The sequence below is a fragment of the Rhodoferax sp. genome, assembly GCF_030646845.1.
Lineage (GTDB): Bacteria > Pseudomonadota > Gammaproteobacteria > Burkholderiales > Burkholderiaceae_C > Rhodoferax.
Window position 1 is genome coordinate 1 of the sequence record NZ_JAUSLE010000021.1, and the last position, 220,665, is coordinate 220,665.

The following is a 220,665-nucleotide window of genomic DNA, read 5'->3' on the forward strand; positions in this document are numbered from 1 at the left end:
ACCACGATGAGTTTGCCCGTGGCTTCATCGGACACCAGTTTGGTGGCATTGAAGTGGTGGAGGACGCGATTCACACCACGGCCGATGGGCGAAACATCTGGGTGACACACGGCGACCTGATTGATGGCGTCATCCAGTGTGCCAAGTGGCTGGCCTATCTGGGTGACAACCTGTATGAATTCACGCTCAAGCTCAATCGCCACCTCAATCACTGGCGGGCCCGGCTGGGGCTGCCATACTGGTCACTCTCCGCCTACCTCAAACACAAGGTCAAGAAGGCGCTGGCCTATGTCACTGACTTCGAGGTGGCGGTGGCGAATGAGGCGAAACGCCGAGGTCATCAGGGCGTCGTCTGCGGCCACATCCATCGCGCCGAGATGCGTGACATCAATGGCACGCTGTACTGCAATGACGGCGATTGGGTCGAGAGCCGCACGGCGTTGGTAGAACATCAGGACGGTCGCCTGGAGTTGGTGCAATGGGCGCCAGTGAAAGAGTCGCGGGGGCTTGGCCAGAAAGCCGCAGTGGCAGCCGCCTGACAGGCCAGGGCCCAAAGCGCTGCCGATGGAACAGGGCCTGCAATTGACCGCTGTCACACAACTGTCATCAAACCGGTCAACAATCAGTCATCTATTTGTAATAAACGGGTTCGGGACGGCATGCTTTCATTCTTTCGTCAGCCGAAATTGGCACAGACACCTCCCAGCGTGACGCTGCTTGATCGTGATCACAGCATTCTCGCGTTCAACGAACGGGTGCTTGACTGGGCCTACCGCAAGGACGTCCCCCTGCTGGAGCGCCTTCGCTATCTGAGTATTGTGTCTTCCAATCTGGACGAGTTCTTCGAAGTCCGCGCTGAACCGCACCTGGTGGCTAACCAGCGAAAAGACGACAAAGGACTCTTCACGGTCGCGTCGTTTGAGCGCCTTGCGCGCGCGGCGCACACGCTGGTGGCGCGCCAGTATGCGCTGTACAACGATGCCTTGCTGCCTGCCCTTGACAAGCAGGGCATCCGGATTGTTTCCCACGGCGAACGCAACACGGCTCAGCGGCGTTGGGTCAAGCAGTACTTCGAGCGCGAGGTGCGTCCGCTGCTGATTCCGGTTGGACTGGATCCGTCACATCCCTTTCCGCAAGTCGCCAACAAATCGCTCAACTTCATCGTTCGCCTGGGTGGACGTGATGCGTTCGGTCGTGAAAACGACATTGCCATTGTGAAAGTGCCGCGCGTGCTGCCCCGAATGATCCGCATGCCGGATGCCGTTTCTGGCGGTCGGAACTCGTTTGTATCGTTGTCCAGTGTGATTCGGGGGCATCTGGCCGAGTTGTTTCCCGGCCGTGATGTGGGGCAGTTTTCGCAATTTCGGGTCACCCGTCACTCGGACCTTGCCGTCGACGAAGAAGATGTGAAAAACTTGCGCACGGCATTGCGTCAGGGATTGGAGCATCGCCATTTTGGCCAGGCGGTGCGACTTGAGGTGTCGGCGGGATGTTCGGAATACCTTGCCGGTTTTCTGCTCAAGCAGTTTGATTTGCCGGAACTGGCCCTGTTCCGTGTTCCGGGACCGGTCAATCTGGTCAGGTTGACTCAACTGGTGGACCTGGTGCATGAGCCGCGGCTTTGCTTCCCTTCCTACAGTTCGTGCTACCCGACGCAATTGACGCCAGGCGTCTCGTTCTTCGAGCAGCTCAAGCGTGGCGATGTCTTGATTCACCAGCCGTTTGAAAGCTTCGGCGGTGTATTGGCATTCCTGCGTGAAGCAGTGAACGACCCGCAGGTGCTGGCGATCAAGCAGACCATCTACCGCACCGGCAGCGACTCCGAGCTGATGGACTTGCTGCGTGAGGCAGTGCGTCGTGGCAAGGAAGTCACCGTGGTCGTGGAGTTGAAGGCCCGGTTTGACGAGGAGGCCAACATCAACTGGGCTGAAATGCTCGAGTCCATCGGCGCTCAGGTTCTGTACGGGGTGGTGGGGCTGAAGACGCATGCCAAGATGATGCTCATCACACGCCGGGAAGGCAGGCAACTCAAGCGCTATGCTCACCTGTCTACCGGTAACTACAACCCCCGCACCGCGCGGTTGTACACCGACTGGAGCCACCTGACGGCTGATGCGGCACTTACCGATGACGTGGAAAATGTGTTCGTTCATCTGGCCAGCCACAGCCGCTTGCCCAAACTGAACCGGGTGCTGCTGGCACCGTTTTATCTGCATCACAAGCTGATGGGGAAGATCAATGACCTGGGCGTTGCTGCGGCTTCAGGCGGGGTTGGTCGCATCGTTGCCAAGATGAATGCTTTGACGGATGAAGCGCTCATCCATGCGTTGATTCGTGCAGGGCAAATGGGCGTGAAGATTGACCTTATCGTGCGCGGTGCCTGCATGCTGCCAGCCCAGGTGCCCGGCGTGACCGACAACATCCGTGTTCGTTCGGTCGTTGGTCGGTTCCTGGAGCACTCTCGAGTTTTCTACTTCCGTCGGGATGACGTGGAAGAACTCTACCTGTCCAGCGCGGACTGGATGAATCGCAACATGATGCGCCGAGTCGAGCTCGCCTGGCCGGTGACTGATCCAGTGCAACGCCAACGCATTGTGGATGAAGAGCTTGTGGCGTATCTGCACGACGGCGTGGACGCCTGGGATCTGTTGGCGGACGGGACCTATGCGCGTGTCAAGCCGGATGGCCGGCGCGTGGCCCATGGTGCCCAGGCTGCCTTGATGGCCCGTTACGCGGGCCGGGGCGAAGGAACAGGAGACTGACATGGACCTTGTGTTGTGGCGTCATGCAGAGGCTCAGGATTGGGTCCTGGGTTGTGATGACATGGCCCGTTCACTGACCTCGCGCGGGGAAAAGCAGGCCGCCCGCATGGCGACCTGGCTGGACCGACAGTTGCCTGAAGGCGCCCGCATTCTGGTAAGCCCTTCCCGTCGTACTGAACAGACTGCGATGGCACTGGGCAGAAAATACAAAGTACGACCAGAGCTTGCGCCCGACGGCAGTGTCGCCCAACTGCTTGAGCTGGTGCAATGGCCCACTGCGAAAGGGTGCGTGCTGGTGGTAGGGCATCAACCAACGCTGGGGCAAACCATTGCCCAGTTGCTGGGCTTGAATGCCAACGAATGTGCGGTCAAAAAAGGCGCGGTCTGGTGGCTGCGCAACAGGGAGCGCGAAGCGCACTCCCAGACCGTGGTGGTCACGGTGCAGTCGCCAGAAGTGCTCTGACCAAGAGACGGCCAGCGCACTTGCGGACCGTCCCTGTTGTGGGATCAGTCCTTTGCGGGGCGCCCGGTCTTGATCGCCGGCACCGCCTTCAGTGCTGCCAGAAACGCCGTGTCGGACATCGCGGCGAGTGCCTTGACACCGGCGCGGATCAATTCACTTTTCTTGGCTGGACTGGCCAGCTTGCCTGCGCGTTGCTTGAGGTCGTCCAGCACGGTGTATTCAGCTTTCGGGATGGTGAAGCTGTCTCGCACCAGCTTCGGTTTTTTCACCTTGGCGGGCTTTTCCATCTTTGGTTTGGGCAATGGTTTCACCAGCGTCTTGGCTGCCAAAGGTGATTTTCTTGCCACTGGTTTCGCGGCAACTTTGGTGGCGTTCTTTGCCACGACCACCGATGCAGCCGGAGTCGGGGCAACCTTGGGCGCAGCAGGCAAGATTGCCATTTTGACTGGTTTGGCGGTTGCGATCTTCTTGTTCGTTGTGACCATCGAGTTTTCCTTTGAGTAAACGGTTTATACAGTTTATATCGTTTAGTGGACTGCCGTCAAATTGAATTGGCACTGAGCTGCTACCGTGTTGTCACTGATTTGTCACGGCCTTGTCATCTGAGGTGCATAGACTGGAAAAATAATAATTTTCCGACGTTGGCATTTCATGAGCATTGTTCAGCTGTCCACCGCGACGGCAGTATCCGCGATGGCGTTCCTTCCGGGTGATCTGCCGCAAAGCCCCGGGGCAAGCGCCCGGGGGGCGCCTGTGTCCATGCGTTCAAATTCCGTGCGGCGGGGGCGGGGACCACTGGCTGGCCTGATGCGCGGCAACGAACTGTACCCGGTTTTTCAGCCAATCGTGTCCTTGCGGGATGGCTCCATCTTCTCTCATGAAGCCCTGATCAGGGGGCCGAAAAACACATCGCTTCATGCGCCGGATGCGTTGTTGGCGGCTGCTGCGCACGAGAGTCTGAACTATGAGTTTGAGAACGTCTGTGTCACCGTTGCGCTTGATCGCTGGGGCACGCTCCTTGAATCGGGTCGTCTTTTTGTCAACGTCAGCGCGGAGGTGCTGGTACAGGTTTTGAAACATTGCGGACGCGACGCTCTGATGGATTTGATCAGTGGCTTTGGCGTCTTGCCACGCATGCTGGTCCTCGAGATTACCGAATATGAGCGGGTGGCTGACATGGATCATCTGGCGAGTGTCGTGCGTGAGATACGTTCTGCCGGTGTGTCCCTGGCGCTGGATGATTTCGGTGATGGCCGATCGAGCCTTCGACTGTGGTCCCAGCTCAAGCCTGAGTTTGTGAAGATCGACAAGTACTTCACCAAAGACATCAGCCAGCATGCCGACAAACTCAAAACTATTCAGGCCCTGCAGCAAATTGCCGCAGTTTTTGATACCGCACTGGTGGCAGAAGGCATTGAGACGGAGGATGACCTGCGGGTCCTGCGTGACCTGGGCATAACGTACGGACAGGGTTACTTCCTTGGGCGGCCGGCACCGATGCCACGTGAGCAGATCGAGGAGGAGGCACTGGATGTGATGCGGGATCGAAGGGTTGCGGTGTTCCCCGAGTTGCGCCGTGCGTCGCATGGCGGCTCCCTGAGCCGTCTTGCGGTGGTGGAAGCGCCAGCGGTTGGCCCGTCCGCCACCAACGATGAACTCGCCAGCGTGTTTTTGGCCCATGCCAACCTTCACGCGGTGGCCGTCGTTGACGGCACGCGGCCGGTGGGCATCATCAATCGCGCGGGCTTCATGAACGAATACAGCAAGCTGTACTACCGCGAGGTATGGGGGCGCAAGCCGTGCATGGCGCACGCCAATCTTGAGCCCCGCTTGATCGAGCGTGACCATAATGTTGACGAGTTGATTGGCATCCTCACCTCGGATGATCAGCGCTACCTGGCCGATGGTTTCATCGTGACGGACAACGGGCGCTATGAAGGATTGGGGACGGGCGAACAGCTGGTTCGCTCCGTCACTGAGACGCGCATCGAGGCGGCCCGGCACGCCAACCCATTGACTTTCTTGCCTGGCAATATTCCCATCAGCCAGCATATCGATCGACTCTTGAAAAGCGGCGTCGAATTTGTCGCCTGTTATGCGGACCTGAACAATTTCAAGCCCTTCAATGACCAGTATGGCTATTGGCGCGGTGACGAAATGATCCGTCTGGTGGCCAGACTTGCCCTGGCCCATTGTGATCCACAGCGTGATTTTGTCGGGCATGTGGGCGGCGATGACTTCATCATCTTGTACCAGAGCGCCGACTGGGAGAGCCAGTGCCGGCGGATCGTGAGCGAATTTGCAGAACATGCCGTTGAGCTGTTTGACATGCCGGCCCGCGAGGCGGGTGGCATCCATGCAGAAGACCGGCATGGGGTGTCACGGTTTTTTCCCATGACGACGATCTCGATCGGTGCCGTCAAAATTCATCGCGATGAATACGCCAATGCAGAGCAGGTGGCGTCCGTTGCCGCTCGGGCCAAGCATGACGCAAAAACCTATGGCGAGGGTCTGCTGGTGCGCGAGACTTCAGACTTCAGCATCCGGTGAAGGTCAACGCCCAGGGCGTCTTTTGCCAGGCCAGCACCTCTTCACGCAACAAATGGGCCGACTGAGGGTAGGCCTGTGCCCACCCGGCGCGGCAGTCCAGGGCAAAGCGCTTGCCATTCTCCACCTCGCGTGTCAGCTCCAGGCCATTCAAATCGGGGTCGCGCCGGGCATGGCACAGGATGACGGCAAGACGCAGGGCGAGCAACTGTTGCACGAACAGGTCGTCTTCAAAGTCCACCTCCAGTTTGCGCAGCTTGCCCCGGTGCCCCAATACGAGCAGACTGAGCTTGTGCAGTTCTGACAAGGCAAAGCCCATGGCGTCGGCATTGTCCAGAATGTAGGCGCCGTGCTTGTGGTAGTCGCTGTGCGAGATATGACTGCCGATTTCATGCAACTGGGCTGCCCAGTTCAGCTTTCGGTTTGGACGCTCATCGGCCAGATTTTCTGGCGTCAAAGTGCTGGCCTGAAGCTGACTGAACAAGTCGTTGGCGACTTTGCCGACGCGCAGGCCATGCACTGAATCAGCCCCGAATTTGGCCACAAGCCGCTGGACAGACTTGGCGCGCACGTCGGTCTGGTCCTCTGTTCGGCCCATCAGATCAAACAGTAGCCCGTGTCGCAGGCCGCCTGTTGCCAGTTGCATTTGGTCGATCTGCAGCAGATCGAAAACCGCCCGCAAAACACTCAGGCCCCCACCAATGACTGCGCGTCGGTCGTCCTTCATGCCGGCCAGACGGAGTCGATCTGCGCTTTGGGCGCTGATCAGTTTGCCCAGCAGCCAGTCCAGGCCCTCCCGGTTGACGCTGCCGGTGGGCCAACCCGCGGCGGCCAACACATCGCCGACCGCGCCCACGGTGCCAGCCGAGCCGTACGCAACGTCCCAGGCGTCACGCCGGTAGGCGTTGAGTGCTTCGTCCAGCACCGCCTTGGCGGCGATTTCGGCCATTTGAAAGGCGTGCGGGGTGAACTTGTTGTCCGGAAAATAGCGCGTCGACCATGCAATGCTGCCGACACGGTAGGACTCCATCAGTTTGGGGTCGAAGCCCTGACCCAGGATGAGCTCGGTAGACCGTCCGCCAATGTCAATCACCAGACGGCGCTCGTTGCCCTGCGGTAGCGAGTGGGCGACCCCCTGGTAAATCAGCCGCGCCTCTTCGCGGCCGGAAATCACGTCAATGGGGAAGCCCAGCACGGCGCTCGCCTGAACCAGAAAGTCATCGCGGTTGCGTGCCTCACGCAAGGTTTGCGTTGCCACGGCGCGCACCTCGCCGCTCTTGAAGCTGGCCAGACGTTCGCCAAAACGTGCCAGGCAGTCCCAGCCGCGCTCCATGGCATCCCTGGTCAGGTTGCGTTCGTCATCCAGTCCGTTGCCCTGGCGGACGGTTTCTTTTAAATACTCCGTGCGGTGAAACTGGCCGTGATCGATACGGCCAATTTCAAGGCGAAAGCTGTTCGATCCCAAATCGACAGCCGCCAGGCGAGTTCCATTTTGCATCGGCGATATCTTCCTGTTTTTCAGCGCCCAGCATAGCATTCGGGCGCTGCTGTAACCGCCTGTTGGCGGGCACCATGCTCAATACACGTCTGGCACCAGAATTTCTTCGGATACGGGCTGGCGAACATAGTCCCGATGACGCTCGCGCGGGGGCAGCACAATCGCCGGGTGCTCGATTTCTCCATAGGGAATCTGGCCCAGCAAGTGGTGAATGCAGTTGAGCCGGGCTTTTTTCTTGTCGTCAGCCTGCACCACCCACCAGGGCGCCTCGGGAATGTGGGTGCGCGCCAGCATGATCTCTTTGGCCTTGGTGTACTCCTCCCAACGGCGGCGTGACTCCAGGTCCATCGGGCTCAGTTTCCATTGTTTGAGGGGGTCGTGAATGCGGCCCAGAAAACGCAGTTGCTGTTCGTCATCCGAGATGGAAAACCAGTATTTGATGAGCTGAATACCTGAGCGCACCAGCATTTTTTCGAATTCCGGAACGGATCGGAAGAATTCCTCGTACTGTTCATCGGAGCAAAAGCCCATTACCCGCTCAACGCCGGCCCGGTTGTACCAGCTGCGGTCAAACAGAACGATTTCACCCGCGCCGGGCAGGTGCGATACGTAGCGCTGGAAATACCATTGCGTCTGCTCCCGCGCGTTGGGTGCCGGCAGTGCTGCCACGCGGCAGACGCGCGGATTAAGGCGCTGGGTAATGCGTTTGATCACGCCGCCTTTGCCTGCGGCGTCGCGGCCTTCGAACAGGATCACCACCTTGTGGCCGGTCTTGACAACCCAATCCTGCAGCTTGACGAGTTCGGCCTGCATGCGGAACAGTTCCCGAAAGTACTGCCGGCGGCTTTCTTTGTACGATGCCGTGTCCAGAGGATTGCCTGAGAGCTCGTCCAGGTTGCGGTCTTCCAGTTCCAGTTCCAGCTCCTCGTCGTGGCTGTCGGCCAGGTCACGCCTGATACGCTGGACCAATGCGTCTTCATCTGAATTCAACCTGGACTCCCTGGGGGCGTTGACGGAAGAGCGACGATACGACAGTTTCGTGACGGTCTCGTGACACCTGCGACGAGGGCGTGCCCGTCCCGGGTCGGACCGCTGTGATACCCCCTATCCGATCCTCAGCAGGTCAGAGCATCGGGGCTGTCCCGGTTGCCTTATTCCCGCAAGATCATTTGGCCCCGGATCTCGCCCGCGGGGTGGGCTGGGGTGTGAATACTGGCGTACCATTTTCCAGCGAGCAGGTCCGCAGCCTGGGCCGGGGTCAACGGGGCCTGGCCTGCCAACGGGCTCTTGACCGGGCTCTTGAAGCGAAGGGCGATGCCGGCGTTGGCACCAATGGCGGCTGGCCCATGAAAGTGGCCTCCCGTGGCTGGCCCGCTCAGCCCCGTGAACGATAACTTCCAGCGAAACAGCCTGGTGTTCTTGTCCAGTACGGCGTCCACCCGGCCGGTCGCCGGTGTGGCGACAGGTGGCACCTGGTTCATACCGGTCATCTGGGTGCTGAATGCCGCCAGGTGTGCGTCTGGCGCCAACACGCTGCAGCCGGCCATCACAAGCGCCGGGATTGTGGTGGCGAGCAGGGCGCGCACGGCAAGATGGAAGCGCATGGTTCAACTCCTTTCAACTGGATGGAGCGATCGAAATTTGGGCCTCAGTGTAGCGGGCAGTCCCTCGTGTACGGACGCTGTTTGGCCAGGCATTTGTAACAAAATATGCCACTAGCCCACGTCGATAAAGCGTCAGTAGCTATCAAGTTGATAGCGTCCGTGTGGCCGCTTCGCATTCTGCAATCCGGCGCGGGTCACCGCCCCGGGCTAACGGCGCGTCTTCTTCTCGTCGTACATGGCGGTGTCGCTGCGGTGGGTCAGCGACGCCACCGTGTCCCCCGGCTCGGCACGCACCACGCCCACGCTGAGGCTGGACTCCAGTTGCGGGCTGATGGAGGACCAGTCGAATGCCCGCACTGCGTCGCAGATGCGCTGGCACACCTGTTGCGCCACCTTGAGATCAGCCGTCTTGAAAATGATGACGAATTCGTCACCCCCCAGACGCGCGGCCATGTCGTCCTCGCGCACGTGGGATTTCAGAATCTGCGCAATGCGCTTGAGCACCGCGTCGCCCACCTGATGCGAGAAGTTGTCGTTGATGAGTTTGAACTTGTCCACATCGACCAGTGCCAGGCAGGGCGGTTGTCCCTGTTCGAGTCCTCTTTGCAGCAGTTCCGAGGCATAGCGCTCAAAATCACGGCGATTGGGAATGCCGGTCAAAGCGTCTTCCAGCGACAGTTTTTCAAGTTGCCGCGAGGTGAGCTCCAGCCGGTCAATGCTTTGCTGGCGCAGGCGCAGGTCGATTTGCCAGTCCACCACGTTTTCACGGGTTTCCAGACAGTCGCTGCGGATGAGCTGCTCACGCAGCCGCAGCCGGCGCAGCTCATCCAGCGCCCGGCCATGCAGGCCTTGCGCCATGAACAGCTGCGACGCCAGCAGATGGCCGAGGCAGGCCAGTTGCTCGTGCTCCACGGTGACGGCGATCTCGATCATTTTGGCCGCGTGTTGCGTGGCCCCCGGCCAGTCGCGCCGGGCCCACGCAATCTCGGCGCCGGCCCAGGCCTCCAGTGCGGACAGCCAGGTTAGCGTGCCATACCGTTGTGCCCAGCCGGTGAGGGCGACAAGGTCATCGGCGGCCTGGTCCAGCTGCCCATGCCAGCACGCATCCAGACTGGCGCCAAACAGCAGAACAGCCTCGGTCGTCACATTCGTGCCCATCGGAAACTCGCTCGCGTCTGCCCGGACCACCTGGCGCATGACGGCCTCCCGGTGCATGCGCATGAGGGCCAGTGACGGCAGACCGCCCTCGTAATAACGTTCATGAAAGATACGTATCACCTGGGCCCACCACTGGTTGATTTGCGGCTGGAAGGTGCTCAGGGGCGGGCTGGCATGTTCGGCGATCTGAATCGCGGTGCGCAGCGCCTGTTCGGCCTTGTCAAAGTGGTGGCTCCAGAAATAGGCAGCCCCCAGAGCGTTGTATGACAGGACGCTGTGTTCATCGTTGTCGAGAAATTCGCTCAGGCGCACACTCAGCAGCGCGGCTTCGACGGCTTCTTCGTTGCGGCCCAGGTTGAGGGCCACAAAGGCATGCGTGGCCAGCGCCAGCACTTCGCCCGGGGTGTCGCCCAGCAGCTGAAATCCTTGTGCCGCCAGCTGGCTGGCGCGGTGCGCGCGCCGGTAACGCGACAACATGCGGTCGCAGTGCGCCAGACACAGCAGCGCCTTGGCCTCAAAGCGTTTGTTGCCGAGGGTCTGGGCGGCCTTAAGAACCTTGTGGGACAACTCCCGACCGGTCTGTACGTCGCCGCCATCTAGTGCCAGATGGGCGCTTTTCAGCTGCGTCTCCAGGCTTGCTTCGTTGAGTGCGGGCTCATCAATGTTCATGTGAGCATTTTGCTTGAGGAAAAAGACCGATCGGTCATTAAGGCGGTGTAATAGAGTCTGTGCAGACCAAACCAACCAAACAGAACCATGGGTATTTCTCTTGACCTCTAATGCCTTGACCGACTTGTCATTGGCGGCCTTTGACCGGGTGGTGAACGCCACGCCGGGCTTTCGTTCCCGTCCGGGCCAGCGCGAGATGGCGCAGCGCATTGCAGGCAGTCTCTCAAGCGTGACGCTGGGTGAGCACCCCAACCCGGGCAAAGCCATCACCGTCATTCAGGCCGGTACCGGGGTCGGCAAGTCGGCGGCTTACCTGTCCACCACCGTGGCCATGGCGCTGGCGCGCAAGACGCGGGTTGTCATCTCCACCGCGACGGTCGCCCTGCAGGAGCAGCTGATGACCAAGGATTTGCCGGCACTCGCCGCGGTGCTCGAAACCCCCTTTGTCTACGCCCTGGCCAAGGGGCGCGGCCGCTACGTGTGCAAGTTGAAGCTGGAGCGTCTGGCCGGCGCCGGCGAGGCAGGGGACGACCTGTTTGAGGCAGATGAAGATGCGCCCCCACCACGCGCCGCCTTCGCACGGCAGCTGCAGGGCGAGGACCCCGAAGAGCGCCGCATGAAGTTGTACGACTCTCTGGCAGTGGCGCTGGCTGGCGGCAAATGGGACGGCGACCGCGACAACCTGGCCGAGCAGCCCGAACCGCGCGACTGGTCTGCCGTGGCGGCTGAGCGGCACACCTGCACCGCACGGCATTGCCCACGCTTTCGCGAATGCAGCTACTACAACGCGCGCACCAAACTGGCCGAGGCCAATGTGATCGTCGCCAACCACGATCTGGTGCTGGCTTCGCTGGGGCGCAAGGCGCTGCCCGAGCTGGACAACTGCCTGGTGGTGTTTGACGAAGGGCATCATTTGCCGGCAACGGCGCTGGACCAGTTCGCCAGCAGCATGGATCTGTCCAACCTGCGCTGGCTGGACAAGTTGCCAAAGACCTTGCACGAGGTGAGTGAAAAAATAAACCTGACGCTGGCGCAGGATGTCACCACGCTGGCGCAGCAGCTTAAAGGTGCCCTGCATGACGTTGGCCGCATCCTGATGGACCTGCTCAAGGTCAACAGTACCGGGTACGACGGCGTGTATCGTTTCAGGAACGGGGTGCTGCCCGACGACTTGCGTGACCCCATGACCCTGATTCAGGGTCATGCCCGGGGTCTGTCCAAAGCCCTGGAAGCCCTCGGTGCCGAAGTGAAACTGCTGGCCAAAGAGGATCCCTCGCAAGCGGTGAGCTGTTCGCTGATGTACGCCAAGCTGGGGCAGCTGGCGCCCAAACTGGGCAGTGTGGTGGAGACCAGCAGCCTGTTGCTGGAGCATGGGCCGCAGCCCCTGGCCAAGTGGCTGAAGTCCGACACCAGTTCGGGACTGGTGTTTTTGACGGCCCATGCCTGCCCGATCGTGCCGGGCGATTTGTTGCGCCAATGCCTGTGGAGCCAGGTGCGCGGTGCGGTCATTACCTCCGCCTCTCTCACCAGTTGCGGCAGTTTTGACTATTTCCTGCAGGAGGCCGGTCTGGTCAACAACCCCTGCGTTTCAACCCTGGAGGTCGACAGCCCGTTCAACTACCGCACCCAGGGCGAGCTGATTGTGGTGGAAACCGCCGCTGACCCGAAGAACGCCGAGGCCTATACGCAGGAGATGGTGGGCGAATTGCTGGCGGATTTGAGCCAGGTTGCGCATGGGGCGCTGGTCTTGTTCACCTCGCGCGTGCAGATGAAAGCGGCGGTTGATGCACTGGGCCCCGCCCTGCAGGAGGTGGTCCTGGTGCAGGGTCAAATGGCACGCGGCCGCTTGCTTGGCGCCCATCAGGCGCGGGTCGAGGCCGGGCTGCCCTCGGTGATTTTCGGGCTGCAGTCGTTTGGCGAAGGCCTGGATTTGCCCGGTCAGTTGTGTGAGACGGTCTTCATCGCCAAGTTGCCCTTCAGCCCGCCGTCCGACCCGGTGGAAGAGGCCCGTTCCGAGTGGCTCAAGAGCGTCGGGCGTGATCCATTTACCGAATTGGTGGTGCCCGCCACCGGCATCAAGCTGTTGCAGTGGACGGGCAGGGCGATTCGCACCGAGGACGACCACGCCACCGTGATTTGTTATGACCGGCGTCTGTTGCGGTTGCCGTTTGGTCGGCGCATGCTGCAGGGCTTGCCGCCCTATGCGGTGTCGCGCCGGGTGGGTGGTGTGGCGCTGGCGGCTTAAGTCGGCGCCGGGCCGCCCCAAGACGACGTCGGCCCCTTGGGGGCAGCGACGACACGTAGTGCGGAGCGTGGGGGCTACTGCAATCGGCGCCGGGCCGCCCCAAGGCGACGTCGGCCCCTTTGGGGGGCAGCGACGACATGCAGTGCGGAGCATGGGGGCTTTTTGACGCACTCTTGAATTTTCTGCAATTGGCCGCAATTGGGATGAACGTAAAGGAGTTCAATGTTGAACCAGTTGATGACAACGATTTTTGGCGTGGTATTTCGGGTGGTGCTGCTATTGGCGGGACTGGTGTTTCTCGCCAGTCTGCTGGTTGCGGCGCTACTGGTGCTGGCCGTCTGGCTGGTGCGCGCGTTCTGGGCCCGGTTGACGGGCCAGCCGGTGAGCCCCTGGACCTTTCAGGTCAATCGCCAGGAGATGTGGAACCGGTTCTATCGGGCGCCGGGACATGGCCAGGCGCCAAAGCGCGACGATCCCAACGTAATTGACGTCGAACCCAGGGAAATCAAGCCGATCCGCGATTGATTTGCTATCGATGTGATAGCTGGTTACGCATGTTCAGCGTGGGCTAGAGGCCTCTAGAGCACCTGAATCGATGACGATTTCCTTCGAGAACAACTCAATGGCCGTTTTTGCCACTTGTGTCGTGTCGAAGTAGGCGTAGGCTCCGACACCCACCGCGCCGATCAGGGGCACAAAGCGGGCTGCGCTTTTGCCGATGACTTTCTGAGTCACTTTGACGCCCAGCGTCCGCGCGGCGGACTGCAAAAAACCCAGCGATGCCCGCTGAATCACAAAGCGCTCGCCCACGCGCACCACCACATCGCGAAAAAGCTGTGCCGAGACGTGCTTGAACAGGCAATAAACCATTTGCTCACGGCCGAGCGTCGCGCTCTTGCCATAGACGGCCGCGATGTCTGACACCATTTGCGCCTGCAGCTTCCACACCCCCATCAGTTCCGGCAATATCGTCAGCCAGCCCAGAAAGCCCGGCGGCAGCGCCATCGAGCCTGCCATCAGGCTCGCTTGCCGGGCGGCTGAGCGGCCCAGAGCGCGGGCCCGCGCTTCGGGGTGCTCAATTTCGTTTTCACTGGACGCGGGCACCCGCAGCACCAGATCCAGGATGGCGTCGCCCACTTTGTGGCGAAAGTTCTGGTCTGAGTCGAGGGTGGCAAGGGCGTTGTCGGTCATGGCCAGCAATTATGTCGCCCTTCGCCCATTGACGCACCACAGGCCGCCGGCTGGTTACGATTAGGTAAATGAGTTTTACAATGGTGAATCAAAACTTCAAAAAATGAGGAGACTGACCCAATGGGTGTCTACACCTACCCCAAATATGCGTACCGAAGCCCGGTCGACCTGATGGCGGGAGCGCCCCAACGCCGGCCGCTGGTGGTGGTGGGCGCTGGCCCGGTAGGGTTGGCGGCGGCGATTGATGCCCGCCTGCAGGGCATCCCCGTGCTGTTGTTTGATGAAGATGACAGCGTGTCAGCCGGTTCGCGGGCGGTCTGTTATGCCAAGCGTGCCCTGGAGATTCTGGACCGCCTGGGCGTGGGCGACACGGTGGTGAACAAGGGGGTGAGCTGGAATGTGGGCCGAACCTTTGTCCGCAAGGACGAGGTCTATCAGTTCAATCTGGTACCCGAGCCTGGCCACAAACGCCCCGGCATGATTAATCTGCAGCAGTACTACCTGGAGGAAGACCTTGTGGCCCGTGCCCAGGCCCTGGGTGTGGACCTGCGCTGGAAGCACAAGATGATCTCGGTCCAGCCGAAGGCGGATGGTGCGCTGCTGCGGGTGGAGACACCCGATGGCGTGTTTGACATCGAAGCCGACTGGCTGGTGGTGGCCGATGGGGCGCGCAGCCCGATCCGGCGCGCCCTGGGGCTGGATATTGACGGCCGCGTTTTCATGGACCGGTTTCTGATTGCCGATGTGGTGATGAAGGCCGATTACCCGGCCGAGCGCTGGTTCTGGTTCGACCCGCCGTTTCACCCCGGGCAGTCAGTGCTGCTGCACAAGCAGAGCGACAACGTCTGGCGCATTGACTTCCAGCTCGGCTGGGACGCCGACCCCGAGGAGGAGAAAAAGCCCGAGAACGTGATGCCGCGCCTCAAGGCCATGCTGGGCGACGAGCGGCCGTTTGAGCTGGAGTGGATCAGCATCTACACCTTCCAGTGCCGGCGCATGAAGGAGTTTCGCCATGGGCGGCTGCTGTTTGTGGGCGATGCGGCGCACCAGGTATCGCCGTTTGGCGCGCGCGGCGCCAATTCGGGCATTCAGGATACCGATGACCTGATCTGGAAACTCAAGCTGGTGATGGACGGCAAGGCCCCCAAGCGGCTGCTCGACACCTACAGCCAGGATCGGACCTTTGCCGCCGACGAAAACCTGCTGAACTCGACCCGCTCGACTGACTTCATCACGCCCAAGAGCCGGGTCAGCAAGACGTTCCGGGATGCAACGCTGGCACTGGCGCAGCAGCATGGGTTTGCCCGCAAACTGGTGAACTCTGGTCGCCTGAGCGTACCGTCCTACCTGACCGAATCAGCACTGAATACCCCCGACGGCGATCTCTTTGCGGGCAATATGGTGCCGGGTGCGCCGATGGATGATGCGCCGGTGCGGGTCGCTGGGGCAGCGGCCTGGCTGCTGGACCAGATGGGCAACCGGTTTCAGTTGCTGTGCTTTGTGGCCGAGCCGGCATTGTCGCCAGTCACTGCGGCTCTGCTGGCAGAGCTGGCAGGGTGGCCTATTCCTGTGCAGCCCCTGCTGGTTTGCTCAGCGGCGGGCACCATGCCCGCGCGTTTGCCGACGGAAGCTGTGTTTGACCATGTGGTGGATGAACAAGGCCTGGCAGCCCGGCGCTATGACGCCCAGCCCGGCACCTGCTACCTGATTCGCCCGGACCAGCACGTGGCCGCCCGTTGGCGCGCGCTGGATGTGACCCGCATTCGCGCGGCGCTGGCCCAAGCCACCTGCAACGTTTGAGAACCCAAGGAGTCCGAGTCATGCCTCTGCAACTGCAACCCCATCTGGCCGAGCCCGGCAAACGCTACTTTCGGGACTTCTCGCCTGGGGATGATTTCTACGAAGCGCTGCTGGAGACGCATCGCGATCTGAGCGATGAGCAAAGCGAAATGGTGAACGCCAAACTCATCTTGCTGCTGGCCAACCACATTGGCGATATTTCCGTGCTGCGCGAGGCCATGCAACTGGCCCGCGCGGGCGTTTGACGTTTTTCTCTAATTCTTCAAGGAGACTTGTATGCCGATCAAGAAAATCCATCACGTGGCCTACCGCTGCAGGGACGCCAAGGAAACTGTGGAGTGGTACACGAAGCACCTCAACATGAACTTTGTGCTGGCCATTGCCGAGGACGAGGTGCCGTCCACCCACGCGCCGGACCCCTATATGCACTTGTTCATGGACGCCGGCGGTGGCAACATTCTGGCGTTCTTTGAGTTGCCGAATTCGCCCCCCATGGGGCGCGATGCCAACACGCCGGACTGGGTGCAGCACATTGCGCTGGAGGTGGACAATGTGGACGAACTGGAAGCCACCAAGGCGCGCCTGCAGGCCGCTGGTATCGAGGTGGTGGGTGTGACGGATCACACCATTTTCAAGTCGATCTATTTCTTCGACCCCAATGGTCACCGGCTGGAGCTGGCCGCCAACACCGGCACGCCCGAGATGATGAAAAAACTCGACGAGGTTAAATGGGACATGCTGGCCGAGTGGACGCGCACCAAGCGCGCACCCAAACACGCGGCCTGGATGCACGCGAAGGAACTGGGCCCCAACTAGACAGGGGCGAAGCGGATCAGCTCAGTATTGCCGGATTTGGCAGGCAGCATGAGGTGTTTGACCAGCAGTCGGTAGGTGTCCAGATCAAACGCCACGGCGCTGGCGCTGGTTAACGCTTCCTCCAGTTCCGCGTCGTCATGCACGGTGGCCAGATGGCACCACTGGTCGAAGACATGAATGTCGGTACGGCCGTTGTGCGGGTCGTGCTCGCGCAGGCCTATTTTTCCAGGGTGAGGCCATACCTGCAGCTTTTGTTGGCCCAGCGCCAGTTGCAGTCGCAAGTAGTGCAGTTCGGGCTTTTCTTCTGTGCAACACACCCCTTTGCAGCGGCCAATCTGATGGGCAAAACAGCGGCCGGTGCCGGACTCCAGTCCCAGGGCCTGGGGGCACAGCGCATGTGCGTCCGCCAGTTCGCGCAGGCTGTCCAGCGCTTGACGTTTGGAGCGGTAAACACCGTACAGCCGCCCGAACTGATGGGGCTGCAACTCGTCACCGCGCACCAGGCTCAGCAGGGGGCGGGCCTGTGGGTTGTCACTCAGCCGCCAGGCGCACAGGGCATTTTCGCGGCGCAACTGGCGGTTATAAATGGGCTGCTTCTCCTTCACCAGCCGGGCCTCGAGCAGCAGGGCACCGAGTTCGCCCGCGGTCTCTATCCACTCTATGCGCCGGATCTCCTGCGCAATGCGCATCTCGCGCGCCACTCGGCCAGCCGCCTGAAAATGCGACATCACCCGGCTGCGCATCTTCACGCTTTTGCCGATGTACAAGGGCAGCGGCCCTTCACCAAAAAACAGGTAGACGCCGGCAGATTCCGGAATGCCACCGACCGGTGTTTCCAGTTGCGGGGGCAGGGCAGCGCTGCCTTGCAGCAGGGTGAGCGCATGGTTGCTGATCTGGTCGGCCCCCAACTCTCTGGATGCCATGGCGAGCCAGTCCAGCACCACATCCACATCGCCCATGGCGCGATGCCGCGCGCTCGTCTTGAGCCCGTGGCGTTCCATGATGGCGTCCAGGCCGTGGCCGCGGTGCTGCGGGTAGAGCTGGCGTGACAGGCGTACAGTGCACAGCGTTTTGACGCGCAGGGCAACACCCAGGCGGTTGAACTCGTTGAGCAGAAAACCGTGGTCAAAACGCACGTTGTGGGCCACCAGCACGGCGTCTTCCAGCAGGGCCAACAAGTGGGGTGCCACTTCGTCGAAGCCCGGTGCATCGGCCACCATGGCATTGCTGATGCCAGTCAGGTTCTGGATGAAGCTGGAAATGGAGGTGCCGGGGTTGACCAGGGTGCTCCAGCGCGCCACCTCTTGCCCACCTTCGATGCGCACAGCCGCAACTTCGGTGATGCGGTCGTGGACCGGGTTGCCACCGGTCGTTTCCAGGTCAAGCAGAACGTAGCAGGGCAGCATGGGTCAACACAAGGAGGCTAGCAAAACATCAACGCCAGCCACGCCGGGTCATCCAGAAAGTTGGTTAGCAGATAGCCGCCCACGCGGTAGAACCACAGTTCGGCACGGACTTGGATGTCAGCCGAAAGGCCAGAATTCAGATCAAACGATATCGATGGCATGAATGGAGAAGTAGCCGGCACGGCGGTCTGCAAAGTAGCGTTCCAGGGTTTCCTTGACGGTTCTGAACGCGATTTCGTCCCAGGGGATTTCATCTTCGGCAAATAGCCGCGCTTCGATGGTTTCAAAGCCGGGGTTGAACGTGTCGCTGAGCAGGCGTGCCCGGTAGAACATGTGGACTTGCCCGACGCGGGCAACGTTCAGCAGGGAGAAAAAACCTTCCAGTTCAAACTGCGCCCCGGATTCCTCCAGCGTTTCACGCGCGGCGCCTTCCGCCACCGTCTCGTTCAACTCCATGAAACCGGCCGGGAGTGTCCATTTGCCCCAACGCGGCTCGATATTGCGTTTGCATAGCAGCACCTTGTCGCCCCAATAGGGCACGGTGCCCACCACGTTGAGCGGGTTTTCGTAATGGACGGTGTGGCATGCCGGGCAGATCGCACGATCTTTGGTGTCGCCGTCGTCGGGCACCCGGTAGACCACGGCCGCGCCACAGTTTTTGCAGTGTTTGATGGGGTTGCGAAGCATGACTGCAGTGTAATTTGAAAACAAAAAAGGACTCCGAAAGGAGTCCTTTTTGGGCCCGTGGCAGCTTGGTGTTATGGTTTTTTCGGGGCCGCCCTGGCCGCGGCGGGGGCGGCCTTGCCGTGTTTCGCGATCAGGGCTCGCGCGGTGTCGAGCAACTTGCGGCCATCAAAACCGCGCTTGTTCATGTCTTCCATCCACTCCACTTCAACCAGGGCGGCTTTACGCCGGAATTCCTGGGCATCAGCAGAGGGGATGGTGTAGATGGTGTTTTTGCGGTCAACCGCTGATTGCCGGCCGGCAATGTCCCCGGTCTGCTGCACCTTGCCCAGCCAGGCAGAGGTCTCCAGCCCCGAGTTGTTGTCGATGATCTTTTTCAGGTCAGGCGGCAGCGAGTTGTACTTGGCCTTATTCATGGCCATGACAAAGGTGGTCGTGTACAGCGCGCCACCTGCGGGGTCAAATTCGCTGTGGAACTTGGTGAGTTCCTGCACTTTGACTGAGGGCACGACCTCCCAGGGGATGACCGCGCCGTCGATGGTGCCTTTGGACAGGGCATCGGGAATGCCCGGCAGGGGCATGCCCACCGGCGTGGCACCCAGATAGCCCAGCATTTTGGTGATCTGGCGTGTCGGGCCGCGCACTTTCAGGCCCTTGAGATCGGCTGCGGTCTTGACTTGTCTGTCTTTGGTGTGGAACATGCCGGGACCATGCACATGCAGCGCCAGTACCTGCGTGTCCTTGAACTCATCCGGCGCCATGGTTTGCACATACTCCCAGAAGGCCTTGGATGTCGCCTCGGCATTGTTCATCATGAAGGGCAGCTCAAACACTTCCACGCGCGGAAAACGGCCTGCCGTGTTGCCCGGCAGCGTCCAGATGATGTCCACCACGCCATCTTTGGCCTGGTCATACAGTTGCACGGGTGTGCCGCCCAGCTGCATGGCAGGGTAGCCTTCAAACTTGATGCGCCCGCCCGATTCCTTTTCGACCTTGGCCATCCAGGCCTTGTGCATGTTCAACCAGACGTTGGACATTGGCGCCATGAAGGTATGAAACTTGAGGGTCACCGTTTGCTGCGCCAGGCTGCTGAGGGCGGGCGCACCCAGTGCCGCCGCAGCGGCGGATTTGATGAGTGTGCGTCTTTTGATCATGGGTGGCTCCAGAAGGTTGATGGAACGAAGGTAACGGAAATCAGGCGTAACGAGTGACAGGATTTACCCTCAAGTGACGTATTTCACCAGCCACAGCGAGATGCCAGGGAAGAACAGCAGCAGCAGCGTGCGAAACACATCGCTGATCAGGAACGGCATCACACCCTTGTAGCTCTCGGAGATGGGGACGTCCTTGGCCATGCCATTGACGACATACACGTTCAGCCCCACAGGCGGCGCCAGCAGGCCGAAGCCCACCGTCATCAACACCATGATGCCAAACCAGATGGCCACTGAATCTTTGGGCATGCCGAAGTCAAGGCCGATGATCAGGGGAAAGAAGATCGGAATGGTCAGCAGGATCATCGACAGCTCGTCCATCACGGCGCCCAGCACCACGTAAAACAGCAGGATGGCCGACACCACCATCAACGGCGAGAGGCCCCAGCCTTGCACGACATCGGCCAGCTGGCCCGGCACCTGGGTCAGCGCCAACGCAGAATTCATCAAGTCGGCACCGATGAAGATCATGAAGATCATGGCTGAACCCTGTGCCGTGGCGTAGAAACAGTATTTGAGCTTCTTGAGAGTCAGTTCTCGCTTGAGCAGTGCCGCCACAAATGTGGACGCCGCACCCACTGCGGCGCCTTCAGTGGGGGTGAACAAGCCACCGTAAATGCCACCGAAGACGATCAGGAAAACAACCGCGATGGGCACGATGCCCATCATGGACTGCGCTGTGATCTTGTCGGCGACCACGGCTTTGTCTGGCGCGTGACCGGGAACGAGCCGCACGTAGATGGCGATGGCAATCATGTAGCCCGCCATCGCAATGATGCCGGGCACCATGGCGGCGGCAAACAGCTTGGCAATGTTCTGCTCGGCCAATATGGCGTAGATCACCAGTGGCACCGAAGGCGGAATCAGAATGCCAAGCGTGCCGCCGGCGGCCAGGGTGCCGGTCGACAGGCGCCCCGAATAGCCGTGACGCTTCATTTCGGGCAGCGCCACCGATGTGATGGTGGCTGCAGTGGCCACCGAGGACCCGCAGATGGCACCAAAGGCCGCACTGGCCAGCACCGCCGCCATCGCCAGGCCGCCCTTGAAGCGCGACATCACCGCGCTGGCGAAACCAAATAGGGCTTTCGAGATGCCGCCCTGGGTGGCGAAATTTCCCATCAGAATGAACAGCGGAATGACCGACAGGTCATAGCTTGCAAAGCGGGCAAAGGCCTGGGTGTTGAGAAAGTTGCTCAAGGGCCCCCAGCCTGCCTGGGCCACGTAGCCGACGCAGCCCGCGGAAAACATGGCAATGGCAATCGGCACACGAATAACCATCAGCGCCAGCATGATGGCAAAGATCATCAGCGTCAGCATCAGCGGGCTCATGACGACACCTCGTCACCAAAACCATTCAATCCCTGCCACAGGCCGATGACTGCCGTCAGCGCAAGGGGCGGAACCATGCCCGCATAGACAATCCATTCCGGGAAACCCAGCATCATCGTGCCTGACTGGGTGTTGAATGCATTGAGGCCGCCCACGGTGGTGCGCCAGGCCAGCAGGCCAATTGCCAATCCGAGCAGCAGCGCACCGAGCCGGTCCAGACCGGCATTGGTCTTGTGACTGGCCCGGGCCGTGAAGAAGTCAACAATGATGTTGCCGCGCTGCAACTGGCACCAGGGCAAGAAAAGTGCGATGGCCGCGCCTGCGGCGACACCCGTCAGTTCAAAATCGCCAACCAGCGTCACGCCAATCGTGTTGCGGCCAATCAGGCTGACGCAGGTTGCCAGGGTGATGCCAGTGAGCAAAACGCCCGCCAGAATGGCGCAAAACTTCGCCAGTGATTCAAGGATGCGCAACAGGAGTCCCCCATTTATTCATGCGTCACGAATTGACGGTGGCGCAATTCTAGGTGGCGCTCCTGGCTCGCCTCATTCCTGACCCTGGGTGATCGTGACCTTGATAGGTTCCAGTCCCGCCACGGCGCCCAGCATGGTGTCGCCAGCCGCTACCGCGGCCACGCCCTCGGGGGTGCCGGTGTAAATCAGATCACCCGGCTGCAATTCCCATGCGGCTGACAGATGCTCAATGGTTTCGGCAATATTCCAGATCAGTTTGGACACATTGCTGCACTGGCGGTCCTGCCCGTTCACCTGGACGTAAATCTCGGCGTTGGCGATATCGCCTGCCGCTGCCAGCGGGGTGATGGGGCCGATAGGGGCCGATTTGTCAAACGCTTTGCCAATGCACCAGGGACGGCCCTGTTTTTTCATCTCGTTTTGCAGGTCCCGCCGCGTCATGTCCAGCCCCACGGCGTAGCCAAAAATGTGCTTGTGGGCGTCAGCCGCCTTGATGTTCTTGCCGCCCGTGCCAATCGCGACCACCAGTTCGATTTCGTGGTGCAAATTTTTGGTAAGGCTGGGGTAGGGCATGGCGGCGGTCTCGCCGGCGTTGACCACGACCAGTGCATCGGTGGGCTTGAGGAAAAAGAAGGGTGGCTCGCGGCCGGTGAAGCCCATTTCCTTGGCATGCTCTTCATAGTTGCGCCCCACGCAGTAGACGCGGTGCACCGGAAAGCGATCAGCTGTGCCCTGCACCGGCACAGACACCGTGGGGGCGGGATTGAAAACGTAGCTCATGGGATCCTCTCTTCTTGGTGAATGCCCAGCGCCTGATGCACGGGACGGTCGGAATAACTGAACAGCACGCAGCCCGCAATGGATGCCAGCCGCAACGCATGCCAGGACGGCACCACAAAATGGTCGCGCGCCTCGAAGTCGAATCGTACCGAACCCGCGGGCCCGTCGATGTACGCAGTACCCGCACCTTCAACCACGCTGTACACAGCGCCGTCGGTCTGACGGCACGACTTGCCGTCAAATCTGGCGGGCAGGCGCTGCATGAAGGTGGCCATGGTGGGCATGGGGGACCCGCCGGTGGCCGGGTTGATATAGCGCAGCTTGACGCCATCCCACGGGTCCATCGCGGCGTCACGCTCGAGTTGGTACAGGGCTTCGCGGCTGCGTTCATAGGGGTAGCTGAAGATCGGCGAGGTGGCGCCGAAAGGCGCGTCGCCCCTGACCGGCGCCATGTTGTGGCCATAGCGCGCAAAACTGCTGCCCTCGGCGCGCGCGACCGTCTGCGATTTGGCGATGTCGTTCTGCGCAAAACCGGCATCGAAAAAGCGGATCATGGGAATATCCAGCCCGTCGAGCCAGACGACGGGCTCGGTGCTCTCGTTGCCATGGTCGTGCCAGGTCCAGCTGGGCGTGATGATGAAGTCACCGGGGTGCATGGTGCTGCGCTCGCCATCCACCGCCGTGTAGGCACCGGTACCTTCCACAATGAAGCGCAGCGCGCTTTGGGTGTGGCGGTGGCTGGGGGCAACTTCGCCGGGCAGGATGAGCTGCAGACCGGCGTAGAGCGACTGCGTCACGGCCGACTGGCCGCGCAGCGCCGGGTTTTCCAGAATTAATACGCGGCGCACCGCCTCCTCGGCTGTGATGGCTTCGCCCGCGCGCTTCAGGAATGGTTTGATCTGCTCATATTTCCATAGCGCCGGAACGCACGGGGATGAGGGCTGGGGGGGAACCAGGGCATGAAGAACTTCCCATAGCGGGGTCAGGTTCAGGGGCGACATGTCCTGGTACAACTGCTGGCGCAGCGCGGCAGTGTTAGTCATTTTGGAACTCCTGAAAAGGGCTGGTCAGGGTCAATGCCCTGGTACAGCCACGACAGCCCGACAACCAGGATCAGGAGAGTATTTTCCTCAGGCTGATTTGGCAACCAGGTCAAAGTGCTCGACCACCGGAGCGACCGCAAAAAACGGCCCCACGATGGCACGCCATTCGGCAAACGCAGGCGACTGGCGAAAACTCACCGTGTGGTCTTCCAGTGTGTCCCAGAAGATCTGGAGCAGGTAGCGCTCGGTGTTTTCAATACCCCGGTTGATTTTGAAACCCTGAAACCCTGTGGACCCCTGGATGACGGTCTTCAAACCGCGCTGGATGGCCTCTTCAAAAGTGGCGTTCTGACCGGGGTGAATACGGATATCGGCAAGTTCGAGGATCATGAAAGGCTCCGTTGTGGGGGTAGGTGTTGACTGGTGGGCTAGTCTACCGTCAGCCTGCTCATTACAGTCTGCGGATTGGTTTTTTGCGCCAGACAAGCCGGTAGTAGGCCGTTTGCATGGCCAGCATCGCCAGGAATGCGACCGGGTACGCAGCCCAAATGCCGTTCAAGCCGTAGTGATTGCTCAGGATCCAGGCCACTGGGATTTCAATGCATGCAATCGCGAACATCGCAATGGCCGTAGGAACGAATACCGTGCCGCTGGCGCGCATCAAACCTGACAACACCATGGACATGCCCAGGATGACACTGCTCCACAACATGATGTGCAACAGCGTTTGCGCCATCTCCACCACGGCGGCATCGGTGATGAACAGCCCGATGATGTGGCGTGAAAACAGATAGCCCAGCAGCACCAGTGAGCCCGTCAGCATCACGTTCATCATGATGCCGGTGCGCGCAATCTTGCCCAGCGTGTGACCGCGCCCACTGCCAATGGCCTGCGCGCCCAGGATGGAGGCCGTGATGGCGATGGAAATGGCCGGAAACTGCACGTACGAGACAATCTGGTTCACCGCGCCATAGGCCGCCGTGGCTTGCGAGCCATAGCGGTTGACCAGAAACAGGACGGCAATTTCGGCCACGGAGATCGTGATCATCGACAGGGCTGTGGGTAGACCGACGAGCAGAATCTTCTTGAATATGCTGCGGTCAATGCGAAGGTGCTTCATGAACGCGGCATTGGGCGCGAGGGGGTGCTTCTTGTGCAACAAATACCATGCGGTCCAGCACAGCGCGACCAAGTAAGACACCACGGCCGCGTAAGCACCGCTGGCCACACCCATGGCGGGCAATCCCGCCCAGCCGCGGATCAACGCCGGGGTGAGCAACAGCCCGACCACAGTGGAAATCAGCAGTGTGATCAGCGGTGTGGTGGTGTCGCCGACGCCGCGCAGCATTGAGGTGACCAGCAGGAAGGCAAATATGCCGGGAGTCACCAGCAGCATGATGCGGGCGTACGCTGTTGCACCCGGCAATATGTCAGCCGGCGTGCCCAGGGCGCGCAGCATCATTTCGGTCAACGCGCCGCCAAAGATGGCCACGGCGATGCCCGCGCAGAGGCCCACCATCAATGTGGTGCCGGCAATGGCCTTGACGCGGCCAGTCTCTTTGGCGCCCCAGGCCTGGCCAATCAAGATGGCTGCACCCGAGCCCAGGCCAATCATGAAGGCGATCAGGAAGAACAGCACGGGAAAGAACGCCGACACCGCCGCCATGGCGCCCACGCCGAGCATCTGGCCCAGATAAATGTTGTTGACCGTGCCCGAGAGTGCCTGCAGGATGTTGCTGACGATCATGGGCACCAGAAATGCCAGATAGACCTTCCACAAAACGGGTGGCGGTGCCGGGCGGTCCGATGCGCCTGTTCCTGTGCTTCTGGTGGTCGTCGTCGCGGTAGTTGTCTTCATGGGGATTCAGTGGTTCACGCTCAAAAGGCGTCTGCCAATATTTTTTTCAGGTGAGTTTGCACATCGACTGGCCAGGTGGCTATCAGCGCTTCAAAACGAGCTTGGTCAGCGGCGAACAAGGTGCGGCTGGCTTCTTCAAACCCCGGTTCATGCCCAGCCATGGTGGACATGAACTTGTAGCCCACGGCACTGGCCTGGCGCACGCGGTCCTTGACTTCAGACGACCGCCTGGCCACCTCCACCAGCTTGCGCAGTGCCACTGACGCGCCGCCGGGTTGACTGGCCAGCCATTCCCAGTGGCGCGGCAACAACGTGACCTCACGTGCCACCACGCCCAATCTCGGGCGGCCGGGGCCGCGGGCGGCCTCTGGACTGGTTGCGGTGTCGGTTGCCCCAGAGGCCGTCGGGGCATCCGGCACGTCTGGGCACTCGGGTCCGGCCATGCGGGCGTGTTCCTGTGCCAATAGATCAAACCTTGCCTGGAATTCGCTCACTGAGCCGCGCCAGTCAAGCTCGACGATTTCGCTGGTGGCGTCGTCGAATATCAAAACGGGGCGCGGGGTGCTTTGGTCCGCTGATCTATCAACGGCGCTTTTGGCTGCCATGGCCACGACCTTGAGCTCGCCCGTGGCAATGCATTGGTTGCCTTCAAACGCAGTGCACAGCATGTCTGTCCATTTCTTCATTCCGGAGTCCCTCAATTGCTTTGTCGCTGTGGCGTAATTTTGCCCGGGTAAAAATGAAATGTCAATAACACCCGGGTAAAAATAATTATCAGCGAGCTGAAACTGCAGTGGTCTGATGCGATGAGCGCAAGACCGAACACCAGGCGGGATTCCGATCGCAAGCCAAGGGCAATGCCCGGTCTCGAGGTGGTTCTGGAAACTGGGGTGTGCGGTATGCTTTGACCATGCACTCTGAAAACTTTATCCCGGGCAAAGACGCCTCGCTTGAATTCACCATCAATACCCTGCAGGCCAAGCTGCAAGCACTCGGCTTTCATATTGAGGAGCGTTCCTGGCTGAACCCGGTGGACGGCATCTGGTCGGTGCACATTCGTGACCGGGATTGCCCGCTCCTGTTTACCAACGGCAAGGGCGCCACCCGCCTCGCGTGCCTGGCGAGTGCGCTGGGTGAGTTCTTTGAGCGACTCTCGACCAACTATTTCTGGACGCATTACTACCTCGGGCCCAAAGTGGCCCATCGCCACTATGTGCACTATCCGCAGGAGCGCTGGTTTCAGCCCGGGGAAGATAGCCGCTGGCCCGTCGCTTTGCTGAATCCCGGCCTGCACAAGTTCTACAACCCAGAGGGAAGCGTCGACGCCTCCAGCCTGGTTGAGTTCAATTCCGGCAACGTCGAGCGCGGCATCTGCGCCATTCCCTATGTGCGTGAGCGCGACGGCGTCACCACCTACTTTCCGGTCAATATCATTGGCAACCTCTATGTGAGCAATGGCATGTCGGCGGGCAATACCCTGGCCGAGGCGCGTACGCAGGCCTTGTCGGAAATATTTGAACGCTACGTCAAGGGCCGCATCATCAGCGAAGGCATTTGTCTGCCCGACGTGCCTGAAGCGGTGATCGCGCGCTACCCGCGCATTGCAGCCGGCATCAAGGCCTTGCGCGCGGCGGGTTTTGGCATTCTGGTGAAGGACGCCTCGCTGGGCGGCCAGTACCCGGTGATGAACGTGACGCTCTTGCACCCCGAGGACCAGGGATGCTTTGCCAGCTTTGGTGCCCACCCGCGCTTCGAGATCGCACTGGAGCGCGCCCTGACCGAACTGTTGCAGGGCCGCGCACTGGATTCGCTGGCCGGCTTTCCGGCGCCCGGCTTCGATCTGGAAGAGGCGGCCAGCTCGACCAATATTGAAATCCATTTTGTGGACTCCAGCGGTGTCATTCACTGGAAGTTCCTGGGTGACGCGCCCGACTACGAGTTCTGTGACTGGAACTTCAGTACCACCACCGCCGAAGACTATGCCTGGGCCGTGGATCGCATCCATCGGGACGGGCGCGAAATATACGTGGCTGATTTCACCCATCTGGGCGTCTATGCCTGCCGCATTCTGGTGCCCGGCATGTCGGAGATCTACCCGGTGGACGACCTGGAGTTCGAGAACAACAGCGTGGGCAACGAGATTCGCGAAGCCATCCTGAATCTGCCCAATCTGGATGACGAAGAGTGTGCGGCCCTGCTCGAAACCCTCAATGAATCGGCGTTGGCGGACCAGTGCCCGGTCGCGGCGGTGATTGGCCTGGCGGCCGATGCCGGCTCCTTCTGGAGCGATCTGCGCGTGGGCGAACTCAAGACCCTGCTGGCCCTGGCGGTGGGCGACGAAGCCGCGACGCTGGAGGGCTGTGACTGGATCCGGCATTTCGACCAGCTCAACCCGCAGCGTCGTCGGGTCTACGCCTGCATTGAAAGCCTGATCAACCTGGCCGACATGGGCGACACCGGGCCCTACCTGTCCTCGTTGCGTCAGCTTTATGGCGCGGGCGCCGTGGCGCAGGCACACGCGCTGATCATGCAAACCGATCGCTTCATGGGCATCAGTGCTCCCGGCCTGATGCTGGAAGGCTGTGAAATGCATCGCAAGTTGCTGGCAGCGTACGACAAGGTTCACGCCGGCGCTGTCTGACAGGCCTGCGGCCTGGTCAGTGTCGCCATGCAGACCGTCCGGAAAATTCTTCGAAAGATATTCTTCCGGCTGATTGCGGCATTGCTGCTGTTTGAGGAGTGGGGATGGGAGCCGCTGGCCGCGGTCTTTGCCCGATTTGCGCGTCTGCCGCTGTGGGCCTGGCTGGAGCGGCAAATATCGAAGTTGCCGCCAGCTGGAGCCTTGCTGGCTTTTGGCGTGCCGATGTTGACCTTGCTGCCCGTGAAGTTGTTGGCGCTCTACCTGTTTGGCAAAGGCCAGACAACACTGGGACTGGTGTTGTTGCTCAGCGCCAAGATTGGGGGCACCGCAGCAATGGCGCGGCTGTTCCAGTTGACCCAGCCAGCCTTGATGAGGTTGCGCTGGTTCGCCTGGTGGTATCCCCGCTGGAAGAGCTGGAAAGACGGTGTCCTGGCCGAGGTTCGAGGGTCCGCTGCCTGGCGCGCGGGGCATCAGCTCAAGCAGCGTGTCAAGGACTGGTGGAAAGATTTGCGGCACTGAGCGCCGTCTGCCGGTCAGTGCCGGTGGCCTGCATCGCCGGATCGAAGAAACGCAGGGCGTTGCGGTCTGCAGCCTTGACCTGGTACATGGCCAGATCGGCCTGCTTGATCAGTTCTTCCACGGTATCCCCCTGACCACTAAAGAGTGTGGCGCCGATGCTGGGGGTGCTGTGGTGCACGTGAGCGCCCAGGTGATAGGGCTGGTTCAGGGCGGCGAGGATTTTTTCGCCAATGTTTGCCGCCTGTGTCATGGCTTCCTGCCGGTTCTCACCCAGATCTTCGAGCATGACCACAAACTCGTCGCCACCCAGGCGGGCTACCGTGTCTGCCTCACGGACGCAACTGAGCAGACGCTGGGCGACTTGTTGCAGCAGCAAGTCGCCCACGTCATGACCGAGCGTGTCGTTGAGGGTCTTGAATTTATCCAGGTCGATGAACAGCAAGGCAACATGGCTTTTGCTGCGGGCGCTGGCGAGGCTGGCCTGTTGCATCCGGTCCTGTAGCAGGCGCCGGTTGGGCAATTGGGTAAGTGGGTCAAAAAAGGCCAGACTCTGAATCTGCTCTTCTGCGTCCTTGCGCGTCGTGATGTCGTGCATGCTGGCGACATAGTGGGTGACCGTCGTGTCGTCTCCCTTCACCGCGGTGATGGTGATTGACTCGGGATACACGTTGCCGTTCTTGTGCCGGTTCCAGATTTCTCCTTTCCACGCACCGGTGCTCTTGAGTGTTGCCCACATCTCCCCGTAGAAAGCGGCATCGTGGCGTCCCGAACTGCGAATGCGCGGATTTTTGCCCACGACGTCGGCTGCCGTGTAGCCTGTGATGTCGGTGAAGGCACTGTTGATCCTCAGGATCACGCCGTGTTCATCAGTGACAAACATGCCTTCCTGCGTCTGGAAGGCGGTTTCGGCAATTCGAAGCTCGACCTCTGCCTGTTTGCGCCGGGTGATGTCAGAGAAGGTTGTGACGGTGCCGGTGATTCTGTCGGCGTCCCGGATCGGGTGAGCCGAATAGGCCACGGGGAAAGGCGTTCCGTCCTTGCGCCAGAAAACTTCATCCTCCTTCTCGCAGGATTGTCCGGAAGTGGAAGTTTGATAGACGGGGCAATCTGCCATGGGATAGGGTGAGCCATCAGCATGGTGATGATGAATAAGTGTGTGGATGTTTTTTCCGATGATTTCCGGTACGTCGTAGCCCAGCATCCTGGCGGCGGCTTGATTGATGAAGCTGCAATTTCCCTTGATGTCGATGCCGTAAATACCTTCGCCGGTTGATTCCAGTAGCAGCAAACGCTCCCTGGACAGGTCTTCAAGCTCAGCCTGCTCGTGTACGCGTTCGGTGATGTCCTGCACCGTGCCGGACGAACGGGTCGGCTTGCCATCGGTACCAAAGTCGGAGGCCCCTTGCTCACGTACCCATTTGATGCGGCCGTCGCTCATGCGCAGGCGATGGACGAGGTGGTAAGGCTCGCGTTTTCCGAGCGAGGTGGTGTAGGTCTGCTTGACGGTTTCGCGATCATCCGGGTGAATCACGTTGAGGAAGGCGTCAATCGACGCTGGGCACCGGTCCTTGTCAATCTCGAAGATTCGGAAAACCTCGTCAGACCAGTACACCCTGCCTGATGCGAGTTCCAGTTCCCAACTGCCGATATGGACGATTTGTTGCGCCTCGGCGAGGTTGGCGTGCTCGCGCTGCAACAATAGTTCGGCCTTTTCCCGTTGGCGCCACGATTTGCCCAGCAGCGCAAGGGCGGCGAGAACGATCAGACTTGCAGCGCCACCAAAAACGATCAGCAGCTGTTGTGCCGCGGCGATTTCGGCGTAGACGCCACCGGGCGTTCGCGCCACCGTCAGCAGCAGTGGGTAGTCTTTGATCCAGCGGTGGGCGATGCCGCGCTCGACCTGATCGAGTACCGAACGGCGCAGGACGAAGCCGCTGGCATTGCGCCGGTACTCGGCGAGTTGTTCAAGCGTCAGCCGGGTTCCCAAAAACCGGGGCAGATCCCTGGAGCGGCTCAGCAGCGTGCCCGTGGTCGAGACCAGCGTCATGATGGTGTCGGCATCGATGGTCAGTGGCTGCACAAAGCGGGTCAACTGCTCCGGCGGCAGGAAAACCACCACGATGCCGAGGAATTTGCCATCGCTGGCGAGAATCGGGCGCACCATTTGCATGCCCCAGCGCTTGGTGATGCGGCCCAGCACCGGATCGCTTATGTAGAGTTGATCGGGACCACCATCGGCAAAAATGCGGAAATGCGCCCGGTCGCCCAGATACACGGGAGTGGGGTTGCCGGGGACATCGGTCATTTCCGGGTAGCCGTCGCGGCCGACGATGGTCACGTGAACATCGAGATCCTTCAAAGGTCCTTGCCGCAACAATTCGACTGTGTGTAGCAGGTGCGGTTTGTCGCTGAGATATTCGGCCCGCATGACCAGCAGGGCGCTGTCGATCTGATGCAGCTGCCGCACCACGGTTTCGTCGAGCACCTCCGTCAAACGCATCAGGTTTTGACCGAAGTTTGCCAGTCGCTCCTTCTTGAGGCGGTCTGCCTCCCAGATCACGGCGCTCCAGATCAGCACCAGCAACGTTGCGCCCAGCAGCAGAAGCTGCGGCAGGGAGGCCAACAGTGTTACGGAGGGCGCGTGCCGCCAACGCAAAGCGCGTGTGGTGGCCACACCGGAGGGGCTTGCTGACGAATGCATTCCAACGACTTGTCTAGTATTTATAGATGTCCATTTTATCGGCAGGGATTTCTTTGACCTGAGCAATTACCCTTGCTGGAACGGGCCTGTTTCCGGTTTATCCTGTGTCTGATGAAACTGCACAATTACTTCCGTTCTTCTGCCTCGTTCCGGGTGCGCATTGCGCTGGCGCTCAAAGGCCTGCCCTATGAGTACATCCCGGTGCACCTGGCGCGTGGTGACCACAAGCTGCCGGGTTACGCCGGCGTCTCGGCCGATGGCCTGGTGCCATTGCTGGAGGTTGATGGTGAGCGCCTGTCGCAGTCGATGGCCATCATTGAGTACCTGGATGAAACCCATCCGCAGTCGCCATTGATGCCCCATGACCCCCTTGGCCGGGCCAAGGTGCGGGCACTGGCGCAGTCCATTGCCTGTGAGATTCACCCGCTCAACAACCTGCGGGTCTTGAAGTACCTGGTGAAGGAACTCAAGGTAGATGAAGAAGCCAAGAACACCTGGTACCGCCATTGGGTGCGCGAAGGCCTGGAGAGCTTCGAGCGCCAGTTGCAGGCGCAGGCCGACCAGCGCAAGCAGACCGGCTTGCCGGCCAGCGTCTATTGCTACGGTGATACGCCCACGCTGGCCGACTGCTGCCTGGTGCCGCAGATCTTCAATGGCAAGCGCTTTGATGTGAATCTGGACGGTTTGCCGCTGACCATGGCTGCATTTGATGCCTGCATGAAGCTTGCTGCCTTCCAGCAGGCGCAGCCTGCCAACTGCCCCGACAACGAAGGCTGAAGGTGGACCCCGACTGGCTCGTTCCTCAATGGCCGGCGCCTGCCCATGTGCATGCGGTGTGCACCACGCGTGCCGGTGGCGTGTCGGCGGCACCGTTTGACTCGCTGAACCTGGGGGATCACGTGGGGGACCGCCCGCTGGACGTCGCTGCCAATCGCGCCATTCTCCAACAGGCCATCAATGCGCGGCCCGTGTTTTTGTCGCAGGTGCACGGCACGCACGTCGAATGGTTGTCTGACAACACGGTGCATGGAACGCCAGCAGATGGCTGCATCACGGATCAGCCCCGGGTGGCCTGCACCATCATGGTGGCCGATTGCCTGCCGGTCCTGTTGACGAACGGGCAGGGGAGCCTGGTGGCTGCGGCGCATGCGGGCTGGCGTGGCCTGGCAGGCGAGGGCGGTCGCGGAGTGCTTGAGGCCGTTATTGAACGTTTTAGTGCTCCAGCCCCCGTGAATAAAGCGCAGGGTGCTACAAAAATAATAGCATGGCTGGGTCCCTGCATCGGACCGCAATCGTTTGAAGTGGGCGACGAAGTGCGCGACGCTTTCGTGGCGCATGACCCGGCGGCGCTGGCCATGTTCACGCCGAAGGCTGGCGACAGTTCGGGTGGCAAGTGGCTGGCAGATCTGCAAGGCCTGGCGCGCATGCGCCTGGCTGCACTGGGCGTTACCCGGATTTACGGCAACGATGGCACGCAGCCGTGGTGCACCGTGAGCAATCCTTCACGGTTCTTTTCGTACCGGCGCGACCGCATCAGCGGCCGCATGGCCGCCAGCATCTGGCTTGACTAGATGGGCCGCAGCCATCTCGGCGGCCTCTCTGGCCTTGATTGCCCGGCGCCGCGCCGGCGCGCCCATCAGGTAGACCACCAATGCCACCGGCCCCAGGCCGTAGAGCACAAAGGTAATAAGCCCACCCAGTACGGTGCCATTTGAATTGGTGGCTTCGGCGATCGCCATCATGAGCGCAACATACAACCAGGCGATGGGCACAATGTACATAGATGAGCAAGTTCGCGGTTGAGTAGATCAATGTCAGTTTTTCGAAGGGGAAGACCTGAGATACTCGGGTTTCTACCAAGAAGCAACTATAACGGGGACACAGCATGACACCGGATTCTCAAGAATTTTGGCCACAGTCGGCGCAGCAGTTTCAGCAGACCTTGAGTGAGGGGTGGATCAAGGCATTCCAGTCTTTTCAGAACATGGATCTGGGCTCCGCAGGTGCCCCTCTGGCCGCTCCGACCAGCAAGCCCCCCCAGATCAGGTTTTCGCCCGAGAAGTTGCAGGAGTTGCAGCAGCAGTACCTCAAAGACGCCGCCGGCCTGTGGATGAAGAGCCTGCAGGGCGCAACGCCGCCCAGCGACAAGCGCTTTGCCGCGCAGGCCTGGAGCGCCAACCCGGTGGCGGCCTTTTCGGCGGCCGCCTACCTGCTCAACGCCCGTACCCTGATGGGCATGGCGGACGCCGTGGAGACGGATCCCAAGACCCGCGCCCGCATCCGTTTTGCGGTGGAGCAGTTGACGGCGGCGGCCGCACCGAGCAACTTCCTGGCGTTCAATGCCGAAGCGCAAGAGAAGGCGATCGAGACAAAAGGCGAGAGCATTGCCAAGGGCGTGCAGAACATGCTGCATGACCTGCGCCAGGGCCATGTGTCCATGACGGACGAAAGCGTGTTCGAGGTGGGCAAAAATGTGGCGACCACCGAGGGCGCCGTGGTGTTTGAGAATGACTTGTTTCAGCTGATTGAATACAAGCCGCTCACGGCCAAGGTATTCGAGAAACCTTTTCTGCTCGTTCCGCCGTGCATCAACAAGTTCTATATCCTGGACTTGCAGCCGGAAAACTCTCTCATTCGTTATGCCGTGTCCCAGGGCCACCGAACGTTCGTTGTGAGCTGGCGCAATCCCGATGCGTCGCTGGCCCACAAAACCTGGGACGACTACATTGAAGACGCTGTGATCAAAGCCATTGCGGTCACCCAGGACATCACGGCAGCCAAGACCATCAATGCCCTGGGCTTCTGTGTCGGCGGCACGATGCTGGGCACGGCGCTGGCGGTACTGGCCGCGCGGGGGGAGAAGCCGGTGGCCAGTGCCACCTTCCTCACGTCCCTGCTGGATTTCACCGATACCGGAATTCTGGATGTCTTCATAGACGAATCCTTTGTCAAGTATCGCGAAAAAGAGATGGGCAAGGGCGGCTTGATGAAGGGGCAGGATCTGTCAAGCACCTTCAGCTTCCTGCGGCCCAATGACCTGGTGTGGAACTACGTGGTGGGCAACTACCTCAAGGGAGAGACACCGCCACCGTTCGACCTGCTGTACTGGAACAGCGATTCCACCAATCTGCCGGGTCCTTTCTACGCCTGGTATCTGCGCAACACCTACCTGGAAAACAACCTGGTCAAGCCCGGCAAGACGGTCGTTTGTGGTGAGAAAGTGGATTTGCGCACCGTCGACATGCCGGTCTACATCTACGGCTCACGCGAAGACCACATTGTTCCCATTGGCGGTGCCTATGCCTCTACCCAACACCTGCCGGGAAAAAAGCGTTTTGTGATGGGTGCATCCGGTCACATTGCAGGCGTGATCAATCCACCGGCCAAGAACAAGCGCAGCCACTGGATTCGTGAAGACGGCAAGTTGCCCAAAACTCATGCTGATTGGCTGGCCGGGGCCACCGAGTACCCCGGCAGCTGGTGGACCGATTGGGCCCAATGGCTCAAAGCCCACGCGGGCAAACAAATTCCTGCGCCCAAGACCTATGGCAAGGGTAAATACAAGGCGATCGAAGCCGCGCCCGGTCGCTACGTCAAGGCAAAAGCCTGACCCTTTGATCGGTTGGGGACAGAACCGGTCTGTTCCGCCTTATTTGTTACCAAAGGAGAGAAAAAATGGAAGACATCGTTATCGTTTCAGCCGCTCGCACCGCCGTCGGCAAATTCGGCGGAGCCCTCGCCAAAATCCCCGCGACCGAGCTTGGCGCGGCGGTCATCAAGGATTTGATGGCCCGCACGGGATTGGGCGTTGACCAGATCGGTGAAGTCATCATGGGCCAGGTGCTGGCGGCCGGTGCCGGCCAGAACCCGGCGCGCCAGGCGCTGATCAAGAGTGGCCTGGCGAAGGAAACCCCGGCGCTGACCATCAATGCCGTGTGCGGCTCGGGCCTCAAGGCCGTGATGCTGGCTGCGCAAGCGGTGGCCTATGGTGACAGCGATATTGTCATCGCCGGTGGCCAGGAGAGCATGAGTTCCTCGCCCCATGTCTTGCTGGGCTCACGTGATGGCCAGCGCATGGGTGACTGGAAGATGATCGACTCCATGATCGTTGACGGCCTGTGGGACGTCTACAACCAGTACCACATGGGCATCACGGCCGAGAACGTGGCCAGGCAATACGGCATCACGCGCGAAATGCAGGACGCCCTGGCCCTGGCCAGCCAGCAAAAGGCCGCAGCCGCCCAGGACGCCGGCAAGTTCAAGGACGAGATCGTGCCTTTCAGCATTGCCCAGAAGAAGGGCGACCCCATCGTCTTCGCGGCCGACGAATACCTCAACCGCAAGACCAATGCCGAAGCCCTGGCCGGTCTGCGCCCCGCCTTTGACAAGGCCGGTGGCGTGACAGCGGGTAACGCGTCCGGCCTGAACGATGGTGCGGCCGCCGTGATGGTGATGACCGCCAAGAAAGCGGCGGCACTGGGGCTCAAGCCGCTGGGTCGTATTGCCAGCTTTGCCACCAGTGGTCTGGACCCCGCTTTCATGGGCATGGGTCCGGTGCCGGCATCGCAAAAGGCGCTGGCTCGAGCTGGCTGGAAAGCCGCTGACCTGGACCTGCTTGAAATCAACGAAGCCTTCGCGGCGCAAGCCTGTGCAGTGAACAAGGAAATGGGCTGGGACACTTCCAAAGTCAACGTCAATGGTGGCGCGATCGCCATCGGGCACCCGATCGGTGCGTCCGGTTGCCGCATCCTGGTAACGCTACTGCATGAAATGCAGCGGCGCGATGCCAAAAAGGGAATTGCCAGCCTGTGTATCGGCGGTGGCATGGGGGTTGCCCTAACTATCGAGCGCTGATTTCGCGTTCACAATGGGCTTTTAACAAGGAGGAACAAATCATGAGCCAAAAAGTAGCATACGTCACCGGAGGCATGGGTGGCATTGGAACCGCCATCTGCCAGCGCCTGCACAAGGACGGATTCAAGGTCATCGCGGGCTCCGGCCCCACACGTGACCATGCCAAATGGCTGGCCGAGCAGAAGGCGTTGGGCTACACCTTCTACGCCTCGGTGGGCAACGTCGGCGATTGGGATTCCACCGTTGAAGCCTTCACCAAGGCCAAGGCAGAGCATGGCGCCATTGACGTGCTGGTGAACAATGCTGGCATTACGCGCGACCGCATGTTCGTGAAGATGACCCGTGAGGACTGGGATTCGGTGATCGAGACCAACCTGAATTCCATGTTCAACGTCACCAAGCAGGTGGTGGCCGACATGGTGGAAAAAGGCTGGGGCCGCATCATCAACATCAGCTCCGTGAATGGCGAAAAGGGCCAGGCCGGGCAGACCAACTATTCGGCAGCCAAAGCCGGCATGCACGGCTTCAGCATGGCGCTGGCGCAGGAACTGGCCACCAAGGGCGTGACCGTCAACACCGTGAGCCCGGGTTACATCGGCACCGACATGGTCAAGGCGATTCGCCAGGACGTGCTCGACAAGATCGTCGCCACGGTGCCGGTCAAGCGTCTGGGCGAGCCCAGCGAGATTGCCTCCATCATCGCCTGGTTGGCGTCTGAAGAAGGTGGTTACGCCACTGGCGCCGATTTCTCGGTGAACGGCGGTTTGCACATGGGCTGATGCCCTTAGCAGGTATAAAAAAACCCGCCAAGGCGGGTTTTTTTATTTTGAGTGAGCGCTGGTCAAGCCGACTGCGCTTCCAGCTTGCCAGACACCGTCAACCACTGTTCTTCGAGGCTTTGCAGCTCATCGTTGACGGTTTTCAGGCGTTTGCCGAAGTCGGCGATTTCGGTCGGGTGATGGGCCGTGCTCAGGTGGCCCTCCAGTGACGCACCTTCGCCGTTGAGCACGGCCATGCGCGCTTCCACCTCTTCCAGTTGGCGCTTGAGTGAGCCCGTCGGGGCCGGCTTGGCCTTGGCCGGTGACGGCGCTGCGGCAAGGGCCTTGCGTTCGGCCTTGGCTGCGCTGCTGCTGGCCTCCTTGATGGCTTCGCGTTGGCGCTTGGCTTCATCCAGCAGGTAGCGCTGGTAGTCATCCAGGTCGCCGTCAAACGGGGCCACGCCACCGCGCGAGACCATCCAGAATTCGTCGCACACGGAACGAAGCAGGGCGCGGTCATGGCTGACCAGCATCACGGTGCCTTCAAATTCATTGAGCGCCATGGCGAGCGCCTCACGGGTGGCCAGGTCCAGGTGGTTGGTGGGCTCATCGAGCAGCAGCAGATTGGGACGCTGCCACACGATCATGCACAGCACCAGACGGGCTTTTTCGCCGCCGCTCATGCTGCCTACGGCCTGCTTGACCATGTCACCGCCGAAATTGAAGGTGCCCAGGAAACTGCGCAGATCCTGTTCGCGCGTCGCCTGGCCTGCAATTTTGCCGGCGGCGGTCATGTCCTTGACCAGTCGGATCATGTGTTCCAGGGGGGTATCGGTCGGGCGCAGCACATCGAGTTCCTGCTGGGCAAAGTAGCCGATGTTGAGGCCCTTGCCTTCGGTCAGCTCGCCGCCGATGGGCTGCAAATCACGGGCGATCGTTTTCACCAGCGTTGATTTACCCTGACCATTGGCACCCAGAATGCCGATGCGCTGGCCGGCCAGCACCGAACGGCTGACGTTGTTCACGATCACCGTCGGCGGCGTGCCTTCAGGGGAACCTTCCGGTGGCGGATAACCAAAGCTCACGCCGGTCATCGACAGCATCGGGTTAGGCAGGTTGGCCGGTTCCTTGAATTCAAAGGTGAAGTCCGCGTCCGCCAGCAACGGCGCGATTTTCTCCATGCGATCCAGTGCCTTGACCCGGCTTTGCGCCTGTTTCGCCTTGCTGGCCTTGGCCTTGAAGCGGGCGATGAATTTTTGCAGGTGGGCAATTTTGTCCTGCTGTTTGGCGAAGGCGTTTTGCTGCAAGGTCATCTGCTCGGCACGCATGTCTTCAAACTTGCTGTAGTTGCCGCCGTAACGCACCAGCTTGCCGGCGTCGATGTGCAGGGTGACGTTGGTTACCGCATCCAGAAACTCGCGGTCATGGCTGATGACGACCATCGTGCCTTCATACTTCTTGAGCCAGGCTTCCAGCCAGACCAGCGCGTCCAGGTCCAGGTGATTGGTGGGCTCGTCCAGCAGCAGCAGGTCGGACGGGCACATCAGTGCGCGCGCCAGTTGCAGGCGCATGCGCCAGCCGCCGGAGAAACTGTTGACCGGGTTGGTGAGTTCGGTGGTCTTGAAACCCAGGCCCAGGATCAGCGCCTGGGCGCGCGCCGGCGCATCGTGCGCACCGGCGTCCTGCAGCGCCATGTAGGCGTGGGCCATGCGGTCATAGTCGTCGGTGGCCTCGGCGGCGGTCACCTCATTTTGTGCAGCCAACAGCGAGGTGTCACCTTCAACCACGAAGTCAGTGGCGCTTTGCTCGGTCTCCGGCATGTCTTGGGCCACCTGGCCCATGCGCCATTGGCTGGGAATGAAATATTCACCCCCGTCTTCGTGCAGCGTGCCATTGAGCAGCGCAAACAGCGAGGACTTGCCAGCCCCATTGCGGCCCACCAGACCCACTTTCTCGCCCGGATTGATGGTGACGGTGGCACTGTCGAGCAGCAGCTTGGCACCGCGGCGCAGGATGACGTTTTTGAGGGTTATCACGGAAATCTTTTCGGTTGGAATGAAATTGTGGATCGACAGGCCGGACCTGATCCGGCATCCATCGCTGGGCGCAGTGTTCTGTGAGTTGCAGGTCGAGCCCGCAATGACCGCCCGGGAAAACCCTTGATTTTAGGCCAATAGCGCGTCGCGGGTCAGCAGCAGCACCTGGTCCTCACCGGCGCTGGTTTCCAGCCAGATGGCTCCGAGCCGGGGAAAGGCCGCTTCAAAGTGCTCACGTTCGTTGCCAATCTCCAGCACCAGGACGCCATGTTCGCTCATGTGGGCGGGCGCCTCGCGCAAGAGACTGCGGATGAAGTCCATGCCGTCGCTGCCGCCAGCGGCGTTGCCGTCCAGCGCCAGGGCGGGCTCGGCGTGGTATTCGGCGGGCAGGGCGGCCATGCTGGTCGCATTGACGTAGGGCGGGTTGCACAGAATCAGGTCGTAGGGCCCACGGACATTGGACAGGCCATCGGAGGCCAGCAGGCTGATGCGCTCCTGCAGGCCGTGCTTGTCGACGTTGATGCGGGCCACGGCCAGTGCGTCGGCCGAGATGTCGGCCGCATCCACGCTCACGTCCGGATAGGTCATGGCGGCGAGCACCGCCAGGCTGCCATTGCCGGTACACAGGTCAAGCACACGACGGGTCGATTCACTCAGCCAGTAGTCAATGGCGCCATTGACCAGCAACTCCGCGATGAAGGAACGCGGCACGATGGCGCGTTCGTCCACGTAGAACGGCACGCCCTGCAGCCAGGCTTCGCGGGTCAGGTAGGCGGCAGGCTTGCGCGATGTAATTCTTGCTATTAAAAGTGTAGCTATCTGCGCTTGTTTGTCGGGGGCTACAGGCTGATTTGCCATAGAGTCCGGACCGTCCAGCGGCGTGTCGAGCGGCAGGCCCAGCTGCCATAAAACCAGCCACGCCGCTTCGTCAAATGCGTTGCTGGTGCCGTGGCCAAACGCCACGCCGGCATCTGTGAGCTGTCTGGCGCCTGCTTCGATCAGTTCCAGAATCGTCATGGCGTCAGGCGCGTGGCCAGGTTTTCCAGCACCCGCCGGTAAATATTCTTGATGGGCTCAATATCTGCCACGGCCAGATGTTCGTCAATTTTGTGGATGGTGGCGTTGGGCGGCCCCAATTCGATCACCTGGGGGCAGATCTTGGCGATGAAGCGGCCGTCGCTGGTGCCGCCCGTGGTGGACAGCACGGTGTCAATACCGGTCTCAAGCTTGATGGCATCGACCACCGCCTGCACCAGCGTGCCAGGCGTCGTGAGAAAAGGCAGGCCGCCGACTGTCCACGCCAGTTCATAGTCAAGCGCGTGCCGGTCCAGGACCGTCTGCAACCGTGCCTGAAGACTCTCAGGTGTCGACTCGGTGCAAAAGCGGAAATTGAAGTCAAGCACCACGGTGCCGGGAATCACATTGCTGGCACCGGTGCCGCCGTGGATGTTGCTGACCTGCCAGGTGGTGGGCGGAAAGAAAGCGTTGCCCTTGTCCCATTCGATGGTCACCAGCTCTGCCAGGGCGGGTGCGATCAGATGAATGGGATTTTTTGCCAGGTGCGGGTAGGCAATGTGACCCTGAACGCCCTTGACGGTGAGACGCCCGCTCATGGTGCCGCGGCGGCCGTTCTTGATCATGTCGCCGCTGCGCTCAACCGACGTGGGTTCACCGACGATGCAATAGTCGATGGTCTCGCCACGGGCCTTGAGGGCTTCGCAAACAATGACCGTGCCATCGGTGGCGGGGCCTTCTTCGTCGCTGGTCAGCAAGAAGCCAATCGACAAGGCGGCGTCAGGCTGCGCCGCCAGGAACTCTTCAACTGCGACGACAAACGCCGCCAGTGACGTTTTCATGTCGCTGGCACCCCGCCCATACAGCTTGCCGTCTCGATGTGTGGGCGTGAACGGGTCGCTGTGCCACTGGTCCAGTGGTCCCGTTGGCACGACATCGGTGTGACCGGCAAACACTATCAATTCAGTAGCGCTTCCCGCTTGTTTGGCGGGGGCTCCAGCCCTTTTTGCCCATAAATTCGTGACACGGAAGTGGTCTGGCCCGCTGGTGATGGTTTCACAGACAAAACCCAGGGGCCCCAGGCGGGCCGCAATGATGTCCTGACAGCCCGCATCATCCGGTGTGAGCGATGGGCGGGAAATCAACTGTTCGGTAAGGCGCAGCGTGCTTGACATTATTTTCTTGACCGGTGTGACGGCGATCAGTGGGTCACGTCCAGCGTGATTTCGGTGAACGACGGATGGTCATCCGGGTCCTCAAGCTGTTCCTCGGCTTTGGCACGGGCGCCAAAGTCGTTTTGCAGTCGCCACATCAGATTGGTGGGCGAGTCGGAATTGGCCAGCCCCTCCTTGCGGTCCACAACGCCATCCACGATCAGGCGGGCAATGTCCTGCTCGAACGTCTGGCCGCCTTCTGCCATGGACTTTTCCATGGCTTCTTTCACACCCGAGAAATCACCTTTTTCAATCAACCCGGCAATCAGGTTGCTGTTGAGCATCACCTCGACGGCGGGCACGCGCCCGCCGGTGGTTGTGCGCAACAGACGCTGCGACACAATGGCATTCATGGCAGAGGCCAGGTCGCCCAGCATGGTGTTACGGACCTCCACCGGGTAAAAGCCCAGGATGCGGTTGAGCGCCTGGTAGCTGTTGTTGGCGTGCATCGTGGCCAGGCACAAATGGCCCGTTTGGGCGTAGGCAATGGCCGCCGACATGGTTTCACGGTCGCGGATTTCGCCAATCAGGATCACGTCCGGGGCCTGCCGCAGCGCATTCTTGAGTGCAAGCTGGGTCGACTGGGTATCCGTGCCGACTTCGCGTTGGTTGATCACCGAGCGGTTGTTCTTGAACAGGAATTCAATCGGGTCTTCAATCGTGAGGATGTGGCCGGACGCATTCTGGTTGCGGTGATCGATGATGGAGGCCAGGGTTGTGCTTTTGCCGGCCCCGGTGGCCCCCACCATCAGCAGCAGCCCCCGCTTTGCCATGATCAGTTCACCCAGAATCAGGGGCACTGACAGTGTGGCCAGCGGCGGAATGTCCATCGCGATGAAACGGATCACCGCTGCAATGGAGCCGCGCTGGCGCATGGCGCTGATACGGAACCGGCCCACACCTGCCATGGGCCAGCCCATGTTCAGTTCGTTCATTTCCTCCAGCTCTTCGATGCGCTCGGGTGGCAGGATCTCGGCCAGCAAATTGAGTGGCGCGTCGGGGGGAAGAATCTGGCTGTTGATGGGAACGCACTGACCGTTGATCCGGATCAGGGCCGGCGAATGGGCCGACAGATAGACGTCAGAAGCCTTTTTTTCGCTCATCAAGCGAAGAATTCGCTCCATCGTGCCCGATGTAACCGATCCGCCATTGGTTGCCATGGTTCAGCCTTCGTTCTGTTGAAAGTATCAGTCGCGCAGCAAGTCGTTCAGGCTGGTCTTGGCGCGTGTTTGCGCGTCCACCCGCTTGACAATGATCGCCGCGTACAGGCTGTACTTGCCGTCCGCCTTGGGCAGGTTGCCGCTGATGACCACAGAGCCGGCCGGGATGCGGCCATAGCTGACCGTGTCCGCAGCGCGGTCGTAAATGGGCGTGCTCTGACCGATGTAGACGCCCATGGAGATGACCGAGTTTTCTTCCACGATCACGCCCTCGACGATTTCCGAGCGGGCGCCGATGAAACAGTTGTCTTCGATGATGGTGGGGTTGGCCTGCATCGGCTCCAGCACGCCGCCGATGCCGACGCCGCCGCTCAAATGCACGTTCTTGCCGATCTGGGCGCAGGACCCAACGGCCGCCCAGGTGTCCACCATGGTGCCTTCGTCCACGTAGGCCCCGATGTTGACAAATGAGGGCATCAGGATCACACCCTTGGCCAGATAGCTGCCACGGCGCGCAACGGCCGGGGGCACCACGCGCACGCCGGTCGCCTTCAGGGCTTCTTCGTCGAGGTGGGCGAATTTGGTCTGGACCTTGTCGTAGAAGGCCAGGTCGCCTGCTTTCATGACCTCGTTGTCTTTGAGACGAAAGCTCAGCAACACCGCTTTCTTGATCCACTGGTGCGTGGTCCACTGGCCGACACCTTCCCGGGTGGCGACGCGCAGAGCGCCCGAGTTGAGCTGGGAAATGACATGCTCCACCGCGTCGGCGACTTCCCTGGAGGCGGACTTGACGGAAATATTGGCGCGGTCTTCCCACGCGGCGTCGATGATGTTTTGCAGTTGCTGGGTCATGAAGAGGATTCTTTCAGATGGGGGTTCAAGTTCAGGGTCTGGATTTGACAAATTCGACAATGCGTTGTGCTGCTTCAACACATTCGGCGGTTTCGGCCACCAGGGCCATGCGGATCCGCTGCGCACCCGGATTCCCGCTGTGACCGTCGCGGGCCAGATAGGAGCCGGGTAAAACAGTCACATTGTAAAGAGCATGCAAGTCGCGGGCGAAATCCGTGTCATTGCCCTTTACCTTGGCCCACAGGTAAAAGCCGGCATCCGGCAGCGCCACCTCCAGCACCTCGGCCAGCAGGGGGGTGACCTGGGCAAATTTGCTGCGGTACAGGGCCCGGTTTTCGATGACGTGCTGCTCATCGCGCCATGCGGCAATGCTGGCGGCCTGCACGACCGGGCTCATGGCGCTGCCGTGGTAGGTGCGGTAGAGCAAAAACTGTTTCATGATGGCCGCGTCGCCAGCTACGAAGCCGCTGCGCATGCCCGGCACGTTGCTGCGCTTGGACAGGCTGGTGAACGAGACCAGGTTTTTGAAATCGCTGCGCCCGAGTTTGGCGGCGGCTTCCATGCCGCCCAGCGGCGGCTCATCACGGAAGTAAATCTCGCTGTAGCACTCGTCTGAGGCGATCACGAAGCCGAAGCGATCACTCAGGGCAAACAGTTTTTCCCACTCGGAAAGCGGCATCACGGCACCGGTGGGGTTGCCCGGCGAGCAGACAATCAGCAACTGGGTGCGAGCCCACACGGCGTCGGGCACGCTGTCCCAGTCCTGTGCGAAATTGCGCGACTCGACCGTGGGCACAAAGTAGGGCTGGGCGCCAGCCAGCAGCGCTGCACCTTCATAGATTTGGTAGAACGGGTTGGGGCACACCACGACAGGGGCCTGATCGGTGTTGGCACTGCCACCACCAGGCGCCGGATTCACAATCGTTTGTGTCAGGGCAAACAGCGCTTCGCGCGAGCCGTTCACCGGCAACATCTGGGTGGCCGGGTCAACGTCCAGGCCATATCGCAGCTTGAGCCAGCCAGCAAAGGCGTCACGCAGCCTGGGCTCGCCGGCTGTCGCCGGGTAGCTTGAGAGACCACTGGGCGTGCTCACAATGGCGTCAATCATCGCCTGCTGAATAAAGGCTGGCGTGGGGTGCTTGGGCTCACCCATGCCCAGGCTGATCGGACGCAGGGCCGGATTTGGCGCGGTAGGGGCGAAGAGTTGGCGCAGTCGCTCGAAGGGGTAGGGCTGAAGAAGGGAAAGCAGTGGATTCATGGCTTGCGATTATCCCGCCTTGTGGCAGGTTCGCCGTCCAGAGCACCGGCCAAGTTGCCAGCGGCTGCTTACTTTTTGCTTTTTTTGCGGGCGGGCGCCGGCTTTTTGGTGGTCACGGGTTTTTCTTCTTTGGCCTTGGGAGCGTCACCGATCAGTGTTTTGACGGGGCAGATCTTGAACACCGGGCATTTCTGGCAACCGACGGCAATGGCGATGGGGCATAGTGTCATGGGGTTTTCCTGTTGTTATGCTTGGCGCACGGGCGCTCAGTATGCGCTCGCGCACGTGTGGAATCCATGTCTGTTCAAGGGCCATGCCCCTAATTCATTGAAAGGAAACCCTTCATGACCCGCCAGCTGATCAGTTCCGGCTCCTCGTTCGAGCAAGACATCGCGTACTCACGCGCGGTGGTTACCCGCGACGCGGGCGGTGACTGGATCTTTGTATCCGGCACCACCGGTTTTGATTACGCCACGATGAGCATTGCCGACGACATCGTGTCGCAAACAGACCAGTGTCTCCGCAACATCCAGGCGGCGCTGGCCCAGGCCCAAAGCAGCTTGCGCGATGTGGTGCGGGTGACCTACGTTGTGCCCACCGCCAGTGATTTTCCCCAGTGCTGGCCCGTCTTACGTCAATACTTTGGTGATGTCCGCCCGGCCGCCATGATGATCTCTGCCGGACTGCTGGATCCACGCATGAAGATCGAAATCGAGGTGACGGCACGGCGGCAGCCGACAGCGAGCCAGCCTGCGTGAGAAAACCGTGAGACGGTTGCGGCCTTAGATCAGGGCCAACTCAACCGGGCATTCAAGGGCCAGCCAGTGCCGGGCCGCATTGCGCAGGCTTGCGCCATCGCCCGTGCTGAGCAGAATGCATTCCCCCGGGGCATCACCCGACGCCAGGATTTTCAGCATGCGGTGCGTCTGGCGCGCCACCGGTTCACCGTTGTCGATCAGGCGGACGTCAGGCCCCACCAGCGTGCGCAGGTGTTCACTGACAAACGGGTAGTGCGTGCAGCCCAGCACCAAGGTATCGATTTGCCCATATTTGGTGCCAAATTGGCCTATAGCCCCCGTGCAATAAGCGCACAGTGCTATCATTTTAATAGTATCTTCGCGCTCGATGGCATCCGCCAGTCCATCGCACGGCTGGCAAATGAAGTCGGCCTGGCCGGCCAGGGAATCGACCAGGGCGCGGAATTTTGCGCTGGCCAATGTGCTGCGGGTGGCCATGACACCAATGCGCCGGGTTCGGCTGTGGGCCACCGCAGGTTTGAGCGCCGGCTCGACGCCGATGATGGGGAGGTCAGGGTGCTCGTCGCGCAGCAAATGAATGGCCGCCGCCGTGGCCGTGTTGCAGGCGATCACCAGGGCCTTGATGTCGTATCGTGCCCGCAGGTGCGCCGTGATCGCACGCGACCGCTCGATCACATGCGCGTTGTCGCGCTCCCCGTAAGGCGCATGGGGGGCACTGTCCGCGAGGTAGACAAAGTCTTCATGGGGCAGCTCGGTACGCAAGGCCTTGAGAATGCTCAGGCCGCCGATGCCGCTGTCAAAGACGCCAACGGGGGTGCGCTTCACCCTGCGGCGACTGAAATTCCCTTGAACTCGCCGGTGGCAATTCTTTTTTGCCACTCGGACGGACCGGTGATGTGGGCGCTGGTGCCGCCAGAATCGACCGCCACGGTGACAGGCATGTCGACCACGTCGAATTCGTAAATGGCTTCCATGCCCAGATCGGCAAAGCCCACGACGGTTGCACTCTTGATGGCCTTGCTCACCAGGTAGGCGGCGCCGCCCACGGCCATCAAATAGGCGCTCTTGTGTTTCTTGATGGCCGCAATTGCGACCGGGCCGCGCTCGGCCTTGCCGATCATCGAGATCAGCCCGGTTTCGCTCAGCATCATCTCGGTGAAATCATCCATGCGGGTGGCGGTGGTGGGGCCGGCCGGGCCCACGGCCTCGCCCTTGACCGGATCGACCGGGCCAACGTAGTAAATCACGCGGTTGGTGAAGTCGACCGGCAATTTCTCGCCCTTGGCCAGCATGTCCTTGATGCGCTTGTGGGCGGCGTCGCGGCCGGTCAGCATCTTGCCGTTGAGCAGCAGGGTATCGCCGGGTTTCCAGCTGGCGACTTCTTCCTTGGTCAGGGTGTTGAGGTCTACCTTTTTGCTCTTCACGTAGTCGGGGGTCCAGGCCACATCGGGCCACAGGTCCAGTGACGGTGGGTCTAGATAGACCGGGCCGCTGCCGTCCATCACAAAATGGGCGTGGCGCGTGGCCGCGCAGTTGGGAATCATGGCCACGGGTTTGCTGGCGGCATGGGTGGGGTACATCTTGATCTTGATGTCCAGCACGGTGGTCAGGCCGCCCAGGCCCTGCGCGCCGATACCCAGCGCGTTAACCTTGTCAAACAGTTCCAGCCGCAGGGCTTCCGTCTTGTTCAGTTCGGCACCGCTGGCCGCCTTGGCCTGCAGCTCATACATGTCCAGGTCGTCCATCAGGCTCTCCTTGGCCATCAGCACGGCTTTTTCAGCGGTGCCGCCAATACCGATCCCCAGCATGCCGGGCGGGCACCAGCCGGCGCCCATGGTGGGCACGGTCTTGAGTACCCAGTCCACCACCGAGTCGCCGGGGTTGAGCATGACCATCTTGCTTTTGTTTTCACTGCCGCCGCCCTTGGCCGCCACGGTCACTTCCAGCGTGTTGCCGGGCACGATTTCAGAGAAGATCACCGCTGGCGTGTTGTCTTTGGTGTTCTTGCGCTCGAACTGCGGGTCGGCCACCACGCTGGCGCGCAGGGTGTTGTCGGGGTGGTTGTAGGCGCGGCGCACGCCTTCGTTGATGGCGTCGTCCAGGCTGCCGGTGAACCCTTCCCAGCGCACGTCCATGCCGACCTTGAGGAACACGTTGACGATGCCGGTATCCTGGCAAATTGGGCGGTGGCCGGTGGCGCTCATCTTGCTGTTGGTCAGGATTTGCGCGATGGCGTCCTTGGCCGCCGGGCTTTGCTCACGCTCGTAAGCGCGCGCCAGGTGGGCAATGTAGTCGGCCGGGTGGTAATACGAGATGTACTGCAGGGCGGCGGCAACGGATTCGATCAGGTCGGCCTGCTTGATGTGTGTGGTCATGGTCATGCTTTGGAGATGGCTGGGAATGGCAGGTATTTTGACAGTTCTGCATAACGCCCGGCTGACACACTTGGGACGTGTCGGGCGGACGGGTACTGCATGAGGATGGGCCTGCGATGGTCCCAATCCGCTGGTCACCCCGTCCGGGCTCAGACGTAATAAAGAACGAGGTAGCCAAGCAACAGGACCAGCACCCACAGCGCCATGCTTCGGGTGGACCAGGTGCGGGCAAAGCGGCCGTCCTGGCGATGTTGGTGCACGACCAGGGCCAGCCCTTGCGAGCCCAAACGCAGCGCGGTGCGCATCAGGAGGTTCCATGCCTTGCCCAGCGGCAGCCCCACGTGGGTCATCAATGCCGGCAGCAATCGGCGCCAGACCCAATCGGTATCGAGCGTGATGGTGAGTGTGCGTTTGAGGTAGGGCAGCATCACAAAGAACGCCAGACCCGAGAACAGCAACAACTGCAACTGCGTCACCACGTGCGCCCCGGTGTAGGGCACGTAATTCACGGCGTAGGGCAGCAGCGCGTACAGCGGCTCGGGCCAGACGCCGAGCGCGATGCAAAGAAACGCAAAGGCGACCATGGCCCAGCGCATACTCGATGGCGGCTCGGCCGGGCGCAGGCCGGAGTCCTTCTGGAAGAACACAAACCACGGGAACTTGATGCCCGCGTGGAGAAAAACGCCTGCCGACGCGGCCGTGAGCAACAGCCACACCCACTGCAGATTCCCGTCGATGGCAGCCTGCGAGACCATTGACTTGGAGATAAAGCCGGAGGTGAGCGGGAACGCCGAGATCGCCAGCGCGCCGATCGTGCCGCACGCGGTGGTGAGCGGCATGGTGTGGAACAAGCCGCCTAGCTCGGAGCACTTGCGCTTACCGGTCATAAGGATCACCGAGCCGGCCGACATCAGCAGCAGGGCCTTGTAGATGATGTGGGCGAAGGCGTGGGCCGCCGCGCCGTTCAGCGCCATCTCGGTGCCGATGCCGATGCCGGCAATCATGAAGCCAACCTGGTTGATGATCGAGTACGCCAGGATGCGCCGGATATCGTTTTCCAGCAGCGCATAGATGATGCCGTAGAAGACCATGAACAGGCCGACCCAGATCAACAACTCGGTGCCTGGAAAGCCACGGATCAGCACATACACCGCGGTCTTGGTGGTGAACGCCGAGAGGAAGACGGTGCCGCTCCAGGATGCTTCCGGGTAAGCGTCCGACAACCAGGCCGACAGGGGTGGCGCGCCGGCGTTGACCAGGAAGCCCAAGAGGATCAGCCAGTGCGCTGGCGAGTCCAGCACCATCCGCGTGAAGGTTACGTCGCCGGTCTGCACGATGTGGCCGGTGACGCCGGCAAACAGCAACACGCCACCCAGCAGGTGGATCATCAGGTAGCGCCGTGCGGCGCGGTAGGCGTCGTTGTTACCGTGGCTCCACAGGACCAGTGTTGAGCCGACGGCCATCAGCTCCCAGAAGGCGAACACCGAGACCAGGTCACCCGCGAATGCCACGCTGATGGCCGACCCCGCATAGATGAACGCGGAAGGCACTTCGACGCGGCTTTTTTGACTGAGGGCGAACAAGCCGCCGCCTGCGGCCATCAGCGCAAAGATGGTGGCGAACAGGCGCGAGAGCTTGTCGCCCTGCAGCGGTGTGATTGTGTAATCGAGGAACCGCAGCTGCCATGCCGGTCCGTCGGGTACTTGCCATACCAGCGCCAGCACAAGCAGGGGCAAAACCACTACGGCGATGGACCTCGGCGCGCCGCGCAGAAAAGGCAAGAGCAGGGCGCCGACGATGAGCACCAACCCGGGATGAAGCATGACATCAGTCATCGTGCTGGCCGTAATAGGTATCGGGGCGCTTGAGCACCAGGGCCAGCCCCTTGGCCACGATGATCATGACCGCGCAGACCAGGAAGCCGAACCAGGCGTTGAAGCCGAAGATGGACTCGATAGCGAAATGCGGATGCAGATGCACGAGAAACTCGGCGAGCACCGTGAACAGGAGCACAACCAGAAAACCGCGCCACAAGCGTTTGACATTGCGTGGCTGGTCCAGCCAATGGGGCTTGTCGTCCATGAGTTTCATTCTCGCGGGTTGATCATCTGACGTGCCAGCGCCAACGGCACGTCGGGAAAGAAGAACAACAGGACCGTGCCTGCGGCGGTGGCGGTCAGCGCTATCACCATGAGGAGCGGCGCCTCGCCGTGCGCGTGGCCGTGCGGATCAGCGGGTGGCGCCACGAAGAAGGCGCGGTAGACGATGGGCAGGAAATAGCCGGCGTTGAGCAAGGTGCTCAGTGCAATTACCGCCACGGCCAGCCAGTGCTGGGTGGCCATGGCGCCCGACAGCATGTACCACTTGGAGATGAAACCGACCGCTGGCGGCAGGCCGATCATGGACAACACTGCAATCGCAAAGGCGCCCATCGTCCACGGCATGCGCCGCCCGATGCCGTCAAGTTGGCTGACCTCGGTTTTGTGGGCTGCGGTGTAGATGGCGCCGGCGGCAAAGAAGAGGGTGATCTTGCCGACCGCGTGTGCGGCGATGTGCAGCACAGCACCGATCAGGGACAGGGGCGCCAGCAGCGCTGCGGCCAAGATCACATAAGAAAGCTGGCTGATCGTCGAGTAGGCCAGCCGACGTTTCAGGTTGTCGGCGGACAACGCGACTACGGAGGCCGCAATGATGGTGAATCCGGCCACCGCCACCAGCCAATGGGTCGCTCCGGCTGATGTGAGCGTGTCAAACCCGAACACGTAGACAATCACTTTGACGACGCTGAACACGCCGGCCTTCACCACGGCCACCGCGTGCAGCAGCGCGGACACCGGCGTGGGCGCCACCATGGCGGCCGGCAGCCAGCGATGGAAAGGCATCAGCGCGGCCTTGCCGATCCCGAACACGCACAGTGCCAGCAACACGGCGAGCCCGGTCGGCCCGAGCTTGTCAGCCAGGATGCCGCCCGCCGTGAAGTCGGTGGTGCCTGCGATGAACCAGATGAACACCAGCGCCGGCAACAGGAAAACGGTGGACGTACTCAACAGCAGGGCGAGATAGACGCGACCGCCTGTGCGCGCCTTGTCGGTGCCATGATGCGTGACCAGCGGGTAGGTGCTCAACGTCAACAGTTCATAGAAGATGAACAGTGTGAATAGATTGCCGGAGAATGCAATGCCCATGGTCGCTGAAATGGCGAGCGCGAAGCAGACGAAAAAGCGCGTTTGATGCGCCTCCTTGTTGGCACGCAAGTAGCCAATCGAATACAGCGAATTGACAATCCACAAGCCCGAGGCGATCAGCGCAAACAGCATCCCCAGTGGCTCGACCCTGAAGGCGATCTGCAAGCCCGGCAGCAGGCTGAACAAGATGACGCCCGGTCGTGCGCCGCCCAGAACCGTGGGCAGTAGCGTCAGCACGCAGACCAGCAGCGCCGCCGCCGTGACCAGGGTGATGCCTTCGCGCAGGTTGGGCTGCCGCCCCGCGAATGAGATCAGCATGGCGCCAGCCAGTGGCACCGCCATGGACGCGAGAATCGCCTGTTCGGGCGTCAGCATCAGCGCGCTCCCCCCAGCAACAGGGCTGCTGCCTGTGACGCCGAGCCCACCGTGAATGAGGTGTCCAGACCAAAGTACACCGTGGCCACGACCAGGATGGCTGTGGGCACGCTCATCAGCCACGGAGTTGCAGTGATGTTGGCTGTGTCCTTGCGCGGCTCACGGAAATACGCCGCCTCGACGAATCGCCAGACATACACCGCCGCGAGCAGGGACGACAGGACAATCATGAACACGAGCCACCACTGCCCCTTCTCCAGTGCCGCCAGCAGCAGATACCATTTGCTGACGAAGCCTGCGGTACCAGGAACCCCCATCAGTGAGAGACCGCACACCACAATGCCGAAGCTCACCAGTGGCATGCGTTTGCCCAGGCCCTGTACCCGGGCCAGGCTGGTGCCGCCCATGCCAAGCGCCACGCAACCCAGCAGCATGTAGATGGCGCCCTTGGTGACGCCGTGGTTGACCAGGTGCACGATGCTGGCGGTCAGGCCGCTGACCGAGTTGAATGACAGGCCGAGAATGATGTAGCCGATTTGCGCGACGCTGGAGTAGGCGAACAGGCGCTTCAGGTCGGTCTGGAAGATCGCGATACCGGACGCCGCAAACATGCCCGCCAATGCGAGCAGCAACATCATCTGCTGCATCGGCAGTTTATCGAATACCGCGGACTCCCCGAACACCGAAAAGTAGAAACGCAGCAGCACGTAGACCGCCACCTTGGTGGCCGTCGCGGCCAGGAAGGCTGATACGGCCGAGGGGGCAAATGTATAGGCGTTGGGCAGCCACTGATGCAGCGGGAACAGCGCCAGCTTGAGTGAGACCCCCACGGTGACAAAAGCCAGTGCCGCCAGCACCGGACGTGTGCCTTGCACAGTGGCGATGCGCCGCCCCATGTCGGCCAGATTCAGCGTGCCCGTCATCAAGTAGAGCAGGCCGATGCCAATGACCAGGAAAGTGGCGCCAATCGAGCCCATGATCAGGTACTGGTAAGCGGCAAACAGGGCCCGTCGGTCTCGCCCCAGCGCGATCAGCACATAAGCCGACAGCGATGAGATTTCCAGGAAAACAAAAATGTTGAAAGCGTCGCCAGTGATCGCGATGCCGAGCAGTCCGGTCAGGCACAACACGAACATGGTGTAGAAAAGGTAGTGCTGTTCGGGCGGTATTTCGGCTTCTATGCTGGCACGGCTGTAGGGCAGTACCAGGGCGGCAATGCCAGCCACCAGGACCAGCATGAATGAGCTCAGCCGGTCGACGCGGTACTCGATGCCCCAGGGGGCCGGCCAGCTGCCGATGGCGTAAGAGATGGTGCCGCTGCCGGCGACTTGCAGCCACAGCATCACTGCGATAGCTAGTGCGATCCAACTGGCCGTCAGCGCCACCGCGAACGCCACGCTGCGTCGACGCAGCAGCACCGTGAGCGGCGCGGCGATCAAAGGTACGATAACCTGCAAGGCGGGCAGATGCGGGACCAGGTTCATTGCTTTATTCCATCGCGTTCTGGTGCAGCGTCCAGGCTCAGTATCTCGTCCTCTTCAATGCTTTCGTAGGTCTCGCGAATGCGCACGACCAATGCCAGGCCAAGAGCCAGCGTTGCGACCCCGACGACGATGGCAGTCAGGATCAGGACATGGGGCAGGGGGTTCGAGTAAACCGTGAAAGCGTCGCTGAGAATCGGTGCCGTACCGCCAAGCAGCTTGGCCGGCGCGATGTACAGGAGATAGACCGAAGTCTGGAAAATGCCCAGGCCGACCAGCTTCTTGATCAGGTTGCCGCGCGCAATGACGATGAACAGCCCCGAGATCATCAGGAACACGGTGATGAAGTACGTGAAGTGACCGCCCAGCGTCATGGAGTTGGCCGCCGCGCTCATTCGTCAACGTTGCCGCGATCGGCGAACATGTAAAAAATCTTCAGCATCACACCCGACACCGTGGTGGCGACGCCGACCTCGACCCAGAAGATGCCGCGGTGCTGGCCGTGCACCGGGTCAGGATCGAGCACGAAGTAGTCCAGGTAATTGCCGCCCAGCAGCAGCCCGGCCACGCCGACGCCGGCGTAAATCAGCACGCCAATGGCCATCATGGATTCGACCAGTGGCTCGGGCACGACCTTGCGTGCATCGGCCAGGCCGTAAATCAGCGCATAGAAAATGACCGCTGCAGCCAGAATCACGCCAGCCTGGAAGCCACCGCCAGGGCCGAAGTCGCCGTGGAATTGCACGTACAAGGCGAATAGCAGGATGAACGGAATCAGCAGCTTGGCGATGACCCGCAGAATCAGGTCGTTCTTCATGGCTTGCGGCTCCTGCGGCGACGTCGTAGCAGCGCAATCACGCCGGCACCGGCCGTGAAGACCACTGTGGTCTCGCCCAGGGTGTCATAGCCACGGTAGCTGGCAAGCACCGCGGTTACCACGTTGGGCACATCGACCTCTTTCTTGATGTCATTCAGGTAGCGCGGCACGACATGCTGGTGTATCGGTGCATTGGGGTCGGAGAACTCCGGTAGACCCAGCGTGCCATAGACCAGCAGGCCGCCCACGGCCAGCGACACGGCCAGCGGCAACCAGGGTTTGCGCATGGGCCGGGCTTCCTCACTCTTGCACAGGTACAGCGCGCCCAGGAACAGCACGGTCGAAATTCCCGCACCAACCGCCGCCTCGGTCATCGCCACATCCACCGCGTCCATGGCGACCAGCACGGTGGCCATCAGAAAGCTGTAGATGCCACCGAGGACAATGACGCCGAAAAGGTTTCGGCTGCGCGCCATGACCCAGACGGTGACCGCCATTAAAACCATCAGCACGTTGATGATCAGGGTTTCGATGGTGTGTCCTCCTTGTCCGCCAGAAGTGGCTTCAGGCCGCGCACCATGCCGGCACGGGCGAGCGCGTGCGTCGCCGTCGGGCTGACGAAGAAAATCAACAAGCCGACCATCAAGAGCTTGACGGCTACCAGTGTGAATCCGGCTTGCAGCAAAAGCCCGAACAAGATCAGTCCGGCGCCCAGTGTCTCGATCAGGCTGGCGGCATGCATGCGGGTATAGAAGTCAGGCATACGCAACAGACCCACGGCGCCCACCACGCAAAAGAAGCCGCCTGCGACCAGGCAGATCCAACTGAGACCGTCGATCCACAGGCTCATGGGGCAGGCCTGTCGTGGTCGCCCGGGTCACCCAGGTCGCCACGGCGAAAATATTTCAGCACGGCAATCGTGCCGATGACGTTGAGCAGGCCATAGACGATGGCCAGGTCCAAAAACTCAGGGCGTCCGTTGAGGAAGCCGAGGACTGCCAGCAGGAGCATAGCAACTGTGCCAATGGTGTTGGCGGCCTGAGCCCGGTCGAACACTGTCGGTCCCAGTGCGGCACGCACCAGCACCAGTGCGAGTGTAGCCAGCAGCGCGAGGGCGGCCGCAGCGAACATCAGACCTTGCCCTCACAGGCCGTTACGCGGCGGTCCATCTCACTGTCGATCACGCCCTGGGCGCTCGCGCGCGTGAGGCCGTGTACGAAGAACTCCTGTGCGTTCGCCTCAATGGTGATGGTGCCGGGCGTCAGGGTGATTGAGTTGGCGTGCAGCACCAGACCCACGTCGGTCATCTGGGACGGTTTGAAGCGCACCAGGGTCGGGCTGATTGGAAGCCCGGGGTGCAAAATAATCTTGCTTACGTCCCACGACGACTTGACGATTTCCTTTAGCAGCCATGGCCAGTAGAGCAGGGCACGGGGACCCAAATGGATGGGGTGCCCCTCTGCGTCGACGACATCCATCCGGCGCGCAAACCAGACCACGGCCAGCGCGCAACCCACTCCAGCCGACAGCAGAAACGGCGTGAAGAACCCCGACAGCAGCAGCCAGAAGAGGTAGAGGGAGACAAACAGGCTGACGGAGTGAAACACGTTGAACAAAGATCAAACTGATGATTTTTCATTGTAGCCAGAGCTGCGGCGTGGCCAGCGCCAACCGCCCTCCCGCTGCGAGGATCAGGTTGGTTTCAATGGGCGCTACTGTCCCGCACCATGAGTTTGTCGGTGTACGCGATCGCAATGGCGGACAGCAAAAAGGTGATGTGAATCGCGGTTTGGGCGATCAGCACTTTTTCGTCGTAGTTGGCTGCATTGATGAAGGTCTTCAGCAGGTGGATCGAACTGATGCCGATGATGGCCGTGCCGAGCTTGACCTTGAGCACAGATGCGTTCACGTGGCTGAGCCACTCGGGCTGGTCGCGGTGGCCTTCCAGTTCCATGCGGCTGACAAACGTCTCGTAGCCACCCACAATCACCATGATCAACAGGTTCGAGATCATGACCACGTCAATCAATGCGAGCACCACCAGCATGATGATGGTCTCGTTCAGCGCCGTCACCTGCACGTCCGACGTGTAGCCGATGCTCGTCACCAAGGCCTGCAAGGCGGTCTGATTGCCGAACACAGCTTCCAGCAGATGTACCAGTTCAACCCAGAAGTGGAATACATAGACACCTTGCGCGGCAATCAGTCCAATGTACAGTGGAAGCTGCAGCCACCGGCTGGCAAAGATGAAGCGCGGGATGGGCCGCAGACGGGGGTTTGTTTCGGTGGTCGGTGCAGTCATTCTGGTCTTTTGTTTGTGCGTGGAGCCCCTGATTGTAGGGGGGCAAAAGAGGGGGGAACGGAGTCGGTAAACTCGGGGGTTTCAGTCCCGTCAGTGGCTTGTAAGTGCCAACCCCGACAGTCTCGTGCAGTTTTAGTTAATTAGAGGAGACCTACCCATGAGTGCACCTTTGTCCGCCGTCGAATCAACCCTGGTTGAAAACCGCGTTTTCCCGCCCAGCGAGGCTTTCGCCAAAGCTGCCCGCATTTCGGGAATGGACGGCTACAACGCGCTGTGCGCCGAAGCCGAGAAGGATTTTGAGGGCTTTTGGGCCCGGCTGGCACGGGAAAACGTGGTGTGGACCAAGCCCTTCACCAAAACGCTGGATGAGTCGAACGCACCGTTTTACAAGTGGTTTGATGACGGTGAGCTCAACGCCTCGGCGAACTGCCTGGACAAGCACATGGGAACGCCGGTCGAGAACAAGACCGCCGTGATCTTCGAAGCCGATGATGGAGCGGTCACCAAGACCAGCTACAAGGAATTGCTCGCCCGGGTCAGCCAGTTCGCCAATGCTCTCAAGGCGCATGGCATCCAGAAGGGTGACCGCGTTCTCGTTTACATGCCGATGACGCTTGAAGGTGTGATTGCCATGCAGGCCTGCGCTCGCATAGGCGCGACCCATAGCGTGGTGTTCGGCGGCTTCTCGGCCAAGGCGCTGCAGGAACGCATCATCGACGCGGGTGCCGTGGCGGTGATTACGTCCAACTACCAGATGCGCGGCGGCAAGGAATTGCCGTTGAAGGCCATTGTGGATGAAGGCCTGGCGATGGGCGGCTGCGAGTCGATCAAGACCGTCTTTGTCTACCAGCGCACGGCCACAGCCTGCAATATGGTGGCGGGGCGGGACATCACATTTGCAGAGGCGCTGGCGGGGCAAAGCATGCAATGTGCGCCAGTCCCAGTGGGGGCCGAGCATCCACTGTTCATTCTGTTCACCTCGGGTTCTACTGGCAAGCCAAAGGGCGTGCAGCATGCCACCGGCGGCTTCTTGCTGTGGGCCAAGCTGACGATGGACTGGACATTTGATCTGCAACCGTCCGATGTTTTCTGGTGCACGGCTGACATCGGCTGGATCACCGGCCATTCCTATGTCGCCTACGGTCCCCTGGCGGCGGGTGCCACCCAGATCATTTTTGAAGGCATTCCGACCTACCCGAATGCTGGGCGGTTCTGGCAGATGATCGAGCGCCACAAGTGCACCATTTTCTACACCGCGCCCACCGCCATCCGGTCGCTGATCAAGGCGGCCGAGAGCGATGAAAAGGTTCATCCTGCGCGCTCGGACCTGAGCAGTCTGCGCATTCTGGGTTCGGTTGGCGAGCCGATCAATCCTGAAGCCTGGATGTGGTACTACAAGCACGTTGGCGGCGAGCGTTGCCCCATCGTGGACACCTTTTGGCAGACCGAAACCGGCGGCCACATGATCACGCCGCTGCCCGGCGCTACACCGCTGGTGCCCGGCAGTTGCACCTTGCCGCTGCCCGGCATCATGGCGGCTATCGTCGACGAAGCAGGCAACGACGTGCCCAATGGTTCAGGCGGTCTGCTGGTTGTCAAACGGCCGTGGCCTTCGATGATCCGCACCATCTGGAATGATCCGGAGCGTTTCAAGAAGAGCTATTTCCCCGAAGAACTGGGCGGCAAAATCTACCTGGCGGGTGACGGCGCTGTGCGCAGCGCCGACCGCGGTTATTTCCGTATTACCGGCCGTATCGATGACGTGCTGAACGTGTCCGGTCACCGCATGGGTACGATGGAAATCGAATCGGCGCTGGTTGCCAAGACCGACCTGGTGGCTGAAGCCGCCGTGGTGGGTCGTCCGGACGACCTCACTGGCGAAGCCATTTGTGCGTTTGTGGTGCTCAAGCGCCCCTGCCCCACGGGCGACGAAGCCAAAGCCATTGCCAAGGAGTTGCGTGATTGGGTGGCCAAGGAAATTGGTCCGATTGCCAAGCCCAAAGACATCCGTTTTGGCGAGAACCTGCCAAAAACCCGTTCCGGCAAGATCATGCGGCGTCTGCTTCGCTCGCTTGCCAAAGGGGAATCGATTACCCAGGATACATCGACGCTGGAAAATCCGGCGATTCTGGACCAACTGGGACAAACCTATTGAGGCTGCAAAAATGAAAGCTGGCAACCCACGTATTGAGAGGGTTGCCAGCCAATTTGAGCAAAAATCAAGCCCGCAAAAAAGCCCGCATCTGCGGGCTTTTTTGCGGGGAGCAGGCTAAATCAGATCAGCTTGCCAGAACCCAGACAGCCAGTTTCTTGGCGTCAGCTTCGTTGACTTGCGCGTTGGCAGGCATCGGCACGGGTCCCCAAACGCCAGAGCCACCTTTGATGATCTTGGCTGCCAGTTTGTCAGCAGCATCTTTTTGACCAGCGTACTTCTTGGCGACGTCTTTGTAAGACGGGCCCACGAGTTTCTTGTCAACAGCGTGGCATGCCATGCAGTTCTTGGACGTCGCCAAGGCCTGATCGGCAAATGCAGGAGCAGCTAAAGAAACTGCGGCGACTAAGGCAAAGAGAGCATGTTTCATCGATATTTCCTCGTGGGTTGGTATACAGTCAACTAACGCTATTCTAATCGTATCGGTTGACACGCGTTGCCGATGGATCAATTGAGAAATGACAGGAGACTGAGATGTATTTACTGGGATTGGGACTCATTTTGCTGGTCTTGAAATATCTTGAAATCGGACCCGTGGCGGCTTGGGCCTGGTGGATCGTCCTGGCACCATTTGGCCTGGCTATTCTGTGGTGGACCTGGGCCGACGCTTCGGGGTACACGAAGAAGAAGGCCATGGAGCGTGAGAATGCACGTCGACAGGCTCGAATTGACGGCAATCGCGAAGCCCTTGGCACCCTGTCCAACAAGAGAAGGCGTTGACGAATCATTAAAGAAAAGAAGCCCGCCCGGCAATGCCGGGCGGGCTTCTTTCTATCAACTGCGTGAATCGGTTATCAGTAGTTGTCGAGCACAGCGCCCTTGCTGGCCGTTGAGGCGTTGAACGCAAACTTGGCCTGCACGCCCCGGGTATAGCGGGGCTTCGGTGCCGTCCAGGCGGCGCGCCGTTTGGCAATTTCTGCGTCACTGACATTGAGTTGCAGCAGCAACTGGTGCGCATCGATGGTGATTGAGTCGCCCTCGTGGATGAAGGCAATAGTGCCGCCTGCTGCCGCTTCCGGCGCCACGTGACCTACCACCATACCCCAAGTGCCGCCCGAGAAGCGGCCGTCGGTAATCAGTCCCACCGACTCGCCCAGACCCTGTCCGACCAATGCGCCGGTAGGGGCCAGCATTTCTGGCATGCCGGGGCCACCTTTGGGGCCCAGGTAGCGCAACACCATCACATCGCCGGCGACGATCTTGTTTGCCAGAATGGCGGTCAGGGCGGACTGCTCATCGTCAAACACGCGGGCCGGACCGGTCATCACGGGGTTTTTCAGGCCGGTGATCTTGGCCACGCAGCCCTCGGGTGACAGATTTCCCTTGAGAATGGCCAAATGCCCCTGCGCGTACATCGGGTTACTCAGGGGACGAATGACATCCTGGTCGGCACGCGGCACATCCGGCACGTCTTTCAGAACTTCTGCAATGGTCTGACCTGTGATGGTGATGCAGTCGCCGTGCAGCAAACCTGCGGACAACAGAGTTTTCATGACCTGGGGGATGCCGCCGGCGCGGTGCAGGTCCACAGCCAGGTATTGGCCGCTGGGCTTGAGGTCGCACAGCACGGGGGTCTTGACGCGCACGCGCTCGAAGTCGTCAATCGTCCATTCGACGCCAGCCGCATGGGCAATCGCCAGGAAGTGCAGCACGGCATTGGTGGAGCCACCGGTGGCCATGATGACGGCGACGGCATTCTCGATGGATTTGCGCGTCACGATGTCGCGTGGCTTGAGGTCGTTCCTGATGGCCTCGACCAGAACTTTGGCCGACTCTCTGGCCGAGTTCACCTTCTCGTCATGCGGGTTGGCCATCGTGCTCGAATACGCCAGCGAGATGCCCAGCGCCTCAAAAGCGGATGACATGGTGTTGGCCGTGTACATGCCGCCGCATGAACCGGTGCCGGGGATGGCGCGACGCTCGATTTCCAGCAGGTCCTCGTCGCTCATGCGGCCGGCCGCGTTCTCGCCCACGGCTTCGAACACGCTCACGATATTGAGGTCTTTGCCCTTGTAATGGCCGGGCAGAATGGTGCCGCCGTAAACAAAGATGGCGGGCACATTGGCGCGCAGCATGCCCATCAGGCCGCCCGGCATGTTCTTGTCGCAGCCGCCCACGACCAGCACGCCATCCATCCACTGGCCCTGCACGCAGGTCTCAATACAGTCGGAAATAACCTCGCGGCTCACCAGCGAGTACTTCATGCCCTCTGTCCCCATGGCCATGCCATCAGAAATGGTGGGGGTGCCGAATACCTGGGCGTTGCCGCCGGCCTCTTCAATCGCGGCAATCGCGGCATCCGCCAGCTTCTGCAGCCCGCTGTTGCAGGGCGTGATGGTGCTGTGGCCATTGGCAACGCCGATCATGGGCTTCTTGAAATCACCCTCTTCATAGCCCATCGCGTAGTACATGGAGCGATTGGGCGCGCGCGACTTGCCCTCGGTGATATTTTTGCTGCGGGGGTTCATGACGACGGGTTTGGTGTCCATAGGAGGTCTCTCTCAAAAGGGGTTGCGATTTTCAGGCAAGAGTATGCGCCGGGCTATTATGTTGTTCCAATATATTTTTTATGGCTTGGTAATATGTTTTGCATATGAGTGAGTTGACCAACCCGTCGCCTGATACCTCGTTAACCCCGCATCTCGTTGAACTGCGGCTTTGGCGGCAGTTCGTGGCCGTGGCCGAGGAACTGCATTTTGGCCATGCCGCCACGCGCCTGCACATGACCCAGCCGCCCTTGACGCAAGCCATTGCCCATCTGGAGAGGAGCCTGGGCGTTCGCCTGTTTGATCGCACCAAGCGCAGCGTGCAACTCACCGCGACCGGTCAGGCCTTGTTGCCGGCTGCGCTGGATCTGCTGGCGCGCGCGCAGGCCTTGCCGGCTCAGGCCCGGGCGGCGGCGGCGGGCGAGGTCGGGCGCTTGCGGCTGGCCTTTGTATCTACCGTGGGTTTTGCGTTGCTGCCCCGGTGGGTGCGCGCTTTTCGGGAGATCTACCCCAAGGTGCAGCTGGACCTGCTGGAAGCGACGGGCGACCTGCAATTGCAGGGACTCGAACGCGGGGAGGTGGACGCCGGCTTCATGCTGCATGCGCCGGGGTTCGCCCCGGCCGGCCTAGCGCATTTGCTGATCACACAAGAGCCGCTGGTGCTGGCCTTGCCCGAGCAGCACCCGCTGGCGACTCGACCCATGCTGGCTCTGGCGGACGTGCTGTCCGAGCCGCTGGTCATCTTTCCGCGGCGCATCGTGCCGTCGCTGTTCGATGCCATTTTTGCCCGCTACCACGCGGCGGGTTGCCTGCCGTTGGTGGCGCAGGAGGCCATCCAGATGCAGACCATTGTCAACCTGGTGTCGGCCGGGCTGGGTGTGGCCTGGGTGCCGGACAGCGTGCGCCAGTTTCAGCGCTCCGGGGTGGTGTACCGCGAGGTCGGAGCCACCCGCCAGGCGACGGACAAAATGTTCAGCGCGATGCCCGGCTGCGAAACCAGCCTGGTATGGGGTTCCGAGGGAGCCAGTCCGACGCTGCAGCGATTTGTTGCGTTTGCAGGGTCACAGCTCACGTGAGCGCAAATACTGACAGGCGGCACTTGCGTGCACAATGCCGTCCATGCTGATCCATCCCCAAATTAACCCCATCGCTGTGCAACTCGGCCCTTTGGCCGTCCATTGGTATGGACTGACCTATCTGGCCGCTTTTGGGCTGTTCATGTTGCTCGGTATCCGGCGCCTGCGGCATGAACCGTTTGCCTCGATCACCGGGGCCGGTGCCTGGTCGCGCAAGGACGTGGAGGACATTCTGTTTCTCGGCGTGATGGGTGTGGTGCTGGGTGGCCGTATTGGCTATTGCCTGTTCTACAAGCCACTCTATTACCTCGCGCATCCGCTGGAGATATTTGCGGTGTGGCAAGGGGGTATGAGTTTTCATGGCGGCATGCTGGGGGTCATTGCCGCCATGATCTGGTTTGCGCACTCACGCGGCCGGCCCTGGCTGCAGGTGGCTGATTTTGTGGCTCCGTGTGTGCCTACGGGGCTGGCGGCGGGGCGGGTGGGCAATTTCATCAATGGTGAGTTGTGGGGTCGTTTGAGTAGCCCGGACCTGCCTTGGGGCATGGTGTTCCGGGATGCGGGGGACTTGCCGCGCCATCCGTCGCAGGTGTATCAGTTCTTGCTGGAAGGTCTGCTTTTGTTCGTGCTGTTGTGGCTGTACGCGCGCAAGGAACGCAAGCAAGGCCAGGTGGCGGCGGCCTTTCTGCTGGGCTATGGGGTGTTTCGCTTCATTGCAGAGTTCTTCCGTGAGCCCGATGCCCATCTCGGCATCCTTTCGCTGGGCATGAGCATGGGGCAATGGCTGTGCGTGCCCATGATCGTGGGCGGCGTCGCACTGTGGTTCTGGGCGCGGGCGCGCCCCTCAACCAGACGCCAGTAGCGGCCCCGGGTTTGTACTGAGGGGAAAATTCTTGCGTTTCCCAGTCCGGTTTTCCATAATTACCGGAAATTATTGAAAATTACACGCACGCGATCCCGCCAGTTCACACGGAAAGCCAACTTCAACATGCGCCTGGTCTATAACTCCCTGCACGATGAAGTCGCGGTGCTGCTGCGGGACCAGATCTTCGCCGGCACACTGGCGCCAGGCAGCTTCATTGACGAAGCCGCGCTGTGCGCCAGCCTGAAAATCTCGCGCACACCGCTGCGCGAGGCGCTCAAGGTGCTCAGTGCCGAGGGCTTGGTGCGCCACGAGCCACGCCGCGGCAGTTTCGTCAACGAGGTGACCGAGCAGGACCTGGATGAGATATTCCCCGTGATTGCCTTGCTGGAGGGCCGTTGTGCGTTCGAGGCCGCGCGCAACGCCAGCGATGCCGACATCGCCGCACTGGACACACTGCACGAGCGCCTGGAGAAACATGCCAGGGCCCGGCGCATCAACGACTACTACGCCACCAACTTCGCCATTCACGAGGCCATCATCTCGCTGGCCAATAACCGCTGGCTGGCCCAGGTGATTGCCGACCTGCGCAAAATTCTCAAGCTCGCACGGTTGCAGCAGCTGCATGCGCCGGGTCGGCTGGAGCAAAGCCTGAGTGAGCATCTTGCCATCTATGCCGCCCTGCGGGCGCGCGACTGCGAAGTTGCCGACGCGGCGATGCGTACCCACCTCACGCACCAGCGTGAGGCCCTGCGCGAACTTGCGCGTACCCAGAAAAGCAGGTTGCTGGCATGAACACTTCTGACTGGATCAGCCGCAGCGTCTCCAGACTGCTGCCTGCCGCCGGATTGGGCAAGAAAATGGTTGTAGCCCCCGCCGATAATGCGGAGGTTGCTATTAAGACAATAGCATCTGCCACAGGCATGACGGGGCAGGGGCTGCCTGCTGGCAATCTCGCGGCAGCCCCGGTCAGCACCAGCGCCCGTCCCGCCTTGCGATCTACCCGCGAGCGTCTGGCCGGCACCTTGCGCCACAAGGAGGAAGCTCTGTCACCGCGGGTGCTGCGTCGCACGTTGACCGAGTTGCAGGCCGTGGTGGACAGCCATGTCAGCGAGGTGGAAGGCGGACGCCGTGCCCGGGCGGTAGCACAGTGGTACGCACGCGCCACGGTGGAGCGCCGGCGTGACATGTGGCTGCTGATGAGCGAGCAGTTCGTGGCAGATCCACAAATAGTGAAGCAGGCGCATGCCCAGTTCGCTGCATCCGTCGGCACCCCCGATGAAGCGGCGGCCGAAGTGCAGTACCGCCGCGCAACGGTGTCACCGCGCCGGCGTTTGCTGCAGCGCTTCAGCGCCTTTCCGGAAGGCATACGTTTCCTGGTGGACATGCGCGCCGAAATGCTGCCTTACCTCAAGTCCGACAAGCGCTTGCAGGCTCTGGATGTCGAGATGGAATACATGTTCTCCACCTGGTTTGACGTCGGTTTTCTGGACCTGCGTCGCATCAGCTGGGACTCACCCGCCTCGCTGATCGAGAAGCTCATCAAGTACGAGGCCGTGCACGACATTCGCGGCTGGAGCGATATGAAGAACCGGCTCGACTCCGACCGGCGCTGCTACGGTTTTTTCCATCCCCGACTGCCGGATGAGCCGCTGATCTTTGTGGAGGTGGCGCTGCTTCATGAACTGGCCCAGGGCATCACGCCACTGCTTGACGAGTCGGCGGCGGTGCAAGACCTCAGCAAAGCCACGACCGCGGTTTTCTACTCCATCAGCAACACCCAGCCCGGCCTGCGCGGCGTGAGTTTTGGCGACTCGCTGATCAAGCGCGTGGTCGAATCCCTCAAGGCCGAGTTCCCCCGCCTCAAGGTTTTTGCCACGCTGTCGCCGATCCCGGGCTTTCGCGCCTGGCTGGGCAAGAACGCCTCGGCCATGCTCGCCAGGCTTGATGACAAGGCCCGCGCCGAGCTCGGGCGCGCTATCGGCGTTGAGCCGGTCGCGGCGGCGCACCTGCTGGGCGCCGCCGACAAGGCACTGGAGCTCGACGCCAAGTCGCCCGTTCGTCATCTGCTGATGCAATGTGCCGCCCATTACCTGGGTCAGGAGTTCGCGGATGGCAAGCCGCTGGATGCCGTGGCGCGCTTTCATCTGGGCAACGGCGCGCGGATCGAGCGGCTGAACTGGGGCGGCGACCCGTCGGCCAAAGGTCTCAAGCAGTCTTACGGGATGATGGTTAATTACCTTTACGATCTCAAGCGGCTGGACAAATACCGGGCCCAGCTGGCGCAAAGCAAAATACCGGTTTCAGGGGACATTGATGACCTGAAATTGTGACGGGCAGTTTTCGCATTTAGCAAAATAACAGGAGACAAACATGACTTTGACACACTCGATACACAACACCCGGCGCGACGTTTTGCGCCTTGCCGCCGCCGCCATCGCCAGCAGCCCGCTGCTGGGCCAGGCACAGTCGGCCTGGCCAGCCAAGCCGGTGACCGTGGTGGTTCCCTTCCCGGCGGGCGGCGGCACCGACGCGTTTGCCCGACCGCTGTCGGCGCAGTTCGCCAAATTGACGGGCAAGCAACTCATCATCGACAACCGGGGCGGCGCTGGCGGCACCGTGGGTGCCAGTATTGCCGCCAAGGCCCAGCCGGATGGCTACACGCTGTTTATGGGGGCGGTGCATCACGCCATCGCGCCTTCGATGTACCCCAGGCTGGACTACGACCTCGAAAAAGACTTTGTGCCGCTGGCCCTGCTGGCCAACGTGCCGCAGGTGCTGGTAGTTAACCCCAGGTTGGTGCCGGGCGACTTCAAGGCGTTTCTGGCGCAGGTGCGCAAGAATCCGGGTCGCATGAACTACGGCTCGGCCGGCAGCGGCACCTCCCACCATCTGGCGGGGGAGCTGTTCAAGATGCAGACGCAAACGTTCATCACCCACATTCCCTATCGCGGCGCCGGCCCGGCTTTGAGCGATTTGATCGCGGGCAATGTGGACATGATGTTTGACGGCCTGGGCTCATCGGCTGCGCACATCAAGGGGGGTCGTATCAAGGCACTCATGGTGTCGGGCGCCAAGCGCAACCCGGCGTTCCCCGACGTGCCTTGCGCGGCCGAGCTCGGCTTGCCGGACTACACCGTTTCCACCTGGTATGGCCTGTGGGCGCCCAAAGGGACGCCGGCCGATGTGCAGGCCCGCATCGTGGAGGACATGCGCCGTGCCGCAGCCACGGACGAACTCAAAGCCAGCTGGGCCAGCAATGGCGCGGAGTTTGGCAACCTGACACCGCCGCAGTTTGGCAGTTTTGTCAGCGCTGAGATCAAGCGCTGGGCAACGGTGGTCAAGGCCTCTGGCGCCAAGCTGGACTGAGCGCGCCGGTTCAGCCATGGGTGTGATCCAGTATGAGCAGCAGGCCGGTGTGGCGCGGGTCACCATCAGCTTCCCCGCCCGCTTCAATGCGATGTCGCGCATCATGTGGCGTGAGCTGCGCTCTGTCTTTGAGAGCGTGCAAAACAACACAGAGGTGCGCTGTGTCGTGATCGGCGGGGAGGGCGGTAATTTTTGTTCTGGCGGCGATATCTCTGAATACGCTGATTTCCGGTTTCAGGAGTCGACCCTGCGCGACTTTCACGAGAACGATGTCTGGGGCGGTTTGAAGGCGATGCTGGCGTGCGATGTGCCCATTGTGGCGAAAATTGACGGCAACTGCATGGGGGCCGGGGTTGAGATTGCCAGTTGCTGCGATATCCGCCTGGCAGGCGTTGGCGCCCGGTTTGGCGCGCCCATTGCCCGGCTGGGCTTTCCGATGGCGCCGCGCGAGGCCGCATTGGTGGCGCGTGAAGTCGGCCTGGTCACGGCGCGCCAGATGCTGCTGGAAGCGGCGATCTTCAGCGCGACCGACATGAAGGCTGCCGGCTTCCTCAGCCGCGTGCTGGCGGACGATCAGCTGGGCGCCGAGGCACAGGCCACCGCATTGCGGATCGCGGGCCTGGCACCCCAGGCGGCCAGACTCAACAAGCAAACTCTTCGAGCACTAATTAGCCCTCTAGCCCCCGTCCATATTGCGCGGGATGCTATTGATGTAGTAGCAAGTGACATCGGCGAGGCCTATGGGTACGCTGACAGCGTCGAGCACCGGGAAGGTGTCCAGGCCTTTCTGGAAAAGAGAAAGCCCGCGTTCTAGCGCCCTGAGGCTCTTGCCTCCTATCCCCTCGAAATGACCCACCCCAAGCCCTCATACTGACATGCGCACACAGAACACCTCCAGCCAAAGCAACGGCAATCTCTTCGCAGCACTTCGCGCTGCCTTTCCGCAGGATCTTGACGCGGTAGCGGTTGAAACCGACAGCGGTCTGTTTTACTCCTGGCGCGACTTGGAGCGTGCCACCGCCATGATGGCGAACTTGCTCGATTCACTGGACCTGCCTGCAGGCTCCCGCATTGCCGTGCAAGTCGAAAAATCGGTCGAGGCCATGGTGCTGTATCTGGCGACCCTGCGTGCCGGCCTTGTATTTTTGCCACTCAACACGGCGTATCAAAGTGCCGAGATCGAGTACTTCATCGGCAATGCCGAACCCGCCGTCGTGGTGTGCACGGCCAGGAATTTTGGCTGGGTCAGCAAGATTGCGTTCAAGGCAGGCACGCAATGCGTGTTCACGCTCAATGATGACCGCACCGGTTCCCTGCTGGAGCGGGCCGCGCACTGTTCAGACCAGCACGTGGTGGCCCTCCGCCAGGCAGATGACCTGGCCGCCATTTTGTACACCAGCGGCACCACGGGCCGCTCCAAAGGCGCCATGCTGACCCACGGCAACATGCTGAGCAACGCACTGGTGCTGAAAGACTACTGGGGCTGGCAGGCGGATGATGTGCTGATTCATGCGCTTCCGATCTTTCACGTGCACGGTCTCTTTGTGGCCATACACGGGGCGCTGCTCAACGGCAGCAAGATGATCTGGTTGTCCAAATTCGACCCGAAGCTGGTGATCCAGAAGATGCCCGAGGCCACTGTGTTCATGGGCGTGCCCACGCTCTATGTGCGCCTGCTGGCGGAGCCCGGCTTGACCAGAGAGGCCGCGCGTCACATGCGGCTCTTTATTGCCGGGTCGGCACCCTTGCTGATCGAGACCTTCAATGAATGGCAGTCCAGAACCGGCCATACCATTCTGGAGCGTTACGGCATGAGCGAGACCGTGATGCTCACGTCCAACCCGTACGACCAGAGCCAAGGCGAACGCCGGGGTGGCACGGTGGGCTTCCCGCTGCCGGGTGTGAGTCTGCGGGTGCAGGATGAGGATGGGCGTCCCGTGCCAGTGGGAGAGATTGGCGGCATCCAGGTCAAGGGGCCCAATGTGTTCAAGGGCTACTGGCGTATGCCGGAAAAGACGGCTGAGGAATTCACCCCCGATGGCTACTTCAAAACGGGTGATGTGGGCAAAATCGACGAGTTGGGTTACGTGACGATCGTGGGCCGCAGCAAAGACCTCATCATCAGCGGCGGCTACAACGTTTATCCCGCCGAAATCGAGGCCTGTATCAACGAGTTGCCGGGCGTGGCCGAGAGTGCCGTGGTTGGCATACCCCATGCGGATTTTGGCGAGGTGGGCGTCGCGGTTGTCACGCCGAAGCCGGGTGCCACCATTGACCCGGGCAAGATCATTGCCAGCCTGAAATCACAGCTGGCCAATTTCAAGGTGCCCAAGCAGTGTTTTGTGGTCGCTGCCTTGCCGCGTAACACCATGGGCAAGGTTCAGAAAAACATCCTGCGGGCGCAGTACGGCGCAGGTTGACTATTTGGCAGCTATGAAATTGCTATAGAAATCATAGCTGCTGCCGCTTATTTTACGAGGGCGATGTGCCCAATTAGCGTAGAACCAGAACCGGCACGTGGGAGTGCGTCAGCACCTGTTGGGTTTCGCTACCCAGCAACAGGCGTTTGATGCCACGGCGACCGTGGGATGCCATCACGATCAGGTCGCATTTGTGTTTTTTCGCGGCGGCAATGATTGCGTCCGACACCAGGTCTGACTTGACAGTCACGGCCTTGGTTTTGACGCCCTTCGCCAGAGCGGCTTTCTGGACTGCGTCGACGATGGCCTGTCCGTCCTCTGCCCATTGCTTCTCAACCCGGCTGACCTCGGCCGCCTGCAAGGCCAAGCCTCCCTCAAAGTAGCTTTGCGGGTAACGCGGAATTACTTTCAGGGCCACCAACTCGGCCCCTGACAGCGCTGCCAGGCCAATCGCGCTGGCAACCGCTTTCTTGGACAAAGTGGAACCATCGGTGGCCACAAGAATTCTCTGATACATGAATTTGCTCCTGTTGAGTGAAGGCCTCTAGCTTACTCTGCTCACTCAGCGTTATCTTGATTGCCGTCAAGTAAACTGTGCGCATAGCCCGGCACCCTTGGACCTTATGTCAACTGCAAGTCCTGCCGTCTCCGTGACGGCGCTAAATAACCTTGATGATGCGCGCTATCCAGCGGGGCTGGATTCGCCTGTAACCGGTGCGGCCCCGGACAACCTGGCTCTTCTCGATGATCAACAGGAGTGGTCTGCCTTCAGCCGTCCAGACCCCCGGCTCAACGACTGCTGGGAGTCCAACCTCCTGATCGAAGGCATGCATTGCGCCGCCTGTGCGCTGACCCTCGAGGACGCGCTTCTGGGAGTGCCGGGCGTGGTGAAGGCCGAGGTGAGTGCCGGCAGCCACCGGGCGCGTGTCGTCTGGTCTTCCGAGCTGGTTCGGCCTTCTGACTGGATGCGGGCTGTGCAAAAAGCCGGGTACCGCGCCGTGCCCGCCAATGACGCGTTTGCCCGCGAGCGCCGCCGGGGTGAAGCACGAAAAGCGCTCTGGCGCCTGATGGTCGCCGGGCTGTGCATGATGCAGGTGATGATGTATGCGTATCCGGCGTACGTGGCAGCGCCGGGCGATTTGACTGCTGAAATGGAGCAACTCCTGCGCTGGGCCTCGTGGGTTCTGACCCTTCCGGTCATTCTTTTCTCATGCGGTCCGTTCTTTGGCAGTGCGTTGCGTGACATCGTGCAACGTCGTGTGAGCATGGATCTGCCCGTCGCTCTGGGAATGCTGATTACCTTTGTCGTCAGCAGCGCCGGCACCTTTGATCCCCAGGGCAATTTTGGCCGCGAAGTGTATTTTGATTCGCTGACCATGTTCGTCTTTTTTCTGCTGTCGGGCCGCTGGCTCGAGTTGCGTTTGCGTGACCGCACGGCTGGCGCCCTGGAAGCGCTGATGAACCGGCTGCCCGACAGCGTGTCGCGTCTGCGCGATGACGGGACCTTTGAGCGCGTGCCTGTGCGCCGCCTGCTGCCCAAAGACGTCATTCGCGTCTTGCCGGGGGAAACGTTTCCCGCGGATGGCGTGGTGCTGCAAGGCGACACGCTGGTCGATGAGGCATTGCTCACCGGAGAATCGCGTCCGGTATCACGTGGCGTTGGTGGCATGGTGATCGCAGGCAGTCATAACCTCTCAACGGTGGTGCAGGTTCAAGTCGAGCGAACCGGGGACCAGACCCGGTTTGCAGAGATTGTCGCGCTCATGGAAACTGCATCCACAACCAAGCCGCCGTTGGCGCGCCTGGCCGACCGCATTGCCAAGCCGTTCCTGATTGCGGTTTTGCTGTCCGCGGGTCTGGCTTGTGCTTTCTGGTGGGGCCGGGACCCCGGACATGCGCTGATGGTTGCGGTGGCGGTGCTGGTCGTCACCTGTCCCTGTGCGTTGTCGCTGGCAACGCCGGCTGCCATGCTCGCGGCAGCGGGTACCCTGGCGCGCCGCGGCGTGCTGGTGCGCCGGCTGGAGGCGTTTGAAGCGCTGGCCGCCATCGACACCGTGCTGTTCGACAAGACCGGAACCTTGACGCGGGACGCCATGGTTTTGGGATCGACCCAGGTACGTGAGGGCGTCCCCGTTGCCCAGGCGCTGGCCATGGCAGCTGCTCTGGCGCAGTATTCGCTCCACCCGGTATCAAAAGCACTGGTGGTTGCCGCGGACGCGGCCGGCACTTCCCCGTCGTGGAAGGCGGACGCAGTGACCGAAGTCGCCGGCGGCGGGGTGTCGGGCAAGGTGTGGTTTGGCGACGCTGCGCAGACCTCGACGCAGCTGCGGCTGGGTTCTGCCGCGTTCTGCGGCGTTGTGCCGCCCCGAACGGAGTCGTTGCAGGCCTGCCTCAGTGATGAGCGGGGCTGGCTGGCGACGTTTGAACTTCATGAGGATGTGCGGCCTGACGCATTGGAGACGGTGGCGGCACTTCAACGCGAGGGTCTCATCGTGCATTTGTTGTCAGGCGACAGCGCTCAGGCCGCTGCACGGGTGGCGGCGCGGGTCGGCATCACTGAGTTTCAGGGCGGGTGTGCGCCGCAGGACAAGCTTGAGTTCCTGCGACATGCGCAACAGCGTGGCCACAAGGTCGCGGTCGTCGGGGATGGCCTCAACGACGGCCCGGTACTGGCCGCCGCCCATGTGTCGTTTGCCTTTGGGCAGGCGGTGCCTTTGGCGCAGGCACAGGCCGATTTTGTGGTTCTGGGCGATCAGCTGGGCGCCGTCGTGAAATCACTGCGTCTGGCTCGTCGCACTCTGCGTGTTGTGCGGCAGAATCTCTGGTGGGCGGCCATTTATAACGCGGTGTGTGTTCCGCTGGCCGTGGTGGGATGGCTCCCCGCCTGGCTGGCGGGTCTGGGCATGGCGTTGAGTTCCCTGCTGGTTGTGTTTAACGCCTTGCGGCTGTCGGACCGTGCCAAACCACTGAAAAAATTTGATCGATCGCTGGAGAAAACCTGATGGATATTCTGTATTTGCTGATACCACTGTCAGTTATTCTTGTGTTCTTCATTCTGGGTGGACTGTGGTGGGCTATTTACCGTGGTCAATTTGACGACATCGAATCTGAAGGCGAGCGAATTCTTAAGGATTCATAAGAATTATCAACAAGGGTTGACTTGCGTCAAACGGTATCCGGGTTTGCCATAGGAAACTCGATCCAAACAAACTGAGAAGAGGTGAAAATGATATTTCCCAATGCGCAAGCGACTACCTACAACGACAAGGTCGTCAGGCAGTTCGCTATCATGACCGTGGTCTGGGGCGTGGTCGGTATGCTGGTCGGCGTGATCATCGCCGCGCAGTTGACTTGGCCGGAACTCAATTTCGGTATTTCCTGGCTGAGCTACGGTCGATTGCGCCCTCTGCACACCAATGCAGTGATTTTTGCGTTTGGCGGCTGTGGTTTGTTTGCCTCGGCGTACTACGTGGCGCAACGAACCTGCCATGTTCGGCTCTTTGGTGACAAGCTGGCAGCCTTCACTTTTTGGGGTTGGCAGCTGGTTATTGTGGCTGCGGCCATTTCGTTGCCGCTGGGTTACACCCAGGGCAAGGAATACGCAGAATTGGAGTGGCCGATTGACATCCTGATCACGCTGGTCTGGGTGTCATTTGCCATTGTGTTTTTTGGCACCATCGGCACCCGAAAAGTTCGCCACATTTATGTTGCGAACTGGTTTTTTGGCGCTTTCATCATTGCGGTGGCTTTGCTGCACCTCGTTAACAGTGCTGCGATTCCCGCTGGCTACATGAAGTCTTATTCCGCCTACGCTGGCGTGCAGGATGCCATGGTGCAGTGGTGGTATGGTCACAACGCTGTGGGCTTCTTCCTGACGGCCGGCTTTCTGGGCATGATGTACTACTTCATTCCCAAGCAGGCAGAGCGTCCCGTCTATTCCTATCGCCTGTCCATCGTTCATTTCTGGGCCCTGATCTTCACTTACATGTGGGCGGGTCCCCACCACCTGCACTACACCGCGCTGCCAGACTGGACGCAATCGGTCGGCATGGTGTTCTCCCTGATCTTGTTGGCACCGAGCTGGGGCGGCATGATCAACGGCATCATGACGCTGTCGGGTGCCTGGCACAAGCTGCGCGACGATCCTATCCTGCGCTTCCTGATCGTGTCGCTGTCCTTCTACGGCATGTCCACCTTTGAAGGCCCGATGATGTCGATCAAGACGGTCAATGCCTTGAGTCATTACACGGACTGGACTGTAGGCCACGTGCATTCAGGCGCTCTGGGTTGGGTGGGTCTGGTCACCATGGGCAGTATGTACTATCTGATTCCGCGCCTGTTTGGCCAGAAGCAGATGTACAGCGTCAAGGCGATCGAGGTCCACTTCTGGACTGCCACTATCGGTATCGTGATCTATATCGCCGCCATGTGGATTGCCGGGGTCATGCAGGGTCTGATGTGGCGTGCCATCAACACGGACGGTACGCTGACCTACACCTTCGTCGAGTCCGTTAAAGCAACCTTCCCGTTCTATGTGCTGCGTTTGCTTGGTGGACTGTTGTATCTGACCGGCATGTTGATCATGCTCTGGAACACATTGAAGACCGTGAGCAACGGCCGCTCCGTCACTGTGAATATTGCCGCACCAGTCGCTGCTGCCCACGCCTGAGAAGGAAAATACCATGGCAAACAACAACACAAGCGGCGGACTGTCGCATGAAAAAATAGAAACCAGCAATTTCCTGATGATCGTCTTGATCCTGCTGGTGTTGCTGGTTGGAGGTTTGGTGGAAATTGTTCCGCTGTTCTTCCAGAAATCAACCACGCAGCCCGTCAAGGGATTGCAGCCCTTGAATGCGCTACAGCTGGCCGGGCGTGATATCTATGTCCGCGAGGGTTGCTACAACTGCCATTCGCAGATGATTCGTCCGTTTCGTGCCGAGACCCTGCGCTACGGGCACTACTCGGTCGCCGGGGAATTTGTGTATGACCATCCGTTCCAGTGGGGCAGCAAGCGCACTGGGCCTGACCTGCACCGGGTCGGTGGCAAGTACAGCGACCAGTGGCATCTTGACCACCTGAACAATCCGCGTGACCTGGTGCCTGAATCCAATATGCCTGCCTATCCGTGGCTTCTCCAGAATGCCGTGGATGGGGCAACCATGCCGGCGCACATGAAGGCCCTGCGGACGGTTGGCGTGCCCTACACCGATGAGCAGATTGCCAAGGCTTCGCAAGAACTCAAAGGCAAGACCGAAGTCGAGGCGGTTATTGCCTATCTCCAGGTCTTGGGAACTTCGGTCAAGTAAGCGGGAGGTATTCAATGGAATTCGATATCAACACCCTTCGCTCGATAGCCACCGTTTCTGCCTTCTTGACGTTCATTGGCATCGTTGTGTGGGCATACTCGCGCCGCAACGCCGCTGATTTCGAGAATGCCGCCAACCTGCCTTTCGAGCAAGACTGACGAACCGCAATAAAAGGAAAAAAAATGAGCGACTTCACAAGTAATTTCTGGTCGTTGTATGTCGCCGGGATCACCGTCGTCAGCATTCTGGCCTGTCTTCTGCTGCTGTGGTTCAGCGGCAAGGCCAAAGCCATGACAGCCAGTGACAACACCACAGGCCATGTATGGGACGGCGACTTACGCGAGATGAACAACCCCTTGCCGCGCTGGTGGGCCTGGTTGTTTGTCATCACCATCGTTTTTGCCTTTGTCTACCTGGCCATGTACCCGGGTCTGGGCACTTACGCCGGAAAATTGGGTTGGACGTCTACTGGTCAACACAAGGCGGAGCTGGATAAAGGCAATGCGGAGGTCGCGCCCCTGTACGCCAAGTTCTCGGCCATGAAGCCCGAAGACGTGGCCAGGGACACTCAGGCCATGGCCATTGGCGAACGTTTGTTCATGAACAACTGTGCCCAGTGCCACGGCTCCGATGCCCGGGGCAGCAAGGGTATTCCCAACTTGACCGACGGTGACTGGCTGCATGGCGGCGCTACGGCGACGATCAAGGAGACTCTGACCAAAGGCCGCAACGGCAACATGCCGCCCATGGCAGCCGCAGTAGGTACGGCGGAAGATGTCAAAAACGTCGCGCAGTATGTCTTGAGCCTGTCCGGTAGCCCGCACGACTCCCTACAGGCAGCGCTCGGCAAATCAAAATTCGCGGCCTGCGCTGCCTGTCACGGGATGGACGGCAAGGGAAATCCGGCGCTAGGTGCACCGAATTTGACAGATGATGTCTGGCTGCACGGTTACGGTGAGGCGGCCATCATTGCCATGGTGAATGCTGGCAAGGTCAACCAGATGCCGGCCCAGGCGGACAAGCTGACCGAGGCACAGATTCATGTTCTGACATCTTACGTGTGGGGGCTTTCCAATAAGGGCGCCGCCACGGCCCAGTAAGAGGCGTATCGTCACAGCAATCGATTACGGAAAGAGCCCACTTGAATAGCCAGGAACCCGCAGCCCGGAAGGTCATACCCATCGTCCCGCAGGAGGCCGACGAGGCCATGATTTCCCTGTATGCGGCGCACGAGAAAATCTATCCGCGAAGTGTCTCGGGGTTTTTCTCCAACTGGCGGTGGGGGATGGTCTTTCTGACGCAATTGGTGTTCTACGGACTGCCCTGGCTGGAGTGGGGGCAGCGTCAGGCCGTGTTGTTTGACCTGGGTGCCAGGCGCTTCTACATTTTTGGACTGGTGCTGTACCCGCAGGATTTCATTTATCTGACGGGTCTTCTGGTTATCTCGGCGCTGTCGCTGTTTCTTTTTACGGCGGTGGCAGGGCGTTTGTGGTGTGGCTATGCCTGCCCCCAGACCGTGTACACCGAGATTTTCCTTTGGATCGAGAAAAAAGTTGAAGGCGATCGCTCGGCCCGCATGCGACGTGACGCCCAGCCCTGGTCCCTTGAAAAGGCTATGCGCAAAGCGGGCAAACACTTTTTTTGGCTGGCCTTGGCGCTTTGGACCGGGTTCACCTTTGTGGGCTATTTCACGCCCATCAAAGAGCTTGGCATCGAGTTCCTGCAGTTGAGCATGAGTTCATGGGAGGTCTTCTGGACCTTCTTCTATGGCTTTGCGACCTACGGCAACGCCGGCTTCATGCGTGAGCAAGTGTGCAAGCACATGTGCCCCTATGCGCGCTTCCAGAGCGCCATGTTTGACAAAGACACATTGATCGTGACCTACGACGCCGAGCGGGGCGAGCCGCGGGGGGCCAGGTCACGCAAAGCCGACACCGCAGCGCTGAACCTTGGTGCCTGCGTGGACTGTACGCTGTGCGTCCAGGTCTGTCCGACCGGCATTGACATTCGAAAAGGGCTTCAGTACGAATGTATCGGGTGTGGTGCCTGCGCTGATGTGTGCGACACCGTGATGGACAAGATGGGCTACCCGCGGGGTCTGGTGAAGTACACCACTGAGAACGCCATGAACCAGCATTGGACCAGTGCGCAGACCTGGCGTCATGTCTTCAGGCCCCGTATTTTGATATATACGTCGATTCTTGCGGTGATCGTCGTCGCCATGCTCGTCAGCCTGTCACTGCGCACGCCGTTCAAGGTTGATGTGGTCCGTGACCGGGGCGTGATGGCACGTGTTGTCTCCGGTGGCAAGATCGAGAACGTTTACCGACTTCAGGTCATGAATGCCACTGAAGTGACGCAGCGTTACCAAATCACAGTGACTGGCTTGCCAGGCTTGATGGTGAGCTCCGAGAATGTCGTGACGGTGGATTCCACCCAATCGCGTTGGGTCGCGGTGCGGGTGCAAGCGCCCTTTGACACCGCGACACCGGGCTCGCACCCGATTCAGTTTGAGATTGCCTCTTTGGACTCCCCGGGGAGTCTTTCGGAAAAATCGGCATTTTTAGTACCACGGTAAGGATTGGTTATGCAACAAAGCACTCTTCGTTCGCCCGCTCCCTGGTGGAAGTTTGGACATGTCTGGCTGATCCTGGCGGGCCCGGCCATCGTGGTTGTCGCAAGTTTTGTGACCTTCTACCTTGCAGTGACGAGGCCTGATCCGGTCATTTCTGACGACTACTATCAAAAAGGGATTGAGATCAACAAGACATTGGGGGACGATGCCAATGCCGCCAGTCTGGCGCCGGCATTGCAGGCGCGTAACCATGCGCAGACCGGCGTTGTGCCGGCATCCAAAGACGCCACCAAACCCTGAGCCTAACGGTTTCAACACGCAGGAACCCAAACATGTTGTCTCAACGAATGATGTGGATCGCCTGGCCCGCCTTTCTGGTGGCATGCGTCCTGGAGGCGCTGGTATTTGCGATGGTTGACCCGCAAGACCTGCACTGGTTTGGCCAGCCCATAGCGCTTTCACGTCAAGGCGTCTACACGGTGGCTTTTTTCCTGTTTTGGGGCATCGCCATGGTGTCCAGTGGACTGACGACATTGCTGGCGATGTCTCCGTTCGAGGTCAACCGCTGCCCGCTGCCGGACAACGACAGGCCGGATGGCTGCCCAAAGCAAGGGTCCTGCTAGGGCGGTGTTGCCAGGGAAATTCAGTTGCAGGGTTTGGGATTGACAATATCCCTCAGCATGTCGGTGTTGAGAATGCGGACATGGCGTTGCTTGACTTCCACAATGCCCTCTTCAACAAATTTTGAAAATGTCCGGCTCACGGTTTCGAGCTTCAACCCCAGAAAACTGCCGATTTCTTCACGGGTCATTCGGAGTATCAGCTCTGACTGGGAGAAACCCCGGGCATGCAGTCGCTGAACCAAATTCAGCAGAAACGTGGCAAGGCGCTCTTCTGCCCGCATGCTGCCGAGCAACAGCATGACGCCATGTTCCCGGACGATCTCACGACTCATGATCTTGTGAACGTGGCGCTGCAGGGCATTCACTTCACGCGACAGTTCTTCAATCCGGTCAAATGGCATGACACAGACTTCGGCGTCTTCCAGGGCGACCGCGTCGCAGGTGTGGTGGTCATTCACAATGCCGTCAAGACCGATGACTTCACCGGCCATCTGGAATCCGGTTACCTGATCCCGACCGTCTTCTGACGCCACACAAGTCTTGAAGAAGCCGGTCCGGATGGCAAACAGGCTGGTGAATTTCTCGCCATTGCGAAAGAGCGTGGTGCCGCGCTTGACCGTACGCCGGGCCGCCACCACGTCGTCGATACGATCCAGTTCCTCCCTGCTCAGGCCGATGGGCATGCACAGTTCCCGCAAGTTGCAGTTGGAACAGGCGACTTTGATGGTTTGAGGGTTCATACAAGTGATTTTGGCACCAAAAGACAGCCAGGCCTGATGTGGGTCAAATCTTCTGTACCTGCATGTTGACACTTTTGATGCAAATCAAGAAATCATTTTTTCTTTTCAGGCATATTTGACAGGCTTGCCAAGGAGTCGCCATGAATGCAGCTGTTGCAGAACCCATTTCCGAAGACCTGTTGCGTCGGTTTGACGTGTCTGGGCCTCGTTATACCTCCTACCCTACGGCGGATCGCTTTGTCGAGGCTTTTTCAGTTGAAGACTACACCCAGGCCTTGATGCTTCGGCGTTCCGGGGCGGCCGCCATGACACTGCCGCTGTCCTTGTACGTTCACATCCCTTTTTGTGAGTCCCTGTGCTACTACTGCGCCTGCAACAAGATCATCACCAAGCACCATGACCGTGCCGCACCGTATTTGCGTTATCTGAGTCGCGAGGTGGACTTGCACACAGCCCTGCTGGGTGTTGGTCAAGCCGTGACGCAATTGCATCTCGGTGGGGGAACCCCCACTTTTCTGTCAGACGACGAACTTCGCGAATTGATGGCGATGTTGCGTCGCAACTTCACCTTGGCACCGGGTGGTGAGTATTCCATCGAAGTCGATCCCCGCACCATCGACGCCGGACGGCTGGATACGCTGGCAGAGTTGGGATTCAATCGCTTGAGCTTTGGTGTTCAGGATTTTGATCCCGAGGTGCAAAAGGCCGTGCACCGCGTCCAGCCTGCGGAACAGGTTTTTGCCCTGGTGGAGGCGGCGCGTCAGCGCAATTTTGATTCCATCAACGTCGACCTGATCTATGGTCTGCCTCGTCAGAGCCCGGAATCATTCGACCGTACCCTCGCGCAGGTGACCGAGTTGCGTCCCGACCGCATCGCCCTGTATGCCTACGCGCACCTGCCAGAGCGCTTCAAGCCGCAACGCAGAATCTCCACCGTGGAGTTGCCGGGAGGCTCGGCCAAGGTGGCCATGCTGGCGCGCTCCATGGCGGCGTTCATGGAGGCCGGCTATGTCTATGTGGGGATGGATCACTTCGCACTGCCCACCGATGCGCTGGCAATTGCCAAGCGGCAGGGGCGTTTGCATCGCAATTTCCAGGGTTACAGCACCCAGCCGGATTGCGACCTGATCGGGCTTGGCGTTTCGTCCATTGGCCGCATCGGGGCCACCTACAGCCAGAACGCCAAAACGCTGGAAGAGTACTACGACTATCTGGATCAGGGGCATTTTCCGGTGGTGCGTGGCCTTGCGCTCTCACGCGACGACCTGGTTCGCCGGGCCGTGATCATGGCCCTGATGTGCCAGGGGCAAGTCTCGTTTGAGTCCATCGAACTGGGCTATCTGGTGGACTTCCGCAATTACTTTGCCTCTGAAATTGAGGCTTTGCACAAACTGGCCGAACAGGGGCTGGTTACCGTGGACGACAGTGGCATTCAGGTGACGGACATGGGCTGGTTCTTTGTGCGTGCGGTGGCCATGGTCTTTGATCGCTATTTGCAGACTGACCGCACGCGCGCCAAGTTTTCCAAGATCATTTAGCATCGTCCGATGCAATTGTCTCTTGCGATGACGGCGCTTTTGATGGGTTTGGCCGGAGGGCCACACTGTATCGCCATGTGTGGCGCCGCCTGTGCCGGCATTGGACAGGCCGCAGGCCCGCGCAAAAACTCGGCCATGTGGAGTTTCCAGCTGGGGCGAATATTGGGTTACTCCGCTTTGGGAGCACTGGCGGCGGCCTCCATGCAGGGCTTGGGCTGGTTGACAGTTCAATCGGCAGCGTTGCGCCCGGTGTGGACACTCTTCCATGTGGCGACCGCGTTGCTTGGCATGTTGCTGCTGTTGAAAGCACAGCAACCGGTCTGGCTGGAGCAGGCGGGGCGAAAGATATGGTCTGGCGCACGTTCACTGGCCGCCGGCCGGGGCAGGGGAGCGCCGCTGGTGATTGGGGCGCTGTGGACTTTTCTGCCCTGCGGGCTCCTCTATTCGGCCTTGCTGGTCGCGACTTTGACGGGCAGGGCACTCGAAGGCGCCATGGTCATGGCTTTGTTTGCGTTGGGTACCAGCGTGTCGATGATGGCGGGCCCGTGGCTCTGGTTGCGTTTGCGTGGAAAAGGCACTGGTGAATGGGGCGTTCGACTGGCGGGTCTGGCACTGGCTGCCAGTTCGGTCTGGGCTTTGTGGATGGGTTTTGCCCACGACGCCGCACCATGGTGCGTGACCCCCTGACTGTCGCCCACCCGCTATCATGCGTATGATGGCTACGCTCAGAAATGTCTCGCATGGATGCACCCACACCTCTGAATGAAGCTCAGCGTCTGAAGGCATTGCGAACATACGCCATCCTGGACACCCCCGCAGAGCAGGCTTACGATGACATAGTCAAACTGGCCTCGTTAATCTGCGATGTGCCCATTGCGCTGATTTCCATGATTGACGAAGACCGTCAATGGTTCAAGGCAAAAGTAGGGCTGGGCGCTCTGCAGACACCCCGAGGCGAGGCTTTTTGTGCCCACGCCATTTTGAATCCAGGGGAGCTCATGCAAGTGCATGACGCCTCCCTTGACCCGCGCTTTGCCGACAACCCACTGGTAACAGGTGATCCGAAGATCCGTTTTTATGCCGGCGCGCCGCTGGTGACTGCGTCAGGTGTTGCGATGGGGACCGTTTGTGTGATTGACCAGGTGCCCAGAACGCTGGAGCCACGCATGGTGGAGGCGCTGGAGGCGCTGTCGCGGCAGGTCGTCGCCTTGCTGGAACTTCGACACGCCCACCGCAAGCTCGAACTTCTTGCTGCCGAGCAGCAGGAGCGGCAAATACAGCTTGAAGGCTATCAGAAGCAGCTTGAAGGCTTGAACCAGATTCTGGTAGAGCAAAACACCATCGATGCCTTGACCGGCCTGAAGAATCGCCGGGCCTTTGACCGTATCCTGAGTGAAGAGTTGTCGCGCAGCGGGCGCGCAGGCTCTTCCCTGGCATTGATCTTCATCGATGTGGATCACTTCAAGGCATTCAATGACGAGTTTGGCCACATTGCTGGTGATGGGGCGCTTCAGCAGATCGCCCTGATGCTTCAGTCGCAAGCCCGCCCCTATGATCACGCGGCGCGCTATGGCGGGGAGGAGTTTGTTCTGATCCTGCCGGACACTGGCATGGACGCCAGCATGGTGGTGGCTGAGCGCATACGCGACGCGATGCAATATGTCCACTGGCAGCACAGGCCCATGACAGTCAGCATCGGCGTGACAAGTACCACCGCGGTTGACGGCAGCGTGAGCTTGGTAGGCCGTGCCGACAGGGCGCTTTATGCGGCCAAACGCAAAGGGCGAAACTGCGTGGTGTATCTGGGTGAGGACAGCTGAGACCGTGCGTAGCGGGCGCCTGCCCAGCTGAGCCGTTTGCTCGATCAACGCGCCTTGACCCGGTCGCCGTCCTTGAGCTTGGTGTCCGGGTAGACAATCACCTGGGTGTCTTTGGTCAAGCCTGACTTGACCCATGCTTCGACGCCGTTGCGTGCTGTCACTTCAATTTCTTGCAGGCGGGCACGGCCTTTGTCCAGCACAAAAAGGCCTGAACGCGCACCGACCGGAAACAGCGCGCTGACTGGAATCTTGACGGCGTTGTCCACCACCTGAACAAGCACCCGCACATCGACCTTGAACCCATCACCAAGGGTGTGCCATTTCTCGGGCGGCGAGGTGATGTCAATCACCGCATTGACGCGCTGCTCTTCCACGCCCAGGGCTGAGACTTTGGTGAATGCCGCCGGCTCGATCAGTCGCACCTGGCCCTCCAGGACGTCCGGTCCGCCCCAGTTCGAGAGCTGCACTGCGGTCCCTGGCTTGATCTGCGCCGCTTCTTCGGTCAGGATATCCACGACCACTTCCAGCTGCCGCGGGTCGCCCAGTTCCATGATCGGCGTGCCCGCCATCACGATGCCTTCACTCTGTTGCAGTACCTTCAGCACCTTGCCGGACACCGGTGCCCTGACCTCGTAGGCGCGCTGCAGCCCGTCTCGCGGGGACTGCGAGAACTGCCGCAGGGCTACGCGTGACTGTTCCAGCTCATGGCGCGTGGCTACTTCTTCCTGACGCGCACTCTCCAGTTCTTTTTCGCGCAGGCGCACGTTCAGTCGTCCGGTTTCATTCTGGTTGGGAGAGACAAAACCCTGCTGGGCAAGCGCTTCGCTGGGCTTGAGATCAGCACGCGCCTGGTCCAGCGCCGCACCAGCCCGCTCCGCATTGGCTTGTGCCCGCGCGACCGAGGCCTGCATCGCGCCAATGCGCGCACTTTGCTCGGCGCGGGTGCGCTCATCAAGCAATGCCGGAGCCACTGGCCAGAATGTCGCCACGGCGGCGTCACGCACCACTGTATCGCCTTGCTTGAGGAGGATGCGTGCCACGCGACCCGCCAGCGGCGCCGAGACGACATAACGGTCGCGCAAGCGCGTCTTGCCATCCTCCTGCACAGAACGTTCAAACCGTCCCTGGGTCACCGTGGCGATTTCGACCTCTGCCGGGGTGGGCATGAAGGCCCACCCCAGCAATGCCAGAGCCAGCAGGCTGACGATGCCAATCCATATTTTTCTTTTCATTTTTTCTCCAGTTTTCCTATTCGCGCGTCTTGAGCACACCAACGAGATCCAGCGTATCCACCCGGCGGCGCACAATCAGCGCGCTGACAATTCCGGCGCCAAAAACGCACAGGACAGCGTACGCGTAGGTGGCGGGCTCGATCACGAGAGGAAAATAGAACTCATCCGTTTTGATCAAGCCGACAATGGTCGATGCAAGGAAGTAGCCCAGTGCCATTCCCAAGGGTGTGGCGAGCACAATTTCAATGGCCAGTTCGCCAAGCAGAAACGCCGATACCTCGCCACGGGTGAATCCGAGCACGCGCAGACTGGCCAGCTCCCAAGCGCGTTCTGCCAGCGCAATGCGGGCGTTGTTGTAGACCACGCCGATGGCGATGATGGTGGCAAATGCGGTCAAAATGCCGCTGAACACCATCAGGTTGCGCGCGGTGACGTCCTCGATGTTCCGTTTCATCACAGATTTGCTGAAAGCCGCCGCGACCCGCGGAAGCTCTTTGAGCTCGTTCAACAACTCGGCGTCGTGCCCACGGTTCACGGCGATGGTGACCTGATTGACGATATCGCCCTCCCGGAGCAGGGCGTTCAATGCGTGCCTTTCGATGTAGGCGTTCATCCCCAGCATCTCGGTCACGACGCCTGCCACGTTGATTTCCAGCGCTTCGCGCCGCCCTTCCAGAAATTCCAGGCGCACCGTGTCGCCGGGCTTGACCTTGAGTCGATCTGCCAGGCGATCGGTCAGCAGTAGACCATTGAGCGGCGGATTGATAACCTGGTGCTCCAGACCGACGATGCGGTGCAGCTCGGGCTGGCTGGTTTTTCCCTGGATGGCCCCGCGCCAGGTGTGATTGGCGTTGACCAGCCGTGCGGAGACGGTCCGCGCTCCTTCCACTGCCGTGACATGCGGTAGTCTGGCCATTTCGTGCTGGATGCGGGCCGGTGTCGCCTCGATCAGACCGATCGTCACATCCCCGCGCAGAACCTGATTGAACTGGGTGTGCATCAGGACTGCGATCGAGTCGCGCCAGAACGCGCCGGTGATCACGATGGCCATCGCCACGGCAATGCCGAAGATGGTCAGTCCGGTGCGCAGGGGGCGGCGTTCCATGGTTCGCAAAATCATGCGAACCGCTGGAGAAAACCAGTGCTGCAAGCCCCAGCGCTCAACCAGCATTGGTTTGTAGACCCCGGGCGAGGACGGGCGCATGGCTTCGGCGGGTGCCAGTTGCACGGTGGCCCGAATGGCACTCAGCGTGGCCAGCACGGCCGCCGACATGGCAACGCCGACAGCCGCGAGAATCAGCGCCGGTTTGACCCGATAGCTCAACTCCGGAAAACGGAACACGTCTGCATAGATGCCTACAAACCAGTGCCCCAGTACCGCTCCCAGGGTCAGACCCATGGCCAGCCCCAACACCACAATCACCAGTACCAGTTTCAGATAGTGCAGGCCGATGGCCCGGTTCTCGTAGCCGAGCGCCTTCAGGGCGGCAATCTGCTCGCGCTGTGTTGCGATCTGCCGGCTGAGCACGACATGCAGCAAGAACCCCGCCACGGCCAGGAAAATGCTGGGCAATACCGTTCCGAGCACGCGCTGCTCCTTGATCTCGGAGTCAAGAATCATGTGAGACATCTGCTGATCACGGCCGTGGGCGTTGATCCCGCCATAGGGTGTGAGCAGCCGGTTCAGTTGATCGATCACCGGCCCCTCGGTACCCCCCGGGCCAAGGCGCACCGCCACCTGGTTAAAGGCGCCTTCCATGTTGTAGGCCGCGGCCAGAGCCCGCCGGTCGATCCAGAAGACGCCAAAGCCACGCTGATCCGGTGAACCGGCCAAGCCCGCGAAGATGTACTCGGGCGAGAGCGCAACGCCCACAATCAGCAACTCTTCGCGCTTGCCATTGACCAGAGCACCAATGCGGTCACCGGGTTTGAGCTGGCGACCGATCGCAAAGCCTTCTGACACCAGCGCTTCGATGGCGCCACTGCGATGTGTCTCGATCATGCGCCCGCTGCGCAGCTGCACCTTGTTCAGACGTTGCGGCGTTCGCGCATCAATCCCGATCAATCGGCCAACGATGGGGTCAGCGACGTCCGGTATGGTGATCGGTACCAGTTCGGTGAGCGAAGTTTCGACATGGGCCGCGCCGGGAATGGTCTCAAACTGGCGCTCCAGCGAAAGGGGCGCCCTTTTGAGCGTGGCAAACACATCGGCAAAACGCGCATCGGCGTAGTAAAGATCGCGTGACCACGACAAAGCATCGTAGGCGCTGAAGGTCGTGATGAAGCCGGCCACGCTGCTGGCCACGACCAGAGCGATGGTCAGCGCCTGGCTCCACATCAGGCGCAGGTCCCGGAGGAGCTTGCGGTCAAGCGCTTTCACCAGGGACCTCTCACCAGGAAAGCTCGGACGGTTTGAGTTTGTGGGCGTTCTGCTCAACGCGCTGGATGCGCCCGCCACCCAGGTACAACACGCGATCCGCCATGCCGGCAATCGCCGCGTTGTGCGTGATCACGATGGCAGTGGTGCCCAGTTCCCGGTTTATGCGCTCGATCACTTCCAGCACCAGTTTGCCGGTCACGTAGTCCAGGGCGCCAGTGGGCTCGTCGCACAGAAGAACCTCGGGGCGTTTGACAATGGCGCGCGCAATGGCCACGCGCTGCTGCTCGCCGCCAGACAGCTGGGACGGAAAGTGATCCAGCCGCTCCGCCAGTCCGACCAGGCCCAGCGCCTCATCGGCGGGCATGGGGTTGTCGGCAATGTCGGTGACCAACTCAACGTTCTCGCGCACCGTCAGGCTGGGTATCAGGTTGTAGAACTGAAACACAAAGCCCACATGCTCGCGCCGGTACTGGGTGAGCTGCGCCTCGGTCGCCGCAGTGAGGTCATGTTCGGCGAAACGGGCGATGCCGCTGGTCGGGCGGTCCAGGCCGCCCAGGATGTTGAGCAGGGTCGATTTGCCACTGCCCGACGGACCCAGCAGAACGATGAACTCGCCACGATAAATTGTCAGGTCCACCTCTCGCAGGGCATGGACCTTCACCTCGCCCATCTGGTAGGTTTTGCTCAGGCTCTGGGCAGTGAAGATGGCGGGGCGACCGGCCTGGTCAACCGGCAGCTCGGTCGGCTGTTCGGCGGTGGAGGGCTTGGCAAGTGGGGCGGTGAGCACAGTCTGGGCCTTGTGGGTTGGCGCTTTCAGCGGACACTATCTCATGCATCAGGACCGCGGCAATTGACGCATGTCATGATTCTGCAGGTTTTAGCGTGACAGGGATAATCCTTCCCATGTCGAGCCTGAAACCCGTTCCCCCTGACCGCTGGAAGCTGTCCGTCGCCCCGATGATGGACTGGACTGACCGCCATTGCCGCTATTTCCATCGACTGCTCTCGCGCCACGCGCTGCTTTACACCGAAATGGTGACCACCGGCGCCTTGATTCACGGCGATGTGCCACGCCATCTGCGCTACAACGTCGAAGAGCATCCACTGGCGCTTCAGCTCGGTGGCAGCGAGCCGGCGGACCTGGCCCATTGCGCCAGGCTGGGCGAGCAGTGGGGTTATGACGAAATCAATCTGAACTGTGGTTGCCCGAGTGAGCGTGTGCAGCGCGGCGCATTTGGCGCCTGCCTGATGGCCGAGCCACAGCTGGTGGCGGATTGCGTCAAGGCCATGGTGGATGGGGTGCAGGTGCCTGTCACCGTCAAACACCGCATTGGCATCGACAAGTCTGAAAGCTATGACTTCGTGCGTGATTTCGTGGGCACAGTGAGCGAAGCGGGCTGCCACACCTTCATCGTGCATGCCCGCAACGCCTGGCTGAAGGGCTTGAGTCCGAAAGAAAACCGCGAAGTGCCGCCGCTGCGCTATGAGTGGGCCCACCGCCTCAAAAGTGACTTCCCGCACCTGGTCATTGCCGTCAACGGCGGCATCACCACCACCGCGCAGGTGCAGGAGCAATTGCAGCATGTGGACGGCGTGATGCTGGGCCGCGAGGCTTATCACAACCCCTGGCGGCTCAGTGAGTGGGATACAGCGTTTTACGGTGCCGCCCCGACCGGGCTGACCCGTGAGCAGGTGGAGGAGCAGATGGTGAGCTACATGGAGCGAGAGGCCGCCGAACACGGCACGCCCTGGTATCCAATTGCCCGCCACATGCTGGGTCTGCGCCACGGGCTGCCGGGCGCGCGCCGGTGGCGGCAGGTCTGGAGTGATCACAAAGTCAAGGATCTGCCTGCGCGGGATGTGATGGCTCAGGCGCACGGAGCTGCGTTTGCCGCGGCTTGAATTGCATCACCGGTGGGCGTTGACGCTGATCTGGTTCACGCCGGCGCTCTGGGCCGTCAATTACATCGTTGCGCGTGCCGCCCCCGGCGTGGTGGAGCCGCATACGCTGGCCCTGGGCCGCTGGGCCCTGGCGGGTGCCCTGCTGGCGTTCATGGCCCGCGCCGAGCTTTGGCGCGAGCGACGCGCGATCGCCGCCGTCTGGTACGAGTATGTGGTGTTGGGATCACTGGGCATGCTGGTCTGCGGCGCCTGGGTCTACGTGGGCGCAAAAACCACCGGGGCGATGAACATTGCGCTGATCTATTCAGCGTCCCCGGTGCTGATTGCATTGGGGGCCGTGGTCTGGCTGGGCGAACGCTTCGCCGCACGGCAGGTGCTGGGTGTCGTGGTGGCCATGGCTGGCGTGATGCACGTGATTGTGAAGGGGCAGTGGACGGCTCTGGCGAACGTTCAGTGGGTGGCGGGCGACGGCTGGATCGTGCTGGCGATGGTGTCCTGGGCCCTCTACGCACTGCTGCAGAAAAAATGGCCCAGCTCTTTGAGTGCCACGGCCCGCCTTGCCGCCATTTGCGCCGGTGGCGTGCTGGTTCTGCTGCCGTTCGCGGTATGGGAAATGGGCCTGCCCAGCACACCGGCCTGGAGCCGGCAGGCGACCTGGCTGATCGTGGTCGCGGCGCTGCTGCCCGGCCTCGGTGCGTACCTGATCTACGGTTGGTCGCAAAAAATACTGGGCGCCAGCCGGGTCGCCGTGACGCTCTACTTGGGGCCGCTGTACGCCGCATTGGCGGCCTGGGGCGTGCTCAACGAGCCGCTGGGCTGGCATCACCTCTTAGGCGCAGCCCTGATCCTGCCGGGGGTCTTTTTGGTGACGCGCACCACGCGTGCGCCGTGAGGCGATGGATTCCATTTTTTTATATGGTGAATTGGGCTCCAGCCCTCGTTGATAATGCGTATGTAGCTATAAATAAGATAGCAAAACTACCTCTGCTTCGGGTGCCGGCTCCCCAAGACCCGGCAAGGTATCATGGCGGGGTGTTTCGCGGGCTGCCCGACAGCCCCTGACCCAGTCAAATCAACTTCAGCTAGCGTCAGCGATCCGTGCGTCTCAATTCAATCAAGTTATCAGGGTTCAAGTCCTTCGCCGAGCCGACCAATTTCATGTTGCCGGGGCAACTGGTGGGTGTGGTCGGGCCCAATGGCTGCGGCAAGTCCAACATCATGGATGCCGTGCGCTGGGTGCTGGGCGAGTCCAAGGCGTCGGAGTTGCGTGGCGAGTCCATGCAGGACGTCATTTTCAATGGCACCAACACGCGCAAACCGGCCAGCCGCGCCAGCGTGGAGCTGGTGTTCGACAACGCTGACCATCGTGCCGGTGGCCAGTGGAACCAGTTCGGCGAGATTGCCGTCAAACGCGTGCTCACCCGCGACGGCACCAGCAGCTACTACATCAACAACCAGCCGGTGCGCCGGCGTGACGTGCAGGACGTATTCTTGGGCACGGGCCTGGGGCCACGGGCCTACGCCATCATTGGCCAGGGCACCATCAGCCGCATCATCGAGTCCAAGCCCGAAGAGCTGCGCCTGTTCCTCGAAGAGGCCGCCGGGGTCTCCAAATACAAGGAACGCCGGCGCGAGACTGAAAACCGCCTGTCCGACACGCGCGAAAACCTGACCCGGGTGGAAGACATCCTGCGCGAGCTCAATGCCAATCTGGAAAAGCTGGAGAAGCAGGCCGAGGTGGCCAAGAAGTACAACACGCTGTCCGCCGACGTCACGCTCAAGCAGCATCAGCTCTGGTTTCTCAAGCGCACCGAGTCCGAAGGTGATCAGGCCAAGGTCAAGGCCGATGCGCAGGGCGCGGTCAATGCACTGGAGAGCCGGGTCGCGGACTTGCGCCACATCGAGGCTGAACTGGAAACCGTGCGCCAGGCCCATTACGCAGCCGGAGATCAGGTCAACCAGGCCCAGGGCCTGCTGTATGAAGCCAGTACCGAGGTCGGGCGGCTGGAAGCCGAGATCCGCTTTGTGGTGGAAGGCCGTCAGCGCGTCGAGCAGCGCCTGGCCACGCTCAAGGAGCAAACCGCCCAGTGGGCCACCCGCGAGGATGACGCGCAGCGGGAAATAGAAAACCTGCTGGAACTGGCCATGCTCGGGGAAGAAAAAACCGAACTGCTGGCGGCCCAGGTGGAAGACCAGGCCCAGCAGTTGCCGGATCTGGAAGAGGCCTTGCGCCTGGCCCAGAAGGGCGCCAATGAGCAGCGCGCCAGTGTGGCTCAGGTGCAGCAGCAGATTCAGGTGCTCGCCGCCGACCAGCGCAGCATTGAGGAGCAGTCACGCCAGCTCACCGGCCGCCGCGAGCGCCTGAGCGCGGACCGCAATGCACTGGCAGCCCCCGATGAAGCACGCCTGCTGAATCTGCAGAGCCAGCTCGCGCAGGCGCAGGAGACGGCCAGCGTGGCAGAAGGGCGCTTGCATGAGTTGCAGGACACCGTGCCGCAGCTTGACGAGACCCGGCGCCAACAGCAGCAGGTGGTTAACACGGAGTCGGCCCGGCAGGCGGATCTGTCGGCCCGCATGGAGGCGCTCAAGGCCTTGCAGGAAAAAGTCAAGACCGACGGCAAGCTGCAACCCTGGCTGGCAAAGCACGGGCTGGACGGCTTGCAGGGGCTGTGGAGCCGCATCCACATTGAGCAGGGCTGGGAAAACGCGCTGGAAGGCGCTCTGCGCGAGCGCCTCGGCGCGCTGGAGGTCTCGCGCCTGGAGATGGTGCGGGCCTTTGGCAATGATGCGCCCCCGGCCAAGCTCGCGTTTTACAGCCCGCCATTGGCCTCTGCGCCGGAACAGGCTTGCCTGCTGCCGCGCCTGTCCGATTTGCTGCGCATCAACGATGCAGGTCAAAAAGCCGTGCTGGCCGATTGGCTGCAAGGCTGCTTCACCGCCCCCAGTTTTGAAGAGGCCCTGGCCAGCCGTGACAAGCTGCAGCCGGGCGAGATGATCTTTGTGAAATCCGGTCATGCCGTGGGCCTGTACAGCGTGAGCTTTTACGCCCCGGATTCGGAGCAGGCCGGTTTGCTGGCCCGTGCCCAGGAAATCGAAAACCTGGAGAAACAGCTGCGGGCGCAGGCCCTGATTTGCGATGAATCCCGCTCCGCGCTGGTGCGGGCCGAGGCCGCGTATGCCGATGCGTCGCAGCGGCTGGTGGTCGTGCGCCGCGAAGCGGCCGAGAGCCAGAGCCGGGCTCATGAACTGCAGGTGGAAACCCTGCGCCTGTCCCAGCTGGCCGAGCAGGCCCGTGTTCGCAGTGAACAGATTGCCGGTGACCTGGCCGAGGTGGATGCCCTGTTGGACGATCTGCAGGAGCGCCGCGTGACGGCAGAGGGGCGTTTTGAAGAGCTGGACATGCAGCTGGCCGACACCCAGGAACGCCATGCCCAGCTCGACGAGCGCGTGATCAATGCCGAGCGCAAGCTGAACGAATGCCGCGAGCAGCAGCGCAGTCTGGAGCGCCAGGCACAAGAGGCGACTTTTTCCATGCGCAGCCTGGACGCACGCAAGGCCGAATTGTCGCGCGCGATTGAAACCGCAGCGCAACAGGCAAATTCGATAAAGGCGGAGGAGCAGCGAGCCCATGAAGAACTGACGCGGCTGAATGACGCGGCCGCCCAGGGCGGCCTGCAGAATGCCCTGGCCGTCAAGCTTGAGCGCGAGAAGGCACTGGGGGCCAAACGCAGCGAATACGACGATCTGACTGCGAAGCTGCGCGCCAGCGACGAGCGTCGCCTGCAGCTTGAGCGCGAGCTGGACCCCTTGCGTCAGCGTATCACTGAATTTCAGCTCAAGGAACAGGCCGCGCGCCTGGGCTTTGAGCAATACACCCAGTTGCTCACCGAGGCGCAGGCTGATCTGGAACTGGTTGCCAGATCCATCGAGGAAGGCAATGTGCGGGTGGGCGGCATGCAGGGCGAGATTGATCGCATCAACCGCGACATTGCGGCCCTGGGCGCCGTCAACCTGGCAGCGCTCGATGAACTGGCTGCCGCCAGTGAGCGCAAGCACTTTCTGGATGCCCAGTCCGCCGACCTGAATGAAGCCATGACGACGCTGGAAGACGCCATCAAGAAGATCGACGGTGAGACCCGCGACCTGCTGGCCGGCACCTTCAACGCGGTCAATGAGCATTTTGGCAAGATGTTCCCCGAACTGTTTGGCGGCGGCAACGCCCGGCTCGTCATCACGGGTGAAGAAATCCTTGACTCCGGCGTGCAGGTGATCGCCCAGCCGCCGGGCAAGAAGAACCAGACCATTCATCTGCTGTCGGGTGGCGAAAAGGCACTGACGGCCATTGCGCTGGTGTTTGCGATCTTCCAGCTCAACCCGGCGCCATTCTGTCTGCTCGATGAGGTGGATGCCCCTCTGGACGACGCCAACACGGAGCGCTACGCCAAGCTGGTGTCCAGCATGAGCAAGCAGACCCAGTTTTTGTTCATCAGCCACAACAAGATTGCCATGGAAATGGCCGAGCAGCTGATCGGCGTGACCATGCAGGAGCAGGGTGTGTCCCGCATCGTGGCGGTGGACATGGATGCGGCGATCTCGATGGCAGAAGCGGTCTGATGCCCATGAGTACGCTACAGATCGGTCTGGCGGTGGCGGGTGGTGTGGTGCTGGCGGCCATGGTGGCGCACGGCGCCTGGACGTCGCGCCGGAACCTGCCCCGGCAGGCGTCCCCCGACGAGTCCGCATCCGAACTCCCGGCAGACAGAAACATCGAGCCCGGACTGGATGTGGCGGCGTTCGACGTGGCCAATTTCCCCCTGCCGGTGCCGGAGAAAAAACCTTCCATGGACGCCTTGATTGACGTCATTGCGCCGATTGCGCTGGAAGGCGTGGTGTCCGGTGACGCCGCACTGGCTGCGATGCCAACGACGCGACGGGCGGGCAGCAAACCGTTTTCCATCGAAGGCTGCAATGAGACCAGCCAGCGTTGGGAAATACCGGTGGCGGGCCAGCGTTATGTCGCGTTTCAGGCGGGGGTGCAGCTGGCCAACCGGTCGGGTGCGCTCAACGAAATCGAGTATTCCGAATTCGTGATGAAAACCCAGGCCTTTTGCGACGCCATCAATGGCACGCCTGATTTTCCCGAGATGCTGGATGAAGTAGCCCGGGCCCGTGAACTGGACCAGTTCGCCGGCGACCACGATGCCCAGCTCGGCTTTGTGTTGCGGGCCCGCAATGCGGCCTGGAGTCCGGGTTACGTGCAGCAAAATGCCAGTCGCCTGGGGTTTATCGCGGGCTCCATACCGGGGCGAATGGTGGTGCCTGCCAGTACTGCCGGCATGCCACCGGTGCTGGGTCTGAGTTTTGACACGCAGGCGGCCATGGCCGACGATCCGGCGCAGTCGGCGGTGCGGGAGCTTGTCATCAGCCTGGACGTGCCCCAGGTCGATCGCAGCGAACAGGCCTTTGTCCGCATGCGCGAGGTGGCGCTGTCGCTGGCCGACAGCATGGACGGTGTCGTGACTGACGACAACGGCTTGCCCCTGCCGGCCGAGGCCATGGACGTGATTGGCGCCGAGCTGGAACATCTTTATGACACGCTGGATCAGCGTGATTTGTCCGCCGGCTCGGCGCTGGCGCGACGCCTGTTCTCCTGAATTTCACAAGTTTCCCGGTCACGTCATGGTCACGAAGGATTTGTTTGCGTCCGAGGCATCGCCGCCGGACCCTGCCCATGTCGAGCAACTCAGGCGCGCCCTGCATGAGCATGCGCATCGCTATTACGTGCTGGATGAACCCACCGTTCCGGACGCCGAGTACGACCGCCTGTTTCAGGAATTGCAGGCCATCGAGGCGCAGCATCCCGAGCTGGTAACACCGGATTCCCCGACGCAGCGTGTCGGTGGTCGTGCCCTTGATGAGTTCGCCAGTGTGCGCCATGCCGTGCCCATGCTGAGCATTCGCACCGAAACGGATACCGAAGCCAGCGGCGCACAAAATTTTGATGCCCGCGTGCGCCGTGAACTCGGCCTGGACGAGTCGGCGCCTGCGGTGGAGTATGTGGCCGAGCCCAAGTTCGACGGCCTGGCCATGAGCCTGCGCTACGAGCGCGGTGTGCTGGTGCAGGCGGCGACCCGCGGCGATGGCGAAGTGGGTGAAGACGTCACGCAAAACATCCGCACCATTGGCCAGATCCCCTTGCGGCTACCGGCCGGCGTGCCCGACATACTGGAAGTGCGTGGCGAGGTGTACATGCGCCGCGATGATTTCGAGACCCTCAACGAGAGGCAGCGGGAGCGGGGGCAAAAGACCTTCGTCAACACCCGCAATGCCGCCGCCGGTGCGGTGCGCCAGCTCGACCCCGCCATAGCCGCCCAGCGCCCCTTAAGCTTCTTCGCCTACGGTCTGGGCGAGGTCACGCCGGCGCAGGCGGGGGGCCCGGAGTTCGGCACGCACTATGAAATGCTGCAGGCCGTGAAGTTATGGGGTTTTCCGGTGTCAGCCCTCGTCGATATTGCGCGGGGTGCTACTAAATTGATAGCGTATTACGAGACGATTGGGCGGCAGCGCGACGGCCTGCCGTTTGACATTGACGGCGTGGTCTACAAGGTCAACAGCCTGGCGCTGCAGCGCCGCATGGGTTTTGTGACCCGCGAGCCGCGCTGGGCGGTGGCGCACAAGTTCCCGGCCCAGGAGCAGTTCACCACGGTCGTCGGCATTGAAGTGCAGGTCGGCCGTACCGGCAAACTCACGCCCGTAGCCAAGCTCGCCCCGGTGTTTGTGGGTGGTGTGACGGTGACCAACGCCACACTGCACAACGAAGACGAGGCCCGGCGCAAGGACGTGCGCGTGGGCGACACGGTGATCGTGCGCCGTGCCGGTGACGTGATTCCCGAAGTGGTGGCGGTGCTGCCCGAGAAACGTCTGCCGGACGCGAAAGAGTTCACCATGCCGCGCCAGTGCCCGGTGTGCGGCAGCGCGGCCGTGCGGGAGGAGGGCGAGGTGGACTACCGTTGCACCGGCGGCCTGTTCTGCAGTGCCCAGCGCAAGCAGGCGATCCTGCACTATGCGCAGCGCCGGGCAGTGGAAGTGGAGGGCCTGGGCGAAAAACTGGTCGATCAGCTGGTGGACGGCAACGTCATCCGCACCCTGCCCGACCTGTACCGGCTGGGCCTGACCTCGCTGGCCAGTCTGGACCGGATGGCGGACAAATCAGCGCAGAACATCATTGAGGCGCTGGAGAAATCGAAGCACACCACGCTGCCACGTTTTCTGTTCGGGCTGGGCATCCGCCATGTGGGTGAGGCCACCGCCAAGGAACTGGCGCGCCACTTCGGCAGCCTGGACGCCGTCATGGACGCTACGCTGGAGCAACTGCTGCAGGTGAGTGACATTGGCCCGATCGTGGCCCTTAGCGTGCGCACATTTTTCGATCAGGCGCACAACCGCGAGGTGGTGGAACAACTGCGCGCCTGTGGCGTGACCTGGCAAGAGGGGGCACCGGCGCCGGTCACGCCCAAGCCGCTCACCGGCAAGACCTTCGTCCTCACCGGTACCTTGCCGACCCTGAGCCGCGACGAAGCCAAAGACCTGATTGAAGCGGCTGGCGGCAAGGTGGCCGGCTCGGTCAGCAAGAAGACCAGTTATGTGGTGGCCGGTACCGAGGCGGGCAGCAAGCTCGACAAGGCGCAGGAGCTGGGCGTTGCCGTGCTGGATGAAGCGGGCTTGCAGGCATTGCTTGCGGGCTCCGAATAGCGGGTCTTTTCAGGAGGTGTTCGCCGCATTGGCAGTTCGCCGGGAGCGGGTGAAAGGGGTAGGATGTGACGATCATCCAATCCCGTGCAATCACCCAGGTCCATGGCGGTCCGGGCCCATAACAATACAGGAGCGCTTTCACAATGCAGCAACTCAAACGGTGGCAGTTCAAGCGGATAGGCGCGCGGCTGGGGGTCGGTTTTGGCGTTGTTTTGGCGCTCATGCTGTTGATGCTGGTCGCGGCGGGTATTCAACTGTGGCGAATTCAGTCGCACAACGCTGAAAGCGCACGTCATACCGAGCGCCTGGTGCAGGTTCAGGAGTGGTCGGCGCTGGTGAGCAGCAATCTGGACCGGGCCTTGACGGCATCCCGACTGGATGCGTCAATCGGTGACGATGAGACGGTACGAGCCCGGCTGAACAATGTTTTGAACAAACTCAACGAGGACATGGCCGCCACTGGCACTGCCACCCTGGAGCTGCAAAAGAAGGTGTCCGCCATGACGGACGAAGCCACGGTCTCTGCGCTGGTGGCCAGAGTCAACGAATCCCGTGCCCGCTTTGTGGGCATTCGTGCCCAGGTTCGTGATGACATCCAGATGGGTGAAGGCGGCAAGCGCATCGACTCCGAATTGGTGCCACTGGCGCAATCCCTGCGCAAGTCGCTGGACGAACTTGCAGTCAACCTCAAGGCACGCAATACCGCCGCGACGAGAGGGCTGGCCGATACGGTTCAGGAGGCCCGCCTGATCCTGATTGCCATTTGCGCTGTTGCCCTGGCGGCTGGCGCACTCATTGCATGGCTTACAACGCGCGCAATCACAAGACCCATGCGCGATGTCGTCTCGATCGCCCAGGAGATCGCCAATGGCGATCTGTCGCACGCGTTCGAATCGGATCGACCGGATGAGATTGGCTCGATGTTGCGGCGGCTGTCGCAGATGCAGATAAAGTTGCATGACGCGTTTTCCGACATCCGCCAGTCCACCGGGGAGATCCAGCTTGCCAGCAGCGAGGTTGCAACCGGCAATGCCGATCTGTCCCAGCGCACCGAACAGACCGCAAGCAATCTGCAGGAGACGGCATCCTCCATGGCGCAGCTGACGGGCACGGTCAGGCAATCCGCCGACTCGGCCAGCACAGCCAGTCAGCTGGCCGCATCGGCCGCGCTGGTGGCACAGCGCGGTGGTCAGGTGGTGGCGGAGGTGGTCACCACCATGGATGAAATCAACGACAGCTCCAACCGGATTGCCAGCATCATCGGCGTGATTGATGGCATCGCTTTTCAAACCAATATTCTTGCCCTCAACGCGGCGGTCGAGGCCGCTCGTGCCGGGGAGCAGGGTCGCGGTTTTGCCGTGGTGGCGTCGGAAGTGCGCAGTCTGGCGCAGCGCTCTGCCGAGGCCGCGAAAGAAATCAAGGGGCTGATTGGCACCAGCGTGGACAAGGTCGAAACCGGTGCCCGGCTTGTGAAACATGCCGGGAGCACGATGGATGAAATCGTGGCCAGCGTCCAGCGTGTCACCGACATCATTGCGGCCATCAGCGACGCGTCTTCAGAGCAGAGCCAGCGCATCGATCAGATCAATATCGCCGTGAACCAGCTCGACAAGATGACTGAGCAGAATGCCTCTCTGGTGGAGGAGTCTGCGGCCGCGGCAGAAAGCCTGGAGGATCAGGCAAAGAGGCTCGCCAGTGTCGTGGCGACGTTCCGTCTTGGCTAGAAGCCGACCATCTCTGTACTGGCAGACCATCTCGACCAACTCATGACTCATCAAACCATTCTGAAAATGGGCGATCCGCGCCTGCTGCGCATCGCCCAAGCCGTGACCCAGTTTGATACCGACGAATTGCATCTGCTGATCACGGACATGCTGGACACCATGCTGGCAGCCGATGGCGCCGGGCTGGCGGCACCGCAAATCGGGGTTGACCTGCAAGTGGTGATTTTTGGCAGCAACGCGCGCAATCCGCGCTATCCGGACGCGCCGCTGGTGCCAAAAACCGTGTTGATCAACCCCGTGATCACGCCGCTGCCGCCATCAGATGGCGGTGTGACGGCCCTGGAAGTTGAGGACTGGGAAGGCTGTCTGTCCGTGCCGGGCCTGCGTGCCATGGTGCCGCGTTTCTCGCGCATTCGTTACACCGGCTTTGACCAGTATGGCGACCCGATCGACCGCACGGTAGAGGGCTTTCATGCGCGGGTGGTGCAGCACGAGTGTGATCACCTGATCGGCAAGCTGTACCCGATGCGGGTGCGGGATTTCAGCCGGTTTGGCTTCACGGATGTTCTTTTTCCGGGGCTGGACGCGCCGCAGGACGACTGAACCCGGCGCGGCGCCAGCGCGATCCCGAGCCCAGTGTTGCTATTAATTCAATAGCTGTTCAGGCAATCAATACGGGGGCTAGAGCACTAAAATGCATCAAGCCAGTGCTTCCAGCAACTCCGTCTCAATCTCGATCTGCGCCCGGTTGTGCTGCAGCTCGGCGCCCTGGATCAAAAAGGTGTCGTCCACGCGCTCACCCAGGGTGGCGATTTTGGCCAGTTGCAGGTTGATGTTGTGCTTGGCCAGCACCCGCGCCACGCAGTACAGCAAGCCCACCCGGTCACTGGCCGAAATATTGAGCAGCCAGCGCTGGGCTTTTTCATCGGGACGCAGGGTGACCCTGGGCGTGATGGGGAAGCTCTTGACCCGGCGCGACACCCGTCCGCGACTCGGCGGCGGCAGCGGCCCGGTCTGGGCAATCGCGCGCGCCAGCTCGCTCTCCACCATGCTGGTGAGTTCCCGGTAGTGTTCGGGCAAGACCGATGTGGTCACCTGAAATGTGTCCAGCGCATAGCCGTTGTTGGCCGTGTGCACGCGTGCGTCCAGGATGCTGAAGCCGCCCTGGTCAAAGTAGCCGCAGATGCGCGCGAACAGGTCGCGCTGGTCCGGCGTGTACACCAGCACCTGCAGACCCTCGCCCACGGGCGACTGGCGGGCCCGCACGATGGACTTGCCGGACCCCATGTGGCGTGAGAGCTGCCGGGTGTGCCAGGCGATGTCGGCCGCGTCGTGGCGCATGAAGTAGCCCACGTCCAGCGTATCCCACAACGGCTTGTGGGCCTCAAAGGGCAGGGCATGCAGGGCCAGCATGACCAGCGCCTCGCGCTTGCGGGCCTCCACCTCGGCATCGGGGTCGGGTGCGCGCCCACCCAGTGAGCGCAAGGTCAGGCGGTAGAGGTCTTCGAGCAGCTTGCCCTTCCAGGCGTTCCAGACCTTCGGGCTGGTGCCGCGAATATCGGCCACGGTCAGCAGATACAGGGCGGTGAGGTTGCGCTCGTTGCCCACACGTCTGGCAAACGCCTGGATGATGTCCGGGTCACTGAGGTCGGACTTCTGGGCGATGCGGCTCATCGTCAGGTGCTCGTGCACGATGAACTCGATCAGGCTGGCATCGGAGCGGTCAATGGCGTGCTGTTTGCAGAACCGCCGTACTTCGGAGGATCCCAGTTCCGAGTGGTCGCCGCCGCGGCCCTTGGCGATGTCGTGAAACAGTGCTGCGACGTACAGGATCCAGGGCTTGTCCCAGCCCGAGGCCAGCTGCGAACAAAACGGGTATTCGTGGGCGTGCTCGACGATAAAGAAGCGCCGCACATTGCGCAGCACCATCAGGATGTGCTGGTCCACCGTGTAGACATGAAACAGGTCGTGCTGCATCTGCCCGACGATGCGGCGGAAAACCCACAGGTAGCGCCCCAGCACCGAGGTCTCGTTCATCAGCCGCATGGCGTGCGTGATGCCGTCGCGCTGCATCAGGATCTGTTTGAAGGTCTCGCGGTTCACCGGGTCACGGCGGAACCCGGCATCCATCAGGTCACGGGCGTTGTAGAGCGCGCGCAGGGTGCGTGCCGACAAGCCCTTGAGGCCGACCGTGGTCTGGTAGAGCAGAAAGGTTTCCAGAATGGCGTGTGGCTCGCGCTCGTACAGGTCGTCGCTGGCGACCTCCACCATGCCCGCCTTGTCAAAGAAGCGCGCATTGATCGGCTGAAGCGCGTGCGTGGAGGGGTTGAGCCGCTCCTCGATGTTGAGCAGCAGAATCTGGTTGAGCTGCGTCACAGCCTTGGCCGCCCAGTAGTAGCGGCGCATCAGGGCTTCGCTGGGTCGCACAAAGGCGCGTTTGTCCGTAGTGGTCGAAGGCGCCTCATAGCCAAAGGACTTCGCCACGGCGCTTTGCAGGTCAAACACCAGCCGGTCTTCGCGGCGCTGCGCAATCAAATGCAGCCGCACGCGAATCAGCCGCAGCAGCGCTTCGTTGTGTTTGATCTGTTTGACTTCAAAGGTGGTGGTCAGGCCACCCCTGGCCAGCGCGTCCCAGTTGCCGCCATAGCCGGCCGCCTTGGCCACCCACAGGATCACCTGCAGATCGCGCAGCCCGCCGGGGGACTCCTTGCAATTGGGCTCCAGCGAATAGGGTGTGTTGTCGAACTTGGTGTGGCGCTGGCGCAGTTCAAGTGTCTTGGCGACAAAAAACGCCTTGGGGTCGATCGCGGAAAAAAACTGTTTTTCAAATCCGGCAAACAGCTCGGTGTTGCCTGTGATCAGCCGCGATTCGATCAGCGAGGTCTGGATGGTGACGTCCCGCGCGGCCTCGTTCAGGCACTCGGAGACAGTGCGCACGCTGGAGCCGATCTCCAGCCCGGTGTCCCAGCAACTGCCAATGAAGCCTTCAATCCGGGCCTTGAGTTGTGGATCGTTGTCCGGCGACTGGTCGTCCGGCAACAGCACCAGCACATCCACATCGGAATAGGGAAACAACTCACCGCGCCCGAAGCCACCGACGGCCGCCAGCGCAAAGGGGCGCTCAAACCCGGCGCGCTGCCACAGTGTCTTCAGCGTGGCATCCGCCAGCGCCGACAGCTTGCCCAGCGCGGCGCGCACCCCCCGGGTGGATGAACTGCCGCCGGACGCCAGCGACTGCAGCAGCGCTGCCTTCTCGGCACGGTAGTGCGTGCGCAGCGCCTGGAGATCCGTCATGACCGGTTACGCAGTGAATCGCGGCAGCGGCAACTCAGACGGTTGCAGGCGCGGATGCGGGCGCAAGCACGGGCACGAATGACGGGATGGGCGGACTGCCTGCAGACAGTGTCAACACCTCGTAACCGGTCTCCGTGACCAGCACGGTGTGCTCCCATTGCGCTGACAGCGACCGGTCTTTGGTGACGATGGTCCAGCCGTCGCCCATTTCCTTGATTTCCTTGCGTCCGGTGTTGAGCATGGGCTCGATCGTGATCGTCATGCCGGCCTTGAGCTGATCCAGCGTACCGGGCCGGCCGTAGTGCAGGATCTGGGGCTCTTCGTGGAAGCTGCGGCCAATGCCATGGCCGCAGAACTCGCGCACCACGCTCAGGCCGTGGCCTTCGGCAAAGGTCTGAATCGCATGCCCGATGTCGCCCAGATAAGCGCCGGCCCTGACCTTGACAATGCCATGCCACATGGCCTCGTAGGTCAGTGTGCACAACCGTCTGGCCGCCACGGAGACATCGCCCACCATGAACATGCGGCTGGAGTCGCCATGCCAGCCATCCTTGATGACGGTGACGTCGATGTTGACGATATCGCCCTTTTTCAGCGGCTTGTCATTGGGAATGCCGTGGCATACCTGATGGTTGATGGACGTGCAGATCGCCTTCGGGTAGGGGTTATGGCCGGAGGGCGCGTAGTTCAGAGGGGCGGAGATGGCATGCTGCACCTGGGTGGTGTAGGCGTCGGCCAGTTTGTCCAGCTCATTGGTGGTAACGCCGGGTTTCACGAAGGGGGCCAGGTAGTCCAGCAGTTCAGCGGCCAGGCGCCCCGCCACACGCATTCCTGCGACGCCTTCTGCGTCTTTGTAAGTGATAGTCATGGCGCAATTATCCCATTGGGGGCGGTTTTTCGCGGCCGCCGGCTGCGACGGGCAGTTAAAATCTAGGGTTTTCACGGACAGGCCCAATGAGCGCATGCGCCCTGGGGCCATCGTCAACCCCGTCAGCCACCCAATCAGGCCCCAAAGTGACCCTGCACATCACCCAATTCGAGGGCGGTAGCGCTCTCAGCAGTTTCCGGATCCAGCAGCTTTTGCCGAGCCTGCAGGCCATTCACGACAAGATCAACGGTGTGGCTGCACGCTTTGTGCATCTGGTGACGTCGGACGCAGAGCCGTCCCCGGCCCTCAAGGACCAGTTGGCGGCCTTGCTGACCTATGGCGACCCGTATGCCGGCCCGACAGACGGCCCCCTGATCGTGGTCACGCCGCGTTTCGGCACGGTGTCGCCCTGGGCTTCCAAGGCGACGGATATTGCCCACAACTGCGGTCTCGCGGTGCGCCGGGTAGAGCGGGTGATTGAATACCGCATCTCGCTGAAAAGCGGTTTGCTCAGGCAATCCAGCCTGTCGGAAGCGCAGCTGGGCCAGATTGGCACTTTGCTGCATGACCGCATGACCGAGAGCGTGATGTTTGACCGCGCTGTTGCGCTCGGCCTGTTCACCGAATTGCATCCGGCGCCCATGGCCCATGTGGATGTTTTGACCGGTGGCAAAGCCGCGCTGGAAACTGCCAACACCCAGTTTGGACTGGCGCTGGCGGCCGACGAGATCGACTACCTGGTGCAGGCCTTCACCCAGTTGCTGCGCAACCCGACCGACGTCGAACTGATGATGTTTGCGCAGGCCAACAGCGAGCACTGCCGCCACAAGATCTTCAACGCCCAGTTCACCATTGACGGCGTGGCGCAAGACAAGAGCATGTTCGGCATGATCCGCCACACGCACCAGACGAACCCGCAGCACATGCTGGTGGCGTACTCCGACAACGCGTCGGTGATGGAAGGCGTGCAGGTTGAGAGGTTTGTAGCGAAATCGGCCTCTGGCCCCCGTGGAATAAGCGCAGGTAGCTATGAGAAACATAGCGAAATCAACCACATTCTGATGAAGGTGGAGACCCATAACCACCCGACTGCGATTTCCCCGTTCCCCGGTGCCTCCACCGGCGCGGGCGGCGAAATCCGCGATGAAGGTGCTACCGGGCGCGGCTCCAAGCCCAAGGCGGGTTTGACCGGGTTCACCGTGTCCACGCTGCGCTTTGATGACGCCGCGACAGGCTACGGCAAGCCGGGCCACATCGCCAGCCCCCTGCAGATCATGACCGAGGGCCCGCTGGGTGGCGCAGCCTTCAACAACGAATTTGGCCGTCCCAACTTGCTGGGTTACTTCCGCGAATATGAGCAGAGCTTGACCTACTCGGCGGCGGACGCTTCGGGAGCGGCTGCGGCCAGGGAAGAGCAGCGCGGCTACCACAAACCCATCATGATCGCCGGCGGCCTGGGCGTGATCGACGCCACACAAACTCACAAGATCGAGTTTCCCGCCGGCAGTCTGCTCATCCAGTTGGGGGGACCCGGCATGCGCATTGGCATGGGCGGTAGCGCAGCCAGTTCGATGGCCACTGGCGCCAACGCGGCGGAACTTGATTTTGATTCGGTGCAGCGCGGCAACCCCGAGATCGAGCGCCGCGCGCAGGAAGTCATCAACCAGTGCTGGATGCTGGGCGAGCAAGGCGGCCCTGGCGGCATGGGCAATCCGATCCTGGCGATCCACGACGTGGGCGCGGGCGGTTTGAGCAATGCCTTCCCCGAGCTCACCAACGATGCCGGGCGCGGTGCCCGCTTTGATCTGCGCGCCGTGCCGCTGGAAGAATCCGGCATGGCGCCCAAAGAAATCTGGTGCAACGAGAGCCAGGAACGCTACGTGCTGGCGATCGCCCCCGAGTCGCTTGAGCTGTTCCAGGCCCTGTGTGAACGCGAGCGTTGCCCGTTTGCCGTGGTGGGTGTGGCGACGGAAGAACGGCAGCTGGTGCTGGCTGACGCGGACAAGGAATCACCTGTCGACATGCCGATGAACGTGCTGTTGGGCAAGCCGCCCAAGATGCACCGCGATGTGACCACGGTCACCCGCGGGTTTGCACCGGTTGACCTGACCGGCGTGGACCTGCAAAAAGCGTGTATCGACGTGCTGGCCAGCCCGACGGTGGCGTCCAAGCGTTTTCTCATCACCATTGGCGACCGCACCGTGGGTGGTTTCAGCCACCGCGACCAGATGGTCGGCCCCTGGCAGGTGCCGGTGGCGGACTGTGCTGTGACGCTGGCCGACTACAAAGGGTTTGCCGGTGAGGCCATGAGCATGGGCGAACGCACGCCGTTGGCCACGGTGAACGCGCCCGCTTCCGGGCGCATGGCGGTGGCAGAAAGCATCACCAATTTGTTGGCGGCTCCGATGGAGCTGTCGCGCGTCAAACTGTCGGCCAACTGGATGGCCGCCTGTGGCGAGCCGGGTGAAGACGCCGCACTGTACGCCACCGTGAAAGCCGTCGGCCTGGAACTCTGTCCGGCGCTGGGTATCTCCATTCCGGTGGGCAAGGATTCGCTGTCGATGCGCACGCAGTGGAGGGACGAGGAGGGCGCCAAAATGGTGACCTCGCCGGTCTCCTTGATCGTGACTGCCTTTGCCACGCTGGCTGACGTGCGCGGTACGCTGACGCCACAGCTGGACGCGACGCAGGACACTACGCTGCTGCTGATCGACCTGGGCCGGGGCCAGAACCGCATGGGCGGCAGCATGCTGGCGCAGACGCTCGGGCAACTCGGCGACGAGGTGCCTGATCTGGACCAGCCGCAAGACCTGGTGAACCTGGTCAATGCCGTGAACGCCTTGCGCGCCCAGGGCCAGATCCTGGCCTACCATGACCGCAGCGACGGCGGCCTGTTTGCCACCGTGTGCGAAATGGCGTTTGCCGGCCATGTCGGCGTGTCGCTCAATGTGGACCTGCTGGTCACAGAAGGCGACGGCATCACGGACAGCCGCGCCGATGTGGGCGACAGCAAGAATTGGGCGGGGCAGGTGAGCGGGCGGCGCAGTGAGCTCACGCTCAAAGCCCTGTTCAATGAAGAACTGGGCGTGGTGCTGCAGGTGCGCACGGCGCAGCGCAGCGAAGTCATGCAGACCCTGCGCGAGCATGGCCTGAGCAAACACAGCCACGTCATTGGCAAGACCCGCCCGGTGGCCTCGAGCATCCAGGCCGGTGTGGGTGAAGTCCAGGTCTGGCGCGATGCCAAAGCCGTGTTCAGCGCCAGACTGTCGGATCTGCACCAGGTCTGGGACAGCACCAGCTGGAAGATCTGCAAAGTGCGTGACAACCCCGCCTGCGCCGATGCCGAGCATGCGGCGGCGGGCGAGCCCACGGATCCCGGCATGCATCTTCATTTGGCATCAAATCAGCCTCCAGTCCCCGTGGAATATGCGCAGGCCGCTACTAAATCGATAGCGAGTCCGGCAAGCCCCGCGCTCATGCTGTCGCGTCCCAGAGTCGCGGTGCTGCGCGAGCAGGGCGTCAACTCGCATGTGGAGATGGCCTACGCCTTTACCGAGGCTGGTTTTGACGCGTTTGACGTGCACATGACCGACCTGCAGAGTGGCCGCGCCAATCTGGCCGACTTCAAGGGCGTCGTCGCTTGCGGTGGCTTTAGCTACGGCGACACGCTGGGCGCCGGCATTGGCTGGGCGCGCTCCATCACGTTCAATCCCGGTCTGGCCGACCAGTTCAAGGCCTTCTTTGGGCGCGCGGATACCTTTAGCCTGGGCGTGTGCAACGGCTGCCAGATGTTTGCCGAGCTGGCCGACATCATTCCCGGCGCGCAGGACTGGCCACGCTTCACCACCAACCAGAGCGAACGCTTCGAGGCCCGGTTAAGCATGGTCGAAGTGCTGGAGTCGCCGTCGCTGTTCTTCAAGGGCATGGCCGGCCACCGCCTGCCGATTGCCGTCGCGCATGGCGAGGGCTTTGCCAACTTCAAGTACCGGGGTAACGCCGACAAGGCCATTGCCGCCATGCGCTTCACCGACAACTTTGGTGCCGCGACCGAGGCCTACCCGTTCAACCCGAACGGCAGTCCCGGCGGTTTGACGGCAGTGACGACGGCGGACGGCCGCTTCACCGCCATGATGCCGCACCCCGAGCGCGTGTTCCGCAACATCCAGATGAGCTGGACCAGCGGCGACCCGTCGGCCTTCAGCCCGTGGATGCAGTTGTGGGAAAACGCCCGCAGGTGGGTGGGCTGATCAGGGTAATCCCCCCGATAAAGCAAGGGTGTGAGAAGTAGAATTTTTTGGAAAAGAAGTTCTACATGAAGAAATCAAGATTTACTGACAGCCAAATCATGGATGCGCTCAAGCGCGTTGAAGCGGGCTTGGCCGTGCCCGAGGTCTGCCGCGAGTTGGGTGTCAGCACCGTCACCTTTTACTAATGGCGTGCCAAATTCGGCGGCATGGACACTTCACTGATGTCGCGCATGAAGGAGCTCGAAGAAGAGAACCGGCGGCTCAAAAAGCTCTACATTGAGGAAAAGCTCAAGGCCGAAATTGTTGCCGAGGCCCCTGCAAAACAGTGGTGAGGCCATCTCGCAGACGTGAGATGGCCAAACAAGCGGTGCAGCAACACAGCGTTTCCGTGCGACTTGCTTGTCAGGCGTTTCTGGTGAGCGAGTCCTGCTACCGGTATGAGTGCAAGCACAACGCCGAGAACGAGGAAATCGCCAACTGGCTAATCCGGCTCACCGACAACCACCGCAACTGGGGCTTCGGCCTGTGCTACCTGTACCTGCGCAATGTGAAGAGCTTTGGCTGGAACCACAAACGCGTGTACCGCATCTACCGTGAGTTGGAACTCAACCTCAGGATCAAACCCCGATAACGTCTGGTGCGCGAGAAGCCAGAGCCGCTAGCGGTGCCCGCAGCCGTCAACCAAGTCTGGTCAATGGATTTTATGCACGACACCCTGGAAGACGGCAGGAGCATTCGACTGTTCAATGTCATCGACGATTTCAACCGTGAGGCCTTGGGCATCGAGGTGGATTTCTCTTTGCCTTCCGAGCGGGTGATCCGGGCGTTGAAGCAGATCATTGCCTGGCGCGGCAAACCGCAGGTGATACGCTGTGACAACGGGCCAGAGAACATCAGGGGGTTGATTCAGACTTGGGCCAAAGACTGGGGCATACGGTTTGAATACATTCAGCCCGGCAATCCGCAACAAAACGCTTATGTCGAACGCTTCAACAGAACGGTTCGCTACGAGTGGTTATCCCAGTATTACTGGTCCAGCATTCACGAGGTTCAGGACTTCGCGACGCAATGGATGTGGTCCTACAATCACGACCGCCCGAATATGGCCCTGGGTGGAGTTACCCCGAAGCAGCGTCTCGCCATGGCTGCATAAACCTTTTACTTCTGACGCCAGTGGAAAGCGGGGGGATTACCTTCGGATAGCTAATTCTCTCCCAATTTGACACAACAGAGATTCTCGTACTCCAAGGCGTATGGTCGCACCGCATCGGGCAAAAGTGTGCACTTCGCAATAATTCCTGAACTACCCTTGCTATTCAGAAACCGGATGAGTTCAGTGCCCTTGATGTCTTGCCCCATTCCTTTTTCTGAAATGTAAGCGAGATGCATCGGTTCGCGCAGCCTTTCAAACGCGAGATATGTTAAATCATCTACAACTAGGCGCGTAGCTCCATCGCCTTTCAAACCGCACAAACTAGCAAACTGTCGAATTCGCTCACGCTGCAACGGATAGCGGAAAGTTGGAACTGAAAGAGACTGGCCTGGTACTCCCAACTCGTTTGATTCGGCGAGCAGATTTATTAGACGTGGTGTGAGCGAAGAAAAAAGCACGAACGCACTCAGCAGAAAAACGCCGCTAAGCGCAATAACAATCGACACACCGAAAAAACGCCAATTTTTTGACCATGGAATATCGACCAAACAAAGACAGATCAACAAGGCCAGAACCCCGAGCGGAAGCACACTTGCGTAGAAGTTCCAATTTATATATATCGCAAGATGAGCAATGAGTGAGACCCATATTGCTCCTAATAGCAGGTGGAAATGACTCGATACACCACGAAAGTAAGCAATAAAAATAGCTATAGGAGGCAATATCAAACCAATCACAATTACAAGCAGCACGGATGCTGAAATCATTGGATTAATAAACAACTCCAACGTCCCAAGTTCTTCTCCATGGGGAAGCGACGGCAACCATGTAGAAAAATAAGCAGAATGGAAAACGGTGTACTGAATAGCTTTCTCAGGGAAAGTCACTAGATAAATATAAAAGAGCTTAAATAGGGTGAATGGCTGCGCAGCTAAAGTAGAAATACTAACCGTTTGTGATGCAAAAGACGAAGCGATAATCGGTGCGTCTTCGCATTTAAAAAGTTCTCTTCCGGCGAAAACAGTCTGAGCCAAACAAACCACTGCGAATGTCACTGTAATTATCTGAAGACGGAGGTTCTTTTGGAATCCTACCAATGCGGAGACCAAAACTACAGGGAAGAAAAATGCAGACTTAGGGTGGGTAAAGAAAAACAACGAAGTACAAATTAAAAAAACAATAACTTGCATCGCCTTAAATGACTGTACTCCTTGCTTATTCTCGAGTGGGAAGAAAATAAAATAAACCAGCAACAACAACAACCACTGTTCTGATCTGGCCAATACAAGTGTTAATGGCAGCACACCCAGCCCAAGCACAGCGACGAACACCGCAAGGAGTGTAGCGGATGAAACGTTAGATGGAACAAGGCGTTTAAAGCCAAGCGCCACCATAAAAACAAACAATAGTGCAAAGACGACCCCGGAAATTCGGATCGCCAATGGGCCAAGATCGTTATATAGGAGTTGATAAATTCCTGCAGCCGGATACCAGGAGGCCGGTATCCGCATTGTCAATTCGGGAAAGCATTGAGGAATAGCCGTTAGCATCCTTCCACCATTTGAGAGGATGGTCGCCTGAGTCATCTTGGTGGAAACCTCGTCGCCATAGATCGGCACTAGTAGTCCCGATACGATAAGCGCAACAAAGATCAAAACAACCATTGATACAACTAAATTGTAAAGCCTATTTTTCTTCTTTAATACCATTTTTGCAATCTTGTTTAAATTGTTAATATAAATTATGAAGTCGAAAAAATAGTTGAATCATAGATAGATACAGTATCTTTAAATAATAATTTAAAGACCATAAATCTTGCCTAGACTTTGCACTGCAAATATTAATTTGTAACTATATGGGGAATAAATGCCCCTTGCCGTAAGAACCATTTTAATAAGATTGGCTTCGGCACTTAATAAAACGAATGGGCGTTTCAATATATTTGCGTCCATAAATTTCAGTGCCACACGACTATAAGACTCCCTTCTACTATTCCTCAAGAAAAATGTCGAATACTCTGATGTTGTATTTCAGGTAGAGTAAAAAATACCCGGAATGAAATTTGAAGTTATTATCTTATATCCACCTTAAATCGATTAGCTTTAGCTGTTGATCTATGGTCAATGGTCAATGGTCAAATTTTGCCAAGCTATATCATCCATATGATGATCCGTCAAGAAATGACTTGGAATTCAGGGAAATTATCGATGAAATGACTATTTTTAATAGTCAGTGTAGCGCACGTAGTGACCAATATTTCACAGTTAAAAAATTGAAAACTACAATGAAAGGTATTAAAGCGAATTGCACGTAAAAGGGATCAAAGCTAGTATGTTCAACTATGTATCTTAAGAATACCATGTTCACACCTATCGATAAAACGCTAGCAAAGAAGAATCTAATAAATCTAGCATTAAATTGAATTTTCTGCTCTGGTTTAAATACCCATACAAAATTCAAAACATACGAAAAAAGCATACCGACCATCCACGCAGCGGCTAGTGAAAGCAAATAGTTCACCTCAAACACTTTCAACGTCGCAGTGAATACTATGAAAGTAAGCACAAAGTTTGCTGCGCCAACAAGCGTGAATTTTGTGGCCTGGATTTTTAATTTATGCATCTTCTGAGAATAGGTTTGGAAATTTTTTGGCTAAGCCAATTGGACGTCTTTATTAACGCTTTCTTGCTATAATCACCAACGTACCACCAAATGGTAGCGAGATGCCCAATCGAATAAGAGCCTCATCAATTCGCATGAAATGATCGAAAATCCAATTCAGTGCATTGGAAAATACGACTCTCTTCTCAAGCGCCACTTCGTCAGATTGTGATTGATCACGTCCCTTGTCAAATATTCTAGAGATCAACATTAAGGGAAATAGCATAAACAAAAAGGAAGTTGAGTAACTAATATCAAACCCATTTTCTTGAAGTTTAGTTATCAGTTCCCGCCTCGAGTATCTGCGCTTGTGTTTGACAATTTCGTCCAGCTTGCTCCATAGGAACATATGCTGAGGTACGGTCATTATCAAAACGCCCCCCTTGTGGAGCATCTTGTTGATGTTTGATATTGCGGCAACATCGTCCTCAATATGCTCAATGACATCAAAAGCGACAATTATGTCGAACTTTTCCCCAATCTCCCCCTGCGTAACATCGAATTGAATGAAATCAACATGAGGGAGATTTTTTTTTGCGTACAGAAGTCCTTTCAGATAGATTTCAGAGCCTGTGATCTCCAGGTTTTCGTTCTCGACAATTTGCTGGATGAACCCCCCAGTCCCACAGCCTATTTCCAAAAATTTCGTTTTTCCCGTTGGGGCCATTTGATCATAGACAATGCTTTTGAATAGCCTATTGCGGGAGCGAACCCAAAAACTGCTCTCCCCGCTCTTGTCCGTCAGATCAAATCCTCCGTCTGGATAATCCGCATAGGAGCTTGCCACTTCCGGACTAAAGCACCTGATTCCTTCGACTACTGTGTAGGGTAGGTTATCGCTCATAGGAATTTGTCCCTGACAACATAGTTCGGTCTCTTCCGTACTTCCTCATTGATACGCCAAACATATTCCCCAATCACGCCCAGCATCACCATGATCAACCCACCCACCAACAGGATTGCAATCATGAGGGGTGCCCAGCCCTCGAACGGGGTCTCGCCACGCAACCAGCTAAAAACAATGGTGGCGCTATACAGCACCCCCAGCGCGGAGGTGATTAGGCCGAGGAGGGAAATGAACCTGATCGGCAAGTAGGAAGCATCCAAAATCGCATCCAGAAAATTCTTCAGCTTCTTTCCGAAATTGTATTGAGACTTCCCGATCGTTCTCTTCAAACGAACATAGGGAATGAAACTGGTACGGTAACCCGTCCATAGCAGATCCCCCTGAAAGAACCGATGCCGCACATCAATCGCATTGAATTCGTCCATGACCTTTCTGTCCATCAATACAAAATCGAAACCGCCCGGAGGGATTTGCGGATGCGATATGCGCAAAAAGCCATAGGCCAAACGCGAAAATAGTTTTGCGAACAAGGTGTCTGAACGATCCGTCCGGTAGCAAATGACAATCTCGGACCCACCTTGCCACTTCTCCACCATCTGTGGAATCAATTCGACCGGGTCTTGCAGATCGGCCGAGATGTTGATGACCGCATCGCCCGTGGCCTCCCTGAAACCGGCCAACATGGCCGCCATCTGGCCGAAGTTCCTGGTAAAGGTGATCACCTTGACTCGGAGATCTTGCTCCCTCAGGCTCAATATCTCCCGCAGAGATCCATCCTGGGACCCGTCATCCACAAAAACGATTTCGTACTCGTGCTGCGCGAGTGCATTTGAAAAAACCGACTGGATCTTTTCGTGTGTTTTGGAAATGGCGCCCTCGTTGTGATAAACGGCCACAACAAATGATATTTTCATTTTTTCTCACCTTGCTCGCACATCAAAAATATACTTGAGCACAAGTCCGGATAATGCTGACCCAGCTTGTAGCATCCCTCCAGATAATCTTTGGAGATGACGTCCGTTTGCAGCAATCGATCCCATTGGAAGTTTGCCAGTGCCTTGAAGAATATCCCGGATCGGTGAACCACCTTCAGCCCCGCCGCCACAGCGTCGCGCTCCAGAGTATCCAGTGTGTAGGTGCAACGATGCCCATGCTCGGCTTCCGCCGGGGTGACGGCGGAATTGTGGGTTATCAGCCCCATCTTCACCGCTATCTGCCTTGAAGGGGCGTTGGCATTCGGGCACACCAGGAAGAACCGGCCACCTTCAGCAAGCCACTCGTCGTTGATGCGTTTCAACACCAAGACAGGATCGTCCAAGTGTTCCAGAACATGGGTCAGCACAACGTTGTTGTAGCGCTTGGGTAGTGTCGCTTTCTCGAAGAGCGAATTGACGAACGTGACCTTGTCGCCCAGTTTTTGCTGCGCTTGCGCCACAGCGACTTCCGACGCTTCGACACAAGTGACGTCATCGAAATACGGCAGAAATCTTCTTGTGAAGTCTCCTTTGAAGCTTCCAAGTTCAAGCAAGCTTCCCTTATTGAAGAGCGGCTCAAACGATTTGATCATGTAGGGGTGCATCACATCGAAGTCGAAGCCATAGGCGTATTTGTGATCGTTCGTGTCAGCGATTTCGACGTTGTAGTCGCGCTTGTTGTTCATGGTTTCTCCGCTGTTTAAATTTAGTGTCATGGAGATGATTGGCTCATTCAACTTGCCCGCCATGAATCCACTCTTTTCATACAACTTGATGGCTGGAATATTGGTCGTTGCCACTTCCAAGCTGATCTGCCGCATACCCGCCTCTTTGGCATTTTCAATGCACAGGTTAATTAAGCTCGCGGCAATGCCTCTTCCGGTCCACGCCTTCAGCACACTGACACTGGTGATATGAGCGATATGTGTCTCTTGGTCGTTGCAATAGGCTGCCACCAAGGCGACCAATGTGCCGGTTGACCATGCCTCAAACCGCGTCGCTTTGTTTGCGATCTTCTGCGCATAGTCGCGAATCTCGACCCGCGCACTCAAGGTCGGCAAAAAATCGGCATCGCAGCACAACAGGTGCTCTGCAATCTCCGCCACGGATGCCCTGTTTGCCAGATATTCGATAGCAATGCTCATCGCGCCAATTCCGCCAAGCCAAAACCGTAGCGCCCGAACTCGTTTCCGTTATATAGCAAATACACTTTGCCTTCGCACTCGAACACGTGCGGGTAGCACAACATATCCGAATCCCAGTCGCCCGGGGTGACCTCGAGAAGCGGATTCTCATCGTCGCGCGTCCAGTTAACCAAATCGTCTGAGTAAGCATGACCGATGCGATAGCCGCGACCTTTGGTTTTCCTGAAGTCGAAAGATTGGCGATAGCAGAAGAACATGTGATACAGGCCATCAATTTCGATCACTGTCGGCAGCGCCTGGCTTTCATCCGCACCCAAGCGGTCGACGATAATCTGCCGGGCTTCTTCCTTGACCCAGTTGATGCCGTCGCTAGAAGTCGCGTGACCGATCTTGTAGGTGCGATCTGGCGCTGATTCCGGCGTGAACTTCCTCCAGCCGGTACCGAAGATGTACCACATGTGGAACACGCCGTCGACGATCTTGACAAAGCCATCACCAACCAGACAAGGTTCGTGCAGCGATGCCGCCAGTACCGGGCCGTCACCGATGCGCTGGAAGGTGAGGCCGTCATCATGGCTGATGGCCAGACCGATGGCGGTATCGACCGAGACCGAGACACGTCGATTCCAACCGCAGGTGTAGCCATACACGGCATCGCCGTGCCGCATGACGTTCATTGGAAAGATGCCATGCTCGTCGAAACAACCAAGTCCACCGAGCGGAATGACCGTCTTGTCCGTTACGCGGATGACATCGCGCAGATTCTTGCGCATATCGACAAAGGCGATGTGGCTCAGGTACTTTCCATTGCTTTTGTCGACCGCGCGGGTGGAAAAATAGATGCGTACGAAATCATCAAACACCAAGGCTTGCGGCGATTGTGCGAATTGCACACAGTCGTTCGGCAGCGAGTACAGAGTCGGGTCGAATACCTTGCCTAGTTTTATCCACTTCATTGCGCTCATACCTTACTCCAACTTGCCATCCAGCACTGCCAGACCGAAGCCGTGCCGACCAACCTGATTGCCAAGATAGGCCAGGTAGGTTTTTCCATCCAGTTCGAATACGTGCGGGTAACTTATCATCTCCGCATCCCAGCCTTCCTCCGACACGTCGATGCCGGCTTTCGCATCATCGCGCAGCCAGTCGGTCAAATTGGTGCTGGATGCATATCCGATGCGGTAGCCGTTCTCCTTGCCCCTGTAATCGCTGCTGTAGCGGTAGCAGAAGAACATGTGATATTTGCCATTGGCGTAGAACACGTCCGGGCTGGCTTGCGCTTCATCTTCTTCAATGCGGCTCTCGATCAGGTCTTTGTTGACCTTGTTCCAATGGATACCGTCTAAGGACGATGCCATGCGGATCTTGTAGACCGGCTCTGCCTTGCCATCGACCACTTTCCACTTGCGACCGGCGATGTACCACAGATACCAAGTCTCATTGAACCGCCGGACCTTCGGCCCGCTCAGCACGAAAGGTTCGTCCGGCGAATACGACAGTACCGGGCCCGTGCCAAGTTTGGTGAAGGTCTTGCCCCCATCGAGGCTGGCCGCCATGCCGATCGCCACGTTGAACGGCACGGATTCACAGCGCGTCCAGCCCGCGTAATAGGCGCGCACTTCGTCACCGTTGCGAATAACTGAGACTGGATAGGTACCGAATTCGTCGAACTCGCCCAGCCCGCCCAGGCTGAGGATGGGTTGTTCGCCGACATGCCGCACCTTGAACAGATCGGCGCGATCGAGATCGACATAGGCGGAGTAGCTTACATACTGAGCATTCTCGTCTGCGGGGGGACGGCAGGAGAAATAGACCCGCACGAAATCATCGAACACAAGGGTCGAAGGCGCCTGTGCGAACTCTTTCAGCCAACTGCGTCCTTGCACTTCTTGCGGCGTGAACACTTTGCCTAATTTTTTCCATTTGAACATGGGTCAGATCAACTCATAGTTAGTCGAAATACAGTTTTGGATCCTCTCGAGCGGATTGAACATCATCACGTCGACAATCGATAGCCAAGGAACGAATGCGGCGCCCAACTGCGGATATTCGAACGGTTTCGATTGAATGAATTTCAAGTCGACACCCTTATCCCGAAACGCTTCTTTTGAATACAGCTCCATGCCGCCGATGGCATTCACATAGGTATTCGCATCGACCTCTTCACACAAGGCAAGCACCTTGTCCTGATTCTTCAGGGTGTGATCGATGGCGATGTCGGAGGAGATCCTGATCTCAGTGGTGATACCCAAATGTTCGCAGGTTTTGACGATGGAGTGCTGCAGGAATCGAAACAGGTTCGAATTTTCGTGCCGCACGATTTCTTCTATTAGCGGGAGCGTTTGCTCAAAATACGGAGCGCTTCGGTACGCTCCCTTGAATTGGTTCAGCAATTTATCGCGGTTGAAATCAGCCGATAGCTCCCGCTGACATACATCCAGATAGTCCGAATCGCTTTTCAACGGCAACGAGAACATGACATCTCTGCCGTTCTGCAGCATGCGGTTGCGATTTATCCAACCCTTCTTTGTGTATTTAATGTTGTCATACACGATAAATAGATCGACCGATGCGATCAACTGGAAGTAGCCAATATACGGAAAGAAATACGGCTGCATGATGGCCAGTTTCATCTGGTCTGCCCAGTGGAGCCGCTCGTTTTCTTTGTATTCACTTTTATTGAGTCGCAATGAAACTGGTAATTTCGTCAACTGCGGACATCTCCAAATCTGGATAGATCGGTAGACAGAGAACTTGCGCCGAGGCGGCGGTTGCCACTGGCAGGTTTTCTCTATGAGCGGACTGCAAGCCGCGATACATGGGAAATTCCGATATCAAGGGATAAAAATAGCGGCGCGGATGAATACCGCAATCTTTAAGCTTCTGGTTTAGTCCATCGCGGCTGAGGGGATAGTTGGCATCCACCAAGACAGGAAAATAAGAATAGTTGGGAACTTTTTCGCCCGCATCATTCAAGCAGTGGATACCATTTACATTTTTTAGGCGCTCACGATAAGCGGCATCAATTGCCTTGCGGCGCAAGATCGCCTGATCAATGTATTTCAGCTGTAACAGCCCCAATGCCGCGTTGAATTCGCTCATTTTACCGTTGATGCCAGGTGCCACCACGGTGACCTCACCCGCGTGACCGAAGTTCTTCAGTTGATCGATGCGAATTTTCGTTTTTTCATCAGGACAGATGATGGCACCGCCCTCAAATGTGTTGAACACCTTTGTGGCGTGAAAGCTCAGCACCGACAAGTCACCATGATTGAGCACACTGCCGCTTTTGTCCTGCACACCAAACGCGTGGGCAGCGTCATAGATCACCTTGAGGTTGTAGTTATCGGCGATCTTCTGGATCGCTTCGACATCACACGGATGGCCGTAGCAGTGCACGGGCATGATGGCCGTGGTTTGCGGAGTGATGGCAGCCTCGATCTTGGCTGGGTCAAGGTTCAACGTGTTGCGGTCCACGTCCACAAATACAGGCTTGATACCATTCCACAACAATGAATGGGCAGTGGCGACGAATGAATACGGTGTGGTAATGACCTCACCCGTGACGCGTAGCGCTTGCAGCGCAGTGACTAGCGCAATGGTGGCGTTGGTGAACAGGGCGAGGTGTTTGACGCCCAAGTAGTCGCACAGCGCTTGCTCGAGCTGCTGATGAAATGGGCCACCGTTGGTGAGGATCTTGTTTTCCCAGATCTGCTGCAGGTAGGGGATGAACTCTTCCAGCGGTGGCAGGTAGGGCTGTGTGACGTAGATGGGTTTTTTCATGTTTAATAATGCAATTTTAAGTTGCAACTGTCCGGTAAAAGGCCGAAAAAAATGAATTGGTTAGATGTAGATTTTGGTTGGTTCGGTGAGTCATTGGCGTGCAATGCGCATACATAAGGGCTCTCTCGAAAACCGAGACCGACAGAATCTGCAGACAACTGTAGAAGGACGAGGCGGATTCAAGTCTTGGGTATTCCGGGCGACCGTGACCGGTCATTTTGGTCAAACTCCCAAATCGGTCACGATCGACCGGAATCAGTGTTCACGATAAACCAGAATCGTCGGTCACGGTTTCCCGGAATACGCACCAAGGCGTCACAGCTGAAATCGTCGATGACATTAAACAGTCGAATGCTCCTGCCGTCTTCCAAGGTGTCGTGCATGAAGTCCATCGACCAGACTTGGTTGATGGCTGCGGGCACCGCCAGCGGCTCTGGCTTCTCGCCCACCAGACGCTTTCGGGGTTTGATCCTGAGGTTGAGTTCCAACTCACGGTAAATGCGATATACGCGTTGGTGGTTCCAGCCAAAGCTCTTCACATCGCGCAGGTACAGGTAGCACAGCCCGAAGTCCCAGTTGCGGTGGTTGCCCGTCAGACGGATCAGCCAATCAGCAGTTTCGTCGTTCTCAGCGTTTTCTTTGGATTCGTAGCGGTAGCAGGATTCGCTTACCGAGAATACCGCGCAAGCGACACGTATGGCAACCCCACGCTGTTGCACCGCCTCTCTGGCCATCTCGCGCCGGCGAGAGACGGACGGGCTACTTTTTTGCGAGGTACTCAGCCGCTATTTCCGCCTTGAGCTTCTCTTCGATGTATAGCTTCTTAAGGCGCCGACTCTCTTCTTCGCGCTTTTTCATCCGGTCATCAGGGAAGTGTCCATGCCGCCGAATCTGGCACGCCATTTATTAAAAGTGGCGGTGCTGACACCCAACTCCCGGCAGACCTCGGGCACGGCCAAGCCCGCTTCAACGCGCTTGAGCGCATCCATGATTTGGCTATCAGTAAATCTTGATTTCTTCATGTAGAACTTCTTTTCTAGAAAATTCTACTTCTCACGCCTTTGGTTTTTCGGGGGGATTACCGGTGCGACCAACTCGCCGGCGAACGGGTTTGCGGCAATCAGCGTTTGGGGGTGCCCACCGGTCCACGTCGCGACTGCGACTGATTGCTGCCGCCGACATGCGACTCACGGTCGCTACGACTGTCGGGCGTACGCTGCCCCTGGTTTAGCTGCGTGGCCGCTTTTTCACCCAGCTTGTTGGTGTCGTTCTCAACCTTGCCGCTTTGGGGCGTCTGTTTGTCGCGTGGATTTGTCTTGTTTGTCATGGTGAACTCCTTGAAGTAGATAGGCGGAAGCGTTTTTCAGCCACCGTCCAAACAATACAGGAAGTCAAGGCCGCCCGCAAACCCATGCGTCATGTCGCCTCACTCCATTTTCGAAAAAAGCGGCCAGTCGCCGAACGTCACGGATATACATTAGTGTCAACGCCGAATTGGCCAAGGATGCCGATCTTTCCTGAGCATGAACCAAAACCCTGTTGACCCTGTTCGTCTGCCCGCTGAGTCAGGAAATTCCGGTGCGCGCACGGGGCTGATGCTGTTGTTGGCGCTTGCATTGTCCGGGGCGCTGTACCTGTGGCTGCCCTTCGACGTCACGGTCAAAAAGGGCCTGTGCCTCTTGCTTTTTATCGGCGTTCTTTGGTTGACGGAGGCACTGCACCTGGCCGTGACTGCCCTGCTGGTGCCCCTCATTGCCTTGCTGATGGGTTTTCCCGGTTTGACCACCACGAAGGCTTTCGCGCCCTTTGCCGACCCCATTGTTTTCCTGTTCTTTGGCGGCTTCGCCCTGGCCACCGCTTTGCGCGTTCAGCAACTGGACCGCAAGATGGCCTTTGCGCTGCTGGCCTTGTCCAGGGGGCATCTGGGCAGGGCCGTCGGTCTGTTGTTTGCTGCCACCGCCGTTTTGTCCATGGGCATCAGCAACACCGCCACGGTGGCCATGATGCTGCCGTTGACCTTGGGCATCCTGAGCCCGCTGGACGCCGGGCGCGAGCGAAGCACCTACGTCTTTGTGTTGCTGGGTGTGGCCTATGCGGCCAGCATCGGCGGATTGGGGACCCTGGTGGGGTCGCCCCCCAATGCCATCGCCGCCCGCGCTGCCGGCATTGACTTTGCCGGCTGGCTGTGGATTGGCCTGCCGCTGGTGCTTGTGCTCATGCCGCTGATGGCGCTGGCGCTGTGGCTGGTGCTGCGGCCGCATCTGAACCGCACGGTGCAGCTGGAGATGAGCGATGTGCCCTGGAACGGCCCCCGTCGCCTGACTTTGGTGGTGTTTGTATTGACTGCTCTGGGGTGGACGCTGGGAGGTGAACCCCTCAGACGCCTGGGTATTCACAGCCCGGACACGTTTTTTGCGGTGGCCGCAGCCATTGCCGTGATGGCCCTGCGGCTGGCGAGTTGGCGCCAGGTGGCCGAGCACACCGATTGGGGTGTCCTGCTGCTGTTTGGCGGCGGGCTGGCCGTGAGCGAGATACTGGGCACGTCGGGTGCCTCGCTGGTGCTGGGTGATCAGGTGGCGCACGCGCTGCAGGGAGCCAGCCCCGGGGTGATTCTGCTTGCAGTGACCGCCTTCATGGTGCTGCTGAGCGAGTTTGCCAGCAACACGGCTGCTGCCGCCTTGCTGATCCCGGTGTTTGCCGCCATCGCGGGACGCATGGGATTGCCGCCAGAAGTGCTGATCCTGCTGGTCGCTCTGGCGGCTTCTTGTGGCTTTGCCTTGCCGGTGGCCACGCCGCCGAATGCGCTGGTGTTTGGTTCGGGTCATGTGCCCCAGCGCGCCATGCTGCGCGTCGGGGTCGCGTTCGACGCGGTCTGCATTGGCGTGCTGACGATATGGGGCTTGCTGGCGCTGGCCAGAGCCGCCACCGCCGGCGGCTGATCGGACCGGGTGGGGCCTGCCTGCCGGGCTGTGACCCAAGCCAGGCTGTCATGGGGACAAAGCCCGACGCAGTTCAGAATTTGGGGAGCCGGATGCGACTGACCATCAATGAGCCGGAGAGTGCAAACAGCAAGACAAGTGGGTGCAGTATGAAGCCGGAAAATTCGAGCTGCCCGAACCAGAGTGACTCATGCAGCGCGCCTTGCATGGCCGCGACAAACAGCACCATGACCAGTGCAAGCGATGTCGGGATCGGCGTTCCCTCGAAGTATTTCACCTTGTCCTGGCCTTGAGACAGGGTCTCGGCTGTCACGTTGTAGCGAGCCAGGCGCGAGACGCCACACGCGACAAAATAGACCAGGACGATACGGTCGAACAGACCCTGCATACCGCAACCATACGCAATCAGGGCGGGGGCGACGCCGAAGGAGATGACGTCGGCGAGTGAATCAAGTTCACGTCCCATGGCCGAGGTTTTCTGTCGCCACCGGGCAATCCGTCCGTCCAGCACGTCAAATACCAGAGCGGCCAAGACCAGCCCGCAGGCAAAGTAGATGTGGATGACATCGCTGGCTTGCAGGTAGGTCATCATGGAGAACATGGCGCCGGTACCGCACACCGCATTTCCCAGAGTGAACCAGTCGGCCAGGTGGAACTCCCGAATCATTGAAAAAGGTTTTTGCATGGTGCGTGTCCTCGTAAAGAGCAGATTACTCCACTTTTTCAGAAAGTGATATCCGTGACGCCTATGTTGCTGCACGAGCCGACAAGCCAGCGTCGTCGAACTCCGTCTCTTGACGTAGGACAAATGGAACAACTGCGGTTTTCACGCGCCTGTCCACGCCACGGGCACGTGTGCAAACCCACGGCCGCATGATTTTTGTCGCCCCAGACCGGTTCGCGGGCAGCGCTGTCAAGGGTGATCAACCCTGCTCGGGGTAGCCCGTGATTGCCTGAATGTCCCGGTACAGCGGTTGCAGGCGGTGGTACATGCGGCAGTAGACGCGGCGGTAGAGCTGATCGTAAGTGCGGGCATGTTCGGGCTCGGGCTCAAACACCTGGCCGATGCGCGTCATCTCACGCACGGCGGTGGCAAAGTCAGGGTGTAGCTTGAGGCCGACAGCGGCCAGCATTGCCGCGCCCAGACCGCTGGTCTCATACAAGTGCGGCCGTTCGCAGGGCAGGTTGAAAACATTGGCGGTGATCTGCATCGCCGCGTCGCTTTGCGAGCCGCCGCCGGACACCCGCACCCGCGTGATGCGCTGCCCGCCACGTTTCTCGATGCGCTCCTTGCCTTCCCGCAACGCATACGCCAGCCCTTCCAGAATGGCGCGATACAGGTGGGCGCGCGTGTGCACGTCGCCGAAACCGATCACCGCGCCTTTGGCCTCCGGTCCGGGCACCTTGATGCCGGGGTTCCAGAACGGTTGCAGCATCAGCCCCTGCGAGCCGGGCGGCACGCTGTTGACGAGGGCATCAAACAGGCTCTCGGCTGTCACGCCCCGTTGCCGGGCTATTTGCTGCTCGTGCAGGCCGAACTGCTCCTTGAACCAGTTCACCATCCAGAAGCCGCGCGTGATCTGGATCTCGGTGTTGTAGTGGCCCGGCACCGCCGCTTGGTAGGGCGGGATGAAACGTGTCGCCTCCAGGTAGCGCGGTGTGGTGGTGTTGATTGTTGCGGCTGTGCCGTAAGACAGGCAGGCAATCTCGGGGGTGAGGCAGCCAGCACCGATGACTTCGCAGGCCTTGTCGGCGGCACCGGCGATCACGGACATCCCTTCTGGAATCCCGGTATCCAGCGCGACCTGGGCACTGACCTGCCCAATGATGCTACCCGCCGGCACCAGCTCGGGCAGCATGGCCGCGGTGATGGGCATGGCCTGCCACTTCCAGTCGTGCTTTGGCGCCCAGCAGCCCTTTTTGTAGTCAAACGGGATATAGCCCACCTGCGAGGCGACCGAGTCCACAAAGCGGCCGGTCAAACGGTAGTTGAGGTAGCCGGAGAGCAGCAGGTATTTATCCGTTTGGGCCCAGATGTCAGGTTGGTTCTGGGCGATCCAGTTGGCTTCGGCCTCCTTCTGGAAGTGGTGGACGGTGTCAATCATGCCGATCACCCGAAAAGCAGCCTCCCACCACCAACTGAGCTTTGGTGTCTGCTCGGCGCGGCGCTGGTCCAGCCAGATCATGGCGGGGCGCAAGGGCTGGCCCTGCTTGTCCAGCGCGATGGTGGTGCCGCGCTGGGTGGTGACGACCACGCCGGCAATCGCACTCCTGGGAACCGCGGTGTTGGCCCACAGGCGCTGGCAGGCCTGGCACATGGCTTGCCAGAAGGCCTCGGGGTCGTTTTCCATCCAGCCCGGCTGGGGGGACTGGTAGGTGTCAATAGTCACCTGCGCCTTGTCCACCAGATTGCCGTGCAGGTCAAACAGCAGGGCGCGCACGCTTTGGGTGCCGTTGTCGATGGCCAGCAGGTAGGTCTTGCTCATGGGATTGGAGCCTCTTGAATCGGACCGGGCAGCCTGTAGTGGGCGGCAATCAGCGCGCGGTAGCGATCAATTTCGGCTTGCCATTGCGCGTCGTCCCAGTCCAGATGCGGCTCGCACAGGGCGCGGATGCGCGCCAGATGGTCCAGGCCACCGCGCGGCAGCAGAATGCCCAGCCGGGTGCGCCGCAACAGCAAGTCGTCCAGATGCACCACTGCCTCATGCCGGGCCGCCACAGCCAGTTCCAGCCACAGGGTGTTGGTGCCGGGAATGGTTTGCAGGTCGGCCTCAGACGCGTGAAGGCTCAGTTCCCCGGCGCGATAGCCATAGCGGGCCGCCAGCCGATGCCGCACCGATGGGCTCCAGCGTGGGTTCAGCGCGCCCGCCGGCGTGAACATGACGGCGTCGTCGCGCGCAAATGGCTGGCCCACGTGCACTGCGGCCAGCGCCAGCGCATCCTGCGCCATCAACCGGAAGGTGGTCAGTTTGCCACCCGTCAGCGTGATCAGCCCGGATTCATCAAGCACCACATGGTCCCGCGCGGCCTGCGACGCCGTGCCGCTGCCGTCATCGACTACTGGCCGCACACCGGCATAACAGGCGCTGACATCGGTGGCGCGCAAGGCGGCCGCAGGGAACTGGTCGTTGACCGCTTCGATCAGGTAGTCCACTTCCGCCTGTGTGATGGACGCCTCGACATCGAGATCTTCGCGGTGATCGAGGTCGGTGGTGCCGATCAGCGTGGCGCCCTCCCAGGGGTAGAGGAACACGGGCCGGCCGTCGCGCGGATGCATCAGGCTGATGGACTGCGCCACCGGCAGGCGCCAGAACGGCACCACCAGATGACTACCGCGCAGCGGGCGCAACAGGGGCTTGCCACCCACCGCGCCGCGCAGCCGGTCGGCCCAGGCGCCGGTGGCGTTGACCACGGTTTTGGCGCGCACCTGATGGGGCTGGCCCGTTGTCACGTCCTGCACGGTGATGCCGCAGACCCGGCCCGCATCCAGTTGCAGCCCGCGCGCCGCCAAGTAGTTGAGTACCAGCGCCCCGTCGCGCTGCGCCTCTGACAGGACGCGCCAGACCAGCCGCGCGTCATCGGTCTTGGCGTCCTGGAACACCATGGACCCGCGCATGCCGGGAGGCGCCAGGCCCGGTGCCAGCGTCCGCGTGGTCGCGAGATTGGCCCAGCCGAGGCTGCGATGCCCGGCCATCAGGTCGTACACCCTCAAGCCCAGTTGAAACAGCCGGCGGCCCGGCTTGCGTCCCGCGCAATCGGCAAACAGAAAGCTCTGCGGCTCGATCAACTCGGGCGCCTCGCGCAGCAGCCGGTCGCGCTCGCGCACCGAATGCAGGGTGGTCTTGATGTCGCCTTCTTTCAGGTAGCGCAGGCCGCCATGCACCAGCTTGGACGACCGGCTGGAGGTGCCCCACGCAAAATCGCGCTGCTCGATCAGCAGCACCTTCCAGCCGCGGCGCGCTGCTTGCTGCGCCACGCCCGCACCACTGATGCCGCCACCAATCACGACCAGGTCCCAGGTCCGGGCGTCAAGCTGCGCCAGGGCCTGGCTGCGCCTGTCGCTTGGGCTCAACTCGCCCATGGGCCTTCGTCCTGCAACAACTTGCCGGGGTTCATGATTCTTTCTGGATCGAAGTGGCGGCACAGCTCAGTCAGCGTGGCCATGCCGAGCGGTCCTTTCTCGTCGGCCAGGTGCGCCGCGTGGTCACGCCCGACGCCGTGCTGGTGGCTCACCGTACCGCCGTGGGCAGCTATTGTTGCGGCCACTGCCGTTTTGAGCCGCTGCCAGCGCTCGAAGTTCGGCGCAAAGCCGCCCGGCGCCGTGGCCCAGACAAACTGCGAATAAATGCTGCTGCCCTGCGGGTACAGGTGCGACAGATGGGTGAAGGCATGTACCCGTTCGCCGTATTGCGCAAACACATCGCGCGCCGCCTGTTCCATCGCCAGCATCAGGTGCTTGACCTGGGGCCAGTCGACGGCGGTCTCGATGGTGTCGGCCGAGTAGCCCAGCTCCCACAAGGTGTTGCGCAGATAGGGACCCTTGAAGCGGTTGGCCGCCCACTTGCTGCCCATGGCGGGTCCGATGTAGACACTGCCATGCTTGGCCAATCCCCGCCGGGCTTCACGCAAGGCGTGGCGGGCGGTGCGCTTGTCTGCGGTCACGCCCAGCATCAGCATGCATTTGCCGTCACCACAGCCGCGCCAGGTCAGATAGCGCTGCAGCCAGCCAATCAGGCGCGCGTGGCCGGCCAGCGTGAGGTTGGTTTCGGTCTCGATCCCGTTGGACAGGCGCAGCATGCTCAGGGGCAGTTTGCGCTGCACCAGCTCGCGCACCGCGGACTCGGCGGCGTCCCAGCTGGGGAAGAACAGGGCGTGAAAGCTTTCGTGCTCAGGCAGGAATGACACCCGTACCGTCGCCTCGGTCAGAATGCCGAAGCGCCCCTCCGAGCCCATCACCAGTTCGCGCAAGTCCGGCCCGGCGCTGGCGGCCGGCACGGTCGGGAGGGTGAGTGTGCCGACCGGCGACTCCAGCCGGCCGCCCGCAAACAATTGCTCGATGCGCCCATAGCGCAGCGACTGCTGCCCGCTGGAGCGCGTCACCACCCAGCCACCCACGGTCGAGTACTCAAACGACTGCGGAAAATGCCCCAGCGTGTAGCCCTGCGCGCGCAACTGCGCCTCCACCAGCGGCCCTGGCGTGCCGGCGCCGAAGGTCGCCAACTGGCTTGGCTTGTCCAGGTGCAGCAGGCGGTTGAGGCGGCTTAAGCTGATCGACAGGATGGGCCGCTGGCTGATGGGGCAGTCCAGGTGCCCGGCGACACTGGTGCCACCGGCAAACGGGATCACGATCCAGTTACGCTCGTGCGCCAGGTCCAGCAGCTCACGCACCTGCTCAGTGGATTCGGGAAAAGCCACGCCGTCGGGCACCGGGGGCAGGGCGCCAAAGCGCTTGCGGATCCAGTCCGCAAAGCTTTCGCCCATGGCCATGGCGAAGCGGGTGGCGGCGTCGGTCTGGATCAGTGCATGGGTCGGCAGGCGCGAAGCAGGGATCTGGGCGAGCAGCGCTTCGCGCGTCGCATCGTGCCCGGGAAGTCCGGGCCCCAGCCGGGCGCTGATCATGGCGCGCGCCTCGTCGTTCAGACTCATCGAAGTGGCATCATCGCCCCAGCCGTTCCATCGTCGCATGGGCTACTCCGTTCAGTCAGTTTGGACGTCAGGCGCGAGAATCTTTAAGCTATTTTAGCCCCCATCCCCCGTCAAATGAGCGTTAACAGCTATCGAAAAAATAGCAACGCATGAGACCGGGTTCGACCCGCAACCATTCGCCCCCGGTAACGCTGCCGTCTGTATCCGGCCTATTCACGGATGCGCGATATCTTTCTTGGTGAACAGGTAGTCCTTCAGTTCGCTGGAAAACTTCGGGTCCTTACGCCGGATCCACTCCAGCACCATGGCAGCGTGCTCTTTCTCCTCGTCCCGATTGTGTTCAAGGATTGCCTTGAGTTCGATGTCCTTGCATGCATCGGCACGCTGGTTGTACCAGTCCACCGCTTCGAGCTCTTCCATCAGGGAAACGATGGCTCTGTGCATGTCGCGCGTTTCGTGGGACAACTCCTCTACGGGCTCGTGATATCCAATACTCGACATTTTTTTTCCTTTGTGTTGATTGTTTTCGCTGCGGACCGCATTGGCTGCCATGACAAAGGCCGCCATCCGGGCAGCATCAGCAAGGCGGGCAAGGCCAACTCACCGGGCGCCTCACATAGAGTAACGCAAGCGTCTGGAGAATCCATCGCGCCCGGACTGCGACCCTGCCAGTAACAAGGCGAGCGTCGACAGGCCACCTGTCGGCCTATTTCTCCGGATAGCTGCCCTTGGGATATCCCACGCGAGCCAATGCTTTTTTGACACGGGCATTGAAAGCATCACTGACGCTGTCGATGCCCTGGTCCACCACGTTGCTCGCATCGCTGATGCGAACCTTGAGCAGATCGGCGTTGCTGTCGATGGCGCCACGCCCTTGTGACTCGAACTTCTTGCCGGCCTTCACCAGCGCTTCGAAGGCTTTCTCGCCCTTGGTGCCCGTTGAGGTCGTGACCTTGGCCAGTGCGCCCAGGCCTGCCAGCCAGATGGCGCGCTGGGAATCGATCAGCTTCAGTGAGGCGTCCCGTGTCAAATGCACGACGCTGGTGACTTTTCTGCGGCTTCGGGTCGCCACCTGCTTCAAGGTCGCCGGTGGGGTCTCCGCGGTCGCTTTGGTTTTTGCCACTGCGGCTTTGACCCGGGTTTTGGCAACAGCTGTCTTGGCGACGACGGCCCTGGTTCTTGACTTGGCAGCGGCCTTTTTGGCTACTGTTGTGGTTTTCTTTGCAGTGGTTTTTGTCGCCATGAAAAACTCCCTCGATGATGGATGAATCCGGCCAATGAGTCAGTGCCTGTCAGTGCATGGCCGTGCTGCAGCAACAAGTGTCTCTGCGCCGGTTCAACGATGGCAACCGGGATTGACGCAGTGACATGCGCGGAATTGTTCCCTGATTAATCGGGTATCGTCAAGCCATGCTGCGCAAGTCCCCCTCTCTTTCTTCATCGCGATTCGAGGCTGTGGACGCCGTGCGTGGCCTGGCCATGGTGTGGATGACGGCGTTCCACTTCTGTTTTGACCTGAATCACTTTGGTTACTGGCGGCAGGATTTCTACCGTGATCCATTCTGGACCTGGCAGCGCACCCTGATCCTGAGCCTCTTCCTGTTTTCTGCGGGGGTGGGGCAAGCGGTCGCGGTAGCACAGGGGCAGAGCTGGACCCGTTTTTGGCGTCGCTGGGTGCAGGTGGCCGGATGTGCGCTGCTGGTGACCCTGGGGTCCTGGCTGATGTACCCGCAGAGTTTTATCTATTTTGGTGTACTGCACGGCATTGCGTTGATGCTGATCATCGCGCGCCTGACGGCGCACTGGGGTGCCTGGTTGTGGCTGCTGGGTGCCGCGGCGATCGCTATCAAATTCATAGCTGTCTACGCACTGCATTCGGGGGCTTCTCTCCAATTTGTGGATGCCTTGAACGGACCCATGCTCAACTGGCTGGGTCTGATTACGCGCAAGCCGATCACCGAAGACTACGTGCCACTGTTGCCCTGGCTGGGGGTGATGTGGTGGGGTGTAGCGGCAGGGTCCTGGTTGTCGGGTCCGGGTGCCGGGTGCCTGTCATTGAAGCTGCCGGTCGCGTTCAAATCATTGGCGAGAATCGGGCGCTGGAGCCTGAGCTACTACGTGCTGCATCAGCCCGTGATGATTGGTGCGTTGATGGCGATTGGCTGGCTCGTCAAATAAGAGCGGCGGCCAAAAAAAACGCGGCTTCAAGCCGCGTTTTTTGCAGCCGAGCCGGCAGGCTTATTCGATTTTGGCCTTGGCGCGCAAGTCTTCCTGGTATTTGGACATCTTCTGCTGCTGCAACTGTTGTGCAATTTGAGGCTTGACGTCTTCAAATTTCGGCAATTGCGCGTCACGGACATCGTCCAGGCGAATGATGTGATAGCCGAATTGGGTCTTCACCGGTGTCTCGGTGGTCTTGCCTTTGGCCAGTTTGCTCAGGGCGTCGGAGAATTCCGCTACGTAGTTGCCGGCATTGGCCCAGTCGAGGTCGCCACCGTTGGCGCCGGAGCCTGGGTCTTTGGAGGATTTTTTGGCAATTTCTTCAAATTTCCCGCCCTTTTTCAGCTGGGCAATGATGGCTTTGGCCTCGTCTTCCTTGTCAACCAGGATGTGGCGGGCACGGTATTCCTTGCCACTGTTGGCGGCGGCGAATTTGTCGTACTCGGCCTTGATTTCGGCATCGGTGACAGGGTTGGCCTTTTGATAGTTGCCAAAGAGCTCGCGGATCAGAAGTGTCTGGCGCGCCAACTCCATCTGGGTCTTGAAGTCGTCGGTGGTGTCCAGTCCCTGTTTCTGGGCTTCCTGGATGAAGATTTCACGGGCGATGACTTCCTCTTTGAGCTGCCCCTGCATTTCAGGTGTGACCGGACGGCCCGAGCGGGCGATCTGCTGTGCCAGTGCGTCCACGCGTGACTTCGGAACGGCTTTGCCGTTGACGATTGCCACATTTTGCGCCAGGACGACCGGTGCCAGAGTGCCCAGCATCGCGGCCGCTGCAATGGCCGATATCAGTTTCATTTTCATTCGGGTTTCCTAAGTAGCAAGATCTAAAAAGAAGTCAAGAAAGACGGCCTTCGCAGCCAGGTTCAGACGGTCGGCGCCTGGGCCTCAATGGCCAGTGCGTGCAGGCCTTGGTCCATGAAATCTTGCAGCGCATCATACACAAGGCGATGGCGCATGACGGCTGACTTTCCGGTGAACAGCCCGGAGGTGATGCGCACCCGGAAGTGGGTGCCAAAGCCGGTGCCGTTGGCTCCGGCATGCCCGTTGTGCTGAAAGCTTTCATCCACCACCTCCAGCGTGACGGGCTGGAGGGTTTCGCGCAATCGCTGTTCAAGCTGCTGCGCCGTGGGGCCTGCCGATGGGGTCGTGGGTGTCATGGTGTTGGGCCTCAGGCCTTGGGTTCTTCGGGTTTGAGATAGCGCGAGATATAAAAACCCTGGCCAATAATGAAAACCAGTGGAAATGCATAGCCCCACAATTTGAAGTTGACCCAGGCTTCCGTGCTGTAGTAGGCGGCCACATAGGCATTGATCAGCGACATGAAGGCGCAATAGGCCACCCACACCACGTTCAGACGCATCCACACCGGATCTGGCAATTCGAGCTGGCTGCCCAGCATCAGTTTGAGAAAGTTCTTCTTCATCACCCAAACCGCGACGGCCAAGGCAATGGCCATGGCTGCGTACAGCACCGTGGGTTTCCACTTGATGAACCGGTCGTCATGCAGCACCAGCGTCAATGCCCCAAAAACCAGCACCAGGGCCAGGGTGACCTTGTGCATGGCTGTGAGTTTGCGATCAATCGCGTAGATCAGGCCCATCTGGACCAGGGTGGCGGCCATGAGCACGCCGGTTCCTACATAAATGTCGTAGGCCTTGTAGGCGCCAAAAAACAGCAGGATGGGGAAGAAGTCGATCAGTATTTTCATTTAGGCGTGAAGTTTAACGAAGCCGAGTTCATGCAATAGCGCAGACCGGTGGGCGCCGGGCCGTCTTCAAACACATGGCCCAGATGTGCGCCGCAGTCGGCACAGTGCACCTCGGTGCGACGCATGCCCAATTTGCCATCGACCTTGGTGCCAACGGCGGCCTCGTCGATCGGCTGGAAATAGCTGGGCCAGCCGCAGCCTGACTCGAACTTGGTGCTGGCATCAAACAGGGGCTTGTCGCAACATATGCACTTGTAGATGCCGGGCGCCTTGTTGTCCTCCAGCCGGCCGGTGTAGGCGCGTTCGGTGGCTTCATGGCGAGTGACCTCGAAGGCCAGTGGCTCGGCGCCTTTTTCTTTGAGCAGGGCTTTCCACTGCTCGTCGGTTTTTTCAATCTTGTAGGTCATCAGAGTGGTCCACTTTGCGCAAAAATTGGTCAGGAGCTGCAGCTGATCTCGATGCTGGCGGCCCAATCGGGCGGGAAATCGGCATATTCTTCAAACCCGGGGTGTTCGTCAAATGGTGATTCGAGCAGAGTCAGCAAGGTGTCGACCTGGGAAAAGTCTTTGAGTTTTGCGGCCTTGATAGCCTGTTCGCCCAAATGATTGCGCAGAACAAACTTTGGATTTGTTTTAAGCATCAAATCGGCCACCAGCCCCCGTGGAATATCCGCCAGCCGCTCCGAATAGCGTAGCAGCCAGGCGTCGGCCGCCGTTCGATCCAGAAACAGGTCACGCACGCTCTGCGTGTTGGTGCCACTGCTGGCGTGACTCAGGCGACGCCAGAAGATGGTGTAGTCCACCCGGTCCTTCGCCAGCAACTTCAGGACGTCCTCGATCAGGACGCGATCATCCGCTGCGTTGTCGCCATACCCGTCAACGAGGCCCAGTTTGGCGCGCATCAACTTCTCAAGTGCCGCCGGAAACACCGATTTATAGGACTCCAGGGCCGCGATCGCGAGTTCCTGCTCCCCAATCAGGGGCAGCAGGGCCTGCCCCAGGCAGAACAGGTTCCAGTAGGCAATGTTGGGCTGCTTGTTGAAAGCGTAGCGGCCTTGCTCGTCGGAATGGTTGCAGATATGGCCGGGATTGAAGGCGTCCAGAAACTGGAAGGGACCGTAGTCGATCGTCAGACCCAGAATGCTCATGTTGTCCGTGTTCATGACGCCGTGGCAGAACCCCACGGCCTGCCATTGCGCCACCATTTCTGCTGTGCGTTCGCTGACCGCTTCCAGCAAGGCCGCATAGGGGTTGCCGGCGAATTTGTCGCCGGTTCGGCATTCCGGGTAAAACCGGTCAATGACGTAGTCGGCCAGGGCTTTGAGTTGCACAGGCTGCTCGCGATGTGAAAAATGCTCAAAGTGACCGAAGCGCACGAAGCTGGGCGCTGTCCGCGTGACCACGGCCGCTGTTTCAATGGTTTCGCGTCGTATCGGCGCATCCGAGCCGGTAACGCATAGCGCGCGCGATGTCGGAATGCCCAGCCCTTGCATGGTTTCGCTGCACAAGAACTCGCGGATGCTGGAGCGCAGGACGGCCCGTCCATCCCCCATGCGGGAATAGGGCGTGCGCCCCGCACCTTTGAGTTGCACCTCCAGTCCGCTGCTGGTCTCACCCAGCAAGATGGCACGGCCATCGCCCAGTTGGCCTGCCCACATGCCAAATTGATGACCGCTGTAGACACTGGCCAGCGCCTGGGTACCGGCGATGGGACGGTTGCCGGAAACGGCCTCCAGCAACTCTGCGGACGCCAGCCACGACTCATGCAGGCCCAGTTCGCTGGCCAACGACCTGCTGCGGCCCACCCAGTAGGGCGCAGGCAGCGGCTGGGGCGAGAGGCAGGTGTAGAAATCCCCGCCCAGCTGGGCGAAACTGTTGCGCCAGGTCAATCCCACATCGAGATTGCTGGGGCTGTGCGTGGCCATGTTCATGGGCGGATTGTCTCGCAGTGCTGCCATTCCCAACGCGCGCAGGGTTATCCGGGCGGCGCCCGGATCAGGTGGCGGGCAAGTCTTGCGGTTCAGGTGCTGAAAAAATGAAGCGGGTCAGTGCTTCGTCGTCGGCAATGTCCACCCGACCGAATTCCAGCGTCACCAGTCCGCGCTGGGCCAGCGAGTTGAGCGCCCGGTTGGCGGTCTGGCGGGATATTCCGACCAGGTTGGCGAGTTCATCCTGCGACAGGTTGAGTTTGCGTGTCCGGTTCCAGAACAGGCGACTCAGGGAGAGCGCGACCCGCTGCTCGGGCGTGCGCAGGCGGCTGGCTTCGATGAGGGCCATGGCCTGACTCACGCGAAGATTCAGCTGATTGACCAGGACCTGGTTGAACTCGATGCTGATCGCGCGCAACTGGTCGAACTCGGCCAGCGGAAGGCATAGCAACTCCGTGTCGCGCAACGCGATGACTTCGTACCGGCGTAGCTCGCTTTTCAGCGCAGATCCTTCACCGAACCAGTCACCACAGGCCACGCCCACAAAAGTGGACGATCGTCCTTTCACGGTTGGGCTCTGCAGTTTGACCAGACCGGACAGAACCGCGTACCAGCCCTCCACCGGGGCATTGGCCTGCAGCATCACTTCTCCCTTTTTTCCGGTTGTGCGCACGACGTGTTCGCTGACCTGAGTCTGAACCGATAGCGGGAGACCGGCAAACCAGGATTGCGCCGCGAGAAAGCGTGATGTTGGCGAAACGGTGCTGGGGAACATGGGTCGGGACAACGGCGTTAGTTCGGGTTAATGTGCCAAGCTGGGGCAAGCGCAAGGTATACGGGTTAACACCGAATAACTGTCAACTCAACGACATGCTGTCGTGCGTGTGACAGGTCTTGTAAAACCCGGGTATCAGCATCAAACTGCGCAGACCTCAGATGGCCCGATGATACGAAATTTGGTGTTGGCGATGCCAGCATCGTAGAGCGGGCGAGTGCTTGTCTGCGCTGAAAGCGCAGTACCATGCACCTTCAGTTTCACCACTTTTCAGGAGTTTTTTCATGCTCGGGTTGATGCAAAGCCAACAGTTATTGATCTCGTCGCTGATCGAGTTTGCCGAACGGCACCATGGGGAAGGCGAGATCGTGTCGCGTCGGGTGGAGGGCGACATTCATCGCTACACCTACAAGGATGTTGCGGTTCGGGCCCGACAGGTTGCCAACGCCCTGGATGCCATGAAGCTGCCCTTTAGCGACCGGGTGGCCACGCTCGCATGGAACGGCTACCGTCATCTGGAGTTGTATTTCGGCGTGAGTGGCTCGGGCCGTGTGTTGCATACCCTCAATCCGCGTTTGCACCCGGATCAGATCACCTGGATTGCCAACCATGCTGAAGACACGGTGCTGTGCTTTGACATGAGCTTTCTGCCCATCGTGAAAGCTATCCACGGCCGTTGCACCACCGTGAAACACTTTGTGGCGCTGTGCGATGCCGACAAACTGCCGGCGGACAGCGGCATTCCCGGACTGGTCAGTTATGAAGCCTGGATTGGGGCGCAATCCAGTAACTACAAATGGCCGTCGTTTGATGAAAATTCCGCATCGAGCATGTGCTACACCAGTGGCACCACGGGCAACCCGAAAGCAGCCTTGTACAGCCATCGTTCAACGATGCTGCATGCCCTGGCGGGAGCCTTGCCGGACGCTCTGAGCATGAGCGCGCGCGACTCGGTGTTGCCGGTGGTGCCCATGTTCCACGTCAATGCCTGGGGCTTGCCGTATTCAGCCGCCATGACAGGCGCAAAACTGGTATTTCCGGGGCCAGCGATGGACGGCAAATCCATTTTTGAATTGATTGAGAGCGAGCGCGTGACGTTCGCGGCCGGTGTTCCCACCGTATGGCAAATGATGCTGGGGCACATGCAGGCGGGGGGGCTGCGGTTCTCCACGCTCAAACGTACGGTGATTGGGGGTTCGGCTTGCCCGCCTGCCATGATCACCGCTTTCAACGACGTCTATGGGGTGGAGGTCTTGCATGCCTGGGGCATGACGGAGATGTCGCCACTGGGTACGGTCTGTACCCTGAAGAACAAGCATCTTGCGATGACACCCGAGGAGAAGATGAAGGTCCGCCTCAAGCAGGGGCGTGGCATCTTTGGCGTCGACATGAAGATCGTCGATGACGAGGGTCATGAGCTGCCCTGGGACGGCAAGGCTTATGGTGACCTGCTGGTCAGGGGCCCGTGGATCATCAGCGAATATTTCAAGGGGGAGGGCGGCTCCCCGCTGGTGGATGGCTGGTTCCCGACCGGCGACGTGGCCACGATCGATGCAGACGGGTACATGCAGATCACCGACCGCAGCAAAGATGTGATCAAGTCGGGTGGTGAATGGATCAGCTCGATCGATGTCGAGAACATCGCCATGGGTCATCCTGCAGTTGCAATGGCGGCGTGCGTTGGCATGAAACATCCCAAGTGGGATGAGCGGCCCATCATTGCCGTGGTGAAGAAGCCGGGTGCCGACGTGTCGCGCGACGAACTCATCCAGTTCTATGACGGCAAATGTGCGAAGTGGCAGGTCCCTGACGACGTGGTTTTTGTCGATGCGATTCCCCTTGGCGGCACCGGCAAGATGCAAAAAACGAAGCTGCGCGAGTTGCTGAAGGATTACAGGCTGCCTGACGCCTGACCCAATCCGCCACAGGCGCAGGAAGCCGTTTTGTGTCTGCCCTGTGGCTGGGTCCCACCTGTCACATGGGTGATTCCGCCTACGGGAAACCCCTCGTGTTGCGATGCACAATCACTTGTACGCTGCATGGGTGTTGATTGTCTGAAACTCAGGAGATCCTTATATGAAATTTGCGTTGAAAGTTGTTGCCGCCACGGCTGCTGTCTTGTGCGTTAGCGGCGCGTTTGCCCAAAAAGGTGAAGTCGTGAAGATGGTTCGGATTGATGCCCAGACCGGCTTGCTTGGGCCGGTGGGTGTGAGTCAGCTCAAGGGCTATCAGTTCTTTGCTGAAAAATTCAGTGGTGCTGGCAACCCTGCCGGCGTGAAGTTCGAAGTCACCGGTATCGACAATAAACTCAGCCCGACCGAGAGCCTGAACGCGCTCAAGGCGGCCATCGACCAGGGTGCGCGCTACATCATCCAGGGCAACGGCTCTTCGGTGGCGTTGGCATTGTCGGACGCCGTCACCAAGCACAATGAACGTAATCCCGGGAAGGAAGTGATTTACCTCAACGATTCGGCCGTGGATCCCGATTTGACCAATAGCAAGTGCAGTTACTGGCACTTCCGCTTCGATGCGGATACCTCCATGAAGATGGAAGCCATGTCCAGTTTCATGAAGGACCAGCCGGACATCAAGAAGGTCTACATCCTCGGCCAGAACTATTCCCATGGCGTGCAGGTTGCCAAGTACGCCAAGGAGTCGCTGGCCCGCAAGCGTCCGGACATCCAGATCGTCGGTGAAGACCTGCATCCGCTGGCACAAACGCGCGACTTCGCTCCCTACATTGCCAAGATCAAGGCTTCCGGCGCAGACACCGTGATCACCGGCAACTGGGGTTCGGACCTGTCCCTGTTGATCAAGGCGGCCAATGAAGGCGGCTACAACGGCAAGTTCTTCACGTATTACGCTGGTGTCACGGGCACGCCTTCGGCGCTGGGCACCAATGGTGCGGGACGTGTCTACCAGATTGCCTATAACCACTACAACATGGGTGGGCAGATGGACAAATGGATGAAAGAGTTCAAGGCCAAATACAACGACGACTTCTATACGGGCTCCACCATCCGGATTTTTGAGACCCTGGGTGCTGCGATGGCCAAGGTCAAGTCCACCGACCCGGTCAAGGTCGCGGCTGCGCTGGAAGGCATCAAGGTAAAGAGCTTCAATGGCGAAGTTGAAATTCGCAAGGCGGACCACCAGCTGCAGCAGCCCTTGTATATGACAGTCTGGCAGAAAGCCAGTGCCAAGTATCCGTACAGCCCTGAAAACACAGGGATGACGCTGGTGCCGGTCGCCGAGTATCCGAACTACGTATCGAGCACGCCAACGAGCTGCCAGATGAAACGCCCCGCCTGATCTTCAGCAGCGTTCTCGCATCAGCCCGAACGGGTGTACCGTCTCGGGCTGTTTTACTTTTTGTCGGACAGTAAGGATTGACTGAATGGAGTTCTTCATCATTTCGACGCTCAACGGGTTGAGCTACGGGCTGCTGCTGTTCATGCTGAGTTCAGGGCTCACGCTGATCTTCAGCATGATGGGCGTGCTGAATTTTGCACATGCCAGTTTTTACATGCTTGGAGCCTATGTCGGCTACTCCGTATCCCGTGTGGTGGGATTCTGGCCGGCGCTGGTGATTGCGCCCCTGGTCGTCGGCGTGCTTGGCGCCCTGTTTGAGCGCCATTTCCTGCGCAAGGTCCACAAGTTCGGGCACGTCCCCGAGCTCCTGATTACTTTTGGCCTGTCCTACGTCATTCTTGAATTGGTGCAGCTCGTCTGGGGTCGCATTGCCCTCGAGTTCCGGCCGCCAGAAACACTGCAGGGCCCGGCCTTTACCTTGATCAACCATTCCCTGAATGGTCTGAGCTTGTTGTGGGGTGCCGCACCAGCCGAGTTGTGCAGCTCCGCCGATGCGGCGGTGCGCGTGGTGTGTTCACCGTTTCCGGCCACCCGTGCCTTCATGATGCTGGTTGCACTGGTCATGCTGGTGTCGGTCTGGCTGCTGCTGACGCGCACCCGCATCGGGCTGGTGATACAGGCGGCGCTCACGCACCCTGAGGCCGTCGAGTCGCTGGGGCACAACGTGCCCGCCGTGTTCATGATGGTGTTTGGTGCCGGAGCGGCGCTGGCAGGCCTTGCAGGGGTGATCGGTGGCAGCACCTTCCTCACCGAGCCTGCTATGGCCGCCACCGTCGGCTCTGTGATCTTCGTGGTGGTGGTGGTGGGCGGCATGGGTTCGCTATCGGGGGCTTTTCTGGCCTCGGTTCTGATCGGGTTGATCCAGACATTTGCGGTTGCGTTTGATTACTCGCTGGGCACGCTGGCATCGCAGTTGGGGGTGCAGCTTGGCGCCGCTGCGCAACAGAACTCGTTTGTCAAGCTGACGCTGTCGCAGGTGGCGCCCATCTTGCCGTACCTGTTTCTGGTTTTGATACTGATCTTCCGGCCTAAAGGTTTGATGGGGACCCGTGAGGGCTGAGCGATGAAAAATTATTACGAATTCAAACCCATCAACGTTGGCCGTTGGCTGATCTGGAGCCTGTTTGCCCTGTTGCTGGCCCTTGTTCCATTGGTGTTCACCAGCAGCTTGTCGATCACCATCCTTTCCCAGATGGGCATTGCGATCATCGCCTGCCTGTCCTACAACATGCTGCTGGGGCAGGGCGGCATGTTGAGTTTCGGGCATGCGGTGTATACCGGTCTTGGCTCCTATCTCGCCATCCATGCGCTCAACAGCATTTCCGATGGCTCCCTGCCCATGCCGGTGTCTGCCGTGCCGCTGGTGGGGGGGCTTGCTGGAATGGGTTTCGCGCTGCTGTTTGGCTATGTGACCACCCGTAAATCCGGCACGACCTTCGCCATGATCACTCTGGGGATGGGTGAGCTGGTATTCGCCATGTCGCTCATGATTCCCGAGTTTTTTGGCGGCGAGGGCGGCGTGTCGGGCAACCGGGTCACGGGCAAATCGTTCATGGGTATCACCTATGGGCCGCCCATTCAGGTGTACTACCTGATAGCGGTGTACACGTTCCTGGCGGTCGCTGCCATGTTTGCCTTCACGCGCACGCCCTTGGGACGAATGCTCAATGCCGTGCGCGACAACCCGGAGCGCGTGGAGTTTGTGGGCTACAACACCCAGCGCATTCGCTTCACAGCTTTTGTCATTGCCGGATTCTTTGCCGGAATTTCCGGCGGGCTGGCGGCGCTTAACTTCGAAATCGTCACGGCTGAAGTGGTTGGCGCGGGGCGCTCAGGGGCTTACCTCCTGTTCACTTTTCTTGGCGGTGCAACCTTCTTCTTTGGACCCATCATCGGGGCGGTGCTGATGGTGCTGGCATTCGTGCTGTTCAGTGAGTTCACCAAGGCATGGCTTCTGTACCTGGGTCTGATTTTCCTGTTCATGGTGATGTACGCCCCAGGTGGCGTGGCATCCCTGATCATGATGAATCTTCGGGTGGCCGTATTTGGTTATTTGCGAAAGCTGTGGGTCAGCTATTTGGCGCTTGCGTTGACGGCATTGGTGGTGCTTCTTGGCGCTGCTGCCATGATCGAGATGATCTACCACCTGCAGCTGAACGCCGGACTCGGGTCTGAGTTGCGCTTTCTGGGCGGCACGCTGGACTCGAAGAGCCTTGACAGCTGGTTCGGCGCCGCCTTTGTCATGTTGACGGGGCTCGGGCTGTTTGAAGTCTGCCGCCGCCAGTTCGCACGCGAGTGGAGCCAGATTCAGGAAAACATCGAAAAAGAGATCAAACGGAGGGAAGCCTTATGACCTATGCGCTTGAATTGAAGGACTTGCGCAAAAGCTTTGGCAAGACGGAGATCATTCGCGGGATCAATCTCGCGATTCCGGCCGGCGAACGTGTCGGCATCATCGGCCCGAATGGCGCGGGGAAATCAACGCTGTTTAACCTGATCAGCGGCAGATTTGAGCCCAGCAGCGGCGATGTGCTGCTCAACGGCCAGCGCCTCAACGGCAAGAAACCATTCGAGATCAACCGGATGGGGCTGAGCCGCAGTTTCCAGATCACCAATATTTTCCCCAAGCTCAGTGTCTTTGAGAATTTGCGGTGCGGTGTGCTGTGGAGCCTGGGCTACAAATACACGTTTCTGAAATTTCTGGCGGACCTGGACGATGCCAATGAGCGGGCCAACGAATTGATGGAAATGGTCAAGCTTGACAAAAAGCGTGATGTGCTGGCCATGAACCTGACCTATGCCGAGCAGCGCGCGCTTGAGATTGGCATCACCATTGCGGGCGGCGCCAATGTCATTTTGCTGGATGAACCCACCGCCGGCATGAGCAAGTCAGAGACCAGTCGTTTCATCAAGCTGATCAAGGACGTAACGGTCGGAAAAACGCTCCTGACCGTTGAGCACGACATGGGTGTGGTGTTCGGCTTGGCCGACAAGATAGCCGTGGTCGTATACGGTGAATTGATTGCCTACGATGTGCCAGAGGCCGTGCGTGCCAGCCAGAAAGTGCAGGAAGCTTATCTTGGCTCCGCGGTCGCGGATTCTCAGGCAGGGGGGCATTGATCATGTTGAAAATCGAGAACCTGCACGCGTTTTACGGCAAGAGCCATGTGCTGCACGGCGTTCATTTCGAGGTGCATGCCGGTGAGATCGTTGCACTGCTTGGACGCAACGGCTCCGGCCGGTCCACCACCGCCAAGGCGATCATGGGCCTGGTTGACTGTCAGGGGTCCCTGCTCTGGAAAGGGCAGGAAATTCTTGGGAAACGGACATTTGAGATTGCCCACTTCGGTATTGGCTATGTGCCTGAGAGCCGTGACATTTTCCCCAATCTGACGGTGGAGCAGAATCTGTATCTGGGACAGAAAAATGCCCGCAAGGCCGGGCGCTGGTCCCTGGACGACATGTACCAGATGTTTCCCCGGCTCAAGGAAAGACAGCACACGGAAGCTGGCGTGATGTCGGGTGGGGAGCAGCAGATGCTCACCCTGTGCCGCACTCTCATGGGCGACCCGGATCTCATCATCATTGACGAGCCCACCGAAGGACTGGCGCCGAAAATTGTCGAGCTCGTTGCCCAGTACCTCAAGGAATTGAAGAAGCGTGGTATTTCGGTGTTGCTGATCGAACAGAAGCTGACCATCGCCATGGATATTTCAGACCGCTGTCTGGTCATGGGCCACGGCAGTATCGTGTTTTCAGGAACCCCGACTGAGTTGCGCAATGACAGCTACACCCGCAAGGAATGGCTGGAGGTCTGAAGACCTTGTCCCAACCGTGACAAAACGGGGTTGTCTCACCGGCTAGAGCTCTTACAATTAATAAAAGCGAACGATCGTTCTATTTTCACTTCTGAGGAATGCAAGCATGACCGCCGAATACAAAGTGCATGGCGATATCGCCGTGATTACGCTCAACAACCCACCCGTCAATGGATTGGGACTTGCCACGCGCCAGGGCATTGCGGACGGGTTGACCAAAGCCAATGACGATCCCGCGGTGAAAGCCATCGTCATCACCGGCGCCGGCAAGGCGTTCTCGGGTGGTGCGGACATCAAGGAGTTTGGCAGCCCCAAGGCGCTGCAAGAACCCAATCTGCTGAGCGTGATCCTGGCGGTTGAAAATTCCTCAAAGCCGGTCATCGCAGCCGTTCACAGCGTCTGTATGGGCGGCGGGCTGGAACTCGCTTTGGGTTGCCACTATCGGATTGCCGCGCCAGGTTGCAGTGTGGCGCTGCCAGAGGTCAAGCTGGGCCTGATTCCGGGTGCCGGCGGTACGCAGCGGTTGCCGCGCGCACTCGGTGTTGAGCCAGCGTTGAACATGATCGTCAGCGGCGAGCCGGTGAAGAGTGAAATGCTCGCCATGCTGCCCGGCCAGAAGCTGTTCGACAAAATGGCCTCTTCAGCAGAATCACTGGCCGAGGAAGCCTTGGCTTACGCCCGTTCGGTGGCCGATGCACGGCCCCTGCCACTGGTACGCAACCTGCCATGCAAGCACCCCCTGGGTGACGCCTACTTCCAGTTTGCGCGCAATATGGTCAAGGGCATGTCGAAGAACTTCCCCGCCCCGGCGAAGTGCGTCGACGCGGTCGAGGCGGCGACCAAGCAGAAGTTTGATGTGGGCATGGCCACGGAACGCGATATCTTCCTCAACTTGATGCTGACGCCCGAAAGCAAGGCACTGCGGCATATTTTTGTGGCTGAGCGTGCCGCCTCAAAAATACCGGATGTCCCTGCCGATACGCCGCAGCGCGCTATTAACTCTGTAGCAGTGATCGGCGCCGGCACCATGGGCGGCGGCATTTCGATGAACTTCCTGAACGCCGGCATTCCGGTGAAGATGCTGGAGATGAAGCAGGATGCGCTGGACCGTGGCATTGCCACCATCCGCAAGAACTACGAATCACAGGTCAAAAAAGGCAAGCTCAAGCAGGACAAGTACGAGCAACGCATGAGCCTGCTGAGCACCACGCTGAGCTACGACGATCTCAAGGACGCTGACATGGTGATCGAAGCCGTCTTTGAAGAGATCGGCGTGAAAGAAGCCGTGTTCAAGGAACTGGATCGCGTGATGAAGCCCGGTGCCATTCTGGCGTCCAACACCTCCACACTGGATGTGAACAAAATCGCGTCCTTCACCAAACGTCCCCAGGATGTCGTGGGCATGCATTTCTTCAGCCCTGCCAATGTGATGAAACTGCTGGAAGTGGTGCGTGGTGAGAAGACGGCCAAAGATGTGCTGTCCACCGTGATGGCTGTGGCCAAGAAGATCAGGAAGACGGCCGTTGTGTCGGGCGTGTGCGATGGCTTCATCGGCAACCGCATGATCGAGCAATATGGCCGTCAGGGCGGCTTTCTGCTGGACGAGGGCTGCACCCCCGAGCAGGTGGACAAGGCGATCGAGAAGTTCGGTTTTGCGATGGGTCCGTTCCGCATGGGCGATCTGGCTGGCAATGACATCGGCTGGGCCATCCGCAAGCGCCGCGTGGTGGAGCAAGCGGACATGAAATACAGCAAGACGGCTGATTTGCTGTGCGAAAAAGGTCGCTTTGGTCAGAAGACCGGCGCCGGCTGGTATGACTACGTGGCGGGCAAGCGCGATGCAGTGCCTAACGCTGACGTCGTCACGATGATCGAAGAGCATCGGAAATCACTGGGCATCACGCCCCGCAAGATCTCCGACGAAGAGATCGTGCAGCGGCTGGTGTATTCACTGGTCAACGAAGCGGCCCGTATTCTCGAGGAAGGCATTGCTTCCAAGGCCAGCGACATCGATATGGTCTACCTGATGGGCTATGGCTTCCCGATCTACCGCGGGGGACCGATGAACTACGCTGACCAGGTCGGCCTGTTCAACGTGGTGCAGGCGATGAAGCGTTTTGCCAAGAATCCGCTGGACGATGCAAAGTTCTGGGAACCGGCGCCGCTGCTGGCCAAACTGGTCGCTGAAGGCAAAACCTTCAACTAAACGCAGGTCAGACTTCGATGGTCAGGAAACTTCTGGTCGGCCTGTTGGCAGCGGTACTCCTGCTGGCTGCCGTGCTGGCCTTCAACACCGTGCGCAAAGGGTCGCGTCAAATTGACGTGCCCCCGATTGCTGTGCTGGAGGTCGATGAAACAGGTGCTGCGCAGCGGCTGGGCGAAGCGGTGCGTCTGCGTACCATTTCGTCACGCGACGATGCGGCACTCAATGCAGACCAGTTTCGGCAGTTGCACACGCTGTTACAGGCGCGCTTTCCCAGGACACACGCTGCGCTCAAGCGTGAAGTGGTGGGGGACCTGAGCCTTTTGTACACCTGGCAGGGATCCAATCCAAAGGCCCAGCCCATTCTCCTGATGGCTCATCAGGATGTGGTTGCGGTCGCATCGGGCACTGAAAAGGATTGGTCGGTCGACCCGTTTTCCGGCACGGTCAAAGACGGATTCATCTGGGGCCGCGGTGCCTGGGACGACAAGGGCAACCTGATGGCGCAGATGGAGGCCGTCGAGATGCTGGTGGCCAGTGGCTACAAGCCCGAGCGCACGGTTTACCTGGCTTTCGGTGCCGACGAAGAGATTGGTGGGCTTCGGGGCGCTGCCCGCATTGCGGCTCTGCTCAAGGAGCGCAAGGTCCGGCTTGACTTTGTGGTGGACGAAGGGCTGTTGATTACCGAGGGCATCATGCCAGGCCTGGCGAAGCCCGCGGCACTGATCGGCGTGGCAGAAAAAGGCTACCTGTCGGTGGTGCTGAAAATGTCGGCCACACCCGGCCACGCTTCCATGCCGCCGCCCAAGGGCACCAGCGCCATTGCCATGATGAGTGCCGCACTCAAACGCATTGATGATGACCAGTTGCCGGGTGGCATTCGAGGTGTGGCAGGGGAGATGTTTGCCACTGTTGCGCCCGAGATGAGTGGATTCTCGCGTGTGGCACTGTCCAACCTGTGGCTGTTCGGCCCGATCGTGCAAAAGCAGCTCGAGGCCGGCGCCAGCACCAACGCGATGCTGCGCACCACCACCGCGCTGACCATCGTCAATGCCGGCAACAAGGACAATGTTTTGCCGGGTCGCGCTGAGGCGACCGTCAACTTTCGCTTGCTGCCGGGAGACACCAAAGAACAAGTGATGGGCCGCGTGAAAGACCAGGTCACGCAGGCCACTGGCAGCGACAAGTTCGAGTTGTTCGCGCTGCCGGGAGCCGTCGATGCATCCCGGGTGACGCCCACCGACTCCGCCCAGTATCTTTTGATCAACCGCACCGTGCGTGAAGTGTTCCCCGGTACGCTGGTTGCACCCGGACTCATGATTGGCGCTACCGATTCGATTCACTTCGGTGAGATCAGCGATCACATCTTCAAATTCTCGCCCGTTCGCGCCAAACCGCAGGACCTGCCTCGCTTTCACGGCACCAACGAACGCATTGCCGCGAGCAACCTGACCGAGTTGATCCGTTTCTACCACCGCCTTTTGACCACGGGCGCGAAAGCGCCCCAAAACTGAACATTTTCCAGGAGAGCATGAATGACATCCGCAGTAATCGTTTCCACCGCCCGCACCCCTCTGGCCAAGAGCTGGAAAGGGTCTTTCAACATGACGCACGGCGCTACGCTGGGTGGTCATGCTGTCGAACACGCCATTTCCAGAGCCGGCATTGAAGCCGGTGAAGTGGATGACGTCATCATGGGCTGCGCCAATCCGGAGGGTGCCACCGGCGCCAACATCGCGCGCCAGATCGCTCTGCGCGCGGGCTGCCCCGTGACCGTGTCGGGCATGACGGTCAACCGTTTTTGCTCATCGGGCCTGCAGACCATCGCATTGGCGTCCCAGCGCGTGATCGCGGGCGAAGGTGATATCTATGTGGCGGGTGGTGTGGAGAGCATTTCATGCGTGCAGCAGGAAATGAACACCCACATGCTGGCCGATCCGTGGCTGTTGAAGAACAAACCCGAAATTTACTGGAACATGCTGCAGACGGCCGAGAACGTGGCCAAGCGCTACAACATCAGCCGTGACGCCATGGACGAATACGGCGCGGCCAGCCAGCAGCGTGCTTCAGCAGCCCTGGCGGCAGGCCTGTTCAACGATGAAATCGCACCGATCACGGTCACCATGGGTGTAGCGGACAAGGTGATGGGCCTGACCACCAGGCAGGTCACCGTCAGCCAGGACGAAGGCATTCGCGAAGGCACGACCAAGGAGGGTATCAGCGGCTTGCGCTCAGCCGTCCCTGGCGGCTTGATTACGGCCGGCAATGCCAGCCAGTTCTCGGACGGCGGTGGCGCCGTTGTGGTGATGAGTGATTCTTTGGCCGAGAAAAAAGGGCTCAAACCACTGGGACGTTTCCTCGGCTTTGCCGTGGCCGGTTGTGAGCCTGACGAGATGGGCATTGGCCCGGTCTTCGCCATTCCCAAGGTGTTGGCGCGCTTAGGGCTAAAAGTCAGCGACATTGACTTGTGGGAACTCAATGAAGCGTTTGCCGTTCAGGTCATTTACTGCCGCGACAAACTGGGCATTCCGGGTGAGCTTCTGAATGTCAATGGCGGTGCCATTGCCGTCGGACACCCTTATGGCGTGAGTGGACAGCGCTTGACGGGCCACGCCCTGATCGAAGGCCAGCGTCGTGGTGCCAAGCGCGTTTGCGTCACCATGTGCATCGGCGGCGGCATGGGCGCTGCGGGCATTTTCGAAGTGCTGTGAACTTGTAGCGTGTCGTAGCAATTTGTCTGCTGCGGCTGATTGAACACGGGCTGGGTCGACTTGAGTGAGCGGCTCAGCTCTTTTTTTGCCCTGAACGGAGACGACCATGTCACTGCGTCCTACCCTTGAATTCTTGCTGTACCAATGGCTGGACGCCGGCGCGCTGAATGAGCGCGTGCGGTTTGCCGACCATTCCCGCGAAACCTTTGACGCCGTGCTGGACACCTGCGAACGCATTGCCCGCGAAAAATACGCGCCCTTCAATCGGCTGGTGGACACGCAGGAGCCGCACTTTGACGGCGAGCGCGTGATCCTGCCGCAGGCCACGCATGATGCGCAAAAAGCCTATGCCGAATCCGGCATGTTGAGCGCCGCGCAGGATTTTGAGATGGGTGGCATGCAATTGCCCTACACCATCGAGGCAGCGGCCAATTCATTCTTCGCCTGCGCCTCGGTCAGCATTGGCTCCGGCATGCTGACCACCGGCAACGCGAATTTGCTGATGGTGCACGGCACATCATCGCAGAAAGAGGTGTTCTCCAAGAACGAGTTTGCCGGACGCTGGTCCGGCACCATGTGCCTGAGCGAGCCGCAGGCCGGCTCCAGCCTGTCGGATGTGGCAACCCGCGCTGTGCCGGATGGCGAAGGCTTCGAGTCTGACCCGCTGGGGGCGCGCTATCGCCTCAAGGGCAACAAGATGTGGATCTCGGCTGGCGAACATGAGCTGACCGAGAACATCATTCATCTGGTGCTGGCCAAAATCCCGGGGCCGGATGGCAAGCTGGTTGCGGGCACCCGCGGCATCTCGCTGTTCATCGTGCCCAAGAAAATGGTGAACCCTGCCGGCGAGCTCACCGGCGAGCGCAACGACGTGGCCCTGGCCGGTCTGAATCACAAGCTGGGTTGGCGCGGCACCACCAACACGCTGTTGAATTTTGGCGAAGGGAAGTACCCGGTGCGCAGCACCGGAGGTGGCCTGGATGGACAGGGTGCCGGCGCTGTGGGTTATCTGGTGGGCAAGCCCGGCGAAGGTCTGCGCTGCATGTTCCACATGATGAACGAGGCGCGTATCGGTGTTGGCATTGCGGCCACCATGCTCGGCATGGCGGGCTACTACGCCTCGCTGGACTACGCCAAAAACCGGCCCCAGGGGCGTCCAGTCGGTGTCGGGGGCAAAGATGCCTCCCAGCCGCAGGTGCGCATCATCGAACACGCGGACGTCAAACGCATGTTGCTGGCGCAAAAATCCTACTGTGAAGGCGCGCTGGCCCTGGAGTTGTACTGTGCCCGCCTGGTGGACGAGCAGCATACCGGTGACGCCCAGTCAGCCGACGATGCTCGGTTGCTGCTGGAGGTACTCACCCCGATCGCCAAGAGCTGGCCCAGTGAATGGTGCCTGGAGGCCAACTCGCTGGCGATCCAGATTCATGGTGGCTATGGTTACACCCGCGACTTCCCTGTTGAGCAGTACTGGCGTGACAACCGCCTGAACATGATCCATGAAGGGGCGCACGGGATTCAGGCCATGGACTTGCTGGGCCGCAAGGTGCTGATGGAGAACGGTCGGGGGCTGGTGCTGCTCAGCGGGCGCATCAATGCCACGGTTGGGCGAGCTAAAGAAGTGCCGGAATTGTCTGCGCATGCGGATGCGTTGGCGCAGGCGCTGCAGCAGGTGGCGGGCGCCACGCAGGCTGCCTGGTCCACCGGAATGCCCGTTGATGCGCTGGCCAATGCCGTACCTTATATGCAGGCGTTTGGCCACACCGTGCTGGCCTGGATTTGGCTGGATGTGGCACTGGCAGCCTTGACACTGGATGCTACTAAATCAATAGTGGCTACCGCAGGTAGATTGGGGGCTGCACGCTATTTTTATCACTATGAATTGCCCAAAATCGGGGCCTGGCTTAACGTGGTGTCGAGTCGCGACCAGACCTGCGCCGGCATGCCGGAAGAGGCTTTTTGATATCACGCACGGGACACGCAAATCGCGAGTGCACACGGCACAATCTGCCATCAAATCTGCCACATACAAGGAGACCTCATGACCCGTACCATTCAACAACTTTTTGACCTCACCGGCAAGACCGCCCTCGTGACTGGTGGTTCGCGCGGCTTGGGCTTGCAGATGGCGCACGCACTGGGTGAAGCTGGCGCCAGGGTCATGCTCAGTTCACGCAAAGCCGAAGACCTGGAGCAGGCGGTTGCCGAACTGCAGGCGGCCGGCATTGATGCCCGCTGGGTTGCGGCCGATTGCGCCAAAGACGCCGAGATTCACCGGCTGGCAGATGAGACGCTGCAGCGCATGGGCGATGTGGATATTCTGGTGAACAACGCGGGTGCGGCCTGGGGCGCCCTGGCGGAAGACCACCCCATTGAGGCGTGGGACAAGGTGATGAACCTCAACGTGCGGGGCTACTTCATTCTGAGCCAGGTCATCGCCAAAAGAAGCATGATCGCGCGCCGCTCGGGCCGCATTATCAACGTGGCATCCATCGCCGGTCTGGGCGGTAATCCGCCAGAGATGACCACGATCGCCTACAACACCTCCAAAGGTGCCGTGATCAACTTCACGCGTGCGCTGGGTGCGGAATGGGGCAAGTACAACATCACTGTCAATGCCATCTGCCCAGGTTTTTTTCCGAGCAAGATGACCATGGGCACGCTGGCGGCACTGGGTGAGGAAAAGCTGGCGGCCAGCGCACCGCTCAAACGCCTGGGCGATGACGAAGACCTCAAGGGCTTGTGCGTGCTGTACGCCTCCGACGCCGGCAAGCACATCACCGGCCAGTGGCTGGCAGTGGATGGCGGCGTCAGTGTGGTGACAGGCGGCTAAAGCTGTGACTGTGCAGAATTTCGGCATGGGCTTTGGCGTTGAAATTCCGTTTGTCAATCACTTGGGTTTTGAGCTCAAGCTGTTTGACGCCGGGTTTTCCGAATTGCTTTATGCGCCCAGGGCCGAGCACCTCAATTCGTTCGGTGTGACGCATGGCGGCGCACTCATGACCCTGCTGGACGTCACCATGGCAGCGGCGGCGCGCAGTGTGCAAAACGACATGGGTGTGGTCACCATCGAGATGAAGACCAGCTTCATGCAGCCGGCGCGCGGCAAGCTCACTGGCAAGGGGCATTTGATGCATCGCACCGCCACCATGGCCTTTACGGAGGGCACGATTTTTGACGAAGAAGGGCGCGCATGCGCCCACGCCACCGGCACTTTCAAGTACGTCAAACGCCTGCCAACAGGTCCCAAAAGCGCCAATGCGCTGAATGTGACCTCGGGCGTCATTTCCACCGATTAATATTTTTCAGGAGTTCCCCATGCCCCAAAACAAGCAGATTCATCTGGACAACCGTCCCACCGGCGAAGCGCTGGCCAGCAACTTCAAACTGGTGATCAGCGAGACGCCATCGCTGCAGGACGGGCAGGTGCTGGTGCGCCATCATTTCCTGAGCCTCGACCCCTATATGCGTGGCCGGATGAACGACGCCAAGAGTTATGCCGTGCCGCAGGCCTTGGGCCAAACCATGGGCGGTGGCACGGTAGGTGAGGTGGTGGAGTCCAGAAATGCCAAGTTCGCAGTCGGCGACAAGGTCGTTGGCATGGGCGGCTGGCAGCAATACAGTGTGGTCGACGCCAATCAGCCAGGGGCCTTGCGCAAAGTCGACACCACCCATGTTCCCCTGAGCGCCTACCTGGGCGCGGTGGGCATGCCGGGCGTTACCGCCTGGTATGGCCTGGTGAAAATCATCGAGCCGAAAACCGGCGAAACGATGGTGGTGAGCGCGGCCACCGGCGCGGTGGGCAGTGCCTTTGCCGCCCTGTCGAAAGCGCGCGGCTGTCGCACGGTCGGCATTGCCGGCGGCCCGGACAAATGCAGGTACGCCGTCGATGAACTGGGTTTTGATGTCTGCATCGACTACAAGCTGCACAAAGACGCGGCGTCGTTGTCCAACGCCCTGAAGGACGCCTGTCCGGACGGCATCGATGGTTATTTTGAAAACGTGGGTGGCATGGTGCTGGACGCAGTGCTGCCACGCATGAATGCATTTGGCCGCATTGCCGTATGCGGCATGATTGCCGGCTACGACGGCGCGCCGTTGCCGTTGACCTATCCGGCGCTGATTCTGACGAACCGGCTCAAGGTGCAGGGATTCATCGTCAGCGAACATATGGAAGTCTGGCCTGAGGCGCTCAAAGAACTGGGCACACTGGTGGCCACGGGCAAGCTCAAGGCGCGCGAATCGATTGCACAGGGTATTGAGGCGGCACCGGAAGCCTTCCTGGGTTTGCTCAAGGGCAGAAATTTCGGCAAGCAACTGGTTCGTCTGGTCTAGACAGTTCCAACATCAGACAACATCAGGACAAAGGCATGGCCGACATCATTCTTCATCACTATTCCACTTCGCCATTCTCAGAAAAAATCCGGCTGGTGCTGGGGTATAAAAAATTGGCCTGGAAGTCGGTGATCATTCCGAGCATCATGCCCAAGCCTGATGTGCAGGCCCTTACCGGGGGTTACCGCAAGACGCCTTTCATGCAGATTGGCGCCGACATCTACTGCGACAGCGCGCTGATCTGTGACGTGCTGGAACACCGCCAGCCCGCGCCCAAGCTCTACCCCGAGGGCATCCAGGGCCTGGCGCGCATCACGGCGCAATGGGCCGACACCACGCTGTTCTGGGCTGCGATGGGCTACAACCTCAGTCCAAAAGGTGCCGCGCATATGTTTGCCGGCGCTCCGCCCGAGGTTGCCAAAGCCTTTGGGGAAGACCGCGGCAAGATGGCCGCTGGCATGACGCGTCTGCGCCCGGGGGACGCTACGGCAGCCTACAAGAGTTACTTGCGTCGCCTGTCCAATATGCTTAAAGGCAGCGCCTTTTTGCTGGGCGCAGCACCCACGGCGGCCGACTTTGCTGCCTACCATCCGCTGTGGTTCTCACGCGTGCGGGTGCCGGAAATGGCAGGCATTCTGGATGCCACTCCGGACGTGCTGGCCTGGATGGACCGGGTGGCTGCGCTGGGTCATGGCAGTCTGCAGAAGTTCAGCGCGGCAGAAGCCGTGGCACTGGCTGCCCAGTCAACGCCGCTCGCTGTTGCAGACGAGGTGTTCCAGGACGAACACGGCATTCCCTTGGGCAGCCGCGTCACCATTGCGGCCGAGAGTTTTGGATCGGAGGCCACCGAGGGCGAACTCATCGCCGCCACCCGTATGCACTACACCCTGCGCCGTACCGACGAACGCGCTGGCACCCTGCATGTGCATTTCCCGCGTATCGGCTACGTTTTGAGAAAAGCTGAAGCCTGAGCGGCAGGCTGAGGCACTAACAGGAACATCATGATTACAGAATTCAAAGGCAAAACGGCCGTTCTCACCGGCGCGGGCTCAGGCTTTGGCATGGAATGCGCCCGCATCGGCGCCAGACTGGGCATGAATCTGGTGCTGGCCGATGTGCAGCAGGACGCGCTCGACAAAGCTGCGGCCGAGATGCAGGATGCGGGCGCACAGGTGCTGGCCGTCCGACTGGATGTCTCCAAGGCCAGCGAAGTGGAAGCCCTGGGCGTGGCCGTGCAAAAGCGCTTTGGCGCGCCGCACTTTGTCTTCAATAACGCGGGTGTTGGGGCAGGGGGGCTGATCTGGGAGAACACGGCCGCTGACTGGGAATGGGTGATTGGCGTGAACCTGATGGGTGTCGCCCATGGTCTGCGTGTCTTCACGCCCATGATGCTCGACGCTGCCAAAAAAGACCCAGCCTACCAGGGCCACATCGTCAACACCGCCAGCATGGCCGGCTTGCTCAATGCCCCCAACATGGGCATTTACAACGCCAGCAAACATGCGGTGGTGAGCATGAGCGAGACGCTGTACCAGGACCTGGCGCTGGTCACCGATCAGATCAGCGCCTCGGTGTTGTGCCCGTTCTTTGTGCCGACCGGCATCAGCCAGAGCCATCGCAATCGCCCGGCGGATACTGCCGCGGACCAACCCACCCGAAGCCAGCTGATCGGTCAGGCCATGAGCGACAAGGCCGTGGGGTCGGGGAAAGTCAGTGCCGCTGACGTGGCGCAAAAAGTGTTCGATGCCATTGCCGCCAACCAGTTCTATATCTACAGCCACCCCAAAGCGATTGGCTCGGTGCAGGTCCGGCTGGAAGACATCATGCTGGCCCGCAATCCGACCGATCCGTTCTCCCACAAGCCGGAATTGGGGGTTGAATTGAAGCGGGCGCTGAGAGCAGATTAGGAGAAGGTGGATTTATGACCGGGAGCGCCGCTGTCGGCGCGTCAGGGTCAATGCATCTTGACGGAGCGGGCTTCGGAAAACAGATCCACTTGCGCCAGGATCTGTTCTGGTTTTCCGATCAGGGACACGTACTCGGCAAGCGTCTGGTCCTGAATGAAGCTGGCAGATGATTCGGCTGTGAGCAGTTTGTCAGGGTGCTGAGGACGCGCCACCACAAATCCCTGCACGTAATCGACTCCAATTTCAGTGAGGGTCTGCACCGTCGCGTTGTCTTCGGCCCATTCGGCGATTACTTTCATGCCCAGGTTCTTGGCCAGGCTGACGATGGCTTCAACAATGGCGATGTTGGCGGGGTGCTTGTTCATGTTGACGATGAAGCTGCCGTCGATCTTCAGCAGATCCGCCGTGAACTCCTTCAAGTAAGAGAACGAGGTATAACCCGCGCCGAAATCGTCCAGTGCCACTTTGGCGCCGTAGCCTCGCACCTTGTCGACGAACCGCCGGGTATTCTCCACATCGTGCAAAGCCACGCTTTCGGTGATCTCAAGGCACAGCTTGCCGACGATATGCAGGTTTTGTTCAAACGTGGCGTACACATCCTGCAGGAACTTCTCATCGTTTAGCGAGGCTCCACTCAGGTTCATGCAGACGAATTTCGTGTGCTGCATCTGGAGCTGGTTTTTGTCGAGCCAGGCCAGCGTGGTGGCCAGGACCCAGCGGTCGATCACGCCCATCCGGCCGCTGGCTTCGCCCGCCGCAATCAGGTGGTCGGTGCGAACCACCTGACCATTTGCGTCACGCATGCGCAGCAACACCTCGAAGTTGAGCGATTCATGCGGCGCCGTCAGTGACATGATGGGCTGCATTTCCAGATACAGGCCATCGGTGGCGGAACTGGTGGCAAGCAGCGCAATCAGCTTGAGTTCAGCCTCGTGCTGCTGGAACGCGAGGGCATCCCTTTCATAGACCACGAGCCCGGCCCCGTTGGCCGACTTTGCCTGGCGACACGCGCGATCGGCAGAGGACATCGCGTCGTTGAACTGCATGCCGGGGCTGATCTCGACAAGTCCGATGGAGCCGCGAACATGAAACGCCTTGTCGCCTACGCGGTAAGGCCGGGTGCTAATGCTGTCGATGATGCCCCTGCACATCAGCGAGGCCAGAGCGATTGGTGTGTCAGGAAACAGGATAACGAATTCGTCGCCACCAACCCGGCCGAACTGAATGTCCCGCGACAGCATGCCCGAGACGCGCGTGCATACCTGCCGCAAAACTTCATCGCCGGCACCGTGGCCAAACAGATCGTTGATCAATTTGAAACGGTCGAGGTCAAGGTAAGCCAGGGATAGCGAACCACCTTCAGGCACCTTCTCAATGGCGCTGTTGATCACTTGCTTGATGCCACGGCGGTTCAGTATCTTTGTCAGTGAATCGTGGTTGGCCAGGAACTGAAGGTCGGCAGTGGCCCTGGATTTCTCAGTCACGTCCTGCAGGGAGCCCTCGATCTTGCCGCGCGCCAGCGTTGCCTTGACGAGAAAGCGCTTGGACTCAGCGGTTCCCGGCAATCGCTTACCCCTGATTTCCATCTCGTCTTCATTGTTGTTGTGCACCAGTTGATGGAGTCGGGTCCAGGTTTCTTCGTTGAAATACTGCTGCCATGCATTACGGCCAGGTGTCAGCACATTCGTGCCCAGCATGCCGAGCAGCGCCGGGTTGGCACTCATGAACCGGCCGCGCAGGTCAAGGGTGAACAGGCCAATCGGCATGGCCTCATAGGTGTGTTCGAGTTCGGCCTGGACTTCCAGGCGTTCCTTGTGCTCTTCGTACATCTGCTCGGCGATGGCCAGCGCAGCCAACAGGCTTGATGACAGCGCAGCGGTCACAGTGTTCAGAGTGCCGACAAGCCCCTTGATGCCATAGGCAGCAGCCAGTATCTCGGATAGAGTGGCAAGCAGAGTGATTGCGAGCGAAGCGGCATACCATAGGGCAACCCTTGAACGAGTCTGCAGAACGATACTGACCAGACTGACCATTGCCAAGAGCAATGCAGTGCTACCGACGAACCACATGGTCTGTAAATAGACGCTTCGCGGCAAAATGATGGCGGCCAGAAGCAGTGCCAGGCAAAGCCCTTCAGCGATATTGATGAGGATTGCATAGCGATTTTTTTTGAGGTCATCGCGGAACAGGGCCTTGAACAGCGTCACTGTTAGCAGCCCCCAGACTGCCCGCGTTACCGATCGTCCTTGCGCCAGCCATTCTTGTGGCACCTCATGATTTAGCCACTGAAGGTCCCAGCCACCAGAAGTCGCGCTGACTCTAAGCGACACGATGAGCCAGGCTGCAAATATGATGTAAATTTTTTGACGATTGATCAGCGCAGTCAGCAAAACAAATATGGCAAGAACCATCATGCCGCCGTCCAGCAACCCGGACTTGCGATGAAAATCCTGGACCGATATGTCAAGATTTTCACTAGTCCACAAGTCTGCCGTCAATCTCGCAGGGCCCTGGAACGAAGCCCGGCAAATTACTTCCTGATTTGGACGATCAAGTTTGAGTGTGAAGCCTGCCTTGGCCCGGACCAAAGCTCCGGCCGGGTCGCTGCCCGTCGTGTGACCGAGAGGGGAGAGCGACGGGCCGTCCCAGCAAGCCAGATCGAGGACGTGCCGTGAGGGCAACTCCACCATACTGGCAGAGTCTGGAGTTAATGGTGCTTTGAAGCTGAACCAAACTGGCACTTCTGATAGTTTGGTTTCGTATTGTCTTTTGCCCGGAATGAGTGCCAGTTTCTTCTGAACATCTGCAACTGTTTCCGTACCGCTTGACTGCGGCAGAACATGCAATTCGAGATGCTTGTCAGGACTCGATGTATACAGATTGTCCCAAAGAAGCAGCGAAGCCAGAGTCACTGCCACCAGGACCACGGGAATGAGATAGATCGAAATGATCCACGAGACCCGTTCAACCCCAGCTTGAACGCATCCCCATTTCAATCCCCTGAATCCCATAAGACGTTGCAGCATCGCTTTCCACGCAGTATTGACGGTTGGCTGCCGCAATCGTGCGACCCTGCTCCGTACGTTGACAGACCAAGCGGAAGGGTAGCATAACGCTATGAACTATGTAGCACTGTCACTATCCGGGATTAGTTGTTTCTATGCCAATCCCGTTCATTTCGTTCGAATCATAGAGACATGTGGGTCGCTACTTGTCGACTGTTTATGTACATGGGCGAGTAGGCGTCATGTTCAGCGCTGCCAATGTCCAGGTCCGGATGGTCGGTGTAACAAATGAAGTTTGTCAGGGGATGGTTTGCCTGTGTCCACCTCTTCCGCGCCGTGCCAACCTCAAAAGCCATCACCCGGTGAGGCACATTGTTCATGTGAGGCAAAGGGGTAAAGCCCTGACCTGGGAAAACATCATCAAACATGAGCTGCACGTACATTCGATCCAATGGCGCGCGCGCGGCCACAACCGCCCATTCAATGCCGTTTTGTTCCCAGTACTGGAAAAGTCCCTTGAACAGCATGAGTTTCACCAATCGCCCGCCACTCCCCTGAACGATGCCGAGTCGACTGATGTGGGCCAGAGTCTGTCCTTTAAGCCAGTCTGGAAACTCCACTGCCTGCTCAAGAGCCAAGGGGCGAAACTGATTTGTCTGAATGCGGGCCGTTCCCAGCGGCGTCCCATCCAGCTTTGATTCGGCAAGCAAAACGACCACGCCGTCTTCCGTATCGGCCTTTTCAGGGGAAATCAGCGTTTCGGCGACGGCCGGCATGTGCCGGGCATAGGCCGAGTGACGAATTTGCACCGCTTTATTCAAGTCTTCTTCATTCCGTACCAGCCTGACAGTGAACGGAAGCAGCTCCTCGGTCATTGCCGCTTCGCGCTGTACGTCGACCCGCGATTGGAGTGTCTCGATACGATGACGCGGCAACATGGCGGACGTGGCTGGGGAAATCATGAAAATACTCCTCGGGAGAAGGTTGGGGTGGACCCATCGGATGGCAAAGATGCTCCCACCCGACGTGTTGAGGATGACTGTAGGTTTGGATTTCTGAAACTTGAGTCGGCAATTGGATAATGCCGATGTAGGGGTTTCGGCGGAATCTTGTAAGGTTTTTTCCTACATGAAAACCATACCCTCCGCGCGTCTCAGCTTGCCGTTTTGCCGCGGGCCGCCTGTGGCACACTCGCGACCTTCGTTATAGTTTTCAGCCAGCGCAAGGTTGGCGCGTCCCAAAAGTCATGCAGAAAATCATCGCGCAGATCGCGCAGGAAATCCGGGTTCAGAACAAACAGGTGCAGGCTGCCGTCGAGTTGCTTGACGGTGGTGCCACGGTGCCCTTCATCGCCCGCTATCGCAAGGAGGTCACCGACGGCCTGGACGACATCCAGCTGCGCGAGCTGGAAGCGCGGCTCAGTTACCTTCGCGAGTTGCGGGACCGCCTGCAGACGGTCATCAAGGCCATCGAGGAGCAGGGCAAGATGACGCCAGCGCTGCTGGCGGCGCTGGCAGCCGCATCCACCAAGCAGGAGTTGGAAGACCTGTACCTGCCGTTCAAGCTGAAGCGTCGCACCAAGGGACAGCTGGCGCGCGAGGCCGGCCTGGAGCCACTGGCGGATGCGCTGTTTGCCAACCCGGCGCTGGTGCCCGCTGACGAGGCGCTGGCCTATGTCATTCCAATGCGGCCGGTCGTGGAGGGCGAGGACAGGCAGCCCGACCTCTCAACCGTGCCGGCCGTGCTCGACGGGGTGCGCGATCTGCTGAGTGAGCGCTGGGCCGAAGACGCCACCGTGGTGCGGGACTTGCGGGAATGGCTGTGGCAGGAGGGCCTGTTCCAGAGCAAACTGATGGACGGCAAAGACGAGAACAACGCCGACGTGGCCAAGTTCCGTGACTATTTTGACTATGACGAGCCGATTGGCCGCGTGCCCTCGCACCGCGCGCTGGCCGTTTTCCGCGGTCGTGGCCTGGAGATACTGGATGCCAAGCTGGTACTTCCTGAGTCAAATCAGCCTCCAGCCCCCGTATCTGCTGCGCAAGCAGCTATCAAAAAAGTAGCGACTCCAGTGGTCTCACTGGCCGAGGGGCGCATCGCGCTGCGCCTGGGCTGGAGTCACAAGGGGCGGACTGCCGATGATTTGATCCGCAAATGCGTTGCCTGGACCTGGCGCGTCAAATTGAGCCTGTCGACCGAGCGCGACCTTTTTACCCGTTTGCGCGAAGAGGCCGAGAAGGTGGCCATAAAGGTGTTTGCTGACAACCTGCGAGACCTTTTGCTGGCTGCGCCCGCCGGGCCGCGTGTGGTGATGGGACTGGACCCGGGCATCCGCACCGGCGTCAAGGTGGCAGTCGTGGACGCCACCGGCAAACTGGTGGACACAGCCACCGTCTTTCCGCACGAACCGCGCAAGGACTGGGAAGGCTCTCTGCATACCCTGGGCAAACTGTGCGAAAAGCACGGGGTGAACCTGATTGCGATTGGCAACGGCACGGCCAGCCGCGAGACCGACAAGCTGGCAGCCGACCTGATCAAGCTGATGGCCAAGGCGTCAGACCGCCTGATTGAAAAAGTGGTGGTGAGCGAAGCCGGGGCCTCGGTCTATTCGGCCAGCGAATTCGCCTCGCAGGAAATGCCGGATGTGGATGTGAGCCTGCGTGGTGCCGCCAGTATTGCCCGTCGCCTGCAAGACCCCCTGGCCGAACTGGTCAAGATCGACCCCAAATCCATTGGGGTGGGCCAATACCAGCACGATGTCAACCAGAGCGAGTTGGCCAAGACGCTGGAAGCCGTGGTGGAAGACTGCGTGAACTCGGTCGGTGTGGATCTGAACACCGCCAGCGTACCGCTGTTGTCCCGCGTGTCGGGCCTCTCCGGCAGCGTCGCCAAGGCGGTGGTGCGCTGGCGTGAGGCCAATGGCGCCTTCAACAACCGCCAGCAGCTGATGCAGGTAACCGGTCTGGGCGCCAAGACTTTTGAGCAAAGTGCAGGTTTCCTGCGCATTCGTGGCGGTGACAATCCGCTGGACATGACCGGTGTGCACCCCGAAACCTACCCGGTGGTGGAGAAAATCATGGCGCACACGGCCAAGCCCGTTGCGGAGTTGATGGGTCGCGCCGACATGCTGAAGATCCTCAAACCCGAACTGTTTGCCAATGCGGAATTTGGCGTCATCACCGTCAAGGACATTCTGGGCGAGCTGGAGAAACCCGGCCGCGACCCGCGCCCGGACTTCAAGGTGGCGCGCTTCAATGATGGCGTGGACGACATCAAGGACCTGAAGGAGGGCATGGTGCTGGAAGGCACCGTCAGCAATGTGGCCGCGTTTGGCGCCTTCGTCGATTTGGGCGTGCACCAGGACGGCCTGGTCCACGTGAGCCAGTTGAGCCACAAGTTCGTCACCGACGCCCGCGAGATCGTCAAGACCGGCGATATCGTCAAGGTACAGGTGGTGGAGGTGGACGTGGCACGCAAACGCATTGCGCTGACCATGAAGCTGGGCGCGGCACCCGCCCGGCGCGACAGCGCGGGCGACAACCGCTTTCAAGGCGCTGCCAACAACCAGCGCGCCAGATCCGGCGGGCAGGGCGCCGGGCAGCAACACAACAGCGCACCGCAATCCACGGCCATGTCGTCTGCGTTTGCCAAACTCAAGGACGTCGGCCGCTGATACATAATGTTTCAATCGGGTTCATCAATCAATGGAGTCTTGTTGTCATGGAACTGAATGCCCTGCTGGCTTCACAGTTCGTTCTGCCCAGCATTCCCAAGGTGGTTGCACTCCTGCTGAGCGAACTCGATCGTGACGAACCGGACCTGAAAAAGGTCACCCAGCTCATCAGCACCGATCCTGCGTTGACGACGCGTCTGCTGCAGTTGTCCAATTCAGGATTTTTCAAGTTGTCGGGCAAGATCAACAGCGTCTCCGAGGCGCTGGCGATTCTGGGCCTGGGCCATGTGCGCACCATGGCGGCCGCGGCGGCCTCTGCTGCCTCGCTGAAGGCAGTGCCGGGCATCAACCTGCAGCAGTTCTGGGCCTACAGCCTGAACGTGGCCAAGTTGTCCCGCTCGCTGGCGGGCGTGGTGCGGCAGAACCAGCAGGCGGCTTTCACCTGCGGTCTGATTCACGCGGTGGGCGAGCTGGCCATGCATATCGGCATGCCCGACGCGGTGGCTGCCTTGGACCGTGAGGTCCCTCCGCTTGACCTGAATCGCGCCAGGGCCGAAAAAAGAAGTTTTGGTTACTGTTATGCGCAGGTGGGTGCCGGTTTTGCCCGCCAATGGCAGTTTCCCCAGCCGATCGTGGACGCGCTGGCGCATCAGGATGCACCGTTTGAAAACAACGTGTATGAACCGCTGGCAGGCGTCATTCATCTGGCCACCTGGCGCGCCCGCGCCAAAGAGGCGGGCCTGTCCGAAAAGGACCAGGCGGTGACCTTTCCAGGCCCGGTGGGCGAGGTGCTGGAGCTTGACATTGACATGGTGCTGCAGCAGGACCCGATCGACTGGTCAGCCCAGACGCCGGGCCGCACGCTGCTGTAGCGGCGACCTGTGCGCGCGTTACGCATTCATGCCGGTCCCGTGGCCAGGCAGCACATCGAGAAGAACGGACTGCAGCCGGCTGATATCTGCACTCTGCCGGGCGCGGCGGGTGGCCCCAAGGGCCTGATACTCGGGCCGCTTGACCGATTCATTTTTGGCCAGTGGCTGCCCCGGTCGAACCAGCAGGTAAATCTGGTGGGCGCCTCCATTGGCGCGTGGCGCGTGGCCACCGCTTGCCTGGATGAGCCAGCGGCGGCGTTTGAGCGGCTGGAGCATGACTACATCCACCAGCACTTCGAGTTGCAGCCCGGCGAAAAGCGGCCCCCGGCCGCCCGGGTAAGCGAGCTCTTTGGCGAGAACCTGCAGGCGTTTTATGGCGGCCGGGTCGGGGAGGTGCTGGATCATCCCCGCTACAGACTGCATATCGTGACCGCACGGGGGCGACACATCCTCGGGCGCGAACACCGTTGGCGGACCCCACTGGGCTATCTGGGTGCCTTCTTGACCAACACCGTGCATCGCAAAGCCATGGGGGCCTGGCTGGAGCGAGTCGTGTTTTCCACCCAACATGCGGCGCTGCCCTTTGCCACCAGTGACTACCGTACTCGGCAGGTGTCTTTGAGCGAGGCCAATTTCAAACTCGCCCTGCAGGCCAGCTGCTCCATCCCGTTTGTCCTGCAGGCCGTCCACAATATTCCCGGGGCGCCACCCGGTGCCTACTGGGATGGTGCAATTACCGACTACCACCTGCATCTGAACTATGCGGCCTCTGGGGGCCCAAAAGGCCTGGTACTCTACCCGCATTTTCAGCAGGCCGTGGTGCCAGGCTGGCTCGACAAAAGCCTGAAGTGGCGCCACAAGTCCACCCGCTACCTGGACAACATGGTGTTGCTGGCGCCTGATCCGGACTGGGTCAGAACCCTGCCCAACGGCAAACTGCCCGACCGCAACGACTTCACCCACTATGGGCAAGACCTGGCGGGCCGCGTCAAAGCCTGGACCGGGGTCACTTCGGCCAGCGCCCAATTGGTGGATGAATTTGAGGCCTGGTTGCGTCAACCCGACATCGGGCAGGTGCATGCGCTTTGAGGTGGGGCCTGCCGCCGACACCGCTTGTCAGCTGGCGTTCATGCCTATGGGCTATGATGATTTTTGCTATAGAAATCGGAGCTAGAGCAAGCCGCCGCTGGTGGAAAAAGGGATGAAAAATGACACAGCCGTATGAACCGCTGGGGCACCTCGGTGACGATATCGACAGCCCGCTGTCCGGGCAACCATCGGTCGTTTTCTTGCGGTACTGTATTGCCGCCCTCGTGGTTGGCACCATCGCCGTGGTACTGGTGCTCTACCTCGCCGCGCCGCATCAGACGGGACGCGCCTTCGCACCCCTGCTGTTGCTTCTGGTCGCTGCCACCGCGTGGTATCTCATCGGGCGAGGCCGCACTCGCGCCGCCATCCTGGTGATGGCAGTCGGCGCATGGACCGCGATGACGGGAACCGCCGTCTTCACGGGTGGCGTGCAGGCACCGGCAGTCATCGCCTACCCGGTGATCATTCTGATGACCGGTTGGCTGATCAGTTCGCGTGCGGCGCTGGTGGTGACCGGCCTGACCGTGACGGCAACCCTGGGCCTGGTCTGGGCCGAAGCAAGAGGTTTCCTGCCAATGCCCGTGCCTTCACCGGCGGCGATCCACGGCGGTGAGCAAGTGGTTGTCTATATCGCGTCGGGCATCCTGGCTTTTTTCCTTGTGCGCGTCTACCGGCGCCGCCTTGAGGAATTGCACAAGCTCAGCCGCGACCTCACTCTGCGCACGCGCGACCTGGAGGCAAGCAGGGAGGAGCTCTGCCAGGCACAGGCCGCGCTGCAGGGAAGTGAAGGCCGCTACCGGACCATGATCGAGTGGTCACCCGAGTCAATCCTCGTTCATCGACAGGGAAAAATCCTGTATGTCAACCCGGCGGCGGTCAGGATGTTCGGCGCGGTCGATGCGTCGGGGCTGCTCGCCAAATTCACCAGTGAGCTGATTCACCCGGATTTTCTTGAGGTTCAGACGGCGCGCATGAAAAGCATCATCGCGAACGTCCCCATCACGCCCATGGTGGAGTCAAGATTCCTGAGGCTGGATGGGACTCCGATTGACGTGGAGGTCCAGGGCACGTCCATTGTCTACGACGGAGAGCCGGCCATTCATGTCTGCATTCGCAACATCACCGAGCGCAAGCAGATGCAGGACCAGGTTCGGCAACTGGCGTTCTACGACACGCTGACCAAGCTCCCCAATCGTCGCCTGCTCAACGACCGGCTGAGCCAGGCCCTTGCTGCCAGCAAGCGCACTGCCTGCTATGGGGCGCTGATGTTTCTTGATCTGGACAAACTCAAGCCACTCAATGACACGCACGGGCACGATGTTGGCGATTTGCTGTTGATCGATGTGGCGGAGCGCTTGCGCCATTGTGTCCGCGAGAGGGACACCGTCGCGCGCTTCGGCGGCGATGAGTTTGTGGTGATGCTCGCTGAGCTGGATGCGGACAAAACCGAGTCGGCCTCACAGGCCGCGCTCATTGCAGAGAAGATCCGCGAAATTTTGGCGGAACCTTATGTGCTGGCCGGCAGGCCGGCTGGTAATGCCGCTGCTTCTGTCAGGTTTCACTGCACCGCAAGCATCGGCGTGGCCTTGTTCGTCAGCCATGAATCCAGCCAGGAGGAAGTCCTGATGCGGGCCGATGCGGCGATGTACCAGGCCAAGAAGGTCGGGGGCAATCGGGTTCATTTTCACGATTCGATGGCATGAGCGGCTGCGTGGTGGCGGCGCTGTAGGCGCCCGGCTGGCTGCCCGCGGCCGGTTAGCATGGCTCCATGCAAACCGCGCCGACCCATAGCAACGAAACAGCCCGGCTGGTTTTTCCGGCGTTGCTGGGCTGGCTGGTTGGCACCGCGTTGCAGTTGCAGCAGGTCGCGCTGTCCAGCTGGTTTTTGTATGGCTGTTTGGTGCTGTCAGCCCTTGTCGTATATGCGTTGTTAGCTACAACATCAATAGCATTCAAGTGGCGTTTTGTGCTGGCTGCACTGGTCTTTGGCCTGTTGGCGTTCGGGATCACCGGGCTGCGTGCGTCCCTGTTTTCGAACGACGCGCTGGACGGCGGGCTGGAAGGACGCGACCTGGCGGTAACCGGTGTGATCGCCGCCATGCCGCAGCGCAATGAGGCCGGCCTGCGCTTTCGCCTGGATGTCGAATCGGCGCAACTGCAGGGCAGCCCGGTCCGCTTGCCCCCCAGCATCTACCTCGGCTGGTACGCCGGCGTGTTTGGCGGTGGTGGCGCAGGCATGGTGGGGGAGTTGCAGCGCCAGCCCGCACCGATGGAGGCGGGAGAACGCTGGCAGATGACGGTGCGTCTCAAGGCGCCACACGGCGGCAGCAATCCGCATGGCTTTGACTACGAACTCTGGCTGTGGGAGCAGGGCCTGCAAGCCAACGGTTATGTGCGCGCCGGACCCAAAGACCCCGCCCCGCAGCGGCTGGCCCAGACCTGGCGGCACCCGGTCGAACTCGCGCGCCAGCATGTGCGTGACCTGATTTTTGAGCGGGTCACCGAGCGCAAATACGCCGGCCTGATCGCCGCCCTGGTGGTGGGCGACCAGAACGCCATCGATCGTGCCGACTGGGATATTTTTCGGGCGACGGGGGTGGCGCATCTCATGTCCATCTCGGGTTTGCACGTCACCATGTTCGCCTGGGCTGCGGCCCTCATGGTGGGCTGGCTGTGGCGCCGCTCAGAACGCCTGTGCCTCTGGGCGGCGGCCCCGAACGCGGCGTTGGTGGGTGGCGTGTTGCTGGCCACGGCCTATGCCTTCTTCAGTGGCTGGGGTGTGCCGTCGCAGCGCACCGTGCTGATGCTGGCCACCGTGGGCTTGCTGCGGCTCTCGGGCCGGCAATGGCCGTGGCCGCATGTGTGGCTGCTGGCCTGCGCCGTGGTGGTGGCGACGGACCCGTGGGCACTGTTGCAGGCCGGGTTCTGGCTCAGCTTTGTGGCCGTCGGCGTGTTGTTTGCTACAAGTTCAGGAGCAGATGACGCAAGCAAGACGGGGGCCAGAGGCCATTTTGTCTCCATGTTCAGAGAGCAATGGGTGATCACGCTGGCCCTGACGCCTCTCACCCTGCTGCTCTTTGGGCAGGTCTCACTGGTGGGTCTGGTGGCCAACGCCCTGGCGATTCCATGGGTGACGCTGGTTGTCACGCCGCTGGCCATGCTGGGGGTGTTGGCAGCACCGCTGTGGGACGCGGCATCGATGGCCATTGCCGCACTGGCCTGGTATCTGCAACTGCTGGCGGCACTGCCGTTCGCCACGGTCGTGATCGCGCAAGCGCCATTGTGGGCGGGCGCTGCGGGTGTCGTTGGCGGTTTGTTGCTGGCCATGCAACTGCCCTGGAGCCTGCGGCTGATGGGTGTGCCCCTGATTTTGCCGGTGCTGCTGTGGCAGGCACCGCGTCCACTTGAGGGGCAGTTTGAGCTGCTGGCCGCCGATATCGGGCAGGGCACGGCCGTCGTTGTGCGTACGGCCGCGCATGCGCTGGTGTACGACGCCGGGCCGCGCTTCAGCCGCGAGAGTGATGCCGGCCACCGTGTGTTGGTGCCGCTGCTGCGCGCACTGGATATCCCGGTGGACATGGTCGTGCTCAGCCACAGGGACAGCGATCACGTGGGCGGCGCGCTGGCGGTTCTGGCGATGCAGCCCGGTGCCGAACTGGTGAGCTCCATCGAGGACGACCATGAGCTGCAGGCCGTGCGCAAGGCGACCCGCTGTGTAGCGGGGCAGCGCTGGCGCTGGGACGGTGTGGATTTTGAGGTACTGCATCCGCGTGCCGCCGACTATGACGGGGCCAATAGATCGAACGCCATGAGTTGCACCCTGCGCATCTCCAACGGCGTTCAGGCGGCGCTGCTGGCGGGCGACATTGAACAGCGCCAGGAAGCGCGCCTCGTGGCTGAAGGGGGCCGTGAGCACACAGCTGTGCCGGGGGTGCCCGCAAAAAGTTTGAAGGCCGATGTGCTGCTGGTGCCTCATCACGGAAGCAAAACCTCCAGCAGCGCCGCCTTTCTGGATGCGGTGCAGCCGCAGATTGCACTGGTGCAGGCCGGCTACCGCAACCGCTTCGGCCATCCGGCAGACCCCGTCTTGGTGCGTTATGCGGAGCGTCACATTCGCGTGGTCGATTCGCCCCATTGTGGTGCGGCTACCTGGCAGTCTGCCCGGCCACAAGATGTTCAATGTCAGCGCGCACAAGGCTTGCGCTATTGGCACCATCGTGTGCACTAGGGGCTGCACCAATCCGGGTTGGCGCAAAGCTTGCTAAGCTCAATACAGGAGAGATATCGTTTATGCAGAAATTCGACGAGATGTACACCCGCCTGCCCTACGAGTTCTTCACTCACGGGGCGCAGATTCGCGACCATTACAAGATCTACGACGAATGGCTGGCACGCCAGCCCGGCGACATGATGGCCAATCGGCGGGAAGAAGCGGAGATGATCTTTCGCCGTGTCGGTATCACCTTTGCCGTCTACGGTGACAAGGATGAAGCCGGCGCCGGCACCGAGCGCCTGATCCCGTTTGACCTGATTCCGCGCATCATTCCGGCACATGAGTGGACTTTTCTGCAGCGTGGCCTGGTACAGCGGGTGACGGCACTCAACCGATTCATTCACGACGTCTACCATGATCAGGAGATCATCAAGGCCGGGGTGGTGCCGCGCGAGCAGATTGAGAACAACGCCCAGTTCCGCCCCGAGATGATGGGCGTGGACGTGCCCAACAACATCTATTCGCACATCTCCGGCATTGACATCGTGCGTGCGCCCAACGCCAAGGGTGAGGGCGAATACTACGTGCTCGAAGACAACCTGCGTGTGCCCAGCGGCGTGAGCTACATGCTGGAAGACCGCAAGATGATGATGCGTCTGTTCCCGGGCCTGTTCAACGCGCACCGCGTCGCCCCGGTGGCCCATTACCCGGACTTGCTGCTGGAGACCCTGCGTGCCAGCAGCCCCGCCACCACGGCGGAGCCCACGGTGGTGGTGTTGACGCCCGGCATGCTCAACAGCGCCTATTTCGAACATGCGTTTTTGGCCCAACAGATGGGCGTGGAGCTGGTGGAGGGACAGGACCTGTTTGTGAAAGACAACTTCGTCTACATGCGCACCACGCGCGGCCCCAAGCGCGTGGACGTGATCTACCGCCGGATCGATGACGATTTTCTGGACCCCAAGGCCTTTCGTCCTACGTCAACCCTGGGTTGCGCCGGTCTGCTGGATGTGTACCGCGCCGGCCACGTCACCATCTGCAATGCCGTGGGCACCGGCGTGGCCGACGACAAGTCGATCTATCCCTATGTGCCGAAGATGATCGAGTTCTACCTTGACGAAAAACCCATCCTCAACAACGTGCCCACCTACATGTGCCGCAACAAGGACGATCTCGCCTACACGCTGGCCAACCTGAAAGACCTGGTGGTCAAAGAAGTGCATGGCGCCGGTGGCTACGGCATGCTGGTGGGCCCGGCCGCGACGAAGGCGGAAATTGAGGACTTCCGCAAGGCGGTGCTGGCCAACCCGAGCGGCTACATTGCGCAGCCCACTTTGAGTCTGTCGAGTTGCCCCACGTTTGTGGAGAGCGGCATTGCGCCGCGCCACATTGATCTGCGCCCCTATGTGCTGAGCGGCAAGACGGTGCAGATGGTGCCGGGCGGCTTGACGCGCGTGGCGCTGAAAGAGGGCTCGCTGGTGGTCAATTCATCACAGGGCGGCGGCACCAAGGACACCTGGATTCTCGAGAACGGTGTGGACCACGCCGTGCCGACGCAGTCCCAAACACAATCATCCTGAGCACAAGGAGTCCTCCCATGCTGTCACGCACCGCCGATCACCTTTTCTGGATGTCACGCTACACCGAGCGGGCCGAAAACACCGCCCGCATGCTGGATGTGAACTACCAGACCGCGCTGCTGCCGCAATCCGACGCGGTGGCGCAAGTGGGCTGGCAGGGTCTCCTGAGCATCAGCGAACTCCTGCCTACCTACGAGGCTCTTCACGGTGAGGTCAATGCCCGCGATGTGATGGCCTTCATGGTGACGGACGAAAGCAATCCCTCCAGCATCGTGTCGTGCCTGAGCGCCGCGCGCGAGAACGCACGGGCGGTGCGCGGCACGCTGACTACCGAAGTCTGGGAAACCCAGAACCAGACCTGGCTGGAAGTCAAGCGCATGATCGAGTCTGGCGAGTTTGAACGTGACCCCGCGCAGTTTTTTGAATGGGTCAAGTTCCGCTCGCACCTTTCAAGAGGCGTGACGGTGGGCACGATGCTGATGGACGAAGCCCTGCACTTCATGCGGCTGGGCACGTTTCTGGAGCGGGCCGACAACACGGCCCGCCTGGTCGATGTGAAGTTCCATGCAGTGAAAGGCGATTTTTTGGGCAATGCCAAAGAGAAGGATCAGGAGTACGACTTCTACCACTGGAGTGCCATTCTGCGCAGCGTGTCGGGCTTTGAGGTCTACCGCAAGGTGTACCGCGATGTCATCAAGCCCGAGCGCGTGGCGGAACTGCTGATTCTGCGACCCGACATGCCGCGCTCGCTGCATGCCAGCCTGAATGAAGTGGTCAATAACCTGGCGCTGGTGGCCAATGAGCAGTCGGGCGAAACCCATCGCCGGGCCGGCAAACTGTGCGCCGAACTCAAGTACGGGCGCATCGACGAAATCCTGGCCACCGGACTGCATGCCTACCTCACGCAGTTCCTGGACCGCGTGAACGATCTGGGCGTCCACATCAGCCGGGACTTCCTGATTCCGTCCACGACCTGAAGCCAGTCGTTTCAGCGATTGATTTCCGCTGCGACCGCCTTGCCCAATTCAATGACCGCCAGCGCGTAGTAGCTGCTCCAGTTGTAGCGCGTGATGGCGTAGAAGTTTTCGGTGCCCGCCACGTAGCTGGGCGGCTCATCACCGTTTTGCAGTTCCACCAGCGCCAGCGGGCCGCTGTGCTGCAGGGCGGCGCCTTCCAGCACGGCCCCTTTGGCCTCGAAACTGGCGACGCTGAAGGTCGGCAGTATGTCGGGTGCCAACAGCGCGTTCATGTCGAGCCTGGTCGCATCGAAGCCCACCGGGTAATGGGTCGGCATGCCCGGCTGCCAGTTGAAGGCCTTGAAATAACTGGCGACCGAGCCAATGACATCGGCCGGACTGCTGAACAGGTCGACCTTGCCGTCGCCGTCAAAATCAATCGCATATTTGATCCAGCTCGATGGCATGAACTGGGGCATGCCCATGGCGCCGGCAAAGCTGCCGCGCAGTGCCAGCGGATCGACACTGGTGCGATGGGTCAGGCTCAAATACTGTTCCAGCTCGGCTTTGAAGAACTCGCTGCGTGCTGCGGCACGCGGGTGGCTGGCCGGAAAGTCAAAAGCCAGAGTGGTCAGCGCGTCGATCACGCGAAATGTGCCCATTTGCTGGCCGTAAATGGTTTCCACCCCGATGATGCCCACGATGATCTCGGCCGGCACACCGGTCTCGGCTTCGGCCCGCGCCAGTGTGTCGCGGTTGTCCTGCCAGAATTTGACACCGCTACTGATGCGAACCGGGTCGATGAAGCGGCTGCGGTAGACGCGCCAGTTCTTGGGTGTGCCCACCGGCGGCGGCTGAATGAATCTGGCAACCTGCGGAATATAACGGGCCTGCCCGATCGCCTGGCGCACCCACTCGAGGTCCAGGTCGCGCCGCGTCGCAATGTCATCGGCGGCGCGCATGGCGTCCTCGCGCTGGGCGTAGGCCGGACCGGGCAGCGCGGGCTGCCTGGAGTTCTGCGCAACAACCACTTTCCTATTTGAGCTTTTCCTGGCTTGAGCCCCCGTCGCTATTGCGCAGGCAGCTATAAAAACAGTAGCAATTGAGAGAAATTTAAGAATCACGTAGGCCAGACCAGTTGGTTGAGTTCGCGTTTCAGTGTAGCGAGGCGGGTGCTCGTTGTCCCAGGCGGCGCATAGCGCTGGGCCTCGAGGCGCAGCAGCCAATCGCGCACGGCCAGTGCGGACGGGTCTTGCGGACCGGCTTGCCTTGCCAACTGCTCCGCCATGGCACGCGGTGGGCTGTTGGGCGGTATGTTGATGCCCGCTTTTTGCAGGCGCCTGGCGGCGGCCTCCAGCAGCCGCAGCCAGGGGTCTTTGCGGCTGCGTTCCCACAGGGTCCACGCGGCACCTGACAGGCTGGCCAGCACCACGATGCCGATCAGCAGGTAAATCAGGTCTTCCCAGCTGGGCGACTCAAAGCCGATGTTCTTGAGCAGATTGAGCTGCTTGCCCTGCGTGTAGTTCAATATGCGCTGGTTCCAGCTGTTGTTGACGGCGTCCCACAAGGCACGCAGATTCAGGGCCAGTGCGGGGTTGACGTTGCCCAGCAGGGCTTCGGCGATGACGCCGCGCGGTGCCTGCAGGCGTTGCAGTGCGCCGATGCGCCCGGGCGCTACTGCGGAGGTCGGGTCGACCCGCACCCAGCCGCGGCTGGCGAGCCAGACTTCGGCCCAGGCGTGGGCGTCGCTCTGGCGCACCACGTGGAAGCCGTCGACCGCGTTTTGTTCGCCGCCCTGGTAGCCCGTCACGATCCGCGCCGGCACATCCAGCGCGCGCATCAGGATGACGAAGCTCGACGCAATGTGTTCGCAAAAACCCTCCTTGCGGTCAAACCAGAACTCGTCGGCCGTGTGCTGGCCGTACACGCCGGGGTCCAGCGTGTAGGTGTAGCCGCCGGTGCGCAGGCGCTCCAGCACGGCGGCCACCAGTTGCGCGTTATTGGCTCCGGTGTAGCGCGGGTCGCGTCGCAGGTCGGCAGCCAGTTGCAGCGTGCGCGGGTTGAAGCCTGCCGGCAGCTCGACATAGTCCTGCAGGCCCGCCATCTGGCGGGGCGGCCCGTGGCGGAAGTCCGGGTAGCTCTGGGCGCTGTAGCGCACCAGGTCTGCAATCGGGCGCTCGACCAGCCATTGCAGCTCGGGTGTCATGGTGGCGGCAAAACCACTCAATGCGGGCGGCGTCGGGGTGGCATCCAGCACCAGCAGCCAGGGGCGGTTGTTGGGTTCCAGTGTCACCTGGTATTTGACGGGCGGGCCCTGCACCTGCAGATTGGCGGGGGGCTGCATGCGGGCCGGGAAGCCCGAGCGCAGGGGTCGCCAGTCGCGTCCATCAAAGGTGGACAGCACCGGCCCGCGAAAGTACAGGTCGGACTGTCGCGGTGCGGCGCCTTCAAAGCGGACGCGCATGGCGATGCTGTCGTCCAGCGCCAGACTGGCGATGTTGCCCACCTGCATGCTGGCAGACAAGCCGCTGCGCCCACTCATGGCGTCCCCGGGGACACCCCATAGCGGTGCCATCCGTGGAAACAGCACGAACAGCACAGCCATGATGGGGGCCCCCAGCAGCGCCATCCAGCCGGCGGTTTTGGCGGCTTGCAGCAGGGGCGGTTTCCCAACCGGCATGTGGGCGTTGACCAGCGCAGTGAGCAGGCCCAGCAAGGCCACCAGCATGGCCGCTGCGGTGAGCAGGGACTGCGAGAAAAAGAAGTTGGTCAGCATCGTGAAGAAGCTGAGGAAAAACACCACGAAGGCGTCGCGCCTGGCCCGCAACTCCAGCGTCTTCAAGGCCAGCAGCACCACCACCAGGGTCACGCCGGCATCGCGTCCCAGCAGGGTCTTGTGGGTGAACAAGGTGGCGGCCACGGTCAGCACCAGCAGTGCCAGCAGCCACCAGCGGGAGGGCAGCGGCTGCACGGTCACGGCCAGCCAGCCGCGCCACAACAGGACGCCCGCCGCCAGCCCGCTGCACCACAACGGCAGGTTGCCTACTTGCGGCAGCACCACCCAGGCAATCACCACCAGCAAAAACAGCGTATCGCGGCTGTCCCGGGGCAGCCTGGCAAGGTGATTTCGCAGTTGATTGAACATGGTCGTCGCGATCGCCTCAGTGCCGCGCCAGCGCTTCCAGGCAGCGTTTCTTGTGCGCTTCGCCCCGGCTCGGCTTGATGTCCAGACCGGTCAGGCGCAAGCCGTAATCGACCCCGTGCTTCTCGGCCTGCAGCACCCAGGCGCACAGACGGGACAGCTGTTGTTCGGGGTGGCTGACGCCGGTCTGGTGCTGGTCCAGCCACAACTCAAAGTGCTGCGCCTGGGTCGTGTCCCGGCTCACCAGTTCGTCCGCCTTGGCGGCTTTTTTCCAGACCACCAGTTTCATCGGGTCGCCGCGGCGGTAGGCGCGCACGCCGTCGAATTCACCGGTGGATTGCCGGTGTGCTGCGGCGGCGCCTCCTGCCCGTGGCTCGCCCGGGGGCAAACGTGGCGGGAAGGGCTCCGGCGCCGGATACACCAGCACCTGGGCGGCGGGTCGCCACACCGTCCATACCCGAAAAGTGCCCAGAGGAAAACGCGTCTCTGCCGTCAGCGCCGGCACGCGGTGCAGGCCGCGGCGCTCGGGCTTGAACGCGATGTGCACCGTGGCCGTGCCCTGCGCCGGCACATCGGTCCACACCCAATGACCAGAACCCAGCACAGCCAGGCCAATGCCATGGCGGATGCTGCGCCGCCGGCTCTGGAGATTGATGCCAATCACGGCGCTAGCCCCCGCAAACTGTGCGTCAGGCGCTATCAAACTCATAGTGAGTCCACGCAGCGTGCCGTGGCACACGTGCATGCCCACGACGGCACTGCCAGCCAGCAGAAAGGTCAGCAGGTAGCCCAGGTTGAGCTGGTAGTTGATCGACGCCACCAGCAGCACGAGAATGGTGGCGCCGAGCATGAAACCAGGGCGGGTTGGCAGGATGTAGACGCTGCGCTGCGTCAGGGTGATGGTGTCGGACAGCGGCAGTCGGGCCTCGAACCAGCGCTGGAACCTCTGACGCAGATGCGCCCGCGGGTGTCGCAGTGGATTGGGCAGGATGTCGGGCATTCAGGGCAACACGACGGCGTCGATCATGGCGCGCACCTGCTCGACCGACCCGCGGCCTGCGTCGCCAACGGGAACCAGCCGGTGGGCCACGGTTTGCGGCAAGATGGCCTGCACGTCGTCCGGGGCCACATAGTCGCGGCCGCTCAGCAGCGCTTGCGCTTTCGCGGCGCGCACCACGGCAATGCCGGCGCGCGGGCTCAGGCCCTGCAGGAACCACTGGCCGGAACGGGTCGCGGCGATCAGGTCCTGCACGTAGTCCAGCAGCGGCGCGGCCGCATGAATCTCCAGCACCCTGGCCTGCAGCGTTTGCAGCTCCGACGCCGTCAGCAGGCTGGGCAGGGCGTCCACCATGTCACGGCGGTCATGGCCTGCCAGCAGGTCGCGCTCGGCGGCGCGGTCGGGGTAACCGAGCGAGATGCGCATCAGGAACCGGTCCAGCTGCGACTCCGGCAAGGCATAGGTGCCGAGCTGGTCGTGCGGGTTTTGCGTGGCAATGACAAAGAAGGGCGAGGGCAGGGGGCGGGTTTCGCCGTCCACAGTGACCTGTTTCTCTTCCATCGCTTCAAGCAGCGCACTCTGGGTCTTGGGGCTGGCGCGGTTGATCTCGTCGGCCAGCAGCACCTGCGCAAACAAGGGCCCCGGGTGGAACACAAAGGCCTCCTTGCCGCGCTCATACATCGACACGCCCGACAGGTCGCTGGGCATCAGGTCGGCGGTGAACTGGACCCGCGAGAACTGCAGGCCAAAAGTTCGGGCCAGCGCATGCGCCAGCGTGGTCTTGCCCACACCGGGCACGTCTTCAATCAGCAGGTGGCCACCGGCCAGCAGACAAGCCACGCAGTCTTGCGTTTGCGCAGGCTTGCCAACAATCACCGTGTTAAGCTGATCAACCAGTGATTTGAGTTTTTGTTGTGCATCCATGGCACGACGTTACCAAAAAAATTATGAGGCAGGGCTGCACTGTGACTATGACCGGATACTTTACCCACCGCGATTGCTGGAAACATGAAATGGGCGCGGGGCACCCCGAATGTCCGGAGCGGCTGGATGCCATTGAAGACCGCATCCTCATCTCCGGGCTGGATGTTGCCCTGGACCGGCGCGAAGCCCCGCTGGCACCCCTGACCGATATCGAACTGGCGCATGGCCGCATGCACGTCGCTTCCATCAGGGGATTGAGCGATGTTCTGCGGGAAGAGATTGAAGCCGGTGGCCCGACCCATGCCCAGGTCGACCCGGACACCTCGCTCAACGTCGACACCTGGGACGCGGCCCTGCGTGCCGCAGGCGCCGCGCTGGCTGCCACCGATGCCGTGATCGCCGGTGAGTTGCAGAACGCTTTTTGCGCTGTCCGTCCGCCGGGTCATCATGCCTGCCGCGACAAGGCGATGGGCTTCTGCTTTTTCAACAATGTCGCGATTGCCGCCAAGTACGCCCTGGAGCGCCACGGCTTGAAGCGGGTGGCGATCGTAGACTTTGACGTACACCACGGCAACGGCACGGAAGACATCGTGGGCGGCGATCAGCGCATCCTCATGGTGAGCTTTTACCAGCATCCGTTCTATCCCCTGGACCACACCCATTCCAATGCCAGCAACCTGGTCAATCTGCCGGTGCCGGCCTACACCAAGGGCATGGATGTGAGGGACCTCATCGAGAGCATCTGGATCCCGCGTCTGGAGGCTTTCCGCCCTGAAATGATCTTCATCAGCGCCGGCTTTGACGCGCACCGCGAAGACGACATGGGTCAGATGGGCTTGGTGGAGCAGGATTACGCCTGGATCACCCATCGCATCATGGACGTCGCCCGGCGTCACGCCAAGGGGCGCATCGTGTCCTGTCTGGAAGGCGGTTATTCCCTGAGTGCGCTGGGACGCAGTGTGGAGGCGCATATCCGGGTACTGGCCGATGTCTGAGACCCGCGTCCCTGACCTTGATGCCTGGATAGCGTCCCTGACCCAACCCGCCGCCCTGATCGAACTGGGGGCCCTGGCCTCATGCGCCGTGATCGCCTGGGCTGTCGCCGCGCTGGTCTGCCGGACCGTGGGTTCGCGCAGTTCCGCCTCCATCATGTTTGGCAAACGCATTGTGGACGGGGTGTTGTTTCCCCTGCTGCTGGTGTGCCTGGCCTATTTGGCGCGCGCCCTGTTGGTGAGCTGGGTCCCACTGGCAGTTTTCAAGATTGCCATGCCGGTTCTGATTTCCCTGCTGGTCATCCGCCTGGGGGTCAAGGTGCTGCAGGCAGCGTTCATGGACAGGCCGCTGGTGCGTGTTCTGGAGCGAACCATTTCCTGGGTCGCGTGGCTGGCCATGGTGTTGTGGGTCAGCGGGTTGCTGCCGGTGGTTCTGGAGGAGTTGGACCAGATTGTCTGGAAGGTGGGCGGCTCCAAAATGTCGGTGCGCACGATGATCGAGGGCGCCCTGACCGCGGGCGCCATGCTGATCGTCACCCTGTGGATTTCGTCGGCCATTGAGACGCGTCTGCTGCGCTCAGCCACCGGGGGTGAATTGTCCTTGCGCAAAGCGGCGAGCAACGCTACGCGAGCCTTGCTGATGTTCGTCGGCCTGATGCTGGCCGTATCGGCAGTCGGCATTGACTTGACTGCCTTCTCTGTTCTTGGCGGCGCGATCGGGGTTGGGGTCGGTTTTGGCTTGCAGAAGCTGGCGGCCAACTATGTCAGTGGATTCGTCATTCTGGCCGAACGCAGCATGCGCATCGGTGACAACGTGAGGGTGGACAATTTTGAGGGCATCGTCACGCAGATCAATGCCCGTTACACACTGATCCGCTCGCTGGCTGGCCGTGAGTCGATTGTCCCCAATGAGTTGCTGATCACGACCCGCGTGGAAAATCTGTCGCTGGCGGATTCGCGCGTGTGGCTGTTTTCCGTGGTCTCGGTTGGCTACGAAAGCGACGTGGACCTGGTGATGAGCCTGTTGACGCAGGCCGCACTGAATCAGGCGCGTGTGCTGCGGGACCCGGGTCCTTCCGTCAACCTCGTCGCCTTTGGTGTCGACGGGCTGGAGTTCAAAGTGGGTTTCTGGATTGCCGATCCCGAGAATGGCAGCGACAACTTGAGATCGTTGATCAATCTGGACATTCTCAAGTCTTTGCGTGAGAACCATATCGAGATTCCGTATCCGCAGCGCGTCGTTCACACCCGTGCGGCGTGAGGAAGCCGGTTTTCATGCAGGTATAATTTGAAAAAAGCACGGTCGTACTATTTTGTGTCCTGATGGCTGACTGTCGTGAGGATGACGAGGCTGACAGGTAACACAGCATAGAATCTCCGGGTTGACGTGCACGTCAATTCAAGTTGACGTGCACGTAAAGAAAATCGCCGAATTCGTAACTATCTGGAGTCATAGCAATGAAAGTCCTGGTCGCAGTCAAGCGCGTGGTGGACTACAACGTGAAGGTCCGCGTCAAGTCGGACAACACCGGTGTAGATATCGCCAACGTCAAAATGAGCATGAACCCTTTTGACGAGATCGCCATTGAAGAAGCCGTGCGCCTGAAGGAAAAAGGCGTGGTGACCGAGGTCATCGCCGTCTCCTGCGGCGTCACGCAATGCCAGGAAACCTTGCGCACCGCCATGGCCATTGGTGCCGACCGCGCCATTCTGGTTGAAACCACCGAAGAACTGCAGCCACTGGCGGTGGCCAAGCTGCTCAAGGCACTGGTCGACAAGGAACAGCCCGGCCTGGTGATCCTGGGCAAGCAGGCCATTGACGACGACTGCAACCAGACTGGCCAGATGCTGGCCGCCCTGGCCGACCTGCCGCAAGCCACCTTCGCCAGCAAGGTCGAAGTGGTGGACGGCAAAGCTTCCGTCACGCGTGAAGTCGACGGCGGCCTGGAGACCCTCTCCATCAGCCTGCCCGCCGTGATCACCACCGATTTGCGCCTGAACGAGCCGCGTTATGTGACGCTGCCCAACATCATGAAGGCCAAGAAAAAGCAGCTCGACATCTTCAAGCCCGAAGACCTCGGTGTTGACGTGTCACCCCGCATCAAGACCCTCAAGGTCATGGAGCCGCCCAAGCGCAGCGCCGGCATCAAGGTGCCAGACGTTGCCACCCTGGTGGCCAAACTCAAGAACGAAGCCAAGGTCATCTGAGGAGCACCACCATGACATCACTAGTTATTGCTGAACACGACAACGCGTCCATCAAGGGCGCCACCCTCAACACCGTGACCGCCGCCCTGCAGTGCGGCGGCGAGGTCCATGTGCTGGTGGCCGGTGCCAATGCCGGTGCGGCGGCGGCCGCTGCCGCGCAAATTGCCGGCGTGGCCAAGGTGCTGCACATCGACCACGACGGCCTGGCCCATGGCCTGGCCGAGAACATGGCGGCGCAGATTCTTGGCGTGGCCTCGAACTACAGCCACATCCTGTTTCCCGCCACCGCCTCGGGCAAGAACATTGCCCCCCGCGTCGCTGCCAAGCTCGATGTCGGCCAGATCTCTGACGTCACCAAAGTCGACAGTCCCGACACCTTCGAGCGCCCGATCTATGCCGGCAACGCCATTGCCACGGTGCAAAGCACCGACGCCATCAAGGTCATCACGGTGCGCACCACCGGCTTTGACGCCGCGCCCGCCAGCGGTGGCTCGGCCGCCGTGGAAAGCGTGGCCGCTTTGGCAGCCAGCGCCCAAGTCACCTTCATGGGCAGCGAGATCGCCAAGAACGATCGCCCCGAGTTGACCGCCGCCAAGATCATCGTCAGCGGTGGCCGTGCCCTGGGTTCCAGCGAGAAGTTCATGGAAGTCATAACGCCGCTGGCCGACAAGCTCGGTGCCGCCATGGGCGCATCGCGGGCGGCGGTGGACGCCGGCTATGCGCCCAACGACTGGCAAGTGGGCCAGACCGGCAAGATCGTCGCGCCGCAGTTGTATGTGGCGGTGGGCATCAGCGGTGCCATCCAGCATCTGGCCGGCATGAAGGACTCCAAGGTCATCGTGGCGATCAACAAGGATCCGGAAGCGCCGATCTTCTCGGTGGCCGACTATGGGCTGGAAGCGGATTTGTTCGTGGCGGTGCCCGAACTGATTGCTGCGCTGTAAGCCAACAAGAAAAAGGGCATCGCTTGCGATGCCCTTTTTTTTCGCGCCAATGCCTGAACCAGTGCCGTTGCGCACTTTTGTTTTCCCTTTTGGAGACTCGACATGAGTTACGTTGCCCCCCTCAAAGACATGCTGTTCAACATCAAGCATCTGGCCTACATTGACAGAATAGCGCAGTTGCCAGGCTTTGAAGATGCCGGTTTCGAGACCGCGCAAGCGGTGCTGGAAGAAGCGGCCAAGTTCAATGAGGGCGTGTTGAGCCCGCTGAACTGGGAGGGCGACAAGAATCCGTCGAGCTGGAAGGATGGCGTGGTCACGGCAACGCCCGGCTTCAAGGAAGCTTTCGAACAGTTTGCCCAAGGCGGCTGGCAAGGCCTGCAGCACCCGGTGGATTTTGGCGGCCAGGGTTTGCCCAAGACCATCGGCGCGGCGTGCGGTGAAATGCAGAACTCGGCCAACATGAGTTTTGCCCTGTGCCCGCTGCTGACCGACGGCGCCATTGAGGCGTTGTTGACTGCGGGTTCCGACGAGCTCAAGGCGACTTATCTTGAGAACCTGGTGAGCGGCAAATGGACTGGCACCATGAACCTGACCGAGCCCCAGGCCGGCAGTGACCTGGCCGCCGTGCGCAGCCGTGCCGAGCCGCAGGCTGACGGCAGCTACAAGGTGTTCGGCACCAAGATCTTCATCACCTGGGGTGAGCACGACATGGCCGAGAACCTCGTCCATCTGGTGCTGGCCCGCGTTACCGGCGCACCGGAAGGCGTCAAGGGCATCAGCCTGTTTGTGGTACCCAAATTCATGGTGAACAAGGACGGCTCACTCGGTGCGCGCAACGACGTGCATTGCGTCAGCATCGAGCACAAGATGGGCATCAAGGCCAGCCCGACCGCGGTGCTGCAATATGGCGACCACGGCGGCGCCATCGGTTACCTCGTGGGCGAGGAAAACCGCGGCCTGGAGTATATGTTCATCATGATGAACGCCGCCCGCTTTGGCGTCGGTGTGCAGGGCATTGCCATTGCCGAGCGCGCTTATCAAAAGGCGGTGACTTTTGCCAAGGACCGGGTGCAAAGCCGTCCCGTCGATGGCTCGCTGCCCACCAGCGGCCCCATCATCCATCACCCGGATGTGAAGCGCATGTTGATGACCATGCGGGCCTACACCGAGGGATGCCGCGCCATGGCCACTGTAGGTGCCGCGGCCTTTGACGCCGCGCACAATCACCCGGATGCCGAGACGCGCAAGCAGAACCAGGCTTTCTATGAATTCATGGTGCCGCTGATCAAGGGCTACAGCACCGAGATGAGCCTGGAGGTCACCTCGCTGGGCGTGCAGGTGCACGGCGGCATGGGCTTCATCGAAGAAACCGGCGCGGCCCAGTATTACCGCGACGCCAAAATTCTCACCATCTACGAAGGCACCACTGCCATCCAGGCCAATGACCTGGTGGGACGCAAGACGGCGCGTGACGGCGGCCAGACGGCCAGGGCCCTGGCCGCGCAGATTGAGGCAACCGAAGGCTTGTTGCTCAAGAGCGGCAGCGCCGACGCACTGGCTGTGGCGAAGCGCCTGAAGGTGGCCCGCGAGGCCTTCGTCGATGTCGTGAACTTTGTGGCGGGCGGGCTTGCCAAGGCCCCTGAAGGTGCCGCAAAGGCCAGCCCCAACGCCGTCTTTGCCGGCAGCGTGCCTTACCTCATGCTGGCCGGGAATCTGATGGCTGGCTGGCAGTTGGCCCGCGCGCTCCTGGTGGCGCAAGACGAGCTCGCGCAAGGCGTGGATGCCCCCTTCATGAAGGCCAAGATCATCACGGCACGCTTCTATGCGGACCACCTGTTGACCAAGGCCCCGGGCGTGCGGGACGCCATCATCGAAGGCGCTGACAGCGTGACCGCGCTGGCGCTGGATGCGTTCTGACCGCTTTCCAGCTCGCTATTAATTTGATAGCTGCTGTCGCCCGATTGACAAGGGCTAGAGGCCTATTTGTCCAATAATATTTGGATTCTTACGGAGATTTCATGTCCAAGCTGCCCGCACCCCTGAACCATCTGCCTTTCCCTGTGATCGGCTCCCCGCTGTTCATCATCAGCAACCCCAAGCTGGTCATTGCCCAGTGCATTGCCGGCGTGGTGGGCTCCATGCCCGCGCTCAACGCCCGCCCGGCAGAGCAGCTCGAAGAGTGGCTGATCGAAATCACCGGGGCGCTGGCCGCCTACAACAAGGCCAACCCTGACAAACCCGCCGCGCCCTTTGCCATCAACCAGATCGTGCACAAGAGCAATGACCGGCTGGAGCACGACATGGCGATGTGCGTCAAGTACAAGGTGCCCATCATCATCACCAGCCTGGGCGCGCGTGAAGACATCAACGCCGCTGCCCACTCGTATGGCGGTGTGGTGCTGCATGACGTCATCAACAACAAACACGCCCGCAAGGCGATCGAGAAGGGCGCTGACGGCCTCATCGCCGTGGCTGCGGGCGCTGGGGGCCATGCCGGCGTGAAGAGCCCGTTTGCGCTGATCCAGGAAATCCGCCAGTGGTTTGACGGTCCGGTGGCACTCAGCGGTGCCATCTCCACCGGCGACGCCGTGCTGGCCGCGCAGGCCATGGGCGCTGACTTTGCCTACATCGGCTCGGCTTTCATCGCCACCGAAGAAGCGCGGGCAGCAGAGGACTACAAACAGGCGATTGTCGACAGCAGTTCGGACGATATCGTCTACAGCAACCTCTTTACCGGGGTGCACGGCAACTACCTGGCGCCCAGCATCCGCAACGCCGGCATGGACCCCGACAACCTGCCGGTCAGCGACCCCAGCAAGATGAACTTTGGTGGCGACAAGTCCAAAGCCTGGAAAGACATCTGGGGTTGCGGCCAGGGCATTGGCGCCGTCAACAAGGTTCAGAGCGCCGCTGATTTTGTGGCCCAGCTCAAGCGCGAGTACGCCCAGGCGCGGGAACGCTTGCTGGCGATGAATTACGCCTGATTTGGCTGTAGCCCCCGCAGAATATGCGGGTGTAGCTACTTAAATCATAGCAACTGGCGGTTCGGGAAAGAGCACAGGCGGCTGCCCCGGCTCCCACGGCCCATACTTCGTCATCACCTGCTGGTAGATAGGCGAGTTCTCAAATGTGCCAAGCCAGGATGCCAATGCGGACCACGGCTGGCTGGCAAACCAGGCCGGGTCGGTGTGCGCAAACTGGCGCACGAAGGGGACGATCGCCACGTCCGCCAGGCTCTCTGGCTCACCTAGCAAATGACGATGCGCAGTCAGCCGCGTGTTGAGGTCGCCCAAGTACACAGCGCCTTGGGTTCGATGCGCAGCGGCTTCGGCCACGCCGTGCCGGTTGGGGTACTTGTAGCGGTCCAGATGAAACTTGAATTCGCCGTCGCAGCGCGCCACCAGTTGACGTGCATCCATCAACGCATCACTGTTCGCAGGCAGCCAGTGCAGGGGATCGTTGCGGCGCAAGGCCCACAACATGATGTCCAGGCTTTGGTCCACCACCTGCCCATCGGGCAGCACCAATACCGGCACCGTCCCTTTGGCTGATGCCTCCAGCAGGGCCGCTGGCTTGCGGGCCAGCACCACTTCACGCAACTCGCAGACCTGGCCGCTGGCGAGCAAGGCCAGGCGCGCCCGCATCGCGTAGGGGCAACGGCGAAAGGAATAGAGGACCGGGTAGGGCGCTGGCGTCATGCTGGTTGTGCTATGGCGCGGCAGGCCGTGGCAGCCGCACGCCAATAGGGGCCTGGTCGCCCCGCGCCTTGGCCAGTTCCCACTGGCGCTGGCGTTCGCGGGCGCTATTTTTCTGAGTTTCGCTGGTGGTGGCGTGGCATTTGGGGCAGCTCACGCCGGCCTCAAACAGGGGAGACGCCAGGTCGGCATCATCCAGCGGTTGCCGACAGGCCCGGCACAGGCCGTGATGCCCCGGCACCAGGCCGTGGCCCACGGACACCCGTTCGTCAAACACAAAACACTGGCCCTGCCACAGGCTCTGCGCCTCGGGCACTGTTTCCAGGTATTTCAGGATGCCGCCCTCCAGGTGGTAGACCTCGTCAAAACCCTGTGCACGCAACAGCGCTGTGGATTTTTCGCAGCGGATGCCACCGGTGCAAAACATCGCGACCTTCGGTTTCTTGCCGGAGGCCGGATTCAGGGCAGGCGCTTGCGCCACCCACTCGGGCAGTTTGGCAAAGCTCTTGATATCCGGGTCAAGCGCCCCGGCGAAGGTACCGATGCCCACCTCGTAGTCGTTACGGGTGTCCACCACCACCACTTCGGGGTCGCTGATCAGCGCGTTCCAGTCTTCCGGTTTGACATAGGTGCCCGCCATGCGGGTCGGGCTGATGCCGGGCACGCCCATGGTGACGATCTCGCGCTTGAGTCGCACTTTCATCCGGTAGAACGGTGATTTGGTTGACCAGGCTTCCTTGTGCTGCAGATCCGCCAGGCGCGGGTCACGCCGCAGATACGCCAGCACGGCATGCACGCCTGCCGCCGGCCCGGCAATGGTGCTGTTGATGCCCTCGGTGGCCAGCAGGATGATGCCTTTGACATCGTTGGCTTCGCAGCAGGCGAGCAGCGGCGCTTTGAGTTCAGCGAAGTCGGGCAGTTCGACGAATTTGTAGAAGGCGGCGGTCAGAAAGTCAGTCATGCCCCCATTTTCGCTTCAGTTGGAAGAGACACCCTTGTGCCGCGGCATCAAACGACCGCACCAAACAGCTTGCCGACAGCCGCCGTGATGGCCATCGCGAGCGCCCCCCAGAAGGTGACCCGCCATGCGCCAACCAGAACGCCTGCGCCGCCGACCCGTGCGGCGACGGCGCCCAACAAGGCCAGGAACACCAGCGACGTGCCGGACACCCAGGCAATCAGACTCGTTTCGGGCGCCAACGCCGTTACTGCCAGCGGCAGCGCGGCACCGACCGCAAAGCTGGCCGCCGACGCCAATGCGGCCTGAATTGGCCGGGCGCTAAGGGTCTCGGAGATGCCGAGTTCATCGCGCGCGTGGGCGCCGAGGGCATCGTGTTGCATCAGTTGCTCAGCCACCTGCTGCGCCAGGCCGGACTCAAGCCCACGTGCGACATAGATGGCCGCCAACTCGCGGCGTTCCGCGGCGGGATCCGCCTCCAGCTCGGCGCGCTCGCGTGACAGGTCGGCGGTCTCGGTATCTGACTGCGAATGCACTGAGACATATTCACCCGCCGCCATCGACATGGCGCCGGCCACGAGCCCTGCGATACCGGTCACCAGAATGTCGGCGTGGCTGGCACTGGCAGCCGCGACGCCGACCACCAGACTGGCAGTCGAAACAATGCCGTCGTTGGCGCCGAGTACGGCAGCGCGCAGCCACCCAATGCGATCCGTTCGGTGGCGTTCAGTGTGGCGGCGAAATGTTTTCATGGTGGAATGCGGTTGTGGGCCAGGGAGAGTTGAAGACTGCCAGCGATTGTCGCCTTGGGGCCAGCATGACCTGGTACTCCGGCGCCTGTACCGCGGACGAGCACTGCGCCGAATCGCAGTGCGTCGACAAGATTGGCCTCGGCGACTGTCTCGAAGGCGGCAGCGTTCACAGCGCGCACACCAGTGCGGGCCTGCGGTTGTTCGCCTCGAATGATCACGCAAGTACCCCAGACGCACAACGCCTGGCGTCAGGGGCGAGCCATGGCAGCTTCATGCTTGTGCTTCAAGATGAAGCTTCAACCTTCGGAGATCAGTGCGCACCTGCTTAAGGAATACGAACTTGAGAATTGGCTCAAGCAGGCGAAGGAAGCCGACAGGACGAAGCGTCAAGGAGTATGTGAATACCGTGCCAGTGCCGCTGGCAACAAACTCGCGAGTTCCATCGCATGGAACCGGGCCTGACAGACTGCGAAAAGCCGTGCGAAAGGACGAGTATTCCGTGACCTCTGCCACTGTGACGGCCGTGCGTCCCATGCTGCGCATGGTTTCTCGTGTGCGGGTGCCGATGCCGGGAGGGCCGCTTGATTCGTACGACATGGCCAGAACGCCTTTGCGCCACAAAGGGTCGTTCGCATAGTCTCCCGCGAATGCAAAGACAGCTTCCGGCGGGCGCCCAATTTTTTCTGAGATTGAAACAGTGAACATCGTATCTTCAGAGGCTTGATGTGATGGATGCCGCAGGCGTTGCCTGCCGCAAAGAGCGGGTGCTGCGGCGTTACGTGATTGCTGAGTATCGCGCGTAGATCTGCTCGCGGCAGCGGGGATCGACATTGACGCGGTCGAGATCGCCCCTCACATGCGATAACGCCAATAGCCGGGGGTCCATGACCTTGAACCACAGGGGCGGCACGTAGGCAAGGGGAAACATGCCAAAGTAGCCGCTCGGCAGTTGCGGCAACTGCTCGAAGTGACGCAATGACTGGTAGCGGCGCGACGGATAGGCGTGATGGTCTGAATGCCGTTGCAGATGGAAGGTTGCCAGATTGGTGACCAGGTGGTTGGTGTTCCACGAATGGTGCGGTTTGGGGGTTTCATACTTGCCGTTTGCCAGGCGGTCGCGCAGCAGTCCATAGTGTTCGACGTAGTTGGCCGACGTCAGTTGCCACCAGGCAACCACGTTGTGCACGGCCAGGAATGGCAGCATGACCCATCCGAATGCGAAGATCAGGCCCAGTTGCAGCACCGCCGTGACGGCGTAAGACTGGAGCATGGTGTTGTGCACGCTCCATACGGATTTGTGCTCCTTGGCGAGGCGCTCCTTCTCCAGTTGCCAGGCGCGGCGGATGCCGCCGGGCAACTCCCGAAGGGCGAAGCGATAGATGCTCTCGCCCATGCGCGAGCTGGCGTGATCTTCAGGTGTGGAGACCCAGCGATGGTGGCCGCGCCCGTGCTCAACCGTGAAATGGCCGTAGGCTGGCACCGCCAGAACCAGGCGCGCCAGCCATTGCTCGATCCGGTTGTGCTTGTGCCCGAGTTCATGGCCGGTGTTGATGCCCAGGCCCGAATCCGTACCCGCCACATAGGCGAAAATGAGGATCGCCCACCATGACAGTGAATGGGTGCCGACCCACCATGCGCAACCGATCAGCGCGACAAAGTGAAGTGGCACGGTGGCCCAGGTCAACCACCTGTAATAGCGGTCTTCCTCCAGTTGCGGCACAACGGCCTCAGGCGGATTGTTCTGGTCTTCGCCGATCAGGTAGTCCAGCAACGGCATGAGGCCGTAGCTGATGACGAGTGGCAGGCCCAGCGCGATTTGGAGGCCGCTGGCTGCATGCGCCGCTATCCCGACAAAGGGGAGCAGCGGAAAGACAACTGACAGCAGCCACCACCACCGCTTTCGGTCGCGGTATTCGGTGCGCCCAAGGTGTGGATCGACTGCGGCATAAAGCTTCGTCATGTTCGTTCTCCTGCTGGATTGTCGGCATTATTGATCAACTGCGCGCAAAATTGGCGTTGTGTCAATGCTGCAGCCGGGTCAGCACCGCCTGGCTGGTGAGTTCACGCAATGCATCGGCCGCAATCCAGCGCGCAGACCGCGAGCCCTGCTGCTGAATGCGCTTTGCGGCGGCAATGGCCGCCGTGTTGAGTGTTGGGCTGCGCTTGCCGATATTGCGCAGCGCCCAGTTCACGGCCTTCCTGACATAGTTGCGTTCGTCCCCGGCCGCTGCTTCGATCAGGGACAGGGCCGCCGTAAAGCGTTCGTCGCTGGCCTCTTTGTCATGCACGGCCAGGGTGGCCAGCAGCGAAAATGCCGCGCGGCGCACAAATTCGCCGGGGTGCGTGGCCCATTCCGGCACCTTGCGCCAGGCCAGCGGAGAGCTCAGGAAGGCGCTGCCGCAGACCTGGTCGCAAACGTCCCAGGACCGAAAACCCTCGGCCCAGGCATCCATCTGCCGCGATGTCAATCTGGCGGGCTCGGCCACCATGCCGGCCACGATTCGGGCATCAGGGATGCCGGTGTCCCACAACGCGAGAGCCAGCGCATGGTCGTGGCCCAGGGTTTTGGCGATGCGGCGCATCGCCGGCATGGACAAGCCCAGGCGCTGCTCAATGGCAATGCCAAATCGCGCCATACCAGCCAGTTCGGCAGGGCGGGCACCTCGTTGCAGCAGAGCGAGCGCGTCGCTCAGGCGGGTCATGGTCGCATCGCGTGGAGAACGCATAATTACCCTAAGGGATGACCAGAAAAAAGCAGGATGATGAACCCAGGAATGACGTATATCAAGACGGACAGTGGCCGGGCTGAGGTTGCCGGACGCAGTCGTGCCCTGAGTGCAGTGCAGCGGCGTGTTCTGATCGTGGTCGATGGCAAGAAGTCGGTCAACGATCTGGGGGCTTTTGTGCGGGTCGGCGAATTGGAGGTGGCACTGGAGCACCTTCTGCGTGAAGGACTGATCGAGTCGACGGATTTCGTCGCGCCCCTGCAGTTGCCCGCAGCGCCCGGTTTCGCCGCAGCGCCAGTCGATGCGACTGAGCCGCGCCGGGCGGCAACCTGCCCGCAGGAATTCGAAAAGGTGCGGGACGAAGCGTCACGCTTCGTGTCGGATCGACTGGGTGCCGCAGGCCTGCCCATTTGCGAGGCCATTGACCGCTGTAGCAGCCCCGCCGAACTGCGCAAACTGCTGCGCGGCGTGGAGATTTTTATCGGCCAACGACTGAGCGCGGAGACCACGCAGGCCTTCGCGCGCCATTTCGGCTCATTGCTGCTGTAAAGGCCCGCTCTTGCTCAGCGCACTTGCAGTCGATTGATGTACTCAACAAGTGCGAGGACGCGCGAGCGCACATAGGCCTCAGGGTTGTACGGTACATCGAAGTAGTACTCTGCCGCCTGGATGCGGTAGTCGTTCCCCCATATGGGCATGTCGCGCGTCCCATGACTGGCGATGTTGGCCCCCTCAATGGATTCGTACACGCGGTTCATCGGAAACACTCCGCCATTGCTCTTGGCCAAGGTCGTCAGATCCGGCGGGCTGCGTCGCAACATTTCCAGATAGGGGCCGTTTCCTTTGCCGGAGGTGCCATGACAGACGGCGCAACTTGAGTCGAACTCCCGTTTGCCGAGGTCAACCTTGGTCGTCTGCGCAAAGGCTACGCCACTGAGCAGCGTGAGCGCGATCAAGGACGCCGGTATCTTCGCGGAATATGAATACTTCATCTTCTCTCTCCTGGTTATTGAACTGCACAATGACAGGTGCCATGCGGCGGGTGCTCGCAACGCATGGAAACTGTAAGCGGATCAACAGAATGAAGATTGACTATTCGCAACGAAACGGCGGCTTCGACTAGTCGCCCGGGGGCCAGTCGGTGAATGGAAATGGGGGGTCTTCGGTGGCGAAGCTGACGAAGTTGGCAATCTGGCCCTGGTAGCGCCCCAGACTGCGGCCAAATGCCATCAGGCGCGAATTGGGCGCGTCGCTGAGCAGCGCCAGCACAAACTGGATGATGGCCACGCAAGCCAGCAGTGTGCTGGCCAACTGGTAGGCCAGGGCCATCAGGATCATCAGGAGACCCCGCATCCAGATGTTGCGAGTGGGTGCGGAAGAGATGGGTTGCTCATTCATGGTCATTCCCCTCAAAAAAGAAAGTTCATGGCGCTGAGGAAAACAGCCCGGAGGTGATCTCATACGAACGCAGCCGCTGCGCATGGTCATATATTTGCGAGGTGATCATGAGTTCATCGGCGCCGGTGCGCTCAATGAACGCGTTCAAGCTGGCGCGCACGGTGCGAGGTGCCCCGATGGCAGAGCAGGACAGCACACTGTCCAGCAAGGCGCGCTCTGCAGGACCGACCCGATTGGGGTAATCGGCCACGGGCGGTGGCAGGCGGGCCGGGCGCCCGCTGCGCAGGTTCACAAAGGCCTGCTGCATCGAGGTGGCCCGAAATGCCGCTTCTTCGTCGCTATCGGCCGCGAACACATTGAAGCCCAGCATCACATAGGGCTTCGCCAGCCGCGCCGACGGACGAAAGTTGGCCCGGTACAACGCAATGGCCTGCATCATTTGCTGCGGCGCAAAATGCGACGCAAAGGCGTAGGGCAGACCCAGCATGGCGGCCAGTTCTGCGCCAAACAGGCTGGAGCCCAAAATCCAGATGGGCACGTTCAGGCCCTGGCCCGGCACTGCGCGCACCGGGTTTCTTGATTCCGCGGAGAAGTAATCCATCAGTTCGACGACATCGCGGGGGAATTCATCGGCGTCGGATGCCAGGTTGCGGCGCAGGGCGCGTGCGGTGATCTGGTCCGAGCCGGGCGCCCGGCCCAGTCCGAGGTCAATGCGGTCGGGGTACAGCGATTCCAGCGTGCCAAACTGTTCGGCAATGACCAGCGGCGAATGGTTGGGCAGCATGACGCCGCCTGCGCCGACCCGAATGGTGGACGTGCCACCGGCCACATATCCCATCAATACCGAGGTCGCGGCGCTGGCGATACCCGGCATGCCGTGATGCTCGGCCAGCCAGTAACGCTGGTAGCCCCAGCGTTCAGCGTGCTGGGCCAGGTCCAGGCTGTTGCGAAAAGACTGCGCAGCATCGCCGCCCTGCACGATGGGGGAGAGGTCGAGAACAGAAAATGGAATCATTGGATCTAGATGGAGTCGTTCAATAGAATCACAAGCACCGATCGCGCAGCACGGTGATCTGCACGATTCGGGTTGACAATGCAGCATTAAAACCCATTCATCCCGGCAACTGTGGCGACGCTCAGACGCATTCCCCGAAGTCATCATTACCATGTGTACGTGGTCGAGTTGTCCGACGAAGTATGGAACGTGGGCCGCTTTCGCAATGCCAACCCCGACTACCAGCTGGGCAAACCCTTTGTCTACGTGGGCATGACGGGTCTTGACCCGGATGTGCGTTTTGACAAACACATGGCAGGCATTCAGAGTAATGTGTTTGTGCGCAAGTGGGGCCTGCGCTTGCTGCCCCCGCTGTATGCCATGTACAACCCCATGCCCTATGAAGGCGCACGCGACATGGAGGTGGAGCTGGGGATTGCGCTACGTGCTGCTGGCTATGGCGTCTGGCAGGCTTGACAAGACCTGGACCCCATCGAGGCCACGAAATTTATGAAACCTGTCTAACGGATCACGAAAATGCCTATTTCCAGCCTGGCTTCTGGCCAGCTTCGCGTCACCATCGATCCTGTATCGCTCGGCTTCTCCGACACCTCCGAGTTGCTGCAACTCCCGCTGCCCTGGATTGGGCAGGAGCGGGCGGAAGCCGCGGCGCGCTTTGGTCTGGGCATGGATCAGCCCGACTACAACCTGTTTGTCCTGGGTGAGGTGGGCAGCGGGCGATCATCGTTGCTGCAGCAGGTCATGCAGGCGGTGGCTGTCAGCAAGGCGGTGCCGCCGGATTTGTGTTACCTGCACAACTTTGACGCACCAGAAAAACCGCGCGCGCTGCGCATGCCACCCGGCCAGGGTCGTTTGCTCCGCCAGCTCATGGTGCAGATGTGCAAGACACTGCAGAAGGAAATTCCCCAGCGTCTGGATGGCCAGGATTTCAAGTCCGACAGCGAGCGCATTGAGAACAGCTACAAGCTCGAAGAAGCCAAGGCCTATGCTGAACTCGCCGCCTTTGCAGAAACCCGCAGTTTTGCCCTGTACCGCGAGAACGGTCATCTGGTATTTACCTTGCTGGGTGAAAAAGGCAATGCACTGACCGAAGCGGAGGCGCGCTCTTTGCCCAAGGAGCGACGTACCCAGGTTGAGCAGGCCGAGCAGGAATTGCGGGAGGAAATCACCCGCTATCTGGACAAGACGAGGCCCATGGAGCGGGTCATGAATGAAGGCATGGCCGCGCTGCGCCGCCAGGTGATCAAGCCGCTGCTGGACCGGGAAATTCAGGAAATCCGGGTCGGCTTGAAGAAGCAGATCAAGGACTCGGTCAAGCTCGGGGCCTACCTGGAGCAGGTCATGCACGACGTGCTGGACAACCTGGAGTTGTTCAGGGTGTCCGATGTCGACGAAGAGCTTCGGCAAGAGGAACTGGCGGATGTCCTGTCCCGCTACCGGGTGAACCTGCTGGTGGACAACGAGGCGCTGGCGGGGGCGCCGGTGATCATCGAGAACAATCCGTCGTTCCGATCGCTGTTTGGCAGCGTTGAGTACCAGCCGGAAGAAGACGTGTTGTTGACGGATTTCTCCCGCATCCGGGCCGGCAGTCTGCTCAAGGCGCATGGCGGCTTTCTGATGCTGCATTTGCGCGACCTGCTGACCGATGAATTGGTGTGGGAAAAGCTGCGGCGCTTCTTGCGCACCGGCAGACTGCAGATCGAAGAGCCGAGTACGGTCATTGCACCGATTGCGTCAGTGTCGCTGGAGCCCGAGGCGGTGGATGTGGAGGTCAAGATTGTCCTGATTGGCTCCACCGAACAGTACTATGAATTGCAGGAGGCCGACCCGGAGTTTGCCCGGCGTTTTCGGGTCAAGGTGGACTTTGCCGAGAGCTTTTCGGCCAATGCCCAAACCTACGGTGCTTCGGCCGTCTTTGTGGCGCATACCTGCAGACGATTGGGACTGCCGCATTTTTCCGTCGCCGCCGTGGTACGCCTGCTGGAGGACTCGCACCGTCAGGTGGATGACCAGACGCGCCAGAGCGCGATTTTTTCACACGCCGAAGGCCTGGTGATGGAGAGCGCTGCCGTGTGCCGCGCCCGCGCCGGCACCCTGGTGGAGGCGGCCGATGTTGAGACCGCATTGCAGGCGCAAACCCGGCGCCATGACTACCCTGACCAGCGCCTGCAGGAATCTGTCACTGACGGTGACCGGCTGATCAGTCTGCATGGCTCGAAAACGGGCCAGATCAACGGCCTGACACAGATCGATCTGGGGGACTACCGCTTTGGTTTTCCGGTGCGGGTGACGGCGCGCACGTATGCCGGCAACGAGGGTTTGCTCAACATCGAGCGTGAGGTGGAGATGTCCGGCCCCATCCACGACAAGGGCGTTCTCATATTGCACAGCTACCTGTCGGCACTGTTCGCCCATATTGCGCCGTTGGCGCTCAATGCCGCCATCGTGTTTGAACAGGAATACATGGGCGTCGAGGGAGATTCGGCGTCGTGCGCCGAGTTCTATGCGGTCCTGTCTTCGCTTTCGGGCTTGCCCCTGAAACAAGGCATCGCAGTAACGGGTGCGGTCAACCAGCATGGTGAAGTGTTGCCGGTAGGCGGGATCAACGAAAAAATAGAAGGCTACTTTCGGATCTGCGAAACGGCCGGGCTCGATGGCACGCAGGGCGTGCTGATTCCCCAGCGCAACCGGCGTTACCTGATGCTGGAAAGCAAGGTCGTGGCTGCCGTCAGCAAAGGTCTATTCCATATCTACACGGCAGAGCACGTGAGCGACGGCATGGAACTGCTCACTGGATGCCCATCGGGCATGGCGGGCGCGGAAGGCGAGTATGCGCCGGACAGCGTGCTGGGCCGAGCCCAAGAAACGCTGCAGGCCTACCGCCGCGCCTGCCAGGTGGCGAGCCACACGAAGGTGCCCCGCAAGCGTCTGCGCTGATTGACACCCATTGACGCCAGTCAGCCGCGCAGGGTCTGGTTGAAGAACGCCAGCGTGCGGTCCCAGGCGAGTTTGGCGCTGGCGGCGTCAAAGCGTGGCGTGGTGTCGTTGTTGAAGCCGTGCTGGGTGCCGGGATATTGATGCGCCGCATAGCGCACCGCTGCTGCCTTGAGCGCGGCTTCATAGGCAGGCCAGGCGGCGTTGATGCGCTCGTCGACGCCGGCAAAGTGGATGAGCAGCGGGGCCTTGACTTTGGCGGCGTCTTCGGCGGCGGGATGGTTGCCATAGAAGGACACGGCGGCGTCGAGGTCAGGCAGGCGCGTGCTCAGCATGTGAGCCACGCCGCCACCGTAGCAAAACCCGACGGCCCCAATTTTGCCGCTGCAGTCTGCCCGGTTTTTCAGGTAGCTGCTCGCCGCCACAAAATCTTCACTGGTTTTCTTCTGGTCGAGTTTGGCAAAGAGTTCGCGTGCCTTGTCTTCGTCGCCGGGATAACCGCCCAGCGGCGTCAGTGCATCGGGCGCGAAGGCCATGAAATTGTCCAGCGCCAGGCGCCGCACGATGTCTTCAATGTGCGGATTGAGGCCGCGATTTTCATGGATCACCAGCACGCCGGGCAATTGGCCGCTCGCATTTGCCGGGCGAGCCAGATAGCCTTTGACCGTGCCTGTGCCGGTGGGCGAAGGGTATTGAACACGCTCGGTCTTGAGTCGCCCATCGTTCGGTGGCACCTGTTGTGCCTGCGCAAATTTCGGACTGAGCGCGCTGAGCAGCATACCGGCTGTCATGCCCGCCACCGCAAATTTCTGGGCGCCTTCCAGAAAGCCGCGGCGGTCAATACTGCCGTGCACATAGGCGTCAAAGAGAATCAGCAGTTCCTGGTCAAAGTCTTGCGCAGTTTTTCGTTTCATGGGGTGCTTCCAAAAAAATGCAGCATAGCGATGCCACGCGAGGCTCGCAATGCCGGCGCACAAGACGGCATGAACAGTGGGGTTAACACGAACCCAAACGAATGCACAATCATCTGATTCTTTGACAAATACTGTCAGCAACAAGCAGGTAAGCATCATGAGTCTTCAAGCAGGCGCTGGACAAAGCGTGTTCATCACCGGTGCCTCGTCCGGCTTGGGCCGCCAGATGGCGATCGAGTTTTCCCGGCGCGGCTACCGGCTGGCGCTCACCGCCCGCCGTCTGGATGCGCTCCAGGAACTGAAGGCCGAACTGGAAAGAAACGGCGGCGGCGAGGTGTTTGTGGCGGACCTCGATGTGACCGACGATGCTTCTGTTACTCGGGTATTTGCCGAGACCCGCGCCCTGATGGGTTCACTGGACATCGTCGTGGCCAACGCGGGCATTGGCCACCATGGCTACATTGGCAAGCTGCCGTTTGCCAAAGTGCGGGAAACCGTCAATACCAATGTGACCGGGTTCATGGCGACGGTGGAGGCTGCCATGTACCATTTTCGTGAGCAGGGTCATGGACACCTGGTTGGCATCAGCTCGGTCGCCGCGTTTCGTGGCATGCCCGCTGGCGGCGTCTATGGGGCCTCCAAGGCGGCGGTCACCACGTACCTGGAGTCCCTTCGGGCGGAGACTCACACAAGCCCGATTCGCATTACGACGCTCTCGCCTGGCTTCATCGACACGCCCCTGAACCGGGGTGCGAAAAGTCGGCCCTTTGTCATTCCGGTGGAGAAGGGCGGCAAATTGCTGGTCGACTTGATCGAAAAAAAGGTCGAACGCGCCACGGTGCCGCGCTGGCCGTGGGCTGTGGTGGCGCGCCTCATGGCCATTGTGCCAACCGGCGTGATTGCGAAACTTCGATGAGAACCAGCGCGTATGTCTAGGCGGACTCTGATTGTTGGCGGCGGAATTGGCGGCCTGGCGGCGGCGCTGGCCTGCGCTCGGGCGGGGGCTCAGGTCGAGCTGTTTGAACGCGCCCGCGAATTCACGGAGGTCGGGGCGGGTATTCAGCTCGGCCCCAATGTGGTGAAGATTTTGCATGGCTGGGGCTTGAAGGATGGGCTGGCAGGCGTGGCGGCATTTCCGGACCGCTTGCAGGTGCGCAGTGCCCTGTCCGGTGCCGAGTTGGGTGTCTTGCGTCTCGGCGCGGTGGCAATGGCGCGATATGGGTCACCGTATGCGACGATTCACCGTGCCGATCTGCATGGCTTGCTGCTCGCGGCCTTGAAGCCGCAGGCCGCCGTGCAGTTGAACCTGGCCAGTCCGGTAGACCGTTTCATGCAGCAGGCCGAAGGTGTGACGCTTCATGCGGCCGATGGCCGCGAGGTCAAGGGTGACGTCCTGGTGGGCGCGGACGGCCTGTGGAGCCGGGTGCGCGATCAGTTGCTGAACGACGGCGCACCCCGGACCACGGGGCATCTGGCCTACCGGGCCCTGGTACCGCAGAGCAGTCTGCCCGAACGATTGCGGTCGCAGCAAGTGACCGCCTGGCTCGGGCCCCGGATGCACGTCGTGCAGTACCCGGTACGCGGTGGCGAGTGGCTCAATGTGGTGGCGATCGTGCATGGCCAGATGCATGGCGATGTCGAGAACTGGGACCACAGCGCCAACCCGGCCCGCTTGAGAAGCGCCATGGCGGCGACCTGCGCGCCCCTGATCGATCTGATTGACGCCATTGACCACTGGCGTTTGTGGGCACTGAGCATCCGCCCGCCGATGCGCGCCGCCAATGAGCAGGCGCACGGCCGGGTCGCGCTGCTGGGCGACGCGGCGCACCCCATGCTGCCCTATCTGGCACAGGGTGCCGGTATGGCGATCGAAGATGCCGATGAACTGGGACGCGCCCTGGCGACCGAAAGCCTGGACGTGCCTGCCGCATTGCGCCTGTATGCCGGGCGCCGCTGGCAACGCAATGCGAGGGTGCAGGCCGGGGCCATTCGCAATGGCCAGATCTTTCATGCCGGCGGGGTCGTGCGCTGGGGGCGCGATGCAGCAATGAAACTGCTGGGCGAGCGCTTGCTGGACATGCCCTGGCTCTATCGCGGTGTGTGACGCCGCCTTGTCTTACATCCCTTTTTGGCGGTCTACCCGGAGGAACTGAATGGACCACAACATCTCTTTGATCACGACCATTGCTGCAGGCTTTGGCGTTGCCTTGATCCTCGGCTTCCTTGCGGAGCGGGTCAAGGTGCCGGCGCTGGTCGGCTACCTGGTTGCAGGCATTCTCATTGGTCCCGCGACGCCTGGTTTCGTGGCTGACGTGCATATTGCCTCGCAGTTGTCGGAGATCGGCGTCATGCTGTTGATGTTCGGTGTCGGCCTCCATTTCTCGCTCAAGGACTTGCTGGCAGTCAAGCGCATTGCCGTTCCCGGTGCTGTCGTGCAAATGGGGCTGGCGACGGCTCTGGGCATGGCGCTGGCCTGGTGGTGGGGATGGGGTTTGGGGGGTGGGCTGATTTTCGGGCTGTCGCTGTCCTGCGCGAGTACCGTGGTGCTGCTCAAGGCGCTCGAAGCCCGGGGCGTGCTCGATTCCATGAACGGGCGGATCGCCGTTGGCTGGCTGGTGGTTGAAGATCTGGCGACCGTACTGGTTCTGGTGCTGCTGCCTCCGCTCGCAGGGGTGCTTGGCGGCTCCACAGGACTGGTTGCAGACGCCAGACCGCTCTGGATCACGATCGGACAAACGCTGTTGCAGGTTTCGGCCTTCATCGCCCTGATGCTCATTGTCGGGCGCCGCCTGTTGCCCTGGATGTTGTGGCAGGTGGCGCGCACCGGCTCACGCGAACTGTTCACCCTGGCCGTGATTGCGACAGCGATTGGTATCGCCTACGGTGCATCGGCGCTGTTCAGCGTTTCCTTTGCGCTGGGTGCCTTCTTTGCTGGCACGGTGATGCGCGAATCCGAGTACAGCCACCGTGCCGCGCAAGAGTCCTTGCCGCTGCGCGATGCCTTCTCGGTGCTGTTTTTCGTATCGGTGGGCATGTTGTTCGACCCCGCGATCCTGATCGAACAGCCCCTGCGCGTGCTCGGTGTGATTGCCATCATCATTCTTGGCAAATCACTTGCGGCGGCAATACTGGTCATCGCGTTTCGCTACCCGCTCAATACGGCCTTGACCGTCGCGGCCAGTCTGGCGCAGATCGGGGAGTTCTCCTTCATCCTGGCCGGCCTGGGTCTGTCGCTCGGCTTGCTGCCGGCCGAAGGCATGAGTCTGGTACTGGCCGGCGCGTTGATCTCGATTGCGTTGAATCCCTTCCTGTTTGCCGCCATCGAGCCCTTGCGGCGCTGGGTGCTCAAACACTCGGAACTGGCCCGTCGCCTGGAGCAGCGACAGGACCCCTATGCAGAATTGCTCACGAGCACCGAGCGCAAGTACCTTGAAGGGCAAGTCGTTCTGGTGGGCTATGGCCGGGTGGGGCGACGCATTGCCAAGGCGCTGGATGCCCGTGGCATCCCCTATGTGGTCGCGGAGCAGAACCGCGAGCTGGTCGAGGCCTTGCGCCATGAAGGGCTGGTTGCTGTTTCAGGGAACGCCGCCGATCCGGCGGTGCTGATTCAGGCGCACATTGCTGACGCCGCCATGCTGGTCGTCGCCACGCCCGATACGCTCAACGCCCGGCAAATGGCTGTCACCGCGCGCGCACTCAACCCGGGTATCGAAATCATAGTGCGCACGCACAGTGAGGACGAATCACTGTTGTTGCGCAGCGAGGGAATTGGCATGGTCTTCTATGGCGAGGAAGAGTTGGCCAAAGGCATGACGAGCCATATTCTGGAACGTTTCGCGCCGCCGGCGGCCACGGCACCCGGCCACGCGTGATCCGCGACATGGCAGGGGCAAAGGTATGCTGCCAGAATGTGGTGATCGATGTCCTTCAGGGAGACCACCATGCCCCAAGCTTTTCGCTCGACTCTCAAGACCTTCCACTGCGCCTCTGGCAAGGCGGGCCGGTTCTACTCGCTGCCGGCGCTGGCGCGAAAGTTTCCCAATATCAACCGCCTGCCTGTGTCCCTGCGCATCGTGCTGGAATCGGTGCTGCGCAACTGCGACGGCAAAAAGGTGACGGCAGAGCACGTGGCGCAGGTGGCGGGGTGGCAGGCGCAGGCGCAGCGCACGGCGGAGATTCCGTTTGTGGTGTCGCGCGTGGTGCTGCAGGACTTCACCGGCGTGCCGCTGCTGGCCGATCTGGCCGCGATGCGCAGCACGGCGCAGCGCCTGGGGCTGGACCCGCGGCGCATTGAGCCGCTGGTGCCGGTGGACCTGGTGGTGGACCATTCCATCATGGTGGACCACTATGGCAAGAAGAACTCGCTGGACCTGAACATGAAGCTGGAATTCCAGCGCAACCGCGAGCGCTACGAGTTCATGAAGTGGGGCATGCAGGCCTTTGATACCTTTGGCGTCGTGCCGCCGGGCTTTGGCATCGTGCACCAGGTGAATCTGGAGTACCTGGCGCGCGGGGTGCACAAAACGAAAGACGGCATTTACTACCCCGACACGCTGGTGGGCACCGACAGCCACACCACCATGATCAATGGCATTGGTGTGTTGGGCTGGGGTGTCGGTGGCATCGAGGCCGAGGCGGCCATGCTGGGCCAGCCGGTCTACTTCTTGACGCCCGATGTTGTGGGCTTCGAGCTGAGCGGCCGCCTGCGCGAGGGCGTGACCGCGACCGACCTGGTCCTCACCGTTACCGAGACCCTGCGCCGCCACAAGGTAGTGGGAAAGTTCGTGGAGTTTTTTGGCGAGGGCACGCGCACGCTGGCTCTACCAGACCGGGCGACGATAGCCAATATGGCGCCCGAGTATGGCGCCACCATGGGCTTCTTTCCCGTGGATGAAAAGACCATCGACTACTTCAAAGGCACGGGTCGCACCCGGGGGGAGATCGAGGCTTTCGAGGCCTACTTCAAAGCGCAGGGCCTGTTCGGGGTGCCGCTTGCTGGCGAGATTGATTACTCGCAAGTGGTCAAGCTGGACCTGGGCAACGTGACCCCCAGCCTGGCGGGCCCCAAGCGGCCACAGGACCGTATCGAGCTGGGGCGGGTGGCACAGCAGTTTGCTGATCTGTTCAGCCAGCCCAGCGCCGAGAACGGCTTCAACCAGCCGGCGGCGAAGCTGCTCACGCGCTATCCGTTGGGCGCGGCCGTGTCGATCAGCGAAGCGCCAGCGGCGCCACCGCTGCAACCCGGCGCCGCCCGCGACGTGGCCGAGATGGTGCTCAACCGCCCGACGCTGGAGGCGAGCAAGGCCGCCGCGGATGCGCCAGCACACACCGGACGGGGCATCACCGTCGGCAATGGCGACGTGCTGATCGCAGCCATCACCAGTTGCACCAACACCTCCAACCCCAGCGTGTTGCTGGCGGCGGGCCTGCTGGCCAAGAAGGCGGTGGAGGCGGGACTCAAGGTCAAGCCGCACATCAAGACCTCGCTGGCACCGGGCTCACGCATCGTCACCGAGTACCTGACGCAGACCGGGTTGCTGCCCTACCTGGAAAAGCTCGGCTTTGCCCTCGCAGGCTATGGCTGCACCACCTGCATTGGCAATGCCGGCGACTTGACGCCTGAGCTCAACGATGTGATCAACAAGAACGACCTGGTCTGCGCGGCCGTGCTGTCGGGAAACCGCAACTTCGAGGCGCGCATTCACCCCAACCTGAAAGCCAACTTCCTGGCCAGCCCGCCGCTGGTGGTGGCGTACGCGATTGCGGGCACCGTCATGCGCGACCTGATGACCGAGCCGGTGGGCAAGGGCACCGGGGGCCGGGATGTCTACCTGGGTGACATCTGGCCCAGCAGCGACGAAATCGCTGCGCTGATGAAGTTCGCCATGAACGGCAAGGCGTTCCGCGAGAACTACGCCCGCATCGCCTCCGAGCCGGGGAAACTTTGGGAGAAAATCAGGGGCGTGGCGGGCACCGCCTACACCTGGCCCCAAAGCACCTACATTGCGGAGCCGCCGTTTTTCAATTCGTTTGCTATCAAAACGGAAGCTACTCAGGCAGGTTCCACGGGGGCTGGACGCACAAATAGCTCTGAATCGGTGGTCGGTGCCCGAATCATGGCGCTGTTCGGCGATTCCATCACCACGGACCATATTTCCCCGGCAGGCTCCATCAATGAGAGCTCGCCGGCCGGCCAGTGGCTGATGGCGCATGGCGTGCAGAAGCCCGACTTCAACTCTTATGGCGCGCGGCGCGGCAATCACGAGGTGATGGTGCGCGGCACCTTTGCCAATGTGCGGATCAAGAACCTGATGATTCCACCCCAGGCCGATGGTGCGCGGGAGGAGGGGGGCGTCACGCTCTACCAGGGCGCCGATGCTGCGGGCGAGAAGATGCCCATCTTTGACGCTGCCACCCGCTACATGGCGCATGGCAGACCCACGGTGGTATTCGCGGGTGAGGAATATGGCACCGGGTCCAGCCGCGACTGGGCCGCCAAGGGCACCCAGCTGTTGGGTATCAAGGCCGTGGTGGCGAAGAGCTTTGAGCGCATCCACCGCAGCAACCTGGTGGGCATGGGCGTGCTGCCGCTGCAGTTCCGCTCGGGCGACAGCTGGCAGAGCCTGGGACTGACCGGTAACGAGATCATCGACATCTTCCCCAACCCCGATTTGCGCCCGCAGAGCGACGCGCAGCTGGTGGTCACCCGTGCCGACGGCAGCCGCATCTCCCTGACAGTGCTGCTGCGCATCGACACCCCCATTGAGGTGGACTACTACCGCGCGGGCGGCATTCTGCCGTATGTACTGCGGCAGTTGCTGCAGGGTTGAGGGTTGCGGTCATGAAGACTTTATCCGCGGCTCAACGGAGGCCGGGATGGCCTGCAACGATTGCGCCGGGTATTGCCGCATGAATGATCGGCTGTTTTCTGGTGTCGCGTTGAGCCAGCCGTCATAACGGTCTTCCGGCAGGATGACCACCATCCGCTTCTCATCGGCCGGCTTGTGAAACAGGCGCATCAATGGGTGATCCTGGGCATTGATGGTGAGCATCGTGTAGCTGTGCACCAGATCACCTTGAGGCGACTTCCACTGTGACCACAATCCGGCAATTCCCATGGGCTCGCCGTCAGCGCGCGCGATGCGGGTGGGAACGGCCGTGCCGCTGCGCCAGTCGGGCTCGAAAAAGGTGTTCGCCGGGATGATGCAGTGCTGGGCATGCTTCCAGGCATCCCGAAAACTCGGCTTCGCGGCCACCGTCTCACTGCGGGCGTTGTAGGTGTGCCGGGTGATCCGGGTGTCGAGTGACCAGTGGGGCACCAAGCCGAACAAACCCGGCAAGGCTTCGCGCGGCGGCACGGCTTCATCGCCGACACCGCCATGGCGGTGCCGCCGGATAAAGCTGCCCGCATAGCCCGGCCACATATCGAACTTGCCGAGATCGTCCGGCGGCTCTACGCCAAAGTGGCGGCGATAGCGTTCACGATCCTTGAGAGCTTGGTAATGGCTGCACATGCGCACATCGTAACGGCGCTGTTCTCACCGTGTCAGCAGCCGCAGAAGCTTCTGCCGGCCTAGAGGCGTCCGAGCAGCAGGAACTCCATCAGCGCCTTTTGCACATGCAGCCGGTTTTCAGCCTCGTCCCACACCACCGACTGCGGTCCGTCGATGACGTCGGCTTGCACTTCTTCACCGCGGTGCGCAGGCAGGCAGTGCATGAACAGCGCATCGGGCTTGGCGGCGCCCATCATGTCGGCGTCGACACACCAATCGGCAAACGCCACTTTGCGGGCCTCGTTCTCCGCCTCATAGCCCATGCTGGTCCAGACGTCGGTCGTCACCAGGTCGGCACCGGCACACGCCTGCATCGGGTCACTGAACAGCTGGTAGCTGTCGGCCGAACGAATGCCGGCGATGGACTGGTCCACTTCGTAGCCGCCGGGCGTGCTGACATGCACCTTAAAACCCAGGATCTCGCTGGCCTGCAGCCAGGTGTTGGCCATGTTGTTGCCGTCACCCACCCAGGCGACCGTCTTGCCCTTGATGGAGCCGCGGTGCTCTATATAGGTAAAGATGTCCGCCAGGATCTGGCAGGGGTGGAATTCGTTGGTCAGGCCGTTGATCACGGGCACGCGGGAATGTTCGGCAAAGCGCTCGATCTTGGTCTGCTCATAGGTGCGGATCATGACCAGATCGACCATGCGGCTGATCACCTTGGCACTGTCTTCAATCGGCTCGGCGCGGCCCAGCTGGCTGTCGCCGGTGGTCAGGTGCACGACGCTGCCGCCCAGCTGGTACATGCCCGCCTCAAAGCTCACCCGGGTGCGGGTGGAGGCCTTCTCAAAGATCATGGCCAGGGTCCGATCGGCCAGCGGGTGGTGCTTGTCGTAGGCCTTGAACTTCTTCTTGATGAGCGCCGCACGCTCAAACAGGTAGGCGTAGTCGCTGGCGTTGAGGTCGCTGAATTGCAGGTAGTGCCGAACCGGTACCGCCACGCTTGCCACTGCGGGTGCTGCGCTGCCCCCCGAGGGGGTCTTAGCGTCTTGGGACGGCCCGGTGGCGCTCAACTGTTTGCTCATGGTTGCTCCAAAAGAAGCTGTTTGATGAGCGGACACAGGATGCTGACCACTTCGTCGGCTTCCGTCGTGCTCATGATCAACGGCGGCACCAGGCGGATGACGGTATCGGCTGTGACGCTGATCAGCAAACCATTGTCCGCACATTGCTTGACCAGGGCCGAGCAGGGTTTGGCCAGGTCAACGCCAATCATCAGGCCCAGGCCGCGGATTTCCTTGACAGCGCCTGAGGCCAGTTCTGCCGCCAGGACCTGCTCAAACGCAGCGGTCAGATGCTTGCCCACCCGAGCCGCGTTCTCCATCAAGCCCTCTTCTTCCATGATGCGAATGGTCTCGACCCCGGCCCGCATGGCCAGCGGGTTGCCACCAAACGTGGTGCCATGGTTGCCGGGCTGGAAGATATTGGCAGCCTTGGGACCCGCCACGACCGCGCCAATGGGCACGCCCGAGCCCAGGCCCTTGGCCAGGGGCATGACGTCAGGCACGATGCCGGCCCATTGATGGGCAAACCATTTGCCGGTGCGGCCCATGCCGCACTGCACCTCGTCGATCATCAGCAACCAGTCACGCACGTCGCAGAGCTGGCGCACATCTTTCAGGTAATCCATGTGCATGGGGTTGATGCCGCCTTCACCCTGAATAGCCTCCAGAAATACCGCCACCACATTCGGGTTGCCGTCGGTCGCGGCCAGAAGACTGTCCATGCTGTTGATAGGCACCCGGATGAAGCCTTCCACCAGCGGCCCAAAGCCAGCCTGCACCTTGGGGTTGCCGGTGGCGCTCAGGGTGGCGATGGAACGGCCATGAAAGGCCTTCTCGTAAACCACGATCTCAGGGCGCTCAATGCCCTTGTCGTGGCCAAATTTGCGTGCCAGCTTCAAGGCGGCTTCATTGGCTTCCAGGCCGGTGGAGCAGAAAAAGACATTGGTCATGCCCGACAACTCGACCAGCTTTTTCGCCAGCACCTCCTGATTGGGCACATGGTAGTAATTGGAGCTGTGGATGATTTTTGCGATCTGGTCCTGCAGCGCCGGCACCAGCTTGGGGTGGTTGTGGCCCAGCGTGTTGACCGCAATGCCACCGAGTGCGTCCAGATACGACTTGCCATTGACATCCCACACGCGACAACCCTGGCCATGCGACAGGGCAATCGGCACGCGACCATAGGTGTTCATCACGTGGGGCGAAGAGGCTTCAATGAAAGGTGAAGCAACAGCTTCGGACCCGGGCAGTGCGGCGTTCATGGTTTCAAGCTCCAGAGGTGTCACAAAAACGAAGCGGCCCAACGTGGGTTGGGCCGTTGAAGCGTGATTCTAGGCGCAACGCGCCCCCTGTTTTTTGACAAATTGACATCACTGCGATGTGTTTCCTGTGCCAGATCAAGTCTTCTATAAGACATAAGATAGGGTAGAATTCTTGTGCGCCGCAACATCCCGACGGTGCCCACTGACTGACATCTACCCGATGGTTTCAAACTCTGCCAAAGAAGTCTATATTTTGGGTCTGACCCAAAGCGGGCGAGCCTTTCGCCCCAGCGACTGGGCGGAGCGGCTGGCAGGCGTCATGAGTCAGTTTCGCCCCGGCGGCCCGCAGCCCGGCAGCCATCTGGGCTATTCACCCTGGTGCGTTCCCACTTCCGTCAACGGCGTGCGATGCGTGGTGGTCCATTCCGATTTACGCAACTACGATGTCATGGCCTGGGACTTCTGCATGAACTTCGCCAAAGACAACGAGCTGCAGGTATCCCAGGGCGCGCCGGCGCCCAGCAGCCCTTGAGCAAACGCCTTTGCCGTGACCAACAAAAAAGCCGTCTTACGACGGCTTTTTTGCTTTGCTGACAGCGCACCCGTTACAAACGGCGCATTCTCAATTACTTGGGAATGCGTGCGATTTGCCTGAAATCAGGCGGCTTTTGCGGCCAGGGCTTTCACCTTGGTCGACAGACGGCTCTTGTCGCGAGCGGCCTTGTTCTTGTGGAAGATGCCTTTGTCAGCCACGGTGTCCACCACGGCTTGCATTTTGGCAAACAACTCGGTTGCCTTGGCTTTGTCGCCAGCGACAACCGCTTTTTCCACGTTCTTCACCGCGGTGCGGTATTTGGAACGCAGCGAAGTGTTTGCAGCGTTGATTTTGACGTCCTGGCGGACGCGTTTACGGCCCGACGCCAGGCGCGGGTTCTTTTTCTTGGGTTTGGTAGATGCCATAGTAATAATTCCTAGTGTCTGAGGATGTTGCCAGCAAAGCCTTCGATTCTATCAGGTACTGCTCAAGCGGCGAGGGGGCCCGCAGACGCAAGCCGGTACGCGGCTACACTGCGCGTCGTGAGCCTTTTCAAATCTGCCTCTGTTGTTTCCCTGCTGACCCTGGCGTCACGTATCACCGGACTGGTGCGTGAACTCCTTATTGCGTCCACCTTTGGCGCCAGCGCCTTGACGGACGCCTTCAATGTGGCGTTTCGCATCCCAAATCTGTTTCGCCGTTTTTTTGGCGAAGGCGCCTTCAGCCAGGCCTTCGTGCCGGTGCTGGCCGCCTCCAAGGCCCAGCATGGTGAAGCGGCCACCCAGGTCTTGATAGACCGGGCGGCCACGGTCCTGAGCTGGGCCCTGATGGTGCTCAGCATCATTGGCGTCGCAGCCGCTCCCGCGCTGGTGTGGGCCATGGCCGGTGGCTTGCAGCAGAACCCGCGCGGCTTTGAGGTCGCTGTGCTCATGACGCGCTGGATGTTCCCCTACATCGCCTTCATGTCGCTGGTGGCGCTGGCCGCAGGCGTCCTCAACACCTGGAAGCGTTTTGCGGTGCCCGCCGCCACGCCGGTGTTGCTGAACCTGTGCATGATTGCCGCAGCCTGGCTGGGAGCGCCGTGGTTCCAGACCCTGGGGCTGGAGCCGATTTACGCGCTGGCCGGCGGCGTGCTGTTGGGGGGCGTGCTGCAACTGGGCGTGCAATTGCTGGCCCTGAAAAAGCTCGGACTCACGCCCCACATTGGCCTGCGCTGGAGCGCGTTGCGCATTGCGTGGGCCGACCCGGGCACCAAGAACATCCTGAAATTGATGGGCCCCGCGCTGTTGGGTGTCAGCGTGGCGCACATCTCGATGCTGATCAACACGCAGATTGCCTCGCGTCTGGCGACGGGCAGTGTGAGCTGGATCACCTATGCCGACCGGCTGATGGAATTCCCCACCGCGCTGCTTGGTGTGGCCATGGGTGTGGTCCTGATGCCCCAGCTCGCAGCGGCCCGCGCCGCTGGCGATACGGGGAAGTATTCCGCCATGCTGGACTGGGGTTTGCGGCTGGTGGTGCTGCTGGCCGTGCCGTGTGCGGTGGCGCTGATCGCCTTTGCCAAGCCGCTGGTGGCCGTTCTTTACCACTACGGGGCGATGACCGATTTCGACGTGCAGCAAATCACTTATGCCCTGATGGGCTGGGGTGTGGGGCTGATCGGGATTGTGGCCATCAAGGTGCTGGCGCCGGGCTACTACGCCAACCAGGACACGAAAACACCGGTGCGCATTGCCGTCGTCGTGCTGGTGATCACGCAGCTGCTCAACATCGGACTGGTGCCGGTGTTTGCGCATGCTGCGCTGACCCTGTCGATCGGTATCGGCGCCATGATCAATGCCGTCTGGCTGCTCAGCGGGCTGCTGCGGCGCGGCAGCTACAAGCCCGAGCCGGGGTGGGGCGTCTTCGCGCTGCAGGTGATTGCGGCCAGCGCCCTGCTGATGGTCTTCCTGATGTGGGCCAACGCGGCCTTTCCGTGGACGCAGATGCGCGCCGAGAGTATCAAGCGAATTGGGCTGCTAGCCCTCGTCATGATTGCCTCGTCTGCTATTTATTTCATAGCGCTTTGGGCGGCTGGCCTGAAGCTGCGGCAATTCATCCGGCGCTGAATCGGGGTGCCTGCGTTTGGTCCGCAGGAAGTCCGTTTTTGAAAATGGTGGACACTACACTAACGTTTCTGTAAGTTCACAGAAGACCGTTTGCCCGAACAGGACCCCAGCATGGCGACAAAGAAGGCAACCCAGGACACAGCCGAAGGCGCGTCAGCGCCGGTGGAGGCCAAAGCCATAGAGCCGCAAGAGACACCCAATGCGGGCGCCAGCGACTTTCCCATCGTCGGCATCGGCGCCTCGGCCGGGGGCTTGGCGGCCTTTGAAGCCTTTTTCTCCGGCATGCCCGCGCACACCGACCCCGGCATGGCCTTTGTCCTCGTGCAGCACCTGGCGCCGGACCATGAGAGCATCCTGACCGACCTCATTCGGCGCTATACCCGCATGCAGGTCTTTGAAATCGTGGATGGGATGGTGGTACAGATCAATTGCGCCTACATCATTCCGCCGGGTCGCGACCTGGCGTTTTTGAACGGCACGCTGCAATTGCTGGAGCCTGCCGCGCCGCGCGGCCAGCGCCTGCCGATTGACTTCTTCTTTCGTTCCCTGGCGCAGGACCAGCGCGAGCGGGCCATCGGCATCGTGCTCTCCGGCACCGGCAGTGATGGCACGCTCGGTGTGCGGGCCATCAAGGGCGCCGGTGGCATGGTCATGGCGCAGATCCCCGCGTCGACCGAGTTCGATGGCATGCCACGCAGCGCCATCGCCACCGGGCAGGTGGATTACGAACTGGCGCCGGCCGATATGCCCGCCCAGCTCATCGCCTACGTGGCCCATGCCTTTGGCCGGCCCCGCAAGTCCGCTACCACTCCGGAACCCCGGAGCGAGAACGCGCTGCAGAAGATCTTCGTCCTGCTGCGCGCCCAGACCAGTCACGACTTCTCCCAGTACAAGTCAAGTACCCTGCACCGGCGCATTGCGAGGCGCATGGCCGTCCACCAGATCGAAGCGATTGGTGGCTACGTCAAGTATCTGCAGCAGACGCCGGCCGAGGTGGATGCGCTGTTTCGCGACCTGCTCATCGGCGTGACCAATTTCTTCCGGGATCCAGAGGCTTTTGAGGCGCTGGAGCAACAGGTCATTCCCGGGATTTTTGCCGACAAACCCGCCGGTGCCCTGATCCGCGTCTGGTCGACCGGATGCTCCACCGGCGAGGAGGCCTATTCCCTCGCGATCCTGCTGCAGGAGCGCCTGGAGGCGCTAAAAACCAATTACAAGGTCCAGGTTTTCGCCACCGACATTGACCGCCAGGCCATTGGCACGGCCCGCGCCGGCCTCTATCCGGCCAGCATCGCCGCCGACATCACGCCAGAACGGCTGGCGCGCTACTTCACGGCCGAGGCCGACGGCAGCGCGTACCGCGTCCACAAAAGCATTCGCGACATGCTGGTCTTCTCCGAGCAGGACGTGATCAAGGATCCGCCTTTCTCCAAACTTGACCTCATCAGTTGCCGCAACCTACTGATCTACATGGGCGCGGAATTGCAGAAGAAGCTCATTCCCATGTTCCATTTCGCCCTGAATCCGGGCGGCTTTCTCTTTCTGGGCACCTCGGAGACCATCGGCGAGTTTGGCGACCTGTTTGGCGCGCTGGACCGTAAGGCGAAACTGTATCAGCGCAAGGAGTCGTTTCTCGGTGCCCATCGCACGGCCGTGGGCCGTGTTCACCCGCCCCGGGCTGCGCGGCATGAGGTGCTCCCGCTGGCCGCCGCAAAGACGGCTGGCCCGGTGAAACTGTCAGTGCGCGACCTGACCGAACAGACGCTCCTGCAGCACATCGCCCCTTCCAGCGCGCTCGTCAACGTGAAGGGCGACATCTTCTACCTGCACGGACGCACCGGCATGTACCTGGAGCCGGCGCCGGGCGAGGCCGGCATCAGCAACATCCTGAAGATGGCGCGGGAAGGGCTGCGGCCGGACCTGACCGTGGCCCTGCACAAAGCTGCGGGCACCCGAAAGGTCGTGCGCGCCCCGGGTCTGCGCGTCAAAACCAACGGACACTTCACCAGGGTCAACCTGACGGTGTGTCCGGTAACCGCGGGCCCTGCCGCTATGGCTGAGTCGCCCGAGACGCATCTCTACCTGGTCATTCTGGAGGATGCACCGCCCGTCGACGCAGAAACGGCGCCGAAGACCGCCAGGTCAGCTGCTGCAGGGGCCAGCAGCCCCGATGCGAATGCCGACGCGCGGGTCGCGGCGCTCCTGCAGGAACTGCAGGCCAAGGACGAATACCTGCAGAGCACCCATGAGGAACTGGAGACATCCAACGAAGAGCTCAAATCCTCGAACGAGGAGATGCAGTCGGTGAATGAAGAGCTCCAGTCCACCAACGAGGAACTGGAGACCTCCAAGGAGGAAATGCAGTCGATCAATGAGGAACTGGCCACGGTCAACGCCGAGCTGCAGTCCAAGGTGGTCGATCTGTCGCGGGTCAACAACGACATGAACAACCTGCTGGCCGGCACCGGCATCGCCACCGTGTTTGTGGACCATCAGCTGCACATCCTGCGTTTCACCCCCGAGGCCAGGGTGATCATCAATCTGATTCTGAGTGACGTGGGGCGCCCGGTGGGCCACATCGTCTCCAAGCTGGTCGGCTACGACCGCCTGGTGGAGGACGTACAGGCGGTGCTGGACACGCTGGTTCCCAAGGCGGTGGACGTGCAGAGCACCGAGGGCAAGTGGTACACCATGCGCATCCAGCCCTACCGCACGCTGGACAACGTGATCGAGGGCGCCGTGATCACCTTTGTGGATATCTCCGAAATCGTGCTGACGCGCGAAGTCCTGCGCAAAGACAATGAGTTGCTGCGTCTGGCGGTGGTGGTGCGCGATGCCGCTGACGCCATCACCGTGCAGGACCTGAAGGGCCGCATCCTGGCCTGGAACCCGGGCGCCGTGCGAATGTATGGCTGGAGCGAAGCCGAGGCGCTGCAGATGAATGTGCGCGACCGCATTCCGCAGGCGCTGCAGGAACAAGCGTTGGCCAGGGTCCATCAGCTCAGCCGGTCGGAGATTCTGGAGCCGTATCTCACGCAACGGATCACCAAAACAGGTGCTGTCGTCGAAGTCTCCATGGTCTCCTCCGCATTGATGAATGAGGCCGGGCAGATGTATGCGATTGCGACCACGGAGAGAATAAGAGAATCCGGGAAGGGGCGGGCCGTGGAGGCCGGCGAAGGTCAGCATGGATAGCCGCTCCGGCAACAAGGCGGAACTGCGCCGGCAGGCGGAAGAGATCGCCGGTGAAAGCGCAGTTCGGCCGTCAGAAGGCCGGCAGCCGATGTCGCCCGAAGAAACGCAGCTGATGCTCCACGACCTGCGCGTGCATCAGATTGAACTGGAGATGCAGAACGAGGAATTGCGCCGCACGCAGCTCGAACTGGAGACGGCGCGGGCGCGCTATTTCGATCTCTATGACCTGGCGCCGGTGGGCTATTGCACCCTCAGCGAGCAGGGCCTGTTTCTGGAAGCCAATCTCACGGCCGCCACCCTGTTGGGCGTGGACCGCAGCGAACTGTTCAGGCAGCCGATCAGCCGCTTCATCCTGCGGCAAGACCAGGATAGCTATTACCTGCGCCGCAAGCAGCTCGTGGCGACCGGCGCCATGCAGTCGTTCGAGTTGCGCATGGTGAAGAAGGATGGCACGCAAATCTGGGCGCATCTGGCGCTCACTGCCGCGCAGGATGATGGCGAGTCCGTCCTGCGCATCGTGCTGAGCGATGTCACCGACCAGAAGCTGATGGAAGCGGCCATGCAGGAGAGCGAGCGACGTTTCCGCACCCTCATTGAGTGGGCGCCCGAGCCCATCGCTGTTCATCGCGGTAGCAGGCTGATTTATGTCAATCCCGCCGCCATCAGGATGCTCGGCGCAAGGTCCGAGCAAGAACTGATCGGCAAACCCATTCTCGACCTGGTTCACCCCGACTTTCATGCCATCGTGCTGGCGCGGATGAAGAGCCTGACCCTTGATGGCGTTCCCACGCCGATGATTGAGGAGAGATTTGTCAAGCTCGACGGCACGATCATCGAGGTCGAGGCCCAGAGCACGTCGATTGTTTACGATGGTGCACCTGCCATTCAAGTGGCCATGCGCGACATCACCGAGCGCAAGCGCCTGGATGCGGAGCTGCGGACAAAGAACGCGGAACTGGAGCGCGCCAGGTCTGTGGCGGAAAAAGCCAATCTCGCCAAATCGGATTTCCTCTCCAGCATGAGCCACGAGTTGCGCTCACCGCTCAATGCAATCCTCGGGTTTGCCCAGCTCATGGAGTCGGGCTCACCGCCGCCCACGCCGACCCAGCAGGCCAGCATCGGCCAGATCCTGCAGGCGGGCTGGTATTTGCTGGAGCTGATCAACGAAATCCTTGATCTCGCCCTGATCGAGTCCGGCAAGCTGTCGCTGTCGCTGGAGCCCATATCGCTGCCCGAAGTGCTGCTCGATTGCCAGGCCATGATCGAACCGCAGGCGCAAAAAGGCGGCATCCGCATCAGTTTTCCGCAGTCCGATCGCCCGTGTTTCGTCACCGCCGACCGGACCCGGCTGAAACAGGTGCTGGTCAACCTGCTGTCCAACGCGATCAAGTACAACCGCCCGGGCGGCACGGTCGACGTGACATGCCATGCGGTGACGGCGCAGCGTCTGCGTATCAGTGTGCAGGACAGCGGGGAAGGATTGTCCGCAGACAAACTCGCCCAGTTGTTCCAGTCGTTCAACCGGCTCGGACGAGAGGCGGGCGCCGAGGAGGGCACCGGCATCGGGCTGGTCGTGAGCAAGCGGCTGGTCGAATTGATGGCCGGTGAAATCGGCGCGCAAAGCGTCGTCGGGGTCGGCAGTGTGTTCTGGTTCGAACTGAATCTGGCCGCGCCACCGCAACTTGCCGCCGCTGCAGACGGGCTGCTGGCGCAGCCGCAAGCGGATATGGCGCATGCCGAGGGGCTGCGCACCCTGCTGTATGTCGAAGACAACCGGACCAACATGCAGCTGGTCGAGCAACTCATCGCGCGGCGCTCCGACATGCGCATGTTGAGTGCGGGAGATGGCCTGCGTGGCGTTGCTCTGGCACGCATGCATCAGCCGGACGTCATTCTGATGGACATCAATCTGCCAGGCATCAGCGGCATTGAGGCGCTGAAAATCCTGCGTGAAGATCCGGCCACAGCGCACATCCCGGTGCTGGCACTCAGCGCCAACGCCATGCCACGCGACATCGAGAGAGGCGTGGAGGCCGGATTTTTCAGGTATCTCACCAAGCCAATCAGAATCAACGAGTTCATGGAGGCGCTGGACACAGTGCTGGAAGTAGCGCAAGCAGGATCGGACAACGCCGTCATACCTGGAGACAGGTGATGGCGAACAAGCGGCCCACAGCCACCACCCGGCCCACGGCGGACGAAGGTTCCAGCGCCGGCCAGTCCCTGCACCAGCGATCCGAAGAAGCGGTCCACGAGATAGTCGCCCAGTTGCAGCAAGACCAGGCGGCCCCGTCGTCCGCCGCAATGCGGCAGGCCCTGCACGAACTGCGTCAGCATCAGGTCGAGCTGGAGATGCAAAACGACGAATTGCGCACTGCGCAGGCCGAGCTGGACGTTTCGCGGGGCCTCTATTTCGACCTGTATGACATGGCGCCGGTGGGCTATTGCACCGTGAGCGAATCGGGGCTGGTCCTGGAGGCCAATTTCACCGCCGCCACGATGCTCGACGTGACCCGCAGTGCGCTCGTCAAGCAATCCATCAGCCGCTTCATCTTCCAGCAAGATCAGGACGTCTACTACCTGTGCCGCAAACAGCTGCTGGCCAGCGGCGAAGGGCAGTCGTGCGAATTGCGGATGGTGAGGAGGGATGGCACGCAATTCTGGGCGCAGCTGGTGGCCACCGCCGCACAGGGCGAAGAGGGCGCGCCGGTGCTGTGGCTTGTGCTGAGCGACATTACCGCGCGCAAACAGGAGGAACAGACGCTGCGCGAGAGCGAGGCCTTCGCCCTGGCCATCCTGGACTCCGTCACCGCCGAAATCGCCGTGCTGGACCGCAACGGCGTCATCCTGGCAGTGAACGAATCCTGGCGGCGTTTTGCGCGGGAAAACGCGCCTGCGCCGGGCCAGCCTGTGCCGCATACTGAAATAGGGGTCAACTACCTGGCGGCCTGCCGCAGTGGCCCCGGTGCCCCATCGGATGATGCCTTGAAGGCGCGCGAGGGCATCCAGGCCGTGCTGGATGGCAGCCTGTCCATTTTCAACCTGGAATACACCTGCCATTCACCGCGAGAACAGCGCTGGTTCAGCATGACCGCCACGCCTTTGGGCCCGAATCGCCGGGGCGTGGTGCTCGCACATACCAACATCACCGAGCGCAAAGTAGCCGAGGAGACGCAGCGGGAGTACACACGCCAGTTGCAGATCGCCAGCCGGATGCCGGGAATGGTCTACCAGTATCGTTTGCGTCCCGACGGCAGTGCCTGCTTTCCTTTCGCCAGTGACGCCATCCGTGACATCTACCGGCTCAGCCCGGAAGACGTGCGCGAGGATGCGTCCAAAGTTGCGGCCATGCTGCACCCGGCCGACTACGACGCCTTTCAGGCCTCCGTCCAGAAATCGGCACGCGACTTGACCCCGTGGCGCCATGAGTACCGGGTGAAGCTTGACGACGGCACGGTGCGCTGGCTGTTCGGCAATTCGCTACCGCAGCGCGAGGCAGACGGCTCGGTACTGTGGCACGGTTTCATCACCGACATTACCGAGCGCCACCTCGCCGAAGAAAAGCTTCACCTCGCCGCCAGCGTGTTCTCCCATGCCCGCGAAGGCATCATGATCACCGGCGCCGACGGCATGATCATCGACGTCAATGAGGCCTTCAGCCGGATCACCGGCTACAGCCGTGATGAAGCCGTGGGAAAAAACCCGCGCATCCTCAACTCCGGTCATCACCAGAAGGCCTTTTACGCCGCCATGTGGGCCGACCTGACGGAGAGAGGCCACTGGTACGGCGAGGTTTCGAACCGGCGCAAAAGCGGCGAGGTGTACGTGGCGATGGAAACCATCAGCGCGGTGCGCGATGCCCAGGGCAATACCCTGCAGTACGTGGCGCTGTTCTCCGACATCACCGCGATCAAGGAGCACCAGAACGTGCTCGAACACATTGCCCATTTTGATGCGCTGACCGGTCTGCCCAACCGCGTGCTGCTGGCCGACCGCCTGCGCCAGGGCATGACCCAGGCGCTGCGGCGCGGGCAGCTGCTGGCGGTGGCATTCCTCGACCTGGACGGCTTCAAGGCCATCAACGACCACCACGGTCATGAAGCCGGCGACCAGTTGTTGATCGCCGTGGCGACCCGCATGAAGCAGGCGCTGCGCGAGGGCGACAGCCTCGCCCGCATCGGCGGCGACGAGTTCGTGGCCGTGCTGGTCGATCTGGCGGATACCGCCGCCAGCCTGCCCATGCTCGTGCGCCTGCTCGCTGCCGCCGCCCAGCCGGTGCGGGTGGGTGAGGTCGTGCTTCAGGTGTCAGCCAGCCTGGGCGTTACCTTCTACCCGCAGGCACAAGAGGTGGAAGCGGATCAACTGCTGCGCCAGGCCGACCAGGCCATGTACCAGGCCAAGCTGGCCGGCAAGAACCGTTACCACATCTTCGACGCCGAACAGGACCGCAGCGTGCGCGGTCATCACGAAAGCCTGGAGAATGTTCGCCACGCCCTGGCCAGGGGCGAATTCGTGCTGCATTACCAGCCCAGGGTGAATATGCGCACGGGACAGGTCATCAGCGCAGAGGCCCTGATCCGCTGGCAACACCCGCAAAGAGGCCTGTTGCTGCCCGCGGTGTTCCTTCCCGTGATCGAGGACCATGCGCTTGCGGTTGAGTTGGGGGAATGGGTGATCGAGGCCGCCCTGAACCAGAGGCAGATCTGGCTCGCTGGCGGTCTGGACCTCCCGGTCAGCGTCAATGTGGGCGCGCGCCAGTTGCAGCAAGCGGATTTTGTCGAGCGCCTGCACAAGAGTCTGGTGGCGCATCCGGGCATCAAACCGGGCGACCTGGAGCTGGAGGTGCTGGAAACCAGCGCGCTGGAAGATGTGGCCGGCGTAGCCCGGGTCATTGAAGCCTGCCGGGAGATCGGCGTGCTGTTTGCGCTGGACGATTTTGGTACCGGTTATTCCTCCCTGACTTACCTCAAGCGCTTGCCGGTTGCCCGCCTCAAGATCGACCAGAGCTTTGTGCGCGACATGCTGGACGACCCGGATGATCTGGCCATCCTGGAGGGTGTGATTGGCCTGGCCAGCGCCTTTCGGCGCCAGGTGATCGCCGAAGGCGTGGAAACGGTAGAACACGGCGAAGTTCTGCTGCAGCTCGGCTGCGACCTCGCCCAGGGTTTTGGCATCGCCAGCCCGATGCCTGCGCACGAGTTGCCTGGCTGGAAGGTGGCCTGGCAGCCTGATCCCGCCTGGGGCAACCAGCCTCTGGCGAATCGCGATGATGTGCCGATGCTCTTTGCCAGCGCCGAGCACCGGGCCTGGGTCAAGGCAGTGGGCAACTATCTCAGGGGCGAGCGTGACGTCCCGCCACAGATGGATCATCACCAGTGCCAGCTGGGCCGGTGGCTCGAAGGGGAGGGTCTGATCCGCCATTGTGCGCATCCTTCTTTTGCAGCCATCGACACGCTGCATCGGCAGGGCCATGCGCTGGCGGCCGAGCTGTGCGAGCTCGCCGCCCGGGGCCGCAAGGCGCAGGCGCTGGCAAGGCTGGGCGAGCTCCACGGTTTGCGGGATGCCTTGCTTGAACACCTGAAGGCCTTGGTGCCGAAATCCAACACAGCCCACGCGGCGTTTATACATGATATTGGCCTATAGCCCCCGCAGATATTGCGTAAGCAGCTATTTAATTAATAGCAACTGAGGCTCCGCTCGCCTAAACCAGCAGGCCCGTGCGCTCGTTGAACCGCACCTGTTTTAAACTCTTCGGGAAGGATGTTCATATGAATCTGTCGCTGGCTGTGCCCACCCCGCTTGAGTACTTTGCGTCCCTGGTGCAAAGCGATGCCGACTTTCCGCTGCTGGAGGCTGCCGTGAGCCTGGCGCAGGACGAATATCCGGCGCTGGATGTGCAGCAGGTACTGGGGGAGGTCGATCAATTGCTGGCCCGGCTGAAACGGCGCCTTCCGGCCGATGCCGGGCCGCTGCAGAAGCTGCGCGCCGTGAACCAGTTTTTCTTTCGCGACTTGAGCTTTGCGGGCAACGTCAACCACTATTACGACCCCGACAACAGCTATGTGAGTGTCGTCCTGCACACCCGGCGCGCCATCCCCATCTCGCTCGCCGTGTTGTGGCTGGAACTGGCGCAGGGTCTGGGCCTGGCGGCGCGGGGTGTCGGGTTTCCGGGGCACTTCATGCTGAAGGTGAATTTGCCCAACGGCCAGGTGGTGATCGATCCGCTGGACGGGCAATCGCTGAGTCGCGAAGAACTGGCGGAGCGGCTGGAACCCTATAGGCGCCGCAGTGGCCTGGTGGATGAATTCGAAGTGCCGCTGGGGCTCTACCTGCAGGTGTCACCACCGCGCGACATCATTGCGCGGATGTTGCGCAACCTGAAGGAAATCCACACGACCCAGGAAGACTGGCCGCGCCTGATTGCGGTCCAGGACCGGTTGATTGTGCTGCTGCCGCAAGCCTGGGCCGAGTACCGCGACCGCGGCCTGGCCCATGCGGAGGCGTGCAACACCGGGCGGGCCCTGGAGGACCTGGAAACCTATCTCATCAATTCCGAAGAGGGGCTGGACATGGACGCCATTGCCCAGCGGGTGAGTGAGTTGCGACGGGCCAACAGCTGAACCCTCCTTGTCTGTGGGGTATCCGCGCTTGCGCTGGATCAGGCGCATCAACTCGAAATATATGAAGAATCGGGCTCAAGCCCTCGTCCAGCAAGCGTAGATAGCTATTTATTTGATAGCGTTTCAGGTTTCGATGGCGTGCCGGTCATGTCGAATTGATGCCATGCCCGGCGCAGTTGTGTGTCCGAACTGAAGCCTGCCATCTCTGCTGCCTGGGTCACGTTGCTTCCTGATTGCAGTGCGGCTTGCGCCGCGGCCAGACGGATGCGTCGCAGGTACTGCAGCGGCGCAATGCCCGCATTCTCCAGGAACAGCCGCGTCAGGTGCCGTGGCGAGGCATGGGCAATATTCGCCATGGCGGGCACCGTCCAGTCCTGCGCGGGCTGGCTGCTCACAGCGTCCTGCACGCGGTGCAGGGCCGGGTGCAGATGGTTGCGGTAGCTCAGGAAGGGGGAGAGCTCCGGGTCCTGCGGCCCCCGGCGCATCGCTACCACCATCGTTTGCGCCACCTGTGCGGCGACGACTTCACCGCACAGACCAGAAATCCGGTGCAGCATGAGGTCGACTCCCGTGGTCACGCCGGCACTGCTGTAGACCGGCGCATCTTCCACAAATACCCGGTTGGCAATCACCTGGCACGATGGCTCCACCGCCTGCAGTTCTTCCAGATGATGGTGATGGGTCGTAACGCGCCGTCCTGCCAGCAGGCCAGCATGGGCCGCCAGCACCGACCCCGCACAAATCGTGACCAGCTCCAGCTGGTCCGGCACAAGCCGCAGGCCGCGCAGCCAGTGCAGCAGGGCCTGAGTGGGCGCATTGTTGACGTCGATCGTCTGACCGGGTTGGCCGACCAGCACCACCCAGGTGGGCGTTGCCGGGCTGGCGAGCAGGGGCGTGGGCAGCGGCTGCAGGCCGCTGATCATGCATCCGACCGAGGTGGCGGCTTCAGGCTGGGTGCCGATGAACTGCCGGGCAAAGCGCGCCTCCCGACCCTGTGCCTGCAGGCACTGGTTGGCCAGACGCAAGGCCTCGGCGGGACCGGCCCAGTCCAGCAGCAGGCTGCCTGGCTGTAGCACGAACAAGATCCGGAGCGGCGGCGCTGCCATCGTCGTCATAGATCAGGTTTGGAGTGCGCCTGCGGCAATCCGATATCGGTGTAGTCCATGGCGAGCGGGTCTTCAAGGTGTTGTCAACTGATTGAATCCAGTGCGTCGGCGACTGTGCAGATTGTGGCAAAACGGTCTCGCAATACTGCGGCGGTGCGCGCCTTGATGTCGGTACTGGTCAGCGGCGAGCCGTCGGGCAATTGCATATCAAACGTGAGCGTCGCGTCCGTCACATAGGCCACGGTCCAACCCAGGTCGGAGGCGTGTCGCGCTGTGGTTTCGCCGCACTGCTCGGTGCGGATGCCGCTGATGATCAGCTTCTGAATGCCGTTTTGCGTGAGCCACACCTCCAGCCCCGTGCCCACCAGCGCACTGTGGCGACTCTTGTGGAAGGTGGCGGCGGCGTCAAAGGCTGTGAGTTCAGACAGCGGCCGAACATGACCCGACTCCAGCGCAAATGGATTGGCAGCCGTTTTCGGGCCATCGACGTGGAAGATTCGCACCACCGGAACACCGCGCGCCACGCAGCCTTCGATCAACGCGTTCTGCGCCGCCAGATAGGCCGGCAGGTCGCGCTCGGTGAAGTAGGGACGCTGGCGGAAAGACTCTTGCGCATCGATCAAAATAAGACAGGATTTCATGGATAAGACTCCTTTGTAGCAGAGTCTCTATCATTCCCATCTATCGCGCAGAATTCTGCCCGGGACCAGACATGATTCGATCAATTCAGGACATCATTTCCGGTTTTCGGAGGCGGCCCGCAACAGCAACAGGACAAGTGCCGCGACACTGAAGACGATGCCGGCCATAAAGGTGAAAGAAGCGCCAAGCTGGTCCCACAACAGGCCGGCCAAGCCGCTGGCGACCAGCATGGCCAGGCCACTCATGAGGTTGAAGAAGCCGTAGGCCGTGCCGCGCAGATCCTCGGGGGCGGTGTCGGCCACCATGGTGGCCAGCAAGCCTTGCGTCATGGCCATATGCAAGCCCCACATCGAAATGCCGGCCCAGACCCAGCCCCACTGGTTGCTGTAAGCCAGCAAGGCGTCGGCGGCGATCAGCAGCACCAGGCCCCAGGCCAGCAGGGTGGTGTGGCTCATCCGGTCGGCGAGTTTCCCGAACGGGTAAGCACAGGCCGCGTAGATCACGTTCATGCCAATCAGCACCAGCGGCGTCCAGGCCAGGCCCAGGCCCCCCTGCTGCGCGCGCAGCACCAGAAACGCCTCGCTGAAGCGCGCCAGCGTGAACACGGCGCCAATACCCACCACCCACCAGTAGGCGGAACCCAGGCGCGCCAGATTGACGCGGCTGATCGGATTGGTGCGAACGGCGCCAGGAGGCCGCTCGGGCTCGCGCACCCCAAAGATCAGCAGCGCCACACACAGGAATGCGGGGATGACAGCGACCCAGAACACGGCACGGAAATCGTTGGCCCACAGGAGCATGAGCCCCATGGCGAGCAGGGGGCCGACGAAGGCCCCCACGGTGTCCAATGACTGGCGCAGGCCAAATGCGGCGCCACGCAGCTCGGGCGGCGTGATGTCGGCCACCAGTGCATCGCGCGGCGCACCCCGCACGCCTTTGCCCACCCGGTCCATCAAACGCGCCGTCAGTACAAAGCCTGAAGTGGTGGCCAGCGCAAACAGCGGTTTGGACAAGGCGCCCAGGCCATAGCCCAGCACCGCGAGCGGCTTGCGCTTGCCCCAGTAGTCGCTCACCACACCGGAAAACACTTTGACGATCAGCGCGGTGGCTTCGGCCGCGCCTTCGATCAGGCCGACCACGAACACGCTGATGCCCAGCGTGGTGACCATGAAAACTGGCAGCAGACTGTGAATCATCTCGGACGAGATGTCCATCAGCATGCTCACAAAGCCCAGCGCCCAGACGCCGCTGGGAACGTGTCGCAGGGCCTGGGTCTGCCTGGACACGTTCAGCCCATTTTCAGGCGACCACGACGGCCGCGCCGTCACCGCGGGCGGCGATGACACCGATCTCGTGCACCTGCTCGCCAGCGGCGCGCAAGGTCGCGGCGCAGGCGGCTGCGTTGGCGGCATCAATCACCACCACCATGCCGATGCCGTTGTTGAAGGTGCGGTTCATCTCGATGTCGTCAATGCCGGCGGTGGCTTGCAGCCAGGCAAACAGCTCGGTCTGCGGCCAGCTGCCTTTCTTCAGGTGCGCCGCGGTGCCGTCCGGCAGCACGCGTGGAATATTCTCCAGCAGGCCGCCGCCGGTGATGTGGGCCAGCGCCTTGATGCCGGAAGACGACCCAGGGGTCACGGGGTGGGCGGCCAGCGCGGCCAGCACGTTCTTCACGTACAGGCGGGTCGGCTCCATCAACGCCTGTTTGAACGGTTTGCCATCCAGTGTGACGGGGGCGTTGGCACCCGCGCGTTCAATGCACTTGCGCACCAGGCTGAAGCCGTTGGAATGCACGCCGCTGGATGCCAGGCCCAGCACCACGTCGCCGGGCTTCACGCTCTGGCCGGTCAGGATTTTTGATTTTTCAACGGCGCCGACACAAAAGCCCGCCAGATCGTATTCGCCGGCCGGGTACATGCCGGGCATCTCAGCCGTTTCGCCGCCAATCAGCGCACAGCCTGACAGCTCGCAGCCCCGGGCAATGCCGCCCACCACCGCAGCCGCGGTGTCCACATCGAGCTTGCCGCAGGCGAAGTAGTCCAGAAAAAACAGCGGTTCGGCGCCTTGCACCAGCACATCGTTCACGCTCATGGCGACGAGGTCGATGCCGACGGTGTCGTGCATATCCCACTCAAAGGCCAGCTTGAGCTTGGTGCCCACGCCGTCGGTGCCGCTCACCAGCACCGGCTCCTTGTAGCGTTTGGGTACGTCAATCAAGGCGCCAAAACCGCCGATGCCCGCCAGCACGCCCTCGCGCATGGTCTTCTTGGCCAGGGGTTTGATCCGTTCGATCAGTGCGTCACCCGCGTCAATGTCGACACCGGCGTCTTTGTAGCTCAGGGGAGAAGTGGAGGAAGTGGTCATGCTGATTGGGTTGGTAGGGCTTGGGTGCAGTGCGTTAGGCTGTCGTTCGGTCCGGGCATCGGTGTGTGCAGGCCCGATAGAATTCAGCCTAAGATTCTAAGGGTTCACCCTCTGTCAGGCTTTATGCAATTCACTTCCGCCCAAAAACGCACCATCACCTGGTGCCTGATCGCCGCAATGGCGATATTGGCGCTATGGTTACTGGGGCCGGTGCTGACGCCCTTTGTGGTGGCCGCCGTGCTGGCCTACGTGCTGACGCCGGTGGTGAACAAACTGGACGACCTGGGCAGCGGCAGACTGCCGCGCGGGGTGGCGGTCCTGATCGTGGAGAGCCTGTTCATTCTGATTCTCTTGTCCATCCTGCTGCTGGTGGTGCCAATTTTCGCCAAGGAGCTGCCCTTGCTGCGCGAGCAGTTGCCCCTGCTGGCGGCCCGAGTGAACAACTCACTGGGGCCGTGGCTGGCGCAGTTCGGCATCAAGCTGTCGCTGGACGTCGAGAGCATCAAGACTTTTGTCGTCAAGTACCTCAATGCCAACGTTGAAGACACTTTTGGATCGCTCGTGTCGTCGCTCAAACTCGGCGGCAGCGTGGCCTTGGCCATCATCGGCAACGTGGTGCTGATTCCTGTCGCGCTGTTCTTCCTGCTGACGGATTGGGATCGCCTTGTCGGCCTGGCGATCGCACTGGTGCCGCCCCGCATGCGCGCGCAAGTCGACAGTTTCATCGCCGAGGCAGATTCCGTGCTCGGCCAGTACCTGCGTGGCCAACTGCTGGTCATGGGGGTGCTGGCGATCTATTTCAGTGTGGCATTGGCACTCTTCGGCTTCGATCTGGCGGTGCCGGTGGGCGTGTTCACCGGGTTGGCTTTTTTCGTTCCCTATCTGGGCTTCGGCCTGGGGCTGCTGCTGGCACTGCTGACTGGAATTCTGCAATTCGGCAGTTGGTATGGCGTGCTGGTGGTGGCGGGCGTCTATGGTGCCGGACAACTGGTCGAGAGTTTCTACCTGACGCCGCGGCTGGTCGGCGAACGCATCGGTCTGCATCCGCTGGCCGTCATTTTTTCGCTGATGGCGTTCGGACAGCTGTTCGGCTTCGTTGGCTTGCTGATTGCATTGCCCGCCAGCGCCGTGTTGCTGGTCGCCATTCGGCGGGCGCAAGCCGGGTACCTCTCCAGCAAACTGTATCAAGGTTGAAGATATCCAATGAAGCAGATTGCCCTTGATATCGGCCTGGCCACCGGGCCCACACTGGCGAGTTTTTTTCCCGGTCCCAACGAGGCGGCGCTGCGGCACCTTGAAATATGGGTGGGGCAGAAGTCAGGTCCCGTTGCCCGCTCACCGGTGCCCACCTACCTGTGGGGCAGCAGCGGCAGCGGCAAGACGCATTTGCTCAAAGCGGTGCAGGAAGCCTTGCGCGAGCAGGGCGCTTCGGTGGGCTGGCTCGACGCTACCGTGCAGGAACCACCCGAATTCAACGAAAACTGGGCCGCTGTGCTGATGGACGATGTCCATCTGTACACGGCGGTGCAACAGCACGCGGCGTTCAACTGGTTCGTCAATGCCCAAACCCACCAGCGCTGGGTGCTGGGTGCGGGCGAGTTGCCCCCGGCCGACCTGAAGTTGCGGGAAGACCTCAGAACCCGGCTCGGATGGGGCCATGTGTTTCATCTGCAGGTGCTCAGCGAACCGGAGCGGCGCGCCGTGTTGCGCAAGGCCGCTGACGCGCGCGGGATTTTCCTGGGCGACGACGTGATGGATTACATATTGACCCGGTTCAGCCGGGACTTGAGGCACCTGATGGAGTTGCTCGACCTGATTGACGGCTACGCCCTGCAAACCAAGCGGGGTATCACCATTCCCCTGATCAAATCCATGATGGAAAACACCTAACCGGTAACTCACAGGCATGAAGCTGGCCCTTTTCGACCTTGATCACACCTTGCTGCCGATTGATTCGGATTACTCCTGGGGCGTCTTCACGACCACCATCGGCTGGACCGATCCAGTGGATTTCAGTCGCCGTAACGACGAATTCTTTGCGCACTACCAGGCGGGGACGCTCGATGTCCATGACTATGTGCGTTTTGCCACGGATGCTCTGCGGCGCCAGGGTGCTATCAATTCAGAAGCGGCACACGACCATTTCATGAGGGCTGTCGTGCAACCAGCCATAAAGCCCCAGGCCCTGGCGTTGGTCCGCGAACACCAGCAGGCCGGTGACGAGGTCATCATCGTCACTGCCACCAATGAATTCGTGACGCGCCCGATTGCGCAGGCCTTTGGTGTGAGCGAATTGATTGCCGTGGAGCTGGAGCGCGACACCTCGCCCGGGGGCACGGGCTGGATCACCGGTGAAATCAGGGGTGTGCCCTCGTTTCGCGAAGGCAAGGTGACCCGGGTCGCGCAGTGGCTGGCCAGCCGCAAGCTGGACTGGGCCGATGTCGATAGCACTTTCTATACCGATTCCATCAATGATCTGCCTCTGATGGAGAATGTGACCCACCCGGTCGCCACCAACCCGGATGAGCGTCTGCGCGCGGTTGCCACCGAGCGCGGATGGCGCATACTTGACCTGTTTTAGGCTTCTCAAAGTGTTGAGGACAGAAGCTGTTCACTTCGTGTGGCAGTGGTCTTACCCGCAAAGTATCAGAATTAATGATTAAAAAATTTATCGACAAGCTGCTGGGCAAATCCCCTTCGACAGCTAAAGGCAAAAAGCTTCAGTTTGGCAAACGCGAAGAGGTCGGCGTTGCCGCCCACGGCATCGACCCGGCCCTGGTGGATGACCGGGCGCTCAACGTGGTGCATACCCTGAAAGATGCGGGCTTTGAAGCCTATATCGTCGGCGGCGCGGTGCGCGACCTGATGGTCGGTCTGCGCCCCAAGGACTTCGACGTGGCCACCAATGCCACACCCGAGCAGGTCAAGAGCCTGTTTCGGCGCGCCTTCATCATCGGTCGGCGTTTTCGCATCGTGCATGTGGTGTACGGGCGCGGTCGTGAAAACGAAGTGATTGAAGTCTCCACCTTTCGCGCCTACATGGACAACGCGGCGGCGGAACAGGTGGCAGGCAACGAGAAAACCAGCAAAAGCGAGCTGGCGGGCATGAAGCACGCGGTGGATTCCACCGGCCGGGTGCTGCGTGACAACGTCTGGGGCCCGCAGGAGGAAGACGCGGTGCGGCGGGATTTCACCATCAACGCCATGTACTACGACCCCGAAACCCAGATCGTGGTCGACTATCACAATGGCATCAAGGACGCCAAAAAACGCGTCATTCGCATGATTGGCGACCCGGCGACGCGCTACCGCGAAGACCCGGTGCGCATCATCCGGGCCGTGCGCTTTGCGGCCAAGCTCAGCGCTCTGGGCTTCCAGCTGGAGGCCAAAACTGCTGCACCCCTGGTCAAGTCGCAGGAACTGCTGGCCGATGTGCCGCAGAGCCGCCTGTTTGATGAAATGCTCAAGCTGCTGCAGACTGGCCATGCGCTGGCGTCCATCGAGCAGCTCAAGGCACTGGGCATGGCGCGCGGCATTTATCCCTTGCTCGATGTGGTGGTGGAGCGGGCCGGGCAGCCGTTTGTCAATGCCGCCCTGCAGGACACCGACCGCCGCGTGGGCGAAGGCAAACCGGTGGTCGCCAGCTTCCTGCTGGCCTGCGTCCTGTGGGCGGATGTGCGTGATGGCTGGGCGCAGCGCATCAACCAGCGCCAGCATTCCCATCCGGCACTGCAGGATGCGATCGACGACGTCTTCAATGCCCGCATTGGCGATGTGTCGGGCCGCGGCAAGCTCGCCGGCGACATGCGTGAGATCTGGATGATGCAGCCGCGTTTTGAGAAGCGCGTGGGCAGCACGCCCTTTGGTCTGGTGGACCAGCCGCGTTTTCGCGCCGCGTTTGACTTCATGCGTTTGCGGGCGGACGCCGGGGAGATCGACGTGGTGCTGGCCGACTGGTGGCAGGAGTTCAGCATGGCCAGCGACGAACTGCGCCAGGACATGGTGGACCAGGTGCGCGAAGAACAGCAGCAGCGGCAGCGGGCGCCGCGCGTGCACAAGGCGCCTGTGGCACGAGATGCGGCGCCTGGGGAACGCACCGCAGTCCCGGCGACGGATGCGGACCAAGGGCGAGCGGACCTGAGTGCCAGCCCCGCGCCAGACGGCCCATCGGATACCGGTGACGCTCCGAAGAAACGGCGCCGCCGCAGGCGCAGTTCCGGCCCCCGGGAGGGTGGCGAACAAACACCAGACGCTGGCGTTTGAGCGAAGTTGTGCGAGCCCCGGTGACGGCCTATATCGCACTGGGCGCCAATCTGGGGGATGCCCGCGCCACCGTGCTGCAGGCCATCGAAGGCATCGCTGCACTGCGGTTGACGACGCTGGTGCGGCGCTCTTCGCTGTACCGCACCGCGCCCGTGCAATCCACGGGACCGGATTACATCAATGCGGTGGTTGAGGTCACCACGGGTTTGGGTCCGCAGGAGCTGCTGCTTGAGTTGCAGCAGCTGGAGCAGGCCGCTGGCCGCGAACGCCCGCACCGCAATGCGCCGCGCACGCTGGATCTGGACATCCTGCGGTATGGGGATGCCTGCGTGGACAGCCCGACACTGGTTATTCCCCACCCCCGCATGATGGCGCGTGCGTTTGTGCTCGTGCCGCTGGCCGAGATCGCGCCACACGCGGTCACCCTGGCGCAGCTGCAGGCGGTCGAGTCGCAGTCGATCGAACGTCTGTAGTCCCGAGCGATGCCGCGGCTGGCATGGCGGTAAAATTGGACCCTTTCCAACCGCATCAATGGACCTTCGCCATGAACTTCAACAATATTCGACTTGCCGCCAAGTTGTGGCTCGCTACGGGGCTCATTGTGTTGGGTTTGTGCGCCGTCATCGCGTTTGCCGCCATACGATCCGCGGGCGATCGGACCGCCAGTGCAACGGTTCTTGAGGGCTTCACCAACAAGATCAAGTTGACCAACCGATGGGCGGCGCTGACCGAAACCAATGCAGCACGGTCACAGGCGGTCTTGCTCAGTGCCGAACCGGCCGTGGAGGCGGGATTGAAAGCCGCCATTGCTGCCACGTCTGCACAGATTGGTGAGATTCAAAAGGCCATTGAGGCGACGGAACTGACTGCAGCTGATCGGGCGCAGATGGTCACCATTGCCAACAACCGCAAGGCTGTTTTGGCGTCGCGGGCAGCGGCCATGGCGCTGCGGGCTGACGGCAAGCCGGACGAGATGACGGCGACGATCAACAGTCAGTACATGCCAGCGATGGAGGCCTATCAAAAATCCCAGCGCGATTTTGTGGCCATGCAGGAAGGGGGCTACGAGGCGTCCCGGCTCTCCTTCGCGCAGCGCTCCAGAGAGTTGATCACCATTTCCGCCATCGGTGTCTTCTTGCTGATTGCCGGTATTCTGGGTGGTGCCGCGTGGCTGATTCGCTCCATCCGCCAGCCGCTAGTTCATGCCAATGCGCTGGCGTCCAGCATCGCCAAGGGCGACCTCAGCATGCAGATTGACACCTCGCGCGGCGACGAGTTTGGCGACCTGATGAAGTCGCTGGCCGCCATGAACGATTCCCTGGGCCGCATGGTGCATCAGGTGCGCCAGAGCACCGACAGCATTGCCACCGCGAGTGCCGAGATTGCCACTGGCAACAACGATCTGGCCCAGCGTACCGAACAAACCTCCAGCAACCTGCAGTCCACCGCCTCCAGCATGGACCAGCTCACCTCCACCGTGCAGCAAAGTGCCGACAACGCACGCCAGGCCAGCACGCTGGCCGCCAATGCGTCGGCCGTGGCCGAGAAGGGCGGCGCCGTTGTGAAGCAGGTCGTGTCCACGATGGAAGAGATCAACGTCAGCAGCCGCAAGATCTCCGACATCATCGGTGTGATTGACGGCATTGCCTTTCAGACCAATATTCTGGCGCTTAATGCGGCGGTGGAAGCGGCCCGTGCCGGTGAGCAGGGCCGTGGGTTTGCCGTGGTCGCCAGCGAAGTGCGCAGCCTGGCGCAACGCAGCGCCGAAGCGGCACGCGAGATCAAGACGCTGATCGGCGCCAGCGTCGAGCGGGTGGAGTCGGGCAGCCGCCTGGTGCAGGACGCCGGCGGCGTGATGGGCGAGATCGTCTCGGGCATCCAGCGCGTTTCCGACGTGATCAACGAGATCAGCGCCGCCACCGGCGAGCAGAGCAGCGGCATCGGCCAGGTCAACAACGCCATCAACCAGCTCGACGGCATGACCCAGCAGAACGCCGCGCTGGTGGAAGAAAGCGCCGCCGCGGCCGAAAGCCTGCGTGAGCAGGCCACTCACCTGGGCACGGTGATCCGGGCCTTCAAGCTGTCGCACGCCGCGGCCTGAGCAAAAAAGAGCCGGCACCAGGCCGGCTCGTCAAAAGGCCCTGGATCACAGGGCCGGGCAGAGGATCGGTTCAGGCCGTGGGCAGCACCAGCACCGCGGCGATGGCCTGCGGCGCCGCCGCAGCCTGACGCGCCATCAGCGCGGCCTGGTCGGACGCCGCCAGCCCCAGCACACCGGCCAGCGCGCCGGTGGTCACCAGCGCCGCCAGACCCAGCGACAGGACTTGTTGCGACAGGGTGGTCTGCAGGCTGCGGGCGGTGGTCATGGTGGGCTCCTTCGGGTGGGCGGTGGGGGGTCGATGGCTGAACTCTAGGCATCCACCCCGCGCGCTGCGAGCGCCTTGCGACCAAACCGCAACGGGCGCCGACGAATCGCCGGCCCGGCCGATCAACCGCATCGCGCCCAGCAGGCGGTGCCCCGCGTTCAGCCTGGGCGCCTGGCCGGATGCCCGTTGGACCACCCGCGCAGCACCCGGCGCAAAGCCTGTTCAAGCGCCGGTGAATTACCAGCGACGCCACCGGCTGAAACC

At 60.8% G+C, this 220,665-nt stretch carries 190 protein-coding genes and 2 pseudogenes; 97 read left to right on the top strand and 95 right to left on the bottom strand.

Features of this window, described 5'->3' with window-relative positions:
* From Q7T10_RS05215 to sixA, 3 genes are all read left to right on the top strand, one after another.
* Positions 1-539 (top strand): UDP-2,3-diacylglucosamine diphosphatase (locus tag Q7T10_RS05215; RefSeq protein ID WP_304746679.1); only part of this gene is annotated, 539 nt, incomplete at its 5' end.
* A 120-nt stretch (positions 540-659) separates the two neighbouring features.
* Positions 660-2,762, top strand: a complete 2,103-nt coding sequence (ppk1, locus tag Q7T10_RS05220; RefSeq protein WP_304746681.1) for a polyphosphate kinase 1 — start codon at positions 660-662, stop codon at positions 2,760-2,762.
* A gap of 1 nt (position 2,763) precedes the next feature.
* Positions 2,764-3,225, top strand: coding sequence for a phosphohistidine phosphatase SixA (sixA, locus tag Q7T10_RS05225; protein ID WP_304746683.1), 462 nt, complete (start codon positions 2,764-2,766; stop codon positions 3,223-3,225).
* 44 nt (positions 3,226-3,269) lie between these two features.
* Here sixA and Q7T10_RS20795 read toward each other — a convergent pair whose 3' ends face one another.
* Positions 3,270-3,494, bottom strand: coding sequence for a hypothetical protein (locus Q7T10_RS20795; protein ID WP_370653731.1), 225 nt, complete (start codon positions 3,492-3,494; stop codon positions 3,270-3,272).
* Position 3,495: 1 nt separating this feature from the next.
* On the opposite strand from Q7T10_RS20795, the gene Q7T10_RS20800 reads away from it, so the two are divergent.
* Together Q7T10_RS20800 and Q7T10_RS05235 are read left to right on the top strand one after the other, a co-directional pair.
* Positions 3,496-3,729 carry a hypothetical protein gene (locus Q7T10_RS20800; protein WP_370653732.1) on the top strand — a complete coding sequence of 78 codons (234 nt, stop codon included), beginning with the start codon at positions 3,496-3,498 and terminating at the stop codon, positions 3,727-3,729.
* 255 nt (positions 3,730-3,984) lie between these two features.
* Entirely contained in the window at positions 3,985-5,775 is a 1,791-nt protein-coding gene (locus tag Q7T10_RS05235) for a phosphodiesterase (RefSeq protein WP_304746687.1), read from the top strand.
* On the opposite strand, the gene ppx is transcribed toward Q7T10_RS05235, so the two are convergent.
* The 4 genes from ppx to Q7T10_RS05255 form a co-directional block, all read right to left on the bottom strand.
* Positions 5,762-7,270 carry an exopolyphosphatase gene (gene ppx, locus Q7T10_RS05240; protein WP_304746689.1) on the bottom strand — a complete coding sequence of 503 codons (1,509 nt, stop codon included), beginning with the start codon at positions 7,268-7,270 and terminating at the stop codon, positions 5,762-5,764. The two genes, Q7T10_RS05235 and ppx, sit on opposite strands and share 14 nt — an antisense overlap.
* A 78-nt stretch (positions 7,271-7,348) precedes the next feature.
* Positions 7,349-8,260 (bottom strand): polyphosphate kinase 2, encoded by a 912-nt coding sequence (gene ppk2, locus Q7T10_RS05245; RefSeq protein ID WP_304746691.1) that lies wholly within the window; start codon positions 8,258-8,260, stop codon positions 7,349-7,351.
* 161 nt (positions 8,261-8,421) lie between these two features.
* Positions 8,422-8,874 (bottom strand): CHRD domain-containing protein, encoded by a 453-nt coding sequence (locus tag Q7T10_RS05250; RefSeq protein ID WP_304746693.1) that lies wholly within the window; start codon positions 8,872-8,874, stop codon positions 8,422-8,424.
* Positions 8,875-9,081: 207 nt separating this feature from the next.
* The gene (locus Q7T10_RS05255) at positions 9,082-10,701 is read right to left on the bottom strand and encodes a tetratricopeptide repeat-containing diguanylate cyclase (protein WP_304746695.1); all 1,620 of its coding nucleotides are present in this window, start codon (positions 10,699-10,701) and stop codon (positions 9,082-9,084) included.
* Positions 10,702-10,801: 100 nt separating this feature from the next.
* On the opposite strand from Q7T10_RS05255, the gene dinG reads away from it, so the two are divergent.
* Together dinG and Q7T10_RS05265 are read left to right on the top strand one after the other, a co-directional pair.
* A complete protein-coding gene (gene dinG, locus Q7T10_RS05260; protein ID WP_304746697.1) occupies positions 10,802-12,946 on the top strand; it encodes an ATP-dependent DNA helicase DinG in 2,145 nt (714 codons plus the stop codon).
* 225 nt (positions 12,947-13,171) lie between these two features.
* A complete protein-coding gene (locus Q7T10_RS05265) occupies positions 13,172-13,471 on the top strand; it encodes a hypothetical protein (protein WP_304746699.1) in 300 nt (99 codons plus the stop codon).
* A 33-nt stretch (positions 13,472-13,504) separates the two neighbouring features.
* Here Q7T10_RS05265 and Q7T10_RS05270 read toward each other — a convergent pair whose 3' ends face one another.
* Positions 13,505-14,137, bottom strand: coding sequence for an EcsC family protein (locus Q7T10_RS05270; protein ID WP_304746701.1), 633 nt, complete (start codon positions 14,135-14,137; stop codon positions 13,505-13,507).
* A gap of 120 nt (positions 14,138-14,257) precedes the next feature.
* On the opposite strand from Q7T10_RS05270, the gene Q7T10_RS05275 reads away from it, so the two are divergent.
* Genes Q7T10_RS05275 through Q7T10_RS05285 form a run of 3 tightly spaced genes read left to right on the top strand, consistent with a single transcriptional unit; the run spans position 14,258 to position 16,753 of the window.
* Positions 14,258-15,937 carry an FAD-dependent oxidoreductase gene (locus Q7T10_RS05275; RefSeq protein WP_304746703.1) on the top strand — a complete coding sequence of 560 codons (1,680 nt, stop codon included), beginning with the start codon at positions 14,258-14,260 and terminating at the stop codon, positions 15,935-15,937.
* Between the two features lie 20 nt (positions 15,938-15,957).
* The gene (locus Q7T10_RS05280; RefSeq protein ID WP_304746705.1) at positions 15,958-16,182 is read left to right on the top strand and encodes a DUF2783 domain-containing protein; all 225 of its coding nucleotides are present in this window, start codon (positions 15,958-15,960) and stop codon (positions 16,180-16,182) included.
* 31 nt (positions 16,183-16,213) lie between these two features.
* Positions 16,214-16,753 (top strand): VOC family protein, encoded by a 540-nt coding sequence (locus Q7T10_RS05285; RefSeq protein ID WP_304746707.1) that lies wholly within the window; start codon positions 16,214-16,216, stop codon positions 16,751-16,753.
* Here Q7T10_RS05285 and Q7T10_RS05290 read toward each other — a convergent pair.
* The 10 genes from Q7T10_RS05290 to Q7T10_RS05335 all read right to left on the bottom strand — a co-directional run bounded on the left by Q7T10_RS05290 (position 16,750) and on the right by Q7T10_RS05335 (position 26,226).
* Positions 16,750-18,159 carry an exonuclease domain-containing protein gene (locus Q7T10_RS05290; protein ID WP_304746709.1) on the bottom strand — a complete coding sequence of 470 codons (1,410 nt, stop codon included), beginning with the start codon at positions 18,157-18,159 and terminating at the stop codon, positions 16,750-16,752. The genes Q7T10_RS05285 and Q7T10_RS05290 overlap by 4 nt on opposite strands.
* 141 nt (positions 18,160-18,300) lie before the next feature.
* Entirely contained in the window at positions 18,301-18,846 is a 546-nt protein-coding gene (locus tag Q7T10_RS05295) for an NUDIX hydrolase (protein WP_304746711.1), read from the bottom strand.
* A gap of 71 nt (positions 18,847-18,917) precedes the next feature.
* Entirely contained in the window at positions 18,918-19,997 is a 1,080-nt protein-coding gene (locus tag Q7T10_RS05300) for a TRAP transporter substrate-binding protein (RefSeq protein ID WP_304746713.1), read from the bottom strand.
* A 69-nt stretch (positions 19,998-20,066) separates the two neighbouring features.
* The gene (locus Q7T10_RS05305) at positions 20,067-21,386 is read right to left on the bottom strand and encodes a TRAP transporter large permease (RefSeq protein ID WP_304746715.1); all 1,320 of its coding nucleotides are present in this window, start codon (positions 21,384-21,386) and stop codon (positions 20,067-20,069) included.
* Positions 21,383-21,859, bottom strand: coding sequence for a TRAP transporter small permease (locus Q7T10_RS05310; RefSeq protein ID WP_304746717.1), 477 nt, complete (start codon positions 21,857-21,859; stop codon positions 21,383-21,385). Before Q7T10_RS05310 ends, Q7T10_RS05305 begins: the two co-directional genes overlap by 4 nt.
* A gap of 72 nt (positions 21,860-21,931) precedes the next feature.
* On the bottom strand, positions 21,932-22,639 hold the full coding sequence (locus tag Q7T10_RS05315; RefSeq protein ID WP_304746719.1) for a fumarylacetoacetate hydrolase family protein: 708 nt from the start codon (positions 22,637-22,639) through the stop codon (positions 21,932-21,934).
* Positions 22,636-23,682, bottom strand: a complete 1,047-nt coding sequence (gtdA, locus tag Q7T10_RS05320; protein ID WP_304746721.1) for a gentisate 1,2-dioxygenase — start codon at positions 23,680-23,682, stop codon at positions 22,636-22,638. The genes Q7T10_RS05315 and gtdA overlap by 4 nt, the downstream gene beginning before the upstream one ends.
* 87 nt (positions 23,683-23,769) lie before the next feature.
* Positions 23,770-24,072 (bottom strand): antibiotic biosynthesis monooxygenase, encoded by a 303-nt coding sequence (locus Q7T10_RS05325; RefSeq protein WP_304746723.1) that lies wholly within the window; start codon positions 24,070-24,072, stop codon positions 23,770-23,772.
* 61 nt (positions 24,073-24,133) lie between these two features.
* On the bottom strand, positions 24,134-25,429 hold the full coding sequence (locus Q7T10_RS05330) for an MATE family efflux transporter (RefSeq protein ID WP_304746926.1): 1,296 nt from the start codon (positions 25,427-25,429) through the stop codon (positions 24,134-24,136).
* Positions 25,430-25,560: 131 nt separating this feature from the next.
* Positions 25,561-26,226, bottom strand: a complete 666-nt coding sequence (locus tag Q7T10_RS05335; protein WP_304746725.1) for a DUF2239 family protein — start codon at positions 26,224-26,226, stop codon at positions 25,561-25,563.
* A gap of 224 nt (positions 26,227-26,450) precedes the next feature.
* Here Q7T10_RS05335 and ycaO point away from each other — a divergent pair, with 224 nt between their 5' ends.
* Positions 26,451-28,181: a 30S ribosomal protein S12 methylthiotransferase accessory factor YcaO gene (gene ycaO / locus Q7T10_RS05340; protein ID WP_304746727.1), complete on the top strand. Its 1,731-nt coding sequence runs from the start codon at positions 26,451-26,453 to the stop codon at positions 28,179-28,181.
* A 27-nt stretch (positions 28,182-28,208) separates the two neighbouring features.
* Positions 28,209-28,700: a hypothetical protein gene (locus tag Q7T10_RS05345; protein WP_304746729.1), complete on the top strand. Its 492-nt coding sequence runs from the start codon at positions 28,209-28,211 to the stop codon at positions 28,698-28,700.
* Here Q7T10_RS05345 and Q7T10_RS05350 read toward each other — a convergent pair.
* On the bottom strand, positions 28,669-31,401 hold the full coding sequence (locus Q7T10_RS05350) for a diguanylate cyclase domain-containing protein (RefSeq protein WP_304746731.1): 2,733 nt from the start codon (positions 31,399-31,401) through the stop codon (positions 28,669-28,671). The genes Q7T10_RS05345 and Q7T10_RS05350 overlap by 32 nt on opposite strands.
* A gap of 111 nt (positions 31,402-31,512) precedes the next feature.
* Here Q7T10_RS05350 and maiA point away from each other — a divergent pair, with 111 nt between their 5' ends.
* Positions 31,513-32,178, top strand: coding sequence for a maleylacetoacetate isomerase (gene maiA, locus Q7T10_RS05355; protein WP_304746733.1), 666 nt, complete (start codon positions 31,513-31,515; stop codon positions 32,176-32,178).
* A 2-nt stretch (positions 32,179-32,180) separates the two neighbouring features.
* Complete coding sequence (pgeF, locus tag Q7T10_RS05360; RefSeq protein ID WP_304746735.1) at positions 32,181-32,972, top strand: peptidoglycan editing factor PgeF; 792 nt, start codon at positions 32,181-32,183, stop codon at positions 32,970-32,972.
* Here pgeF and Q7T10_RS05365 read toward each other — a convergent pair.
* Positions 32,904-33,182, bottom strand: coding sequence for a hypothetical protein (locus tag Q7T10_RS05365; RefSeq protein ID WP_304746737.1), 279 nt, complete (start codon positions 33,180-33,182; stop codon positions 32,904-32,906). The two genes, pgeF and Q7T10_RS05365, sit on opposite strands and share 69 nt — an antisense overlap.
* 104 nt (positions 33,183-33,286) lie before the next feature.
* Between Q7T10_RS05365 and Q7T10_RS05370 the strand changes: the two genes are divergently transcribed.
* The 3 genes from Q7T10_RS05370 (at position 33,287) to phbB (ending at position 37,034) form a co-directional block, all read left to right on the top strand.
* Positions 33,287-35,011: an alpha/beta hydrolase gene (locus Q7T10_RS05370; RefSeq protein WP_304746739.1), complete on the top strand. Its 1,725-nt coding sequence runs from the start codon at positions 33,287-33,289 to the stop codon at positions 35,009-35,011.
* Positions 35,012-35,076: 65 nt separating this feature from the next.
* Positions 35,077-36,255 (top strand): acetyl-CoA C-acetyltransferase, encoded by a 1,179-nt coding sequence (locus tag Q7T10_RS05375; RefSeq protein ID WP_304746741.1) that lies wholly within the window; start codon positions 35,077-35,079, stop codon positions 36,253-36,255.
* A gap of 41 nt (positions 36,256-36,296) precedes the next feature.
* Positions 36,297-37,034, top strand: coding sequence for an acetoacetyl-CoA reductase (phbB, locus tag Q7T10_RS05380; RefSeq protein WP_304746743.1), 738 nt, complete (start codon positions 36,297-36,299; stop codon positions 37,032-37,034).
* 62 nt (positions 37,035-37,096) lie between these two features.
* Here phbB and Q7T10_RS05385 read toward each other — a convergent pair whose 3' ends face one another.
* From Q7T10_RS05385 to Q7T10_RS05415, 7 genes are all read right to left on the bottom strand, one after another.
* Positions 37,097-39,049 carry an ABC-F family ATP-binding cassette domain-containing protein gene (locus Q7T10_RS05385; RefSeq protein ID WP_304746745.1) on the bottom strand — a complete coding sequence of 651 codons (1,953 nt, stop codon included), beginning with the start codon at positions 39,047-39,049 and terminating at the stop codon, positions 37,097-37,099.
* Between the two features lie 129 nt (positions 39,050-39,178).
* Positions 39,179-40,066 (bottom strand): 50S ribosomal protein L3 N(5)-glutamine methyltransferase, encoded by an 888-nt coding sequence (gene prmB, locus Q7T10_RS05390; RefSeq protein ID WP_304746747.1) that lies wholly within the window; start codon positions 40,064-40,066, stop codon positions 39,179-39,181.
* Positions 40,063-41,238: a succinyl-diaminopimelate desuccinylase gene (dapE, locus tag Q7T10_RS05395; RefSeq protein ID WP_304746749.1), complete on the bottom strand. Its 1,176-nt coding sequence runs from the start codon at positions 41,236-41,238 to the stop codon at positions 40,063-40,065. The genes prmB and dapE overlap by 4 nt, the downstream gene beginning before the upstream one ends.
* A gap of 26 nt (positions 41,239-41,264) precedes the next feature.
* On the bottom strand, positions 41,265-42,437 hold the full coding sequence (locus tag Q7T10_RS05400) for a PilT/PilU family type 4a pilus ATPase (RefSeq protein WP_304746751.1): 1,173 nt from the start codon (positions 42,435-42,437) through the stop codon (positions 41,265-41,267).
* Positions 42,438-42,464: 27 nt separating this feature from the next.
* On the bottom strand, positions 42,465-43,289 hold the full coding sequence (gene dapD / locus Q7T10_RS05405) for a 2,3,4,5-tetrahydropyridine-2,6-dicarboxylate N-succinyltransferase (protein WP_304746753.1): 825 nt from the start codon (positions 43,287-43,289) through the stop codon (positions 42,465-42,467).
* 31 nt (positions 43,290-43,320) lie between these two features.
* Positions 43,321-44,547 (bottom strand): succinyldiaminopimelate transaminase, encoded by a 1,227-nt coding sequence (gene dapC / locus Q7T10_RS05410; RefSeq protein ID WP_304746756.1) that lies wholly within the window; start codon positions 44,545-44,547, stop codon positions 43,321-43,323.
* Between the two features lie 68 nt (positions 44,548-44,615).
* Positions 44,616-44,777 carry a hypothetical protein gene (locus Q7T10_RS05415; RefSeq protein ID WP_304746758.1) on the bottom strand — a complete coding sequence of 54 codons (162 nt, stop codon included), beginning with the start codon at positions 44,775-44,777 and terminating at the stop codon, positions 44,616-44,618.
* Positions 44,778-44,891: 114 nt separating this feature from the next.
* On the opposite strand from Q7T10_RS05415, the gene Q7T10_RS05420 reads away from it, so the two are divergent.
* Entirely contained in the window at positions 44,892-45,305 is a 414-nt protein-coding gene (locus Q7T10_RS05420) for a RidA family protein (RefSeq protein WP_304746760.1), read from the top strand.
* Positions 45,306-45,329: 24 nt separating this feature from the next.
* Here Q7T10_RS05420 and murI read toward each other — a convergent pair whose 3' ends face one another.
* The 13 genes from murI to Q7T10_RS05485 all read right to left on the bottom strand — a co-directional run bounded on the left by murI (position 45,330) and on the right by Q7T10_RS05485 (position 55,840).
* Complete coding sequence (gene murI, locus Q7T10_RS05425; RefSeq protein ID WP_304746763.1) at positions 45,330-46,130, bottom strand: glutamate racemase; 801 nt, start codon at positions 46,128-46,130, stop codon at positions 45,330-45,332.
* A complete protein-coding gene (locus Q7T10_RS05430) occupies positions 46,127-47,680 on the bottom strand; it encodes a fumarate hydratase (RefSeq protein WP_304746765.1) in 1,554 nt (517 codons plus the stop codon). The genes murI and Q7T10_RS05430 overlap by 4 nt, the downstream gene beginning before the upstream one ends.
* 149 nt (positions 47,681-47,829) lie before the next feature.
* Positions 47,830-49,515 carry a Na(+)/H(+) antiporter subunit D gene (locus Q7T10_RS05435; RefSeq protein ID WP_304746767.1) on the bottom strand — a complete coding sequence of 562 codons (1,686 nt, stop codon included), beginning with the start codon at positions 49,513-49,515 and terminating at the stop codon, positions 47,830-47,832.
* Entirely contained in the window at positions 49,508-49,762 is a 255-nt protein-coding gene (locus Q7T10_RS05440; protein ID WP_304746769.1) for a hypothetical protein, read from the bottom strand. The genes Q7T10_RS05435 and Q7T10_RS05440 overlap by 8 nt, the downstream gene beginning before the upstream one ends.
* Before the next feature lie 5 nt (positions 49,763-49,767).
* On the bottom strand, positions 49,768-51,240 hold the full coding sequence (locus Q7T10_RS05445; protein ID WP_304746771.1) for a monovalent cation/H+ antiporter subunit D family protein: 1,473 nt from the start codon (positions 51,238-51,240) through the stop codon (positions 49,768-49,770).
* Positions 51,240-52,724: a monovalent cation/H+ antiporter subunit D family protein gene (locus Q7T10_RS05450; protein WP_304746773.1), complete on the bottom strand. Its 1,485-nt coding sequence runs from the start codon at positions 52,722-52,724 to the stop codon at positions 51,240-51,242. The genes Q7T10_RS05445 and Q7T10_RS05450 overlap by 1 nt, the downstream gene beginning before the upstream one ends.
* Positions 52,721-53,116: a cation:proton antiporter subunit C gene (locus Q7T10_RS05455; protein ID WP_304746775.1), complete on the bottom strand. Its 396-nt coding sequence runs from the start codon at positions 53,114-53,116 to the stop codon at positions 52,721-52,723. Before Q7T10_RS05455 ends, Q7T10_RS05450 begins: the two co-directional genes overlap by 4 nt.
* A complete protein-coding gene (locus Q7T10_RS05460) occupies positions 53,113-53,538 on the bottom strand; it encodes a Na(+)/H(+) antiporter subunit B (RefSeq protein WP_304746777.1) in 426 nt (141 codons plus the stop codon). The genes Q7T10_RS05455 and Q7T10_RS05460 overlap by 4 nt, the downstream gene beginning before the upstream one ends.
* Entirely contained in the window at positions 53,535-54,044 is a 510-nt protein-coding gene (locus Q7T10_RS05465) for a DUF4040 domain-containing protein (protein ID WP_304746927.1), read from the bottom strand. The genes Q7T10_RS05460 and Q7T10_RS05465 overlap by 4 nt, the downstream gene beginning before the upstream one ends.
* Positions 54,045-54,058: 14 nt before the next feature.
* Complete coding sequence (mnhG, locus tag Q7T10_RS05470; protein WP_304746779.1) at positions 54,059-54,388, bottom strand: monovalent cation/H(+) antiporter subunit G; 330 nt, start codon at positions 54,386-54,388, stop codon at positions 54,059-54,061.
* Positions 54,385-54,669 (bottom strand): monovalent cation/H+ antiporter complex subunit F, encoded by a 285-nt coding sequence (locus Q7T10_RS05475; RefSeq protein WP_304746781.1) that lies wholly within the window; start codon positions 54,667-54,669, stop codon positions 54,385-54,387. Before Q7T10_RS05475 ends, mnhG begins: the two co-directional genes overlap by 4 nt.
* Positions 54,669-55,145, bottom strand: coding sequence for a Na+/H+ antiporter subunit E (locus Q7T10_RS05480; RefSeq protein WP_304746783.1), 477 nt, complete (start codon positions 55,143-55,145; stop codon positions 54,669-54,671). Before Q7T10_RS05480 ends, Q7T10_RS05475 begins: the two co-directional genes overlap by 1 nt.
* A 95-nt stretch (positions 55,146-55,240) precedes the next feature.
* Positions 55,241-55,840 (bottom strand): YqhA family protein, encoded by a 600-nt coding sequence (locus Q7T10_RS05485; protein ID WP_304746785.1) that lies wholly within the window; start codon positions 55,838-55,840, stop codon positions 55,241-55,243.
* 157 nt (positions 55,841-55,997) lie between these two features.
* Here Q7T10_RS05485 and acs point away from each other — a divergent pair, with 157 nt between their 5' ends.
* Positions 55,998-57,995, top strand: coding sequence for an acetate--CoA ligase (gene acs, locus Q7T10_RS05490; protein WP_304746787.1), 1,998 nt, complete (start codon positions 55,998-56,000; stop codon positions 57,993-57,995).
* A gap of 124 nt (positions 57,996-58,119) precedes the next feature.
* On the opposite strand, the gene Q7T10_RS05495 is transcribed toward acs, so the two are convergent.
* Entirely contained in the window at positions 58,120-58,422 is a 303-nt protein-coding gene (locus Q7T10_RS05495; protein WP_304746789.1) for a c-type cytochrome, read from the bottom strand.
* A 104-nt stretch (positions 58,423-58,526) separates the two neighbouring features.
* On the opposite strand from Q7T10_RS05495, the gene Q7T10_RS05500 reads away from it, so the two are divergent.
* Positions 58,527-58,772 (top strand): TIGR04438 family Trp-rich protein, encoded by a 246-nt coding sequence (locus Q7T10_RS05500; protein WP_304746791.1) that lies wholly within the window; start codon positions 58,527-58,529, stop codon positions 58,770-58,772.
* Positions 58,773-58,846: 74 nt separating this feature from the next.
* Here Q7T10_RS05500 and ilvD read toward each other — a convergent pair whose 3' ends face one another.
* Entirely contained in the window at positions 58,847-60,541 is a 1,695-nt protein-coding gene (gene ilvD / locus Q7T10_RS05505; protein WP_304746793.1) for a dihydroxy-acid dehydratase, read from the bottom strand.
* Between the two features lie 104 nt (positions 60,542-60,645).
* On the opposite strand from ilvD, the gene Q7T10_RS05510 reads away from it, so the two are divergent.
* From Q7T10_RS05510 to Q7T10_RS05540, 7 genes are all read left to right on the top strand, one after another.
* The gene (locus Q7T10_RS05510) at positions 60,646-61,614 is read left to right on the top strand and encodes a LysR family transcriptional regulator (protein WP_304746795.1); all 969 of its coding nucleotides are present in this window, start codon (positions 60,646-60,648) and stop codon (positions 61,612-61,614) included.
* Between the two features lie 43 nt (positions 61,615-61,657).
* Positions 61,658-62,476, top strand: a complete 819-nt coding sequence (lgt, locus tag Q7T10_RS05515; protein ID WP_304746797.1) for a prolipoprotein diacylglyceryl transferase — start codon at positions 61,658-61,660, stop codon at positions 62,474-62,476.
* A gap of 126 nt (positions 62,477-62,602) precedes the next feature.
* Complete coding sequence (locus Q7T10_RS05520) at positions 62,603-63,271, top strand: GntR family transcriptional regulator (protein ID WP_304746928.1); 669 nt, start codon at positions 62,603-62,605, stop codon at positions 63,269-63,271.
* Positions 63,268-64,809: a malonyl-CoA decarboxylase gene (locus Q7T10_RS05525; RefSeq protein ID WP_304746799.1), complete on the top strand. Its 1,542-nt coding sequence runs from the start codon at positions 63,268-63,270 to the stop codon at positions 64,807-64,809. Before Q7T10_RS05520 ends, Q7T10_RS05525 begins: the two co-directional genes overlap by 4 nt.
* A 40-nt stretch (positions 64,810-64,849) precedes the next feature.
* Complete coding sequence (locus Q7T10_RS05530) at positions 64,850-65,845, top strand: tripartite tricarboxylate transporter substrate binding protein (protein WP_304746801.1); 996 nt, start codon at positions 64,850-64,852, stop codon at positions 65,843-65,845.
* Between the two features lie 16 nt (positions 65,846-65,861).
* A complete protein-coding gene (locus tag Q7T10_RS05535) occupies positions 65,862-66,659 on the top strand; it encodes an enoyl-CoA hydratase/isomerase family protein (RefSeq protein WP_304746803.1) in 798 nt (265 codons plus the stop codon).
* 61 nt (positions 66,660-66,720) lie between these two features.
* Complete coding sequence (locus Q7T10_RS05540) at positions 66,721-68,265, top strand: malonyl-CoA synthase (protein ID WP_304746805.1); 1,545 nt, start codon at positions 66,721-66,723, stop codon at positions 68,263-68,265.
* A gap of 73 nt (positions 68,266-68,338) precedes the next feature.
* Here Q7T10_RS05540 and Q7T10_RS05545 read toward each other — a convergent pair whose 3' ends face one another.
* On the bottom strand, positions 68,339-68,782 hold the full coding sequence (locus Q7T10_RS05545; RefSeq protein ID WP_304746807.1) for a universal stress protein: 444 nt from the start codon (positions 68,780-68,782) through the stop codon (positions 68,339-68,341).
* A gap of 106 nt (positions 68,783-68,888) precedes the next feature.
* On the opposite strand from Q7T10_RS05545, the gene Q7T10_RS05550 reads away from it, so the two are divergent.
* The 9 genes from Q7T10_RS05550 to Q7T10_RS05590 all read left to right on the top strand — a co-directional run bounded on the left by Q7T10_RS05550 (position 68,889) and on the right by Q7T10_RS05590 (position 76,772).
* Positions 68,889-71,267 (top strand): cation-translocating P-type ATPase, encoded by a 2,379-nt coding sequence (locus Q7T10_RS05550; RefSeq protein ID WP_304746809.1) that lies wholly within the window; start codon positions 68,889-68,891, stop codon positions 71,265-71,267.
* Positions 71,267-71,404: a cbb3-type cytochrome oxidase assembly protein CcoS gene (ccoS, locus tag Q7T10_RS05555; protein ID WP_114970518.1), complete on the top strand. Its 138-nt coding sequence runs from the start codon at positions 71,267-71,269 to the stop codon at positions 71,402-71,404. Before Q7T10_RS05550 ends, ccoS begins: the two co-directional genes overlap by 1 nt.
* An 87-nt stretch (positions 71,405-71,491) precedes the next feature.
* A complete protein-coding gene (ccoN, locus tag Q7T10_RS05560; RefSeq protein WP_304746812.1) occupies positions 71,492-72,934 on the top strand; it encodes a cytochrome-c oxidase, cbb3-type subunit I in 1,443 nt (480 codons plus the stop codon).
* Between the two features lie 13 nt (positions 72,935-72,947).
* Positions 72,948-73,574, top strand: a complete 627-nt coding sequence (gene ccoO, locus Q7T10_RS05565; protein ID WP_304746814.1) for a cytochrome-c oxidase, cbb3-type subunit II — start codon at positions 72,948-72,950, stop codon at positions 73,572-73,574.
* A gap of 14 nt (positions 73,575-73,588) precedes the next feature.
* Positions 73,589-73,732: a cbb3-type cytochrome c oxidase subunit 3 gene (locus Q7T10_RS05570; protein WP_304746816.1), complete on the top strand. Its 144-nt coding sequence runs from the start codon at positions 73,589-73,591 to the stop codon at positions 73,730-73,732.
* Between the two features lie 24 nt (positions 73,733-73,756).
* Positions 73,757-74,674 carry a cytochrome-c oxidase, cbb3-type subunit III gene (gene ccoP, locus Q7T10_RS05575; RefSeq protein WP_304746818.1) on the top strand — a complete coding sequence of 306 codons (918 nt, stop codon included), beginning with the start codon at positions 73,757-73,759 and terminating at the stop codon, positions 74,672-74,674.
* A 41-nt stretch (positions 74,675-74,715) separates the two neighbouring features.
* Complete coding sequence (ccoG, locus tag Q7T10_RS05580; protein WP_370653733.1) at positions 74,716-76,152, top strand: cytochrome c oxidase accessory protein CcoG; 1,437 nt, start codon at positions 74,716-74,718, stop codon at positions 76,150-76,152.
* Between the two features lie 9 nt (positions 76,153-76,161).
* Positions 76,162-76,449: a FixH family protein gene (locus Q7T10_RS05585; RefSeq protein ID WP_304746820.1), complete on the top strand. Its 288-nt coding sequence runs from the start codon at positions 76,162-76,164 to the stop codon at positions 76,447-76,449.
* Positions 76,450-76,481: 32 nt separating this feature from the next.
* The gene (locus Q7T10_RS05590) at positions 76,482-76,772 is read left to right on the top strand and encodes a hypothetical protein (protein ID WP_304746821.1); all 291 of its coding nucleotides are present in this window, start codon (positions 76,482-76,484) and stop codon (positions 76,770-76,772) included.
* A 20-nt stretch (positions 76,773-76,792) separates the two neighbouring features.
* Here Q7T10_RS05590 and fnr read toward each other — a convergent pair whose 3' ends face one another.
* A complete protein-coding gene (gene fnr / locus Q7T10_RS05595) occupies positions 76,793-77,512 on the bottom strand; it encodes a fumarate/nitrate reduction transcriptional regulator Fnr (RefSeq protein WP_304746822.1) in 720 nt (239 codons plus the stop codon).
* Positions 77,513-77,652: 140 nt separating this feature from the next.
* Between fnr and hemN the strand changes: the two genes are divergently transcribed.
* From hemN to Q7T10_RS05610, 3 genes are read left to right on the top strand one after another with little or no spacing between them, the layout of a single operon-like run.
* Entirely contained in the window at positions 77,653-79,050 is a 1,398-nt protein-coding gene (gene hemN / locus Q7T10_RS05600; RefSeq protein WP_304746823.1) for an oxygen-independent coproporphyrinogen III oxidase, read from the top strand.
* Positions 79,051-79,059: 9 nt separating this feature from the next.
* Positions 79,060-79,737 (top strand): sulfite exporter TauE/SafE family protein, encoded by a 678-nt coding sequence (locus Q7T10_RS05605; RefSeq protein ID WP_304746824.1) that lies wholly within the window; start codon positions 79,060-79,062, stop codon positions 79,735-79,737.
* A 53-nt stretch (positions 79,738-79,790) separates the two neighbouring features.
* Positions 79,791-80,870, top strand: coding sequence for a sensor domain-containing diguanylate cyclase (locus Q7T10_RS05610; protein WP_304746825.1), 1,080 nt, complete (start codon positions 79,791-79,793; stop codon positions 80,868-80,870).
* 44 nt (positions 80,871-80,914) lie between these two features.
* Here Q7T10_RS05610 and Q7T10_RS05615 read toward each other — a convergent pair whose 3' ends face one another.
* The 3 genes from Q7T10_RS05615 to Q7T10_RS05625 are packed head-to-tail and all read right to left on the bottom strand — an operon-like array spanning position 80,915 to position 85,152.
* Positions 80,915-82,102 carry an efflux RND transporter periplasmic adaptor subunit gene (locus Q7T10_RS05615; RefSeq protein ID WP_304746826.1) on the bottom strand — a complete coding sequence of 396 codons (1,188 nt, stop codon included), beginning with the start codon at positions 82,100-82,102 and terminating at the stop codon, positions 80,915-80,917.
* A gap of 16 nt (positions 82,103-82,118) precedes the next feature.
* Complete coding sequence (locus Q7T10_RS05620; RefSeq protein WP_304746827.1) at positions 82,119-84,482, bottom strand: ABC transporter permease; 2,364 nt, start codon at positions 84,480-84,482, stop codon at positions 82,119-82,121.
* Positions 84,483-84,492: 10 nt separating this feature from the next.
* The gene (locus Q7T10_RS05625; RefSeq protein ID WP_304746930.1) at positions 84,493-85,152 is read right to left on the bottom strand and encodes an ABC transporter ATP-binding protein; all 660 of its coding nucleotides are present in this window, start codon (positions 85,150-85,152) and stop codon (positions 84,493-84,495) included.
* A 233-nt stretch (positions 85,153-85,385) separates the two neighbouring features.
* On the opposite strand from Q7T10_RS05625, the gene dusA reads away from it, so the two are divergent.
* The 7 genes from dusA (at position 85,386) to def (ending at position 96,463) form a co-directional block, all read left to right on the top strand.
* Entirely contained in the window at positions 85,386-86,384 is a 999-nt protein-coding gene (gene dusA / locus Q7T10_RS05630; RefSeq protein ID WP_304746828.1) for a tRNA dihydrouridine(20/20a) synthase DusA, read from the top strand.
* On the top strand, positions 86,371-87,276 hold the full coding sequence (locus Q7T10_RS05635; protein ID WP_304746829.1) for a DMT family transporter: 906 nt from the start codon (positions 86,371-86,373) through the stop codon (positions 87,274-87,276). The genes dusA and Q7T10_RS05635 overlap by 14 nt, the downstream gene beginning before the upstream one ends.
* Before the next feature lie 206 nt (positions 87,277-87,482).
* On the top strand, positions 87,483-90,998 hold the full coding sequence (gene smc / locus Q7T10_RS05640; RefSeq protein WP_304746830.1) for a chromosome segregation protein SMC: 3,516 nt from the start codon (positions 87,483-87,485) through the stop codon (positions 90,996-90,998).
* 5 nt (positions 90,999-91,003) lie between these two features.
* Positions 91,004-92,038, top strand: coding sequence for a cell division protein ZipA C-terminal FtsZ-binding domain-containing protein (locus Q7T10_RS05645; protein WP_304746831.1), 1,035 nt, complete (start codon positions 91,004-91,006; stop codon positions 92,036-92,038).
* Between the two features lie 25 nt (positions 92,039-92,063).
* Positions 92,064-94,136 (top strand): NAD-dependent DNA ligase LigA, encoded by a 2,073-nt coding sequence (ligA, locus tag Q7T10_RS05650; protein ID WP_304746931.1) that lies wholly within the window; start codon positions 92,064-92,066, stop codon positions 94,134-94,136.
* A 143-nt stretch (positions 94,137-94,279) separates the two neighbouring features.
* A complete protein-coding gene (locus tag Q7T10_RS05655) occupies positions 94,280-95,860 on the top strand; it encodes a methyl-accepting chemotaxis protein (protein WP_304746832.1) in 1,581 nt (526 codons plus the stop codon).
* A 42-nt stretch (positions 95,861-95,902) separates the two neighbouring features.
* Entirely contained in the window at positions 95,903-96,463 is a 561-nt protein-coding gene (def, locus tag Q7T10_RS05660) for a peptide deformylase (RefSeq protein ID WP_304746833.1), read from the top strand.
* A gap of 96 nt (positions 96,464-96,559) precedes the next feature.
* Here def and Q7T10_RS05665 read toward each other — a convergent pair whose 3' ends face one another.
* Together Q7T10_RS05665 and map are read right to left on the bottom strand one after the other, a co-directional pair.
* The gene (locus Q7T10_RS05665) at positions 96,560-99,154 is read right to left on the bottom strand and encodes a [protein-PII] uridylyltransferase (protein WP_304746834.1); all 2,595 of its coding nucleotides are present in this window, start codon (positions 99,152-99,154) and stop codon (positions 96,560-96,562) included.
* A 34-nt stretch (positions 99,155-99,188) separates the two neighbouring features.
* A complete protein-coding gene (gene map, locus Q7T10_RS05670) occupies positions 99,189-100,022 on the bottom strand; it encodes a type I methionyl aminopeptidase (RefSeq protein WP_304746835.1) in 834 nt (277 codons plus the stop codon).
* 146 nt (positions 100,023-100,168) lie between these two features.
* Here map and purL point away from each other — a divergent pair, with 146 nt between their 5' ends.
* Both purL and Q7T10_RS05680 read left to right on the top strand, forming a co-directional pair.
* Positions 100,169-104,269 (top strand): phosphoribosylformylglycinamidine synthase, encoded by a 4,101-nt coding sequence (gene purL / locus Q7T10_RS05675; protein WP_304746932.1) that lies wholly within the window; start codon positions 100,169-100,171, stop codon positions 104,267-104,269.
* A 65-nt stretch (positions 104,270-104,334) separates the two neighbouring features.
* Positions 104,335-105,422: pseudogene (locus Q7T10_RS05680) on the top strand (IS3 family transposase).
* Positions 105,423-105,472: 50 nt separating this feature from the next.
* Here the strand turns inward: Q7T10_RS05680 and Q7T10_RS05685 are convergent.
* The 11 genes and pseudogenes from Q7T10_RS05685 to Q7T10_RS05730 all read right to left on the bottom strand — a co-directional run bounded on the left by Q7T10_RS05685 (position 105,473) and on the right by Q7T10_RS05730 (position 116,159).
* Positions 105,473-107,131 (bottom strand): hypothetical protein, encoded by a 1,659-nt coding sequence (locus Q7T10_RS05685; protein WP_304746836.1) that lies wholly within the window; start codon positions 107,129-107,131, stop codon positions 105,473-105,475.
* Positions 107,132-107,651: 520 nt separating this feature from the next.
* Complete coding sequence (locus Q7T10_RS20805; RefSeq protein ID WP_370653734.1) at positions 107,652-108,044, bottom strand: GtrA family protein; 393 nt, start codon at positions 108,042-108,044, stop codon at positions 107,652-107,654.
* A 52-nt stretch (positions 108,045-108,096) separates the two neighbouring features.
* A complete protein-coding gene (locus Q7T10_RS05690) occupies positions 108,097-108,927 on the bottom strand; it encodes a bifunctional 2-polyprenyl-6-hydroxyphenol methylase/3-demethylubiquinol 3-O-methyltransferase UbiG (protein ID WP_304746837.1) in 831 nt (276 codons plus the stop codon).
* The gene (locus tag Q7T10_RS05695; protein WP_304746838.1) at positions 108,924-109,844 is read right to left on the bottom strand and encodes a glycosyltransferase family 2 protein; all 921 of its coding nucleotides are present in this window, start codon (positions 109,842-109,844) and stop codon (positions 108,924-108,926) included. Before Q7T10_RS05695 ends, Q7T10_RS05690 begins: the two co-directional genes overlap by 4 nt.
* A complete protein-coding gene (locus Q7T10_RS05700) occupies positions 109,841-111,049 on the bottom strand; it encodes a GNAT family N-acetyltransferase (protein WP_304746839.1) in 1,209 nt (402 codons plus the stop codon). Before Q7T10_RS05700 ends, Q7T10_RS05695 begins: the two co-directional genes overlap by 4 nt.
* Positions 111,046-112,014 (bottom strand): hypothetical protein, encoded by a 969-nt coding sequence (locus Q7T10_RS05705; protein WP_304746840.1) that lies wholly within the window; start codon positions 112,012-112,014, stop codon positions 111,046-111,048. Before Q7T10_RS05705 ends, Q7T10_RS05700 begins: the two co-directional genes overlap by 4 nt.
* Before the next feature lie 3 nt (positions 112,015-112,017).
* The gene (locus Q7T10_RS05710) at positions 112,018-112,980 is read right to left on the bottom strand and encodes a hypothetical protein (protein WP_304746841.1); all 963 of its coding nucleotides are present in this window, start codon (positions 112,978-112,980) and stop codon (positions 112,018-112,020) included.
* Between the two features lie 3 nt (positions 112,981-112,983).
* Complete coding sequence (locus Q7T10_RS05715) at positions 112,984-113,760, bottom strand: WbqC family protein (protein ID WP_304746842.1); 777 nt, start codon at positions 113,758-113,760, stop codon at positions 112,984-112,986.
* On the bottom strand, positions 113,726-114,832 hold the full coding sequence (locus Q7T10_RS05720) for a DegT/DnrJ/EryC1/StrS aminotransferase family protein (RefSeq protein WP_304746843.1): 1,107 nt from the start codon (positions 114,830-114,832) through the stop codon (positions 113,726-113,728). The genes Q7T10_RS05715 and Q7T10_RS05720 overlap by 35 nt, the downstream gene beginning before the upstream one ends.
* Positions 114,833-115,140: 308 nt before the next feature.
* A pseudogene (locus Q7T10_RS05725) lies at positions 115,141-115,854 on the bottom strand (transposase); the annotation flags it as partial.
* Between the two features lie 98 nt (positions 115,855-115,952).
* Positions 115,953-116,159 (bottom strand): hypothetical protein, encoded by a 207-nt coding sequence (locus Q7T10_RS05730; protein WP_304746844.1) that lies wholly within the window; start codon positions 116,157-116,159, stop codon positions 115,953-115,955.
* Between the two features lie 196 nt (positions 116,160-116,355).
* Here Q7T10_RS05730 and Q7T10_RS05735 point away from each other — a divergent pair, with 196 nt between their 5' ends.
* Positions 116,356-117,771: a DASS family sodium-coupled anion symporter gene (locus Q7T10_RS05735; RefSeq protein WP_304746845.1), complete on the top strand. Its 1,416-nt coding sequence runs from the start codon at positions 116,356-116,358 to the stop codon at positions 117,769-117,771.
* 73 nt (positions 117,772-117,844) lie between these two features.
* On the opposite strand, the gene pssA is transcribed toward Q7T10_RS05735, so the two are convergent.
* From pssA to Q7T10_RS05765, 6 genes are all read right to left on the bottom strand, one after another.
* Entirely contained in the window at positions 117,845-118,456 is a 612-nt protein-coding gene (gene pssA / locus Q7T10_RS05740; RefSeq protein WP_304746846.1) for a CDP-diacylglycerol--serine O-phosphatidyltransferase, read from the bottom strand.
* A 238-nt stretch (positions 118,457-118,694) separates the two neighbouring features.
* Positions 118,695-120,257 carry an FGGY-family carbohydrate kinase gene (locus Q7T10_RS05745; RefSeq protein ID WP_304746847.1) on the bottom strand — a complete coding sequence of 521 codons (1,563 nt, stop codon included), beginning with the start codon at positions 120,255-120,257 and terminating at the stop codon, positions 118,695-118,697.
* Positions 120,254-121,852 carry a glycerol-3-phosphate dehydrogenase/oxidase gene (locus tag Q7T10_RS05750; RefSeq protein WP_304746848.1) on the bottom strand — a complete coding sequence of 533 codons (1,599 nt, stop codon included), beginning with the start codon at positions 121,850-121,852 and terminating at the stop codon, positions 120,254-120,256. Before Q7T10_RS05750 ends, Q7T10_RS05745 begins: the two co-directional genes overlap by 4 nt.
* A complete protein-coding gene (locus Q7T10_RS05755) occupies positions 121,840-123,456 on the bottom strand; it encodes an FAD-binding oxidoreductase (protein WP_304746849.1) in 1,617 nt (538 codons plus the stop codon). The genes Q7T10_RS05750 and Q7T10_RS05755 overlap by 13 nt, the downstream gene beginning before the upstream one ends.
* A gap of 174 nt (positions 123,457-123,630) precedes the next feature.
* Positions 123,631-123,918 (bottom strand): ferritin-like domain-containing protein, encoded by a 288-nt coding sequence (locus Q7T10_RS05760; protein WP_304746850.1) that lies wholly within the window; start codon positions 123,916-123,918, stop codon positions 123,631-123,633.
* A gap of 205 nt (positions 123,919-124,123) precedes the next feature.
* Positions 124,124-124,660: a phasin family protein gene (locus Q7T10_RS05765; RefSeq protein WP_304746851.1), complete on the bottom strand. Its 537-nt coding sequence runs from the start codon at positions 124,658-124,660 to the stop codon at positions 124,124-124,126.
* Positions 124,661-124,827: 167 nt separating this feature from the next.
* On the opposite strand from Q7T10_RS05765, the gene Q7T10_RS05770 reads away from it, so the two are divergent.
* Positions 124,828-125,595 carry a DUF1624 domain-containing protein gene (locus Q7T10_RS05770; RefSeq protein ID WP_304746852.1) on the top strand — a complete coding sequence of 256 codons (768 nt, stop codon included), beginning with the start codon at positions 124,828-124,830 and terminating at the stop codon, positions 125,593-125,595.
* 60 nt (positions 125,596-125,655) lie between these two features.
* Here Q7T10_RS05770 and Q7T10_RS05775 read toward each other — a convergent pair whose 3' ends face one another.
* The 6 genes from Q7T10_RS05775 to Q7T10_RS05800 all read right to left on the bottom strand — a co-directional run bounded on the left by Q7T10_RS05775 (position 125,656) and on the right by Q7T10_RS05800 (position 130,050).
* Positions 125,656-126,441, bottom strand: coding sequence for a peptidylprolyl isomerase (locus Q7T10_RS05775; RefSeq protein WP_304746853.1), 786 nt, complete (start codon positions 126,439-126,441; stop codon positions 125,656-125,658).
* A gap of 62 nt (positions 126,442-126,503) precedes the next feature.
* The gene (locus tag Q7T10_RS05780) at positions 126,504-126,797 is read right to left on the bottom strand and encodes a BolA family transcriptional regulator (RefSeq protein ID WP_304746854.1); all 294 of its coding nucleotides are present in this window, start codon (positions 126,795-126,797) and stop codon (positions 126,504-126,506) included.
* Positions 126,798-126,808: 11 nt separating this feature from the next.
* A complete protein-coding gene (locus tag Q7T10_RS05785) occupies positions 126,809-127,348 on the bottom strand; it encodes a septation protein A (protein WP_304746855.1) in 540 nt (179 codons plus the stop codon).
* Positions 127,345-127,755 (bottom strand): peptide-methionine (R)-S-oxide reductase MsrB, encoded by a 411-nt coding sequence (gene msrB, locus Q7T10_RS05790; RefSeq protein ID WP_304746856.1) that lies wholly within the window; start codon positions 127,753-127,755, stop codon positions 127,345-127,347. Before msrB ends, Q7T10_RS05785 begins: the two co-directional genes overlap by 4 nt.
* Before the next feature lie 29 nt (positions 127,756-127,784).
* The gene (locus Q7T10_RS05795) at positions 127,785-129,278 is read right to left on the bottom strand and encodes a YdiU family protein (RefSeq protein WP_304746857.1); all 1,494 of its coding nucleotides are present in this window, start codon (positions 129,276-129,278) and stop codon (positions 127,785-127,787) included.
* Positions 129,279-129,342: 64 nt separating this feature from the next.
* Complete coding sequence (locus Q7T10_RS05800; RefSeq protein WP_304746858.1) at positions 129,343-130,050, bottom strand: Crp/Fnr family transcriptional regulator; 708 nt, start codon at positions 130,048-130,050, stop codon at positions 129,343-129,345.
* Positions 130,051-130,334: 284 nt separating this feature from the next.
* On the opposite strand from Q7T10_RS05800, the gene Q7T10_RS05805 reads away from it, so the two are divergent.
* From Q7T10_RS05805 to Q7T10_RS05875, 15 genes are all read left to right on the top strand, one after another.
* Complete coding sequence (locus Q7T10_RS05805; protein ID WP_304746859.1) at positions 130,335-131,963, top strand: 3-(methylthio)propionyl-CoA ligase; 1,629 nt, start codon at positions 130,335-130,337, stop codon at positions 131,961-131,963.
* Between the two features lie 163 nt (positions 131,964-132,126).
* A complete protein-coding gene (locus tag Q7T10_RS05810) occupies positions 132,127-133,362 on the top strand; it encodes a branched-chain amino acid ABC transporter substrate-binding protein (RefSeq protein ID WP_304746860.1) in 1,236 nt (411 codons plus the stop codon).
* An 85-nt stretch (positions 133,363-133,447) separates the two neighbouring features.
* On the top strand, positions 133,448-134,482 hold the full coding sequence (locus tag Q7T10_RS05815; protein WP_304746861.1) for a branched-chain amino acid ABC transporter permease: 1,035 nt from the start codon (positions 133,448-133,450) through the stop codon (positions 134,480-134,482).
* 3 nt (positions 134,483-134,485) lie between these two features.
* A complete protein-coding gene (locus tag Q7T10_RS05820) occupies positions 134,486-135,775 on the top strand; it encodes a branched-chain amino acid ABC transporter permease (RefSeq protein ID WP_304746862.1) in 1,290 nt (429 codons plus the stop codon).
* Positions 135,772-136,542 (top strand): ABC transporter ATP-binding protein, encoded by a 771-nt coding sequence (locus tag Q7T10_RS05825; protein ID WP_304746863.1) that lies wholly within the window; start codon positions 135,772-135,774, stop codon positions 136,540-136,542. The genes Q7T10_RS05820 and Q7T10_RS05825 overlap by 4 nt, the downstream gene beginning before the upstream one ends.
* A 2-nt stretch (positions 136,543-136,544) precedes the next feature.
* The gene (locus tag Q7T10_RS05830; RefSeq protein WP_304746864.1) at positions 136,545-137,240 is read left to right on the top strand and encodes an ABC transporter ATP-binding protein; all 696 of its coding nucleotides are present in this window, start codon (positions 136,545-136,547) and stop codon (positions 137,238-137,240) included.
* 106 nt (positions 137,241-137,346) lie between these two features.
* On the top strand, positions 137,347-139,446 hold the full coding sequence (locus Q7T10_RS05835; protein ID WP_304746865.1) for a 3-hydroxyacyl-CoA dehydrogenase NAD-binding domain-containing protein: 2,100 nt from the start codon (positions 137,347-137,349) through the stop codon (positions 139,444-139,446).
* 17 nt (positions 139,447-139,463) lie between these two features.
* Entirely contained in the window at positions 139,464-140,957 is a 1,494-nt protein-coding gene (locus Q7T10_RS05840; protein WP_304746866.1) for a M20 family peptidase, read from the top strand.
* 21 nt (positions 140,958-140,978) lie between these two features.
* Positions 140,979-142,154 carry an acetyl-CoA C-acyltransferase gene (locus tag Q7T10_RS05845; RefSeq protein WP_304746867.1) on the top strand — a complete coding sequence of 392 codons (1,176 nt, stop codon included), beginning with the start codon at positions 140,979-140,981 and terminating at the stop codon, positions 142,152-142,154.
* A 106-nt stretch (positions 142,155-142,260) separates the two neighbouring features.
* Entirely contained in the window at positions 142,261-144,117 is a 1,857-nt protein-coding gene (locus Q7T10_RS05850; RefSeq protein WP_304746868.1) for an acyl-CoA dehydrogenase, read from the top strand.
* Between the two features lie 78 nt (positions 144,118-144,195).
* Positions 144,196-144,987, top strand: coding sequence for an SDR family oxidoreductase (locus Q7T10_RS05855; protein WP_304746869.1), 792 nt, complete (start codon positions 144,196-144,198; stop codon positions 144,985-144,987).
* Positions 144,988-145,012: 25 nt separating this feature from the next.
* Positions 145,013-145,453 carry a PaaI family thioesterase gene (locus Q7T10_RS05860; RefSeq protein WP_304746933.1) on the top strand — a complete coding sequence of 147 codons (441 nt, stop codon included), beginning with the start codon at positions 145,013-145,015 and terminating at the stop codon, positions 145,451-145,453.
* A 19-nt stretch (positions 145,454-145,472) separates the two neighbouring features.
* Complete coding sequence (locus tag Q7T10_RS05865) at positions 145,473-146,489, top strand: NADP-dependent oxidoreductase (RefSeq protein ID WP_304746870.1); 1,017 nt, start codon at positions 145,473-145,475, stop codon at positions 146,487-146,489.
* Positions 146,490-146,524: 35 nt separating this feature from the next.
* Positions 146,525-147,460, top strand: coding sequence for a glutathione S-transferase (locus Q7T10_RS05870; protein ID WP_304746871.1), 936 nt, complete (start codon positions 146,525-146,527; stop codon positions 147,458-147,460).
* Between the two features lie 30 nt (positions 147,461-147,490).
* Positions 147,491-148,396, top strand: coding sequence for an SDR family oxidoreductase (locus Q7T10_RS05875; RefSeq protein WP_304746872.1), 906 nt, complete (start codon positions 147,491-147,493; stop codon positions 148,394-148,396).
* 47 nt (positions 148,397-148,443) lie between these two features.
* Here the strand turns inward: Q7T10_RS05875 and Q7T10_RS05880 are convergent, their stop codons facing one another.
* Positions 148,444-151,422, bottom strand: coding sequence for an EAL domain-containing protein (locus tag Q7T10_RS05880; protein WP_304746873.1), 2,979 nt, complete (start codon positions 151,420-151,422; stop codon positions 148,444-148,446).
* 161 nt (positions 151,423-151,583) lie between these two features.
* Positions 151,584-152,363: a hypothetical protein gene (locus Q7T10_RS05885; RefSeq protein ID WP_304746874.1), complete on the bottom strand. Its 780-nt coding sequence runs from the start codon at positions 152,361-152,363 to the stop codon at positions 151,584-151,586.
* A gap of 284 nt (positions 152,364-152,647) precedes the next feature.
* On the opposite strand from Q7T10_RS05885, the gene Q7T10_RS05890 reads away from it, so the two are divergent.
* The 7 genes from Q7T10_RS05890 (at position 152,648) to Q7T10_RS05920 (ending at position 163,805) form a co-directional block, all read left to right on the top strand.
* Positions 152,648-155,074: a Tex family protein gene (locus Q7T10_RS05890; RefSeq protein ID WP_304746875.1), complete on the top strand. Its 2,427-nt coding sequence runs from the start codon at positions 152,648-152,650 to the stop codon at positions 155,072-155,074.
* Between the two features lie 47 nt (positions 155,075-155,121).
* A complete protein-coding gene (locus Q7T10_RS05895; RefSeq protein WP_304746876.1) occupies positions 155,122-155,946 on the top strand; it encodes an HDOD domain-containing protein in 825 nt (274 codons plus the stop codon).
* A gap of 9 nt (positions 155,947-155,955) precedes the next feature.
* A complete protein-coding gene (locus Q7T10_RS05900; RefSeq protein ID WP_304746877.1) occupies positions 155,956-157,035 on the top strand; it encodes a phospholipase in 1,080 nt (359 codons plus the stop codon).
* A gap of 119 nt (positions 157,036-157,154) precedes the next feature.
* The gene (locus tag Q7T10_RS05905) at positions 157,155-158,738 is read left to right on the top strand and encodes a sensor domain-containing diguanylate cyclase (protein ID WP_304746878.1); all 1,584 of its coding nucleotides are present in this window, start codon (positions 157,155-157,157) and stop codon (positions 158,736-158,738) included.
* 65 nt (positions 158,739-158,803) lie between these two features.
* Complete coding sequence (locus Q7T10_RS05910; protein WP_304746879.1) at positions 158,804-161,263, top strand: DNA internalization-related competence protein ComEC/Rec2; 2,460 nt, start codon at positions 158,804-158,806, stop codon at positions 161,261-161,263.
* A 62-nt stretch (positions 161,264-161,325) separates the two neighbouring features.
* Complete coding sequence (locus tag Q7T10_RS05915) at positions 161,326-162,828, top strand: circularly permuted type 2 ATP-grasp protein (protein ID WP_304746880.1); 1,503 nt, start codon at positions 161,326-161,328, stop codon at positions 162,826-162,828.
* Positions 162,829-162,845: 17 nt separating this feature from the next.
* Positions 162,846-163,805: an alpha-E domain-containing protein gene (locus tag Q7T10_RS05920; protein WP_304746881.1), complete on the top strand. Its 960-nt coding sequence runs from the start codon at positions 162,846-162,848 to the stop codon at positions 163,803-163,805.
* 11 nt (positions 163,806-163,816) lie between these two features.
* On the opposite strand, the gene mltB is transcribed toward Q7T10_RS05920, so the two are convergent.
* From mltB to Q7T10_RS05940, 4 genes are all read right to left on the bottom strand, one after another.
* Positions 163,817-164,746: a lytic murein transglycosylase B gene (gene mltB, locus Q7T10_RS05925; protein WP_304746934.1), complete on the bottom strand. Its 930-nt coding sequence runs from the start codon at positions 164,744-164,746 to the stop codon at positions 163,817-163,819.
* Positions 164,747-164,904: 158 nt separating this feature from the next.
* Complete coding sequence (locus Q7T10_RS05930; RefSeq protein WP_304746882.1) at positions 164,905-166,929, bottom strand: DUF3488 and transglutaminase-like domain-containing protein; 2,025 nt, start codon at positions 166,927-166,929, stop codon at positions 164,905-164,907.
* 16 nt (positions 166,930-166,945) lie between these two features.
* Positions 166,946-167,926, bottom strand: a complete 981-nt coding sequence (locus Q7T10_RS05935; RefSeq protein ID WP_304746883.1) for a DUF58 domain-containing protein — start codon at positions 167,924-167,926, stop codon at positions 166,946-166,948.
* Complete coding sequence (locus Q7T10_RS05940; protein WP_304746884.1) at positions 167,927-168,847, bottom strand: MoxR family ATPase; 921 nt, start codon at positions 168,845-168,847, stop codon at positions 167,927-167,929.
* 41 nt (positions 168,848-168,888) lie between these two features.
* On the opposite strand from Q7T10_RS05940, the gene Q7T10_RS05945 reads away from it, so the two are divergent.
* From Q7T10_RS05945 to Q7T10_RS05970, 6 genes are all read left to right on the top strand, one after another.
* Positions 168,889-169,842 (top strand): histone deacetylase family protein, encoded by a 954-nt coding sequence (locus tag Q7T10_RS05945; RefSeq protein ID WP_304746885.1) that lies wholly within the window; start codon positions 168,889-168,891, stop codon positions 169,840-169,842.
* Positions 169,835-171,100 (top strand): mechanosensitive ion channel family protein, encoded by a 1,266-nt coding sequence (locus Q7T10_RS05950; protein ID WP_304746886.1) that lies wholly within the window; start codon positions 169,835-169,837, stop codon positions 171,098-171,100. The genes Q7T10_RS05945 and Q7T10_RS05950 overlap by 8 nt, the downstream gene beginning before the upstream one ends.
* Before the next feature lie 197 nt (positions 171,101-171,297).
* Positions 171,298-172,047: an electron transfer flavoprotein subunit beta/FixA family protein gene (locus Q7T10_RS05955; RefSeq protein ID WP_304746887.1), complete on the top strand. Its 750-nt coding sequence runs from the start codon at positions 171,298-171,300 to the stop codon at positions 172,045-172,047.
* 11 nt (positions 172,048-172,058) lie between these two features.
* Positions 172,059-172,991, top strand: coding sequence for an electron transfer flavoprotein subunit alpha/FixB family protein (locus Q7T10_RS05960; RefSeq protein ID WP_304746888.1), 933 nt, complete (start codon positions 172,059-172,061; stop codon positions 172,989-172,991).
* Positions 172,992-173,093: 102 nt separating this feature from the next.
* Positions 173,094-174,908, top strand: a complete 1,815-nt coding sequence (locus tag Q7T10_RS05965) for an acyl-CoA dehydrogenase (RefSeq protein ID WP_304746889.1) — start codon at positions 173,094-173,096, stop codon at positions 174,906-174,908.
* 101 nt (positions 174,909-175,009) lie between these two features.
* Entirely contained in the window at positions 175,010-175,975 is a 966-nt protein-coding gene (locus Q7T10_RS05970) for a nitronate monooxygenase family protein (RefSeq protein ID WP_304746890.1), read from the top strand.
* A 39-nt stretch (positions 175,976-176,014) separates the two neighbouring features.
* Here Q7T10_RS05970 and Q7T10_RS05975 read toward each other — a convergent pair whose 3' ends face one another.
* The 6 genes from Q7T10_RS05975 to Q7T10_RS06000 all read right to left on the bottom strand — a co-directional run bounded on the left by Q7T10_RS05975 (position 176,015) and on the right by Q7T10_RS06000 (position 181,098).
* Complete coding sequence (locus tag Q7T10_RS05975) at positions 176,015-176,689, bottom strand: glutathione S-transferase (protein ID WP_304746891.1); 675 nt, start codon at positions 176,687-176,689, stop codon at positions 176,015-176,017.
* Between the two features lie 10 nt (positions 176,690-176,699).
* Complete coding sequence (locus Q7T10_RS05980) at positions 176,700-177,647, bottom strand: rhodanese-related sulfurtransferase (RefSeq protein WP_304746892.1); 948 nt, start codon at positions 177,645-177,647, stop codon at positions 176,700-176,702.
* A gap of 47 nt (positions 177,648-177,694) precedes the next feature.
* Positions 177,695-178,396 (bottom strand): VIT family protein, encoded by a 702-nt coding sequence (locus tag Q7T10_RS05985; RefSeq protein ID WP_304746893.1) that lies wholly within the window; start codon positions 178,394-178,396, stop codon positions 177,695-177,697.
* 270 nt (positions 178,397-178,666) lie between these two features.
* Complete coding sequence (locus Q7T10_RS20810) at positions 178,667-179,227, bottom strand: SRPBCC family protein (protein ID WP_370653735.1); 561 nt, start codon at positions 179,225-179,227, stop codon at positions 178,667-178,669.
* Positions 179,172-180,356 (bottom strand): alkane 1-monooxygenase, encoded by a 1,185-nt coding sequence (locus Q7T10_RS05995; RefSeq protein ID WP_304746895.1) that lies wholly within the window; start codon positions 180,354-180,356, stop codon positions 179,172-179,174. Before Q7T10_RS05995 ends, Q7T10_RS20810 begins: the two co-directional genes overlap by 56 nt.
* Before the next feature lie 61 nt (positions 180,357-180,417).
* Positions 180,418-181,098, bottom strand: a complete 681-nt coding sequence (locus Q7T10_RS06000) for a DNA alkylation repair protein (RefSeq protein ID WP_304746896.1) — start codon at positions 181,096-181,098, stop codon at positions 180,418-180,420.
* Positions 181,099-181,170: 72 nt separating this feature from the next.
* Here Q7T10_RS06000 and Q7T10_RS06005 point away from each other — a divergent pair, with 72 nt between their 5' ends.
* A complete protein-coding gene (locus Q7T10_RS06005; protein WP_304746897.1) occupies positions 181,171-181,671 on the top strand; it encodes a hypothetical protein in 501 nt (166 codons plus the stop codon).
* A 14-nt stretch (positions 181,672-181,685) separates the two neighbouring features.
* Here the strand turns inward: Q7T10_RS06005 and Q7T10_RS06010 are convergent, their stop codons facing one another.
* From Q7T10_RS06010 to Q7T10_RS06020, 3 genes are all read right to left on the bottom strand, one after another.
* Entirely contained in the window at positions 181,686-182,114 is a 429-nt protein-coding gene (locus Q7T10_RS06010) for a c-type cytochrome (protein ID WP_304746898.1), read from the bottom strand.
* 127 nt (positions 182,115-182,241) lie between these two features.
* Positions 182,242-182,520: a DUF4389 domain-containing protein gene (locus Q7T10_RS06015; RefSeq protein WP_304746899.1), complete on the bottom strand. Its 279-nt coding sequence runs from the start codon at positions 182,518-182,520 to the stop codon at positions 182,242-182,244.
* A 25-nt stretch (positions 182,521-182,545) separates the two neighbouring features.
* Positions 182,546-183,535, bottom strand: a complete 990-nt coding sequence (locus Q7T10_RS06020) for an LLM class flavin-dependent oxidoreductase (RefSeq protein WP_304746900.1) — start codon at positions 183,533-183,535, stop codon at positions 182,546-182,548.
* A 111-nt stretch (positions 183,536-183,646) separates the two neighbouring features.
* On the opposite strand from Q7T10_RS06020, the gene Q7T10_RS06025 reads away from it, so the two are divergent.
* Both Q7T10_RS06025 and Q7T10_RS06030 read left to right on the top strand, forming a co-directional pair.
* Positions 183,647-183,991: a hypothetical protein gene (locus Q7T10_RS06025; protein WP_304746901.1), complete on the top strand. Its 345-nt coding sequence runs from the start codon at positions 183,647-183,649 to the stop codon at positions 183,989-183,991.
* A gap of 60 nt (positions 183,992-184,051) precedes the next feature.
* Positions 184,052-186,472, top strand: a complete 2,421-nt coding sequence (locus Q7T10_RS06030) for a Lon protease family protein (protein ID WP_304746902.1) — start codon at positions 184,052-184,054, stop codon at positions 186,470-186,472.
* Positions 186,473-186,492: 20 nt separating this feature from the next.
* Here the strand turns inward: Q7T10_RS06030 and Q7T10_RS06035 are convergent, their stop codons facing one another.
* Entirely contained in the window at positions 186,493-187,383 is an 891-nt protein-coding gene (locus tag Q7T10_RS06035) for a dienelactone hydrolase family protein (protein WP_304746903.1), read from the bottom strand.
* 157 nt (positions 187,384-187,540) lie between these two features.
* Between Q7T10_RS06035 and Q7T10_RS06040 the strand changes: the two genes are divergently transcribed.
* From Q7T10_RS06040 to Q7T10_RS06055, 4 genes are all read left to right on the top strand, one after another.
* Entirely contained in the window at positions 187,541-188,299 is a 759-nt protein-coding gene (locus Q7T10_RS06040; RefSeq protein WP_304746904.1) for an SDR family oxidoreductase, read from the top strand.
* A 12-nt stretch (positions 188,300-188,311) separates the two neighbouring features.
* Positions 188,312-189,487 carry an FAD-dependent monooxygenase gene (locus Q7T10_RS06045; protein ID WP_304746905.1) on the top strand — a complete coding sequence of 392 codons (1,176 nt, stop codon included), beginning with the start codon at positions 188,312-188,314 and terminating at the stop codon, positions 189,485-189,487.
* 49 nt (positions 189,488-189,536) lie between these two features.
* Positions 189,537-191,255, top strand: coding sequence for a YbaL family putative K(+) efflux transporter (ybaL, locus tag Q7T10_RS06050; RefSeq protein ID WP_304746906.1), 1,719 nt, complete (start codon positions 189,537-189,539; stop codon positions 191,253-191,255).
* Positions 191,256-191,324: 69 nt separating this feature from the next.
* Positions 191,325-194,213, top strand: coding sequence for an aconitate hydratase (locus Q7T10_RS06055; RefSeq protein WP_304746907.1), 2,889 nt, complete (start codon positions 191,325-191,327; stop codon positions 194,211-194,213).
* 9 nt (positions 194,214-194,222) lie between these two features.
* Here Q7T10_RS06055 and Q7T10_RS06060 read toward each other — a convergent pair whose 3' ends face one another.
* The 3 genes from Q7T10_RS06060 to Q7T10_RS06070 are packed head-to-tail and all read right to left on the bottom strand — an operon-like array spanning position 194,223 to position 197,202.
* A complete protein-coding gene (locus Q7T10_RS06060) occupies positions 194,223-194,897 on the bottom strand; it encodes an SOS response-associated peptidase (protein ID WP_304746908.1) in 675 nt (224 codons plus the stop codon).
* A 59-nt stretch (positions 194,898-194,956) separates the two neighbouring features.
* Complete coding sequence (gene argF, locus Q7T10_RS06065; RefSeq protein WP_370653736.1) at positions 194,957-195,961, bottom strand: ornithine carbamoyltransferase; 1,005 nt, start codon at positions 195,959-195,961, stop codon at positions 194,957-194,959.
* Complete coding sequence (locus Q7T10_RS06070; RefSeq protein WP_304746909.1) at positions 195,958-197,202, bottom strand: aspartate aminotransferase family protein; 1,245 nt, start codon at positions 197,200-197,202, stop codon at positions 195,958-195,960. The genes argF and Q7T10_RS06070 overlap by 4 nt, the downstream gene beginning before the upstream one ends.
* 220 nt (positions 197,203-197,422) lie before the next feature.
* Here Q7T10_RS06070 and Q7T10_RS06075 point away from each other — a divergent pair, with 220 nt between their 5' ends.
* Positions 197,423-197,734, top strand: coding sequence for a DUF3579 domain-containing protein (locus Q7T10_RS06075; RefSeq protein ID WP_304746910.1), 312 nt, complete (start codon positions 197,423-197,425; stop codon positions 197,732-197,734).
* A gap of 125 nt (positions 197,735-197,859) precedes the next feature.
* Here Q7T10_RS06075 and rpsT read toward each other — a convergent pair whose 3' ends face one another.
* On the bottom strand, positions 197,860-198,162 hold the full coding sequence (gene rpsT / locus Q7T10_RS06080; protein ID WP_296695299.1) for a 30S ribosomal protein S20: 303 nt from the start codon (positions 198,160-198,162) through the stop codon (positions 197,860-197,862).
* Positions 198,163-198,279: 117 nt separating this feature from the next.
* Between rpsT and murJ the strand changes: the two genes are divergently transcribed.
* From murJ to Q7T10_RS06105, 5 genes are all read left to right on the top strand, one after another.
* Complete coding sequence (murJ, locus tag Q7T10_RS06085; RefSeq protein ID WP_304746911.1) at positions 198,280-199,845, top strand: murein biosynthesis integral membrane protein MurJ; 1,566 nt, start codon at positions 198,280-198,282, stop codon at positions 199,843-199,845.
* Positions 199,846-199,956: 111 nt separating this feature from the next.
* Positions 199,957-203,040: a CheR family methyltransferase gene (locus Q7T10_RS06090; RefSeq protein ID WP_304746912.1), complete on the top strand. Its 3,084-nt coding sequence runs from the start codon at positions 199,957-199,959 to the stop codon at positions 203,038-203,040.
* The gene (locus Q7T10_RS06095) at positions 203,033-205,195 is read left to right on the top strand and encodes a PAS domain S-box protein (RefSeq protein WP_304746913.1); all 2,163 of its coding nucleotides are present in this window, start codon (positions 203,033-203,035) and stop codon (positions 205,193-205,195) included. Before Q7T10_RS06090 ends, Q7T10_RS06095 begins: the two co-directional genes overlap by 8 nt.
* Positions 205,195-208,683, top strand: a complete 3,489-nt coding sequence (locus Q7T10_RS06100; protein ID WP_304746914.1) for an EAL domain-containing protein — start codon at positions 205,195-205,197, stop codon at positions 208,681-208,683. The genes Q7T10_RS06095 and Q7T10_RS06100 overlap by 1 nt, the downstream gene beginning before the upstream one ends.
* Before the next feature lie 125 nt (positions 208,684-208,808).
* Positions 208,809-209,660, top strand: a complete 852-nt coding sequence (locus tag Q7T10_RS06105) for a SirB1 family protein (protein WP_304746915.1) — start codon at positions 208,809-208,811, stop codon at positions 209,658-209,660.
* 104 nt (positions 209,661-209,764) lie between these two features.
* On the opposite strand, the gene Q7T10_RS06110 is transcribed toward Q7T10_RS06105, so the two are convergent.
* From Q7T10_RS06110 to purM, 4 genes are all read right to left on the bottom strand, one after another.
* Positions 209,765-210,775 (bottom strand): GlxA family transcriptional regulator, encoded by a 1,011-nt coding sequence (locus Q7T10_RS06110; protein ID WP_304746916.1) that lies wholly within the window; start codon positions 210,773-210,775, stop codon positions 209,765-209,767.
* Positions 210,776-210,849: 74 nt separating this feature from the next.
* Positions 210,850-211,407 (bottom strand): cysteine hydrolase family protein, encoded by a 558-nt coding sequence (locus Q7T10_RS06115; protein WP_304746917.1) that lies wholly within the window; start codon positions 211,405-211,407, stop codon positions 210,850-210,852.
* Between the two features lie 93 nt (positions 211,408-211,500).
* Positions 211,501-212,628: an MFS transporter gene (locus tag Q7T10_RS06120; protein WP_304746936.1), complete on the bottom strand. Its 1,128-nt coding sequence runs from the start codon at positions 212,626-212,628 to the stop codon at positions 211,501-211,503.
* 79 nt (positions 212,629-212,707) lie between these two features.
* Positions 212,708-213,772, bottom strand: a complete 1,065-nt coding sequence (gene purM / locus Q7T10_RS06125; protein ID WP_304746918.1) for a phosphoribosylformylglycinamidine cyclo-ligase — start codon at positions 213,770-213,772, stop codon at positions 212,708-212,710.
* Between the two features lie 123 nt (positions 213,773-213,895).
* On the opposite strand from purM, the gene Q7T10_RS06130 reads away from it, so the two are divergent.
* The 6 genes from Q7T10_RS06130 (at position 213,896) to Q7T10_RS06155 (ending at position 220,136) form a co-directional block, all read left to right on the top strand.
* On the top strand, positions 213,896-214,966 hold the full coding sequence (locus Q7T10_RS06130) for an AI-2E family transporter (protein WP_304746919.1): 1,071 nt from the start codon (positions 213,896-213,898) through the stop codon (positions 214,964-214,966).
* Between the two features lie 9 nt (positions 214,967-214,975).
* A complete protein-coding gene (gene hda, locus Q7T10_RS06135; protein ID WP_304746920.1) occupies positions 214,976-215,662 on the top strand; it encodes a DnaA regulatory inactivator Hda in 687 nt (228 codons plus the stop codon).
* A 16-nt stretch (positions 215,663-215,678) separates the two neighbouring features.
* On the top strand, positions 215,679-216,353 hold the full coding sequence (locus Q7T10_RS06140; protein WP_304746921.1) for an HAD family phosphatase: 675 nt from the start codon (positions 215,679-215,681) through the stop codon (positions 216,351-216,353).
* A 74-nt stretch (positions 216,354-216,427) separates the two neighbouring features.
* The gene (pcnB, locus tag Q7T10_RS06145) at positions 216,428-218,035 is read left to right on the top strand and encodes a polynucleotide adenylyltransferase PcnB (protein ID WP_304746922.1); all 1,608 of its coding nucleotides are present in this window, start codon (positions 216,428-216,430) and stop codon (positions 218,033-218,035) included.
* Positions 218,032-218,508 carry a 2-amino-4-hydroxy-6-hydroxymethyldihydropteridine diphosphokinase gene (gene folK, locus Q7T10_RS06150; protein ID WP_304746923.1) on the top strand — a complete coding sequence of 159 codons (477 nt, stop codon included), beginning with the start codon at positions 218,032-218,034 and terminating at the stop codon, positions 218,506-218,508. The genes pcnB and folK overlap by 4 nt, the downstream gene beginning before the upstream one ends.
* Positions 218,509-218,579: 71 nt before the next feature.
* The gene (locus tag Q7T10_RS06155; RefSeq protein WP_304746924.1) at positions 218,580-220,136 is read left to right on the top strand and encodes a methyl-accepting chemotaxis protein; all 1,557 of its coding nucleotides are present in this window, start codon (positions 218,580-218,582) and stop codon (positions 220,134-220,136) included.
* Between the two features lie 70 nt (positions 220,137-220,206).
* Here Q7T10_RS06155 and Q7T10_RS06160 read toward each other — a convergent pair whose 3' ends face one another.
* Complete coding sequence (locus tag Q7T10_RS06160; protein ID WP_304746925.1) at positions 220,207-220,401, bottom strand: hypothetical protein; 195 nt, start codon at positions 220,399-220,401, stop codon at positions 220,207-220,209.
* Positions 220,402-220,665: the final 264 nt, after the last annotated feature.

Excerpts from the sequence above, each read along its gene's own strand:
- Q7T10_RS05920 (WP_304746881.1), top strand. The coding sequence starts at position 162,846 with ATGCTGTCACGCACCGCCGATCACCTTTTCTGGATGTCACGCTACACC.
- Q7T10_RS05865 (WP_304746870.1), top strand. The coding sequence starts at position 145,473 with ATGCCCCAAAACAAGCAGATTCATCTGGACAACCGTCCCACCGGCGAA.
- Q7T10_RS06070 (WP_304746909.1), bottom strand. The coding sequence starts at position 197,202 with ATGAACGCCGCACTGCCCGGGTCCGAAGCTGTTGCTTCACCTTTCATT.
- Q7T10_RS05760 (WP_304746850.1), bottom strand. The coding sequence starts at position 123,918 with ATGTCGAGTATTGGATATCACGAGCCCGTAGAGGAGTTGTCCCACGAA.
- Q7T10_RS05720 (WP_304746843.1), bottom strand. The coding sequence starts at position 114,832 with ATGAAAAAACCCATCTACGTCACACAGCCCTACCTGCCACCGCTGGAA.
- Q7T10_RS05950 (WP_304746886.1), top strand. The coding sequence starts at position 169,835 with ATGTCTGAGACCCGCGTCCCTGACCTTGATGCCTGGATAGCGTCCCTG.
- argF (WP_370653736.1), bottom strand. The coding sequence starts at position 195,961 with ATGAGCAAACAGTTGAGCGCCACCGGGCCGTCCCAAGACGCTAAGACC.
- Q7T10_RS05690 (WP_304746837.1), bottom strand. The coding sequence starts at position 108,927 with ATGAGCGATAACCTACCCTACACAGTAGTCGAAGGAATCAGGTGCTTT.
- Q7T10_RS05535 (WP_304746803.1), top strand. The coding sequence starts at position 65,862 with ATGGGTGTGATCCAGTATGAGCAGCAGGCCGGTGTGGCGCGGGTCACC.
- Q7T10_RS05820 (WP_304746862.1), top strand. The coding sequence starts at position 134,486 with ATGAAAAATTATTACGAATTCAAACCCATCAACGTTGGCCGTTGGCTG.
- ilvD (WP_304746793.1), bottom strand. The coding sequence starts at position 60,541 with ATGGACACCAAACCCGTCGTCATGAACCCCCGCAGCAAAAATATCACC.
- Q7T10_RS06110 (WP_304746916.1), bottom strand. The coding sequence starts at position 210,775 with ATGACGACGATGGCAGCGCCGCCGCTCCGGATCTTGTTCGTGCTACAG.
- ybaL (WP_304746906.1), top strand. The coding sequence starts at position 189,537 with ATGGACCACAACATCTCTTTGATCACGACCATTGCTGCAGGCTTTGGC.
- Q7T10_RS06100 (WP_304746914.1), top strand. The coding sequence starts at position 205,195 with ATGGCGAACAAGCGGCCCACAGCCACCACCCGGCCCACGGCGGACGAA.
- Q7T10_RS05870 (WP_304746871.1), top strand. The coding sequence starts at position 146,525 with ATGGCCGACATCATTCTTCATCACTATTCCACTTCGCCATTCTCAGAA.
- Q7T10_RS06075 (WP_304746910.1), top strand. The coding sequence starts at position 197,423 with ATGGTTTCAAACTCTGCCAAAGAAGTCTATATTTTGGGTCTGACCCAA.
- Q7T10_RS05765 (WP_304746851.1), bottom strand. The coding sequence starts at position 124,660 with ATGGCGACAAAAACCACTGCAAAGAAAACCACAACAGTAGCCAAAAAG.
- Q7T10_RS05510 (WP_304746795.1), top strand. The coding sequence starts at position 60,646 with ATGAGTGAGTTGACCAACCCGTCGCCTGATACCTCGTTAACCCCGCAT.
- Q7T10_RS05305 (WP_304746715.1), bottom strand. The coding sequence starts at position 21,386 with ATGAGCCCGCTGATGCTGACGCTGATGATCTTTGCCATCATGCTGGCG.
- Q7T10_RS05875 (WP_304746872.1), top strand. The coding sequence starts at position 147,491 with ATGATTACAGAATTCAAAGGCAAAACGGCCGTTCTCACCGGCGCGGGC.
- Q7T10_RS05585 (WP_304746820.1), top strand. The coding sequence starts at position 76,162 with ATGCAACAAAGCACTCTTCGTTCGCCCGCTCCCTGGTGGAAGTTTGGA.
- Q7T10_RS05815 (WP_304746861.1), top strand. The coding sequence starts at position 133,448 with ATGGAGTTCTTCATCATTTCGACGCTCAACGGGTTGAGCTACGGGCTG.
- Q7T10_RS05835 (WP_304746865.1), top strand. The coding sequence starts at position 137,347 with ATGACCGCCGAATACAAAGTGCATGGCGATATCGCCGTGATTACGCTC.
- Q7T10_RS05785 (WP_304746855.1), bottom strand. The coding sequence starts at position 127,348 with ATGAAAATACTGATCGACTTCTTCCCCATCCTGCTGTTTTTTGGCGCC.
- Q7T10_RS06030 (WP_304746902.1), top strand. The coding sequence starts at position 184,052 with ATGCCTATTTCCAGCCTGGCTTCTGGCCAGCTTCGCGTCACCATCGAT.
- Q7T10_RS05825 (WP_304746863.1), top strand. The coding sequence starts at position 135,772 with ATGACCTATGCGCTTGAATTGAAGGACTTGCGCAAAAGCTTTGGCAAG.
- Q7T10_RS05940 (WP_304746884.1), bottom strand. The coding sequence starts at position 168,847 with ATGGATGCACAACAAAAACTCAAATCACTGGTTGATCAGCTTAACACG.
- Q7T10_RS05800 (WP_304746858.1), bottom strand. The coding sequence starts at position 130,050 with ATGTTCCCCAGCACCGTTTCGCCAACATCACGCTTTCTCGCGGCGCAA.
- Q7T10_RS05250 (WP_304746693.1), bottom strand. The coding sequence starts at position 8,874 with ATGCGCTTCCATCTTGCCGTGCGCGCCCTGCTCGCCACCACAATCCCG.
- Q7T10_RS06015 (WP_304746899.1), bottom strand. The coding sequence starts at position 182,520 with ATGAATGAGCAACCCATCTCTTCCGCACCCACTCGCAACATCTGGATG.
- Q7T10_RS05455 (WP_304746775.1), bottom strand. The coding sequence starts at position 53,116 with ATGAGCGCGGCGGCCAACTCCATGACGCTGGGCGGTCACTTCACGTAC.
- Q7T10_RS05525 (WP_304746799.1), top strand. The coding sequence starts at position 63,268 with ATGAACACTTCTGACTGGATCAGCCGCAGCGTCTCCAGACTGCTGCCT.
- hda (WP_304746920.1), top strand. The coding sequence starts at position 214,976 with ATGAAGCAGATTGCCCTTGATATCGGCCTGGCCACCGGGCCCACACTG.
- Q7T10_RS06090 (WP_304746912.1), top strand. The coding sequence starts at position 199,957 with ATGGCGACAAAGAAGGCAACCCAGGACACAGCCGAAGGCGCGTCAGCG.
- ccoN (WP_304746812.1), top strand. The coding sequence starts at position 71,492 with ATGATATTTCCCAATGCGCAAGCGACTACCTACAACGACAAGGTCGTC.
- Q7T10_RS05860 (WP_304746933.1), top strand. The coding sequence starts at position 145,013 with ATGGGCTTTGGCGTTGAAATTCCGTTTGTCAATCACTTGGGTTTTGAG.
- ppk1 (WP_304746681.1), top strand. The coding sequence starts at position 660 with ATGCTTTCATTCTTTCGTCAGCCGAAATTGGCACAGACACCTCCCAGC.
- gtdA (WP_304746721.1), bottom strand. The coding sequence starts at position 23,682 with ATGACTAACACTGCCGCGCTGCGCCAGCAGTTGTACCAGGACATGTCG.
- Q7T10_RS05495 (WP_304746789.1), bottom strand. The coding sequence starts at position 58,422 with ATGAAACATGCTCTCTTTGCCTTAGTCGCCGCAGTTTCTTTAGCTGCT.
- Q7T10_RS05550 (WP_304746809.1), top strand. The coding sequence starts at position 68,889 with ATGTCAACTGCAAGTCCTGCCGTCTCCGTGACGGCGCTAAATAACCTT.
- phbB (WP_304746743.1), top strand. The coding sequence starts at position 36,297 with ATGAGCCAAAAAGTAGCATACGTCACCGGAGGCATGGGTGGCATTGGA.
- Q7T10_RS05475 (WP_304746781.1), bottom strand. The coding sequence starts at position 54,669 with ATGTTCGCTGCGGCCGCCCTCGCGCTGCTGGCTACACTCGCACTGGTG.
- Q7T10_RS05885 (WP_304746874.1), bottom strand. The coding sequence starts at position 152,363 with ATGATTTCCCCAGCCACGTCCGCCATGTTGCCGCGTCATCGTATCGAG.
- prmB (WP_304746747.1), bottom strand. The coding sequence starts at position 40,066 with ATGACGATTCTGGAACTGATCGAAGCAGGCGCCAGACAGCTCACAGAT.
- Q7T10_RS06120 (WP_304746936.1), bottom strand. The coding sequence starts at position 212,628 with ATGCTGATGGACATCTCGTCCGAGATGATTCACAGTCTGCTGCCAGTT.
- Q7T10_RS05275 (WP_304746703.1), top strand. The coding sequence starts at position 14,258 with ATGGGTGTCTACACCTACCCCAAATATGCGTACCGAAGCCCGGTCGAC.
- def (WP_304746833.1), top strand. The coding sequence starts at position 95,903 with ATGACTCATCAAACCATTCTGAAAATGGGCGATCCGCGCCTGCTGCGC.
- Q7T10_RS06140 (WP_304746921.1), top strand. The coding sequence starts at position 215,679 with ATGAAGCTGGCCCTTTTCGACCTTGATCACACCTTGCTGCCGATTGAT.
- maiA (WP_304746733.1), top strand. The coding sequence starts at position 31,513 with ATGAAACTGCACAATTACTTCCGTTCTTCTGCCTCGTTCCGGGTGCGC.
- ccoS (WP_114970518.1), top strand. The coding sequence starts at position 71,267 with ATGGATATTCTGTATTTGCTGATACCACTGTCAGTTATTCTTGTGTTC.
- rpsT (WP_296695299.1), bottom strand. The coding sequence starts at position 198,162 with ATGGCATCTACCAAACCCAAGAAAAAGAACCCGCGCCTGGCGTCGGGC.
- acs (WP_304746787.1), top strand. The coding sequence starts at position 55,998 with ATGAGTGCACCTTTGTCCGCCGTCGAATCAACCCTGGTTGAAAACCGC.
- purM (WP_304746918.1), bottom strand. The coding sequence starts at position 213,772 with ATGACCACTTCCTCCACTTCTCCCCTGAGCTACAAAGACGCCGGTGTC.
- Q7T10_RS05805 (WP_304746859.1), top strand. The coding sequence starts at position 130,335 with ATGCTCGGGTTGATGCAAAGCCAACAGTTATTGATCTCGTCGCTGATC.
- ppx (WP_304746689.1), bottom strand. The coding sequence starts at position 7,270 with ATGCAAAATGGAACTCGCCTGGCGGCTGTCGATTTGGGATCGAACAGC.
- Q7T10_RS05460 (WP_304746777.1), bottom strand. The coding sequence starts at position 53,538 with ATGAAGAACGACCTGATTCTGCGGGTCATCGCCAAGCTGCTGATTCCG.
- Q7T10_RS06035 (WP_304746903.1), bottom strand. The coding sequence starts at position 187,383 with ATGAAACGAAAAACTGCGCAAGACTTTGACCAGGAACTGCTGATTCTC.
- Q7T10_RS05440 (WP_304746769.1), bottom strand. The coding sequence starts at position 49,762 with ATGGACGACAAGCCCCATTGGCTGGACCAGCCACGCAATGTCAAACGC.
- Q7T10_RS05330 (WP_304746926.1), bottom strand. The coding sequence starts at position 25,429 with ATGATCGTCAGCAACATCCTGCAGGCACTCTCGGGCACGGTCAACAAC.
- Q7T10_RS05705 (WP_304746840.1), bottom strand. The coding sequence starts at position 112,014 with ATGAGCGCAATGAAGTGGATAAAACTAGGCAAGGTATTCGACCCGACT.
- Q7T10_RS05770 (WP_304746852.1), top strand. The coding sequence starts at position 124,828 with ATGCTGCGCAAGTCCCCCTCTCTTTCTTCATCGCGATTCGAGGCTGTG.
- Q7T10_RS05400 (WP_304746751.1), bottom strand. The coding sequence starts at position 42,437 with ATGGCAACCAATGGCGGATCGGTTACATCGGGCACGATGGAGCGAATT.
- Q7T10_RS05415 (WP_304746758.1), bottom strand. The coding sequence starts at position 44,777 with ATGACACTATGCCCCATCGCCATTGCCGTCGGTTGCCAGAAATGCCCG.
- Q7T10_RS05850 (WP_304746868.1), top strand. The coding sequence starts at position 142,261 with ATGTCACTGCGTCCTACCCTTGAATTCTTGCTGTACCAATGGCTGGAC.
- hemN (WP_304746823.1), top strand. The coding sequence starts at position 77,653 with ATGAATGCAGCTGTTGCAGAACCCATTTCCGAAGACCTGTTGCGTCGG.
- Q7T10_RS05810 (WP_304746860.1), top strand. The coding sequence starts at position 132,127 with ATGAAATTTGCGTTGAAAGTTGTTGCCGCCACGGCTGCTGTCTTGTGC.
- Q7T10_RS05750 (WP_304746848.1), bottom strand. The coding sequence starts at position 121,852 with ATGGGCGAGTTGAGCCCAAGCGACAGGCGCAGCCAGGCCCTGGCGCAG.
- Q7T10_RS05710 (WP_304746841.1), bottom strand. The coding sequence starts at position 112,980 with ATGTTCAAATGGAAAAAATTAGGCAAAGTGTTCACGCCGCAAGAAGTG.
- Q7T10_RS05485 (WP_304746785.1), bottom strand. The coding sequence starts at position 55,840 with ATGACTGCACCGACCACCGAAACAAACCCCCGTCTGCGGCCCATCCCG.
- Q7T10_RS05625 (WP_304746930.1), bottom strand. The coding sequence starts at position 85,152 with ATGGGCGAGGTGAAGGTCCATGCCCTGCGAGAGGTGGACCTGACAATT.
- Q7T10_RS06105 (WP_304746915.1), top strand. The coding sequence starts at position 208,809 with ATGAATCTGTCGCTGGCTGTGCCCACCCCGCTTGAGTACTTTGCGTCC.
- ligA (WP_304746931.1), top strand. The coding sequence starts at position 92,064 with ATGGTCACGAAGGATTTGTTTGCGTCCGAGGCATCGCCGCCGGACCCT.
- Q7T10_RS05905 (WP_304746878.1), top strand. The coding sequence starts at position 157,155 with ATGACACAGCCGTATGAACCGCTGGGGCACCTCGGTGACGATATCGAC.
- Q7T10_RS05465 (WP_304746927.1), bottom strand. The coding sequence starts at position 54,044 with ATGGTTTTAATGGCGGTCACCGTCTGGGTCATGGCGCGCAGCCGAAAC.
- Q7T10_RS05235 (WP_304746687.1), top strand. The coding sequence starts at position 3,985 with ATGCGTTCAAATTCCGTGCGGCGGGGGCGGGGACCACTGGCTGGCCTG.
- Q7T10_RS06040 (WP_304746904.1), top strand. The coding sequence starts at position 187,541 with ATGAGTCTTCAAGCAGGCGCTGGACAAAGCGTGTTCATCACCGGTGCC.
- map (WP_304746835.1), bottom strand. The coding sequence starts at position 100,022 with ATGACTATCACTTACAAAGACGCAGAAGGCGTCGCAGGAATGCGTGTG.
- lgt (WP_304746797.1), top strand. The coding sequence starts at position 61,658 with ATGCTGATCCATCCCCAAATTAACCCCATCGCTGTGCAACTCGGCCCT.
- Q7T10_RS05435 (WP_304746767.1), bottom strand. The coding sequence starts at position 49,515 with ATGACTGATGTCATGCTTCATCCCGGGTTGGTGCTCATCGTCGGCGCC.
- Q7T10_RS05420 (WP_304746760.1), top strand. The coding sequence starts at position 44,892 with ATGACCCGCCAGCTGATCAGTTCCGGCTCCTCGTTCGAGCAAGACATC.
- Q7T10_RS05615 (WP_304746826.1), bottom strand. The coding sequence starts at position 82,102 with ATGAAAAGAAAAATATGGATTGGCATCGTCAGCCTGCTGGCTCTGGCA.
- Q7T10_RS05985 (WP_304746893.1), bottom strand. The coding sequence starts at position 178,396 with ATGAAAACATTTCGCCGCCACACTGAACGCCACCGAACGGATCGCATT.
- Q7T10_RS05285 (WP_304746707.1), top strand. The coding sequence starts at position 16,214 with ATGCCGATCAAGAAAATCCATCACGTGGCCTACCGCTGCAGGGACGCC.
- Q7T10_RS06005 (WP_304746897.1), top strand. The coding sequence starts at position 181,171 with ATGACGTATATCAAGACGGACAGTGGCCGGGCTGAGGTTGCCGGACGC.
- Q7T10_RS05570 (WP_304746816.1), top strand. The coding sequence starts at position 73,589 with ATGGAATTCGATATCAACACCCTTCGCTCGATAGCCACCGTTTCTGCC.
- ccoP (WP_304746818.1), top strand. The coding sequence starts at position 73,757 with ATGAGCGACTTCACAAGTAATTTCTGGTCGTTGTATGTCGCCGGGATC.
- Q7T10_RS05890 (WP_304746875.1), top strand. The coding sequence starts at position 152,648 with ATGCAGAAAATCATCGCGCAGATCGCGCAGGAAATCCGGGTTCAGAAC.
- Q7T10_RS05695 (WP_304746838.1), bottom strand. The coding sequence starts at position 109,844 with ATGAAAATATCATTTGTTGTGGCCGTTTATCACAACGAGGGCGCCATT.
- Q7T10_RS05730 (WP_304746844.1), bottom strand. The coding sequence starts at position 116,159 with ATGACAAACAAGACAAATCCACGCGACAAACAGACGCCCCAAAGCGGC.
- msrB (WP_304746856.1), bottom strand. The coding sequence starts at position 127,755 with ATGACCTACAAGATTGAAAAAACCGACGAGCAGTGGAAAGCCCTGCTC.
- Q7T10_RS05350 (WP_304746731.1), bottom strand. The coding sequence starts at position 31,401 with ATGCATTCGTCAGCAAGCCCCTCCGGTGTGGCCACCACACGCGCTTTG.
- Q7T10_RS06010 (WP_304746898.1), bottom strand. The coding sequence starts at position 182,114 with ATGAAGTATTCATATTCCGCGAAGATACCGGCGTCCTTGATCGCGCTC.
- Q7T10_RS05780 (WP_304746854.1), bottom strand. The coding sequence starts at position 126,797 with ATGACACCCACGACCCCATCGGCAGGCCCCACGGCGCAGCAGCTTGAA.
- Q7T10_RS05910 (WP_304746879.1), top strand. The coding sequence starts at position 158,804 with ATGCAAACCGCGCCGACCCATAGCAACGAAACAGCCCGGCTGGTTTTT.
- Q7T10_RS05915 (WP_304746880.1), top strand. The coding sequence starts at position 161,326 with ATGCAGAAATTCGACGAGATGTACACCCGCCTGCCCTACGAGTTCTTC.
- Q7T10_RS05935 (WP_304746883.1), bottom strand. The coding sequence starts at position 167,926 with ATGCCCGACATCCTGCCCAATCCACTGCGACACCCGCGGGCGCATCTG.
- Q7T10_RS05880 (WP_304746873.1), bottom strand. The coding sequence starts at position 151,422 with ATGCTGCAACGTCTTATGGGATTCAGGGGATTGAAATGGGGATGCGTT.
- Q7T10_RS06045 (WP_304746905.1), top strand. The coding sequence starts at position 188,312 with ATGTCTAGGCGGACTCTGATTGTTGGCGGCGGAATTGGCGGCCTGGCG.
- Q7T10_RS05795 (WP_304746857.1), bottom strand. The coding sequence starts at position 129,278 with ATGAACATGGCCACGCACAGCCCCAGCAATCTCGATGTGGGATTGACC.
- Q7T10_RS06095 (WP_304746913.1), top strand. The coding sequence starts at position 203,033 with ATGGATAGCCGCTCCGGCAACAAGGCGGAACTGCGCCGGCAGGCGGAA.
- Q7T10_RS06115 (WP_304746917.1), bottom strand. The coding sequence starts at position 211,407 with ATGAAATCCTGTCTTATTTTGATCGATGCGCAAGAGTCTTTCCGCCAG.
- Q7T10_RS05830 (WP_304746864.1), top strand. The coding sequence starts at position 136,545 with ATGTTGAAAATCGAGAACCTGCACGCGTTTTACGGCAAGAGCCATGTG.
- Q7T10_RS05855 (WP_304746869.1), top strand. The coding sequence starts at position 144,196 with ATGACCCGTACCATTCAACAACTTTTTGACCTCACCGGCAAGACCGCC.
- dapE (WP_304746749.1), bottom strand. The coding sequence starts at position 41,238 with ATGTCAAGCACGCTGCGCCTTACCGAACAGTTGATTTCCCGCCCATCG.
- Q7T10_RS05840 (WP_304746866.1), top strand. The coding sequence starts at position 139,464 with ATGGTCAGGAAACTTCTGGTCGGCCTGTTGGCAGCGGTACTCCTGCTG.
- Q7T10_RS05590 (WP_304746821.1), top strand. The coding sequence starts at position 76,482 with ATGTTGTCTCAACGAATGATGTGGATCGCCTGGCCCGCCTTTCTGGTG.
- Q7T10_RS06160 (WP_304746925.1), bottom strand. The coding sequence starts at position 220,401 with ATGACCACCGCCCGCAGCCTGCAGACCACCCTGTCGCAACAAGTCCTG.
- Q7T10_RS05610 (WP_304746825.1), top strand. The coding sequence starts at position 79,791 with ATGGATGCACCCACACCTCTGAATGAAGCTCAGCGTCTGAAGGCATTG.
- Q7T10_RS05375 (WP_304746741.1), top strand. The coding sequence starts at position 35,077 with ATGGAAGACATCGTTATCGTTTCAGCCGCTCGCACCGCCGTCGGCAAA.
- Q7T10_RS05975 (WP_304746891.1), bottom strand. The coding sequence starts at position 176,689 with ATGACGCCAGCGCCCTACCCGGTCCTCTATTCCTTTCGCCGTTGCCCC.
- Q7T10_RS05745 (WP_304746847.1), bottom strand. The coding sequence starts at position 120,257 with ATGAGCAAGACCTACCTGCTGGCCATCGACAACGGCACCCAAAGCGTG.
- ycaO (WP_304746727.1), top strand. The coding sequence starts at position 26,451 with ATGCACTCTGAAAACTTTATCCCGGGCAAAGACGCCTCGCTTGAATTC.
- fnr (WP_304746822.1), bottom strand. The coding sequence starts at position 77,512 with ATGAACCCTCAAACCATCAAAGTCGCCTGTTCCAACTGCAACTTGCGG.
- Q7T10_RS05980 (WP_304746892.1), bottom strand. The coding sequence starts at position 177,647 with ATGACTGACTTTCTGACCGCCGCCTTCTACAAATTCGTCGAACTGCCC.
- Q7T10_RS06000 (WP_304746896.1), bottom strand. The coding sequence starts at position 181,098 with ATGACCCGCCTGAGCGACGCGCTCGCTCTGCTGCAACGAGGTGCCCGC.
- Q7T10_RS06055 (WP_304746907.1), top strand. The coding sequence starts at position 191,325 with ATGCCCCAAGCTTTTCGCTCGACTCTCAAGACCTTCCACTGCGCCTCT.
- Q7T10_RS05735 (WP_304746845.1), top strand. The coding sequence starts at position 116,356 with ATGAACCAAAACCCTGTTGACCCTGTTCGTCTGCCCGCTGAGTCAGGA.
- Q7T10_RS20805 (WP_370653734.1), bottom strand. The coding sequence starts at position 108,044 with ATGCATAAATTAAAAATCCAGGCCACAAAATTCACGCTTGTTGGCGCA.
- mnhG (WP_304746779.1), bottom strand. The coding sequence starts at position 54,388 with ATGAGCCTGTGGATCGACGGTCTCAGTTGGATCTGCCTGGTCGCAGGC.
- Q7T10_RS05655 (WP_304746832.1), top strand. The coding sequence starts at position 94,280 with ATGCAGCAACTCAAACGGTGGCAGTTCAAGCGGATAGGCGCGCGGCTG.
- sixA (WP_304746683.1), top strand. The coding sequence starts at position 2,764 with ATGGACCTTGTGTTGTGGCGTCATGCAGAGGCTCAGGATTGGGTCCTG.
- dapC (WP_304746756.1), bottom strand. The coding sequence starts at position 44,547 with ATGAATCCACTGCTTTCCCTTCTTCAGCCCTACCCCTTCGAGCGACTG.
- Q7T10_RS05605 (WP_304746824.1), top strand. The coding sequence starts at position 79,060 with ATGCAATTGTCTCTTGCGATGACGGCGCTTTTGATGGGTTTGGCCGGA.
- Q7T10_RS05290 (WP_304746709.1), bottom strand. The coding sequence starts at position 18,159 with ATGCTGCCCTGCTACGTTCTGCTTGACCTGGAAACGACCGGTGGCAAC.
- dapD (WP_304746753.1), bottom strand. The coding sequence starts at position 43,289 with ATGACCCAGCAACTGCAAAACATCATCGACGCCGCGTGGGAAGACCGC.
- Q7T10_RS05280 (WP_304746705.1), top strand. The coding sequence starts at position 15,958 with ATGCCTCTGCAACTGCAACCCCATCTGGCCGAGCCCGGCAAACGCTAC.
- Q7T10_RS05955 (WP_304746887.1), top strand. The coding sequence starts at position 171,298 with ATGAAAGTCCTGGTCGCAGTCAAGCGCGTGGTGGACTACAACGTGAAG.
- Q7T10_RS05845 (WP_304746867.1), top strand. The coding sequence starts at position 140,979 with ATGACATCCGCAGTAATCGTTTCCACCGCCCGCACCCCTCTGGCCAAG.
- ccoO (WP_304746814.1), top strand. The coding sequence starts at position 72,948 with ATGGCAAACAACAACACAAGCGGCGGACTGTCGCATGAAAAAATAGAA.
- Q7T10_RS05965 (WP_304746889.1), top strand. The coding sequence starts at position 173,094 with ATGAGTTACGTTGCCCCCCTCAAAGACATGCTGTTCAACATCAAGCAT.
- Q7T10_RS05970 (WP_304746890.1), top strand. The coding sequence starts at position 175,010 with ATGTCCAAGCTGCCCGCACCCCTGAACCATCTGCCTTTCCCTGTGATC.
- Q7T10_RS05370 (WP_304746739.1), top strand. The coding sequence starts at position 33,287 with ATGACACCGGATTCTCAAGAATTTTGGCCACAGTCGGCGCAGCAGTTT.
- Q7T10_RS05530 (WP_304746801.1), top strand. The coding sequence starts at position 64,850 with ATGACTTTGACACACTCGATACACAACACCCGGCGCGACGTTTTGCGC.
- Q7T10_RS05430 (WP_304746765.1), bottom strand. The coding sequence starts at position 47,680 with ATGACCACACACATCAAGCAGGCCGACCTGATCGAATCCGTTGCCGCC.
- Q7T10_RS05960 (WP_304746888.1), top strand. The coding sequence starts at position 172,059 with ATGACATCACTAGTTATTGCTGAACACGACAACGCGTCCATCAAGGGC.
- Q7T10_RS05345 (WP_304746729.1), top strand. The coding sequence starts at position 28,209 with ATGCAGACCGTCCGGAAAATTCTTCGAAAGATATTCTTCCGGCTGATT.
- Q7T10_RS05665 (WP_304746834.1), bottom strand. The coding sequence starts at position 99,154 with ATGACGGATCTCCAGGCGCTGCGCACGCACTACCGTGCCGAGAAGGCA.
- Q7T10_RS06060 (WP_304746908.1), bottom strand. The coding sequence starts at position 194,897 with ATGTGCAGCCATTACCAAGCTCTCAAGGATCGTGAACGCTATCGCCGC.
- mltB (WP_304746934.1), bottom strand. The coding sequence starts at position 164,746 with ATGCGCGCCGCCGATGACATTGCGACGCGGCGCGACCTGGACCTCGAG.
- Q7T10_RS05445 (WP_304746771.1), bottom strand. The coding sequence starts at position 51,240 with ATGCTGACGCCCGAACAGGCGATTCTCGCGTCCATGGCGGTGCCACTG.
- Q7T10_RS05895 (WP_304746876.1), top strand. The coding sequence starts at position 155,122 with ATGGAACTGAATGCCCTGCTGGCTTCACAGTTCGTTCTGCCCAGCATT.
- Q7T10_RS05335 (WP_304746725.1), bottom strand. The coding sequence starts at position 26,226 with ATGAAGAAATGGACAGACATGCTGTGCACTGCGTTTGAAGGCAACCAA.
- Q7T10_RS05645 (WP_304746831.1), top strand. The coding sequence starts at position 91,004 with ATGAGTACGCTACAGATCGGTCTGGCGGTGGCGGGTGGTGTGGTGCTG.
- pcnB (WP_304746922.1), top strand. The coding sequence starts at position 216,428 with ATGATTAAAAAATTTATCGACAAGCTGCTGGGCAAATCCCCTTCGACA.
- Q7T10_RS06155 (WP_304746924.1), top strand. The coding sequence starts at position 218,580 with ATGAACTTCAACAATATTCGACTTGCCGCCAAGTTGTGGCTCGCTACG.
- Q7T10_RS05545 (WP_304746807.1), bottom strand. The coding sequence starts at position 68,782 with ATGTATCAGAGAATTCTTGTGGCCACCGATGGTTCCACTTTGTCCAAG.
- Q7T10_RS05295 (WP_304746711.1), bottom strand. The coding sequence starts at position 18,846 with ATGCTTCGCAACCCCATCAAACACTGCAAAAACTGTGGCGCGGCCGTG.
- Q7T10_RS05520 (WP_304746928.1), top strand. The coding sequence starts at position 62,603 with ATGCGCCTGGTCTATAACTCCCTGCACGATGAAGTCGCGGTGCTGCTG.
- Q7T10_RS05930 (WP_304746882.1), bottom strand. The coding sequence starts at position 166,929 with ATGTTCAATCAACTGCGAAATCACCTTGCCAGGCTGCCCCGGGACAGC.
- Q7T10_RS06020 (WP_304746900.1), bottom strand. The coding sequence starts at position 183,535 with ATGATTCCATTTTCTGTTCTCGACCTCTCCCCCATCGTGCAGGGCGGC.
- Q7T10_RS05365 (WP_304746737.1), bottom strand. The coding sequence starts at position 33,182 with ATGTACATTGTGCCCATCGCCTGGTTGTATGTTGCGCTCATGATGGCG.
- Q7T10_RS05450 (WP_304746773.1), bottom strand. The coding sequence starts at position 52,724 with ATGAACCTGGTCCCGCATCTGCCCGCCTTGCAGGTTATCGTACCTTTG.
- Q7T10_RS05685 (WP_304746836.1), bottom strand. The coding sequence starts at position 107,131 with ATGGTATTAAAGAAGAAAAATAGGCTTTACAATTTAGTTGTATCAATG.
- Q7T10_RS05315 (WP_304746719.1), bottom strand. The coding sequence starts at position 22,639 with ATGAGCTACGTTTTCAATCCCGCCCCCACGGTGTCTGTGCCGGTGCAG.
- Q7T10_RS05995 (WP_304746895.1), bottom strand. The coding sequence starts at position 180,356 with ATGACGAAGCTTTATGCCGCAGTCGATCCACACCTTGGGCGCACCGAA.
- Q7T10_RS05300 (WP_304746713.1), bottom strand. The coding sequence starts at position 19,997 with ATGATCAAAAGACGCACACTCATCAAATCCGCCGCTGCGGCGGCACTG.
- Q7T10_RS05270 (WP_304746701.1), bottom strand. The coding sequence starts at position 14,137 with ATGACCGACAACGCCCTTGCCACCCTCGACTCAGACCAGAACTTTCGC.
- Q7T10_RS05775 (WP_304746853.1), bottom strand. The coding sequence starts at position 126,441 with ATGAAAATGAAACTGATATCGGCCATTGCAGCGGCCGCGATGCTGGGC.
- dusA (WP_304746828.1), top strand. The coding sequence starts at position 85,386 with ATGTCGAGCCTGAAACCCGTTCCCCCTGACCGCTGGAAGCTGTCCGTC.
- Q7T10_RS05755 (WP_304746849.1), bottom strand. The coding sequence starts at position 123,456 with ATGCGACGATGGAACGGCTGGGGCGATGATGCCACTTCGATGAGTCTG.
- Q7T10_RS05255 (WP_304746695.1), bottom strand. The coding sequence starts at position 10,701 with ATGAACATTGATGAGCCCGCACTCAACGAAGCAAGCCTGGAGACGCAG.
- Q7T10_RS20810 (WP_370653735.1), bottom strand. The coding sequence starts at position 179,227 with ATGTCGATCCCCGCTGCCGCGAGCAGATCTACGCGCGATACTCAGCAA.
- Q7T10_RS06130 (WP_304746919.1), top strand. The coding sequence starts at position 213,896 with ATGCAATTCACTTCCGCCCAAAAACGCACCATCACCTGGTGCCTGATC.
- pssA (WP_304746846.1), bottom strand. The coding sequence starts at position 118,456 with ATGCAAAAACCTTTTTCAATGATTCGGGAGTTCCACCTGGCCGACTGG.
- Q7T10_RS05700 (WP_304746839.1), bottom strand. The coding sequence starts at position 111,049 with ATGAGCATTGCTATCGAATATCTGGCAAACAGGGCATCCGTGGCGGAG.
- Q7T10_RS05540 (WP_304746805.1), top strand. The coding sequence starts at position 66,721 with ATGCGCACACAGAACACCTCCAGCCAAAGCAACGGCAATCTCTTCGCA.
- Q7T10_RS05500 (WP_304746791.1), top strand. The coding sequence starts at position 58,527 with ATGTATTTACTGGGATTGGGACTCATTTTGCTGGTCTTGAAATATCTT.
- Q7T10_RS05325 (WP_304746723.1), bottom strand. The coding sequence starts at position 24,072 with ATGATCCTCGAACTTGCCGATATCCGTATTCACCCCGGTCAGAACGCC.